Genomic DNA, 230,686 nt, shown 5'->3' with positions numbered 1-230,686 from the left:
ACAGCCTAACACTGCTTCTGAACCTTTACACTTGAGGATTAACGGCTTTTTCATCAGTGAGACACCAATTTTAACACTCCAGCAAAATCTTCAGGGGACCAGTCAAAGCAGCGTCAAAGAAATCATCGCCAGTTTTAGTCATTCCAAAGATTGTAGCAAAATTTTCTTTATTCCCGCTAGAGCCAGTGACCCTCAAGTGATTTCAAAGCGAATCTTGCATCTCAGAGAACAGCGCCGGTTAGAGACCGCTCTCAGCGCCCCACAGCAAATTTTGGCCCAAAGCTATCAAGCAATTAATACTTAATGCGCTGAACTTATTTTTCGTTTTTTCACAAAACTTCTCAAGTCTCTACTGTCACACTCCATGTACTCAATTATTCCCGTAACTGAAGATTTTACTTTCCAACAGAATCCTTTAACAACCGAGTGATGAGCTATTTTTCAAATAAAAATAAAAAACCTGTCCATCCCTTCAGAGAAAACTCATGAAAGAGATGAACAGGTCTATTTTTTTAATAAAGTCATGATGTAATAATTAAATTACATCATTCCTCCCATGCCCATTGACGGATCCATTGCTGGAGCCGCAGGAGCAGCGGGTTCTGGTTTATCAGCAACAACTGCTTCAGTAGTTAACAATAATGCAGCAACAGATGCAGCATTTTGTAAGGCTGAACGAGTTACTTTAGTTGGGTCAACAATCCCTGCGTCTAGCATGTTTACCCATTCGCCAGTCGCAGCGTTGAAACCAACGCCTAATTCAGCGCTTTTTAGTTTGTCGATAATCACTGAGCCTTCATAACCAGCATTTTCAGCGATTTGACGAACTGGTTCTTCTAATGCCCGCAAGACAATTTTAACACCAGTTGCTTCGTCGCCTTCAGCAGCTACAGCCGCTACTTTATCAATCACGTTGACTAAAGCAGTTCCCCCACCGGAAACCATACCTTCTTCAACTGCTGCCCGCGTAGCATTCAAAGCATCTTCAATGCGTAATTTCAATTCTTTTAATTCAGTTTCAGTTGGCGCACCCACTTTGATAACTGCCACACCGCCGGCTAATTTTGCCAAGCGTTCTTGTAATTTTTCCCGATCGAAATCAGAAGTTGTATCGGCAATTTGATTTTTAATTAATTGCACACGAGCATCAATCGCTGCTTTTTCGCCGCCGCCTTCAACAACAGTAGTGTTGTCTTTATCAACAACCACTTTGCTGGCAACACCAAGATTTTCGATAGTAGCATCTTTTAATTCTAAACCTAAATCTTCAGTGATCACAGTACCGCCAGTTAATACAGCAATGTCTTCTAACATTGCTTTGCGGCGATCACCAAAGCCTGGAGCTTTGACAGCGACAACATTAAAGGTTCCGCGGATTTTATTCAATACCAAAGTAGGTAAAGCTTCGCCATCCACATCATCAGCAATGATTAATAATGGTTTAGATTGTTGTAAAATTTGTTCTAACAATGGCAAGATATCTTGGATGTTAGAGATTTTTTTATCCGTGATTAAAATGTAAGGATTGTCTAAAACAGCTTCCATTTTATCATTGTCAGTTACCATGTATTGTGATAAGTAGCCGCGGTCAAATTGCATACCTTCTACGACATCTAATTCAGTTTCAATCCCTTTAGATTCTTCAATGGTGATAACACCGTCGTTGCCAACTTTTTCCATAGCGTCAGCAATGTATTGGCCGACTTGTTCTGAGCCAGAAGAAACAGAACCAACTTGAGCAATCGCTTCTTTTGAATCAACGATAGAAGAAATGCTGTGTAATTCTTCAACAGCAGCTTTAGTTGCTAATTCAATCCCACGGCGAATACCTAGAGGGTTCGCACCAGCTGTGACATTTTTCAAGCCTTCGTGAACGATAGCTTGCGTTAACAAAGTTGCTGTTGTGGTACCGTCACCAGCGATATCGTTGGTTTTTGAAGCAACTTCGGAAACTAATTTAGCTCCCATATTTTCAAAATGGTCTTCTAATTCGATTTCTTTAGCAATGGTCACACCATCATTGGTAATTAAAGGAGAACCGTAAGATTTTTCTAAGACAACGTTCCGTCCTTTTGGTCCTAATGTTACTTTTACTGTATCTGCTAATTTATCTACTCCGCGGAGCATTGCAGCACGAGCATCTTCAGCAAATTTAATTTCTTTAGCCATGATTAATTTCACCTCATAAATTTTTTAGTTCAATCTGTTTTTTTATTCAACAATTGCGATGATGTCTTTACCAGACACAATCAAATATTCCGTACCTTCAAATTTCACTTCTGTGCCAGCATACTTTTCGAACATCACAGTATCGCCAACTTTTACAGAGGTAGGAACTTTTTCGCCATTGTCTAATAAGCGGCCTTCACCAACAGCAATGACTGATCCAGTTTGAGGTTTTTCCTTCGCTGCAGAAGCGAGAACAATTCCTCCAACAGTTTTTTCTTCTTCACTTGCGACTTGAATAATGACGCGATCGCCTAAAGGTTTTAACACGATAAATCCCTCCATCAAAAATTAGTTTTTAGCACTCTTAACTATCGAGTGCTAACTCACAATTCATATGATACTCATTTCTTTAAAACTTTGCAAGTTTTTCGTTCGTTTTTTTAAGAAAATTTTTAAGCGCCAACTTTTTGCGGGGACTATGCTATAATTCTTCTTATTAAAAAAGTTTGCAGGAATCAAACGAAAAGGAGTTTCACTATGTCAATTCGCAAGTATGGCCTTTTAACCATTATATTGTGGTTTTTTGCTTTTACGTCATCCATCACTTTTTACTGGTTAGGAATTTTCCAATCAGGGAATCAGCCAATTAACGCTTTAACGGCTGTTTACTTGGGGATGGCTTTCGTTTTAATTGCCCTCTACCTCTATCAAAGAAAAAAAGGTGCGCCTCTAGACTTTGAAAAAAAACCGATGCATTGGGTGCTGCTAGTCGCTATTGGTTTTTTAAGTATCTGGGGAGCGCTAATTTTGCAGGTTATTGTAAATTTTATTGAGTCATCCATCTCCGGAGAGCTGACCGTTTCAGAAAATACGCAAAATTTAGTGACCTTAATAAAAAGTGCCCCCATCTTCTTATTAGCTACAGCAGTTGGCGGACCGATTATGGAGGAATTTGTTTTTCGCCGGGCGATTCCCGGTATTATTGCCAGCTTCCCCTTTCGCTTCACTAATTTTTGGGTGGGAGCGGTCATTAGTTCGATTATCTTTGCCTTTGCCCACGGCGATGGCCATTTAGCTGTTTATTTTGTTTTAGGGATGTTCTTTTGCTTCCTTTATAAAAAAACCGGCAGCATTTGGACGCCGATTATTGCCCATGCGGGAATGAATGCCCTCGTTTTATTTGCCCAAATTCTGCTGCAAAATCTTACTTAAAAGGAGTCTGCCATGTCTAGTCAACGAGCTTTATTAGTCATTGATTTACAAAACGGTGTCTGTTACGGCCAAAATGAATTATTTGGCCTTGAGGGGCTTTTAACAAAAGTCAATCAGCGAATTGCTGATTACAGAAGGCAACAGCTGCCGATCATTTTTATCCAGCATGAAGACGAAGAACTGATGAAGGGCAGCCAATCTTGGCAGCTAGTTCCTCAATTGAAAAATCTGCCGGAAGATTATTATGTCGGTAAAACCCACGCCAATAGTTTTTATCAAACGAATTTACAGGAGCTATTGCAAGAATTGGCAATCAAGAACTTAGAGATTGTAGGCGCTCAAACCCAGTACTGTGTCGACAGCACCATTAAGTTTGCCCACGGTTTAGGCTATACTCTTTTTCTGCAGCGAAACGGCACCTCTACCCTTGACAATCCCTTTATGACTGCGGCAACAACCATTGCCTTTTACGAGGATTTATGGGACCAACGCTTTGCAACATTTCTATAAAAATAAAAAAAACGCTGAATGACACAGCTCAACTGTTAGCATAACTAAGCTAACAGGTTGGCTGGCTAATCATTCAGCGTTTGTTAAATTGCAAAGAGACTTGTCGCTTCATCCGGATCGGTATCGTAAATCCGGAAATCATAATTGACTCCTAGACCTTTTTCGGTCAAGGTATTTTCCATTGTCAGATGAGCGAGTTCTTTCATATTGTTTTCTTTACTCAAGTGACCCAAATAAATGCGCTTTGTGCGGTCCCCTAAAATATCTGTCATCACTAAGGCGCCATCTTCATTCGACAAATGGCCTTTGTCCCCTAAAATCCGCTGTTTCAAACTCCAAGGGTAGCCCCCCATCCGCAGCATTTCTAAATCGTGATTGCTTTCAACTAAATAAGCATCCGCATCCTTGACTACACCTCGCAGATGGTCGCTGGCATAGCCGGTATCCGTCAAAATCACAAAAGATTTACCATCTTTGTAAAAACGATAAAACTGTGGCGCTATCGCATCATGGGAGACACCAAAGCTCTCGATATCCATGTCGCCAAGGGTCAGAACTTTGCCCATCTCAAAAATATTTTTTTGCTCTAATGGCACATTGCCAATCATGCCGTCCATCGCCTGCCAAGTTTTTTCATTGGCATAGATGTCCAGCTTATATTTGCGAGCTAAAACACCGACGCCATGAATGTGATCACGATGCTCATGGGTCACAAAAATGCCGGCTAAATCTTCGGGATTCCTACCAACAGAGGCTAAGAGACTGGTAATTTTTTTGCCGCTTAAACCGGCATCTACTAAGAATTTTTTTTCGGCTGATTCAATATATAAGGAGTTGCCGGTACTGCCACTGGCTAAGACACTCACTTGAAAAGCTGCTGCTTGCTTCATGTTCAAAAAAACTTCCTTCCGCTTTGGTTCAGGACTCATTATACACGGCTTTCCCTTAACTTTCTACCACTGTTAAGCTGGAATTTGTAATGACTGAGTTGCTGATGGCATTGACACTCTCATATTGAATGCCAGTTTCACCGCTGCGACTGACCGCTACAAACCAGACCGGCACATAAACACTTTTTTCCCGCAATTGAATAATGCGGGAGTATGCTAATTTAGTCCATAAAATTTCGGAATCTTGCGGCAGTCGACTATTAGTGTATAAAGTCGCCACAGCCTCCCGCTCAGAAATCAATTCCATCCGCTCCCGCAAGGTTTCGATATTGCTGATATGAGTCACACGATAACTATCAATGCGATACGTTTCATTGTCACTGCTCTCCGTCAAAGTTAATTCCAGTTGAGCTGTCGGATCGCTGCTATCAAAAAAGGAAATACCTTCATAGCTTTGACTGGCAATCGCCGTATTCGTTTCATCACTAAAGGTTGAGAGGTCTTCTTGGTAAGTATAATCTGTTCCAAAGGGGACGAGATTTCTTTGGGCAATAAAAGCAACAATTCCGTCTGCCAATTCATCGGTGTTGACAATTTGTGGATTGGTCAACTGGTTGGTCAAGACATTGTCCGTCATGCTGGTGCGGGTAAATAAATCCGTATTGCCACTTTCTTCCCGCAATTGTCTTAAGGCTTCAGGCCAACTAGTTTGTTCTCCACTGAGATAATAACCTTCCATTTTCTCCCGAGAAAAATCTCCTGAGTAGGTGATGTTATTCGTACTCAGTAAAGTCTCGATTGATTCTGTTTGCGGTGTGTTGGTGGCAGTTGCTAAGGCATTGGTATTATTGCGATACAAAGCGAACAAAAATAAATTCAAGCCGATAAAAGCAATCACAAAAACAATCTCAATTCGTTTGAAATTCACTTAGTTCACCTCCGCATCTGCTAATGTATCCAGCAATTCCCGCATCGAATACCACTTTTTATCATAGCGAATATACCATTCCGGTTTTAAATCCACCACCCGATCAACGTCACGAATTGCTTCCCAAGTATAGCCGATAATCACCGAAGTAGCTAACGTCAAATCGCCACCTGCCGCTTGTATTTCATTGCGAACAGTTTCCGTGCTGGGTAAAATTTCCGTTTCATCTGTCGGAATTGGCACTTGAATCGTGCGGGTACTTGTATTGATGGAGACCGATAAATTATCCTCTAAAGGATTATCCTCCACCTCAACAGCCACCAAGCCCTGCCAATTTTGACCAAAAACCGGATAGCCTTCCACAAAAACCCGATAGTTTAGCTGTTCATCCTCCCGATCAAAATAACGCAAATTGCCGACATTTGAGCCTAGCTTAGAAATGTAAGCAAAACTTTGATTAAATTCATCCGTTAATCCATCGGTAACCGGCAGTTCGCCATGAAATTCTGCTAGCTGTTGGTCACTGTCAATTTCTAAACGCTCCTGACCACTGATAAAGGTCGTGGCACTCTCGTTGGTCACATCACTAGGGTCTTGGAAAAAAGCATTTCTAAATAACGTGGAAGACTGAGTGGATAAAATATAACTATAGTTGCTCAACTCAATCGTTTCACTACTGTTGTATTGCCCCGTCGTCGAAGTTTCATCCAAACTAACAGCTGTCCAATTCAAACTATTGCCGTCTAAAATCTGTTGATAGCTGCTCGCTGTACCTGAGAAAGCCATTTGCATATAGGCATTCTCCCCATAGCTGACAAATTTCGCAACTTGATTGTCAAAATCTAGCTGGACTTTAGAAAAATAAAATCCTTCGCTCTCTTCGCTGTTATCTGCCTCGATTTTAAAAGTTGCTAGATAATCGCTTAATAAATAGCTCCCTTGATAGCTGAATTCCAAGCCGTTTTGAATCATTTGGCTGCTAACAAAATTTTCATCATCACTAGTTTCTAACGTCAGCTCGCCAAAAATATTCGTCGAGAGTAAATCATGAATTTGGCCAATGGCAGTCTCACTTTGACTGCCGCTAGCTACGCCATCCACCAACTGAATCATTTTCAAAGGTAGAAAGACGTCATCAGCATTTCGGCTATTTTGATTTTCTGTGTTGACGGCAGTATTCCGAGTCTCGCTGCTGGTATTGGCTGGGCTGAGCCAAATATTATAGGACAAGAAAATACTGAGGGCAATCAGCAGGACTAACGCCAAACGAATTAATTTATCTGAAAGTTTCATTCCCACCAATCCTCCTCATAAGGCTCATAAGGTAACGCAATGTAAAAGGTTGAGCCCCGATTTTCTTGGCTTTCTGCCCAGATGGAGCCGCCATGGGCTTTGACAACTTCTCTGGATATGGCTAATCCCAGACCGGTTCCCCCCTGAGCCCTCGCCCTTGCTTTATCCACCCGATAAAAACGATCAAAAACTCGTCCCAAATCCTTGCGGGGAATTCCCAAGCCCTGATCAGACACACTGAAAATAATATTGTTGTGGGTCTCGATTAAACGCACGGTAATCGTGCCGCCATCTGGCGAATACTTAATCGCATTGTTCATAATATTGTCGATGACTTGAATCATCTTATCGGTATCAATTTCCACCCATAAATTTCTTTGGGTGAATTCCCGGCGAATCACGTATTCCTTTTCTTGACTGCTGACCATCATATCAAAGCGGTCCAAGACAAAATTGACCAACTCAGTGAAATTAACAAATTCCCGTTGCAGTGTCGTGTTGGTCCCCACGTCCATACGGGACAAATCCAGCAAATCGTTAATCATCCGAATCATCCGATCCGTCTCTTCTAAAGTGACCTTTAAAAATTGCGGGGCCACTTCTTCATCCTGCCAAGCACCTTCACTCAACGCTTCAATATAACTGCGCATACTAGTTAACGGTGTCCGCAATTCATGAGACACATTTGAAACAAATTCCCGCCGCTCTTGTTCTGTCCGCTCCTGTTCGGTAACGTCATGAATGACCGCTACCAAGCCGCTGATAAATCCAGATTCTCTACGGAGCATCGAAAAATTGACTTTTAAAATCAATTGGTTTTCCCGCCGGTCAGATTCTGAGCGGTCTAATAATAAGTCTTTGGTTTCTTCCAATAAACGCCGCAGACTGTAATCCTCTTGAATATTTAGTAAGGTTAAAATGGATTCACCGACAGCTTCTTCACTGGTTATACCTAATAATGACAAGGCCGTTTCATTAATCGTGATAACTGTGCCTCGACGATCAGTGGCGATAACCCCGTCAGTCATGTGGGTCAAGACACTATCCAAACGATTGCGCTCGGCCTCCATCGAATCTTGGGTCTCTTCAATTCTCTCTGACAGCTGATTAAAGCTTTCCCCTAACTGACTCAACTCATCTTTTCCATAAACTTGTACTCGACCAGAATAATCCCCATTGGCAACCCGCATTGCATGCAGCCGCATCTCTTCAATCGGCTGGGTAATCGAGCGGGAGACCCACAAGGCCACAATAATTGAAATCACCGCCGCAATTAAAGACGCACTAAAAAAAATAAAAGCTGTTTTGCTGATTTCAGCATACTGGCTTTCAACATTGCTTCGGATATAGACCGCCCCAAGATTGCCGGCGTTAGACTGAATCGGGTAAACATTAATATAGACCCGTTCATTATTTTCATCCACCTGCTGTTCATTGAGAACATCAAAATCATTTAAGACGGCATAATCATTTTTCTGCCCGACTAGACTAGTTCCACTAGTTTCATTAGTGGCTAGAATCGTACTCTCGGCATTGATGACCCGTACTTCAATGATATCGGTCATATTCATATTATTAATGACCTGCTGGACTTCGCTGCTTAAATCATCAAAATTTTCGCCGCTCTCACTGTTGTTTAAAACAGTGCCAACGTTGGATGCTAAAGCCGAAGTCCGCTGGTTCATGTCATTATAAAAAGATGTGATGGTGGTGTTTTCCAAATTACTGATAAAATAGGCTCCGATAATTTCAATTGAAATCACTAAAATCAAAATAAACGTCAGGGCAATCTTAAAGTTAACCGACTGAAAAAAACGCACTCTTTTTTGCATCGCCTACTCCTGTTCTGGACTCCGTAAATAATAGCCAACGCCACGGCGCGTCACTAAGTACGTCGGATGACTTGGATTGTCTTCAATTTTTTCTCTTAAACGACGGACGGTTACGTCAACTGTCCGCACGTCGCCAAAATAATCATAACCCCAGACAGTTTGTAATAAATGCTCCCGAGTCATCACTTGACCGATGTGTTTAGCCAAATAATGCAGCAATTCAAATTCCCGGTGGGTCAGCTCAATCGTGTCGCCGCGTTTGGTCACCATGTAGGCATCCGGTAAAATTGTCAAATCACCAATTGCCAATTCACCTTGACCATTGTCGACTTCTTTAGCAACTGCACCTCTCCGTAGATTCGCCTTCACTCGCGCAATTAATTCCCGATTAGAAAATGGTTTTGTGACATAATCATCCGCTCCTAATTCCAAACCTAAAACTTTATCAATTTCGGAATCTTTAGCAGTCACCATAATGATTGGCATATCATAGGTTTTGCGAATTTCCCGCGCCACTTCTAAGCCATCCATTTTCGGCAGCATCAAGTCCAACAAAACTAAATCCGGTTCTACTTCTTTGACTTTTTCCAATGCTTCTTCGCCATCATAAGCGGTGCTGACTTCAAAGCCTTCTTTAGTTAAATTAAATTTCACTATATCTGAAATTGGTTTTTCATCATCTACGACTAAAATCTTTTTCATAGTTGGGTCACCTCATATTTATTCTCAAATTCTGTCACGCTAGTTTTAATTATACCTTATTTTAGACTTTCTTTCATTAGTTCAAGAAATCTGTCGCCTGAGATAAATGAAATATTAAGAAGTCAGGCAAAAAATTTTTATACTAGCTGCTAGCACTCTTCAAATTTTATTTTCTCTATTATCAAGCAAATAAAAAAGTTGAGAAAAAAGTGGCAGCTTCTCTCTCAACTTTATTTTTAGGTTAACGCATCCTCAGCCAATAACAAACAGCCGATAATACCACTTTCATTCGGTAAGCCCCAGCGAACAATATAGTCTTCCACTGCTGGCGTTTCCACGTAGCCTGCCATCTGAGCGACAAAGGCTTGGCGAATTCTCATTAGCATATGCTCTTGATTCATTACGCCACCACCAAGGACAATTTTTTCCGGCGCAAGTGATAAAACGTAGGTCATCAATGCTTGACCGATATAATAAGCTTGCAACTCCCAAATTAGGTGGTCCTCCGGTAAGTCTTGCCCTTTAATACCTGTTCTTGCCTCCAAAGCTGGACCTGCTGCCAGCCCCTCCAAGCAGTCCTTATGATAGGGACAGGTTCCTTCATAATCATCATCGGGATGGCGCTTCACATGAATGTGCCCCAGCTCTGGATGCGTGATGCCAGAGAAAATTTTCTCATTTATCACGACGCCGCCACCAATCCCAGTGCCGACAGTTAGATATAAGCAACTCTTTTTTCCTTGAGCGGCTCCCTGCTTCAATTCGCCAAAGGCTGCGGCATTGACATCTGTCGTCCAGACAATCGGAATCGAATAACGGGCTTTGATGCTGCCTAAAAAATCAAAATCTCTCCAACCGGGCTTGGGGGTCGCTAAAACATAGCCGTAATTCTCCTGTTCGGGATTAATGCCAATTGGACCAAAGGAACCTATCCCCATGGCTGCAAGCTGATACTGTTGAAAAAAAGCAAATACTTGCGCCAAGGTTTCCTCAGGCGTGGTTGTCGGAATACTCACTTTATCAATAATTTTCTGTTCTTTATCGCTGACAGCACAGATAAATTTGGTCCCGCCAGCTTCAATACCGCCAAAATACATCTGACTTACTCCTTTATCTCAATTGTTTTAATTTCATAGGGGCGCAAGTTTTCAGTGAAATCGCCCCACGGCTCCTCCAATAAATTCAATAGTTGAACAGGTTGGTGGCCATTTTTTTCAATTTTTACAGCAGCCTCTTGAGCACTTAAATTATAGCCCCGCAAAATTAAAGCCTGATCACTTTTCCGTCGTTTCAACGCCGTCACTTCAAATAAGTGGCCATCAATTTCCAAAAATTGCTCTGCAGTCGCTAAGTTTCCTCCATGAATTTCTGTTTGTGCCGTTACAAATGGCACTTGGACATTATGGGCCTGTTGATAGGTAGCGTAGCGGCTGGCCGGTTTTCCATGTAACTCAATCCCATAGCTGAAAGTCTGCTCGCCCAGACATTGAGCTTCCGGTGTTGGGAAATAACCCCAATCGCCTAATTCACCGACACAACGCAATAAAGTCACCGCAATTGTATCCTCGACAATCTCATATTCTGTCAGACCAAAGTTAGAAACTGTTACACCAAAGTTTTCATCATGGAGATTAACAAAGGCATGCTGATGTTGTGGATTAGTCGGATTCTCCCAATTTTTTGAAACTTGATTTGGACGAGCAACAGTTTCGTAAATACTGTCTGCCTCATGGGTTTGCGTCTGAATCGTCGTTGGAAAAAGCACCCGCAGCCGATGATCTTTGGCTTGATTATTGACTTTAGTTTCAAAATTGATTCTCTTGCTGCCAGCTTCAAGGGTTATTTCAGTAGTTAAAGTAAACGGCATTAACTCCTGCGAACGCTGAGCCTTTCGATAACGAAAATCAACGACCATTTGCTGTTCTAAAGTCAACAAATCTTCGGCGGATTTTGGAATTGCCAGCTCATGGGTCAAGCGAATTTTACCGCGCAAAGGCGTGTCTTCAACTACTTCAATATGATGTTCAAAGGACGTCGATAAAATGGCCTGATCATTTTTTGGTTGTTTAAAAATATACTCATTGGCAATATCACCAACATCTTCAAAAACCAGCAGATTTTCCAGTTTCCGATTCAACTGTTTATCCTTTAAGCTCACAGAACCATCTGCTTCAACAGTCAATTTTACTTGATCATTTTCTAAAACTCGGCCGCTTTCTTTAACGATAGCCGGGCTGGCCAGTTGGTTTTGCCCTTCCACTAAGGCAAAGGTTTCCCAGGAAAAAGCGTTCAATTCTGCTATTTCAATGGTCACAGTCACATATTTTTCCATGTAGGGAATTCTGAAACGATCTTTTGGTAGATCGTAATCAAACCGAATCTGCGCTTCACTGATAACGGCCGGCACAACTTTTCCTTCAGCATTGATTACCTGATAGCTTTTGTTCTTTTCTTCGGCTAGGGTTTGATAACCCTCAGACGGATATTGTTCCTTAAAGGTGATACGTTTTATTTCGATGTCGACTTGTGCTGCGCCGTGCTTTTTAGAGCCGGCGGTATTGAACACAATAAATGGAAAACTGTCTACAGGAAATTTGCTCGTATCAATGGCTCCAGCTAATTGATCAGTGGCTTCTGTCGCTAAATATTTGCCAACTTCATTGGCTTTTTCAAAGCGGGGCAGCATTTCCCGATGAACTTCATCGACTGAACAGCCGCAAATGCTATCATGGGGATGATTTTGCATCAAAGTTTTCCAAGCGTAGTCCAGTTGGTCATGGGGATATTCACCCGTCACGCTATAGGCCATCGCCGCTAAGGGCTCCGTGATATTTTCTAATTGACGGCTGACTAAAGTATTCCACTGCTTTAAATAAATTCTTGCAGAAGCTGTATTGGCCAGAGTAAACCAGCCGTCGGTTTCTTGACTAGTTAATTCACCGCTAACTTGGCCAAGGTCTGCCGGTAAATCTTGTTGGGTAGCCGTTAGATAATCCGTAAAGTTTGAGTGAATAAACTCATAATCTGGATACAATTGATTCGCCAGAGCAATCGCTTTTGAAATGTCCTTTTGAACCGGTTGATGATCAACACCATTCATCATCAACAGATGATTGGTTGAAGCATAGCGTTCAGCCTCTTTAAGTTTTTGGTCCCAGAAAAGTTTAGCGGCTGTCGCTTCGGCAGGAATTTCATTGCCGTTACTGTACCAGTTGGCAAATAACAAACCAAAAATTTTACTACCATCAGGACCTTCCCAATTCATTTCAGAATATTGGGAAGTATAATTATCTGCTAGCACTTCATTGTCAAAGCCAATTGGTTTCACTCCCCGACCGAAAGCCGCTGCTTGTAAATTGGCCTGTTGCATCATTTGCGGAGTTTGACCCATATTACCAAAAGTATCTGGGAAATAGCCCAGCATCACCGGCGTCCCCCACTTTTTGCTTTCCTCCATACCAATCAGCATATTCCGCACATTGGATTCAGCACTGATTAAAAAGTCATCCTGCAAAATATAAAAGGGGCCAATTTGTAATTTGCCGCTGTCAATTGCCCGCTGTACCTCTGCTCGTCTTTCAGGGCGAACTTCTAAATAATCATCTAAAATAATTGTTTGCCCGTCTAAATGAAAGCTGCTGAAATTTGGGTCCGTTTCAAATAAATCCAATAAGTCATCCATCAATTGGACTAAGCGCATATGATGCTGCTCGTAGGCCATATACCATTCACGATCCCAGTGGCTGTGGGAAATAATATAAACTTTTTTCTTCATATCATAGCTCCTGCTGTCTTTAATTTTTTCTTATTTTTCAACGCGAATATCAAAATAATCCATCACCAATTCACAAAACATCATATTGGCCCAAGAGAACCATTCACGGGTGTATTGATTAGGATCATTCACATCAAAGCCTTCATGCATCAAATGAGTTCCGCCATCGGTTGCTACCAACTGATTTAAAATGCGGATTTTTTCATTTTTATCCTTGGTAGTCATCCCCTCCATAGCTAAGGCAATCGGCCAGACATAATTTTCCGGTGTGTGGGAGGAACCGATTCCGCTGGCAAATTTGCCGCTATAAAAATAGGGGTTTTCTGGACTCAATAAAGTTTTTCTGGTAGCCAGATAAGTCTCGTCATCGACTTGACCATAGCCTAAGTAAGGGGCTGAAATTAAATTCGGCACATTGCTATCGTCCATCACCGTAGCGTTCCCTTGTCCATCAACTTCATAGGCAAAAATCGTTTCACCCGCTTGATTTTTCGTGTGGCCAAATTTTTCTATGCCGGCTTGAATAGCTTCTTTCAATTTTCTTGCTCTAATCATTAACGCTTCATCAGGGATTAGCTGACTAAAAATTTCTTCTAAATAACCCAAGATAACAACGGCAAACATATTGGAAGGCACTAAATAACCGTATTGACAGGCATCGTCACTTGGTCTAAAGCCAGACCAAGTCATCCCAGTGGGTACTACTTTAGCACCTCGGCCGTCATTGATTAAAGTATCCTCTTGGCGTGTGGTATCCCGTTCAAACACATAAGGTGATTGATTGTGATCTTGCTCCGTTTCAAATACGGTTAGGATTTTTTTTACTCCTTCAAGGAAATCTTCATTGAATTGGTCGGTTCTGCCAGTATTTTTATAAACAAGATAAGCTAGCTGCACAGGATAACAAAGGGAATCAATTTCATATTTCCGTTCCCAAATCCAATCGTTCATCTCAGTGTGGTCGCTTTGGTGTCCAGCGTGATTGGCCGTTTCATTAAAGGCGTTAGCATAAGGATCGATATTGATATAGAAAAATTGTTTCTTCACTAGACCGGCAATCATCGCGGCTAATTCTTCATCTTCCTTGGCGACTACTAAATAGGGACGAACTTGAGCGGTTGAATCCCGTAGCCACATCGCTGGGATATCACCGGTTAATAAAAAAGTAGTGCCGTCTGTTTGACGCTTAACAGTCGTTAACAGGGTGTTGGCAAAGGCTGCATTAAAATTTTCTGCCCAATCGGCATGCTCTGTCCCACATTTTTCAGTAATTGTTTGCATAAAATTCTCAACTGATTTTGGTATATCTTTGTAAGCCATTTTATTAAATCCTCCATAATTTGATATATCATTAATTCGTTTTTGATTATACGATAGAAAAATCACTTTGTCTACGCTTTCAAAAAAGTTTTTTTGGGTATTTACAGGAAAAATAAATGTGATAAGATAGAAAATATGATATATCAAATAGGAGGAGCTATGGAACCTTTATATCAAACCATTTTAAATGATCTAAAAGAAAAGATTCTCAGTGGAACCTTACAGCCGGGTAGCCAAGTGCCTACCGAAAAAGAATTATCCGATAGCTATCAGGTTAGCCGCATTACTTCTAAGCGGGCGTTGACCGAACTGGAGCAGCTGGGGTTGATTGAACGGACCCGCGGCAAAGGTAGTTTCGTTAAAAAAACCACACAAAAAAAAATAACCACCAAACGAATTTTATTTTTGCTGCCTTTTTCCAATGACCTTTCTTTAGGTAATTTTTCAGAAGGCCTACTACCGATTGTTCAGGCAGAAAAATTCGAAGTGATGATGACCAATTTTGATTTTCTAACGAGCCATCATGCCCACGAAATTACCCAAGAATTCGACGGCTTGATTTATTATGCTGATGATGAAAATCAGCATTTAGATTTATTATTTGAACTGTCACTAAAACAATTTCCAACAATTATCTTGGATAAGCAGCTGCATGATTTAAATCTGCCGGCAATTTATTCTGATAACTCAGCCGGTGGGCAAGTTGCCTGCGATTACTTGATTGCATTAGGACATCGAAAAATTGCTTATATCTTTGGCAATGACCGGCTACCCCAGTCAACCCGCCAGCGCTATCTCGGCTACATTCGCAGCACGAATGAACATCAGCTGAGCTTCCATACTACTTTAGAAGATCAGCGGGCAACTTTAAACAATCTTTTGGAATATGTCACAACCAATCAGATTACCGCCCTAGTTTGCGAAAATGATTTGGTGGCCATTGAAGCGATGCGGATTTTAAAACAAGGGGGGCTTCAATTACCGGAGGAGCTGTCGGTGATTGGCTTTGATAATATTCAAGCCGCGGCCTTGGTTGATCCTAGTCTCAGCACCATCTCGCAAAATTTTAAGGAAATCGGGGCGCTGGCCGGTCAAGCCCTCATTACTTGGATTACAACTGGTCAAGTACCAGTCAGTCAAAAAGTCCCCATTCATTTAATTACACGTCAATCGACAAAGGAGCTTATACATGATTGAAACAATTGATACCCGCCACGGAACAGCTAATCAGCACAGCTTTTCAAACGGAAATTGCCTGCCTTATACTGGCGTCCCCTTTGGCATGAATTATTTTGCAGCGCAAACGACGGATCAAAAAGGCAGTTGGTGGTTCCATCCCAATGACCGCATCTTTCAAGGCTACCGCTTGACCCATCAGCCAAGTCCTTGGATGGGAGATTTTAGTCATTTTCTTATGACACCTTATAGTGGAGAGTTAAGCGAGCTCTCATTGTTTCACGCACAAAGTTCCTATCGTCCAGAAGAGGCGACCTTTGCTCCCTATCAACTTATTATTCAGCAGCTGCGTTACAATATTACCTCAACGCTAGTGCCGAGCATGTATGGCGCTGCCCTTGAAATTAATTATTCAGAAGAGCAAAATAATCTGCTCCTGACTTTTCCAGGCTTGAAAGACCTAAAACAAATTAATGATCATGAGTTGCGGGCTAGCCTGGTCAATTTTAGCGGCTGTGAAGACCCAGATTTTACTTTTTATTTGACCTTCCATTTTTCTGAACCGATTGTGGCGCTGACTAAAAAAAATCAAGAAGAGCAAACTTTGGTTAGTTTGGCTTTTGGCACTATTCAAAAACAATCTATCCATTTAGCGACTTCCTTTATCAGTCAAGAGCAGGCTCAGCTCAATCTTGAAAGGGAAAAAGAACTTACCTTAGCTGATTTCCGTCAAAGGAGCCAAGAAGAATGGCAGTCTTATTTTAAGCGAATTGAAGTCGAGCATACTGATCCAACTCATACAAAAACCTTTTATCACAATTTATACCGGACTTTCTTGTTTCCTCAGACTTTTTATGAGCTAGATGCAGACAACAAAAAAATCCACTATGATACAGTGGGCCGACAAGTCAGAGCCGGCAGTTTATACACCAATAATGGCTTTTGGGATACCTACAAAACGGTTTATCCCCTGTTTTCTTTAATTGCTCAAGAAAAATTCGCTGATATGCTGGTGGGTTTTTTAAATAGTTATCAAGAAACCGGCTTTTTACCAAAATGGTTATCTCCGGATGAACGAGGACTAATGCCTGGTACTTTGATTGATGCCGTGATTGCCGATGCGGCTGTTAAAAAGATTCGCCCAGATTTAATGCCTCATTTTTTAGAAGCGATGAAAAAAGGTGCGACGGTGCAAAGCGACAACACTAATTATGGCCGCCAAGGGACGCTGGATTACTTAAAATACGGATACGTGCCAAGCACTTATCATGAATCGGTTAACCATACTTTAGATTATGCCTACAGTGATTTTTGTATCAGTCAAGTGGCTCAAACTCTGCAGGAGACGGAGACCGCTCAAAAATATGCGGAGCAAGCCTTAAACTACCGCAATATTTTTGATCCGAAGGTCGGCTTGATGCGGGCCAAAGACCAAGCAGGAAACTTCAGAGCTGATTTTTCACCGATTCGGTGGGGCAAAGATTATGCCGAAGGCAGTGCATGGCAAAGCAGCTTTGCTGTCTACCAAGACTTTGCCGGTTTAGCCCAGCAAATGGGCGGTCCCTCTGCCTTTACTGAAAAATTAATTACTCTATGCAATCAAGCGCCAAAATTTGATGTTGCCGGCTACGGTTTTGAAATTCACGAGATGAGTGAAATGGCCGCCATTGAATTTGGTCAGCTGGCGATTTCAAATCAGCCGAGCTTCCACTATCCTTATCTGTTTAGCTATGTGGGCCGTCCTGAAATGGCCCAGCCCTTAATCAAAAATTTACTAACAGAATGTTTTAGTGCGGGGATTGACGGCTATCCCGGTGACGAGGATAATGGCAGCACCTCAGCTTGGTACATCTTTAACTCGCTGGGCTTTTATCCAGTCACTCCTGGCACCGGTGAATATGTGATTGGCATGCCGCTAGTAAAAAAAGCGGTCGTACATTTATCTAATGGCAAAAAATTGACAATTAGTGCAACTCCCAATCAGCCGCAGCAACAATTTATCCACCAGACACTGCGAAATAATCAACCTTATCAAAAATTATTTTTCAGTCATGAGGACTTAATGGCCGGTGGTGACATTCAATACCAACTGGGAATTGTGCCAAATCCGCTGAATTATCAAGCGGCAGATTATCCCTTCTCCTTGACTCAAAATTAATATTTTTTGTAAAAAAATAGCCGAGCACTTTAGCGACAGTTCCTGATTACAGCGGGCCTTTAGATGGCCCTCTTGCGGAATTTGATAAAGTCTTCGGCTTTTTGATTTTTATAATGCTGCGCCTATTTTAGATTCTTGTGACAAAATACCATGGGCTTGGCCCTCAATAGCTGGCTATAGCATAGAAACTGACTGTAACACAGAACTTGTTTTCAAGAAAAATTTCTTGTCCCTAATATCCTACCGTTTCAAAAACTAAACAGCTGCCCTTCGCTTCAATCTATTGTTCTTATCAGATTTCTCCCCAGAGTTTCACAACCATTTTCCCTCTTGTTTGACTTCAGAATAATCCGTTAGATATTGTTCTCTAAATTCCTTTGGCGTAATACCATTGAGTTTTTTAAACATCTTGGAAAAATAATTGGTATTGTTGTAGCCAATTGCCTCCGCAATTTCATTGATATTTTGATTGCTGTAGAGTAATAGCTGTTGGGCCCGCTTAATTCGAACTTGGTTTAAATACTGGGCGAAGCTGCTATGAAGCTCTTTTTTAAAGAGCTGACCTAAATAAACTGCATTTAAGTGTAATTCATCTGCGACATTTTTCAAGTTGAGCTCTTGTTGGTAGTTTTTTCGAACGATTTCAATTACCTGCTGACTTACCTCAGACAGCTGCTTTTCCACCGGTTGTTCACTAACCAGCTGCAAAAGTTCTTCTAAGACCTTTTTCAGTTGATATAGAGTCGTACTGCTGCGAATCTTTTGAATCGTCGCCTCATAGACCGCTTTAGTAATCACCGGATATTGACGAGAAATATCCGCAAATAATAAAAAGGCAATGTAGCGGGCATTTTCTGGCCGCAGATGCTGACTTTGCACCTCTGCAAAAATTTTATCCAGCTCCTGTTGAATCGTCTTGGCATCGCCAATCATTAAGGACTTATTAAAACCGAAAAAGGAAAATTCTGGTTCGGTCATTTCCTCCAGCATGTCTAAATGCTGGTTTGGCAAAAGCTCAGGATAGAATTGGTTCAGCTCTTCAATCTGCAGAACCTTTTCATAACTTTCATACACATTTTCCCAGTCTTGAACGGTCTCCCCTGGATAGATAATGATGTTTTCGTTGAACCGGCGTTTTAAATCCGCTAAAAAGAGCTTAAAGCCAGTGGTTGCCCCTTGAAAAATAATTGTCAGCTGTTGGTCTTGCTGAGGCCCGCTAGTAATCAAAAGCTTTTGCCCCTTAAGCTTTAATTCCTTCATCAAAAGCAGCAGCTCTTTTGCTGTTCCCGTTATCTTCACAACAGTAAAAGGACCGGTAGTTTTCAGCATTAAGTTATCCATTAGTTCAAAGAATTCATGCTCGCTGAGTTCATCATTTAACCAGCGGCTGATGGAACTTTCTGTATACAATTTTTCCTGTTCTTTACGATATTGTTTATCGTCTAGTTCCTGACGAATTTTTTTGACAATTTCCGTCAGTTCTTCTTTGTCAACCGGCTTGACTAAATAGTCCTTCACCCCTAAGCGAATGCCCTCTTTGACGTATTCAAATTCTTGATAGCCTGAGAGAAACACCGCTGAAAAATCATAGCCTAAAGCGTAGGCTTCACTAATCATTTGAATGCCGCTTAATTCTGGCATCGTAATATCGCTGATTATTAAATCCACCGGTTGCTCTTTGAGATATTCTAACGCTTCACGACCGGTACGGGCAGTCTTAACAATCTCAAACCCCAAATCCTGCCAAGGAATAATCTGTTTAAGCCCTTCTAAAATCATGTATTCATCGTCAACTAGCATGGCTTTATACAAGCTGTTTCCCTCCTTTGATACGAATGGTGATGGTTGTTCCCTGTCCCAATTCGGAATTGATGGTCATAGTAAAAGCCTCACCGAAAAAGTGCTGCAGCCGTTCATAGAAATTTCTGAGGCCAATCGAAGTGGTGAGCGGTGCCTCTGTTGCCGCTAATTTTTCTTGTAGCTGGCTCAAAGCTGGCTGACTCATACCTTTACCGTTATCGATCACCTTGATGACAATATCCTCTTTTTCAAAAAAGGCCTTTAAGCTGATGGCATTATCATTGCGGGTGTAGTCAATGCCATGAACAAAATAATTTTCCACTAAAGGTTGCAAACTAAATTTAGGAATAATTAATTCCTCTAGTTCCGGCGCAATCGTAAAGCGGTAGGCTACACGATCAGGATAGCGCATCTGATAAAGATAAACGTATTTTTCGCAAAAAGATGTTTCCTTCTTCAAAGAGGTGGTTTTCTCCTGAGTGGTATTGTTTCGCAATAATGCAGAAAAGGCGTAGACAACATCCGCCAGTTCATCTTGTTGCTTACTTAAGGCATACATTCTGACATATTCCAAGGTATTGTATAAAAAGTGCGGGTTGATTTGCGATTGCAACGCCCGCATGTGGGCATCCCGTTGTTTAATTTCCAGTTCATAATTGTCTTTGATGTATTGATCTAAGCTTGCAATCATAAAATTAATCGCTTCGGAGAGATCAAATAGCTCATCTTGAACTTGTGCGACATCAATGCGCTCAGCTAGATTTCCTTCGGCAACACTGTGGGTGATGCCGACAATCGTTTCAATTTGCTGGAAGTAGCGATTAAAAGTTCGTTTCAATGTATAGAGTAAAATCCCTGCTAACGCCGTCCCCAAGAGAATAATTAGATTAAAAATTTGCAGATTTTTTGTCCACAAAACCTTTTTACTGGCAGTTAAGACATAGGAATTATTTTTACTGGTTTCTTTTTCCAGTACGTAATATTTTTTCTTAAAAGTTGCTGGAATCACATCTTCTTGAATGCCCGTCAGCAACGCTTGGTACTCATTTGCAGAAACCTGATGCTGTGAAGAAAACATCACTTGATCAGCGGCATCAAAGATATAAGCGTCAATTCCTTCTGTCACCATGGTCTCAGCAAAAGTTCCTAAAACAGCCGCCTCTGAAAAGACTCCGTAAATCTGCCCGACAATTTGTGAGGTGTATTGATCAATAATCGGTCGATTGACAATAAAACCACCGGAAGGGGCGATTTCCCCCTGTGCTTTGACGCCGTTGTGATTTATCCGGTCAGCCTTCAGATAATTTTGCGAATCCTCCAGAGTGACATACAGCTCGTCTAAATCCGGAAAGGCTGTAAACAAGCCGCTGACCGTTGAAGAGATGCTGGTATCTTTTTGGTACTCCTCCCAAAATTTTTCAGTGTAGGTAAAATACTCTGAAGGAGACAGCGTTAAATACTTACGGACATTGTCAATTGCCGTGTTGGAACTAGCCAATTCCATATATAAAAAGCTCATAGTATTGTCCTTATCCATCACGTAGCTGTTAATCCGGTTTTCTAAAATGACCATCTCCGCCTGCAGTTTTTTGTAATTGGAATCCGTCGTAAAAACGCACAAAGCAGCCACCATTAGCAGGATGATTCCCACTAACAGAAGGCTGTAAATTTGCATCAAACGATTCATTAAATATTTTTTTTTGCCAAATCGAGGCCACCATTTACCCATGAGCCGCCAACTTTCTTTCTACTAATGTTCGACTTTCTTTGGTGGCATAGCCGCTCCAAATAATCAATAAAGCAAAGGTAGCAAAAAGTACCAATCCTTTGAAAAGCCAAGTGATAAACAGGATACTGACAACACCAAAAAGAATTTTTAGAAAAGTCCCAAAGTTTAAAAAAACACTAACGAAAGCTAATTTTACCACATTTAAAAGGGAAATGTCATAGCTGGTTTGATAAAGCGTGACATAGATAAATAACACACTGACTAAAAGAATGGTAAAAAACAAGGCAAAATCAATCACCAGCCACACCAGTCCTTGAATTTGTACTGACAGGTACAAATTGTAGCTTAACAGACTAATGATTCCAAAAAATAAGAGAAAGTGCTGATTGCCTCGTTTAAAATTCATTTTCCAGCCGGCTAAAAATTTTTTAAAAGTAATCTCTTGATAGTTGAGGCCGTGTTCTGCTAATAAGTCGTTCATCGTTTGAAAGGCTGGTCCGACACCTAGCAAAATCCCGCCCATCAGAGAAAATAGGATAAAATACAAATTCAATTTAATAATCATCCACAATACATAAAAAAGACGTTGAATACCGCTGCTTTCCATTTTGTTCCCTCCATTGTTCTTCGAAATATCCAGAGACTGTGACACAAGCCTTTCAACAGATGCAATCCCGAACAATCTTGTATTTGCTTTTGTGATTCAATAAGTCCACGCCGCAAATTCATATTATCAAGCAGCTCTAACTCGATAATCTTCATCAAGTTCAATTCTGTTTTAACTAATGTCATAGTCTCTAGCTATTTACAAATAGCTAATAGTGTTTTTTCGCCGATTGACCGGCTACTGCGGGAATTTGCCAATGAATTTCCCGCAGCAGCCGATAAGTCAGCTTGCTTCATAAAGATAGTTAAAACCTACAGTATTACTTAATTTATTGACTAGTCTTGGTTAGCAACAAACTCATCTAATTGCGCTTGCATTTTTTCCTGAACATCGCTCCAGCCAGCTTCTTCTAAAGCATCAATTAATTTCGGTAGATTTTCCTCTGGATCAATTGAGCCGGTATTTAAATTCGCCCGGTAGCGATTCATTACGTTCATGATATTCGTTAATTCTGTTTTAAAATCATCTGTTTTTACATTGAAACCAAGAATTGGTGAGGATTCAGCATTTTCAATACTTTGGTCCCGCTCAGCAATCATTTCATCCGTCACTGTATCTGCAGTGTATAAAATCATGTTGTTCCCGGTATTCCAAGCTGCCATGTGGGTTTTTGGCTGATACCCATCTAAAACTTCAACTTTATCATCGCCAACTTTTTCCCAGGCTTCTCCTTCAATGCCCCATACCAAACCGTTTAATAATTCTGGGTCAGTGTTTAAAAGATTTAAAAATTCAACTGACTTTTCTTTATTTTTTGAAGTGTTTGACACGACAAAGTTCGCCATCTGCGCTTGACTAGTTGTTTGCAATTGAGTAGTCAACGGACGAGAAACTAATGGCTGACTTGCTGCTTGTGTCAAAATTGTATCACCGTAATCCAATGGTCCTTGGGTTTCTTCCCGCATAAACCAAGTATTGCCTTCTAATGGATAAGCTTGCGTACTAGTTGCGGCATCCGTTGGAATCAATCCTTCTTGATACCATTCATGTAAAACTTTTAAAGTTTCTTGGAAATCAGCATCGGCATATTGATTGATAATTTGTGGATCGCCTGCTGCATCTAATTTCACAGCAAAAGGATAATCTTTACCTAATGGATAATCATAAGCACCTGAAGCTTTAAAATCTTGACCAATCGCAAAGGCTGCAATATTCGGCTCTTTTTCTTGGAATTGTTTCAAGACTTCCGTTGCAGATTCATAAGAACCGTCAACTCCGCTGATATCTAAATCATACTTGTCGACATATTGCTGGTTAAAGGTTAATACTTGTTGGCCCCAAGTATTGCCATAAACTGGAATCGCATACAATTTGCCATCGACTTCATTGCCGACTTTATACATTTCCGGCAGCTGATCCATGTACTCTTTGGCATAGGTTTCTGCTAAATCCGTTAAATCCGCAAAGGCGCCTTTTTGGGCATTTGCAACATATTGAAAGGCGAAGGCAATATCATAACTTTCTCCTGAGTTGATGATGGTCGGCATTTTTTGCTCCCAATCTCCCCAGCTGATATATTGCAAATCAATCGTCACACCGATTTTTTCTTCAATCTGCTTATTGGCAATCTCCATTAATTCGTCATAATTATCAGGTTTGTCTCCGACTTGATACATTAAAAGTGAGGTTGAACTGCTTTCTCCTTCTGCAGTACCTTCAGTGTCGCTGTTACCACACGCAGCCAAGCCTAATGTCAATGAAGCTGCCGCTGTAATCCCCAATGCTTTCTTCCACGTTTTCATTATTTTGTCCACTTCCTTCTATTTTTATAAAACTATTCTTTGACACCACCAAGCGTTAAGCCACCCACAAAATATCTTTGGAAAAATGGATAGGTTAAAGCAATCGGTAATGTTGATACCACCACAATCGCCATCCGAGCTGACTCACTCGGTAAAGCAGCTAGGCCGCCTTGAATCTGCGCCCCCATCCCAGCGTTACGAGCTAGGAAGTCTAAATTATTTTGAATTTTCATCAAGAGATACTGTAGCGGAACCAGTGTATCTTTTTGAATATAAAGTAACGCATTGAACCAATCATTCCAATATCCTAAAGCTGCAAACAAACTAATTGTTGCAATCCCCGGAACCGCCAGCGGCAACACAATACTCCGGAAAATCCGCATTTCTGTCGCCCCATCAATGCGGGCTGACTCGATAATACTATCTGGCACCGTTTTGATAAAGAAGGATCGCATAACAAGTATATTAAAAGGTCCTAAGGCTAAAGGTAGAATCAAGGCCCAAACTGTATCTTTTAAAGATAATAAGTTGTTGACCACTAGATAGGTTGCCACCATCCCCGGTGTAAATAACATCGTAATCAGAGCAAAGACGGTGAAAAATTTACGAAAGGGAAAATTCGAGCGGGAAATCGCATAGGCATATAAAGAAGTCATGCTTGTGTTGACTACCGTCCCTAAAACTGTCACAAAGACTGTTACGCCTAACGCTCTAAAAATTTTGCTGCTCATTTCTCCGGCAAAAATATACTTATAAGCCTCAATCGAAAATTCTTTCGGCCAAAAACGATAGCCCATTTCTGCCAGTGAGGCTTCCTGCGTTAGTGAAATCATTACCACGAAGAAAAAGGGCATAACACAGGAGATTGCAAACAAAGCAATTACAATATTAAAAATCACATTCGCTGTTGGATTAAAGGAACGGATTTCAACTTTATTAATTTTTTTCTTTTTCATTGAAGCCCCTCCTTTAAAATAGTGCTGAATCCGGTTCAATCCGGCGGACAATAAAGTTTGCAACCAATAAAAGTGCTGCCCCGACAACTGATTGATACAAACTAGCCGCCGCTGTCATACCTAAGTCTCCAGTAGCAGTCAATCCATTATAAATGTAAGTATCTAGCACTGACGTTACTTGATACAAGGCCCCTGAGTTACGCGGCACATTATAGAACATCCCAAAATCGGCACGGAAAATCCCGCCAATATTCATAATCAATAGGACCATCATCATCGGAACAATTTGCGGAATGGTTACATTTTTAATCTGTTGCCACTTGCTGGCACCGTCCACCATCGCCGCCTCATAGTAAGTCGGGTCAATCCCCATCACCGAAGCGTAGTAGATAATACTGTTGTAACCAAGACTCTTCCAAACGTTTAAAATGACAAAGATTAACGGCCACCAAGTTGGATCGTTGTACCAATTGATTGGATTCTTGCCGCCATTGGTTAGCCATTGATTGATAATCCCTTTGTCTGGACTTAAAAAGGCGTAGACAAAGTAGCCAATAACAACCCATGATAAAAAATAAGGCAGTAAAGACATCGTATGATAGACCTTCACCAATTTTTTATTGCGCAATTCACTCATAACAATTGCAAAGGTAATCGCAAAAAACAGGTTAAAAGCCAAAAAAACAATGTTGTATAATAGCGTATTGCGGGTAATCAGCCACGCATCACTCGAGGCAAATAAGAATTTAAAATTCTCAAAGCCAACCCACGGGCTACTCAGCAAACTATCAATAAAACCGTTTGGTGAAATATGAAAGTCCTTAAATGCAACCACATTGGCAAAAACTGGTATATAAAAGAAGAAAATAAACCAGATAAATCCCGGCAGCGCCATCAAAATCAACGCCTTATAGCGCCAAACATTCTGCCAAAACCCCTTTTTCTTTTTTTTGTTCATCCCTCCAGCTCCTTTCATGAGAAATGATACCGCTTCCCAAAAGAGATAGTAATGAACAAATTTAAGGTATCATGAAACAAATTAAAGAAGTTAACGGGAAATTTTTTTACGAGGCTGTGAGACTAGTTAAAACAGAACTGATTTTTCCGAACATTATCGGTAAGCATCGCCAATTATTGAGAAATTGCGATGAGAACCTATTGGACCACAGTCTGGCATGTACTTTCTGTATTGAGTTACCAATGGATTCCAGAGACAAATACAATTTAAATCGAGATTCCATCTGTTAACAAGACTAAGGCCCCAACCATTTTTGAGGGCAAAAAAATAGAACAGCGCAAATTGTTTTCTAAATGCTTTCGCACCAACAATTTGCCTGTTCCGTGGGTTTGGCACCCAATGCCCCCTGTAGGGCTCGAACCTACGACCCATAGATTAAGAGTCTACTGCTCTACCAACTGAGCTAAGGAGGCGTTATTCAAAAATCGTACTTTAATATCTTAGCACTTCATTTTTTAAAAAGCAACTAAAAATTTTAACAACAAACTAGTTTTTACTAGGTCATCTAAAGCCTGATTTCCCTTTCACAGGTGAGTATGAATCACTCGGGATTTTCATTAAAACTGCTGACACTTTTTTATCAGCAGTTTTAATGATCTCTTTATAATTTTTCAATGCAGTTCAAAAAAATTCAGCTCTTATTAACTCTATATTTCAAAAATCCCTTGCGATATAACCTTCCCCTCAAGCCAAATCCTTCTCCAAAAACAACTGATAAATAGCTCCTAACAAGTTGGCTTGGCTTCTAAAAGCACAGCTTTGAATTTCCATTGGATAAAAGGAATTTTTGAAAAAATCTGAGACATCCCGCAGCAGGTGATATTGGCGATTAATCTCTTCAATCAAAATTTCTTGGGCACTGATGCCGCCGCCAATCACAATTCTTTGCGAGTCTAAGGTTGCCTGTAGATTTAAAATCATCCAGGCGATTTCCCGGCAATAGGTTTCAAATAATTCCGTCAGCTGAGGATTATCTTTTTTAGCAATTGCCTGAAATACAGCGACACCATCACTATCATCGGTTAGTTGTAAAATCCCGCTGGCCCTTTTAATAAAATAGACCGCTGAAGTCGTATAAGCAATCACATTTTCCATTTCAGCAGGTGCAGGTGTCCGTAAAAGAAAACTCAGTTCCCCCGCTTGAAAATGATTACCCTGCACTAATTTGCCGTCGACAATAATTCCACCACCAATGCCTGTGCCTAAAACAATAGCTGCTCCATTGGCCACGCCTTTTAGATTGCCTAGCCATAATTCAGCTAAAGCAGCAGCCTTGCCATCATTACTGACTGCGCATTCTAAACCAAAACGCTCGCTGAAAAATTTCTTAAAGGAAAATTCATGTAAAAAAGGCAGGGCCCCACCGTTATAAATAATCCCCGTTGTCGGATCGACGCGTCCCGGGCAACTGATTCCCACACCTTTGATTACTTCTTGAACAGGTAGAACGACTTCTTGAATGGCTATCAATAAATCCTCTAAATTGTGGGGCGTTTTAAATTTATTTTCTTTTTCAATATTACCTGAATGATCAATGGTCGCGTGTTTGACAAAAGTCCCGCCGATGTCAATTGCTAAATATCCATGTGCCATCTTGTCAGCTCCTTCACTAAAAAGTAAGCTGTGATTTCACCACCCTCTGAGAAAATCACAGCTTACTTTTATTTTAACGATTTTATTGATTGAAATAAAGCTTTGCTTGGGTTATTCCTCGATAATGACAACATCCCAAGGAGCGATGGTGATTGGATTGCCGGCTTCAATTAAGCCGTCAGTCCGCAGTAGTTTGCCACTGACTGGTGCGGTGACTTCAGCCGTTTCTTTTGCATAATTGAAGAAGAAATTGATTTTTTTGCCCTCGTCATTATAACCGCTCTTTTGAATGAGAGGAAATGTCAGCTCTGTTAACTGATAGTCAAAAATTTTGGTGAAAACACTTTGGATCAGCTGCTTCATACCGCTGTCTTCTAATAAGCAACCGAGATAGACTGCCGTACCTTGTCCTTTGTGATTGAGGGTGATAGCCGTTTTCTCAGTGAATTGTGAATTGTCATACTGAGCCAAGACTTGCGCCTGGCCAGCCTCCAGCATTTCCATAAAGCCGATAACTTTGGTGGCTTCTGTAAAATCAAAAAATTCGCTTTGCAGATAAATATCTTGAGGAATCGCAAATTGATTGTAATGCATACCTAAAGTCTCCTGCAAGTTATGAGGCGTGCCATTGCTGGAAATTTTTACATGTTCATTTGCCACAGCTGTCTTAAAGCCGGTTAAAAGCTTACCACCTTTTTCCACAAAATCTGCCAATTTTTCAAAAATTTCGTCAGCACCAGCATATAAAGCTGGAACAACTAAAATCTCATAATCTGTCCAGTTCTCGACATCTGGGGACACAATATCGACTTCGATATTCAATTGATACAGTTGTGTATAAAATGCTTTGACGATATCATTGTAAGTAATGCTAGATTGAAAAGCGGCATTTAAATCCACCGGAAACCAATTTAAAGCAGTCAATGCTTCATTGCTGACAACTAAGGCAACATTGTTTTTCTTTTTCAAGTTGACAAGTTTTGGTGATAGTTTTTGAAACTCACTGCCGATTTTAATCGCTTCTGTATAGGTCGCATTTTCTTTAAAATCATGGCTAAGCAGGCCTCGCCAATAGGACTCGGCTGAATTATGAATCGAATGCCAGTGCCAATACATCACACCATTGGCTCCAGAAGCTACGTGACTATAGGCTTGTAATAGTAATTGGTTTTGGTACGGCGTCCACTGGGGAAAGCCTTGCGCTTCTGTTTCCATCACCAAATAATTATTTTTTTTCAAATTACGAGTGATATCGCCACAAAAGGCAATTTCTTGACCAGTCAGTTGAGCTTGCGTTGGATGATAAATATCGCAACTGGCAATGGTGGTTGCCTTGGCTGCCTTAAAGTGATTGACTTCCGGCTGCACACCATATGAATAGCCCCGCCATTCAAAGTCAAAGTTTTGGGTGACGAATTGGTCCTCCCGTTTATATTCGCTGACAATATCTGCCTGCCATTGAAGAAAACGATCGACTAATAGCCGTTGAAATTTCTCAAACTCTGCTCCTAAACTGCCGTTAATCGTCCCGTTGACATCGGGAAAATTTTCCCACGAATCAATGCGATTGCTCCAATAATCCAAGCCGAATTCCGCATTTAATTTACCCAAATCATTGTCGAACTCGTCTTTTAAATATTCGACAAATTCTTTTTGGACATTTTTACTAGATGACCCGTAGGCCTTGGTTTCATTGTCAATTTGAAAGCCGATAACGTTAGCGTGATGAGCAGTTCGTTCAATTAATTTGCGAATAATTCTTTCAGCGTAGCGTAAATAAGTAGCATTGGTGATATCCATTGACTGCCGTGGTCCGTAGATTGCCCGACCACTATTTTTTCTGGACACCATCACATTTGAGTCTAGTTCAACTAACCAGCTGGGAACAGCATAAGTCGGTGTGCCGATGATAACTTCAATGCCGGCTTTAGCCATTTCGTCAATCACTAAATCAACGGTCGAAAAATCAAATTTTCCAGGGGCTTTTTCATAAGTAGACCAAGTCGATTCTGCGATGCGCACTACATTGATACCGGCTTTTTTCATCATCGCAATATCTTCTTGTAGACGGTCATAGGGTAAGTATTCATAATAATAGGCAACGCCATAAATAATTTTTTCCATTGTTATTTCCTCCAGAGGTTTCTTGTTTTATTTAAGCTCACTGATTACTTCTAATTCTTCTTCAATACTCATTGGCGTTTCACCCGAGTCATCCGATTTCAGATACTTGGCAGCAAAAAGATAAATAATGCTTAAAACAAATGCCATGATACCGCAAATCAGCAGGGTAAAGCTGGCACTAGTATTCCCTAAAAGTCCGCCGATAAAAGCTAAGACATAGGGCGATAAGTAGCAGCCGATATTACAAAAAACCATTGAAATTGACACTGCTAAATTTGCTGAATTCTTTGGCGCTCGCTCCATAACAATCCCAAATGCAAAGGGAATAAAGAGGGACGAGCCCAAGCCTGTTAAAGCTAAAATAACCGTGAACATCACAATATTAGTAGCGAAGGAAATTCCGATAAAGCCTAAGGAAATAATTAAATAGGCGATGAATAGAGTATATTGTTTAGTATATTTCACAATATTGCCATAAAAGAAACTCGCGACAAAACTGACCAAACTAGAAACGGATAAGGCCGTTCCTAAAAATTCTGGATTGGCCATATTTTGCTCTTGAACTAAAGCAGTTGCCTTTAAGCTAGTTGCCATCAAAATAACAAAGGTAAATAATATGGCACAGGATTCAATGACGACAAAGCGATTCAAGCACTGTTTTGGTTTTTCAACTTGGCCATTGACCACCGTCGTCTCAGGCTTAGTATCCGGAATAAAGATAAAAAATAAAACGAAGGAAACAATCGCTAAAAAGTAAATCGCAAAGGCATAATGCCAGTTATAATTCACCAAAATCCCGGCAATAAAGGTTGTAAAGGTCTGTCCCAAACTTTGAACCGCCGCTTGATAACCTAGCATTTTATTACGGGTATCACCGGTGTAAAATTCATTGATTAAACTCACTGCCAGTGAATTGAACATGCCTAGTCCTGCTCCTAAAACTAAACGCGAGATGTAAACCATCGTGTAGTTGTCTGAGAAAAATGGGAAAACGCCTCCAATTCCCGCTAAGACAATCCCCAGTAAAACTGTTTTCTTGGTTCCTAAGAAATTGACAATAAAAGCACTTAATAAAACAAAAATCATGACGCTGATGTTGGAAGCTGTTACCAAAGCTTCCACGGCAGTTGCGCTATGGCTGCTAAAGGTTTCCTGCATGTGGCTCACGGCTGAGGCAATGGAGCCGCCGGAAGTCAGCAATAAAGAAATCGACAGCAGAGCAACTTTAAAGGTAGGTTGTTTCGATTTTTCCAAATTCATCTGATTCTCTCCTTTTGAAAACGTTTTTTGATATCGCTATCATACAAGGTTTCACGCTTTCAAAATATAAAAAAACTAAGCTGAAATGGAAAAAACTAAGCTAAACTACTCCTGGCGGAACTTTTTTTGATAATCCTTAGGCGTCAGGCCCCTAATTTTTTTGAAGGTTTGACTAAAATGACTCTGATCGCTAAAAGCCAGCGTCGAGGCAATCTCCCCCAAACTTTTTTCTGAATAGCGCAGGAGATTTTCGGCATAACGAATTTTTTCCTTTAAAATATATTGCTTAATCGTCTGCTCCTCACCATTTTTAAAGACGTGCACTAAATATTCCGGTGTCACCTTTAAATCCAGTGCTAAATCTTGGACACTGATTTTTTGATGCAATTGCTGGCTAATCAACCGTTTAGTTTTAATAATTAGCGGATTTTGCTGACGTCCCGCCGCCAGACGAACCTGTGCCACCATCTTGGCAAAAGTAATTTCAATCTCCCTTAAAAAGAGAATCAGACTATTTTGATCCTGAAATTCCTCCAGTTGCATAATGCTTTGGTCCACCAATGTAAATGATTCTTCCGGTTGCAGACCGCCACGAATGGCTGCTCTTGAAGCCAAGGCAATCACACAGATACAGAGATTTTTTAAATTACGCAGTTGATCCTTCGCTAGAATCCCCGGTTTACCTGAATATGTTTCTTCAAAACTTTTTTGCAGCAATTCCACATTGCCTTGTTCGATACTATCCATCTCCCGCAGTTCTTGATCGTAGGGATTGTGAAACTCAGCTAACTCAATATGCTGAAACAAGTCTTCTGTTGTTTTCAATAAAATGGGTTTGTGCTGATTAGGCAGACCTTGCACGGTAATGGCTTCTGGTGTTAATTCCCGCTGATTGATTAAAAAATCTAAAAAGATAATTTCATTGGCAAAAAGATGAGGATTGACAGTTCCTTGGGTCTGAACCATCACATACAATTGATCTGGCTCCTTTAAATTGATTGTCCCCCCATAAACCGCATCTTTAAAGACCATAAAAAAGGGAAATTCCTGAAAATCCAAAACCGCCTGCAAATATTCTAAATGGCTGTCGGTGGAGTTTATCGCGGTAACAGTTTTAACCTGCCGCTGAATTAAATAAATTCTCGCAGGTGTGATTTTTAACCATTGCTCCAAGCCAAAGTTCATAAAAATCATCCCTTCTGTAAAATTATTTATCCTGAATGCTAACGTGTCTTTTGCCAACAGGAAAATTTAGCCAGCCGTTATTCTAGCTTGCTACTGTATTGTCCTTGCATTTTCCCTTGTTTAAATTGAGTCTGTCTTAATTCACCTTAGTAAAACAAATATATTTTCAAAATGCAAACCAACTCCCGCTGTTTGAGTTGCACTTACCCTCAGAAGCAAAAAATGAACATTTGATTGATATAACTATGCATTTTTTTGAAAAACTTACAATCTCTTTAAAATAAAACTAAATTGAAATCTTGGTGCATTTCGCTTCTTATTACCTGAAAATTAAAAAAGCAATTTAATCTAAAAAATCTGCGAAATCCTATTAAGATTTTCGCAGATTTTAAATTTCTAGTAGTATCAAAAAGTATTAGGAATTATTTTCGCCTTCTTTCAAGCTATCTGGTTTTAAACTATTTTCATAAAAAGCAATCTTGTCATTCATCCGCTGCAGCGTCGTTTGAATATCCAGCAGCTTCACTTCCAAACTGTTTTTTTCTTCTTGTAATAAATCTCTTCTAGCTAAGACCGTGCTGTCTCCTAGCTGATATAAACGAATGTATTCAATCAGCCCTTCAATTGAAACGCCGGCGTTGCGCATGCATTTGGTGAAGTCCACCCAGCGCAAATCTTCTTCATTATAGTCCCGAATGCCACCCGGTGTACGATTAACCGGCGGAATCAAACCGATTCTTTCATAATAGCGCAGGGTATCGGCTGAAATGTCCTTTAACTCGCTAACTTGTTTTATATTCATAGCAATTACTCCTTCTGTCTAACCTAATCAACAACTTGATAATAGCTAAAGTATAAACTCTAGAGTCCACTCCAAGTCAACTGTTTTTGCTTTCTTTTATTAAATTTTTCCCGCTAGTAAAATTTTTATCAATCAAGCAAGCCCATTTTTAAGCCCGTAGCTGAGATAATAACCAACTACATATTTTTTGCCTCAAGAGCTTTTTTCAAGCTATCACTGAGTGAACTGAGGCAAAAAAATTCTCAAAATTGAAATACTTTAAATTAATAAAATTTTCCCCTTGACTTCGACCCGACTCTAAGCTGTAGCATAAACAAAAATGAAAGAGGAGTTGCGTAACATGACCCATTTTCTAAAAAAATACGTCAATAAAAAAAGAGCTATTCTAACGTTAGGTCTTCTGATTAGTCTAACAGCCTTGCTATTATTCAGTGAAGCCGATTTTGCGGCGCAGCCTGATGAGTTTATTGGCCACAAAAAAGTTGAAATCAATGCCAACCGAAATTTTGTAATACAAGAAGCTATTGTAGAAGACGCTCCCGTAATTGAGGAACAACCATTAAAGACAGCGGTTCGTTTAGATGTCCCCTTGCTGAATCAAATGGCAGAGCCCCGCTTATACAATGGTTGCGAGGTCACCAGTTTGGCTATGATTTTAAATTATCATGGCTTTGCCGTGACCAAAAATCAATTGGCTGAAGAGCTGCCAACCGTGCCGGTTCAAGATGCAAACGGCAATTACGGAAATCCCCATGAGGCCTTTGTCGGGGATATGACGGCCAACAGCGGCCCCGGTTATTTTGTTTACCATGAACCGATTTATCAATTAGCCAGTCAATTTATTGATGATTCTTATGAGGCAATTGATTTGAGAGACAGTAATTTTACAGAAATCCAGCGGCAGTTGTCTATCGGCAACCCCGTCTGGGTGATTACCACCACAACTTTTGCCGAGACGGGTGATAATTTTACTTGGCAGACTGCAACTGGCGAGGTATCAGTTTCGATGTCTGAGCACAGTGTCGTTTTAACCGGCTATAACCAAAATGAAATTTATTTAAACGACTCTTATGGCAATCAAGATTATGCGACTGATTTACAAGACTTCATCGCCTCTTGGGAGCAGATGGGCCGCCAAGCCGTTGTGATTACTGAAGTTTCTGAAGTTTAATAAAAAAGATAGCCCAGCTGTCCCGATTGAAACTTTAATCGAGATGGCGGGCTATCTTTTAGGTTTAAACAGGAAAATTTTCTTGATTAATCGTTGCTAATTAATCATGACACCTTGCAGATATGTCTTTCCTCTTGTAAAACTGTCGCAACTGCAGAAAAAATTATCTTTAGACCAGCTCTTAGTTGCGCTTCCGGAATTGTCAGCGGTGGTAAAATTTTCAAAACAGCATCTTTGCGGCCAGCAAGTTCGATAATCAGGCCTTGAGAGACGCATAATTGCTGAACTTTTTTGGCCAGTTGTGAATCAATTTCAGAAAAGTCAATTCCCCAGAGAAGCCCTAAGCCCCGCATTTGTAATTGCGGGTGTAACGGCATCAGCTGCTGAGATAAAAATTCTGCTACAATCTTACCTTTTGTTTTAGTCAATAGGGAGAGCTCTTGGGCCGCATAAAATTTCAAGGCTGCCGTTGCACCGACAAAGCCCAGCTGATTGCCCCGAAAAGTTCCATTATGTTCCCCCGGATTAAAAACATCCAACTCCGGTTTGAACAACACTAGGGAAAGCGGCAGACCAAAACCACTGATTGATTTAGACATCATTACCATATCAGGCACGATACCAGCTCTTTCAAAGGAAAAGAAACTGCCGGTACGACCAACTCCTGTTTGAATTTCATCAATCAATAATAATATGCCAAACTCATCACAGATACTTCTTAACCCCCGCAGCCACTCGCTGTCAGCTACATGGACGCCCCCTTCTGCTTGCACCGTCTCCAGCACGATGGCCGCTGGCAATTCTATACCAGAATGGTCATCTGCCATTAAGTCTCTTAAATTTTTTAGAGCCGTTTGTGTATCAATCGCTGATTCAACAAAGGGCAGATGAGTGACAAAGTTTAAGGGCACACCTGCACCTTTGCGGCTCGCTTGATCGCTGGTTAAAGCTAAGGCGCCTAAGCTCATTCCATGAAAGCCACCGGAAAAAGCCAAAATATTTTGACGACCAGTTACTTTGCGGGCCAATTTCAACGCTGCCTCGACCGCATTTGTACCAGTTGGGCCACAGGACATAATTTTATAGTCCAAATTTTTCGGCTCAAGAATCTCTTTGTAAAAAGTTGCAAAAAATTCTGTCCGAGCGGTAGTGTCTAAATCTAGGCCATGGATAATTCGGTCCTCACTTAAATAAGCTAAAATTTGTTTTTTGATATAAGGATTGTTATGACCAAAGTTCAAAGCCCCAGCGCCGGCAAAAAAATCAATAAATTCCCGTTGGTCAGTCGTCATTAAGGTCGCATTTTTCGCAAAGTCAAACTGAAAGGGAAAACTCTTAGCATAAGAAACGACGTTTGCTTCTAAAGACTGTATCACCATCAACTTCCTCCTTTTCGTTACTAGTTTAACTTTACGACTTGGAGTCAACTTTAAGTCAAGTCTTTTCTCAAATTTTTCGCTTCATTTTTTTAAAAAATTGAAAAACTTGCTTTGAGTAAGCTTTTTGCTAGGCTTTCTGATTTTTGTTTACTTTACAGATAAATCCAAGACAAAATATTGCGCTACTAAATCCCATTGAAACCCATTTGCTAACAAAACAGCAATTGAGGCCTGATTTTCTTTTTCGGGAGCTACAATAATTTTTTTAGCCCCTAAGCGAGTCAGTTTTTCAATTAAAGCAGCGATGATTTGCCGACCATAGCCCTGCTTTAAAAATTGTTCAGCGCCAATCAGATAATCCAAACTGAACACTGCCCCCGGCTGGCTAACCTCATACCAATCCTCCAGCTGATTCGCAAAATAGCAGTCATAATATTGACAAAAACCGATGGGCTGCTCTGCCAGCATTACAATAAAATGCTGGATCCAGCGATATTCAGTCTGACGGCCGCGAATTTCAGCCAACCAATTTTGCGGATGCTCAAACCAGACGGCCACATGAGGCTGCGTCAACCACTCTGACATCAAAGACAAATCCCCATCAGTAAAATCCCGTAAATAAATTGCTGCCATTTAGTCAACCTCCTAAAAAACACTTCAACTCAGAAATGAATTGAAGTGTCCAAATTTTTATTCTGCGTCCGGCCACACTGCCCGAGCCGTTTCAATTACTAAGGCTAGCTTTTGCCATTGGTCTGCTTCGGTAATCGTATTGCCCTCTTGTGTTGAAGAGAAGCCGCATTGAGGACTGAGACACAGCTGATTTAATGGGACAAATTGAGCCGCCTCTTGAATGCGAGCCTTCAGCATTTCCGGATCTTCTAAAGCAGCTGTCTTGGTGGTAACTAAGCCTAAAACTAAACGCTGGTCTTGCAAATTAGCCATCGGTGCAAAACTGCCGGAGCGTTCGTCATCGAATTCTAAAAAGAAACCATCAAAATTTTTGATTGCCAATAGCCGCTTGGCAATTTTATCGTAAGAACCATTATAGAGCCAGTGGGACTGGAAATTTCCTTTACAAAAATGGAAAGTGATTGCCATATCGGCGGGTTTTTTCGCCAGAACAGCTTCAGTGATATCACCAAACTCTTGAATTAATTGATCGGGGTCATAGCCATTTTGGGTAATCATGCCTCTAAAACGGTCATCAAATAATCCACCCCAGCTAGTATCATCCAATTGCAAATAGCGACAGCCGGCATCATAAAAAGCTTGAATCGCTGCTTGATAGGTCACAGTTAAATCCGCAACAAATTCTGCTAAATCAGCATAGATTGGTGCTTCGTTGTATTGCTTAGACAAAATCATAGAATCCAAGAAAATCATATTTGGTCCGGGAATTGTCTGTTTCGCCAGTACATCACCAGCCTGTTTTTTGGTAAATTTGAAATGTTCTAGAAAAGGATGGGTCGGGTCAAAGGCCAATTTGCCGCTGACAAAAGTGCCCTGAGCTTCTGTCGTGATGCCAAAAGCTGTCGTCTCAAAATCATAGACCGTAATCCCCTGCAGTCCGGCAATAAAATCTAAATGCCACCAGCGCCGCCGAAATTCGCCATCCGTCACAGCCTTCAAGCCAATAGCCTTTTGTTTTTCGATAATTTTGATGATTTCTTGGTCTTCGACTGCCGCCAACTCAGCAGCAGAAATCTGGCCGGCTTTAAAATCGGCCCGAGCCTGTTTTAAAACGGCCGGTCGCAGTAAACTACCGACTTGATCGTACCGAAAAGGAATTTTTTCCATATCCTTGCCTCCTAAAAAATTTCTTAATTATAGCATATATTTTGTGAAAAAATGAACCTATTCCAGATTTTATCCGTGAATTTGTTGATAGTTGAGGGCGGCACCGATTAGATTGGCATCATTTTGATACTGGGCCGTAGCAATTTCCGGTAAAATATATTCTACACCAAGCTCTTTTAAGCGCCCTTCAAGCCGAGTGCTTAATTGCTCTGCCAAGTCTGGGCGGGCAGAAATTCCGCCGCCTAAAATCACTTTCTCAGGATCCATCACAACCTGAATATCATATAAACTATCAGTAATGTTATCGTACATGCTATTGATGATTTCAAGCGCCAGCTCTTCCCCGTTATCATAGCGAGCAAATAACTCAACACCATCAATTGCTTCACCGGTCGCTTTTTCATAACGAGCCGCCATCTTAACAGCAGTTCCATTAATACTCAAAGTTTCACCGTTGGCATTTTTCATCATGCCAAACTCACCACCAAATAAATGGGCCCCTTTGTAGAGCTTGCCGTCAATAAAAATTGCTCCGCCAATTCCCGTTCCAATAACCACAAAAACGCTGTTCAAACTGTCTTTGCCTGCGCCCAATTCCATTTCACAAATACCAGCACAGTTGGCATCATTTTCAATTGCCACCGGCAGATTTAAATCTGCCTCTAATAAATCAAAGAAGCGGCCTTCATGGATAAAAGGTACGGCGCTGATGCCGTCAATTCGACGCTCTTTAACATTGACCGCTCCCGGTGCACTCAAGGCAATGCCGGTGACATCGCCGATTTGTGCGACCACCTTTTGCATTTCGGAAACTAATTCTGGATAGCTTTTCGGCGTGGGGAATTTACCGAGGGTCGTTAACTCCTCTGTCCACTTGCCAAATTTTACAAACGTACCGCCAATATCAAACACTGCTAAACTCATCTGCTCACCTCAAAAAAATTTTCTTTTCCAGTTATTTTACCACGTAATCGCTTGCAAGATATGCGGATATCAAATTTTTCGCAAAAAAATTTTCTCAAGGAAGCTCCTTGAGAAAATCTAGTTTTCTAGCTTTTAATTTTAAAGGTTCTCGGTGCGACACGGTAAATAATCACCAGGCCGATGGCTACATACAACAGGCAAATCACTGAAATTCCAATTACATATAAAAAACCAGTGAAACGAATCTGCGTATTCATGTAGGCAAAATAATAAAAGACCCAAGTAATCACTTTATACAGTGGACTTTTAACCGTCATATCCACCGTGAAGGGCTGGATTAAATAATAAATAAACAGCTCATGGAAGGAAAAGAGAAAGCCCAGCGCCACTAACAGTAGCAATAACGCACCAAAAAACTGCCAGCTTAAATAAAAATTATTCAATACCTGCAACAAGACAAACAAAAGAAAAATTCCTAAAATAATCATGCTGTTGTATTTAAAAGTCTGACGCAGACGGTAAGTGAAGCCCTTTAAAATGGTGCTGCCTTCTCGATAAAAAGGATAATACAGCATCGAAGAATCACAGTTAACAAAGAGCATCTGAACAATCTGTTTACCAAATGAGATAAAGTACATCAAAAAGAATAGCAGCGGTAATAGTTGCAGGGTTCCGCCTTCATCCAAATAATCAGTGATATTGAAAATCCGCAGGCCGATTAAAAGAACCGCAACCACTGCAAAACCGATTAGTAAATAGCGAATTTTTTTATTAAAGACCTGCCGATAACGACTAAAAAGTAAGGCATTCAAGTATTCACTGCCCTTTAGTTTGTCAACCTTATCATCGAAATTAACCTCCAGCTGCTTTTGCATCTTCAGGCCTGTACCGATATACTCTTTATTCTTTTGCAAATCGCTAGTATTGGCTTCATAAAAGCCAACAGATTGAACAATTGTCTTGCCAATAAATTCATTTTGTCGCGGATAACGCCACGCACCGCTAAAGCCAACAACAGTTAACAGCAGCCAGACTGGTACTGAAAGCCAGCTAGTATAGATACTTGTCAACGGTGCAATTAAATCAAAGTAATAAAGTCCTGCAATGACAGCTAAAAAGAGAACTGTCGCAATGACACCAATCAGCCGGCGCGTCCCTTTACTGAAGTTTAGCATATACAACCAACGGCAAAAGACAAATAATAAGAAATTCCCTGCTAGATACGATAGTGGGAAAATCAATGCCAGCGCAATTTTCCCAGCCAATACCCCATAGATCAGTCCAGTCAATAAATAAAAGACAGCACTCTTAAAAATCTCGATAAACTTTTGACCTAAGATAAACTGGTTACGGGAAAGGGCAAATTCTGTGTAGAAATCAATCATTCCTTGTGTAGTAATTACAGAAAATTGATTGTAAAATCCCCAGACGAGCACCACCAATAAAAGCCATAAAAAAGCTGCTTGCTGCAGTAGTGGTTGATTGAGCTGCATGAACAAATCAAAAAAATCACCCCCGTCAAATAACGTGACCATGAAAATTTGAGCCGCTACTAGCAGGACAAACACTAAAATTTTCTTCAGAAAAGAATAGCCAACACTCAGAATCGTCAAGAGAATTCCCAAGGCTCTTTTTAGTTCATAGGCCGCATAGATTTGTTCACTAATAATTTTTTTAAGCCCCGGTACTCGCCTTAAAAAATAAAGAAAGCCATTTAGATTTTTGGTCAGTTTATAGTTAAAAAACTGCCAATCTTCTTTAAAGAAACTAGCCAATACTTTCATCCAGCAGCTCCTCTCTATCCGTCAAAAGCTGCACCACTTCCTCTTCAAAATCTTGATCGTGAATCCGCTCTGCCGGCACGCCCCGCAGTTTTCCATGATGTAATAAAACAACCTCATCACATAAATCCTGTGCCAATTGTAAAATATGAGTAGAAAAAATCACCACGGATTCAGATTTCATTCTGATAATCATTTCCTTCATCTCATGGGCGGCCACTACATCAAAGGAAGTCAAGGGCTCGTCCAACAGCAAAACAGGCGGCTGAATCATTAAAGAGACTAGCATTTGAACTTTATTTTGCATCCCGTGGGAAAAATCCTTTAATAAGCGATGGTGGTCTTCTTTTTCGATGCCGACTGATAGCAGATAATCTTCAGTTCGCTGCACCTCTTTAATTTTGTCACGATTGATGTCCACAAAAAAGCGCACAAACTCATAGGCTGTCATAAAGCCCGGCAGATGGGGCGTCGTATAGACAAAGCCAATCGCCGTATTATCATAGTGCAGATTTTTTTGACCATCGTCTTCTAGATAAATTTCCCCACTATCAATCGAAATATTGCGGGAAATGCAATTAAACAAGGTTGTTTTGCCGGCACCGTTTCGCCCTAAAAGGCCATAGATTTTACCTTTTTCAAACTGAAAACTCGCTTCATCAAAAATAACCTTCTCTTCAAATTTCTTGGTAATCGTCTCAATCACTAATTTCATTTTTTCACCTACTCTTTCTATTAAGGTTAAGTGTACTGGAAGCTTAGGCTTTTGGATAGGAAATTTTAAAAAAATCTTTCAAGCTAAAAAACGGCATATCCCTTGACCTTGTCATAGTGTCAACCTTTATCCTCTTTATAGGAGGTGAATTGCAAATGAAACTAATACCTGCGAAAAAAATTTTGATGAAAACCAAAACCAAGGACTGGTTTGGAACGGATTTTACAATGAATTTATATAAAGGCTGTCATCACGGCTGCATTTACTGCGATTCCCGCAGTCTTTGTTATGGCATCGAAAATTTTGATCAAGTCGTCAGTAAACAAAACGCCATAAAATTATTAGCTGCCGAACTCCAACAAAAAAGACATCAGATAGTCATTGGGGATGGTTCGATGTCTGATTCTTACAACGCCTATGAAAAAAAATATTGTCTGACCCAGCAGGCTCTTGAACTCTGCGACAGACACGGCTGCGGTGTTTCTTTAGCAACCAAAAGCGACTTAATTTTACGAGACCTACCGCTGCTAAAAAAGATTAGCCGCCATTCTCCTGTCAATATCAGCTTTTCTTTGTCCACCGCTGATAATCGCCTAGCTAGGGAAATTGAAAGGCGGGTTAGTTTGCCTAGCGCAAGATTAGCTGCTCTAAAAAAATTAAGCACCAGCGGGCTTTATTGTGGGATTCTCTTGATGCCAATTTTGCCATTTCTGACGGATGACTGGTCGACACTGGAAGCCTTGATCTTAAGCGCCAAAGAAAATGGCGCTAGCTACATCTATCCTTTTTGGGGCGTGACCCTGCGGGATATTCAAAAGGAATATTATTTTAATCAACTCAAAAGAATTGACCCAGCGCTGCTGCAAAAATACCAGCGGCACCAGGCCAATCACTACTATTATCCAATTGAAAACGGCACTACAACGAAACATAAATTCGAAAACCTTTGCCAGGAGCTGAAGCTTGATTACACTATGGAAAAAATTATCAAAGCCTATCAACAGCCCTATCAATCAGAACAATTAGCCTTGTTTTAACTTTCTCTCAGTTGTCAGTCAGATTGATTACTGTTAAAAAATTGAAATTAAACACTTTTTAATGAAAGGTAAATTCTGTCCTAAAAATAGCCGAAAAAAATGATTCAAAAAGGACTAATAACGAAAAAATCACCTAATCTTGATTAAAAGCTAATTGTAAACTTTCACTACTTTGACTATCAACTAAAAAGACAACATCCGAGTTGAGATTGTCGGGAACCATTATAAAATAACCGCCACTCGCTTCGTCTAGTTTACCTAAGTTAAAGGTAAAGCTTTGTTCACTGCCCAGCTCTTCTGCTGATTCATCCGACTCTTCTGCTTCTTCTGAATAGCTTAAATAAATCACTTCATAGGTTAACTGCTCTTCAGCAGTTAGGCCGTACTCCATTAGACTTGTGGCAATCGGCTGCAGATCAATCGCTGTTGAGATAGTTAAATCATTTAGGATTGCGGCTAACTCCTGCAGATTACTAGTGTTGTCTGCCGTCAAACTTTGACTCCCCTCATTATTCGTCTGCCGAATTGACAATAGATTTCCCTGATAAAAGACTGGCAGTGTTGGAGTCGCAACCAATGATAGCTGATCAAAATTTAAATAATTGATTAATAGACTACCGACAGTAAAAATTTCCTGCTCATCAGAAAATTTGGCAAAATAATTATTTTCTCCAGCTGATTGGCCAATCAACAATTTTTTTTGCTGGTTTTCATCATCTGTGTAGTCTATTGTCAATTGGGGTATTGTTAAACCCGCTGTCGCCGTCGTCACTTCTGTTGATGGCTCCTGGCTTTGGTCAAGCGCTTGTAGCAGAGCCCCAGTAATCGCAGTCACCGCCCCCTCAGCTAATTGCATTTCTGGATAATCGACTAGCTGCCAGCGACCGGTCTCAGCTCTTTGCAAACTCAACTCTTCAGCATCATTCACATAGCTTAAACGGGACAATCCTTGATAAGAAATGAGTGAGGTTGTTGTTCCTTGAGACTTTTGTTCAGTAGTGTTCTCATCGCTAAAATAACCTCTGACTAACCAAAAAATCAGACCTGCAAGCAACAAGATAAATACAAAAACTATCGAGTAGCTCACCAATTTTTTTGTCGTTTTTTTCTCCATTCGCTATCTGCCTCCTTAATGTCCCCAGACGGATCCGATGATCGCCGTCTGCTGAATGTAACCAAGTTGCCGGCTGTCTTGGCCTAACAGTCGGTTATCTGCCATCACAAAATAGTGTTTTTCGGGAACTTTTTCACTAGTTAAACTACTGCTGTCAAAATCGGTAGTCAGCAGCAAATTATTGCCATGAGCCACGGCTAATTCTTTGGTGAGAAAGTCCTCAGTCATTCGTTTGCCATCAATTAATAACTGATCATTGCGATAGCGAACTGCCTCCCCCGGCAAAGCAATCACTCTGCCAAATGATTTTCCTGTAGGCAGACTATCATCCACAAAACAAACCACAGCGAACCGCTCAATTTTAGCCATGGGACTCAGCCAAACTAATGTGTCTTTTTCCAGTTGAGGAGCCATTGCATTTGTGCGGACAAACTGCGGTGAAACAATTAATTTCCAAGTCATAATCAGTAGCAGTAGCAAAAAAGATAGTCCACCAGCTACAATCAAGCTGCGTTTTCTTATTCTTCGTTTCGAAAGTTTGTATCCCGGCTGCTTGATACTTGTTCTTGTTGACTGTTTACTATTAGTAGCAGCTTTTGAAGTCCGTTTTTTTGGGTATCTCCTTTTTGTTTTTAACTTATTTTGATTCTTGTTTTGATTCTTTTTCTCCTGCTCTGTTTGATGGGAATGCTGCTGGGCTAACTGACTCTTTTTAACTGGTTCTCTTTTGTTCATGCTTTCCGCTTCCTTCTTTTCTGCCTTTTCCGGTGTACTTCTTTAAAGAGAAGAGCTAAGATAATCAGTGCCAGTAAACTAGCAAAGAAGACAATCACCGGCAGCAAGCTGCCGTCATTAGCTCCTTGACCAGCTGTAACTGTCTGCTGATTGAATTCTAGCGCCGCTTGATCTGTGATGGTAAAGGGTTCCTCCCATTGCCAGAGGGCCTCGCCGATGCTGACTTCAATCGTCGCAACGTACTCCCCACCAATAAACCGCTGATCAGCAAGGCTGATGGGGAAATCTATCTGAGAATTAGGCGCCATTGTCATCTGACTTTTTTCTGTCCGATACAAGACTTCTTCACTATCAGCTTTACGGATAGCCACCTTGGTTGTCATGTCGCCGACAAAAGTCGGCTGAGTATTCGAAAAATTAACAAAGACAGCATTTTTAAATTCACTCACCCCTGCTGTGACATCATTCAGTTTCAAGTCTGGGGCAATTTCAACATCCGTCTCCTGTAAAAGCATCCCGATAACATAAGCGTACTTATTAACAATCATCCCTTCACCAGCAGTGCTATCTTCTTTGATTTCACTCAATTGAATCCCACCGGCAATCACTCCGTCAAAGCTCTCTGTCGGCATTTCGATGGCTAGTGTCAAAAACTCAGAGCTCTGGGCCGCCACCTCTACCACATTTTGGCTGCTGACAAGCTCTGTAAATTCATAGGGCAATGAAGGGTCGCTGGTAATGGTGTTAGGGCCCCAATTGATTTCCCCATTTGGGCTAGTCTTTGTTCCATTCAAACTAACAGCGATTTGAAGCCCTTGATTGGTGGGATTAATCAGGCGAATTTGGACCGTTTGCTTTGCTCCTGGCTCCATTTTTAAATCAAAATAAGACTTGTCGCTGATTTGATTTTCCGGCAACAGCGTTTCATATTGAAAACTAAGGGCAGACGTCTCCTCTGCAGCAACCGCTTTTTGAGGATTATATGTAAAAAAAATAGAACCGAAAATCAGGATAAAAAGAATGTGACGCATGATTTTCATCAGAAACCTCCAAAAAATATGAGAAGGTACGGCTTAAGTTTCTATTAGCAAGTTGTGGTGCTCACCTTTCAACCTCTATTAGCTGGTCTCTATAAAAAGATCAGACAAGAGAGATTACAAGGGGCCTTCACCGAAATTGCCTAAGAACACTTATGCCGCACCTTCAATTTTTTCCGTTGAACATTTTCTAGCTAAACAATTTAACGTTTACTTACAAGTTAAGTCTTTAGGGAGTATAAACATCTGAAAGCTGCCAGAAAATTTCACCGGTGTATTTGCCAATTCGACGGACAACATTGTTGGGAACATACAATTCAAAACCGGTGGTCCCTGCGCTCCAAGTTGCTGAAACATTGTAGGGGGTCCGGTCTGGGTTGGTCTGGGTGATCAGCGTCTCAGGTGAAGCACTTAAGGTGGTCAGACTAGCACCATTCCTAAATTTAATTACACCTGATAAGACATCAAAGGATTCCAACGGATTGCCGTTTTCAATCGTTAATGGCTTAGTAATCTGCGCTTGTAGTTTCCACTCACTTTGCACCGCCCGGTTATCTGTGACAATTACATCTTGATCGTAGATAGGATTATCTACTTCTGTGGCTTTTTCACTAATTTGTTGGCTGCCGAAATTGATAGTATTCGGCGCAGAATCTAGACTTAAGATGCCGTAAACTTCATCGGTCGTCTCCACCAGATTAGAATCAATGGCAAATTCATCCCCCCGGGCATTTTCACCGGAAAAATGGGCTTGGTTGCGAATTTTTTCGCCAACCCTTTGACTATTGACAACCCCAGTAAAGGTGATTGTTACCACATTTTCATCCGTGGCGGTCTTCGGCAGGATATCCCCAAGTGGAACAGTTAAGGTCCGGGAATCTTGATCATAACTAAATTGATCGGTTGTCAGAGAAGTGCCTGCGACTGTCACCGTTGCTGTATCAGGATCAAATGTCAATCCCTCATCAATCACGTCTGTCATGACAACGTTCCCCCATAAAATTCCACTACCAGCTGTTTCAGTATTGGCAACAACCAATTGATAAGTTAAGGTATCCCCAACTGAAACACTGGTGCCTCCAGAAGATGTATAGGTTTTGACAGCAGTTGCATGTTGCACTAAAGCTTCCTGGACAATATATCTTGTTGCAACAGGGAAGGTCGCATCGTGATACGTTAACTCTGTATAAGGATTAATATTCCCAATACCAGTATTGCTGGCTAAGTCAATGTCACTAACCTGAGCATCATCCCCGGCAGTATCTTCAAAATAAAGAGACAATTCGTCACCGACAGCTAATTGTTCGGTCAAGCTTAATTCCCAACTACCATCAGCAGCCACCACAGCCGTAGCGGTCTGCATCGTCGGTTGGCTTTCTCCGGATTTTTTGACAGCATAATAGACGTTAGCCCCTGGTTCGGCAGCCGTTCCAGAAATTTTAGTAGTCGCATTGGTGACTTGATCACCCGTGATGGTCGCTGGTTGTGGTGGTGTCACATCCGTAACCGTCATCGCCGGCAACGCATCAATTTCTGTTTGCGGTGTATTATGCCGCTGATCTTCAGCCGCATCCGCCTCTCCCCGCCAAGCAGAAACGACTTTCACCGTCGTGCCGGCTGGTAGATAGTCTGTCAGTTCAAATTTCACATAACCTGATTGATCTAGGTCGTTGTAAATTGAAATTGGTCCCTGCAGTGAAGATTGAGTCAATTGATATGGGGCCTTATTTGGTTCAGTAATTTCCACAACGACATTGGTTTCTTCATCCCACCAAGGACGAACTACCCGATGTCCCTGCAGGTCAAAACCTTCCATCACCGTCCCTAAGACATAAAGGGATAAATCGGCATCAGTTCCTTGACGAATTTGATCGATAGTTGGGTTTGAGTTGTTGGCGGAAATTCGTGAATACTGGTTGACGCCATTGCCAATACCAAATCTGTTAGAAAAATCATCATCTGGAGAATCAGCAGCGGCTAAAGTCATATTGGCTCCCCTTAATGTATAAGAAATCAAAGTACGACTATAGGTTGGTGTACCATCTAGATTGCTCAATTTATTCCAAAAGGAGACATCCGAAGCTGTTGATTCAAATTTAGAACTTCTACCAGCAATAAAGTTTGTGTTGGCTGAAGTAATTAGATTCCCGCCTCTAGGGGCATTATTACGGAAGTCATAATACATAGGGGCACTCATCTCAAAATTTAAATGTCCGGCACCATTTCTAAAAATCGCCCCGCCATTTGTATTACCAATAGCTTCAAAGAAAGTCCCCGCGCCGGCAATTACATCGATGTCGCTGGCGGCGTCAATCGCCGCCCCAGCATTAGCGTAAAGCCGCACAACGCTTTCGTCGCCGACTAAACTAAAGGTATTGACCTTTTGTTCGCTATTCCCATTAATAAATTGGATCGCCTGACTTTCCGCAAAGGCACCATCTGAACCATTGGTCACCCCGCCGTCATAACCATTGCCATTTGAACGAGTTTCATCATTATTGGTCACATAAAACTTACCGCCGTCAGACACATTAATACTGTTTCCGCCACCGTTCATCCGCACAGCTGCAGCTCTTGAGGTCCCGTTGTTTTTTGTTAAGCGCATAATCGAGTTGCCGCTAACATTAAAGGAGGAATCCCCAGAATAACGGAAACGAACAATCGCCCCTCTGGAGTTAGAATCCCCATAGTTAGTAAAATCAACAATCGAATGATTTTCGACATTAAATTGGGCTCCCTGCGCTTGAATCATAACGCTGGGCGTGCCATTCGTATTTGCTGAGTTGGTTCCATTTGAGGTCACACTAACAGTTACATAATCTTTAAAGTTTAAATAAACTGGTGTACTATTTCCCCGACTACCTGTGTTATAGCTAAAGACGCCACCAGAATCACCGGTATTATTGGAACGTCCAGTAATTTTAACAGTCGTATTCCCTTCAGTCGTTCCTAAAGCAGCATCCCCTAAAAAATTCACTTGAGAATAATCCCCGGTATTCCTGAACATATTAAAATCACCGTCGCCGGTCATGGTCACTTGGCTTCGTCCATCAAAGGTCACATTGGCATAATGGATCTCACTGTTGTAGACAGAAGCACCATGGAGGGTATTGACCAGTGAATCATTGGTGATTTGGAATTTTTTGGCATTTGTAAAATTGCCATTGTACAATCCATAAACCGTCGAATTATCAATGACTAAACTATCCCCTTCATAATCCCCCGTTGGATTCGTTGGATTATTGTAATTGGCTAAAGCAAATTCGCCTCCGACATTCAAATTTAATTTTGAATTTTTGACAGAAATATTTTGATAGGCAGTGATAAAGTTATTGTTGACATAATATCTACCAGTATCAGTTGTACTCCAATCATAGCCTTGGGCCGACATCGTCAAGCCGTCAATTTCAACATTGCCAGCGGTATTGATTAAGCCCCCCAGTGAATTAGTCGTCCCCGAGGTTGAGACAATCGAGCTGTCAATAATTTTCACTGGATTAACAGTCGAAGTCGAGCGAATCAGATTAAATGTGTTGGAACCAGCTTGGGTCATGGTGATGTCCGCCGCCTGCATAGTAAAAGAATTACTTGCTTCAAAGAGACTTTCACTACCAACTTTGTTTAAAGTCATGCTACCAGAAACGGTAATATCACCGCCGGTAAACATCCGCCTTGCCCCAGTTGTACCAGAAAAGTTATTGTTGCCGCCATTAAAGCTTAATTTCCCGTTACCGACATCAACAATTGGATTGTTTGGATAGGATGTATCCAAAACTACGGTGTTCGCACCAACAAAACCAATTTCTCCACCAGTCGCAGAAAAAGTTGCCAAACTGTAATTACGGGCACGATATGTTGAAGTGCCCGTCGTTGTTTCCACCAAAACCTTACTTGATGCTGCATTGACAATCGGCTTGGCATTGGTGGCTAATACTGCATTGTTTAACAGATGAATACTCCAATTTCCGCCGTTATCAGATTGAATAAATGCATTGCCGACCGTAGCGGCAGCCGTGGTGGCGGTCCCAAAATCCTTGAGATTCTCCAGCTTAAAGTATCCCCGGTCTGTGCCTGAAAGTCCTGAAACGGCACCTAACGTCAAGCCGTTATTGCCGTTTGCCACCGTGATCGCAAAACCATTTCCATCGATATAGAAATCACGACTAATGACCACGCGACTGGACAAAGCGAATGAGCTTGTCAAAATCACATGATTGACCGCTGGATTATCAATGGCAGTTTGCAAATCAGCTTGACTTGCAATTGAAACTGCTCCCCCCCAACTTGGCTCACTGGTTAGTGAAATCCCTGGCAACTCAAGGGCACGACTATTTTCTGGTGCAGCCTCCGTTGTTTGAGTATTGCCTACCACAACCAAAACGACGGTGACCAACAACAGTAATGCGCCAAAAATGCCACCGATTTGCTTTTTATTTTTCATTGTTTTACCAACTCCTTTCCCAACTTTTCATGAGCCTTTTATATGTCCACGCAATTTGCGTTGGAACCTTCTTCAATGTTTCATGACAACCAGAATCCTTCTAAAAAAATCGCCAAGTGTGCATTGGAAACCAGCGAAAGATGACCTTGCCTGTAATTTCAGCCTGACTGATCAGACCGACTGTTCGGCTATCACGGGTAAACCCGCGATTGTCCCCCAAGACTAAAAAAGTGTCTGCCGGAATTTCCTGCAACAAAAATGTTGGCAGTTCTGTTGTGTACTGCAGCCCGGCAGCTGTTGACTCCGCAATTTGCTGGGCAATAAAGGGTTCCAAAACAGCTTGCTGATTCACCAAAAGCTGATCATTTTCATAAGTGATTGTCTCCCCTGGCAAGCCGATAATACGGCTGACAAAGACCTCATCCGTTGTGCTTGACTTGATAACCACGACATCAAAGCGTTGAAACTGAGTCCTTCTTTGTACCAAAAGCTGGTTGCCGGCAGTAAAGTTGGGATTCATGCTGAAATCCTGGACTTGATAGATAAAAAAATTCAGACAACAACCAATTAAAAACAGCAGCGAAACTAGTAAAAAAAGGAGTTTACCTAGATTCTTTTTGAACCATTTAACACGCCGGTGTCTTTTTGAATTTTTTTTACGGAGACCTTTAACAACAGCAGATTTTTTGAAGTTGGACTTTTTCATGTGCGTTACTCTCCAGAAACTTCAGCTTGTTCCAGCTGTTCAACTTGAGCTTTAAGGGCATTTTCATTGATGCTATATGCGGTTAAAATTTGCTGTTGCTGATCAAGAATCAATTGAATATCACTTTGAAAGCCCGCTTGAATACTGGCATCTTGAGGGAGAATCCGTAAATTACTGTTGATATTTTGGCCTAACTGGGCCAGTCGTTTATAATAACGGTTTAACAAAAGCTGCCCGTCTTCACTTAAAGAATTGCTAGCCCGCCGATTTCCGTAACTGCTGAGATTCCGTGAGACCTCGCCTAATTTGGCTTTGACGGTTTCAGGATCATCCTCTAACGCAGGAAACTGCTGCTCTATTTGATACATGTAACGATAAGCGTTGGCAATGTTGGTTGCATCCGCTTCAGAAAGATTCGTCGCTTGGTAATACCGTCCGTAACTGGATAAGCTGATGCTAACGATGGCGATAATTGCTAATAAAATCCCCCAAAAACGGTAACTCTTTTTTTGTTTGTTCAGCTGTTGCAGCTGCCGACGGTATCGTTTCCGCTTTTTTTTATTTTTTGGAGGTTTGGCAGACAGCTGCCGGTACTTGCGATTTCCTGACAGCCATAAAAAAATCAACCATAAGGAAAGAATCAGACTGACTGCCGCTAAAGAAAGCAGTCCAATAAATCCCCAATCAAAAACTGTCATCTGGTCCCCACCTGTCTACTAACTATTGCGTTTTCTTTTATTGGCCAGCTTGGCTTTTCTGATTTGTTTTTGTTTTTGCCGACGATAGCGAATAATCACATACACTAAAACAATCACAATAAACAAACCACCACCGATTGTTGCCACGAAGAGCCAATTAACTCCTTGTTCTTGGACTAAACTGACATCTTGTTCATTGAGTTCCGTTTCTAAGTCTTCAGTAATCGTGAACTCCTGCGTCCAATTCCAGCTGCCTTGATCAGAAGTCAGACTGACATTGGCGAGATAATCCCCCGCACGATAGCGATCGCCACCAAGGCTGATGGGATAATCTAAAAAAGAGTTTGGTGCTATCATCATACCGGTTATTTTTGAATCATATAAAATATCATCCGGGTTGCTGGCGGCGGCAATGGTAACTTCTGCCGTCACATTGCGATGATAAACAGCTGTCGTATTAGACATATTCGCATAAATGGCCCCTCGGTAATTATCCAATTTGGCATAGACGTCATTCAAAACCATCTCAGCGGTAACTGGATTATCCGTTTCACTGAGGACCATTCCGATAACATAAGCAGTTTTTTGAATAACCCCAGTGGCATCCGGATCATCCTCTTCTGCCACTTGAAACCAAATCCCACCAGAAATCATTCCATCAAAGCTTTCGGCAGGCATTTGAATCGCCAACTCTAGCGGGGTTGTTTCATTGGCCACCGCAACAAATTGATTGCTAGTGGTGACCACCTCCTCAAAAGGATGGGCTAATGAAGCATCATTTTCAATACTGGTCGGCCCATACTCAATCACTCCATTTTGATTAGTCTTAGCGCCGTACAAGCCGACATTAAAAGCAATGTCGCTATCTCCAGTATTGGTAAAATCAATATGTACTGTTTCTTGTTGGCCTGGCGTCATTCTTAGATCAAAGTAATTGACGCTAGTATCCCGTTGAAAATCTGGCCGAACAATTTGATAATAAAAGCCACCCTTTGCAGCCGTATCAGAGCTGGCCTGCGTAGGAGCTTCTTCAGATGTGGCAAAAACTGGTTTTGCAAAAGCAAAAAGACAAAGAATAAATACCAGGGAAAATAAGCTAACTTTTCTTTTACCCATGACAACCTCCAAAAGATATTCAGCAAAACTGCTGGTGAGTTTAAGCACATTAACAAAGAATATCCAAACTAACATGGCTATAACACAAGTTTTTTTACAGATGTAAAATTCGAATCAAGTTAATTGTGACTCTGTGGCCCAATTAGTCCCTGCGGCAAAACGGCCTGTACTTTTTGCGGCCTAAGTGGTCCACGGCGCAAATTTGCACTATTTAGCGATTTTGACGAAAGTCTTGTCCGGAAAAATCATTCCTGTAGTTACTTATGTTACAACCACCGATAGTTTGGCTATTCAACTGTTAGCGGCGGCCACCAATGCCTCGCTAATTTGATAAATTTTTAGGCAATTGTTTCAGAAATTGTCCAAGTAACAACAGCTGAGTAAGTACCTTGACGCATATTTTGGTTAGCTGGAACTTCTAACTGAACGCCATCATCAGAGGCAGTTGTCGTTGTTGGTCTAGTTGCACCAAACAAGAGGTGGAAACGTCCCATTGCTGTATCGTCGCTTGTATCAACGGTCAAGAAATCTTGAGAAGGACCAGCTGCATTACCGGTTTGGCTTAAATCAATCGTGCCACTCTTAGCAATTGTGTAGTCAGTCCCTGCAACCCCTGTGTCGTAGCTTTGACCAACTTGTGATTGGAAGCTAACGTCGTTATAAATCAATTTTGCGCCGTTTAAAGTTTCACCAGTTGAACGAGTGAAAGGTGTTGTGATGGCTGCACTAATTTTGTATTGACGAGAAGCATAAACTTCATCACTTCCCCGAAGGTCACGGAACTCAACAAAGTGACGAGTTAAGATATCAGAACCGTCTGCTGTTTTTGTTGTGCCAAATGGTAGCGCATTGTAAGTTGCCAATGCAGCTGTTGTTTGAGCAGTTGAACCATCGGCATTCACAAATTCATAATCTGTTGCCCCAATAATCATCAATTCCCCAAGAGTTGGATTTGGATCTGGCTCATCGATTTCTTCCCCTTCTTCCGGATCAGTTACGTTGCCGGTTTCGCCACCGTCCCCGCCAGTATAAGTAATCGATCCTTCTGATTCATACTGTGTAGCACTGCCTGCGATTGGACCAGCTGATGCTGCACTTGGCAATAAAACACCTGCTGCAATTGCTGCGATTAAAACACTTGCACCTAAAGTTCTTAATTTCATTTTTCTTTCCTCCTAATTTTTTTGAGTTAGACTCGAATTTATTGTGGTAACTCGGACAAGGTCCAAGTGAGCACCGTAGTATAGTTTAGCGCTTTGACATTCGCTGTATGGGGCACCTTTAAACCGACAGCGGGATTTAAATAAACAGCCTGATTGTTGTACAACTCATCGGTTAATTGAGTCGGCTGAAGATTTTGACTGTTTCCAAAAGAAATCGTCCATTTGCCAATTCCCGTGCCAGCTTCGGCATTGGCTACAATATAAGAATTGCCGGGATTGACCTCAATAATATCGGTTTGAATCGTTGGCGGGGCTGAACTAGAAGGGGAACTAGACCATGATTTATCAAAAAACAATGTCGCTCCCAATAATTCAATACTCGCATCCTGGCTGCTGTGAAATTGATTTTCCTGTTTTAAAGAAAGGGTCCAACCACTGCCAGTATTATTACGGTAGTCGGCAATTTGGACAAAATTGCCCCGAGCCGGTGTCTCTGAATAAAAATTTTGCGCAAAGGCCTGATAAGTTGCCTCCTGCTGACTAATTGTCTGGGTTCCAAATCGCAGATCAGGTACATATTCGATTCGCAATAGGTCGCCGACTGTCTCAGACTCCCCTGGATCAACGATTGTCCCGGGATTTTCCGGATCAACGATGCTCCATGGATACTCTCCTTCAAAGGTGATACTGCCATCATTTGACAGACTGCTGGCTAGAGCGGAGTCAGGCTGCAAAAAACTGCCGACAGAGAGAATAATTCCCGAACAAATCAGGCTAATAGCTGCTTTTTTCATGATCGTCCTCCTCACCCTTTCTTCGCCCCCGCCAGATAATAATTAAAACAAATGCGATTAAAACGAGACCACCAATTGGCACTCCCCACTGAATTAGTTCACCTGTCTGGGGTAATTTCCCTCCCGTACTTGGTAAATTGGTGGTGGAATCGGTGGTCGAAGAAGTGATGGTCCCTTCTTGAAAAGTAATTTGACCGCCATTTTTGACTGATCCACCATCGGCCGCCACAGCTAATGGCTTAGCTAGAGAAAAACCACTTATCAAAAGCACAGCCACTACAACCCATTTCAACCTTTTCAAAATCTTTTTCATTCCCCTACTTCACTCCTTTCAAAATGTTGATGATTGTGACCGAGTCCTGACTCCTTCTCTCAGTCACCGATACGATAATGTGCATGCAACAACAAACTGCCGCTAATTAGACAGACTGTGTCGATTCACAAAGTGAGCCCTGCTGACAATAGTAAAATTGGCTTTCTCAGCTTCAATAGATCATCAGCAGCTCTTGGATAGTTGTTTCGTCAATACAAGCGTCAATGCTCTCACAGAGGGAGTTTTTCAAGGCATACCCCTTGTTCCAATTGGTCTCAATCAAATTACCACTAATACCAATTTTCTCTAGTTTTTTCTTGACCCGTCCGACAATTTGCGATAACTGGGTCAAAGTTGAATTAGAGGCCGCCCGTTGCCATAAAGTCTCACTCAACTCCACACGCGAAACATACTCTCCATGATGCTCGTATAAGATTTTGAAAAGTTCTTTTTCCTTTTTTGACATGCCTGATAGCAATGCCGAAAAAAGTTGAATTGAAATCTTTTTGGGATACTCCTCAGCCCCGATGGCAAAGGAGGAAAAATCTAACACATCTTGCGTTTCAGCTACTGTCAAAGCCTCCCGAAGCTCGGTTAAGCTCATCGTTATACTTAAATAGACCAGCGTGGGTTTTTCCGTCACCTCAGCCAAAAGTTCTTGAGAAGCTAAATCCTCTTCAATGCGAAAGACTTTGCTCCTGCGGGCTTGAGGTGCCTCTAACAAGCTGGTAATTTCGGCATTTGCGATATTCTCACTAAAGACGACCGTCTTAAAAAAATTAAAAAATGTAAAATCTTGTTTAGACAAGGCGTCTTCTAAAATTTGTTTTGAACAAAAAACCTCAAAACCCAGACTTTGAAATTTTTCTTGCCATTCAGCATCCATATAAATATTCTTTGTTAAAAAAAGAATCTGCTTCATCTTTTTCACCTTCTCATCCCGTCCTTGATTCCCCTTGGAACAACTTAATTCAAGCTTATTTCAAAATTATTTATAAATTTGTAAAGATTGATGAATATAATAACTAGATTTCCTTGACTAATCGATTACTAAACACTAGAATTGCCGAGTTCCAATCCATATCACCAAGTTTTCAGATAACTAATTATTATATGAAAATGGCTGATTTCGATTATTGAAACAAGGGATTGACCGTCGCTTGACGGGATTTTTGACGGCGTAAAAAAACCCAAAAACTGTCTGCAATAACTAATAAAATAACTGATGATCAAAGCCTGCCAGCTAGATTTTTCCTTTAAGGAAAATCAATTAATCATCGATCTTTTGTTATTGCAGCAAATCAGCTCTTGGGCTATCGCTACATAGAGAATATGTTTTCTAATTTCATTATTTCTTTTTGTCGTTGTTCCATCATGGAATCACTGTAGATATCTAAGGTTAACTTAACCGATTGATGTCCTAAAATCCGACTTAAGCTAACAATATCAATCCCTTGTTCAATAGCTCGAGTCGCAAAAGTGTGCCTTAACATATGAAAGTGGGCATCCTTAAAATCGGTTTCGGAGATTAATTTTTTAAAACGATAACTAATGACCCGGGGTTCTGCTAAGCCGTTATTCGTAAAAACTAAGTAGCGGGAGGAACTTCGTGCCCGTTCCAATAATAACAATTCCTTGAGACTCTTAGTCAAGGGAACAACCCGGTTGGATAAAGATGTTTTCGGCGTATCGCTGATCACCTGAGTCTTCTTTTGATCAGGATAGGTTGATTTGATTCGAACAATCGTTTTATTCACCCGCAAAAGGTTTCTCTCAAAATCAATGTCCTCCCAAGTTAAGCCGCTGATTTCACCGATTCGTAAGCCAGCATAGAGGGAGAGCAAAATTGGCAAGCCGTGTTTGTGATTTCTAGCAAGTTTCTCTAGTGTCAGCTGCTGTGCTAGGCTCAGTGAGTGAACTTTTTTTGGCTTTTCTTTAGGAAAATAGATTTTTCTTTCTAATTTCCGGGTAATAATCCCTTGAAAAACGGCTTCATTCATCGCCTGTTTTACAATACTGAAAATCAGCCGGATACTGCTGATTGACAGTTCTTTTTCCTGCAAAATATGAATAAATTCCTGCATTGTCTGGTCATCAATCTTCGCCAGCTTCATCTGTGCGAAAAAAGGCAAGATGTGGGAATGGGATAATCTTAAGTAATTGGAAAAAGTCGAGCGTTTGACCCGCTGTTGAATCAGAGGGAGAAAACGGCTGAGGTACCAATCTTTAAAGAGAATATCTGATTGTTGACTCAACTCATTGGGAAACCAAATTAATTGCCCTTGGACTGTTTCCATGCGTTTTTTAACATCGGCAAAGCTTTTCCCATAAATATATCCATACTTAATTTTATTGTTCTGGGAACGAGTCTTAATATATCGCCCTTCCCAACGCCCATCCTTTCTTTTATAGATGTTTTTTCCTTTCTTACCTATAAGGCAACTTCCTTCCTGTGACGATTTTTTTGACGGCTCTGAAAAATTTAAGCTGACTCTTTTTAAGAAGATTGAGCAAAAAACGGCATTTCAAAACCATAACGTTTTTTTTGAAATTCCAAACCAACCCCATTGTCTGTCTAACTCACTTTGCTTGTATCTTTAAAACTGCTTAAAATTAAATATCAGGAACTTTATAACATTTTTAAGACCGCTTTTTTTATCAACAATAGGTAGCAAACTTGAACTTTTCGAACTAATAAACTTTTTCCAATGGATTGCTGCCTATTTTTATCATTTTTCAAAAAAATAAACAAAATCAGATTGACATTCAAAAAGAATACGATTAAACTAAAAATGTGTTAGATAATTTAAACAAACCGTTATTATTTTTTTCGTATAATAATTAGTTATAAGCTTTTTTTAGAAACAAATTGATACTTTCGCTATTAAATTTTTATCCCCCCATACCTCCTATTTATTGAACAAATGATAAAATTCACAATCGTTTATACTATTTTATAAGTTTTTATAAAATTACTTATCAAATTTTATGCTTCTCTACCGCCGATGACAATAGCAGTCATATTAAATATGAAATGTTATTTATTTCATATTTTATTTTATTGCTACAAATCCATTGAACATCTTGAAAAAACCGATTAAATGACAACATATTCGTCATTTAATCGGTTTTTACATTAATTTTAATTCTATTAACTGAAATCGGCATACTTTGCTGACTTATTCCACATAATGGTTTCTTAATCCTTAGAAAATAAATAGACACCTGCCTTCTTCAAAAGCAGGTGTCTATCGAGTTGATGTGATGGAGAAGACTTGTAGAAATATGCCTTTTTATCTATTTCTTTGTATCCGCTAAATCAACATATTGTTCCTGCCGAGCTTCCATATCCTCGACGGTTGTATCTAGCATTTCATCTACTTCTTGTTCGTCTTTGATATTGTATAAAGCAGAGAAGCGAGTTTGACCTTCCAAGAAGTCATTCATCTTAGAGAAGTCGGTTTTCTTGAAGTCAATCTTCATTGGATTCTTGCCTTTATCTGCTTGACGAGGGTCAAAGCGATACAACGGCCAGTAGCCGGATTCAACGGCTTTAACTGATTCTTCAATCGATTTGCCCATACCACCTTTAATACCATGATTAATACAAGGAGTATAACCGATGATTAAAGAAGGTCCAGGGTAGCTTTCCGCTTCGGCAATGGCTTTGATTGTTTGAGCTGGATTAGCTTCAATCGCCACAGATGCCACATAGACATCCCGATACGTCATCGCCATCATACCAAGATCTTTCTTCTTAGTTTTCTTACCGCCGGCAGCAAATTTAGCAATCGCAGATGGTGGCGTTGCTTTCGACATTTGACCACCAGTGTTGGCATAGACTTCATTATCCATAACAAAGATATTGACATCAGCACCCGTTGACAACACATGATCAATGCCGCTAAAGCCGATATCGTAAGCCCAACCATCACCACCGATAATCCATTGGCTCGGTTTAGCAAACATATCCTTGTCTGCTAGAATACTCACTAGGTTAGCTTCGGTTTCATCCGCTAAAACAGCGGCTAGTTTAGCTGCTCGTTGTTGCGTGCCTTCGCCATCATCTTTATGCTCTAACCAATCCTTCAGCTGTGCTTTAGTATCATCTGAACCAACATCCGCTTTAACGGCTGCTGAAATCTTATTAGCTAGACGGCTGCGTTTAGCTAGGTTAGCCACATACATACCGTAACCGTACTCAGCATTATCTTCAAATAATGAATTACTCCAAGCAGGTCCTTTGCCTTCTTCATTAACCGTGTAAGGCGTAGCTGGAGAAGAAGCACCCCAGATAGAGGAACAGCCGGTAGTATTGGCAATCATCATCCGATCGCCATACAACTGCGTTAACAATTTAACGTAAGGTGTTTCCCCACAACCTGAGCAGGCACCAGAGAATTCTAATAATGGTTGTTCAAACTGCGAACCTTTAACTGAGAATTTCTTCACAGGATTAGCTTTTTGTTTCAAGGTCATGGCAAACGCCCAATTAACCGCTTCAGCCTTTTGATCATCATAAGGTTCCATTACCAAAGCTTTGCCTTTTGCCGGACAAGCTTCAACACACAAGCCACAGCCTGTACAATCTTCTAAGGAGACTTGAATCCGATATTTAAAACCATCTGGTCCCTTCATATCCCGGGTAATAAAGCCTTCTGGTGCTTGAGCCATTTCCCCGTCATCTGCTAAGAATGGACGAATGGCAGCATGCGGACAAATAAAGGCACATTCATTACACATCGTACAAGTTTCTGGAAGCCATTCTGGTACTTCTAGCGCAATACCGCGTTTTTCATACGCCGCAGTTCCCATTGGCATCGTGCCGCCCAACATACCGTTGCGCATTAAGTCGCCAACCGATAATGAATTGCCTTCTTGGCGATTCACCGGGTCTAAAATATTGCGAACATAAGCTGGTCGGTTTTCATCAACTGTTTCAAAGTCAGGCGCATTATTTTCCAAATCTGCCGCTGTCAGTTCAACTTTGTGCAAAGCGTCAAAGGTTTCATCAACCGCTTGCCAGTTTCTTTCCACAATGACTTTCGATTTTTTACCGTAGGCTGCTTCAATTTCAGCCTTCAATAATGGAACAAAGGTTTCTCGGTCCATGATATCAGTCACTTCAAAGAAGGCTGTTGACATGACGGTATTGATTCTACGTCCCAAGCCGGCTTTTTGAGCGATATCCATTGCGTTGACAATATAAAAATTAATATTGTGATTAACAATGTACTCTTTAATTGCTTTAGGTAATAGACGACGCACACGGTCTTCATCCCAAACAGTGTTTAAGAAGAAGGTACCACCGTCTTTTAAGCCCTTCAGCAAATCATATTTATGCAGATAGGCTGCATTGTGGCAACCAACAAAATCGGCTGCCTCAACATTATAAGTTGAGCGAATTGGGTCTTTCCCAAAGCGTAAATGGGAAACCGTTAGACCGCCTGATTTTTTAGAATCATAGGCAAAATAAGCTTGCGCATATTGATCTGTGTTATTCCCGATAATCTTGATAGCTTGTTTGTTGGCGCCAACTGTACCATCGGAACCTAAGCCCCAGAATTTCGCTTGGAAAGTCGTGTCTGGCGTCAAGTCTAAAATTTCTGTTACTGGTAATGATAAATGCGTCACATCATCGACAATCCCGATGGTGAACCGTGGTTTTAATTCATTAACTGGTAATACTAAATGGTCATAGACTGCAACAATTTGATCTGGTGTCACATCTTTTGAAGCAATACCATAGCGACCACCGATAACGATTGGCCGATTTTCATGACGATATAAAACACTTTGAACATCTAATAATAATGGTTCGCCATCAGATCCTGGCTCTTTAGTCCGGTCCAATACAGCCACTTTTTCAACCGTTTTTGGTAATTTTTCTAACAGATGGTCTGCCGGGAAAGGACGGTACAAATGCACATCAATGTGACCAACTTTACGGCCTTGGGCATTTAAGCAGTCAACTGTTTGTTGAATTGTCGGAGAAGCTGAACCCATGGAAATAATTACTTCCGTTGCCTCAGGATCGCCATAATAATTCATCAAATCATAGTTTGTGCCTCGAAGTTCATTGATTTTGCCCATGTATTTTTGAACAATTGCTGGCATTTCATCATAGAATTTATTAACTGTTTCCCTTTGTTGGAAATGCAAATCAGGGTTTTGTGCAGTACCAGAAACATCAGGATGATTTGGATTCATCCCCCGTTTACGGAATTTTTCCAACGCTTCTTGATTGACTAAGCCCTTCAAATCATCATAATCCAGCGCTTCAATTTTTTGCAATTCATGACTGGTTCTAAACCCGTCAAAGAAGTTCATAAACGGTAGGCTGCCTTCAATACTGGCTAAATGAGCAACCGCTGACAAGTCCATTACTTCTTGGACGCCATTTTCAGCTAACATACAAAAACCAGTTTGGCGAGCTGCCATCACATCACTGTGGTCACCGAAGATACTCAGGGCGTTTGTGGAAACGGCCCGAGCTGCTACGTGGAAAACTGTCGGCAGTAATTCACCGGCGATTTTGAACATATTAGGAATCATCAACAGTAAACCTTGTGAAGCTGTATAAGTGCTGGTTAGAACACCCGTTTTAACTGAGCCGTGTAATGTGCCGGCCGCACCTGCTTCTGATTGCATTTCGATGACTTGAACCGGTTCGTCAAAAATATTTTTGCGCCCCTGCTCAGCCCATTCGTCAACTACTTCTGCCATTGTGGAGCTAGGAGTAATGGGATAGATGGCTGCCACTTCAGTAAAAGCATATGAAATATATGCTGCTGCAGTATTCCCATCCATAGTTTTCATCATTTTCATTTGATCACCCTTCTACTAAATAATTTCCTGTTTCGTATGCGTCAACCTACGAGTTCAGATAGCGTGTGATTATCTGAACAAAAAATCCGAGAGTAACAACCGTAAACGTCCTGATGTTCCCTTACTCTCACATCTCTAACAGGGGCGATGTTAACGTTTACAACAACAATTATAAAAGAGGAAACAATGGCCTGTTCAGATATTAAAAATTCCTGAGCCCCATGTTTCCTCAAATGTGAACCAAACTAAGCTTGTGCATCCACCAACGCTTGAACGAAAGCCTTCAAGACTTTTTCGTCATCGTCGTCAGCATCATTTTCAATTTTTACAACATCATGGCCTTTCGTGGCACCAGTGTTGGCAAAGGCTTTGTCGAAATCAATCGCTGCAAAACAGAAATAATCTGGATATAATTCGCTGTCTCCGCTGCCGACAACTCCGTAAACTTTGCCTGATAAATCTAAATCAGGTAATTCTTCATAGAAGTCCTCAAAGTCAAACGGACGCTCGCCATCACCATCTGTGTAAGTTGCAATGACGCAGATATCCGCATCTTCAAAAGTTTCGTCATCGGCATCGTCAGCTTCTAAGCGTTCAACGTCAATTCCTAACTCTTCAAATGCATCTTCCAAAATTTCTGAGATTCCTTCTGTGTTGCCTGTTGCACTTGCATAAACGATTTTCGCTAGTGTCATGTTATCAATCCTTCCTTGTCTATCAATAATTTAATATAAAGAATTTATTAGCAACCCTTTACATTTTTTAAAACCTAACAAAATAATCCATTCTTTTAAGAATAACCCTTGTGTTTATGATACTCCTTTTTACTATTTTAGAAAAGGGGTTTTACGAATTTTACTCCGACTTCGTTATCTTAAAAACAGCAGAGTCTTGATTAATTATTTTACTTTTTTTAACTTATAACCTAAAAAATGTTACTTTTTTTGAAATTTCTCTTAAAAACGCTTCCAAGTTCTGGTAAAATGCTTTTAAGGGTATTTGTGTAATTATTCACATTATTAAACCTGCATTACCCCTAACAAAATTTGGAAGGATGTGACAGGCGTTTAACGCCAACAATTATGAACAGAAAAGCTCATTGGATTACTCAAACCGCCGTTTTACTAGCAATGCTAGTAGCGGTTCAAGGACTAACTTCGGCCCTTGGCAATCAATTTGTCACCGGAACTTTAGTCAACCTGATTTTAATCGTAGCTGTTTCCCTCGGAGGCTTATCCAGCGGCTTAACGATTGCAATCGTCTCACCATTTTTCGCTAGAATCTTCGGGATTGGACCTGTCTTTTGGCAAATTACTTTATGCGTGGCTCTAGGAAATGCTGTCCTGGTACTGATTTGGCACTTGATTGCCGGTAAGAAAAATCAATTTGGCTTCAGTATTGCGGCGACCATCGTAGCCGCAGCCGCAAAATTTGGCTTCTTGTATCTTTCTGTAGTGCAATTAGTCGTACCAGTTGTCTTAGCCATTCCAGCACCACAATCAGCAGTTGTATCTGCCGCGTTTTCATTCCCGCAATTATTTACAGCTTTAGCGGGCGGTGTGATTGCAACTATCATCATTCCGTTGCTGAAAAAAGCTTTAGGTAATTTACCGCTGGCTTCCCATTAAAACTAAATAGAAAAGGCGTCGCCACAGGCGGCGCCTTTTTCATTGGTCTACTTTTGGTTCGCAGCGTGAACACGATCACGATAAGTGGTATGCAGCATGTGATGCGCCTTCAAGCCGCCTGGTTCGCCGATATATTCTTTGTAAATATGCTGGAGAATCGGATTTTCGTGGGATTTACGCAAACCACGATCTTTGTCTTCAGCGTAAAGACCTGCCGCCCGCTTAGCTTTTAAGTCAACAAAGTTGCGGACAGATGCTGGCTGAACTGGTTGTCCACCACCATTAATACAACCACCGGGACAACCCATGATTTCCACAAAGTGATAGAATTCTTCACCGGATTCAATTTTTTCAATAACTTTTTTGGCATTGCTGATGCCGGAAGCCACCGCAACTTTAATCGTATTGCCGCTCATTTCATAAGTCGCTTCTTTGATGCCACTCATGCCACGAACTTCACCAAAGTCAACGGTCTTGGCTTCGCCGCCAGATAAGATATCGCTGGCTGTCCGCAAGGCTGCTTCCATTACACCACCAGTAGCTCCAAAGATATAACCAGCACCGGTCGCATCGCCTAATGGATTATCAAAGGCTTCGTCTTCTAATTCAGTAAAGCGAATCCCAGCTTTATCAATCATTCTTGCTAATTCCCGGGTTGTTAAAGCCACATCAACATCTTGATAGCCAGCTGCTGCTTCATCTTCTCTGGTTACTTCAAATTTCTTGGCGGTACATGGCATAATTCCCACCACAAAAATATCTTTTGGATGGACATTAATTTTTTCCGAATACCAAGTCTTAACAATTGCACCAAACATTTGCTGCGGAGACTTACAACTGGAAAGATTTGGAATTAATTCTGGATGGTAGGATTCACAATATTTTACCCAGCCTGGAGAACAGGAGGTAAACATCGGGAATGGGCCATCATTTTTAACCCGTTCTAAAAATTCGGTTGCTTCTTCCATAATCGTAAAGTCAGCTGCTACGTTAGTGTCAAAGACGTTATCAAAACCAAGCCGCCGTAATGCTGCGACCATTTTCCCTTCGACATTTGAGCCAATCGGCATCCCGAAGGCTTCACCGAGAGTTACCCGTGTTGAAGGAGCTGTTTGAACAACAACATATTTACTTGGATCAGATAAGGCCTGCCACACTTCTTTTGTTTGGTCCCGTTCAGTAATGGCACCCGTTGGACAGACAACGATACATTGACCGCAGGAAATACATGGTACATCCCCTAGACTTTGTTCGTAGGCACTACCGATATGGGTCTTAAATCCGCGGCTATTAGGGCCGATTACGCCAACCGACTGCCATTTTGAGCAGGCAGCCACACAGCGGCGGCATAGGATACATTTATTATTATTGCGGGTCATATGCACGGCAGTATCATCAAATTCATATTCGCAGTTTTCACCGTTGTAGTAGTCTTCATCATCAACGTTGAATTCTTTACATAGACGCTGCAATTCACAATTGCCGCTGCGGATACAAGAAAGACATTTCCGTTCGTGGGTCGAAAGCACTAATTCTAAATTGACTTTACGCGATTTAAAAACTTTTTTCGAATCGGTGGTGATTTCCATCCCTTCTGCAATGGGATGAACACAGGAAGTGGCTAAATTACGAGCCCCTTTAACCTCTACCACACACATGCGGCAGGCACCGATTTCATTAATTTCCTTTAAGTAACATAAGGTAGGGATTTCAATATTATTGAGCCTTGCTGCCTCCAGAATCGTTGAGCCTTCTGGTGCAGTACAAACTTTTCCATTAATCTTAATCGTTAATTCTTTCATAACTACACCTTCCTAACTCACTGTGATGGCATGGAACCGACAAGTATCCAAACATAGACCACACTTGATACAGACAGCTTGATCGATTTCATGAGGTTTTTTGATTTCTCCAGAGATGGCCGCCACCGGACATTGCTTGGCACAGGCTGTACAGCCGGTACAGGCATCCTCTTCAATTTCATAACGAATCAAGTTCTTACAAACTCCCGCTGGACAGCGGCGTTCTTCGATATGAGCTAAATATTCTTCTCTGAAGTAATGTAAGGTAGAAAGCACTGGATTTGGTGCCGTCTGACCGAGACCACAGAGAGAATTTTCTGAAATGTGATGGCAGAGTTCTTCCATTTTATCCAAATCGGCCAAAGTACCGTTGCCCAAAGTAATTTTTTCTAAAATTTCTAAGAGACGTTTGGTGCCGACCCGACAAGGAATACATTTGCCGCAGCTTTCCTCCACCGTAAATTCTAAGAAGAACTTAGCAATATCCACCATACAATTGCCTTCGTCCATTACGATTAAACCACCAGAACCCATCATGGAACCAATTTCAATTAAATTATCGTAATCAATTGCCACATCATAATGTTCAATTGGGATACAACCACCAGAAGGTCCACCGGTTTGAGCCGCTTTAAACTTCTTGCCGTCAGGAATTCCGCCACCAATATCTTCGACGATTTCTCTTAAGGTCGTCCCCATGGGAATTTCCACCAAGCCGGTATTTTGAATTTTGCCACCGAGGGCAAATACTTTGGTTCCTTTAGATTTTTCAGTCCCCATGCCGGCAAACCAGTCAGGGCCCTTCAAAATGATCTGCGGAATATTGGCATAGGTCTCTACGTTATTTACAATCGTTGGTTTGCCAAAGAGTCCTTTGACTGCTGGAAACGGTGGCCGTGGTCGAGGTTCGCCCCGATGGCCTTCAATACTTTCTAGTAAAGCTGTTTCCTCACCGCAGACAAATGCGCCGGCGCCCAGTTTTAAATCTAAATCAAAATCAAAGCCTGAACCGAAAATATTTTTACCTAACACGCCAACTTCACGGGCTTGCTTAATGGCAATCCGCAACCGATTTACAGCAATCGGATATTCCGCCCGCACATAAATATAGCCTTGATTGGCACCGATGGTATAACCGGCAATCGCCATCGCTTCAATAACCGCGTGAGGGTCACCTTCTAAAACTGACCGGTCCATAAATGCCCCGGGATCGCCCTCATCTGCATTACAGATAACATATTTCTGATCGGAGACACTCTTATTGGCAAAAGACCATTTCATAAAGGTTGGGAAGCCGGCACCGCCGCGTCCTCTTAAGCCAGATTTTTCTAAAACATTTAGCACATCTGCCTGACTGTATTCATTGACCACTCTAGCCAACGCTTGATATCCATCAAAGGCAATGTACTCTTCAATTTTTTCTGGATCAATGCGGCCGCAGTTTCTTAAGGCGACCCGTTTTTGTTTGTGATAAAACGGTGTATCCATCAACTTGTCAATAATTTCTTCCGTTTGATGGTCATGGTACAATAATTTTTCTACCAGCTGGCCCTTCATAATGTGCTCGCTCACGATTTTCTTAGCGTGTTTAGCCTGCACTTGATGATAAAAGACACCTTCAGGATAAATAATCACGATTGGGCCCTGTGCACATAAGCCAAAACAACCAGTTTGCACGATATTCACTTTATCCGTCAAGTCATTTTTAGCTAACTCTTCCTTTAAAGCTGTCACAAACTCGCCGCTTTTTGATGAAATACAACCTGTTCCTGCACAGACTAAGACTTCTTTTTCAAAATGATCCGTCTTTTCTGCTTCAGGCGCATCTTCTAAACGAATGGCCACCTTTTGCCGGTACTGGTCTTTTAATTGACTTAACTCTGTCCAATTCTCCATGTAGCTGCTCCTTCCCCCTATTCACCTTTTTGATAGGTTACTAGCACTTTGTCGGCTTTTTTCTTAGTCAAACGTCCATAAACTTCTTCATTAACCGTCAAAACTGGCGCTAATCCACAAGCTCCGATGCAGCGACAAGACTCCAAACTGAATTTACGGTCAGTAGTTGTTTCTCCCGGCTGAATTTTCAACTCAGTCGCATAGGAATCGATAATGTCTCCTGCCCCTTTGACATAGCAGGCAGTTCCCATACAAACACTGATTGTGTATTTTCCTTTCGGGACAAAGGAAAATTGCGAATAAAATGTCGCCGTGCTGTAAAGTTCCTCCAAAGGAAATTCTAGTTCTTCAGAAATCCGTTCCAAAATTTCAATTGGCAGATACCCATAAATTCTTTGAGCTTCCTGCAAAGCCGGCATTTGTCCCCCGGCTGACCCTTCAGCTCGGTTAAACTTGCTTGAAATTCCGCTTCTTGACTCTCTGTTTCAATAAATGCAAATTGTGTCTCCATCACCCAGCAGCCTCCTAATCGTTTCTTGATTTAATTTATTTTTAAAGCATTAAATGACAAGTTCAATTGTTCACAAATGTAATCGAGATGGTAACGCTTACCTCTTAACTACAAATATTATAGCAAAAATTTCCGTTTTCGGAAGGCTAAAATCAAGTTTTTTACAATAATTATCGAAAAAAATTACTAAATTTGCTTTTTGAACCCGTTTTCAGTGATTTTATTTAAAATGATTATAAATAACTTGATGGGTCAGATAGTTTTTTATGCTTATACTTTATGACAATTCTTTTTATAGGCAAGAGAGCATAGAATAAATTTTGAAACCCTTTAATTTTCAAAAAATATTCACTATAATAGATGCTACTTATCTTAAACTTTTAGTAAAGGGGGGATTTAGGATGGAGGACATTCATACTATCCTCATCAGCTTTATCGATAACGAAACAAATACTACTGACAGTCATATCGCTAAAACTATTTTTAATCAGCTAAATCAGCTGGAAAACACCTCTATTGAGGAATTATCAAGTCTCTGTAATGTGTCGAAATCAGCTATTTCACGATTTTGCAAAAAAATTGGCTTTGAAGGAATGTTTGAGCTGCGCTATCTTATCAATAAATTTATTCATCGTAGACGAGATAAGTTTTCTATTGAAGGATATGATGCCAAGCTCATTTCCCATCAAGATTATATCGACTTGCAGTTAAAAGAATTAGCTTCCTTTAAGCAACATTATCAAGAAGCTCAGGTACACCAGTTAGCCCAATACCTGTGCCAATACCAAAAGATTGTTATGATGGGGAACTTGCAATCGACCACACCAGCAATTTTATTGCAGGCAACCTTGCTTCAACTTGATATTGTCACTCAAGTCATCACCTCGCCGCAAAAGCAAAAAGAATTTTTTGAGACACCTCAAGAAAATTGCTTGATTTTAATTTTCTCCCTCTCTGGAATCCTTTTAACCCGCTACAACTATAAACAATTTCTACAAAAGCCAGCGGGAACAAAGCTGGTCTTATTAACCAACAACGAAACGCCTCTCCATAAAGAGCTCTATGATTTAATCATTCAACTGCGAACTAAAAATGATTATTCAACAGATCATGTTCCTTTTATTCTATTAACCAATTTGATTGCATTAGCTTGCTATCAAAGAAAATAAAGAATACCTGGACTATGACAGTTTTCAAGTACAGGCGCTTGCGACAGCCTTACTTGTCATAGTTCAGATACTCTTTTTGTTAATTATTTTTCATGGAAGGCTTCTAAAAAGTCCTTCATCCAAAAATAAGATTTCTTCGGATAACGGTTTAAACTGCCATTGCCAAAATCATCCATATCTACAAAGATTAGACCATAGCGTTTTGCCATCTCACCAGTCGATAGAGAAACCAAATCAATGATTCCCCACATCGTATAGCCTAAGACTGGCACCCCATCTTCTTCAATTGCTTTAGCTATTTCTTTGAAATGATTATTGAGGTAATCAATTCGGTAATCATCTTCAACATAAAAGTTTTCATCCCAGCGATCGATTTCCCCCATACCGTTTTCAACAATAAAAGCCGGGACTTGATACCGGTCGTACACTTCATTTAGAACATAGCGAATACTCATTGGGTCAACGGTCCAGTTCCACTTAGTTTTCGGTAAATACGGATTTGGATCCATCACCATAATATCATATTGAGATTCTTGATTAACAGTTGTGGAACGATAACAACTAAAAGCAATATAATCTAGTGTATAATCTTTCAAAATCTCAAGATCACCTGGCGCCATTACAATTTTAATGCCTTCTTTTTCAAAATATTTCTTTTGGTAATTCGGATAAGCACCGCTAATCATAACATCACTGAAAAATAATGTCTTGCGCCGTGCTGTTACCTGAGAGAAAACATCCTCTGGTTTACAAGTTAACGGATAGACTGGGGACAACGCATACATCGTCCCTAGCATCGCCTCAGGCAGCATTTCATGGGCCATCTTAGTTGCCAAAGCACTGGCGATAAAAATATGATGACTCGCCTGATAGAACGTTTGCTCATCAACACTTCTGGTTCCTAGCATTGAATAACCCCTTAGAACATTCACCTCATTGAAGGTCAACCAGTATTTCACTTGTTTACCAAATTTTTCAAATAGAACTTGGCATAGGCGCAGATATGCAGCAATTGTTTTTCTGCTAGACCAGCCATCATACTTATTAGCCAACTCTGCTGGAATTTCATCATGGCAAATAGTAATCAAAGGTTCAATCCCATATTTTTGACACTCATCAATCACCTTTTGATAAAATTGTAAGCCCTGCTCATTTGGCACAGTCTCTTCGCCGGTTGGAAAAATCCTACTCCAACAGATTGAAAACCGAAAGACATTCATTCCTAAATCGGCAATAAGTTTAATGTCTTCCTGATAACGATGATAGAAATCCACACCATAATGACTTGGATATTTTTCTGTTTCATCAAAATAACCGACTGCTTCTGGTGGCATGGACTCTTTTTTCCAATCGACTACTCCAGTCTTACCATCCGGTGTTTGATAGGTTATTCTTCGAGGTGTGGAAACATCGCCAGTTGTGACAAAATCATGGGTAATTAGTCCGCGTCCATCTTCAGCGAATCCTCCTTCAAATTGAAAGTCGGCAGTCGCTCCACCAAATAAAAATTCTTTTGGAAACTTCATGATTGTTTTTCCTCCTAAGATTGTTCCAGTGATTTTAGATATTGATTGCTGCTTATTTTTACAAAAGGTAAATAGATGAAAAATGTCACAACTAGACAGATAATTTGAGTTACAACGGCACCAATATCGCCGCCAGTAGCAATAAAGCCATTGACAATTGGTGGCATACTCCAAGGAATACTAACAAAGGCTGGTGAGGCAAAGCCAATCGAAGTCGCCACATAACCGATGATGACAGAAACTGTCGGTGCCAAAATAAACGGAATTGCATAAATTGGATTCAAGACGATTGGAATCCCAAAAATGACTGGCTCATTAATACCAAATAAACCCGGCCCAAGGGATAACTTAGTAATGGCCTTCTCATCAGCTCGTTTGCTGATTAATAAAATTCCCACTAATAATGCTATAGTACAACCTGAGCCTCCCAATGTTGCATACATGTTCCAAAACGGCCGAGTAACTACTTCTGTCGGTTCTAAGCCTTGAGCTACTAGCTCAGTATTAACTGCTAATGCAGATAGAAGCATCGGATCAGTTAGTCCGTTAACGATTGAAGAACCATGAATCCCAAAGAACCAGAGAAAATGAGCAAATAAAGTGGCCCCGACAATTCCCAACGGATGTTGCATCATGGCTTCCAATGGAATTTGTAAAAATGCCGTAATGAGACTTGAAAGTGTCATACCAGTTATCTTTTCAAAAACAAAACCTAAAATACCCATAATGAACAAAACGAAAAGGGTAGGAATCAAAGAAGTAAAAGATTTTGAAACATTAGGCGGAACTTGTTCCGGCAGGCGAATTTTTAGTTTCTCCACATTCATTAATCCAATATAGATTCGTGTGCTAATCAAACCTGCTACTAGCGCAATAAATAGCCCTTTAGAACCGCTTGAGTCAACTGAGATTACATTGCTGATAACTTGACTGACACCATCAATCTCAGTGGTAAGCTGAGTCGGGCTCAAAATTACAAAGCTAGCCAGCGAGACGATACCAGCATAAACAGTATTTTCCGTTTGGAACTCGCTAGCCAGATTTTTGCCGATGTAATAAGCAACCATTAAAGCCATAATGTTCATCGTCCCATAGTTAATAGAGGTAAACAATGGAGCTAGCTCTTGTAAAAATTCTAGCCCAGAGACGCCACCTAACATCGCGGAACCAAAAATGACACTACCGAACAATACTGTTACTGAACCGACAATTGTAAAGGGAATAATCGCAATAAAAGAATTTTTAATAGCTGATAGATAACGATTTTGATTTAGCTTTACCGCAAATTTCCCAAAAAAATCGCCCACATTACTTAATTTATCCATGCACTTCACTCCTCACTTCTTTGTTTGCGCTTTCATTATAAAGTAAAAAATTCTCAACTTTTTGATAATTTCAAAATGAAGAAAAATTTCCAGATTTTAAAAATCACTGGCATTTCGTAATGTTTTGTATATGGAAAGTCTTTCTTCTAAAGTTTTTACAGCACAAATAAAGCCTCTTTACTACGAACGGTAAAGAGGCTTTGTTAAGATACTATTCTCCCGGATACTCACTCTCTGTCAAATTCCAAACGGTATCTGACAGGCTGCTAATCAAGTCTCTAGCAGCATCAATATCATCAGTATTGGTGTAAATCGTTAAGATATAGGGATGGTCGTTAAAGAAAATGCCGATATCATGTTGATAGCTTTCATTGCTGCCGATTTTATGGGCAACTTGGCCGCTAGTGGTGTCAGTTACTAAGCGATCATCATAGATAGTGTTGGTCATATTTTTAATTAATGTTTGGTAGCCGGCATTGGTGGACTGATTTTGATACAGATAAGCCAAAATAGTGGCCGCATCATCTGAGGAAATTAGGTTTTCACTGTTGCCGCTTTTGCCAAGATACGTTTGATACCATTGATTAATCCCGGCTTCGCTGCCGCCTAACGCGTCATACAACATATTTTTTGCAATATTATCTGAATTGGTGATGGCCACCTCAGCAAGCTGGGCAATGCTATATTTTTCTTGAATATCATTTTGAATACTGCCAGTGCCGGTTTCAAAGTCGCTTTCTTGGTAAGTCAACGACTGGGCCCACTGTAAATTTCCTGCTACTACTTGGTCACTGATTAACATGACTAGCGGAACCTTGGTGGTGCTAGCGCCGACAAATTCTTGGCTGCCATTAACGGAAATTTTACTGTTGGTACTTAAATCTAAATAGGTAATGCCGATTTCACCATCAATATCGGCTGCAGTATTCGTTAAAATTTCTTTTAGTTGTTGATAAAAAGCCGCTTGTTCACTTGAATACTGGGGTGCAGTGGTACTTTCAGTGGAGGCTTCACTGTCAGTATCGGTGAGCTGCTGACTGGAATCAGTGGCAGCGTTGGTATTGACCGCTTCAGCATTTATTTCATTGAGATACCAGAAAAAAAGCGTGAGCAAACAAATTGCCAGCACACTGATTGCTATCTGATAATTTTTCAATTTAGCTAAAAAATTCTTCACAGTCGTTCCCCTTCATACTCATTTGCCGAAAATGGATTCTGTCTTACCTTAGCAAAATTTGCTGTGAGATTCAATAAAGGAAATGTTACAATCTAGTTTCAAAATGAAAAAAATGCCCTGACCCAAGTTAGAACAGAGACAATTTCCCCAATCAATATTTTGCAAACTCAATTAATTTACTAAATATTATGGCTTTTGCGATTTGAAATCCTCAGACGGCAAAAGCCGCATTTTTTTTGTCCCTTAAATTTACTAGACCTAGAGACAAAAACAATATAATTGGGGGAATCTTCTGTCAAAAAACTTGTGCCACAGACACATTTTTTTCCATTTTTGATTATTTTGTGTTGTTTCTATTTTTCCTCCTGCGGTTTAACTGTACAATCGCAATGGCAATCGCCACAATCGCTAGGAGCTTTAATTTTTTTATAGACGACGTATCCGGCGAAGCCGAAAATCCCGGCTGCGATAATAAAAGTTGCCATTATTTTTCACTCCCTACAATAATGTCTTCCATATTCATGACTGCTTGAGGCGCTTTTCTTTTTTTGCGGAAAATCAGATACAGCATAGCTAAGAATAAGCCGGTTGCCACGACTGTCAGCAGATTGAAACTGCCGCCTTCAAAAATGATGTGGCCATATTGATAAATAATCAAGCTCACAACATAGGCTAAGCCGGTTTGATAGCCAACTGCAATCATCGTCCATTTGAAATCGCCCATTTCTCGGCGAATGGCGCCGATTGCTGCAAAACATGGGGCACAAAGCAGATTAAAGACTAAAAAGGCATAGGCAGCGACTGGTGTATAGGCGGCCTGCAATGCACCCCAAACCTCTTGACCATTTTCAGAGACTTCGCTGATATTTCTAAAGAGAATTCCAAAAGTACCTAATACATTTTCTTTGGCAATTAAACCAGAAATCGTTGCAACGGCGGCCTGCCAGTTACCAAAGCCTAATGGTGCAAAAATCGGTGCAATCACGCGGCCTAAGCTGGCTAAAATACTATCGCCTTCTGCCACTTCCTGCAGTTGGAAATTATAAGTCATCATAAACCAAATCAAAATACTGGAGACAAAGATAATCGTGCCGGCTTTTTTAACAAAGGACCAGCCGCGATTAAAGGTCTGCCGCAACACGTTTTTAAAAATCGGCAGATGATAAGCTGGCAATTCCATGATAAAAGGTGCCGGATCGCCTGCAAATAAACGGGTTTTCTTCAAGGCAATTCCTGATAAGACAATCGCCGACATACCGATAAAATAAGCAGAAGGTGCGACCCAAGAACTAGTTGGGAAAAAAGCTCCGGCAATCAAGGCAATAATTGGTAATTTTGCTGAACAAGGCATAAAGGTTGTCAGCATGACTGTCATCCGCCGATCTTTTTCATTTTCAATCGTTCGGCTGGCCATAACTCCAGGAATTCCGCAGCCAGTTGCCACAAGCATCGGAATAAAAGACTTACCGGATAAGCCAAACTTGCGGAAAATCCGATCCATTACAAAGGCAATCCGCGACATATAACCGCAGTCTTCTAAAATTGATAAACAGAAAAATAAAACCAATAGTTGTGGGACAAAACCTAAGACAGCGCCGACCCCAGCCACAATACCATCTAAAATTAAATTTTGCAGCCACGGCGCTACGTTGATAGACTCTAAACCTGCAGCTAAATAGTTGGGCACCCAATCGCCAAAGAGAACCTCATTGACCCAGTCCGTTCCCATCGCGCCCACCGTTTGAATCGCTAAATAATAAACCAGCCACATCACACCGGCAAAAATCGGCAGGGCTAAAATGCGATTGGTGACAATCCGGTCAATCCGATCACTCAAGGTTGCCTTGATATCGGCTTCTTCGCTGTAGCAAAGTTTTACAACGCCTTCAATAAAACTATAGCGTTCATTAATTAAAATAGATTCACTGTCTTCATCAAAAATCTTTTCAGTGATCGCAATAATTTCTTCAATTTCTTTGGTTTGAAACTGGCTGAGGGATAATTCTTGGCTTACGCGAATATCCCGTTCAAATAATTTAATTGCATACCAACGGGCTTGCCGCTCAGCTACCGTTTGTCCTAAAATGGTAGCAATTTCTCCCAAGGCCGCCTCTAAACGATCACTATAAACTGGATAACCATCTTCATGATAGTCAACTTGACTGGCTTCTTTCAACGCTTTACTAACGCCGCGGTTTTTCAAGGCACTCATAGAGACTACGGGTGTATTTAACGCATACGCCAATTTATCTGCATTGATTTGCTGGCCATTTTTTTCTGCTAGGTCCATCATGTTTAACCCAATTACCACAGGAATTCCAGTTTCTAAAAGCTGGGTGGTTAAATACAAATTACGGGTTAAATTCGTACCATCAACAATATTTAAAATGGCGTCGGCCTGACGGGACAATAGATAATCTCTGGCAATGATTTCTTCTGGTGTATAAGGTGACAAAGAATAAATTCCCGGTAAATCTTGAATTTTAAGCTCTTTGTTTTCCTTCCAAAAACCTTCTTTGCGGTCAACCGTTACCCCCGGCCAATTGCCGACTCTTTGATTGGAACCTGTTACTAAATTAAATAGACTTGTTTTTCCAGAATTAGGATTTCCGACTAAAGCAATCTCTCTCATTGGCCAATCTCTCTTTCGACTAAGACTTGGGCGGCTTCATTTTTCCGTAGGCTCAATTGGTAGCCCCGCAGTGTGATTTCGATTGGGTCGCCTAAAGGTGCTAAATTCCTGACTAAAATCTCCGTGCCTCTAGTTAAGCCCATATCCATCAGCCGGCGTTTGACTGCACCGCTGCCGTAAATTCGCATCACCTTGGCCTTCTCACCGATTGCCAGCATGTCTAATGAATGCAGGCTAGTTTCTTCTGTCGGTGCTTCCTCCACCAGGATGCCAGCTAAAATTTGCTGGCTCATCGCCAGTCGAGCATTCTGAGAGAGGACGATGCCATTATCCTTTGACAATTTTGTGATGACAATTTTACTGCCCGGCACAATTCCTAATTCCTTAAGATGGCGCGTTGTGTTGTCATCCAACTGAATTTCTTTGACGCGACACGTAATATTTTCCTTCATATCTAATAAAGCATTCATGATTGATCACTCCTGTCAAAATCCGATAATGAGAATCGTTCTCAGTAATTACTTCTAGATTATGCTTTTTTCTTCACTTTGTCAATCTAATTTGTGCATTTCGTACAAATTCTAAGCCTTATTTTAGCGGATTTTAATTAAATTAAAGCGCTTACTAGTTTAAAAGTGCACAGCTTTCGATTTTTTTTACTTTTTTAAGCTGCATTTTCATAGCTTGTGGGTAAAATTGTGGATAAAAAATTTTTTCAGGGAATCATTGAACAGAGAAAAAAGTGAAGAAGCCTTGATTGGCGTGAATGTAAGGGGCTTTAAAAAACAGCAAAACCACAAAACTTAGTATCACAACTTATCCACAACACAATATATAGTGTTTTTCCATTGACTTTTTTCCAGAAGAATTTATACTAAGATATGACATTAAATGAGTGGAGGTTTTTCAAAATGGTGAAAATTTATTCTAAAAATAATTGCATGCAATGCAAGATGACTAAGCGTTTTTTAAGCGAAAATCAGATCGACTTTGAAGAAATCAATATCGATTTGCAACCTGAAGCAGTTGACTTCTTAAAGGGTCAAGGTTTCCAAAGTGTGCCGGTAACCTTTAAAGATGCAACAGCTATTATCGGTTTCCGTCCTGATCAATTAAAATCATTGGCTAGCTAAGATGAAGATTGTCTACTATTCAATAACTGGTCAAACTCGGCGTTTTATCAAAAAATTGGATTTGCCCGCTTATGAAATTGAGCCAGCAAATCCTTTTTTTGAGATAAATGAGCCCTTTGTATTAGTTGTTCCTACCTATGACATTGAAATGACAGAGGTAGTGAACGACTTTCTTGATTTTAAAGACAATGCCAGCCAGATGCTGGGCGTTGCCGGCGGGGGTAATCGCAATTTTGCCGATTTATTTGTTTACACCGCCAAAGATATTGCCCGTGATTACCACGTCCCCTTAGTGTTCGCCTTTGAGTTTAGCGGCACGAATGAAGACGTCCAAAATTTTCAGAAGGTTGTGATGGAACTTGAGTCTAAAAGAGCTTAAAGATGTCAGCTATTTTAAATTAAATAATGAGATTAATCGTCCCGTTAACGGACAAATCCCTTTAAATAAAGATAAAGAAGCATTGGCGGCGTTCTTCAAAGAAAATGCCGAACCGAATACACGAACCTTTGCTTCTGCGAATGAAAAAATTCAGTTTTTAATTGACAATGATTACTTGGAGGCTGAATTTATCGCAAAATATTCACCAGCCTTTATTGAAAAATTATATCAATTTTTAGCGGAACAAAATTTCCAATTTAAATCCTTTATGGCAGCCTACAAATTTTATTCCCAATATGCCTTAAAATCTAATGATGGAACGGAATACTTGGAAACCTATGAAGACCGTGTTGCCTTCAATGCCCTCTATTTTGCTGATGGGGATGAAGAATTGGCGTTAACCTTAGCTGATGAAATGATTCATCAGCGTTATCAGCCAGCAACACCGTCCTTTTTAAATGCCGGCCGCAAACGTCGGGGCGAATTGGTTTCTTGTTTCTTAATCCAAGTCACCGATGATATGAATAGTATCGGTCGGTCGATCAATTCAGCCTTGCAATTGTCAAGAATCGGCGGCGGCGTGGGCATCACCTTGTCTAATCTACGAGAAGCCGGCGCTCCAATTAAAGGCTACGAAGGTGCAGCCAGCGGTGTCGTACCGGTAATGAAATTATTTGAAGATAGCTTCAGCTACTCCAATCAATTAGGTCAGCGGCAAGGAGCCGGCGTGGTTTACTTAAACGTCTTCCATCCAGACATCGAAATGTTTTTATCTGCGAAAAAAGAAAATGCCGATGAAAAAATCCGTGTCAAAACGTTATCCCTTGGTGTCTTAGTACCGGATAAATTTTACGAATTGACCCGTAAAAATGCCGATATGTACTTATTCAGTCCTTACAGCGTTGAAAAAGAATACGGCGTGCCATATTCTTACGTTGATATTTCCGCTGAATACGACAACATGGTGAAGAATCCAAACATCCGTAAAACTAAAATTAAGGCCCGGGATTTAGAAAATGAAATTTCTAAATTGCAGCAGGAATCCGGTTATCCTTATATCATTAATATTGATTCAGCTAATAAGCAAAATCCCGTCGCTGGTAAAATCATCATGAGCAATCTTTGTTCTGAAATTTTACAAGTCCAAGAGCCGTCTTTATTAAACGACGCTCAAGAATATGACGTGATGGGAACTGATATTAGCTGTAACCTAGGTTCTACCAATATTGTCAACTTGATGGACAGCCCAGATTTTGGTAAATCTGTGCGGGCGATGACCAGAGCGTTGACGTTTGTTACAGATGCCTCTAATATTGATGCGGTTCCTTCAATTCAAAACGGCAATAAATTAAACCATACAATCGGTTTAGGTGCGATGGGGCTGCATACTTATTTCGCAAAAAATCAAATGGTTTATGGCTCTGAGGATTCCTTAGACTTCACTAATATTTATTTTATGCTATTAAATTACTGGACTCTGATGGAAAGTAATCAGTTGGCGAAGGAACGTGGCGAAGTTTTCCACAACTTCGAAAAATCAAAATATGCGGATGGCAGCTATTTCGATAAATACACAACTGGTGAATTCCAGCCAAAATCTGATAAAGTCAAAGCTTTGTTTGAAGGAGTCTTTATCCCAAGCGCTGAAGACTGGCAGAATTTACAGGCGGCTGTTCAAAAAGACGGATTGTACCACCAAAATCGATTAGCAGTAGCGCCAAATGGTTCTATTTCTTATATTAATGATACGAGCGCCAGCATTCATCCAATCACCCGCATGATTGAAGAACGTCAAGAAAAGAAAATCGGTAAAATTTATTACCCAGCGCCTTATTTAAGTAATGATACCTTACCTTATTACACCTCTGCTTATGATATGGATATGCGCAAGGTGATTGATGTTTACTCTACGGCCCAACAGCATGTCGATCAAGGTATGAGCATGACCTTGTTTATGCGCTCTGACATCCCTCGTGGTTTATACGAGTGGAAAACCAATACCAAACAAACGACCCGTGATTTAAATATTTTGCGTCATTACGCTTTTAATAAGCAAGTCAAGTCAATTTACTATGTGCGGACCTTTACGGATGATGCTGAAGAAATCGGCAGCAACCAATGTGAAAGCTGTGTGATTTAGACTTTTTGACAGAAACAAACTGAAGAGGCTGTGACATTAGTTAGAACAAAGCCCAACTTTACGAAGGACAGCTAGTGAAAACCACTAGCTATTGTTAATTTGTGATTCGGACCTACTGGACCGCGGGAGCAAATATAATAAAGTTTGGGATTTCGGCTGTTAAAAAAACTAATGTCACAGGCTCCTTTCTTAAGCAATTGACTAAAGGAGGTCCCCATTATGGCAGAAACTTATTATAAAGCAATTAACTGGAATGAAATTGAAGACTTAATTGACAAGTCCACCTGGGAAAAATTGACAGAACAATTTTGGCTGGATACCCGTATCCCCTTATCCAATGATTTAGATGACTGGCGCACGTTAAGTCCCTTAGAAAAATTAACTGTCGGCCACGTTTTCGGTGGTTTAACCCTCTTAGACACTGTCCAATCAGAGAGCGGCATGGAACAGCTGAGAAACGATGTCAGAACCCCTCACGAGGAAGCCGTCTTAAACAATATTCAATTTATGGAATCTGTTCACGCCAAAAGTTATTCTTCGATTTTCTCAACCTTAAATACTAAAAAGGAAATCGACGAAATATTTGACTGGACGGATACCAACCCCTATTTGCAGAAAAAAGCCGAGCGGGTCAATGAAATTTATAAAAACGGTACACCCCTTGAGAAAAAAGTTGCCAGTGTCTTTTTAGAAACCTTCCTTTTTTACTCAGGTTTTTACACACCGCTCTATTATTTAGGCAACAATAAGTTAGCCAATGTTGCGGAAATCATCAAATTAATTATTCGCGATGAATCTGTCCACGGCACCTATATCGGCTATAAATTCCAATTGGGCTACAATGAGCTGCCAGAAGGCGAACAAGAAGCCTTAAAGGACTGGATGTACGATTTGTTGTATGAATTATATGAAAATGAAGAACGCTACACAGAAGAATTATATGATGAATTGGGCTGGACTGAGGAAGTCAAAACTTTCTTGCGCTACAATGCCAACAAAGCCTTGATGAATCTTGGAATGGACCCGATGTTCCCTGATACGGCCAACGATGTAAATCCGATTGTTATGAACGGCATATCCACCGGCACTAGTAACCACGACTTTTTCTCACAAGTCGGAAACGGCTATTTGCTGGGTGAAGTTGAAGCCATGCAGGACGATGATTATTTGATTGGGTTGGAATAAAATAAAAACCTTAAAGCGAAATTTCCGCTTTAAGGTTTTTTTGTAGTATAAATTTCATGTATGTCCTGACTCTAAATCAACCCAAAATGCTTAAAAGCCTTCGCCAAACCATCTTCATTAACCCCGTCAGTAATGTAATCAGCCATCGCTTTGATTTCATCGCCGCCATTGCCCATGGCGACACCAACTGCACAGTATTCTAACATTGGGATATCAACTTTGGCATCACCAAAAGCCAGAGTATCTTCTTGTTTAGCGCCGATATGATCTAACAAAACATCAATGGCGTGGGCTTTAGTAATATCTTTGACACCTAAATCACCGAACAAAGCAATTTCCCCTTTGCCACCCCAAGTGCCGGGTTTTAAATTAGGAAAGGCCTCAATCGAATCTAGATGATCTTGATAGCTATCTAGAATAAAACTAATTTTATTAACATCGTCGCGGTACAAGTCCCCATCAAAAATCATGTCTGGAAACGCGTCATGCACGGTCATTTCTTTATCTGCTGGACCGCCTTTGCGCTTGCTGTATTCTTGAATCACCGGTTGACCCCGCTTGGCAAAATTTTTGCTGGCAAACAGGCCATTGTTACTTTCTAAATAAAATTCCAAGTTGCGGGCCTCCAGCCAATCAACGACAGCCCGATTATCCTCGGCTGAAATCAATTGGTGCATAACCACTTCACCGCCATCTTCGACATAACTGCCGTTGCCGCCGATAATCCCATCTAAGCCGATGGTTAAAATATCATCATAAATCTCAGCTTTACTGCGGCCGGTGGAAATATACACCTTGTGGCCATTTTTTTGGGCCTGCTTAATGGCTGCCACCGCTGATTCCGGTAAATTATTTTCATAGTCCACCAAAGTGCCATCAACATCTAGAAAAATTACTTTGCTCATTCGTTTCTCCTTATCAGAAAATTATAGTCCGTTATTTTCGATGACTTGACGATACCAGTCGAATGAGTCCTTTTTGTAGCGTTTCATTGTTCCGTTACCCTCGTTGTCACAATCTACATAAATCATACCATAGCGTTTTTTCATTTCGCCAGTAGTAAATGAAACTAAATCGATAATTCCCCAAGGAGTATAACCTAAAAGCTCAACGCCATCGTAATCAACAGCTTTTTGCAGCTCTTGAATATGTTTGGTTAAATAAGCCACCCGTTCAGGATCATGAACTTGACCGTCTTCTAGCTGGTCAATTGCACCAAAGCCATTTTCTACGATAAATAATGGCAATTGGTAGCGGTCATATAAGCGATTCAAGGTGAAGCGCAACCCTTCTGGATCAATCGCCCAACCCCAGTCAGTTGATTGAATGTAAGGATTGTCAACACCATTTGCCAAGCCACCGTTCACAACATTATTATCGACAGAATTTTCCGCATCAGCTTTAACCACCGTGGACATGTAATAACTAAAACCAACGTAATCGACTGTGCCTGCCTTCAAGACTGCTAAATCTTCTAAACGAATGTCTAAATTGTAGCCTTCTCTTTCAAATTCTTTTAAAGCGTAATTTGGATATTTCCCTCTGACATGAACATCGGCAAAGAAAAAGCGTTGGCGATTGGCTTCTTCGGCGGCCATAATATCAGCCGGGTTACATGAATATGGATAAATTGGCACATGGGAAATCATACAACCAATTTGAAAATCTGGATTGATTTCTTTACCAATCATCACTGCTTTGGCACTAGCCACTAATTCATTATGAGCCACTTGGTACATAACTTCTTTGGCATTTTCGCCTTCTTCAACCAATACACCAGAATTAGTCCAAAGGAAAATCGGATTGTTAACATCCATTTGATTATTAATTTCGTTAAAGGTCATCCAATATTTTACTTTATCTTGATAGCGTTCAAAGACAACTTTAGCAAATTTTGCGAAGAAGTCGATGACTTGGCGGTTACGGAAGCCGCCATATTCTCTAGCTAAGTGTAAAGGCATTTCAAAATGGGATAAGGTAATCACTGGTTCAATGCCATTTTTTATTAACTCATCAAAAACATCATCATAAAATTGTAAGCCAGCTTCATTGGGTTCTGCTTCATCTCCCTTTGGAAAAATCCGCGTCCAAGCAATTGAGGTCCGCAGGCATTTCAGACCCATTTCTGCAAACAAAGCGATGTCAGTTTTGTATTGATGATAAAAATCAATCGCCACTTGGTTAGGATAAAATTTATCTTCTTCAATTGTGGCCGTAATTTCTCGGGCCACCCCGTGGGCACCTGCTGTCATCACGTCAATCACGCTAGGGCCTTTACCGGCTGCATCCCAGCCACCTTCAAATTGATGGGCAGCTAAAGCGCCGCCCCATAGAAAATCTTTTTGTACCATTTGTATAGCCTCCACTGAAAGTTTTTTTAATTAAATTCTAAAATTGGTTCATTCGCTGCAACGCTGGCTTTTTCAGTTACCAGCACATCGTCTAACTCAGCACTGTTAGGAATCACTACAATTGTTGTAGTGGGATAACCAGCTGCTTCAATCACATCGCTATCAAAGCTCAACAATAGATCGCCGGCTTGAATTTCTTGATCCTGTTTAACAAAATATTCAAAGCCTTTCCCTTTTAAATTAACAGTATCTAAGCCCACATGAATTAAAAGTTCCACGCCATCATTTGAGGTTAAGCCGACCGCATGTTTAGAATCAAAGACAGCCGTCACCTTACCAGAAAACGGTGCATAGACTTGATTGTCACTTGGTTCAATCGCAACTCCGCTCCCCATCGCACCAGAAGAAAATACGGGATCAGGTACAGCACTCAATGGTAAAATTTCACCAGCTAAAGGAGCCAAGACTGGCGTTTTCAAGCCGTCAACAGCAATCAAATGTTCGCTGTCTGCTAATTCTTGATTTAGTTCTTGGTCTTCAGCTAAACTTTCACCAGAACCAAAGAGTTGGACTAAAACAACTGGTCCGATTAACGCAATCGCAGCACCAATTAAAATACCGATGAATGAGCTTGGATTGTCAGCATTGATCCCATTTACGACTGTCAATGGTCCAGGTAAGCCAGCGTAAGCATAATAGTAAGGATTGAAGAAACTAGCAACAATCGCCCCGATTGCCCCAGAGATACAGCCGTATATAAACGGCCGCTTCAAGCGCAGTGTCACCCCGTAAATTGCCGGCTCAGTAATCCCAAAAATCCCAGTAATAAAGGCTGACAGTGACACACCCTTCATTTCTTTATTCCGTGATTTCAAGAAGACCGCCAAAGCCGCACCTACTTGAGCGATAACAGCAATCGTTTGAAAGGCTTGGAAGGAATCTCGGCCGTACATATCAAAATTAGCCAAGACCATCGGCGTCACGCCCCAGTGAACTCCGAAAATAACAAAAACTGACCAGACACCGCCGATAATTGCCGCAGCAACAGCCGGCACTGTTTCTGCCAAGAAGTTATAACCATTGGCAATCGCTGTTGCAGCACCTGCTGAAACTGGGCCGATGATTAAAATCGTTAGCGGCACCATAATAACTAAACAAACTAATGGGACAAATAAAGAACGCACCACACTTGGAATTCTTTTTTCAATAAAATGTTCCAAATAAGACAAGAGCCAAACCAATAATAATGGCGGTAAAACGGATGATGTATAAACCGTTTCAGACAACGGAATATTAAAGAAGGTAATCACTTCACCAGCTGAAATTGAACCGGCCATTTCCGCCCAGGTTGGTGATACCAAGGCCGCACAGCAAGCAATCGCAATATACATGTTGGATTTGAAATGCCGAGAAGCGGTAATGGCAATAAAAATCGGTAAGAAGGTAAAAGGCGCCCACGAAATAAAACTAAAGACTTGATACGTGCCAGTCGCCGCAAATTCTGGAAAAGCCAACGTCACTAAAATTAAAATCCCCTGCAAAATCCCAGCCGCTGCCAAGACATAAATAAATGGGGCAAAAACCGCTGACATCGTGGCAATCAGCCGATTTAAAATCGAACCCTTCGGCGCATCGTCATCGCTGGATAGGCTTTCCATATTTCCCAGTCCGACAAAAGCATCGTAGACTTCGCCCACATGGGTGCCGATAACAATCTGCATCTGGCCGCCGGATTCAACAGCAGTGATAACACCAGTTAATTCACTCAGCTGCTCTTTCATTTCGGAACTGCTTTCTTTTAATACCAAACGCAAACGGGTCGCACAGCGGGAAACACTGCTGACATTTTCTGCGCCCACAATCGTTAAGATGTCTTTGGCAAGTTTGTTGTAATCTCTAACCTTCTCACTCAATCGAAAAACTCCCTTATCTATAAATTATACCTTTACAATTTATATTGTATGGGTACAATATAAATGTAACCATACACTTTGTCAAGGACCTTTTTTTCTGGTAAAATAAATTTACTGAATATCTGGAGCGAAAATTATGTTGAAATATCAAGAAGTGGCTTCACAAATTGAAGCCAAAATTATTGAAGAGGATTTAGAACAGGGAACCAAATTACCTAGCGTTGGTGAATTGGTCACGGAGTATCAGGTCAGCAAAAACACCATTTTACAGACTTTAAAAGTCTTGGAATCACGAGGCTTTATTTATCAAGTCCAAGGCAGCGGCATTTTTGTGCGCCGCAAAAAACGAATTGGCTACTTAACTCTTTTGGAAAATCAGGGCTTTTCCGGTGACTTAGATTATGCTGAGATGCAGGCCAAAGTTCTAAGTGTGAAAGTCATCAAGGCACCAGAAGAGGTGGCCAATAATCTTCACTGCACCACAGCTGATGAGGTCTACCAAATCAAGCGGGTTCAATATATTAATGGCCAAATTTTATGCGTGGAGGAATCCTATTATAAAAAAAGTGTCGTGACCTTTATGAGTAAATCGATTGCCGAGGGCTCGATTTTTCAATATTTAGTGGATGGCTTGAACATTCACATTGGTTTTTCCGACCGTTATTTGAGTGTCCATAAAACAAAAGGCGAAATTTCCCAGCATTTAGAACTGCCGGAAAACTCGCCGATGTTATTAATTGAAGAAATCTATTATGCTAATAATGGCGACCCCTTTGACTTCGCTAAAAATTATTACCACTACGAGCATTCGCAATTTTTCCTGCAGAGCAATGGACGGATGTAAAAAAGTGTCAGCAGCCAAACTTGTAAAGCGCCTAATTATCGGGGCGCTTTACAAGCTAGGCTCTGACACTTTTTTTTACATATTTGCAGTTGCCACCACATCGACGCCAGTTCCCAGTAAATCCTTAACCACGACATCACCAATATGAACCGGTGATTTTAAATGAACTTGATTGATGACCTTCATGGCATCAATCACTTCAGTCTTCGGAATACCATCTGCGGTTTTTACTGGTACACGGTTGCGTTGACCGCCCTCGACAACCACAGTTGATGTCACCACCCGCACAGGATTTGTCGCCTCCGCCTTGCCATATTTAATGCCCTTGGCACAGCTATAGCCGGTCACCGCATAATCATTTTGTTCATCGACGGAAAGATGACATCCTTTTGGGCACATGATACAAATAAACTGTTTCATACTTGGACCTCCTCTACACAAATCTCAACTTCGCCGTTGTGAATTTTATCCATGACTTTGCGGCTCAATTTAACCTTTTCCATCTCTCCGGGCACGATATAGGTGCGTTTGAATTTCGCCAAGACTTCTCCATCAGATTGAATCGTAATCAGGCTATCATCGTAGACTTTATTAACTCTAAAGGACAACTCTACCCGCTTATCAACTTGATCTGCCCGAACTTTTTGCGGCACGACATAGGTCACATGCTCACCATTTTTAATGGTGAGAAATTCGCCTTCAGCGCTGTCTCCCTGATTCAAGACATAATCGGCAGCGGCATCCCCTGCTTTGATACTTTCTTCCGTCACAAAATCGACTAAATCATGGACGTGTACCACATTTCCGCAGGCAAAAATTCCGGGAATCGATGTTTCCATATTTTCATAGACGATAGCGCCATTGGTTCGGCGATCTAAAACCACACCGGCCCCTTTGCTTAATTCATTTTCTGGAATTAAACCGACAGACAATAAGACGGTGTCACATTCAAAGACTTGTTCGGTGCCAGCGATTGGCCGGCGATTTTCATCGACTTCCGCCACTACAACGGATTCCACACGGTTTTTCCCACGAATATCAGTAATCGTGTGGGATAAAAAGAGCGGAATATCATAGTCATCCAGACATTGAACAATATTTCGAGTTAGGCCGCCGGAATAAGGCATCACTTCAACACAGGCCAACACCTCTGCCCCTTCTAAAGTCATCCGGCGAGCCATAATCAAACCGATGTCACCGGAACCGAGAATAATTACTTTTTTCCCGACTAAGTAGCCCTCCATATTTACATAACGTTGAGCGGCACCGGCGGTATAAATGCCGGCTGGTCGACTTCCTGGAATGCCGATGGCGCCTCTAGTTCGTTCTCGACAGCCCATCGCTAGCACAATCGCCTGCGCTTCTAAAATTTGATAGCCGCCACTTTGATTGACGATGTGGACTTGTTTTTCCGGCGTGACTTCTAAAACCATTGTATCCGTCAAAACTTCCACCTCAGTTGCCGCAATCATCTCGATAAACCGATTGGCATACTCAGGGCCGGTTAATTCTTCTTTAAACTGGTGAAGACCAAAGCCGTTATGAATACATTGATTCAAAATGCCGCCCAATTCTTTATCCCGTTCAATAATTACAATATCTTTCAATCCTTTTTGATAGGCTGCATAAGCTGCTGCTAACCCAGCGGGCCCGCCACCAACCACGATTAAATCATGCATGCTCAGTCACCTCCACTTCTTTTGTGGCCGCTTCTAAAATAAAGCTGCCCCTTCGATCTTGATAAATATCTAATGGGGAGACACCTAATTCATCCGCTAGAATTTCTACTACACGAGGGCCGCAGAATCCGCCTTGACAGCGCCCCATGCCAGTATTACAGCGGCGTTTAATTCCATCAACAGAAACCGGGGGAATCGGCGAATGAGCCGCTGCCCTAATCTCTCCTTCGGTAATCGTTTCACAGCGACAAATCACCCGACCATAATCTGGTTGTTCTTTGATCAATTGATTTTTTTCAGCCAAGGACAGATTCTGGAAAATCACATGTTCACGTTCATCGATAAATTCTGCCTTTTCAACAAAGTGTTCTCCGACAGCTTCTTCCAGCAAGTTTATGCCATATTTGGCAATGGCTGGAGCCGAAGTTAAGCCGGGGGATTTAATACCGGCCAAATCAATAAAACCTGGCGCCGCTTCTTGAATGATAAAATCACTAGCTGTGCTGTTCGCCCTGACTCCCGAAAAATTGCGAATCGATTGCCGCAGATTTAAATCCGGTACGGAGCGTTTTGCCAGCTCCGCTACTTGTTCCATGCCGGCAGCTGTATTGGCTGTATCTAGGCCAGTATCTAATTCTTCTGTTGGAACCGCTTCTGAGTTAGGCCCGACAATTAAATTGCCATGAACTGTTGGAGAAACCAACACACCTTTGCCGACCTTTGATGGACATTGGAAGACGACTGTATTGACAACATTGCCTTCTGATTTATCCAATAAAAAATATTCCCCGCGATTTGGAGTAATTTTAAAACTAGGTTCGGCCACTAAATTATGAATCAAATCAGAATGGACACCCGCAGCATTAAAGACAAACCGCGTTTCAAAGCTATCTGTTTCCGTTGTAATCCGGTAGCCGCCAGCTATCGCTTCAATATTTTGGACTCGCTGGTTTAAGGACAGCTCGACGCCATTAACGACTGCCGTTTCTCCTAATGCAATACACAATTCCCAAGGATTAATTACGGCTGCTGTCGGCGCCCACAAAGCCGCTAATGCTGACTGTGACAAATTCGGCTCCATTTCCCGCAATTCTGCTTGGTCAATAATTCGTAAATCCTTGACGCCGTTTTGCTGACCCCGCTCCAATAATTCCTGTAAAGTTGGCAGTTCATCTTCTGCAAAGGCAACAACTAAAGAACCGATTTGATGATAGTGAACTGATAATTTTTGACACAACTCTTTACAAAGCTCAGCACCTTCAACATTTAACTTAGCCATCAGCGTTCCCGGCTCTGGGTCATAGCCGGCGTGCATAATTGCACTGTTGGCCTTTGTTTGACCTAAACTAATATCATCTTCAGCTTCTAGGACTAAAGTTTTCAACTGGTACTTACTTAATTCATAGGCGGTTGAAGCGCCGACAATTCCGCAGCCAATGATTATTACATCGTACATTTTTCCTTCCCCCTGTCTTAAAAATATCCGAAAAAAAGAGTACAGCTAACAAACACCAAGTTTTTTGGTGAATGCTGCTATACTCTCATCTCTCTAGCAGATATTTACTTATTGTTATTATATCATTTCACAGAAAAAGCTACAATAGCGTTTTCATGCTTTTAAGTCCCCCTTTTCTTTGTGAAGCTTTCTAGCTATTCCACACCCGCTGACTCGTTGTTGAAATCGCTAAGGCACCAGCCCCCAAAGTGGCAAAGACATCTTCTTTGTCTTTGATTAACCCGCCAACGATTAAAGGCCGTTTCGCTTTTTGCTGAACGCCTTTAATAATTTTTGGAGAAACATTCGGCAGGACTTCTACCAAATCAGCCTCGGTTAAAGAAATTTGCCGTTCAACATTTGCCAAGGCGGTGGAATCTAAAAGAAAGAAGCGCTGGACGGTCAAAAGCTGATGCTTTTTGGCAGAGCGAATCATCGCCGGCTTTGTGGAAATAATGCCGTCAAATCCGCTGTGGCGGCTGATGTATTCAATCGCCATATCATCGGTGGATAAACCTTTGACTAAATCCGCGTGTAAAAAGCCTAATTTGCCGCTTTCTTTAATTGCTTTTGACAGCGTCGCCAGCTCCATCAAATTAGAATGAAGTACAAAAACGACTGCTACATCAGTCGCCAAAGCAGCAGTTAATTCGCTGCTGTTATTAATAGCAGCGATAATCGGCGAATTTTCTAAGGCTTGATATAATTTACGATTCATCAGACATCTCCTCACCTTCACTGACGAGGCGGCGATTGCGCAGCTGCCAAATTTTCCGGATATTTAAGACTAAGGTTTTGATTACAGCGTAAACTGGAATACAAATCAGCATCCCGACAACTCCGGCCACACTGCCGGCGGCGATTAAGACTAAAATAATCGTTAATGGGTGGATATTTAAATTTTTGCCGAATAACAAAGGCTTAATCACATTGCCGTCCAATTGCTGGATGACCAAAATGGAAAGGCCGATATACAGCGCTTGCCATGGAGAAATAAACAATCCGACAATCACCGCCGGCACCGCTCCAATAAACGGTCCCAAATAAGGGATAATATTCGTCACGCCGCAGACTACTGCTAACAAAAGTGCATAAGGCTGATTTAGTAGGGTCATTGCCACAAAGGACATGACGCCAATAATTACTGCATCAATCATCGTCGAGCTAATATAAGCCGATAAGGTGTCATTCATTTCTCTGACTGTTTCCTGTAATTCACTACGAATCGAGGCCGGAAAAAACTTGCCTAAAGCGCCGGAAAATTTATCACCATCTTTAAACATAAAGAGAAGAATAAACGGCACGGTAAAGAGAATGACAAAAAATTGCATCAGAAAACTAAAAATAGTCGTCAGGCTATTGGTGACATTAACCAAAACCACATTTAGCAAATTGCTAAGGGTTAGATTAGCCGATTGCAATTCGTTGGTTAAATCCAGTCCCTGTAAATCCGGATGGCGGGCGATGCTTTCTAACCAACGCCCCGTTTCCTGCAAATAAGTTGGCAGGCTTTGCGACAGCTGGACTGCTTGATGGGCCAGTTGAGGAATAATATTCATCACCCCTAAGACCAGCAATAAAATCAAAACTGCCAAGCAGATAATCGCGCCAAAGATTCGTGGCAGGCCCTTAGCCGCCATTTTCGAAACTAGCGGGTCCAACATATAATAGAGGAAACCCGAGACTAACAGCGGTAAAAAGATTGCCGACAGCATCGTTAAAAATGGTCGGAAGACATTCGGCATTTGCAGTACGAAAAAAATGCCGACAATAATTAAAACGATTTCAATCGTCCAATAAAGTAATTTAGATTGTTTCCAATTTTTTCCCAAAAAAATTCCCCCTTCCTCTTCCCATTTTACCAAAGATTATTTTGAAAAGGGTTAATTTAAGAAAATATGGTAAAATTTAAACTGCGAGGTGTGTGTGATGGTCATTTTCTTATATCAATTGCTGATTGGCCTACTGCTGTCCGGCAGTATCGCTTTTTTAGCCTATTTATTAAACCTTTTAAGCTTGTCAGGGATGGTTGCCAGCATCCTGTTAGGCAGTCTTGTGATTGCAATGGGGCCTTGGTATGCAATTATTCTGATTGGCCTGCTCTTTGGGACTTCTGCCATAATTCAATTTCTAAAACAATTCTTTCGTAAAAATGAACAGTCACAAATTATTGAAAAAGGCAGTCGGCGGGACCAACAGCAGGTTTTAGCCAATACGCTACCAGCTTTTTTTGCGTTGCTGTTTTATGCGGTCACCAAAGATATTATTTTTCTCATCGCCTTTGTCAGCAGTTTAGCCGGGGCTACTGCCGATACGTGGGCCTCAGAAGTTGGCATGCTTTCAGCAAAGCCGCCCCGCTCGATTTTAACTTTAAAACCATTATTAAAGGGACAATCCGGTGCCATCAGTTTGCTAGGAACAGCTGCCTCTATCATAGGCTCACTTATAGTTGCTGCAAGTTCCTTTCTTTTTTTAAGCATGAGCCACCGTTTTCAGCTGCCACCGTGGGAATTTTTACTCATTCCTTTTCTGGTTGGCATCAGCGGTTCCATTATCGACAGTTTTCTGGGTGCAGCGATTCAGGCCCTGTATCGTTGCGTCGTTTGTGGGCAACTGACTGAAAAAGAAGTCCATCATCAACAAGCCACAAAATTAATCAAAGGTTATCAGTGGGCCAATAACGATATGATTAATTTTCTGACTGGTCTACTAACCGTCTTCCTCAGTCTATTTTTGACAATACTCTAAAAACTGGAGCTGTATACAGGACTGTCTCACTTGTTGAAAATCAACTCTTCAAGACAGCCTGCACACAGCTCCAGACTTTTTTATTTATCTAAATACATTTTTTTCAAATCTGCTAAATCTGTTTGGCTTAATTTTAAAGCATCTTTGGCGTAGCCGGCCACACCGCCATAATTTGTATCTAGTAGCTGGTAAACCCGCTCTAAATACTCTTGCTTCACTTCTAAGGCAACCTTCATCCCTGCCAACTGATTATCCGTCAACCCTTTTTTCCGCATCTCTTCAAAAAGCAATTCATTCGGTGCTTTTCTCAACTCATTGGTTTTTAAATAATCTTGATAGATAGTCTCCCGCGGAACGTCTAATAAATCCAAAGTCAATGCCGCAGCAACACCAGTTCGATCTTTACCGGCATAACAGTGGAACAAAACCGCACCATCTTCTGTTCGCAAAAGCTCTTCGAAATAGCGTTGGTAACCAGCCTGCGCCCCAGCATTCATCGCCAAATTATCATAAATCCCCAACATATGCTGGTCCACTCCGGCGACATCGCCAACCTTTGTTAAATCATTAAGACTGCCGGAATTATGAACCTCCTTCATAATATCAATCCACACGTAATCAACGGCTGGAAAAATATCATCAGGGTGACCGGCGATTTCATCTTGCCCCCGCAGGTCAACAATCGTCGCTAATTGATGATTAGCTAATAAATTTTTGGCCTCGGCATCAATTTGATACAATTCGCCAGAGCGTAACAAGCGATTGTGGCTCACCAACTGCCCCTCTTTATTTTTTAACCCACCTAGTTCACGAAAATTCGCTAAATCCACAAAAATTCCTCCTTTTTCTTTTAAATTGTCACTAACCGTAATTCAGTAATATTTTTATAAATAGACAAATCCTCAATCACATCTGTATAAGTCATTCCACTAGGCAAATCTATCGTATAGATGTTGGTATACAGACGGTAATCTTCATTAAATGTTACCGTAAAATTGACATCTTCAATCTCAATCTTGTGCTTGTCAAAATATTCGGTAATAAACTCCTTGGTCTCTTCCCGATGAATGTAGCGGACTTCCAGTTTCTTACGGGTTGGCACTTTGATAATCCGTTTAATTAATGTCAGCGCAATGATAATTGCTACAAAAGAACTGATGGCAATTGCATAATAGCCCATGCCAACCGCAATTCCGACACCAGCGACAGCCCATAATGAGGCTGCTGTGGTTAGGCCCAAGACATTTTGTTTGGTCACAATAATCGTCCCAGCGCCTAAAAAACCGATGCCGCTGACAACCTGGGCAATCAAGCGGGCCTGATCAGAGCGGATGACCCCCGATAATTCAGGATTAGCCAAGGCATCATTCAATGCTTGGGCAGCAATTTCCACTTGGATTAATGCGATAATCGTTGCCCCCATACAGACCATGATATGCGTGCGCATGCCGGCTGGTCGATTAGCATATTGTCGCTCATAGCCGACTGAGCCGCCAATCACCATCGCTAAAAGCAAACGAAAAATTATTTCAACAATTGTTAAATCTGCTGTTGCTGTCATTAAGTAACCGCCTCCTTCTTAACTATAGCATTTTCCCTGCAAAAGAAAAACTGAAAGTCATAAAAAGACTGCAAGAAAAGCTGATTTGGCTTCTCTCGCAGTCAGGAATTTATTCAGCTTTTTTTAAAGATTAGAGAGTTGCCGCTGCCGCTTCATCAACAATCACAACTACATTAGGATGATTTTGTAAAACGCTCGCTGGCAATGTTTCTGTCACTTCACCGTCTATCATACCTTTAATCGCAACTTGCTTATTTTCGCCATAGGCCATCAAAATAATTTTTTTAGCCTTCATAATCGAACCAATTCCCATTGACAAGGCTTGGGTTGGCACATCTTCCACTTTATCAAAGAAGCGTTTATTGGCATTAATTGTTGATTCCGTTAAATCAACTAGGTGGGTTTGACTATCAAAAGCTGTTCCCGGTTCGTTAAAGCCAATATGACCATTTTGACCAATCCCTAAAATTTGTAAATCAATCGGATGTTCTGCAATGATTTGATCGTAACGGGTGCATTCAGCTTGCAGATTTTCAGCTTTACCGTTTGGCACAAAACTTTCTTTAAAGGTTTTTTCGTTAAATAAATGTTGATTCATAAATTGACGATAGCTTTGCGAATCTTCACCGCTTAAACCAACATATTCATCCAAGTTAATTGAGACCATTTTTGAATAATCCCTCGAGCTGTGAATCATTTCTTGGTACAAAGTTTCCGGTGTGCTACCAGTGGCTAAACCTAACACGCCAGCACCTTCATTGATAGCTGCTTCAATTAATTCAAAAGCTTTTTTTCCGCCTGCTTGAGCATCTTTTACGCGAATAATTTCCATTTTTATCCACCTCTTGTTTGGTATAGTCCAATTATAACTAGAAGCCGACAAATAAGCAAGGTAAAAGATGCAGCTTTTGTGATTTTTGAAATAATACTTCTACAGTTTGATTCGACAAAGTCCAATAAAAAAAGCAGCTGAAACTCGAAAGTCTCAACTGCTTAAAAAATTCCAGTCAACAATTAGTTATTGTCAGCTTTAATTTTTTCTTCGATTTTATTGCGGTAATAATCCACTTCATCGTCGCTCGCATAGACATAATGACCATCCGTGATTTCCCGCAAGGAACGAACTTTTCCATCATGCTCAACATCATCTTTATACTTAATCCGTGTACGAGTACGTTCGTAATCGGGATCTGGTAAAGGAATCGCTGAAAGCAGGCTTTCTGTGTAAGGGTGAACGCCGTGATTGTAAATTTCATCACTGGTGCCCACTTCTAATAATTTACCGCCGTGCATTACACCGATTCGATCACTGATATGTTTTACCATTGATAAATCATGGGCGATAAATAGATAAGTTAAATTATGTTCCACTTGTAAATCCTGTAATAAGTTAACCACCTGTGCTTGGATAGACACATCCAAAGCTGAGATTGGTTCATCACAGACGATAAACCGCGGTTCAACTGCTAAAGCTCTAGCAATCCCAATCCGTTGGCGCTGACCGCCGGAAAACTCATGGGGATACCGCGTACCATGGTTTGGATCCAAACCAACTGTTTTTAATAATTCATTTACTCGATCTGCCCGAGCCTCTTTAGAAGCCGCTAAATTGTTGATATCAATTCCTTCAGCGATGATATCATTGACCTTCATCCGTGGATTTAATGACGCATACGGATCTTGGAAAATCATCTGTACATCACGACGGAATTTAGTTAGATCAGCCCGTGATTTTAACGAAGCAACATCACGACCATCAAAAAGAATATCGCCGGCAGTCCGCTGGTTTAAGCGGATGATTGTCCGACCAGTTGTTGACTTACCACTACCAGATTCTCCAACAAGTCCAAAGGTTTCCCCTTCGTAAATGTGGAAGCTGATATCATCTACCGCTTTGACTTCGTCAGGACGGCCAACGTTGAAATATTGTTTTAAACCTTTTACATCTAATAAGATTTTATCTGACATTCTGCCACCCCTTTACGCTTGTTTAACCGCTTGTTTTTCTTGGAAAATTTTCCAGCGACGTTGAATCTCAACCGGCGGCTCAACTTTAGGCGCTTGTGGTGCCAATAACCAAGTCGCAGCTTTATGCGTGCTAGATACTTCAAAGAACGGTGGAGCTTCTTCGGTATCAATCTCTAAAGCAAACTCATTACGAGGATAGAAGGCATCTCCAGTTGGTGGATCTAATAAATCTGGCGGTGAACCAGGAATTGCGTATAAACGATCTTCGCCGCCATCCATTGAAGGCATCGAACCTAACAGCCCCCATGTATAAGGATGTTGCGGATTGTAGAAAATTTCTTCAGAGGTGCCGACTTCAACGATTCGACCACCGTACATTACGGCAACTCGATCGGCGACATTGGCAACCACCCCAAGGTCATGGGTGATGAAGATGATTGATGTATTGATTTTCGTTTGAATATCCTTCATCAATTCTAAAATTTGCGCTTGAATCGTCACGTCCAAGGCAGTCGTTGGTTCATCAGCGATTAAGACTTCAGGATAACAAATCAAGGCAATCGCAATGACAATCCGTTGACGCTGCCCGCCAGAAAATTGGTGGGGGTAATTTTTCAAACGCTTTTCAGCATTGGGAATACCAACGAGTTTTAATAATTCTAAAGCGGCTTCTAAGCCTTCTTTTTTAGACACTTTATTGTGTTTAATCAAAGACTCAGCAACCTGTTTGCCAATCGGCATAGTCGGATCCAATGAGGTCATCGGATCTTGGAAAATCATGGCAATTTCTTTACCACGAATTGCTTGCATTTCTTTTTCAGTCTTCTTTGCGATATCTTCGCCTTTAAAAAGGATTTGACCATTGTCGATATTGGCATTGTCTGATAAAAGGCGCATCACGCTACGAGTTGTAACGGATTTCCCACTTCCTGACTCACCAACAATTGCTAAGGTTTCTCCTTCGAACAAGTCAAAGCTAACACCACGAATTGCGTGCACTTTTCCGGCAAAGGTATCGAAAGATATTTTTAAGTCTTTAACTTCGAGTACTTTTTTCAAAATTATCCCTCTTTCATCTTCGGATCGAATGCATCACGTAAACCATCGGCCAACATATTAAAGGCAATCATAATAACTGACAATACAAAGGCTGGTGCCCACATTAAGTTAGGCAAGTAACGGAAAGTCTTGTATCCTTCATTCAGCAAAGTACCTAATGAAGCAGTTGGTGCCGAAACCCCTAAACCGATGAAACTCAGGAAGGCTTCGAAGAAAATTGCTGATGGAATACTAAACATCATTTGAATAATAATAACACTGGAGATATTCGGTAAAATATGCTTGAAGGCAATTTTAAATTTCGATTCTCCTAAAGTGATAGCAGCTAAAACAAATTCTTGATCTTTCAGCTTCAAGGTTTGGGCCCGCACAATCCGAGCCATGGAAATCCAGTTAGTGATTGCCATCGCCGCAACGATTGAGATAATACCTGGATCAAACACAACTAGCATCAAAATCATTACAACTAGGTTAGGAATACCAGAAAGGATTTCAATAATCCGTTGCATAAAGGTATCTACACGGCCGCCAGCTAAACCAGAAATAATTCCGTAGGTTACTCCAAAGAAAATATCCAAAAAAGCTGCAAAGAAGGCGATAATCAAGGATACCCGTGTACCCATGAACAAACGAGACAATAAGTCACGCCCTAAACTATCAGTTCCTAATAGGTAATACGTGCCTTCAGGAACATTTGCTTGAGCATACCGGTCAACCCATTGCCCACTAACCTGTGAATAACCATTAAAGCCATTGATATCAATACCAGGAATTTTAATTGGTAAGTTTGTGTAGGCAATATTTTGTTGAGTTGGATCAAATGGTGACCAGAAAATAGTAATGATCGACACCACGATTACGATTGCCAGTAAAATCATTGAAATCACAGCAGCCCGATTTTTTCTTAAACGGCGCCATGCATCTTGAATAAAGTTTAACGATGGAGCAGCAATTCTTTCCCGTTCGGCAACAGAGTTTCGCTTAATAAAATCAAACTTGGAAGCAGGAATTTCTTTGATTTTTTCAGGGATATTATTTAATTTAAAAGAATCCATTAACTCTTGCTCCCTTCTGATACGCGAATTCGTGGATCAACAATTCCGTATAAGATATCAACGATTAAGATAACTGTAACTAACATCACCGAATACAAAATCGTCACGGCCATAATCGTTGGGTAGTCATTTGTCAAAATTGATTTGGTAAACTGATCCCCGATACCAGGCACAGCAAAGATGTTTTCAATAACCAAAGACCCGGTCATTAAACCAACAGCTAATGGTCCTAATAAGGTAAGCAAAGGAATCAAACTATTTCTTAAACCATGGCGGAAGGCAACTTGCCAACGGCTTAACCCTTTAGCCCGTGCCAGTTCCACATAATCACTATGGAGCACTTCAACCATTTCCGTTCTGATGAAACGAGCTGAATCGGCTAATGGCGACATCGCTAAAGCAACGGATGGTAAGATGGTATAAACAAAGCCATCCCATTTTGCGATTGGCAGAATTTGCCATTTAATAGAGAATAAGTATTGCAGAATAACCGCAAAGACAAAGTTAGGAATCGAACGTCCTAAAATCGCGACTAAAGTTGCTAAACTATCAATCCAGGTATTTTGACGCATCGCAGAGATGGTTCCTAAAATAATACCAACAAATGTTCCCAAAATAATTGCTTGAGCACCTAATTGTAAAGAAGGTCCGATTCTAGCAGATAATAAGTTGGCAACTGGTTGGTTTTGGAATTGGAAGGAAATCCCAAAATTCCCGGTTACAAGATTTTTTAAATAAAGCCAATATTGGACGATAACTGGCTGGTCCAAACCATTTTGCGCATTTAACTGAGCAATTACTTCTGGACTCAAACGTTCTTGGTTCGTATAAGGTGTTCCTGGCAACAATTTCATTAAGAAGAATGTGATTGTAGCAATCAACCACAAAGTAATTACCATAAACAGTATACGTTTCAAGAGATATTTTACAAAACTGTTCAAAAATTCCGCCTCCTAAAGTATTTTGACTTCCAAACAAAAATTAGGTAAAGTAAACAACGACTAATCCATTAGAAATGAAGTGAATCTATGAAAAAATTTCGTCTACCACTAATCGTCTCCGCCATCTGCCTTGTACTAAGCATCATAATTGCATTCACCAATGATCAGCTCTCCTGGGGAACTGTTTCAGATTATTTATTTATGTTTATGCTGTTCTTTTTGATAGTCGGCGGCTTTTTAGGGGTCTTTGCTTCTGGCTTCTTTGATTTTTTCCAACATTCTATGCGAAAAGCTCTTGCTCGAAAAGAAAAAAGAGACCTACCTTTTAAAAAATTGTCTGAAGTTGGAGCAGAGAATTATCTATTCTGGATTTTAACAACCGGAATTCTCCTTCTATGCTCTTTATTTTTTTTGCTAGTTTCTTTTATATAACTTTTCTAATCATATGTAAAGAGGTTTAACATGATAAATTAAAAAAAACGACTCAAAAACTTCACAGTTTCCCATTTTCGCATCGCTTTTCTTTCCATTCTTTCATCATAACAGCGTGGCGTATCTGATATTTACTGATACGCCACGCTTATTTTTCACACGATGAATACTATTTAATTTTAAGTCTTTAAATTATAGATTACTCAGCAGCCATGTAAGCCCATTTGAAGTCTGTATCAACACCAGATGCGTGTTGAACAACACCTTGCATTGTTGAGCGTTGCATTGTCGCTAATGAACGTTGGTAGAAAGGAATAACACCTAATTGGTCAGACATAATGTTTTCTGCGTCTAACATATTTTGCCAACGAGCTTCTGGATCATTTGCATTGGTTGTTGCTGCCGCTTCAATTAAAGCATCATATTCTGTGTTGCTCCATTGTCCACGGTTATAAGAGTTACCAGTCACAAATAAATCTAAGAAGCTTGATGGATCGGCATAGTCAGCACCCCATAGAGAAACTACCATGTCAAACTCACCATTTGTTGAACGGTCTAAACGAACTGAGAATGGCACGTTCGTAACTGTTACAGTCACGCCATCTAAAGCATCTTCAATCGCACCTTGTAAGTATTCCAGTGAACGCTTAGCAGCATCACCGTCATCACTCAAGATATCAAAGTTTAAACTATCAATGCCTAACTCTTCTTTAGCAGCTTCCCAATACTGAGCAGCTTGTTCTGGATCATACTCAAAGCCATCAACATCGGTATCTTCAGTAAAGTCATTACCGTCAGGCCCAACAGCTAATGCAGATGGTACGATACCAGGAGCAGAAACTGAACCGTTAGCTAAAATGTTTGTTACAAAAGAATCACGATCAATTGCATACGAAATTGCTTTACGTAGGTTTTCGTTGTGCCATACAGAATCAGTCTCTCTTTGATTCATTTCAAGGTAAGCAGTTGTACCTTGTGCAACTGTTACAAATTCAGGGTCAGAAGACATTTGCTGTGCTAATTCACCAGATAAAGTAACGTAATCTGCTTGACCATCTTGGAACAAGTTCAAAGCAGTCGCAACTTCAGTTACCACACTAACGTTGACTTTGTCTAAAGTCACGCTGTCAGCATCCCAATAAGTGTCATTCTTAGTGTATGACCACTCAGTATCAGTACCAGGACCATCGAAATCAGTTAAAGTAAATGGACCATTGTATACAGCGTTGTCACTTGTTAAGGCATAGTCAGCACCATATTGCTCAACAGTAGCTTGGTGTTGAGGGAAGAATGATGGGAATGCCAATAAGAAATCAAAGTAAGGTGTTGCCACATCTAAGGTGATTGTCAAATCGTAATCGCCATCCGCAACAATTCCTAAAGTAGAAACATCTGCATTGCCTTCCATGATATCGTTAGCGCCAGAAACTGGAGCATATAGATAAGCATATTGAGAAGCAGTTGCTGGATCAACAGTTCTTTGCCAGCCGTAAACATAGTCAGCAGCCGTTACAGGGTCACCGTTTGACCAAACTGCATCTTCATTCAAGTGAATCGTGTAAGTCAAACCATCATCGCTGACAGTCGCCATTTCAGCAGCACCAGCAGGTTCAACTACCTGTTCATCATTGACACGGTAAATACCTTCATACACTGCGTTTAAGGCTCTGAAACTTACTGCATTTGTTGCAACTGATAAGTCAGCCGTTGGAATTGCCGAACCTTCCACATAATTTAGCTCTTGAGTTGCAGCTAACTCGCTAGAACCAGAACTTGATGTACCGGAGTCATTTGTTGAAGTATCATTACTCCCACCTGAACATGCACTAAGCACTAAGGCACATGTTGCAGTTAAACCAAAAAGAACACTCTTCTTCATTTGATAACCTCGCATTATTTTGTATTTTCAGAAAAATTAGTACCGTCTGAAGTTAATTAAGATTTTAAATAATTTCGATTAAAATTGCAATAGAATAAACCAAAAAAAATCGATAAAATAATGCCAATTTTTCATAAATTCAATACATTTCCAAAATTTCGTGAATATTTCAAGGCTTTATCTAGAGGTTTTCATAAAAAATTTTTTTAAATAACATAAGAAAAATTCAGATTATTTTATTTCATAGCGCTTTTATGAACGTTTTCTAATTATACAATAACCATTTCATCATTTTGAAGGCGGTAATTACCTTCAAAATTTTCCCTACTTAAGAAATAAATTACATCATCGCAAAATTTTTCGGATTAAAAAAGTGAAAAAAAGCTCTGTAGAAGAAAGTTTTACAATCCTTCTACAGAGCTCCTCTTTCAATTTTTGTCTAGCTTATTCAATATAAGCCCATTTGTAATCATAAGAAGCGCCAGCTCCGTGGACGACGACATTTTTTACCTCTGTGGAACGCAGGTGACCTTCAGCTTTTTGGAAGACTGGGATGACACCCATCTCGCCGGAGATAATCGCTTCAGCATCCACTAGATTCTGCCACCGGGCTTCAGGATCATTGGCGTTGGTTGTTGCTGCTTCTGTTACTAAAGTATCATACTCAGAATTTGACCAACGACCACGGTTGTATGTATTGTCTGTGACAAACAAGTCAGTGAAGCTACTTGGATCAGAATAATCGGCACCCCAGCCGCCTAGAACCACTTCGAAATCACCGGTATTCGCCCGATCAATCCGTACAGAAAATGGTACGGTTGCAATGCTTACAGACATGCCATCAAAGGCGTCCTGCCAAGCTCCCTGCAAGTATTGCGCTACAGCTTTCGTTGAATCTGTATCATCTGCTAATAATTCAAAACTTAAAGAATCAATTCCTAATTCTGACTTGGCTGCTTCCCAATAGCTTTGAGCTTGCTCTAAATCGTATTCCAAATCAGCTTTTGAATCTACCACAAAATCTTCACCAGTATCTGGATTATACGACATCTCTGAAGGAATCAAACTGGTGGAAGCAACTGAGCCATTACCTAATACTTGCTGAACCATCATTTCTCGATCGATGGCATAGGATAATGCCATCCGCAGATTTTGATTGTGCCAAGGAGAATCGGCTTCCCGCTGATTCATTTCGATATACGTTGTCCGGGAAGATTTATCAACTACATAAGCTTCTTCGCCAGCATTCTGCTGAGCTAATTCACCCGTCAAGGTCACATCGTTTAACTGTCCATCATTAAATAAATTTAAACCAGTTGAAGATTCTTTGATAACGGAGACGTTAATTGTATCCAACGCTACATTGTCAGCATCCCAGTAAGTATCATTCTTTTGGTAAGTCCACTCAGTATCCGTACCCGGACCATCAAAATCAGCTAACACGAAAGGCCCATTATAGACTGCGTTATCACTGGTTTGGGCATATTCGGTGCCATATTCTTCGACTGTTGCTTCATGTTGCGGGAAGAATGATGGAAACGCTAATAGATAATCAAAGTACGGCGTTGCCACCTCCAAAGTAATTTCTAACTCGTAATCACTTAAAGCTTTAATTCCTAAAGTTGAAACATCTGCGCCATCTTCAGTAATAGCAGTCGCATTTGCCACTGAGGAATAGAGATAAGCATATTGAGACGCTGTTGCTGGATCAACGGTTCTTTGCCAACCATACACGTAATCATCCGCTGTTAAAGGATCACCATTTGACCAAGTCGCATCTTCTCGTAACTGCAACGTGTAAACTAAGCCATCGTCACTCACTTCGGCCATTTCTGCTGCTCCCGCCGGTGAAGGTGCTTGATCGGCATCTAGACGATACAAGCCTTCATAGACATTGTTCAAGGCTGCAAAACTAATTGTATCTGTCGCTAATGACAAATCGGCACTCGGCATTTCTTGAACTACCGCAAGATTAAAAACCTGCTCTGCATTTCCCGAAGCAGAGCTGCTGCCTGAAGTGCTACTACCGTCAGTGGAGTTCGAATCGCCTCCACAGGCTGTTAAGACTAACCCACATAATAAAAATCCTGCAAACAAGCTTTTTTTCATACTTTATCCCCCTAATCTTGTAATTGTTCATATATTAATAGAAAATTCTGAAATTAGCAATAGTTTTTTTAGAATTTATTCACATTTTATTCATCAATAACCTTTCATTTTCTCATCCTATTGTTATTTAACAGAAAAATTAACTAAATTTGGGAGAAACCCCTTTAGCTTGTATAATAACTTTGAAAGGAGCATATTAATGAAACAGTTTACTTACGAAGAAATCCGAAATTTCCGTCTGCGCTCGCACCATTTAGATAAATTTTATCCCGCTAAAAAGCTAACAGAACTTGTCGGTGCCTGCGGGTTTCAAAATTCGCCCCCTGATGCTTGGCAAGAGGCCCTCCATAATCGGACAACTACCTTTTCTAAAACAAAGATGAAAAAAACTCTAGAGGAAGAAAAAATTCTAGTCCAAGCTTGGAGTTTCCGTGGAACCCCGGTTGTCTTTCCAACCACAGAAAGCCGCATCTTTTTACCAACCTTAATTCCTTTAGCTGATGAGCCTTGGATTTATACAAAAGGCATCCAGCTGGCTTTGGATTTTTTAAAAATGGACTTTGACCAAGTCTGGCAGCTATTACAAAAAGTTATGCACCAATTAGATACAACGATTATCGAAAGTAAAATGAGTTTAGACCAAACAATTGCTGAATGGGTAGCAGACTATCTTCCTAAAGAGAAAAAAAGCTTATGGAATGCTCCTTCAATGTACGGCAATCCCCAAAAGCAAACGGTTGGTGGGGCCGCAGTTTCTTTTTTACTTCGGCCCTGTGCTTTTCAAGGACAAGTCGTATTTGCCAAACGGGACGGACGAACTCCTAGCTTTACTTCTTACAAAAATTGGTTAGGAGAGGAACTTGCGTTGAAAGCTCCACCAGTACGTCAACTGCTCAAAAAATTCCTTCATTGCTATGGTCCCACCGATGAGTTAGCCTTTGCCAATTGGTTAGGCTGTTCACCACAGCAAGCCAAACGAATGTGGCAAACAATTGTAACAGAAATTGTGCCTGTTACAGTTGCTGATAAAAAGCAATTTATCTTGGAAAAAGATTTATCTGCCCTAGCAACTCCTGTCAGTAATCACCGGACTTTTCATCTTTTAATAGGACACGATCCTTATCTTGGTCTCCAAGATCGCCATGTTATTTTAGCCGATAGCTCACATCAGCGGGTAATTTGGCAAACTGTTGCAAATCCTGGAGCAATTTTGTTTGAAGGGGCGATTATCGGCTATTGGAAAACCCGCAGCAAAGGAACCAAGCTCGAAGCGGAGCTGACTATTTGGCAGGAAGGCTTGGTTTCAAAACAGATGATCGAAGCAGAATTAGAAAGATATGCAAAATTCAAACAGCAGACATTGAGCAAAATATCATTTAATTAGAAGTAACAGCACCGTGTTAGTAAGAATTAAAATCACCTGTTAAATAAGTAGAAAAACAAAGAGCAAATACTCACTATATATAATAGTAGAAACTAGATTTTTTTATTGCTTAAAACCAGATTTTTAGGTTTAAAACAAGGTTATTTGATTAAATATTTTGATAATATCTTCGGCAATTTTATTGATAAAATTTTGCTTTTGTCACAACAAAAAAAGACTAGAAACCCTGACTTAACAAGGTTTCTAGTCTTTAAATAATTTTGAAAAATTATTTTACAGTTACAGTTGCGCCAACTTCTTCTAAAGAAGCTTTTAATGCTTCTGCTTCTTCTTTGTTGATGCCTTCTTTAACTGCTGCAGGAGCGCCGTCAACTACTTCTTTCGCTTCTTTCAAGCCAAGACCAGTTGCTTCACGAACTGCTTTGATAACTTTAACTTTTTGATCGCCAACTGCTGTCAATTCAACAGTGAATTCAGTTTGTTCTTCAGCTGCAGCGGCACCGCCTGCTGCACCAGCAACTGCTACAGGAGCTGCTGCAGATACGCCAAATTCTTCTTCAATAGCTTTTACTAAATCGTTTAATTCAATGATAGTTGCTTCTTTTAATTCAGCAACGATGTTTTCAATGTTCAATGCCATTTTTAATTTCCTCCATATATTGGTTTTGTATTTTAAATAGTAACTAAGCGACTAAATCAACTAACATTAAGCTGCGTCGTCTTCTTTTTCGGCCACTGCTTTGACAGCGTAAGCCACATTGCGAACTGGTGCTTGAAGCACAGATAGCAACATAGAAAGGAGACCTTCGCGGTTTGGTAATGCAGCCAAGGCAGTGATTTCTTCGATGGAAGAAACTTTTCCTTCAACTACGCCACCTTTTACCTCCAATGCTTTTGCATCTTTAGCAAAATCAACCATGATTTTTGCAGGTGCAACCACATCTTCGTTACTGAAGGCAACAGCAGTTGGTCCAGTAAAGACTTCATCTAAACCAGTTAAACCAGCTTTTTCAGCAGCACGAGATAAGATTGAATTTTTGATAACTTTCATTTCAACGTCGTTGTCACGTAATTGTTTACGCAAGTTTGTTACTTCTTCAACTGTTAATCCACGATAGTCAACAAAAACGACAGAGGCAGCTGCTTCAAATTTCGCAGTTACTTCTTCAACTTCTTGGGCTTTTTTTGCAATAATTGCTTCACTCATTGTATTTCACCTCCTGAATTTTGATGGAAAGAGTTTTTCTTTGAAACCAAAAAAATAACCCTATGCCACCGTAGACATAGAGGGACTATTGAATTTCTCAACATTGTCCTCGGTAGGAAATTAAGACTTGCGTCACCTACTGTCTTCGGTACGATTAATATTAATTAACCTTGCTTACCTTACCATAGATAAGGCAAGCAAGTCAATCTTTAATTTAAATTAAAATGAAAATTGATCAACGTGAACACCAGGACCAAAAGTAGTGGTTACTGTGATGTTTTTGATGTATTGACCTTTTGCTGCGGCTGGTTTAGCACGCATTAAAACGTCATTGATTGTGTTGAAGTTTTCGATTAATTTGTCAGTGTCAAATGATACTTTACCGATTGGTACATGAATGTTTCCAACACGGTCAACACGGTAAGTTACTTTACCAGCTTTAACTTCGTTAACAGCTTTTGTAACGTCCATTGTTACAGTACCAGTTTTAGGGTTTGGCATTAAGCCTTTTGGTCCTAAGACCCGACCTAATTTACCAACTTCTGCCATCATGTCAGGAGTTGCTACAACTACGTCAAAGTCGAACCAGCCGCCTTGGATTTTTTGAACCATATCAGCTTCGCCGACATAATCTGCACCAGCAGCTTCTGCTTCTTTAGCTTTGTCACCTTTAGCGAAAACTAAAACTTTTTGTGTTTTACCAGTTCCGTTAGGTAAAACGACAGCACCACGAATTTGTTGGTCTGCTTGTTTAGGGTCAACGTTTAAGCGGTAAGCCACTTCAACAGTTGCATCGAATTTTGCGATGTTGGTTTCTTTTGCTAAAGCAACTGCTTCTGCAACAGGATATGCTTTGTTTTTGTCAACTAATTTTAATGCTTCTTGCATTTTTTTGCTTTTTTTAGCCATTTTGTTTCCTCCTTAGTGGTTATAACGGGTTGAACCTCCCACGTGTTCTATATTTTTCAATACAGAGCCAACTGAGAAGCCGTTGCTTCAGGGTGTAAAAATTATTCTACAGTAATCCCCATGCTTCTTGCAGTTCCTTCAACCATGCGCATTGCTGACTCAACGTTAGCGGCGTTTAGGTCTTCCATTTTTAATTCAGCGATTTCTTGAACTTGAGCTTTGGAAACAGACGCAACTTTCGTTTTGTTTGGTTCGCCAGAGCCTTTGTCAACCTTCGCTGCTTTTTTCAATAGAACAGCTGCTGGTGGTGTCTTAGTTACGAAAGTAAATGAACGATCTTCATAAACTGAGATAACCACTGGAATGATTAAACCTGCTTGGTCAGCTGTGCGGGCATTAAATTCTTTCGTGAAGCCCATGATGTTGATACCGGCTTGACCTAGTGCAGGACCTACTGGGGGAGCTGGTGTTGCTTTACCTGCAGGAATTTGCAATTTAACGATTTTTTCTACTTTTTTTGCCACGAGACATACCTCCTTGAGTCCGTGATGTGGTTAATTGGAGATCCAAATTTCTCCTCCCACTGCTCAGTTACCCCTGAGCATAAAACCGCGTGTCGGAAAACACACACTAAAACAGTATAACAGGTTTGCTGACAGTTGCAAGTCTTTTTCTTTATTTTCCGCTGATTTAACGAATAAAATAGCGTCAAAGGAAAGCTGACTAAACAAGCTTTCCTTCGACGCACTTTTTTTATATTTTAGTGACAGTAATTTTTTCAAACAGTTCAGAAAAATTAGCTGGATTTATCCAACCAGTTTGATGTTCTTGAGCATTTAACATGCCACAAACCATGCCAGTTTTTAATAACTCTTCATCTGATAAACTTTTTTCAACACTATAGGCTAAACCAGCTAGAGTCGCATCACCAGAACCAACTGGGTTGACGACAGCAATTTTAGGAATTTCTACTCGATAAAATAGTCCATTGTGTTTCGCAAGCGCCCCTTGACTGCCCATCGAAATAACCAGCCACTCAATGCCGGTAAAAATGTCTTCCTGTAAAACATCCTTCAATTGCTCAAGATTATCTAGTGATAATTCGACACCAACTAACTCTTGAATCTCAGATAAGTTAGGCTTGATTAGAAACGGTTTGCGCTGACCGGCTAAGCTTGCAGCTAAAGTTTTACCCGAACTGTCCAATAATACAGGAACTTTAACTAGATTGATTAATTTTTGATAAAAATCTTGGGGCACACCCGGTGGCAGACTACCAGAAATCGTCAAGGCCGCAACATCTTTTGTTAAGCCGACAAATTTTTCTAGAAAGCCAGCTAGTTCCAACTCAGAAATTTCTGGACCAGTTTCTAATAATTCCGTTTGTTTGCCCTCGTCATGCAAGATAGCAATCGAGTGGCGGCTTTCACCAGCAATTTCATAAAAATCATGGGCAATATCAGTTGCCCCCAGCTGTTCGGTAATAAAACGGCCGATATTGCCACCAATTAAGCCAGTCGCAACAACCGAAGCGCCTAATTGTTTTAAAACCCGCGTAACATTCAAGCCTTTGCCCCCAGCTGTTTTTGAGACATTCGTTACCCGATTCACATCATCAATAATTAAATGGGGCACCGGATAGGCCATATCCAATGAGGGGTTCATAGTCACTGTAATAATCATGGTTTACTCCTTAAGCTTTTTCAACTTTGCTGAACCAAGGAGTCGCTGTTTTATCTACTACCGCATTTAATTCTTCAATATTAGAACGGCCTTCCGTTTGCAGCCATTTACGAGCTGCCGCTTCCCCTTCTTTAATGAAAGGTTCAACACCATTTTTCCAAGTTGCCCGGCCGCAAAGTACACCGTTAAAGGTCGAACCAGCTTCTTTAGCAAATAAGAGCGTTTCTTGGAATAATTTTGCCGATACCCCAGCACTCAAGAAAATAAATGGTAAATCAGTTGCTTGACTTTGTTCTTTGAAGTAAGCAGCCGCCTCAGCTTTCGTATAAACTACGTCATCGCCATAGCCTTCAACAAAATTCATGTTGACCGGCACTTCAACTTTTAAAACGTCCACTTTATATTGAGGTTTTGTAAATTCCTTCATCATTTCAATTACTTTGTGGGGTTTAACTTTAGCATATTCTTTTGAAGTTGCATCGGCAATATTAGCATCGTAAGCGACCACTTCTAGATAAAATGGAATATCTTGACCAGCGCATTCGCTGCCTAAGCGCTCCACGAAAACATGTTTCTCATGATTGATTTTTGCATCTTCATCCACATCATAATATAGAAGGAACTTCATCGCATCAGCCTTTTTTTCCTGCAAACGTAACACAGACCATTCCTTCAAAATGTCTGGCAAACGTCCAGGTGTCGTTGCATCGTAACCAGTCTTTTCATAAGCTAACAACAAGCCGGCATCTTTATCCCGGGCATCCGCTGCAGGCAACCCATATTCTGGGTCTAATAAAATTGAAGAGGCATATTGGGTCAATTCCTCTGACACCAATTTTTTAAAATCAGTAATATGTTGGCTAGTTGGTTCTTCCCCCAACGCCGTAATCATTTTTTTCAAAGCCCCCCGCTGATCAATTGCCAAGGCTTCAATAAACCCATCCTTTGTTGATAATTGTTCCATGTATTGCCATTTTCCAGCTGACATTTTTAACATAATTTATATCCCCTTTAAAAAATTTTTTTATGAAAAATTATTGATACGGATGGATTGTTACACCTTTAACTACACGGTTAACTGTTCCGCTTGGTGATGGTGTGTCTGGTGTATTGCCGACTTTAACGGAGGCCAACAGGGAAACTGTCTGAGCTACCATTTGAAATGGCAGTGCAAGATACCCTTCAGGCAGTAAGTCAGTCTGACTTTCAAAGATAAAGGAATCATCCGTGAAGCTTCCTTGAGCACTTTGAGAAATGGCGACCGTTGCCCGCGCAATTTCATCGCCGGCGACTTCATGTAAAATATCTTGATCGTATTGCCGAGTATATTCATCATTACTTTGATAAACAAAAACCAATGTCTCTTCATTAACAAAAGATTTCGGTCCATGACGGAAGCCCATGGAAGAGTCAAAGACTGTCGCAATTTTACCGGCTGTCAATTCCAAAATCTTCAATTGAGATTCCCGAGTCAGACCAGCTAGCGAGCCAGAACCCAAATAGACAATCCGATCAAAATCTTTATCAATTAATCCTTGGATTTGTGCTTCTCTGGCAATGACTTCTTTACCTAACGTAATCATGTCGGCAACGAATTTTTCTTTAGCCGTCAAAGGAGTTTGATCGAAGACCAATAATGCTGTCAGTGCCATACAGCTGAAGCTGCCGGTCATCGCAAAGCCATCATCGTTAGAGCGTTCCGGTTGCAATAATAACAAATTCCGTTCATCGCCAGCTGCATTTTTCGCTAAGGAACCATCCTTGGCACACGTAATCGTAATATGGAAAAGATTTTTTACAACTTGATTGGCAATTTCGACAGTTGCCACACTCTCAGGTGAATTTCCACTGCGGGCAAAGGATACCAGCACTGTCACATCATCAGCTGCCAGATAATCAGCCGGCGTTGCCACAATGCTAGTGGTTGCAATGCTTTCAAAAACAAATTGCGAGCTACCCTTATCGGACAAATAAGGAACAATTGTATCGCCAACATATTGTGATGTACCAGCTCCCGTGAAGATGACCCGAATTTTTTGATCTGTCTCCGCCAAAACTTTGTCTAAAAAGTTTTTAATTTTTGCCTCTTGTTCTTTGAATAAATCCAAGGCTTCCATCCATAATTCCGGCTGTTGACGAATTTCCCTCGTCGTAATTTCGGCGCCTAATTTTTCTAATTCTGCTGCTGATTGTTGAAACATTTGCTCTCCTCCTATATCATCTTTACAACTTATGTTCTATAAAGCTCCTATGTCAGACCTTTTTCTAAAGGTCTGACTAGCAGTTAAAATAACAATATTAAAAATTCGACTGGTGCTGATAGTTTTGAACCACAGCTTGTGGCTCAATTTTCCTAGTAAGCCACTCTAGCTAGACCACTTGCCTAACACTACCGAGTATGAATTATTTTATAGCGGAATTGGTCCGCTCTAGCGACACTCAAAGTAAATTCAATGACTTCATTTTTCTCGTTATAAGTGCGCCGGATTAAATTTAGTACTGGCGCAGACTCTTGAATAGCCAACTGCTCTGCATCAGAAAAAATTGCTACACTAGCATAAAATTCCTCTTCTGCCAGCTTGATTACCTGATGATACTCTTCGGAAAAAATTTCATACAAAGGTTTTTGTTGCAACAATTCCTCTGTTAAATCCCCAAAGTATTTTTGTGGTAAATAACTCCGCTCCACCATCATCGGCTCACCGTCTGCTAAGCGCAGCCGCTTGATTTTAATCAACGACTCCCCTTCAGCCAGATCCAAGTTATCGGCAAAATATTTTTTTGCCTCGACAATTTCAAAACTTAAAATTGTCGTTTCTGGCATCTTTCCTAAACTTTTCATCTGATCAGTAAAACTATAGGCCCCTGCCAGATTCATGGTCTGCTTGCTTAAATCCGCAACAAAGGTTCCTTTGCCATGCCGACGATAAATGTAACCGAGTTTTTCTAACTCCTGCAAAGCCTGTCGCACCGTCGTCCGACTTAAATCATATTGCTCAGACATCTCTCTTTCAGAAGGCAAAAGCGTATCCGCCTCAAGACCGTCTTCAATTTTTTTTATAATCACAGAAACTAACTGATCATATAATGGTTGCTTTTTTGAATTATCCACGATAACGACGCTCCTTCTCACGAAATTATTTCTTAACCGAACTGGTAGTAACCACTTCTAAAGTATAAGAGGAAAAGTGGGTTTTGTCAAACAAAAAAAGCGTCAACAGGAACTTCCAGGTTCCTATCGACGCGATATTTTATATTTTAACAACTGAGAAAATTAAACAGGCCTATCACTCTTACCAGTACAAAGGATATTATTTTAAATTCCAACACCCACTTTTAACAAAAAGCTCCCCAGAAAAATTGAGGCGTCCATCTCGTCAAAAACTTTTATCTAATTGAACTTACTCATTATTCAATATTTGTTTCGAAAGGATTTTTAATTGAGGCGTAATTGATATTCCCAGCAGGATCTTGTAATAATTTTTCTCCATATTTAGCTTTAATTCTGGCTGAATCTTTTTGTACATTCCAATCCATTTCCAGAGTTTTCTCTTCATCTTGAGCTTGTGATTGTCCGTGATACAATACCGCATCATGGGCCCAGACATTGTTTTTGCCCAATTCAAAAATGCGAATACATAAATCAATATCATTGAAGGCTACTTCTAACTCTTCATCAAAACCATTAACAGTCTCAAAATCTTGACGACTAACCATCATACAAGCAGCAGTTACAGCTGTGTAATTATAATCAGTGTATAATTTGCCAAAATAACCAAAATCATCCTTTGGCAGCCCGACAAAGCTGTGGCCAGCAATTCCGCCCATACCTAAAATTACACCGCCATGTTGAATGGTATCATCAAAATAGACGAGCTTAGCCCCGACACAGCCGATTCGTTCAAATTGGGCAAATCCCAACATTCTTTCAATCCAATCGGGAGCAATAATACTGGTGTCATTGTTCAAAAATAATAAGTATTTACCAGCAGAAACGGCGACGGCTTTATTATTTAAGCGTGAATAATTAAAAGGAATATTCAGGTAAACCCGTGTAAAACGGTCCCCTAATTTTTCTTGATACTCGTTAAACAGCGGCAGCATCGCAGGATCATCACTGCCATTATCAGCGACAATTATTTCATAATTAGAATAGGTAGAAGTTTCGATAATCGAATCGATACATAATTTCAAATCTTCATACCCATTGCGGGTCGGAATAATAATGCTGACTAAAGCTTCTTCAAGAATGTCATAGCGGATATCATACAAGCCAGTGATTGGGCCTGAAGTCACCTCGCCTTTGATACTTCGCCGTTCCAATGTTTCTTGAATTACGCGAATGCCCGTTTCATTCACATATTCCTTTTGATCAGTATCAAAAGCTGTTGAGCCAACAATTGCCCGCCAATGATACAAGACTTTGGGAATATGATAAATACTTTTAGAATTAATCTGCTCCACAAAGCGCAGTAGGAAATCATGGTCCTGCGCCCCCTCAAAGCCCTTGCGGAAACCGCCGATTTTTCTAGCAATTTCGGTTTTATAGACGCCTAAATGAGAAATGTAATTTTGATTTAAAATTAAATCCGGTGACCAATCAGGCTTGAAATGCGGCGAAAAGCGCTGTCCTTCCTCGTCAATTTTATCCTCATCAGTATAAACTAAGTTGATCTCGTCATCGGGATGCTGATTGATAAACTCCAGCACCTCAAATAGAGCATTTGGCGTCAACTCGTCATCATTGTCCAAAAGAGCAATATATTCCCCCGTGGCAATTTCCAAAGCAGAATTGGTAGCTTCTGAGATATGACCGTTTTCTTTGCGGAAAACAACTTTAATTTTGGGATTGCCTTCTGCTAATAACTCCTCTAAATAAGAAATAGTTTCCAAGTTAGTCGAAGCATCGTCAGCGATGCATAGCTCCCATTTTGGATACCACTGATTTTTTACTGACTGAACGGCTTTTTCCAACCATTTTCTCTCAACATTGTAGACAGGCATCAAAATTGAAATCGTTGGAACCAAACCAAAGCCAGTGTGCCGCTCATACGTTAGCCGATTTTGCATGTCCTCAGTATTAGCAATCCACTCTTGGTAGGCATTTTCAGACAGAAAAGTATCTGAAAGATTTATATTTTGAGAATTTGAGATTGCTTCTTTAGGCTCTTCTTTAATTTCATCTGTTGGTCTATTAGAAAAAATATTTTTTATGCATTGCGCAGAAAAACTTAGCTTCTGCTTAAAACGCCATTTTTTTGAATTTATGTTTTCAGGAGAACCTGCCGCCAATCCTTGACTTTTTATCCACGAGAAGGGATCTTTTTGGATATCAAGCAGTTGTTTTTCTTTATTAAATAATTCTCTCTCTCTACTAAAGTTATTCAAATATAAATCAAAATTTCTAGAATTTAGTTTTGCGTTCTCATTTAATAAATAGTCATATTCGTGGTTAAGTTGAAAAAACCAACTACTAAACCAGCTACTCTGACTTTTTTCCTGATAATCAGGATATTTAGCGATAATATATGAATAGATTTCAAACCATTTTAACCGTTGCGTGCGGTTCTCAGCACGATTACCTACAGAATTCGGCAGCACTCGATAATTTTGGTACAAACCTTCTACTTTAATTGCCTGAGCGCCATCATGGATTAAACTTAAAAAGAAATCATAATCCTGCATAAATAGACGGTTCAAATATAAATCGAAACGATGTGACCCCAGTGCTTCTTTTCGAATCAAAGAACACGTATCAATAAAATTAACATTAAGCAATCGAGTTAAATCAAACTCGGGCACCTCGTTAATAACAGTCTGCGTATCTGCATTTTTTAAAGAGGTATAAGCAATATCCTTTTGGCTCACTTCCAATAAAGCGAGGGAAACCTCAATATGATTATCATCAAGGTAGTTGTCGCTGTCCACCATTAAAATAAACTCACCAGTAGCCCAGTCAAGTCCTTCATTTCTGGATACACAGCTCCCTTGGTTTTCTTGGAAAAGATATTCCGTTACTTCAAATGGTGAATCTAAAATCGTTTGGCGAATAACCTCATCAGAATTATCACTCGACCCATCATTCACAATAAACAACTCGATATTTTGATGGGTTTGTGAAAAGATACTACGTAAGCATTGTTCGATATATTTTTCATGATTATAGCAAGTAACAATCACAGATACTTTTTTCAAAAAAAACTACACCCTTCCGTTTCCCCTTATCTACAAACAATGAATCAATAATTCTACCACTGATTTGCTAAACCATAAAGGTCTCAAAAGATATTTTACAGAAGGAAATTTTAGAAAGCAAGGTTCCTTATTGAAAAGCTAATTTTTTTAGAGTTTGGCCATTCCAAAAAAAGATTCTCCAAACCTAGTCTGGAAAATCTTTCTTGAAACTCACCCCAGCAACTCAACATTCTTAATATCTTCAACCGTCTTAGTGCCGGCAAGTTGCATAGTGATGGCTAACTCTTTATTAAAATGGTCAAAGACTGATTTTACCCCTTCAGAGCCGCCGAGGTTTAGGCCGTAAATGACGGGACGGCCGATGGCAACAATGTCGGCGCCACTGGCAATTGCTTTGAAGATATGTTCGCCGCGGCGAACTCCGCTGTCGAAAATAATCGGTACTCGTTTGGCCACTGATTCAGCAATTGCTGGCAGGACATCAAAGGATGCGGGACCGCCATCTAATTGGCGACCGCCGTGATTTGAGACCCAGATGGCGTCAGCGCCAAAATCAATGGCGACCACAGCGTCAATCGGTGACTGAATCCCTTTGACAATGACTGGAAGTCCAGTTAATTCTTTGACTTTTTGAATATCTGACGGCGCAATAGCTTGCTTAGCAGCGGCATAGATTTCAGCGATGCCTTTACCGGCTCCGTCGCCACGGCCATCTTTGTTGGCATAGGCTGCCAAATTTTGCATGGGTAGCGGGAACTGAAATTGATTGACAATATCGTCTTCCCGATAGCCGCCTTGGGTAGAATCGGCGGTCAAAATAATTGCTTTAGCGCCACTAGTGACGGCTTTATCTAAAATATATTTGTTAAATCCTTCGTCCTTGCTTAAATACAATTGGAAAAATTGCGGCGCTGCTGGTGCGGCCGCTGCCGCGTCCTCGACTAAGGTGCTGGCGTAGGTGCTGATTGAAAAAATCGAACCGGCGCTGGCTACACCGGCAGCAGTCGCCAGCTCCCCTTTTTCATGGGCCAATCCTTGTGCTGCGGATGGTGCTTGAATAATTGGTGTTGCCAAATTAATTCCTAAAAGGCTCGTGTTCAACACTGGCTTTTCTAATCCTTGTAAGACTCGAGGAACAATTTTTTTCTTGCTGAAGGCTAGCGTATTTTCCCGCAGAGTCCATTCGTCTTCGGAACCGCCACGAATGTATCCAAAGGCCCCAGCCTCCATCCGTTCCTTCACTTTATTTTCTAAAGAAGCAATATTTACAATATCAATGGGATGTTCTTCACTACTCGTATGGTACGTCATACAAATCCTTCTTTCCATTTACGTTAGGAAAAATATACTACTGACATTTAAAATCAGCAAAGGATTCATCTTCGGTAATATTTAATTGCGAATAACCATCAAAAGTTTTAGTTTTCTGCGAATTTCCAGCATCAATCCCATAAAAATGCTTCGACTGCTTGGTCGACAGCCGGCTCTTCATGCAGCTGACTATGTTGAATTCCCATAAAAATTTGATAGCTTACAGAATTGCCATTGGTTTGTAGCAGTTGAAAAGGAGCTAAGGCGCTAGTCAAAGGCACCGTTTCATCACTTAAATCGGTTTCTGACAGTTGCCCTGCTAAAAGTAAGACGGGCATATTGGTGGCAACATTGGTAATCCCGGTGGCATAATCTAAATAACGCTGACTTTTTTCTGTCGGACCATTGGTTAACAGATCATCAATAGTTTGGCTGCTAGAGGTATCCCAAAAATCATTGAAGGGCGCACCGATACCGACAAATTTTGTGACTTTAGGCAAGGTTGTGTCATAGCCATAGGCAGTCAGATAGCGAAAAGCGCTGACGCCCCCCATTGAGTGTCCAACAATGTTAACGGCCTGCACATTATAATTCGTCTGTAAATACTCCAAGACATCTTTGACCCATTCTGCTTGGTTCCACTCATTATTTTTATTATCAGCAAATAACACTTGAACGATTGGATTGTTCTCAGTATTTGTGTAGGTTCCTTCTGAAGTGATGCTGCCGTCAGTTGCGACTGTCAGCACCAATTCTTTTGTAGCATAACCGTCCGCTTCAATTCGGGAAATCATACTTTTAAAGGAATTGATTGTGCCGCTATAGCCGTGAAAGAAAATGGTTGGCTCATTGGTTTTTATAATTGTCTCACTTGTCGAAACAGTTGTTTCCTCAGTGGACGTGCCACTTGTGCTAGAAGCAGTGGTCTGCGGGCTGCTGGAACAAGCCGCCAGAAAGAAAAGCAAAATACCCAATATAAACGCCATCGTTTTTTTCATTTTCAAAGCCTCCTAGTCATTTGACTACAAAAAAAGAGACTGTTGAAATAAGTGCCGCCAGATTAATTTGATGAATTTTTAGAAGCTTGCCCGTTAGCTTTATGTCAAAGCTGCCAAACTAACGCCTACGCTTTCTACTATTCAATAATTTATCTGTTCACGGAACCTATCTGACAGTCTCGTTTGCTTTTTTAAATTTTATCTACTTGATCGAAGTCTAATTCGGCGCTGGTTTCCCGACCGAACATATCGATATTAACCTTCAATTTTTGTTTTTCTTCATCGATTTCAGTCACGACCCCTTCAAGACCAGAAAAGGCGCCTTCGATAATTTTGACAACTTCATCAAGGGAAACCTTCAAATCGCTTTGGCGCGTGCTCATGCCGATTGAACGCAGGATGTGATTGATTTCTTCTTGTAGTAAAGGCGCTGGCTTGCTGCCGGCTCCATGCGACCCAACGAAACCGGTCACCCCTGGAGTATTGCGGACAACGTACCATGAATCATCCGTCATCGTCATTTCAACTAACACATAGCCAGGAAAAGTTTTATGCACGATTTCTTTTTCCTTGCCGTTTTTGACTTCTGTTTGGGTTTCTTCAGGAACGACTACTCTAAAAATATAATCTCCCATCCCCATACTTTGGGCCCGTGATTCGATATTCGCTTTTACTTTATTTTCATAACCGGAATAAGTGTGTAAAACGTACCAATTTTTTTCAAAAGTTTCCATGTTTTAAAATTCCTTTCATTTCCTTAAGTGACCTGCTCGAAAGCTGAAAAAGCTTTTTCCATAATAAAAAAACCTCAGTTTCCCGAGATTTTTCTCAACCCTAGTATAACATCGACTTTTCCCTTTGGCTAGCTTTAATTGCCAACAATCCAAGTAATACCATAGCGCAAAGCGGTATCCACAATAAAGAAGAATAGCGCAAAAGCCAAAGATGTTTGGATAACGATAATCGTATCCCGACGCAATTGTTTGCCACTTGGCCAGGTTACTTTTTTCATGACGTCTCTAACACTTTTTAGAAATTTCATTAGTCTGCTCCTTTTTTCTATTTTGTCTCTTTATGTAATGTATATTGATTACAGTGTTTACAAAATTTATTGATTTCTAGACGTTCGCCCTTTTTGCCTTCGCTGACACTCTTATGGTAATTTCGTGAGCCGCAAACGGTACAAGCTAAAGCCGCTTTTTTATTTGCCATATCGATAAACCTCCTGACGATTTCACAAATGTACTAACATACATTATCACGAGATGATTTTTCTGTCAAACCGGCGCTGTTCTATGTAGTTTTCCACTAACCCTCTATGGTTTCTTTTGAAATTATGTTATTATACAGGGGAAGGAATAGATTGTTAGGAGGAGTATTTTATGTTATTGAAATCAATTGTTCGCAAGAAAAAAGATTTGACGACAGTCACTGAATCCAGCACTTTGGAGGAAGCATTAAACATTTTGGAAGAGTCTGGTTTCCGCTGTGTGCCGATTCTCGATGAAACCAATAAAATTTTTCGGGGTAATATCTATAAGATGCACATCTATCGCCATAAAGCTAACGGAGGTGACATGAGTTTACCGGTGACTCACCTATTGAAAAATGCTACTAAATTTATTGATATTGATACTTCGTTTTTCAAAGTATTCTTTACTATTAAAGAATTACCTTATATTGCTGTTTTAGATGATAACAATTATTTTTACGGGATTTTAACCCATGCGGCTTTATTAAATGTCTTGGCCCAGTCTTGGAATATCGAAACCGGTAGTTATGTTTTGACAATTGCTTCAACCGGTAAACAAGGCGATTTAGCTTACATGTCAAAAATTATTTCTAAATATGTCAGCATTGCGGCTTGCATCACTTTAGATGTCGGCAAGGATGCCTTTATCCGCCGCACGCTAATTACTTTACCGGAAAATACTTCTAGAGAAACCTGTGAAGAAATTATTGCGAATTTAGAGCATAAAAACTTTAAAGTGGTCGAAGTTGAAGACCTGCAACACAATGATGACAACAGCTTATAAAAACAATTCATAAAAAACCGGCAGCCTTAGTTTTCCCACTAAAAGCTGCCGGTTTTATTTATTTTATTCAGTTGTTACAGATGAAGCTTAAACGATTTTTTTGAAGTTCAAAGCTTCATTTAAGACATACATTACTGGTGCTGAAATCGCCATGATGATAAATTCACTCAACGCTAAAGTACCATACATCGCCCAGAAGCTGCCTGCGCTGCCAGTCATTGTCAGCATGTACGCAATGATTGCCATGCTGGCCGTGAAAAATAGCGTGTTCAAAGCTAGACGAACAATTGGACTTTTGACTTTATTATACAAAAGAGCTGTTAAGCCTAATGAAATCAAAGTCTGAGCCCCCCCAAAGAGCGCATCCATCACGCCAAATCCAAAAAACAGATTGTAGACAATCACACCGCCTAAGACGCCCCAAATAAATTTGCGATTGAAGACGACCAGATGATTTAAACTTTCCGAAATCCGAAATTGAATCGGTCCTGATGAAACGGGAGCCACCAAAATAGTTAGGGCGATATAAAGTGCCATGATTAGCCCGTTGACGATTAAGGCGACGAGGGATTTCCTCGTAGTACTGTTAGTTGCTTGCATGTTTTTTTCCTCCTCCTAGTTTTGGTAACGCGGGATGGTCGACGAACCGCGATAAAAATATGATAACAATGGTCAATTATACCAAAAAAAATAATTTTAGCAATTGCCGATTGCTTGATAACGAAAAATTCCTGCTTCTAAGGCGAAAAATTTGTGATACTATTAATGAAACAGAGATTTTTGGGGGACCATAGAGATGAAAACATTGAAAACCTATCTGCCATTGCTGATTGCCGGCATAATGCTCTTGCTTTTAGCAGGCTGCAGCGAAACTGCCACAGAAGTGATTGAAGATAAAACACAGCAAACAGCGGTCTATGAAGGTCTCCTTGATGGTGCCCAAACCAAAATTACCATTCAGCATCAAGATGAAACCATGCGGACCGTCGAAATTTTAGCCAGTTTTAAATTAACGGATTTAGGCTTAGAAGAAGATGCCACGCTATCAGAAGACCAGCAGACAGCATTGGAAGAAGCCTTAGCCAGTACCTTTGAAACTTATAGCGACACAGCAGGCGTCACTTTGACTAATCAATTTACCGATGAGGCCTTTGAGGTCAGTATTGAACTTGATATGAGCCAAGTCGACAGCAGCAGCTTCGCCAATTTGACCGGCACAACTTTGCCAGATAGTCAGGTTGTTAGCGAATTATCTTATGAGGATTTTGCTACTAGCTTAAAAGCTGCGGGTTTCACAGAAGTCGAGTAAATAATTTTTTTAATAATGACCTCCTAAAGCTAGCGAACGATAACTGGTTTGGGAGGTTATTATTTGTTTGAAGTACAATTAGTTGCTTATTTTTTTCAGCAAGCGTAGCATGAATTTATGCTAATTCTCAGAAAAATAAAAGGAGGCTTTTCCATGAAAGTCCTAGTAATTGGCGCTGTCGCCGGTGGTCCTTCATTTGCTACCCGCCTACGTCGTTTAGATGAAAGTATTGAAATTATTATGCTGGAAAGAGGCGCTAATATTTCCTACGCCAGTTGTGCGCTACCTTATTATTTAGGTGGGGTAATCGATGACCGGGATTCTTTAATTGAACGTACACCGGAAAGTTTGAAAATCAAAAATAATTTAGATGTGCGAATTTTTAATGAAGTCACCAAGATTGACCCGCAGGCGAAAGCCGTCAGCGTCACCAATTTAAAAACCAACGAAAGCTATGTGGAAACCTATGATAAATTAGTTATTTCTGCGGGTGCCCGGCCAGTTTTTCCGCAGATTGATGGTTTGGCTGAAGCGAACAATGCTTTCGTGCTGCGAAGTGTTTCCGATGCTGATGCGATAAAAAATTTCATGGAGCAAGAAAATCCCCAAAAAGTGACCATCTTAGGAGCAGGGATTGCCGGCTTGGAATTAGCCGAAAACTTTAAACATCGCGGCATGGCGGTGACTTTGGTAGAACAATTGCCGCAAGTTGCCTACACTTATGATCAGGAAATTGCTGATATTTTATATGAAAAATTAATTGCCGAAGACATTCGCGTTTTCCTTGGGGAAACTGCCACAGAAATTAGCGAAAACGGCCGAAAATTGCGCTTAGCAGACGGTCAAGAGATTGAACAAGAGATGCTGATTTTTGCCACCGGCGTCAAGCCAAATAACGAAGTTGCAGCGGCAGCTGGTATCGCTTTGGCCGCTGACCAGCACATTATTGTTGATGATCAGTTGCGAACGAATATTGCTGATATCTATGCTATTGGCGATGTCATTGAAACAACCAGTGTGATTACTGGTCTGCCGATTCCTAGTCTATTGTCCAGTGCAGCCAATCGCCAAGGGCATTTATTAGCGGATATTTTTGTTGGCAATCCGCTGCGCTATCGTGGCTTTATCGGCTCTGGCGTAGGCAAGGTTTTTGATTTGACTGCTAGCTTTGTCGGTTATACAGAAGCTATGCTAAAAGCAGTCGGTATTACCAATTATAAAACAATTTTTATCACCCCTTTTGACCATGCTTACTTTTATCCAGGGGCCACTCGTTTAAATTTAAAATTAATTTTTGATGCCGACAGCGGTAAAATTCTCGGCGGCCAAGCGGTTGGTGAAAAAGGTGTTGATAAACGGATTGGTGAATTATCTGTAGCCATCACCGGAAATCTCAGCGTCTTTGATTTACCGGACTTAGAGTTGCCTTATTCGCCACCTTATTCCACAACCCGTGATCCACTAAATACAGCTGGTTATGTTGCCATCAATCAATTGAGCAACGTGGCAGCCACAATCAAGCTGGCAGACATTCCTGAAGCAGATTTCCAAACCGCCTTTTTCTTAGATATTCGAGAAGCTGGTAAAGCTGCGACGGGTTCTGTAACAGCAACGGCCAATATTCCTTTAAGCGAATTACGGGAGCGACTGACAGAGGTGCCAACCGATCAAAGGGTTTATTTAACCTTTAGAAAAGGCTTGAATAATTATAATGCTGCTCGTATTTTAGCCGGAGCCGGTATTCAAGCGCTGATCATTGAAGAATAAAAAAGTTGGGCCCACAAGTAATTTTGTGAGCCTAACTTTTTCTTTATTTGCTGAATTTCTGCTATAATTCAAAGGAAACGAAAGATTAGTTAATTTTTATAGGAGTAAATTACTTTATGAACTTTCATTATCACTTATTAATTAACCCAGCTGCTGGCAGCGGTACGGGGGCCAATGCTGCCAAAAAAATAGTTACTTTATTGGAAAAAAATCATTTCTTACATAGCGTTTACCAAACAGAAAACATCGGTGATGAAAAAATAATCGCTGCCGAATTAGCGGAAACTACATTGAAGCCGTGGCACGATGACTTGCAAAATTCTGAGGAAGTATACCCGCTGCTAGTGATTGTCGGTGGCGATGGCACATTGCACGGTGTGTTGAATCAATTTTATCTGTTAGGAAAAAAATTCCCGGTGGCTTATTTACCTGCTGGCTCCGGTAACGATTTGGCTCGGGCTATCGGACTTCCAAAGGAAATTGAAAAAGCCTTTTGGCAAATTGTCAATGCTCCAAGCCCTAAAGAAATGCACGTCATCACCTATGACGAGCAGGTCAAAAATCAGCAAGGCTTAGTCTTTAATAATTTTGGCATCGGCTTAGAAGCCTCGATTGTGGCTACCACGAATGACTCTGCCGCCAAGAAAAATCTGAACAAATACCATATGGGTTCTTTTTCCTATATCTTTTCGATCCTAAAAGTGCTCTTTACTCAAAAAGGCTATCCGATTTTAATTGAATCAAACGGTCAAGAGTATTCCTTTGACAACGCCTTTTTATGCACAACAACCAATCATCCTTACTTTGGTGGCGGCGTACCGATTGCCCCGATGGCCAGTGTTGAACAGGACAGTTTTGAAACGATTGTCGTTGAGCGGATTGCCCTGTTTAAAATTTTTTGGCTAATTATTTTATTGGTTCAAAAGAAACATACGAAGTCAAAATATTTCCACCATTTTAACGGCCGCAAATTGCGTCTGATTTCAACAGTCCCTGAGTTCGCCCAGACAGACGGTGAAGTGTTAGAGCCGCAGCCCTTTGATGTTTCCTTTCAATTAGACAAACAATTATTGTGGTATTAATCAGCCGTCTAAAATTTATTTAGAACTTAAAACTATTTCCTACAATAAAAAAACCGTATCTTCCCAGCTTCTCAGTGCAGCCGGTCTAACACAGACCTGCGACTCAGAGAAGTTAGCAGAAGATACGGATTTTTTTATGTTACTTTAAGCTTCAGGGTCAAATTCAACCGCTGATTTTGCAGTATAGCCTTGGAATAAACCTAATAACTTGCGGGAAATTGGTCCAACAATCAATAATTGCAATGGCAAGGCTGCAATGATATTAAAGCCAATCGCGGTCAGATACATCATCAAAAAGTTTTCGCTGAAGCCTTGTTCATAGACAACTCCGTAAAATGACATACATAAAACCATTCCTATGACCATACAACCTGAAATAGCTAAAATTTTATGCAGCATTTTTTCTTTGTTGATGGGTAATTTAAAAGCTACTGACTTGGCAATTTTACCGACGATAAAGACATCCAAAATAAAGGCAACGATAAAGCCAGGGATTAAGCCACCGAATAAGGCGCCCCATGAGAAACTATGATGAATCGCTAAATTATAAGCGCTCATTCCCGTCACCATTAATAGACACATTGTAGTTGTAAAAAGAATTCCTTCGAGTTTTGTTTTTGGCATTGTTTTGCTCCTTCGTTTTCATAAAATAAAAAAAGCGCCTGAAGAGAATTTTAGCCAATGGCATTCTTTTCAGTCGCAAGAGTTAGCTTATCACAAAAAAAAATTTCGTGTAAGAGATTTGCTTAAATTTTTTTGAAAATATTCAAAAATGTTTTTCAGGAAAAATCCTGAGGCGTTACACCTGCCATCCCGATTAGAGGATCGATTTGCTGGTTTTGAATGGCTGTTAAGGTCAAAATAAAATCCTTTAGCTGTGGTTCTGATTGATTGGCAGCGTTAGCGGACTCATTAACTGTTGCAGATTCATTTGCAACGTCAGCAGATTCCTTGGCTACTGCAGATTCATTGGCTACTGCAGATTCATTGGCAGAGTTGGCAGATTCCTTGGCTACTGCAGATTCGACATCCACTGTTTTTTCTGAATCAGTAGTTTGATAGCTTTCACTGGCTTCAAAAATATTCGGTTGATTGGCAGAATTATCCAGCTCAATCCCGCTAAATAGTTGAGGCTGCTTTTCCTCAGCAGTCGTCTCAGTCTGTTTTTTTTCTTTCGTCGGTTGAACAGTCCGTCGCAGCCGCTCCTCATCGGTAAAAGGGTCGGCCATTAAAGATTCTTCGTAGGCTTCTAATTTGCTACGCAGAGTCAGTGACATTTCAGAGGCGTTGAGAATTCTTTCCTTTAAAGTTGTTAAGCGGATCGCCGATTCATTTTGCACACATTGGACAAAGGCTTCGGTCTCCCCTAATAAAATCAGCAGGTCTTTACTACGGGTGACAGCGGTATAAAGCAGATTTCTTTGCAGCATGCGGGAGTATTGTTTGACCATTGGCAAAATGACCATTTTAAATTCACTACCCTGTGCTTTATGAATCGAGCAACAATAAGACAGCGTGATATTAATCCACTCGTTGCGTCGATAGGTCACCTCAGTAGCATCAAACAAAATCGTCAACTGGTCAACTTTATCTTCACTGTCTTTAGCAAAGGTGATGCCGGTGATAACTCCCATATCGCCGTTAAAAACGTTCAGCTCCGGCTCGTTGACTAACTGCAAGACTTTGTCGCCGATACGATAAACGGTGTCGTTCCATTTAACTTCCTTACGGGAGCCATCATTAGGATTAAAAATTTCCTGCATCATTTTATTAATGGCATCGATGCCGGCCACGCCTCGATACATCGGTGCCAAAACTTGAATATCCTGTGGAGTGAAACCCTTCAGTTTGGCCTTTTCGACAATTTGCCGAATCAATGGCTCAATCTGATTGGCATGGGCATTAAAAAATGAGCGGTCCTTCTGATTTTTATTGAAATCAGCCGGCAGCCTTCCTTGGCGAATTTCATGGGCTAAAGGCACAATCGTGGAATCCGAACCTTGGCGATAAATTTCCGTCAATTCTTTTTTGGGAATTTCGGCAATTTCCAATAAGTCATGGAGAACTTGCCCAGGACCAACTGAAGGCAGCTGATCTTTATCCCCCACAAAAATCACCTGCATATTGGTGGGAATCGCTTTAAGTAATGTGTTGGCCAGCCAAGTATCCACCATCGACATCTCATCGACAATCAACAGGCCGCCTTCTAATTCCTTAGCGGAAAGGCTCTGGGATTTTTCCCGTCCGTTCAAGCCTAACAAACGGTGAATTGTGCTGGCGGGCAAGCCAGTCGTCTCATTCATTCGTTTTGCTGCTCGACCAGTCGGAGCCGCCAATAAAATTGGAAAAATTTCATTGCTGTATTTTTTTGGATCCAATTCAATGCCGTTTAATTCTGCAAATAATTGGACAATCCCGTTGATGACTGTTGTTTTCCCGGTTCCTGGTCCGCCGGTTAAAATAAACATCGGCGCTTTGATGGCATCTCTGATTGCTTTTTCCTGCGATTCACCATAGACAATGCCAGAAGTTTTTTCAATCAGGCGCAACGCTTTATCAATTTCTTTTTTGGGATAGCTAATTTCTTTTTTACGACCTAACAACCGGTCAACAGCCCCGCCAATTCCCCATTCGGAAAAATACAAGCTGTTTTCATAGAGCTTGGTTTCCTCCTGCTGGATTTTGCCTTCCTCCACCAGTCCAATGATGACATCGGCTACTAAATTCGGCTTGATTTCAAAGGGGCGGCTGCTCTCTAAAACGTAAATCGTTTGGTTCAGCAACATTTCAGCCTCTGCATAGGTGTTACCTGTTTGCAAAGCCTGTTGAAAATTTTGATGCAGGACAGCCGCTCTAATACGTTGCGGCGAATCTGCGACAATCCCCAACTGCTCGGCAATATTATCGGCTTTTTTAAAGCCGATTCCCTCGATATCCTCCACCAGCTGATACGGATTTTCTTGAATAATCTCCAGCGCTTCATTTTGATACGTTTGATAAATCGAAAAGGCCAGCTGATTACCAAAGCCATAGCGGGTCAACCCGACAATCACTTGGTCCATGCCGTGATTTAAGCGCACCGTTTCTAAAATGGTCCGCTGCTTAGTTTCATTTAAATTGGGAATTTGCTGCAGCAGACTTGGATCTGTCAGCATCCGTTCAATCGCATCTTCGCCTAAAACTTCGACAATTTTTTCTGCAGTCCGCTTGCCGATGCCGGGAAATTTATCAGAAGATAAATAGCTGACGACACCATGGGCCGAAGTTGGCCGCTCTTGTTCGTAGCTTTCGGCTTGAAATTGTTTGCCATAGCGGGGATGATCGACAAAGTCACCAAAAAAACGGTAGCTTTCCCCCTCCTGCAGCTGACCAAAGCTGCCGGTCACTACAATTTCAGCTTCTTTGAATTCACTGTTGGTATCGCTGACTTTAATCAACAACACCTTATAAAAGTTGCCGGGATTTTGAAAAAAAATCGCCGCTACTTCACCGGTGATATAAATGCGTTCTGCTTCAAACATACTCTCATCCTTTAATTTATCGGCTACTCCGTTAAAAAGCTGACATCATTCCATAATTTTAGCTGATACGGCAGCTCGCGCTTTGGTTCGACTGCTTCTAAAATCGTTAAGCTACTATTTAACAAACCGCCTTGACTGCGGACTTCTGCCAAAGATTTTCCCGCCAACCACTGAATGGAGGAGGTTAAAGACGCCCCGTGCCCCACAAAAAGCAATGGCTGATTGGTAGTATTATCCGCCACAGCTTGCGTCACAACGTTGACAATGCGGGCAATCGCTTGATCAATCGGCTCCCCTTCAAAGGGAGTTGGGTCATATAAATCCATCCGATAGCGCATATTGTCTAAGTTTTCGGCAAAATGTTTCCGACGACTTTCGATTGAGCGCCCCTCCAAAGTTCCCAAACCTAATTCCCGCAAATCCGGCGTAGAAATAATTTCCACCGGCTGAGCTAACTGGCTAACAATTCCTTTGGCAGTATCTTGGGCCCGCTTAGAGGTGCTGGCGTAAACTTTTGCAAAGGGAATCTCTTTGACATGTTGGCCAAATTGCTTAATTTCATCATGGCTAGTAGGCAATAGAGGGGAGTCCCCCATCATTCCTTGAAAACGGCCAGCTAAATTCCATTCAGTTTTCCCGTGGCGTGTAAAATATAAATCCATTTTGACGTCCTTTATCGTTTATTTTTTAATCTAATTTATCGTGCTCATAATGATGCTCAAGTTCCAAATTAGGAAAATTTTGCTGCCGCAATGCTTCATAGACGATTAAGGCAGCGGTGTTCGATAGATTTAATGACCGTACATGCTCGTCATTCATTGGAATTCGCAAACATTTTTCTTCATTCTCCCGCATAAAATCTTCTGGCAGACCGGTTGTTTCTTTTCCGAATAAAAAGAAATGGTCCTGCCCGTCGTTGTAGTCAACATCACTGTAAACTTTGTGAGCAAATTTAGTGATTAAATGAAGCTGGCCCTCGCCAAGATATTCTAAAAATGCCTCTAAAGATGCATGGTAAGTAATATCGACATCGTGCCAATAATCTAAACCCGCTCGTTTCAGTTGCTTGTCATCTGTCGAAAAGCCTAGAGGTTCAATTAAATGCAGCGGTGAATTAGTCGCCGCACACGTCCGAGCAATATTGCCGGTATTGGCAGGAATTTGTGGTTCAAACAAGACTATCTGATTTGTCATGGAAAAGTTCCTTCATTCTATAATTTATCGTCAATCGCAATACTAACAGTATAGCGGATTTCGTGATTTTTGCATAAAAAAAACGTACCGCCTCGGTGTCTAGCACTGCGAGTCGTTACGTTAGTGAAGCTCTTTTCACTAACTTTTATCAGAACAGGAACCTGATAAAAACCAATGAAAAATGACTTGAATGTAATATAACATCATTCGTAAAATTTTTCAAGTCTTTTCTTAAAATTATTTCAAATTTCAGGCCATTTTCTTTACAGCCTTAATCACATCGACATCAATTGTGATTTTTCTTAAGGGATTTTCTGAAAGAAACTGTTTTCTTTCGGGGCTGACCTGCCACTCTAAAGGCGACATTGACAGTAAATCCAAGCGATTTTCTTCGGGAATATCAAAGCTATAAGTCACACGTTTTTGCTGTATAATCGCCATTTTTTCAGAAAGCTTTTGAATAACTGCCTGATTTGAATAAGATTGCTTGTCTTCTTGATCTGGATAAAAAGCAGCTCGCAATTCTTTTAAATAACAAGACTGCGGAACTATTTTTAACAAAAAGCCGTCTTTTTGCAACACCCGCTGAAACTCTTGATAATGGGAAGGGGTAAAAATATTCAATAAACAAGTAAAACTTTGATCAGCAAAGGGTAAATTGGTCAAATCGGCAACACAGTAAAAATTTTCTCCCGGCTGATTGCTGGCCAAATAGATGCCTTCTTTAGAAATATCAAAGCCTACGCCAGTTGGAAAGTCCACTTTATCCTTCAGCTGGGACAAAAAACTGCCCTCGCCACAGCCGACATCTAAGACCCTCATCTCAGAACTTAACCAGCTGGCTGCGACATCCAACACCGGCTGATACATACCCGCTTGAATCATGCGACCTCTTGGTTGAAACATTTCCTTCGAGTATTCAGTAACATGTCCCTGCTTTAAAAAAAACAGCGTGCCTTTTTTTGATAAATCAAAGCGATGACCGCTCTCACAAATTAAGCTATATTCTTTAGACTGCATCCCTTGATGGCACAGAGGACAGCGAAATAAATTAGCATTTTTTTCTAAAAATAGTTGGGCTTGATCAATTTTTTTAAGCATCTTTTCACTCACTTTTTTAACTAATGACTCCATCTTAAAGCTTGCCCTCAACAACTGCAAGTAAATATGCTAAAATAGCGGAGAAATCTTGATTTCAGCTTAACTATTAAGGAGGCAAACAAGTGATTAAAGAATTTTGTGCCGAAAATTTTACAAATATTCCTAAAGCCATTGCCAATGGTGCCAAACGGATTGAATTATGCGACAACTTGGCCGTTGGCGGAACCACCCCTAGCACAGGCGTCATTGAAGAAGCCTTGAGCTATGGCAATGAGCATCAAGTACCTATCATGACCATGATTCGGCCTCGAGGTGGCAATTTTTTCTACAATGATACCGAATTAAAAATTATGCACACAGATTTAATCGAAGCCAAAAAATTAGGCACGGATGGCGTAGTCTTCGGCTGTTTGACTGAAGAGCATTGGTTGGATGAAGAAGCTTTAGAAATGCTTTTAGAAAATGCTGAAGGGTTACAGGTGACCTTTCACATGGCCTTTGATCAAATTCCAGCCGACAAACAATTTCAGGCGATTGATTGGTTAGCAGAGCATGGCGTTCAACGAATTTTAACCCACGGTGGAGCAGCCGGCACAAAAATTGAAGACAATTTTTCCCGTCTAAAAGAATTAATTGATTACGCTAAAGATAAATTAATTATCCTGCCCGGCGCTGGCATCACTGATGAAAACGTTGAGTCCGTGATGACGACTCTAAATGTTCACGAAGCCCACGGCACAAAAATTGTCGGTAATTTTGGCTAAAGTAAACGACAGCATTAAAACGGCCCTCAAAAGTTAGATTTTTAGTCTAACTTTTGAGGGCCCCTTTACATCTTTGTTTGATGCTGTCTTTTTTTGCTGTTAATGACCAATAAAATAGCTCATAAAGAAACTGGCAATGTTGAAATAAATCAAAACACTTGTTAAGTCACTCAAGGTCGTAATAAAAGGACCACTGGCAACCGCCGGGTCAAAGCCTAGCTTGTCCATTAAAACTGGAATCAAACTGCCGGCCAAATTGGCGACTGTAATGGCCCCCAGCATCGCCATGCCAATCACAAAACCTAAAATAAAATCTTGTCGCCAAATACCGACAATAATCATGATAGTAACACCAGTGATGGCCCCGGTAATCGCACCGGTCGCGACTTCACTTAAAATCATGCTGGCAAAGCCTTTTTTTTCATCTGAAACTGCCAGCCGTCTCACGGCAACCGCCAGTGATTGCGTGCCGGCGTTCCCCGCAGTCCCAGTAATCAAAGAGATAAAGACGGCCAAAATACTCGCTTCACTGACCAAACTTTCATAATGCGATATTAACGTCGCTGTTGACATGCCTAAAAAAAGTAAGGTGATTAACCATGGCAAACGGCGTGAGGCCGCCTTCATTGGATTCTCACTGATTTCTTCAACGTTAACCCCCGCCAAACCAGAATAATCGCTGGCGGCTTCATCATCGATAACGTCGATAATATCATCGACGGTAACGATCCCTAACAGATGGTCATCATAATCAGTCACCGGCAGCGCAAGGAAATCATAATCCCGGAAAGTTTGGGCAACATCCTCTTGGTCATCGCCAACATGAACAGAGATTACCCGCTCATTTAAAATTTCTGAAATCATCGTGTCGTCATCGTTGATGATTAAATCCCGCAAGGAAATAACCCCGACCAATTGTTCATCAGCATTGACAACATAAACATAGTAAATTGTTTCCGCAACAAAGGCTTCATTTTTTAAAACATACATGGCAGAGCGCACCGTTTGATTGGCGACAATCGACACATATTCAGTCGTCATAATTGAGCCGGCGGTATCATCCTCGTAATGCAAAAGTTCTTTGATTTCGCTGGCGGATTCAGCATCCATCAAGCTGAGATACTTTGCAACTTGCCGTTTATTTAAGGTGTTCAATAAATCCACGGCATTATCCGTAAACATTTCGGCTAGCATATCAGCAGCATAATTAGGCCGCATTTCGGCTAAGTAATCCTTCATGTTTTCATTATCTTCTTCAATAACGTCAAACATATCCGCCAATTCTTTTGGCGATAGATAACCGTAAACTTGCTGCCGTTGGGTTTCATCGAGGTCTTGGTAGAACTGCCCCTGCTCGTAAATATGCAGGTCTAAAAAGCGTTCTCGAAAATCTTGAATCTTATCCTGGGCTAAATCCTCCAGTAATAGGTCAAACTGCTCCTGCAATTCTTGATTTTCATCCATTTCCCTCACCACAACTTTCTAGAAAATATTTTTCTGTTGTTCTAAAACTTTTTGCATGTCCTCCGCTAAAGGCAGCTCAAATGCTAAAGCTGCTCCTGTAAAAGGATGTTGAAAACGCAAGTCGTAACAGTGCAATGCTTGCCGGTCAATCCCTAAATCCAAGCGACCGTCATACATCTCATCTCCCAATAGCGGGCAATTAATCGCCGCGAAATGGACCCGAATCTGATGAGTCCGGCCGGTGTGCAATTGAATATCAACTAAAGCTACTTCCTGACCCAAATAATCCAACCAGTATTCCGTGACTGCCTTCTGGCCTTCTGCAGCAACTTTGCGTTTTAATAAAGAAGTTAAATCTCTGGCGATGGGTAAATTGATTTCAGCATGCTTTTGCAGCGTATTAATTTCACCAGCCACCAGAGCTTGATATTTTTTTATAAATTGCTTTTCCCTCAGCTGGACGTCTAATTTCGCATGGGCAAAACCATGCTTAGCAAAAAGCATCAGTCCGCTGGTGTCCCGATCTAGACGGGTCACAACATGAACTACTTGATCGAGATAGCCTTGTTTTTTATAATAATTTTTCACCCGATTAGCCATCGTCCCATTTGGATGGTACTGGGCGGGGATTGATGAGACCCCCCAAGGTTTATTCACCACTAATAAATGCTCATCTTCAAAAATTATATCGATTGGTGTCTCATCTAAAAGAACTGTTTCATGTTCTTTTTCATCCGGAATCACAACTGTAACCTTATCATTTGCCTTTAGAGAAAACAAGACATTTTGCTCCTGCTGATTGACAAAAATCTGCCCGCCTTGAAATTTAATTTTTGCCAGCAGCCCTTTAGAAATTCCCTGCTCTTTTAAAAAGCTCCGCAAAAGCTGCGGGGCTTCTTTTTGATATATCCAATTAAATTCCACGGCTACCCCTCACTGATAAAGGAATCCCGCACCCGTCGCCAAAAATGTGTATGGCGATAAGAAGCAAAGTGAATCCGTTCCTTGGCAATTCGATAATAAATGGAAGCAATATTGTCTTGACGGATATCCAATTGATCGACAGTTACAAAATAATCACTGCGATCCTTCAAATTAATTTCCAGCCATTCATTTTCTGCAATAATAATCGGTGAGCCCAGCGTTCTGAAAATCCGATTATTTAGTGAAGCAATTTCTGCCAATTGAAAGGCATTGATACTAGGATGAATCACTGCACCACCGATACTTTTATTGTAAGCCGTTGAGCCGGTCGGTGTTGAAATCGACAGTCCATCCCCCCGAAACCGCTCGAATAATTCATCTTTAATATAGACATCCGCCACCATCGTGCGATTGCCCCGCTTAATCGTCGACTCATTCAAAGCCAGAAAATGATTTTGCGTCTTGCCATCTGAATATTTGATAACAATATCTAATAAGGGATAACTGACACTCTGGCCACGGTTATTTTTTAAACTTTCGACTAGTTCAGTCAGCTCGTAATCCCGCCAGTCGGTATAAAAACCCAGATGCCCCGTATGCACACCTAAAAAGCTGACCTTGGATAATAAGTGATTGTAACGGTGAAAGGCCGAAAGTAATGTGCCATCACCGCCAACAGAAATTACCAGTTCAGGATTGCGTTCATCTAAAATTATATTTGCTTGACCTAAGAGATCCCGCAGCTGCTTGGCAACTGCCAATGATTTTTCTTCGTGATTATTTACAATCGCAACTTTCATGATTGATCCTCGCTATTTTTCTGGAAATAATTGTCCCGCTCAGAGCCTCGCCCATGGGAGAAAAGCTTTTGAGCTTCTTGGATTTCTTCGCGAATTTTTGACATTTCTTCATCTAAAAGATAGGCCGCTTCAGCTGCCCGCTGTAAACGTTCGCTCATCTCCTGAGGAAATTCCCCTTTATATTTATAATTTAAAGAATGCTCAATCGTCGCCCAGAAATTCATTGCCAGCGTTCTGATTTGAATTTCTGCTAAGATAATTTTTTCGCCGCCTACAAGTTCCACCGGGTATTCAATCACCAAATGATACGAACGATAGCCGCTCGCTTTATTATTAGAAATATAATCCCGTTCTTGAATCACCTTAATATCGCGACGATTCTTTAAAATCTGCACGACTTGGTGGATGTCCTCCACAAATTGACACATGATTCGCAGGCCAGCAATGTCTGACATCTCTTCTTCTAAACGGTCTAAAGGAATGTGCCGCAGCTGCGCCTTCGCCAAAATACTTTCCACCGGTTTTACACGGCCAGTCACAAATTCAATCGGCACATGTTCACTTTGTTCCCGGTATTGTTTGCGGATTCCCCGCATTTTTATCTTCAATTCTGACACCGCTTGTTCATAAGGCGCCAAAAATAAATTCCAGTCTCGTTCCATTTATTTTTCCTCAACTTTGCATTTTACATACATCTTATTTTACCATAAAGGCCTAGCAGAATTAAGGAAAGCACTTCATTTTAAAATAGTTGTCGATTTTGATTTTATCTACTATGATGGAGAAAAAAGTGAGGCGAAATTCATGAGTGAAAGTGTCGAAATAGAATACAAAAGTTTACTAACAGCTACAGATTATCAAAAACTAATTGATTTTTACCAGCTAACTGCCGCTGATTTCTTCAGCCAAACCAATGCTTATTATGATACAGCGACGGGCCGGCTGCAAAAAGCCGGCTGGGGTTTGCGGATTCGCCTCTACAGTGATTATGGTGAAGCTACTTTAAAAACGCCTTTAACGGATGGACTTTTAGAAACGACTGACAAACTTTCTTTAGCGGAAGCGAGTACCTATGTCGAAGCTGGAAAATTTTTATCAGTAGGTCACACGGTGAAAAAAATGCAGGAACTTGCGGTCACTCCCGCTGAGCTAGAGCAAATTGCCCAATTAACCACCAAGCGAGCTGAATTTAAAATTCCTGAGGGCTTATTAGCAATTGACCATAGCTTTTACAGCGGTCAAGAGGATTTTGAAGTGGAATTAGAGGTGACCGATGTCCAAATCGGTCAGCAGGCGTTTAGGACCTTTTTGCAGAAATTTGACATCCCTTATAAAAAAGCCGACAACAAAATTAAACGGGCTTTTTTAGCCGCAAATCTTGAAAAAAATAAAAGAAAAGACTGAAATCAAAAAATGATTTCAGTCTTAAAAATTTGCTTCAATTTTCTTATTTCTTAATACCAGCCGTTTGCTAACCAAAAGGCTTGGGCAGCTGTCCATGAACCATAACGGCTTGCTACATAAGCATCAGCAACTGCTTCTTGATTGGCAGCTGAATAGTCACCGTTCAAGTATGAAGAAGTTAATTGGTAACGGCCGATGTATTGTCCGTTAGTTGCTGTATAAGAACCACCAGATTCTTTTTGGGCAATCCATTCTTTCGCTTCAGCTTCACTACCGCTCACACTAGAAGTGTAAGTTGAGCTGCTTGAAGTATCAGCAGTCGTTGTTGTATCTGTTGTTGTTTCAGTTGCAGCAGAAGTTGTTGTTTCAGCAACGGTGTAAGTTCCGTTGGCAATTTCTTCTTCTGTTGGAATTGATAATTCTTGACCGACGATAATTAAGTTAGCGTCAGTTAAGCCACTTGCTTCAGCAATAACATTAACGTAAGCATCACTGCCAAAAAATTCAGATGAAATATGTGAAAGAGTATCTCCTGATTGAACTGTATAAGCTTCGGCAGCACTAGCATTGGTAGCACCTGCGAAAAATCCGATTCCGGCAATGGCAGCTGTTCCTAATAGTAAAGTTTTAATTGATTTCATGTAACTCTCCTTAAATAAATAAAGTGTTGTTCGCATCAGCGACGAACACTACTTTAACACCAGAAAATATTACATAGGTTTAAATAATATAACACTTCGTTACGGGAAACGGGGTTTTCGTAATACCTTGTAAAAAAGGCGGAGAGCCCTTGGTACATCAAACTTTTCACTGTTTTATAACAAGGGCAAAATTGGTCAATATTCTTAAATTTATTTTGTAAAGAATTTTTTGACCGTCTTATGTTACAAAGTTTGACAAATGTTACAAAATTGCAAACGTTTTTCATTACTTTCTTAACGATTTGATTGATTGGATTCAGCAACTACCAAGGATTTCAACACAAAAAAGCTCTTCTGAGAACTTTTTAGGTTCTCAAAAGAGCTTTTTAAAATTTTTCCTACTATATAAGTTAAGAAAAGATTAACTGCGAATCAGATGATCAAAGGCACCTAAGGCCGCTGTTGCACCTGAGCCCATTGAAATAATGATTTGTTTGTAGGCACTGTCGGTACAATCGCCTGCAGCAAAAACACCGGCCATACTAGTTTGGCCTCGTTTGTCGACGACAATTTCGCCCATACGACTCAACTCTAGCGTATCTTTTAGCCAATCAGTGTTTGGAACTAAACCGATTTGCACAAAAACGCCCGCTAATTCAATATGATGCTCGTCTTCTGTTTCACGATTCATATAAGTTAAGCCGTTTACTTTGGTGTCACCGGTGATTTCCTTAGTGGCGACATTTTTCAAAATGGTCACATTCGGTAAACTAGCCAAACGTTCCTGCAGCACTTGGTCAGCTTTTAATTCTGGTAAAAATTCCAAGAGGGTCACATGTTTGACAAGGCCTGCCAAATCAATTGCCGCTTCCACACCGGAATTTCCGCCGCCGATTACTGCCACGTCTTTACCTGCAAAGAGCGGACCATCACAATGGGGACAATAAGCGACCCCTTTAGTTTTGAATTCCGCTTCACCAGGAACGCCAGTATTACGCCAGCGGGCACCCGTTGCTAAAATTGCTGCTTTTGTTTGCAACACTGCGCCATTTTCCAGCGTAACTTCGACAAATTCTTTTTTCTCAATTTTAGCTGCCCGTTGAGCCTTCATCACGTCAACTTCATATTGATTAACATGTTCTTCAACAGAAGCCATAAATTTCGGTCCCTCTGTATAAGGGGTGCCGATAATATTTTCGATGCCTAAGGTTTCCATCACTTGGCCGCCAAAAGTTTCCGCTAACAAACCAGTGCGAATTCCTTTGCGGGCAGCATAGATTGCTGCACTCGCTCCAGCTGGTCCGCCGCCGACAACTAAAACGTCGAAGGGTTCTTTTGCTGTGAACTCAGATGGATCACTGGTCACTACTTTTGCTAAAATATCATCTAGCGTCATGCGGCCGCTTTCGAAAAATTCACCTTCCAAATAAACCGTTGGCACTGCTAAGATTTCTTTTTCTTCCACTTCAGCTTTAAACATGCCGCCTTCAATCATCGTGTGGCTGATTGTTGGGTTTAAAACACTCATGATATTTAGTGCTTGTACCACATCCGGACAATTGTGACAGGTCAAACTGACATATGTTTCAAATGCTAACGGCTGTTTGATAGTTTTAATCAAGGCAACCTGCTCATCAGAAATTTTTGGTGCCCGACCACTCACCTGTAGCAAAGCCATAATTAATGAAGTAAACTCGTGCCCCATTGGCAATCCGGCAAAAACAACACCGGAATCTTCGCCGGGACGAGTTACTTTAAAACTAGGCGTCCGCTTTAAAGAAACTTCTTTAAAGGCAATCTTATCTGACATCTCAGCAATTTCTGTGACAAAGTCGCGGACTTTGCCGGAAGCTTCGCTGTCATCTAAACTTGTTTCTAAAACAATTGGATTTTCCAACATGGTTAAATATTGGGCTAATTGTCCTTTTACTTCAGCATCAAATGCCATAAAGACGTTCCTCCTTAAATTTTACCTACTAAATCAAAGCTAGGAGTTAAGGTGTCTTCGCCTTCTTGCCATTTGGCAGGGCATACTTCACCTGGATGGTTGCGGACATATTGGCCGGCTTTGATTTTATTGATTAAAGTGCTGGCATCACGGCCGATACCGTCTGCATTAATTTCAATTGCTTGAACTACGCCATCAGGGTCGATGATAAAGGTACCGCGGTTAGCCGCTCCTTCTTCTTCATCCAACACATCAAAGATGCGGGAAATTTTATGGGATGGATCACCAATCATAATGTATTCAATTTTGCCGATTGCATCTGAATGATCATGCCAAGCTTTATGGGTAAAGTGAGTGTCTGTTGATACAGAATAAACTTCCACTCCTAAATCTTTCAATGTTGCGTATTGTCCCTGTAAATCCTCTAACTCAGTTGGACAAACAAATGTAAAATCTGCTGGATAAAAACAAACGATGTTCCATTTCCCTTTAAAATCTTCAGAGCTTACATCGATAAATTCTCCCTCGTGGTAAGCCTTCGCTTCAAACGCTTCGATTTCTTTTCCAATTAATGACATTGATAATTCCTCCTCACAAATTTTAAGGGTAGATTCCCTATTTATAATTATTATAATAAAACAGCTATTAAGTCAATCTTTTTCCCACTTTTTAAAAAACTTTTTTGACAATCTAGAAATATTTTCACAAAGATTATCTTTTAAATAGCAAGGAATAGGCCCAGTCTAAGTCAATTTAAACAAAACTTGAAAGCTATTTCAGAAGTTTGTTGACTTTGTTGAGAATGATTGTCTTTAAAATGAGAATCAAAAAAACTGCAACGAAGGAAATTTCCCAAAGTTACAGATTTTTAAAAAGTGTCACTCGTTTAAATGAAAATGCGGATGCCATTGTAAATATTAATCAAGATGACTAAAATAATTACCCCTTGAAAAACGGTTGTCACCTTTTGCGGCGATAAAACTTGGCTGAATTTCGCCCCGATTAAACCACCGCAGACGGCAGCGGGAATCACAAAAAGCAGCATTCGTAAATCATAGCGGGCAAAACCGCTGGAAAGCGCAATGGTCGCCAGCTTGGTCAGCTGAGAGAAAAAAATCGTGCAGACGGAGTAAACGGTCGCCTCTTTAATTGGCAGGCTAAAAAGTAGCATCAACAGTGAGACATTAATCGGCCCACCGCCAATTCCTAACAGGCTGGCGAGGAAACCTAATGTCAGTCCACAAAGGCAATACCAAAAAATGCTGTTTAATTGAAATTGTTTCCAGTCATATTTGCTGTATAAAAAGGCAAAGACCAGCGTAAAAATCGTAATCACGATTTGAATCAGCTGTACGTAGTCTTCATTGGGAAAGATTTTTAAGAGGCCTTCAAAGCCAACATTGCCGAGAAAACCGCCGATGACTGCCCCCAACGACACCCAGAGAACAATCGGGCCATTCAGTTTGCGGCCGTTGGCAAATTGCCGCCAAGTGGAGACAATCGACATTGTAAAAACTGCCACCGCTGAATAAAAGGAGACTGCCGCTACGGAATCATAGCCGATAAAATCCAAGACCGGCTTGATGATGACGCCGCCCCCCATACCCGAAATCGCTCCAACGGTATTGGCTAAAATAATTACCATAAAATAAAGTACACCGATTCCAATCACCTTGTTCACTCCTTGTTATAAAAGAAAAATAAATTATCCTACTTCAAAATTAGCACACCTGCTTTTTAAATAAAAGCACAAAAAAGTTCGCTGCTGACTATTACTTGAATAAATCAGTTAAAAATCGGCAACTGATTTCCCTCTCTTTAATCAGACTTTTCTAAAACAAAAAAACTTTGAAAAGCAGCCGCTAGATGCAGCGGTGCTTTTCAAAGTTTAACGATTATATTTTTATTCCGTTACATAAGCTAAACGATAAGAAACCGTTCGTCCAAATTGGAAGGTTTGCACCCCTTGCAGACGTTCTGATTGCAGATAAGCCAGCGCCCCTTGATAAATCGGCAGAACCGCGGTATCTTCTTCAATCAATTGTTTTTCTAAAGCCAATAATTCATCCCAACGAGCTTCTGGATCGTTGGCTAAAGTAGTGCGGGCATCCTGCAGGCCGGCATCATAGGATTCACTAGCGTAACCCGAAGTATTCAGTCCGCCGGTTGAATCATAAAATTCTAAGAAGTTAATCGGGTCAGCATAATCCGGCGTCCAAGTTCCAAAGACTAAATCAAAGTCACCATCGGTTTGGCGTTGTAAACGATTGGATAACGGCATAGAAGCCACACTGACAGTCAAGCCTTCTAAATTATCCTGCCATTGGCCCTGCAGGAATTCAACTGTTCTTCTGGCAACCGTTGAATCTGCGGAAAGTATTTCTAAGGTAATTTCATCTTGACCTAATTCTTCTTTAGCGGCAGCCCAAGCTTCTTGCGCGGCATCTAAATCATATGGTAACAGGTCGCCATTTTCTTCACGGAAATCTTCACCATTATCTGGATCATAGGCAAAGTTAGCTGGAACAAAACCATTTAATGCAGTGGAGCCGTCACCTAAAACATTTTCTACATAACCTTCTTTATCAATCGATTGTAACAAGGCCTGACGAACTAAAACATTGCCGGTCACTTCCCGATTTTGGTTGGCAGAAACATACCCGACTAACGAACGAGTATCGTAATGAGATAATGCGTTATCTTGTTCTTCTTGCGCATAGGTATCCGTTAATAAAGTAAAGTCCAGCGCACCCGTATCAAATAAATTCACGCCAGTTGCCGTTTCCGTAATTACCTGCACATCAATTTGATCTAATTGAACGTTGTCAGCATCCCAGTAATTTTCATTTTTGGTTAAAGTCCAAGACTCGCTGTTGCCGTTCCAACCAGAGATGGTGAAGGGGCCGTTGCCAAGAAAATTGTCCGAACTAGTGCCATAAGCTGTGCCTAAATCACCAGCAAAACTTTCATTTCTCGGCATAAATGGCGTACCAACTAAAATTTGATCCAAATAAGAAATTGGACTTGCCAACGTTAATTCCAAAGTTTCATCATCTAAAGCCGTTACACCTAAAGTATCTGGATCAGCATCACCGTTTCTAACTTCGTAACCATTTTGGAAAATATCCATTTGATTAATACTAGATGAGGCATTTTCTGGATTCGCTACATATTTAAAAGCATATTCAAAATCATTAGCGGTTACCAGATCACCATTGCTCCACTCAGCATCACGGATTTTAAAGGTGTAGGTCAAGCCATCTTCACTGATTTCAGGATCTTCAGCGGCCATTGCCAATTCTGGCTGACCATCGGCATCTAAACGATACAAGCCTTCTGCGAGCTGACCAATCATATCAGAACTATAAGTATCTGTGTATTGCCCACTATCTAAAGTCGTCAATTCCCCAGCTGTAGAAACAGAGATTGTTTGATTGACTGCCGCTGTGTCTCCTGAAGTTGAAGTATTGCCACTATCTGTTGTATCTCCGCCACCGCTGCAGGCTGCTAATAAAAGTGCAGCAGTCGCTAAAAGCCCCATAAATTTCTTTTTCATGTAAATCCCCTTTCGTTTAAAAACCAAACTAAACAATGTAAGCAAAAATTTTTTGCTTACAGACTTTCAACCAAATATCTAAAGGCTGATAATTCCTGCGGCAACGCATCATAAGCAAAATCTGGATGCCATTGCACCCCTAATAAATGCTGCTGACGATCTTCAATGCCTTCAATCACGTCATCTGGACTCCAAGCAGTCTCTTTAAAATTAGTGGCCAAATGATCCACCGCTTGATGATGAAAAGAATTCACCATCGTCTGATCCCCGTAAATATGATTCAAAATGCTGCCTTTTTCAGTAAAAATTTCGTGGGTAGCAACCTGTCGCGGAATCGGGTCCTGCATGTGAGAAATTTTCATTTGACTAATGTCCTGATGCAAAGTCCCGCCTAAAGCAACGTTTAGTAACTGCATGCCACGACAAACTGCAAAAATTGGTTTTTTCTGTAGCAAAGCCGCTTCAATCAAAGCCAATTCAAATTCATCGCGGGCTAAAAAAGTCGAATCCGCAGTAGTCATTGCTTCTCCATAAAATTTCGGCGACACATTTTGACCGCCAGCTAAAACTAGCTTATCAATCTGGCTAACATACTCTTTTGCAGCTGCCTTTTCGCTGATTGGTAAAACCATTGCCAAGCCGCCAACTTCTTGAATTGCTTTTGTATAGCCAAGGGGCGTATACAAAATTGGCATCTCATAGAGCACAGTTCCCGGATTTTGACTTTCATTTGCCGCTACACCAATAATCGGTTTCGCCATTGTAACACCTTCTTGCTTAAAATAGAAAAGCTGAGCTTAGTATATTTTCATAGTAAACTCATCTTTCTTTAATTGATTTTTCTATTTTAATATAAATTTCACAAAAAGTATATTAATTTTGACCGCTACGTGATAGTTAAAAACTATCACCCACTATTTTGTCGCCAAAGGCATGACCAAACGATATAAAGGTAACAACTCCATGTAAGTTTTCAACATAAATTTGCGGGCCTTGGTGGGAGTCTTGAATAATTTGTCGCCACGATAAATCACTCGACCAATTTGAAACTCACCTTTTTTGACATCTCTAAAGCGAACCAAAGCCTGCTGTAAATCGGCCTCATCCAACGGCACAACAGCCGCCTGTGTGTGGTCTAAAGATAAAGAAAAATCAGCCAATCCAGTAAAAACTTCTGGATGAGCTAGCATCGCTTCCGCCATCGCTTTTTCATTCTGGGGATTATCAATAAACGACAGCCACATAAACACATATTCCGGAAAAATTCCCAATTGAAAATGCGGCTCCATTTTATAGCCGCGTTTTTTGCGACTGAGAGCTGACCAAGTATTTTCTGGTGGATAAACACTGCGGCGGCGATGTTGAGCAATATGAACAAAGAGCTCCTCATTCAATTCTTTTTCTATGTTATTTTTAAAGTAATCATCCAGCTCCTGAAAGATGGGTTGAATCTCACTTCTGATGGCTGTCATCCGATTTTCAAGGCCTTCAATCTCAAACACTTTAAAACTTTTATCTGTAAACATTAACATGATTGCATCTACTCCTTTTTCTTAACTACCAGTAATAAATTTTTTTGTAAAATCGACAAACTGTTTGATTTTAGTTTCGGCAAGACGCTCCTTTAAGACCGTCAAATATACACTGTGATACCTATCCTCATCCGGCAAAATAAATTTATGCAAATCAAATTGCCGCAATAAAGAAGTATCCGCCACCAAGGCAATCACTGGATTTTCCATCACATAGCCGCCAATCGAAGTTTCGTCATCCATTTCTGCTACTATCTGTGGATGAGGATTGTAGCTGTGCAATACTTGATGGGCGTTTTGGCCAATCGGGACAGTTTGGCGATAGGTAACTAGTGGTTGTTGAAATAATTCTTCTATAGAATACTGACTCAAGGGAAAATCTTGGTTAGCAATTAAAGCAAAATACTGACGCTCGACTTCAAAAAATTCCAGACGTTCATCAGCGATTTTTGAACAAAAACCTACATCGTAATCACCAGTTTCCAGTTTAGCAATAATTTCATTGGTAAAGCCATGAAAAATATGATAATTCTCCGTTGCAAAATTTTCTTTTTGACTAGCCCGCAACATTTTAGGCATAAAGCTGCTGGCCAACGTGGGGATGATGCCGATATTTAATTGTTGAGCTGCTAATTGCTCTGCTTCTTGCAAATTGACAGCCGCCTGATCGACAGCAGCGATGGCTTGTTCTGTTACCTTATGAAATTTTTCTCCGGCTTTAGTTAATTGAATGTGGCGGCCAACTTTTTCAAATAAGGAAAAACCTAAATCCATTTCTAAATGTTTAATCGCATAGGTTAAGGAAGGCTGGCTGATTCGTAAAATTTTTGCCGTCTCTGTGACGTTGCCGTTTGCCGCCAAGGCGTTAAAATATTTTAAATGATTGTAATTCATCTGCCGCCTCCTAAAATAATTTGAACTTTTTTTCAGTATACCACATCAATAGATACTCTCTATGAATTTACTAAAAATTAGTATTGGTTATGCCGTCAGAAAAAAGTTATGCTAATTGTGAAATAAAACACAAGGAGTGAAACAATATGGATATCACCCAGCAACAGCAATTATCAGTTCGAAAAATCGTTTTTGTCGCCGCATTTTTTGTCATCTTTGTTTGTTCGGCTTCAGCGGCCTTTTCCGTTTTTTCGATTCCGCTTCAAGAAGCAACGGGAGGTGATGCTGCTCAGGTCGCCTTCGCCTTAACTATTTATCAATTTTTCATGGCTCTCTTCGGCATTATTTCAGGACGGATTGTCGATAAGTCCGGTCCCAAAAAGTTAATGTATGTCGGTGGTTTAGTTTTTGGTTTAGGTTGGTTTGCGACAGCCTTTGCTACTAGCATTCCGATGCTTTACATCACCTGCGGCTTTGTCGCCGGCGCCGGTAATGGATTGTTGTATAATCCCGCATTAAACACAGCTTTGCGCTGGTATCCGGAAAAACGCGGCACCATGTCTGGTGTTTTACTCTGCGCCGCATCCGTCGGTCCGCTAGTTACCGCTAGAGCCGGTGCCATTTTATGTGACGCCTTTGGAATTCAAGGCTTAATGTATTTAGGCGTTGCTTATCTGATTGTCATCTGGGCGGTTGGTTGGAAAATGTCTCTGCCGGAAAAAGGCTGGCAGCCAGCAAATTTCACTCAGCAAACGGCTCAAGGCAATCCATCAGGAAAAAGTTTTTCACCAAAGGAAATGGTTTCGACTTTACAATTTTGGTTGCTAATGCTCCTTTTTTCCGTTGCCTGTACTGCTGGCATCATGATGATTGGTTCGTTATCGGCCATCGGACAAACCCAATTAGGCATGAGCGCTATCGCGGCTTCCAATTTAGTGGCTGTAAATTTAATTTCAAATCTTTGTGGTCGTTTGATTATCGGCAAGCTCTGTGATAAATGGGGCGAGCTGCCAACACTAGCCCTTATCTTTGTGCTAACTTTTGTCGCCTTAATCGGTTTAAGCTTTGCTTATTCATTGCCCGTCTTTATTTTCTTTTTAATTATTTTGGGCTGGTCCTTTGGCGGAGTGTTAGTGGTTTTCCCACCGCTGACAGCTAAAACCTTTGGCATGGAGTTTTCTGGTGTCAATTATGGCATTATGTTTTTCGGTTACTCAGTCGGTGCTTTGTTTGGTCCGCAAATTGCGGCCCGCTTTGTGGATGCCAGTGCCGGAACGGCTGCTTATCATACAGTCTTTTATGTAGCTGCAGCAGTTGCAGTCTTTGGTTTAATTTTAGTTGCATTGGTTCGTCAAATTTTAAAGAAACGAGGATAAGTAAATGGAATATATTACAGTCAAAGGAATTGAACAACCGATTTCAAGAATGATTATGGGGACCGCTTGGTTTGGCATTGGCGCAGATGTGCGGGAAGAAATTTTTAAGATGCTCGACTTATATGTGGAAGTCGGCGGCAATGTGATTGATACCGGCCGTTTTTACGGCGCTGGCCGGGCGGAATTAATTTTAAAAGAATGGCTGGATTCCCGAGACAATCGAGAGCAATTAATTATTATGGATAAAGCCTGCCATCCGATTATCACTGAAGACGGGACTCATCACCCTGAATATTGGCGGGTAAAACCTGATTTAATTACCGATGATTTACACAGCAGCCTGTTAAGAACCGGTTGTGATCATTTTGATTTGTATTTAATGCATCGTGATGACCCCGATGTTCCGGTGGAATTGATTATGGATTGTTTAGAAGCGCATCGCAAAGAAGGCTTGATTACGGCCTATGGTGTTTCGAACTGGGAATTATCGCGAGTTGAGGATGCCGTAAATTATTGCCATAAAAAAGGCTATCAAGGCCTGTCCGTCAATAATCCATCTTATTCTTTAGCAACGGTTAAGAAAACCCGTTGGCCAGGTTGCGTTTACGCAGATGATGCCTATGCTCAATGGCACAATGGTAAAGATGTGACGTTGTTTAGCTGGGCTGCACAAGCCCATGGATTTTTTGCTGATATTTATGATGAAAATGCACAGCAAGATATTAAAGACGCCTTTTTCAGTGATGAAAACTTTGAAAAATTGCGCCGCTGTCAAATTTTAGCTAAAAAATATCAAGTGGACAGCATCAATATTGCTTTAGCCTATGTCCTCTGCCAGCCTTTTAAACCGGCAGCGATTATCGGCAGTCGCAGCCGCAAAGAATTTGACTCTTGCATTCAAACCCTTGATTTAAAACTCACTGACAAGGAGCTGGCTTACCTCTCTTTAAAAGCAGATTCCGCTGAAGAAGCCGCTTCTTAATAAAAAAATCCAACGACAACCTCGGCTGCCGTTGGATTTTTTTATTTGTCACAAGTTTATGGTTAATTCTTTCACCTTTGTTCACACTTTCGTCATATAAGAGCGGATTCATTATGATTTCTTTAATTTCCGTCAAAGCCTGTACTGCTGCAAGCAAACTAATATCTTTATTTGTATTTTGGGCTTAAATTACAAACGAAGTCAAAAGGAGTGAAGAAAAATGAAAAAAATTTCCCGTGAAGATGTTTCCCATATCTTAGTCAAAGATAAGTATTATGAAAAAGGTCATCTGGGCACAAAAATCTTTCAAAGTCTGGTTGCACTGATTGGTTGGTTTGGCGTTATCTTGCCTTTTATCTGGATTTTTGTGCCAATTTTATTCCCTGACTTAGAAATCAGCCGTTATTTCCACAGTTATTCTGAAGAAATTCGGGCATTGATGTTTTTAGTTATTTTCTTAGCCATTTCATTTGTCATTATTTTAATTACCTATGTCAGTTTGACTCTTTGGAATAATCACCGTTTCGGCGGTCAGTTGCGCAAGGAAACCACCTTTGACGATCAACGTTTAGCTAAGCGCCGGCAAGTCTTAAACGACAGCTACAACGAACGCTTCGGCAGTCAAGACTATCGCCACACAGTCAAATACTATGCTGTTAAAGAAGAACAAAATCTTGACACGCACTTTGTCGCTGATCTCTACAAAGAAAATGGGGTGAAATTATGAACCTGATGTTTCATACCGGCAATCAAATAATCGATATCTTTTTAACCTTACTCTTTTTAATTTTATTAACCTACCCAATTCTAGGCGGTTTCTCATGGTTTATCGGTGTTTTTTGTTATCGGTTTATCTTCCGCTATCGGCAAAAAAAATGGGACGATATTCCGATTGAAATTGAACCCTTTGTGACCATTATGGTTCCGGCCCATAACGAAGAAGTCGTTATTGAAAATACAATCGACTATTTGATGACCAAATTAAATTACGAAAACTACGAAGTCCTCGTCACTGACGATGGCTCCACAGATGATACCCCTAATATTTTAGCCCGCTTAATGGAAAAATATGATAAACTGCGGGTCATTCGCATTGAAAAAAATAAAGGCAAGGCTCATGCCTTTGATATCGGTGTTGGTTTTGCTAAAGGCGAATTAATTTTAAGCAACGATGCCGACACCGTTCCTGAACCAGATGCTTTGAATCGCTACATCAATTATTTTATTCGCCAAGATAGTACCAATATTGCAGCTGTTACAGCCAATATGGATGTGCAAAATCGCAGTCGCCTAATTACCAAATCGCAAACGGTGGAATTTTCCAGCATCGTCGGCATTATCAAGCGGACGCAAAAAGGTGTCTTCGGTGGCCTCTATGCCTATAGCGGCGCCAACACAATGTATCGTAAAGACGCTTTAGTCGATGTCGGTCTCTTTCGGCAAGACCGCGCAACAGAAGATATCAGTATTGCTTGGGACCACCAAATGGACGGCTGGTTATCTTTGTTCGCTCCGCAAATTATGTTCTTTATGGAAGTCCCTGAAACGATGCGGATGCTCTATCGGCAACGCCGCCGCTGGGCCAAAGGCGGCACGGAAGTGTGGTTGACTAACTTTAAAAAAGTTTTTCTGCATCCCTTTAGAAATATCGGCCGGACCATTATGCACCTCGATCAAACCTTAAGTATTCTCTGGTCATTTTGTTTCTGGATTTTTACCGCTTGGTTTATCGGCCTCTTCTTTTACTTTTTGAGCATGGGCAATTACGAAAGAATTTATCACATGTTTACGATGGCCTTCGTCTTTGTCATTTTTGAAATGATTTCCGGCTTCTTCCAATTAGCTGCAGCTTTGCTGGCTGATGACCGAGGTCGTAAATTAAAATACATGTTCTTTGCACCTTTGTATATGCTGTTTTACTGGATGATGAATGCTTTGACGATTGTCACCACTTTTGTTCCAGCAATTAAAACGATTTTGGGCCATGGCTCTGGCACTTGGAAAAGTCCTGAGCGGAGTAAAAAACACGCCCAAGATAATTCCGAAAATGAATTAATCAAAGAATTACATTAAGAAAACAGCTGCCAAACTTTCATTATGGAGCAAGCTTCACAGTTAGCTTTTAAGTCTCACCGTGAAGTCACTTCATCTGTCAGTTTTGGCAGCTGTTTTTAGTTTGGATAACTGGTTGTTTGCAATTCCCACAGCTCATCAGATAACTCAGCAATCAGCTGATCTGCGTCGCAGACCCCTTCAGAATAAACAGTCACAATATAGGGGGCTTCGCTGTAAAAAATTCCAATATCATGGACATCGCTATCGAGACTGCCAATTTTATGGGCAACGGAACCAGTTGTTTCAGTAGTTTCTAAGCGCTCAGAAAAAGCAGTCGCTAGCATATTTTCAATCAGAGTTTGATAATTGTCATTATCGGCACTTGCTTCATAGAGATAGCTTAAAATTTCCGCCGCCGCATCAGAGGTAATTTGATTTTCATTTTGACTGATGTCTTCGCCTAAATATTTCAAATAATAGGCACTGCGGGTGCTATCATAACCACCTAAGGCAGCATAAAGCATATTGGTGCCAATATTATCCGACTCAACAATCGCCAATTCGGCCAGCTCCGCCAACGTATAACTTACTTGCGGGTCATATTGAATCGTGCCTGTTCCCGATTCGTAATAACTATCATCGTAGTAAATGACATCCTCCCAAGACAAGACGCCGGCATCAATTTGATCACTGAGATACATCACCAGCGGCACTTTTGTGGTGCTGGCGGCGGTATATAATGTTTCCCCATTATAAGAAATTGTTTCGCCGCTAGTTAAATCTGTATAGGTGATTGAAAGCTCGCCAGCACTTTTTTCGCCATAGCTTGAAATTATTTCCTCTACGTCTTCTAAATAATCCGTTAATGCCTGATTGTCTTCTTCACTGCTAATCGCCAGTTGGGTCACGGTGGCTGCCTCTGACGCTGTTGTTGCTGTCGTCTCAGTGGTTTCGACTGTTGCTGCTAATCCCAAAACATCATTGTACCAAGTCTCTAAAACCAATCCCGTTAAGCCACTTAAAATTACCCCACCCAAAATTAGATGTTTTAATTTCACAGGAAGCCTTCTTTCTAAAAATTATTCTATTTCATGACTATAAGGATGATGGCTTAAATAGAGCTTAAGGATTTGCAAAATTAAAATCATCAAAAAAGTCCACTGTCCTTAAAAACTTTTCATGAAGCCAAACTTTTTTAGACACTGCACTTTTTTTGATTTTTTATTTTGAACACTGACTTTTCAAGCAACTCAGCTAAACTCACTGCTATTTTTTTTATTCCGTTTGACTTGATTGTTGAATCAAGTCGATAAAAACTGCGCCATATTTATCTAGTTTATTTTGACCAACACCATTGATGGCCAAAAATTCCAATGAGTTTTGCGGTTGTTTATCCGCCAACTCCCGTAAGGTTTTATCTGAAAAAATCATATACGGTGGCAATTTCTGCTGCTGGGCTAAATCTGAACGCAGCTCCCGCAATCGTTCAAATAAGGCATCATCCGCCACCAACTGCCGCACTTGTGCTTGTCGGCGATAAACTTTCCGCTGACCTTTCAATACTTCAACCCCGCTGTTGGCTAATTTTAACGTTGGAAATTGTCCGTCTGAGGGGATCAGATAACCCTCAGCTGTTAAATAATCAATCAGCTGGGTCAGTTCTTTTTGACCCCAGTCCTTCATCAAGCCATAGGTCGGCAATGTTTCAAAATGCCATTGCAGCACCTTTTGATTTTTTGAACCGGTCAAAACTTGCGCAACTAAACCTTTACCAAATCGTTCTCCCATGCGCTTAATACACGAAAGAATTTTTTGCGTTTCTAAAGTAATCTCCAACTGTTCCCTTTGGTCTAAACAATTACTGCAGCGACCGCAATCGGCTGCTTCCTCGCCAAAATAATGGAGAATATAGCGCTGCAAACAGCCCTGAGTATGGGCGTATTGTTCCATCTCCCGTAGCTTTAAATATTCCTGCTGCTGATAGGCAATTGTTCCTTGGGATTGTTCAATAAAAAATTTCTGGACTTGAATATCTTGTGGTGCGAACAATAAAACGGCTTCACTTGGCAGACCGTCCCGACCTGCACGGCCAGCCTCTTGGTAATAGGATTCCAAATTACCGGGAATTTGATCGTGAATGACAAAGCGCACATTGCTTTTGTTGATGCCCATTCCAAAGGCATTGGTGGCAATCATGACCGTCGTTTGATCAAATAAAAAAGCTTCTTGATTATTTGAGCGTTCCGCTTCTGACAAGCCGCCATGATAACGCCCCACTGAAAAACCGCCATCCTTTAAAATATAAAATAAACGGTCAACTTCTTTGCGGGTGGCGGCATAAATAATTCCCGCCTGCCCTTTATTTAATTTCAAATATTCTTGTAAGTACAAATCCTTTTGTTCTTTAACAACCTCAAAGGCTAAATTTTCTCTGGCAAAACCAGTTTGCACACGATTTTCTCCAGGAATCTTTAGCAGCTGGCAAATATCATCAGCCACTTTCGGTGTGGCCGTTGCCGTTAAGGCCACCACGCTGGCAGAAGCTGGTAACCCTTGCAACAGCTCAGGAATTTTTAAATAGCTGGGGCGAAAATCATGGCCCCACTGGGAAATACAATGGGCTTCGTCAATCGCCACTAAATCAATTGGCAAACTTTCCAGCAGTTGTTGAAAAGATGCGGCCTCCAAACGTTCAGGAGCAACATAAAGCAATTTTAATTCGCCATTGCGGGCTTGTTGCATCCGCTGCTGCCATTGTTCTTGACTGAGGCTGCTATTAATATAAGCCGCCGCAATCCCCATTTCCTGCAAACTGTCCACCTGATCTTTCATCAAAGCAATCAGCGGTGAAATCACTAAAGTCACACCGGGTAATGCTAGTGCTGGCAGTTGATAACAAATCGATTTACCACCACCAGTGGGCATAATCCCCAGCACTGGTTTTTTTTCAAAGATTTTCTCAATAATCGCCTGCTGTCCCGGGCGAAAACTGCGATAACCAAAAGTTTTTTCTAATAAAGGAATTAAGTTTTGCATACTAGCCTCATTTCTAAACACCCCTCATTATACGCAAAAGTTGTCGAAGAAAAAAGGCTCTCGAAAATAAAAAATTAATTCAGCTGAGTTTTACTTCTTTCAATGCGCTATAAAAAGATGCGCAAAAATCAGCCACTTACTTTGTGATAAAAAAATATATATAATTTTAAGCTTTTCAGCAGCTGCTTTGCGGCTATTAAAAACTAACTGAAAGTTTTCTAGTCTACTGCTTTACAAATTCCTACTATTATATAAAACGTCATTGTGAAAATTAGCACTTTTCAATTTTTGCTTCTGTCAGACTTCTTCTAGATAAATAAAATAAAGAAGACTCGCACTCCTTTCATGATAAAGGATGAGCAAGTCTTCTATTAAAGGTCTTAATCTTTTAATTCTAAATAAGCAATTTCTGCTGGAGTCAAGCTAACCTCTAAGGCTTTTAAGCTTGAAAGTAATTCATTTTTATTACGAGGTCCAATCGAAACTGTTACTTCAAAACGAGGGTCTAAAACATAAGCTAACGCAACGTTAACTGGCTCCACGCCTTTTTTCGCAGCTAATTCTTCGACGCGAGCTAATTTTTTAAAGTTTCTTTCTGTGAAGAAGGCGTCTTTAATATCTTGTGGAGCATCGGCGTTCATATCTTTCCATAAAGGAACGAAGAAGCCGGCACTTTGAGCACCCCAACTCATCACAGTGATACCTAAATCAGCGTTGGCCTTAACATAATCGGCATCGGCATAGACAGTTCCAACCCAGCGAGGTTTTTCAACATCAGCTAAAGTAAACGACGGGCTGTTGACACTAATTCCTTGATAGCCTTTAGCATTACAATATTCAGCGGCTTCTTTGACCCGAGCCAATGACCAGTTGCTCATACCATAAGCTTTGATTTTGCCTTCTTGATGATGCTCTTCTAAACGATCCATCAATTCCGCTACAGGGACGGATTCATCGTCTCGATGCAAGACATATAAGTCAAAGAAATCTACGCCCATATTTTTCAAAGAAAATTCTAAATCTTCGGTAATGTATTTCGCAGCAACACGGCTTTGGTCTGGATAATGAACATTGTTTTCATCCACATAATGATGGACCGCTTTATTGACAAGAATCAACTCGTCACGATTGCCTCGTTCCTTCAACCATTTGGTAATAATTGTTTCGGACTTGCCGCCATTATAAAAACGTCCTGTATCGATTACGTTGCCGCCTTGTTTAACATATTCATCCATTAAATCAAAAATCACAGCTTCATCTTCTGGGCCAAACCAGCCAGTTCCTAATGAAACACGGGCGACCTCTTTATCGATTCCTTTGATTTTCGTATACGTCATTGTCATTGTGAAACGCTCCTTAATTTTTGCTTTTCTTTTGAAGATTATTTACTACTGGCATCGGCTGTTTTGCCAAATTTATTGCCAATTTTGGCACCGAAGACTTTGCTGTAACGCATTCCGATTAAGAGTGCTAGGACAAAACAAACGGTTGAAAAAGCTACTGCTAACAACATGACCCGTGTAAAGTCGCCAGCCATTAAAGTTTGGACTAAAACTGGCACCACATAAGAAGCACCTGCCATAAAGACATTGTAAAGACTGGTGTTGCGGCCTTTACCTTCCGGGAAGAACTGGCTCAACATCGCATTACCGATTTGCAAGACACCACCAGCTGCGAAGAAACCAACACCGAAGGAACCGATTGTTAAGGTTAATTGGCTTGGAATCAGATAGACCATCGCTAATAATAAAGTAGCAACTAAACCGTACACAATCATGACGGTGATATCTTTGATACCTTTTGACATGATAACTGAAGTTAAAAGTACTGCAATGAAACTACCTAAACTATAAATTGTCACTAAACTACTAGAAGCCACATCAGACATGCCAACAATATCAACTGCGTATAAAGTTGATGTTTGTTGCCACAAATAGAAAGTACCGAAGATAAAGAAGGCGTAAGCCATTAAGAAAATGCCTTCCAGATAAAATTTCGGTTTGCTGGCAAATTTGGCTTCCTCTGCCTTTTCTTCCTTGGCAACTTCTTTTCCTTTAATATCTGGGAACTTGGCAGTCATCATGAAAATGAAATTCACGGCAACCACGACTAATGGTAAAACTAATGACCAGCCATACCAAAGATTATTCGCTCTCAAGAAGCTGATAAACAACGGTGCTACACCGCCGGCTGCGATAAAACCTTTGACAATTACAGAAGCGACACTTGGCCGGTCCGGATAAATTTCCATCAAAGCAGGATAAGTTGCCCCATCTAAGAAAGAAGTTGCTGCCCCAGCTGTGAAAGCCACCACATAAGCTAAAGTTAAATTATTACATAAAATTAAGCCGCCGAAGAAACAAATGTAGCCAATCATTCCGATTAAAGCAATCGGCTTGCGACCAAATTTATCCGCTAACATACCTGAGAAAAGCAATACGATAATTTTGCCGATTCCGGTAGCGGCAATCACGCCCATCACGCCAGCCGTTGTGGTGTTCCAGTTTTCAGCAAAGTTATTGATGTTCTGTGAAATAATAATTGCTTGGATACCCTGTACAAAATAATTCATGTATAAACCGAGTGACGTTGAAAAATATTTGTTTTTTAACATGTCCTGAACCCCTTTAATTTTCCCAGCGTTTTTTTGTTAATGTGATGTTTTTCACATTAACTCTGCACAAATAGTTTAATACAGGTAGAATGATAAAACTAATGCTTTATTTTGATTGTTTTTATAAATTTTTTTCATATGTGGATTTGCAATAAAAATCAAAACTTGATAAGCTATTTGTAAGGGAAATGAAAGGAGATGAAAAAGTTGGAAATTAATTACATTTTAGAAAATTCTGCCAAAAATCTGTGGCGAACCAAAGGCAAGCTAGGTACGATTTTATTATTAATCATCGTCGGCAGCTTCTGCTACTTCTTTATGCTTTACAGCTCTTTCATCGGTCACTGGCAGGCAGACTCCATGGCAGCTGCCGCAAAATCTTCTTTCGATGTCCAATCCGTCAGTAACACACTGCCAATTCAGCTGGCAAAATTTATGGCGACCTTGCTTTCCTTTTGCTTTTTTGTCTTGATGGCGGTGTATACTAAACGCAGCACCATTCAATATGCCCAAATTCAAAAGGAGGATTTTGAAATTCAAAGTTTTCTTGGCGAGCGGACCTCGATAATTGCCTGCGAATTTGCTCTACAATCCATTTGTTACCTATTAATTTCTCAGCCAATTGGTTTAGCAATCGGCAATTTTTTATATCGCCGCAGCATGGTGGGCTTGATGAGCGCCGCTGAGTTCAGCAGCTTATTAAAAACATTTCCTTTTCCAATCTGGACCTTTCTCGGCTTGTTACTGGCAAGCTGCCTTTATGTATTCTTAGGAAATTTTTTCTACATCTACCGCTTGTTACTGCGGGAATTTAATCGTGAAGACTAATATAAACGCAGGATTGAAAAGCCTGCGCCAAGAGCTTTTCAATCCTGCAATTTTTTAAATAAAAACCGCAGAAATTCGCCCGTTGCTGAAAAAGCTAGGCAAAATTTCTGCGGTTTATTTTTGTCTAATGGCTTTAAAGCTTAACGCCATTCACTGGCATACAAATCTTTTTCTTCTTGATTGCCGAATTTATGGCGAATAAATTTATCCGCTTCGGTAATCACCAAGATTAACGCTCCGGCCACTAAAGTCACGCCCCATTCCGTCAAACTCATCGCTTCCGTGTGGAAGAACTGATTCATAAACGGTACATAGGTGAGTAACAATTGCAGTCCCAGCATAATGGCAATGATAACAAAGGCCATTTTGTTGCTGAAAAAATCTTTTGAAAAGGCAAAGCTGTTGGTCCGGATATTAAAGAGGTAAAAAATCTTACTCATCACCATAATATTAACCATCATCGTGCTAGCTGTTACCTGATTAACCCCTTGGGCGAGAATCCACTCATAGGCAAACAAACTAATCAGCGCCATCAAAATAGAGACATAGGCCATCTGAATCACATCATGGCGATTCATCAAGTTGGCGGAATTTTTACGGGGCTTCCGCTGCATAATTCCCGCTTCTGCCGGTTCAAAAATAAAGGCAAACTGAATCGTAATCGCCGAGACCATATTAATCCACAACAATTGGGTCGCCTGCAACGGCATTTCCCGCTGCATCAAAATAGTGAAGGCAATAATTAGCCCTTCTGCAAAGGAAGTCGGCAATAAAAAGAGAATACTCTTTTTAATATTATCGTAAATTCGGCGGCCTTCACGAATGGCCACCCCAATTGTCGCAAAACTATCATTGGCTAAAATCATATCCGCCGAATCTTTGGCCACGTCTGTCCCAGTAATACCCATTGCCACGCCGATGTCGGCTTTCTTCAAAGCCGGTGCATCATTGACACCATCACCAGTCATGGCGGTGACTTTGCCGCTCTCTTGTAAAGCGGCAACAATTTCTAATTTATTTTTCGGCGTCGTGCGGGCAAAAACTTGGTGACTGACTGCTGTTTCAGCTTTCTCTGTTTCAGAAAGCTGATCCCAATCAGGACCAGTAATGACTTTGATATTTTTGGCTAAGCCTAATTTTTCTCCAATTGTTTTAGCAGTCGTCGGATGGTCACCGGTAATCATTTTAACTTCGACACCGGCTTCCCGCATATCTTTTAAGACGCTGATGACTTCTTCCCTCGGCGGGTCGATAATTCCGGCAACACCGAGAAATTGAATTCCTTCAGCTAATAATTCATGGGTAATCTCTGTAACATCCGTCGGCACTTTCTGATAACCGACTGCCACCACCCGCTTACCTTCTTCTGTTAATCGCTGAACTTTTTGGGCCCAGCTATCAAAGGCAAAGTCCGCTGTACTAGCTTGGGCCATCGGCAATAATTTATCCGGCGAACCTTTAATAAAGATAATATTATCTTCGGTGGTTCCCTGAACTAATTTTGCCATATAGCGGTAATCTGAATCAAAGGGCAGCATATCGATTTCTTCATAGGCTGGGGCCTTTGAAAAAACTTTATGATACAAGGTTAAAAATGAACCATCGGTGGGTTCACCATTAATCTGCCACGTTTTATTTTCCTCAAACAACAAAGTATCATTCGCTTCAAAACCAGCCTCCAAGAATAATTTTAATTTTTCTGTCATTGGCTGTTCTTTACCAAACTCAGAAATTTTCCCGACTGGCTCATAGCCGTTGCCGCTGACCTTATAATGATGGTCATCAATCAAAAGGTCTTTGACCGTCATTTCATTTTTCGTCAAGGTCCCGGTTTTATCGGTTGCAACCACATCGACGGAGCCTAATGTTTCCACCGCCGGCAAAGACTTCACAATCGTGTGCTTGTTTTTAGCCATGTCGCTCACGCCCATCGCTAAAATAACTGAAGTAGTAGCCGGCAGTCCTTCTGGAATCGAACCGACAATCATCGTCACAACAGCTAAAGCTAAAACCGAAAGGGAATAGGTTTCAAAAAATAAACCTAATGCGAACAAAGCAACAGCAGCAGCCAAGACAACATAAGAAACGCCTTTACCTAAATTATCAATTTGGCGCATCAATGGTGACTTGCCTTTTTTAACTTGGCTAACCTCCGTTGAAATTTTCCCGATTTCCGTATCAGCCGCAGTCGCAGCAACAACGCCAAGTCCGCTCCCATTGGTCACAGAAGTGGAGGCAAAGGCCATGTTAAATTGTTCCGCCAAAGGAATATTTCCGCCAACTAAATCCTCTGCTGTCTTTTCTAACGAGTCTGCTTCACCGGTTAAAGAGGCCTCTTGAATTCGCAAATTATCGGCATCGACAATCCGCAAATCCGCCGGCACACTATCGCCGGCTTCTAAGAAAACCACATCGCCGACAACTAAATCTTCAGCAGGGATATCCTGCCGTTGACCATCCCGATAAACGGTCGCTTTCGCCGCTAACATTTCTTTGATTTTATCCAAGGCATCAGAGGCATTGGCTTCTTGATAATAACCAATTAAAGCATTGGCAATAACCACTAAGCCAATAATCACGGCATCCGAATAATGACCCATCAAAATCGTCAGTAAGGCTGCTAAGACTAAAATATAAATAATCATATTGTGAAATTGTCGTACAAAAAGTTTCCACTTTGGCGTCTTTTCGCTGGTCAGCTGATTGGGACCATTCGCTGCTAGCCGTTTTTCGGCTTCTTCAGCACTTAGTCCATTTTCAAAATTTTCTGCTTGATAAGCTTGTTTCAATTGATTGATACTCTGGTGATAATCTTCCTTCATTGTGTTTAAACACTCCTTGATTTCTTAATTTTTAGCTACACAAATAAACGCTCCGCAAAAAAATGCGCACCGCTGCCTGCTACTCGATTAAAAAATAAGGAACTTCAAAAACATACAACGACGTCTCGGCGTCAGGGTCCATTAGACTATCACCTCCAAATAAAAATTAATTTCAGCTTAGCAAAAATAACGGCAGTTGTCAAAGGGCTTACATTTTCTTAGCATTTTTATAATCATTGCAAGTTGAAAAAAATTCTTAACAACTCTTTTCCTAAAAGAAAATCTTCGTTATAATATGGACAATTAGTTGCGGAGACTTTCCGCTGAAAAAGAGGTCAAAACCATGTTAGATGCTACAACTGTCCTAGAAAAAATGGCCATGCAAAAGGTCAATTACGATAAAGTATTACGCAAAGTTATCAACGACTGGCAAAAAAATGAAGAGCGCCCTAAAATTCTGATGCACTCCTGCTGTGCCCCTTGCAGCACCTATACTTTAGAATTTTTATGTGAATATGCTGATGTGACTATCTTCTTTGCTAATTCGAATATCCATCCCGAAAGTGAATACCAGCGGCGGGTTTTAGTTCAAAAAAAATTCATCGATGATTTCAACGCCAACACTAATCATGCTGTACAGCTGATCGTCGATGAGTATAAACCCAATGAATTCGTTAAAATGGTGACCGCCGCCAAATTAGATAAAGAACCAGAAGGCGGCGAACGCTGCACCGCTTGCTTTAATATGCGTTTAGATTTAGCCGCCGAAAAAGCCGCCGAATTAGGCTTTGATTACTTCGGTTCAGCTCTGACAATTTCGCCGAAAAAAAACAGTGCTTTAATCAATCAAATCGGCATGGACATCCAAAAAATTTATAACACAAACTATCTACCCAGCGATTTCAAAAAAAACAGCGGCTACCAACGCTCAATTGAAATGTGCAAAGAATACGATGTCTACCGCCAATGCTATTGCGGCTGTATTTTCGCCGCCAAACAACAAGGCGCCGATATCAAAGCAGTCAACCAAGAAGCCAAAGCTTACGTTGCTGACCATCAGGCAGAATTGGCAGAGCTGTTGCCGGAGAGAAGGGTGAAAAATCAAGAAACGACCATTTCAAAATGAAATGGTCGCTTTTTTCTTATTTTACCGCAATCAACTTCACCCCAAAAGGTTCTAACTCGACATCGCCACTACAAGCTAGACCAGTCAGTAAATCATTACCGTTGAAAGGCAGTGTGGCTGTAACGGTTTCATTGCAATGATTCAAAACAAATTTCAAAACTTGATTGTCTTTAATTCTTGTTTTGACTTCAATGCCCGCTGGTAAAATTAATTCGGGAATATCTAAGTCAGCTAGAATCAAGTCAAACAATTCTGTCATGCCCGCCTCTGATAACATGGTGCCGACATAATAGGCTGCACCTTTGCCAAATTGATTGCAGGTGACTGCAGGCGTATCTTGATAGAATTCACCCTTACCATAATTAGCAAGCGTTTGAGCCCCTTGCGGATGGATAATATCACAAAGCATGCGACAATCCTGTTGCCTTCCATCTTCAAAGACGACTTGATAATGCGTTTCCGGTGGTAGCGCATCAAATTCCTCCACCCAGATTCCTAATAGTTCCTTCAATGGTCCCGGATAGCCGCCTAAATGAACATTATCTGATTGATTGACAATCCCGCTCATCATGGTGGTCACAAAAGTGCCGCCAGCTGCAACATATTTTTCAATCTTTTTAGCGCTTGCTTCTTCAATCATATATAAACAAGGCGCCAGCAATAAATCATATTTTTCGTAATCGCCATCAATCGGTACCAAATCAACATCGATGTTACGACGATACAATTCTTGATAATAATGATGAATTTGTTCGACATATTTTAATTCAATTGTCGGACCGCTAGTATATTCTAGTGCCCAATAGTTTGACCAATCAAAAATAAGTCCTACTTTGGCTGGTGTAGTTGCCGTTAAGAAGCTGTCACCAAGTTGAGCCAGTTCACCGCCTAATTCAGCAACTTCTCTAAAGACTCTTGTATGTTCATTGCCGACGTGGTCAATCACAGCACCATGGAATTTTTCGCAGGCACCTTTTGAGCGACGCAATTGGAAATATTGAATCGTGTCTGCACCGTGGGCGATGGCTTGATAGCTCATATTTTTCATTTGTCCTGGACGTTTTAAAGAATTATAAGGCTGCCAGTTTTGCTGACTTGGCGTTTGCTCCATCAGCATAAAGGGCTGACCATTTTTCAAGCCCCGCATCAAGTCATGGCACATCGCTGTATAGCTTGCTGGCGTATTATAACTCGGGTAACTGTCCCAAGAAACAAGATCCATTTCTTTGGCCCATTTAAAATAATCTAAACCTTTATACGTGCCCATTAAATTTGTAGTGATTGGCGTAGTTGCATCGAATTTGCGAATTTGATTTTTTTCATCGACAAAATTTTGCAGCATTGAGTCTGACATAAAGCGGCGATAATCAATCGAAATTCCGGCAAAGGCTGTTTTTTCAGTACCAATCGCATCGCCTAATTCATTTGGTGCAACAATTTCCTCCCAGCTATAAATTTTATGACTCCAAAAAGTCATGTTCCAAGCGTCATTTAATTTTTCTAACGTTTGATATTTTTTCTTCAACCACACGCGAAAAGCTTTTTCACAATTTTCGCAATAGCATTCTCCGCCGTACTCATTGGAAATATGCCAGCAGGCTACCTCAGACAAAGCACCATAGCGCTCTGCCAATTTCCCTGCCAAAAGTGGACTGTATTTTCTAAAGGTCGGACTATTGGGACAAGCATTGTGGCGATGGCCAAATTTATGCTGGCGCCCTTCAAAATCAACCCGATTTACATCAGGGTAACGACGACTCATCCAAGCCGGCAAGGCCGCCGTCGAAGTCGCCAATACAATCTGATAATTATGTTTTTTAAGCATCTCCATAATGTCGTCCAATTGTGAAAAATCATATTCCTCTTCACTAGGCTGCAACTGGGCCCAAGAAAAAACATTGACAGTCGCCGAATTAATCGAAGCTAAGTCAAACATGCGCATATCTTCTGTCCATACTTCCTTAGGCCATTGCTCCGGATTGTAATCGCCGCCAAACAAAACTTTTTTAAATGTCATAGTAAACCTCCAACTATTTTTTCTCATTTTAACACGCTTACATGGTAGAATAGTAGTAAATAAAAACGAGAAAATATCATAAAACGAAACAATTGGAGGCGATGATTTTGCGCTATAGTTTTAATCAAAAGGATCGCAGCTTACCACTCTTTGTCGACAGCTTTGGCACTAACTGGCAGCAGGAACAGATTCAGCGGCCTAAAGGATACCCTTATGTTCATTGGCTTTTCTCTGAAAAAGGTAGTGGCACTGTTTTGATTGACAATCAAAAAATTAATTTACCAGTTGGTACCAGTATTTTAATCAATCAAACGATTCCCCACGACTACTATCCAAATGACGCTTGGGAAACAGCCTATTTTACTTTTGGCGGCGCTTTGATTTCTGAAATTATGACCTTGCTTGGCTTTGGTAACTATTTAGTAATCTCTGAAAATGCGATTGATGTTGAAAATTTTGTCAATCAATTAACGGCAGAAATTGAAAAAGATACTTTAACGACACCGTTAAAAGTATCCGGAATGATTTATTCTTTTTTAATGCTGATTAAAGAGTCCACCTTAGCTGAATCAAGCCATTATTCAAAATATCATGATTTGATTCAGCCTGTGGTCACTTATATCAAAAAACACTACGCGGAAGAAATCCGCAATGAAGAGCTAGCCCAGTTAATTGGCTATAGTCCTCAATACTTAAATCGGCTTTTTAAAGATGTCTATCAGACTTCCCCAAATCAATATCTACTAGAGTATCGGATGCAAAAGGCCAAAGAATTATTGGCCAATGAGCCGTTACTAACCATTCAAGAAATCAGTGCTGCCACTGGCTTTAGTAATGCCAGTCACTTTATTGCACTTTTTAAAAGAAGCGAACAGGTAACGCCGAAGAATTTCCGGCGGTATTATATACCACGGTAGTTTTGCTTAGGAAATTAAAGCACTCTCTGGATTATTTCCATAATAATCATCTAAATACCCTTCTGGCAATGGTCTGGGAATTTCAAAGGACGAGTTGATGATCACAAATTGTTTTGTCTTAGATGACTGAACAATGCCATTTAAAACTTCTATCGCATGGACTTGCATATTGGAACTAGCTCTATTGGGACGCCCTTTTTTAATTGACCAAGCCATTTCTGCAACACCCAAACCACGACTATTTTCGGAAAAACCAAAATTTGAAGGGATTCCTACTAGCTTCTCAGCTCCTTTTTTTTGTAATAAAATTTCACCGCCAAAACTATTGGGGTCTGCAAGTTGTAAAATCCCCTCTGTTCCATAAAAAATTAGCTGAGGTTGTTCTGGCCAAATTGATTCACTGTTAAAATGAATACTTGCATACACATTGTTTTTAAATTTCAATGTACCAATCATCAAAGTTTCATTTTCTATCTTTAGCTCCTTGCCAAAAGAGGGAAGCAATGGATTCTTAACTTTTCTTTCAGGTCTCAATGTATCCACTATACCAGTGACATAATCCACTGGCCCTAATATACTTAACATAGCAGTCAAATAGTAAATACCAACATCAAACCCTATTCCCCCGCCTTCATGAGAAAAGAAAGAAGTTGGCGTATACCATGGAGATAAATCACGGTTTACCGAAGCGTGACAAGAGACAATTTTTCCAACTACACCTTAATCTAGTAAGTGCTTGCTATTTTGAAGAGCTGAACCTAAAAAAGTATCCGGAGCACTCCCTAAATAAATCTGTTTCATTTCTGCTAACTCTACTAATTCTTGAGCTTCATTCACATGTAAGGTCATAATTTTTTCAGTGTAAACATGTTTATTAGCATTTAACATCTCCTTTATTATGGAATAATGTTTGATAGGTGGCGTCAAATTTACCACTATTTCAATAGATTCATCTTTAATGATTTCTTCTATCGCCAGTACTTTGAGATTAAACTTTTCAGCCTTCGCTTGCGCTAATTCATTTTTTGTATCACAACAAGCTACTACATCTAAAATAGAAAACTTTGATATCATATTTTCTATGTAAATATCGCTAATTGCACCACAACCAACTACTGCTACTTTCATACTATGTTGGTTCATTACTTCACTCCTCCATCAAATTATTTTTAAAAGAATACTAAAAGAGTATGGAGACTTCCTATTGAAAACCTCCATACTCCTATTTTTTACCACAATTGAATTCTATTATTCCCGGCCTTTAAACGTTGAATCGGACCAGCAGTGGCAGCAACTTTTTCATTTAACAAATCCTTCTCTACAATCAATTCTGAACCATCAGGATTTTCAAATTCAGCATCGACAATTCTTACATGAGGCAAAGTCCGCGTTGTTTGAACTTCAATAGAGTGAGTTTCGATTTCTTCAGGTAGGTCAATTTCCAAAAATACCTTTTCTCCATCTTTTGAAACTTCCAAACTAGGGTCAAAATCTGGTAAATCAAGTTTATTTTTTTCGACATTGAAGCTACTTGCTTGTTTTAAGTAGACATTATTATTAATGTATACTGGATCTTTGGCTGTCAAAAACCCTTCTAAATCCGTGGGCGCTTTCGATTGGATTTCATCAATATACTCTTTTAACGAAATATGATGACCATCATAATTACTTGTTCCAGAGAAAATTTTCTCATCTAATCCGATGAAAATATTATTGTAAAACCGATCATCACCGCCATAAACAACAGCATAACCTTTTACCTTTGTACTATGTTTTAGGTGGTAAGGAGTTGCCCGATCTCTTACATCGTGTTGCTCAATTTCCCCAGCGAACAAATTATTCACATATGCTCCACCTTGAGACATGTTTCTTAGAGAATTCCTAGATGCCAGAATATTATTGTCTATTAAATAAGGACCGTGACTTACTTCAACAAATAAATCCAAGCCATTGTCAAAATAAGTATTTTGATGGACCCTAGTACCTTGAGTTTGCCAGTCTAACCAAGTTCCGCCAGCACAGTTATAGATTAAATTATGACGAATTTCTACATCAAGAGCAGCATGTAACTTAATTCCGGAAATTTCCCAACCGTAAAACTCTCTTTTTAATGAGATATCATGGATTCGATTGTCATAAATTTTACTGAAGACGCAACCTAGATGTCCAACAATTCCATTCTGTCCACAATCATGAATATGATTGCGCCGAATTGTGTGGCTGCCAACACTTTCTTTGTTCCAACCTTGCCTTTCAGCTGTAAAAACTGATTCCAGCTGATAAGTATACCCTGGTTTATCTAAACGTTTGCTATAATAGTTATCCCCTGATTCAGCAACCTTACCTAGACTAATCCCGCTACATTTTGCGTCATGAATCTCACAATCTTCAATAATCCATCCTTTACTCCATCGAGGGCCGATTAGACCGGGTTGATTTCCTGTTGGAGGAGCCCAGGAAGTCGCTGCCTGGCATAGTTCAAGTCCCTTGACAGTAATATAATCAATACCATCTCGCTCTGGATAAAAACATGCTGGGCGCACATTGATTTCAACGAGTTCCTCATTAGGATTTACATCTTGGAAGTTTGCATAAATAATTGTTGCATCTTCTAAAACTTCTGCAAACCAAGTAAAATTCATACGTTCTGAATACCGTTCTACGCTTTCAACACCAGTAAAGAATTCATTTAATTTTTCTCTTGTAACCGGCTCTTTAACCTCTTCAAAGCTTTTGGCTTCGTACATAGCTAGACCATTCAAATATACTTCTCCAAGATGAGTTGTACGATCTTTAACAGAAATCAACCAGTCCCCCCAGACTAGTTTTTCAAAAGGATTAAAACCATTAAACAGATCATTATTGACCATACTTTTCCAAATGGGTCCCTCAATGTTGTCCCACTGATCAACTTTTTCTGATCCCTTTATTACGACTTTTTCATTTGGTGCACTTTGGTAGATAATTCTGCGAACATTACTGATTCCTGGATTTTGTGGTTTAACCCATTCACGATATTCCCCAGCATGTATAATAACTGTATCCCCAGCAGCAGCCCTCTCTGCTGCTTTTTGAATTGTTAAAAAAGGCTCTTTTTCGGTACCAGAAAAAACATCCTTGCCATTTTTTGAAACATGAAAAATTGTCATTTTCATTCTCCTTTTTTTAAAATGGTTAAATTTCTTTTTATTAAATCAGAAGATTATTTCAGACTAAGGCTGCAATTGATAAGAATCTTCAGTATATTGCATGATTTCTATTTCATTGCCATCCGGATCCTTAAGCCACATCTGCCAAGTAAAATCCGGTCCCAATTTTGGAGCTTCTTTTATATTTACCTCAGTATCTAAAAGACTTGAATACAAACCAAAAATATCTTCCACACTCAACGCAACATGATGAATTCTGTTTAATTTCCACAAGTCAGGTGATTTTCCTACAGCATCAGGATGATAGAACAATTCAATAAATTGCTTATCCCCAAGTTCCAAATACTCAATCCACGGATTTCCATCGTGGTCTTCAATGCTGAACTTATGCGTTAGACCTAAAGTATCACAATAAAAATTTAGAGACTTTTTCATCTCATGTACATTTATCCCTACGTGTGCTAATCCATTCATCCCTTAGACTCCCTTCAAAATATGGAATAAAAAATAAGCACTACTATTCTTTTATTCCACCGGCAGTTACACCACCAACGATATATTTTGATAAGAACAAATAAATCAATAGTAACGGAATAATACTTAATGATATTCCTAGATACATGCTACCGAATTCTGTACGATAAACATCTGTTTTTAGCAATTGAACTAGCATCGGCAAAGTATATTTTTCATTGTCATTGATTAAGATTAACGGCATTAAAAAGTTATTCCATGATGTTACAAAAGAGAAAATCGCCATGGTTGCTAATCCTGGTTTCATCAACGGTAGGATAATTTTATGGAATATTGATATTTCTCCCGCTCCATCTAACCGTGCTGAATCAGCTAAATCAGGATGATAGATAGTTTCTAGATATTGTTTTAAGAAGAAGACTGTTGTCGGCGAAGCTACTGCAGGTAAAATCAATGGAATGTAACTATTTAAAAGACCAAGTTTACTCATAAATTGATAAAATCCAATCATACTTATTTGCTGTGGTATCATTAGTAGGCCTAAAATAATTACAAATGCTACTTTCCGACCTTTAAAACGGTAAGCGATAACACTATACGCCGCCATCGCTGAGAAATATACGGTCAAAATTGTAGAGCAAGCCGAAATCAACAAACTATTTCTAAAACCACCAAAAATATCAAATCCCTTATTCATTAAAACTTCCCAATTATATTGCAAATTACTCCCTGGCAATAGTGATAGTCCCTGTTGAATTTGTTCTGCAGATCTGGTGGAGTTCATAAGTACTACCCAGAAAGGTAGAATACTCAATAAAGTCAAGAGGATTAAGAAAATGTATATTAACATTCTTTTTGCTTTATACGTCTTTTCCATTATTTACCCCTCACTTTGCTATTTTCTCTGAAAAATCTAAACAATAGTGTACTTAACACAATTGACAATAATAATAGAACAACCGATGCTGTAGCAGCTACATTAAAGTTTCTACTCCCCGTGAAAGCTTGTTTATAGATAAACATTGTTATAGTTGTCACGCTATTATCAGGATTTCCGTTTGTTAATAGGAAAGGAATGTCAAACATTTGTAGCCCACCAATTAGTGAAGTTACTAAGGTATATAGTAGAATTGGTTTAAGTAACGGTAAGGTAATCATTCTAAAAATTTGGTTATCTGTTGCTCCATCAACCATTGCAGATTCAAATAAAGAATTATCAATACTCAAAATACCAGAGACTAAAACGATTGTAGTCTGTCCATACCACATCCAAAACTGTATGAAGGAGACAATTAATCTCGTGCCCGAAACGCTTCTAAAAAATTCAAAAGGTTCTTCGAGTACACCCAAATTTGTCAAAATTAGATTCATAGGTCCTGAAGGATAACTAAATAGAGCATAAAAGAGTACCGCAACAGATGCAGCAGTTATTATATTTGGTAAGTAGAAAACTATTTTGAAGAAACCAGTTCCTTTTAGTTTCAATTTCAAATTTGTAAACCATGCAGCTAGTAAAAGGGCTAACCCGATTTGTGGGACAAAGTTTACACCCCACAAAATGAAAGTATTCTTAATTGACTTTATAAAAAGCGCATTATCAAAAATATTTAGGTAGTTTTTAATCCCGACAACATTAGCTTCTGTTGCCCAACCTTGTAAGTCTGTAAAGCTTAGAAAAATTGTATATAGTATTGGATATAGTTGAAAAATTAAGAATGCGATAAAGAAAGGTGCCAAAAATAAATAACCGTATCGATTATAGCGCTCAAACTTTCCTTTTCTCTTCACTTTTTTCTCTCCCTTCTTAAAAAGGGGGGATGAATTCACTCATCCACCCCCAATTTTGGCTTAATCTACCTCAATGTCAGGATAGGCATTGACTACCGCATCTTTAAAGCTTTGAACAGCAGTATCCATATCAACTTCTCCCTTAGAGTATGGAATCAAGCAATTATCATTAAATAATCTTTCAACCGTCTGATCATATTCAGTTAAAATTGTCGCATTAATATTATCTACCATTTCCGAAAACTCATTATAATGATTTTGTCCACCTAGAAATTCCTCACTATATGTGTCCTTAATCTCATTTACAACTGTTTCGCTTGAGACAAAATCTCCTGTGTCTTCTGCCCAAGTTTTCAAGAAATCTTCATTTGTTGTAATATATTCAATTAAGTCTGCTGCCTCATCTTTCATATCAGATGTTTCTGTAGCTCCAACCCAGGTTCCTCCCCAGAACCAAGATGTTGGACCTTGAATCATTCTCCAGTCACCTTCAGTAGTAGAAGAGCCATCAGCAGATGTTGCATTAGGTTTTAGCCAGTAATGCAATCCCCATGTTGGTAAGCTGTAGCCAAAAATGGAATCGCTATTCATTCCTGCAAACCATGATTCTGACTGACCTTCTGTATCTTGAGTTAATTTTTCACTAACAAATTTTTGACTCAAATCCATTAAATCATACAATGAATCATCAATAACGAGTTTACCGTCTTCAACCCATCCGTGTTCACGTTGTCCTAAAAAAGGCTTTGTCAAATCTTGAATACTAGAAACCATATAAACTGAACCATTACTTTTTTCTTTTAATTCAGTAGCTACTTCATAAAATTTATCGTAATCAGATAATGCTTCTTGCATTGCTTCTGGAGAATCAATACCTAATAAGTCATTTGCTAATGAAGCTCGATAATAAAATCCTCCTGGAGCTGCCTGCCAAGCTAAAGCATGTAAAACGCCATCCTGGTCTGTACCAACATCTTTAACATACTGGTAGGTATCTGCGGCAGCCTCATCTGATCCCAATGCACTGAGATCAGCCATCAAACCTGATTCAACGTATTTTTTTACAAATGCTGATTCAAGAGCGATTACATCCGGAGCATCATTAGTTCCTAACACTGGATCAAGTTTAGTTTCAAACTGATCAGATGGAATTTCAACAATTTTAATCTCATAATCAAGGTCTTCGTGCGTTGGTAAATAATAATCGTTAATCATTGTTGATAGCTCGTCTGTAAAGGTCCAAACAACTAATTCGTTCGAACCACTACCACCCCCACTATCAGAAGTATTATTAGATCCTCCACATCCGGCTAATAAAAATAGGCCTGCTGATACTGCACTAAACCCTAATAAATTTTTCTTCCAGTTCTTCATTCGTTTTCTCTCCCTGCTATTTTCTATAATCAAAATAATCAAAATCCGCTGCCAGTCTCGTACCCGAAGTATCAATAGCAAACATTCCAACAAACGCCCCAGTAAAGAATCCTTCTTGTGTTTCCACGACATAATCATCAGACAGATGGATGCTGTCTAGCTTATAATCAATCACTTTCCAATCACTTCCGTCGAAAGAGTAGGCATATTGATAAGAAATATGATCTACAATAGTTTTGAAGTAAACAGATTGAACACCATCTGGTATGAGTATTTCTTTGCCATATAAAGGCATTGTCAGTTTCCCATTATCACTGTCTAACAAATCAATGATCCTACCTTTTTCTTCATTATGAGTGATATGAATACTTGACCAATTTTTAGTATTATAATAGTTAGTCATTCCTGCTAATTGCATGAAATTTACAGGAGTAAAGTCTATTTTTGTTTCAGCCTCAAATTTAAAATCCTGCCATCTTCTAGCAACTAATGATTTATGAAACAAGGAATTAAAAGATTCCCTACCGAATAATCTTAAGAAACCTGGTCTTTCTACTAAACTACCTAGTTCTTCATCAAAAGGGATTCTCAGAGTTTGAAAATCAAGTGGAAGTTTTTCTTTCTCGAATTCAATCCTTGTTGGAACTTCCTCCCATACATGTTCTGGAATATTTGGTTCTTCTACCTCATCTTGCGGAAAGTTTCCGCCAACAATATATGGCCAATCATTTTCCCAATACATCTTTTGAATAGATGTTTCTCGACCTAATGGGCAATAACCACGATTTTCTAATAACGGTGTTCCAGGATGTCTTAATGGTCGGCCCATTAAATGAACGAAATACCATTCATTGGTATGTGTGTGTACAATTGAACCGTGACCAGCTTTTTGCAACTTAATACGAGGATGTGACCAAGAGCTAATTAATGGATTTTGTGGATGAATCTCATATGGTCCATCAATTGATCTTGAACGAGCAATAGTTGACGCATGCTCATATTTTGTTCCGCCTTCAGCTGTTAACAAATAATAATAACCATTTATTTTATATAAATGAGGTGCTTCAGTTAAACGCAAATCAGTTCCTTTAAAAATTATTTTCGCCTCACCAATCAATCTCTGTTCTTCATGGGAATATTCCTGTAAAACAATTCCGTAAAAGCTATGATGCGAAACTCGATAGTCCCATACCATATTTACAAAATATTTACGGCCATCATCATCGTGGAATAAAGAAGGATCAAAACCAGAGCTATTCATATAAATCGGCTCTGACCAATCTCCATCTATCGTGTCACAAGTGATTAAATAGTTATACGCATCTTTCCAATTGTTGCCTTGAACTTCTTTTACATCAGAATAAATTAACCAAAATTTTCCATCAGCATAACTTAAACACGGAGCCCATACACCACCGGAGTCAGGATTCCCAAGCATATCTAGTTGGCTTCTACGATTAACAGGATTACTGATTAATCTCCAATTTTTTAAGTCCTTAGAGTGATAAATCATTACTCCTGGAAACCATTCAAAAGTAGAAGTAGCAATGTAATAGTCTTCACCAACACGACAAATACTTGGATCCGGTTTAAAACCTGTTAAAATTGGATTTGTTATCATAACTTTTCCTTTCTGAAATAAAAATATATTTTAGTTTATTAGTACGTTAAACTAACTTATGAAATAATAATAAATTAGTCTTCAATCTTTGTCAAGCGCTTTCAAAATCTTTGTAAATTCATTTTACTAAATTAGAAAGACAACTAAACCATAGTGCAACAATATCTGATATATCTAAAGATCCAATTTAGTTGTCCCTATACTATTCCCCCGCCAACTCCCGCAGCTCATGACTCAACTCGCTTGTCGCGGGATAAACTTTCCGGTACTCTTGATAAATTTTTTGATACGCTGCGACATTTTCTCGAATTGGAAAATGTGATTGTTTATACGCCACAAATACTTCTGCACAAGCTTTCAAGTCAGTAAACCAATTTAAGCCGATAGCGGCTAGCATAGCTGCTCCTAGGCCTGGACCTTGTTCGGAGACCAGACTGGTTACTTCTGCATCAAAAATGTCTGCTTGCATCTGCAGCCAATCGGCATTTTTAGCGCCGCCGCCAACTGAAATAATTTTTTCAAATTTGCGACCAGCCACTTCCTCCATCAAGACCTGTGAATCCTTCAAAGAAAAAGTAATGCCCTCCAATACGGCTCGGGTAAAATGATTGAAGGTGTGTTGATCATCCATCCCGATAAAACTGCCGCGAATTTTACCATCGACATGGGGTGTCCGTTCACCGCTAATATAAGGCGTGAATAACAATCCCGCAGCCCCTACTGGCACGTCGTGGACGCCCTTCAGCAACTCATCAAAGGATAAACCTGCTGCAAAAACTTCTTTAAACCAGCTGAGGCTATGGCCCGCTGCTAAAGTCACCCCCATTGAATAATAACTATCTTTTTGAGCATGATTAAATAAATGGAGTTTCCCCTGAAAATCTTGGTCAGCAGAATTTTCATAGGACAAAAAGACGCCAGAGGTTCCGATGCTTGCCATGCCAATGCCTTCTGCCAAAATTCCTGAACCAACGGCGGCACACGCATTATCGGCACCACCAGCAAATATTTTAACCTCTTTGCTGAAGCCAAATTGTGCTGCCAATTTCTTTTTCAAGAAGCCAGTCATTCCCGATGATTCAATTAATTGCGGTAATAAATCCTTCGAAATAGCAAATTTTTCTAAAATTTGGGGTGACCACTGTTTTTCTTTAATATCCAAAAGCAAAGTTCCTGCTGCGTCAGAATAATCCATGTGAATTGTATCTGTCAGCCAATAGCCGAGATAATCTTTTGGCAACATTAAATGGCGCACTTGCTGCCAAATCTCTGGTTCATTTTCCTGTATCCATAAAATTTTAGGCAGAGTAAAGCCTTCTAAAGCAATATTTTTCGTAATTGCTAACAGCTCTGTTCCAAATTCTGCCATGATTTTTTGACATTGTTTTGTGGTCCGCACATCATTCCACAAAATGGCATTGCGCAAAACTTGTTTTTCTTCATCTAACAAAACTAAGCTGTGCATTTGTCCTGAAAAACTAATACCTGCCAATTCCTCTGTAAAATCAGCCACTTCATTTTTTAAAATTTCAAAAACAGCACTACAAGCAGCAACCCAATGCTGAGGATCTTGCTCGCTGTAACCAGAAGCCGGTTGAATTAATGGATAATCTTGGGCTGCTGTGGCAACGACTTCACCGGCCTGATTCATCAAAAGGCCTTTTAGCGAGCTTGTGCCTAAATCAATTCCTAATACGTAGGGCATTTTTTCGTACCTCCTAAAAAAGGCTGCGACATAAGCTAAACAGATATAATTAATCTGTAAAAATTCTTATATCACAACCTCTTGCTTCATTTTTAGACTAAATAATCATTCAAACGCGATTTGACAACTTCCAAGTGGCTAGATTCATTCGTAATATCATCGTGGGCCAAGGCATAAGTGGTCAGGCTTTCTAAATCTTCTTCGTCTGCAACAATTTTTGCGCCGATACCGGTCGTATAGCTGGCATAACGTTTTTCTTTCAAATCATCAAAGAAGCGATCTTCCTTCAAAGCGGCCGCTGCTTTCAATCCGCGGGCAAAAGTGTCCATTCCGGCGATATGGGCCAATAATAAATCATCCATTGCAAAAGAAGAACGACGTACTTTTGAATCAAAATTGATACCGCCAGGTGCGATGCCGCCATTTTCTAAAATTTCGTACATAGCCAGGGTTGTATCATAAATATTTGTTGGAAATTCATCTGTATCCCAACCTAATAAAACATCCCCTTGGTTGGCATCGATTGAGCCTAATGCATCGTAATCTCTGGCAACATTTAACTCGTGTTCAAAAGTATGTCCAGCCAAAGTTGCATGGTTAGCTTCTAAGTTCAATTTGAAATCATTTTCCAAACCATGTTTTTGAATGAACGCCATCGCCGTTGCTGCATCAAAATCATACTGATGTTTTGAAGGTTCCATTGGTTTTGGTTCAATTAAAAATTGTGGTTTGTGACCAATTTTTTCTCCGTAAGCAATTGCCATTTTAAATAGCCGGGCAATATTGTCCTGCTCAAATTTCATATTGGTATTTAGCAGTGATTCATACCCCTCACGGCCACCCCAGAAGACATAATTTTCGCCGCCGAGTTTTTTACTGACATCCAATCCTTTTTTCACTTGAGCTGCTGAATAGGCAAAAACTTCTGCATTATTTGAAGATGCTGCACCATTCACAAAACGTGGATGGCTAAACATATTTGCTGTGTTCCATAATAATTTAATGCCAGTTTGATCCATTTTTTCTTTGATTAAATCCGTAATTTCATCGATATTACTGAAAAATTCTTCTAACGAATCGCCTGCAGGTGCAATGTCGACATCGTGGAAGCAAAAATATTCAACATCTAATTTAGTTAAAATTTCAAAGAAGGCTTCAACACGATTGCGGGCAGTATCCATTGGCGTTTCCCCAAACCAAGTCCGTTGATTGACTGGATCACCAAATGGATCAGAACCATCTTGAGTCATAGTATGCCAATAAGCAACGGCAAAACGCAAATGCTCCTTCATAGTCTTCCCCATAATTACTTCTTCAGGATTGTAGTGACGAAACGCAAATAAGTTTTCTGTCGCTTTTCCTTCGTATTTAATTTTTTCAACATTTGGAAAGTAAGCCATTTTTAAATCCTCCTAAATTTTGCTTGAATTAAGTTTGTTTGTATAATAAACTAACCTTGTGATGTAAATATAAAATACTCGAAGAATTTTGTCAAGCGTTTTCAAAAAGAAATATAGTATAATTTAAATGAAAAAATAAAAAGGATTGATGAGATGATTTCCACTAAATATACAATTCGTGAACAAAACGAGGCGACTGTCTTAGCGCAAGTGATAAAAAAAGGCGAAATTTCCCGCGCAGAATTATCCAACATTACCAAGTTGAATAAAGCTTCAGTCTCTTCGATAGTAAAAAAATTAATTGATGACCAGCTAATCTCTGAGGTGGGCATTGGCAGCTCTTCAAACGTCGGCGGTCGGAAACCGACGATGATTACTTTCAACGGCCATTCTGCGCTGGTGATTGCTATTGATTTAGGGGTGGACTACATTGAAGGGATGCTCGCCTATCTTGATGGTACGGTTATTGAAACAATTCGTAAAAAAGATGTCAAGGTACAGGCAGATAATGTAGTGAAGCATTTGTCCTCCCTAGTCGATTATTTTATTGACAATCAACCTGATACTTACCATCGGATTATTGGGATGAGTATCGCTATTCACGGAATTGTTTTTGAAAACAAAATTATTTTTACCCCTTACTACGATTTAGATACGATGGATTTGCATGAACAGATTAGTCAAAAATGTAATTTCCCAATTTTTTTAGAGAATGAAGCGAATTTGGCTGCTTTGGGGGAATATACCTTTTCTTCAAAATCGCAAAAAATTATTTCCATCAGTATGCACAGTGGTGTAGGAGCTGGTATTGTCGAGAATGGTGAAATTCAATTAGGGGAGCATGGTCGTGGTGGTGAAATCGGTCATACAATTTTACGTCCAAATGGTAAAGCTTGCCCCTGCGGTAACAAGGGCTGTCTAGAACAATATGTTTCCCACAAAGTTTTGTATGATTCGATTAATAAACAAGTGAATTTGAAAAAAATTAACTCACAAATCATTCAAGAATTAGTTGAGGCTGATAATTCTGCAACAATCGAGCTATTAAAGAAAAATGCTGAATTACTCAGTATTGGTGTGAATAATGTTGCCATGCTGTATGACCCTGAAGTGGTAATTATCAACAGTTCCGTTTATCGAAAAATACCGGAGCTGATAGACGATTTGAAAACCTCCATCACTAATCGCTACCTCAATAATTTATTTATTCGTAATACCACTCTAAAAGATCAAGCAACACTCTTCGGCGGTTTTGCTTTAGCAACGCAAAACTTTTTGAACATCACGGAATTAAAATTATTAAAAGAATATCACTAAAAATGTCGTTACTTCTTCAATACAATTTTTATTCTTAAACGCAAAAAAACAGCCCCCAACCAATCCTATTTCAGATTAGTTGGAGGCTGGTTATGCTTTATTCTTTGAAAAAATCTCCATAGCCATCAATCGTCTCGCCGTCGTAATAACGAAGCAACTCATCAATGGTCAGCTGTTTTTCTTCGGGCTCGTCTTCTTCTTTAGGAAGATGCTCTTGGTGATAGATTGCATAGGCTTCGGCCAGTTTGCGAAAAACGGCCTGGCGTGACTCCCCTTCTGCTGCGATAAAAGGCAGTTGGCGGATATACGCACTAAACTGTGTCTTGCCGTCAATCGTTTCAATCGGCAGCTCTATCACATCTAAATCAACTTCTTTAAATAGTTCATCGTACATTTTTGTCTTCCTCTTTTACACTAAGCCTTGAGCTAACATTGCTTTAGCAACTTTAGCGAAACCGGCAATATTAGCGCCCGTTAATAAATCATCTTTGTGGGAATATTTTTCAGCAGTTTCTTTACAATTTTTATAAATCGTCGCCATGGTACGATCTAGCTGTTGGTCAACGGCTTCAAAGCTCCAGTTTAAGCGTTGGCTGTTTTGGGCCATCTCTAAAGCGGAGACAGCAACGCCACCAGCATTGGCTGCTTTGCCGGGACAGTAAATGATGCCCGCTGTTTGGATTTTTTTAACGGCTGCTAAAGTGGTCGGCATGTTGGCCCCTTCGCCGATAATTTTAACGCCATTGGCAATTAAAATATCGGCATGGTCTTCATTGATTTCATTTTGTGTTGCACAAGGTAACGCAATATCAACATTGCCACGATAATTCCAAACGCTGCCTTCAAAATATTCAGCTTGTGGTCGTGCTTTTTGATATTCAGTTAAACGTTGGCGTTTCACTTCTTTAATTTCCTTCAGTAATGCTAAATCAATACCCGCTTCATCGACAATATAGCCATTGGAATCTGAGCAAGTAATTACCTTACCGCCATATTCCTGCACTTTTTGAATTGCGTAAATCGAAACATTGCCGCTACCTGAGACTTGAACTGTTTTACCTTTAAAGGAATCTTGGTGTTCTTTTAGTAAATGTCTGACAAAATAAACCAAACCATAGCCAGTTGCTTCTGTTCGCACGAGGCTGCCGCCGTATTCTAACCCTTTACCCGTTAAAACACCCGCTTCTGCTCCCCGCAGGCGGCGATAAGCGCCGTATAAATAACCAATTTCTCGTCCGCCCACGCCGATGTCACCGGCGGGAACATCCAGCGACGGACCGATGTGACGATACAATTCTGTCATGAAACTTTGACAAAAGCGCATGATTTCGCTGTCGGATTTTCCTTTAGGATCAAAATCACTGCCGCCTTTACCGCCGCCAATCGGCAGACCAGTCAGACTATTTTTAAAAATTTGTTCGAAGCCGAGAAATTTTAAAATGCTTAAATCAACGGTTGGATGAAAACGCAGGCCGCCTTTATAAGGGCCAATTACCGAATTAAATTGGACACGAAAGCCTCGGTTAACCTGCCAATTTCCTTGATCATCTTGCCAAGGCACTCGGAATTGAATAATTCTTTCCGGCTCTACCATCAGCTCCACAATATTTTTTTCCAAATATTCAGGATGGTCTTCTAAAAAAGGCACGATACTTGGTAAGAATTCTTCTAAAGCCTGCAAAAATTCCGGCTGGTGGGCATCTTTGGCGACTAATTTTTCTTGTAAAGCTGCAATTGCTTGGGAACATTGTGACATCTGATTTCCTCGTTTCCGCTAATTATTTTAGGCAACAAATGCCCTTCACTAAACTTTACACTATTCCTTTTTTGGAAGCAATTTCAGCAGGCCGAAAATTTAAAAAAAGGTGCTTCTCTAAAGATTGAATTATAAATTTTCTAAAAAAATTTATGCATGCTTTCCTTGTATAAACGAGATTAAACGTATATTTAACTGAATTATTTTACTTTTTATGTATATTTATTTACTTTTTACTTGCATCCCTTTGAAAAGGGTGTTATGATACTTTCATCAAAACAAAAGCATTAAGGGGAGAAACAATCATGAAAGAAAAAGTAATTTTAGCGTACTCCGGTGGTTTAGACACCTCCGTATCAATTAAATGGCTCGTTGATGAAGGCTATGATGTCGTTGCCGTTTGTTTGGACATCGGCGAAGGAAAAGATATTGATTTCATTAAAGAAAAAGCATTAACAGTTGGTGCTAGTGAATCTTATGCAATTGATGCTAAAGAAGAATTTGCCAAGGATTTTGTTTTAATCGCCTTACAAGGCCACACCTATTATGAAGGAATTTACCCATTGGTTTCTGCTTTAAGCCGGCCTTTGATCTCCAAAAAATTAGTTGAAATCGCTCATCAAACTGGCGCAACAACAATTGCCCATGGCTGTACTGGTAAAGGGAATGACCAAGTTCGTTTTGAAGTGGCGATTGCCGCTTTAGATCCCAACTTAAAAGTGATTGCTCCAGTGCGGGAGTGGAAATGGTCACGGGAGGAAGAAATTGCATACGCTGCTGAAAAAGGTGTGCCAATCCCTGCTGATTTAGACAATCCTTATTCAGTTGACCAAAACTTATGGGGCCGGGCTTGTGAATGCGGAATTTTAGAAAATCCATGGGCAACGCCGCCAAAGGGTGCTTATGAAATTACTGCTGAGTTGGAAGACACGCCTGATACTGCTGATATTATTGAAATCACTTTTGAACAAGGGGTGCCAGTAGCCTTAGATGGCAAAGCCTTTGAGTTATATCCTTTGATTCAAGAATTAAATGAAATTGCCGGCAAGCATGGTGTTGGTCGGATTGATCACATTGAAAATCGGTTAGTCGGCATTAAATCTCGGGAAGTTTACGAATGTCCCGGTGCGGTAACGTTAATCGCTGCCCATAAAGCATTGGAGGATTTGACTTTCGTACGGGAAGTAGCCCACTTCAAACCAACAATTGAAAATCAATTGAGCCAAACGATTTATGATGGCCTTTGGTTTAATCCATTAACAGATGCCTTGATTGCCTTCTTAAAATCAACCCAAGTCTATGTCAATGGTGTTGTGCGGGTGAAATTATTTAAAGGGAACTGCATTGTTGAAGGTCGGAAATCTGACAACAGCTTATATGATGAAAACTTGGCTACTTATACTTCTGCTGATACCTTTGACCAAGATGCTGCAATTGGCTTTATCAAGCTGTGGGGTCTACCAACAAAAGTTAATGCTGAGGTGCAAAGTAAACTAAAAGCTGACCAAGCAGTCCCTAATGCTTAATCTGAAATAATTTGGCTGATGCAACTGATGTGAGGCAAACTTTTCCGAGAGAAAATAATTTTGTCCGTTGACATCTTGATTTACTTTTAGTGAGTTTCTTTTCTTACTTAACAGGAAATAAGGAAACCAGTAAATCGCCAATTTTTTCATTTAGCAGTTTACTTAAGTGAGGAGTCCATTTTCTAAAAATTAAAGGCTTCCTGTAACTGCTCTCCCCTAGAAATTTGGAGGCTGTGACATTAGTTCAAACAGAACCGAACGCTGCGAAGATTAGTTAGTAAAAGCAGCAACATATTGAAAATTTACTTCAGTGGACTCAGTTGACCTCAGAAGCAAATCAATATAGTTTGGTGGATTATCTGTTAAAAAGACTAGTGTCATAGCCTCTTTTTTACGAGAAAAATTACTTTCTCCGCTTTTTAAAAGCATTTTTTGATATACTGGAAAAAAAGAAGAGGTGACCAATTTATGGCAAAACTTTGGGGCGGCCGTTTTGAAGGCCAAAGCGAAGCATGGATTGATGAGTTCGGCGCATCAATTCCCTTCGACCAAAAATTAGCAAAACAAGATATTACCGGCTCTTTAGCCCATGTGAAAATGCTGGCTCATACGGGAATTATTACCGAGGCTGAGGCTGCAGAAATTACGAAAGGCTTAAAAGCTGTTGCAAAAAAACTGGCAGATGGCGAATTGACCTTCGCCATTGAAAATGAAGATGTTCATTTAAATATTGAAAAATATTTAACCGAAGAAATCGGGGCTGTCGCTGGCAAACTTCATACTGCCCGCAGTCGCAATGACCAAGTGGCGACGGATATGCATTTATATTTAAAAGATATAGTCAAAGAAGTTGTAGAAAAAATTCATTTTTTCCGCAAGGTCTTAGTCCATCAAGCTGAGGAAAATATCGAAACGATTATGCCCGGCTATACTCACCTGCAGCATGCCCAGCCGATTTCCTTTGGTCATCACATGATGGCTTATTACGGCATGCTGACAAGAGATCAGGAACGCTTTGCTGAAAGCCTGAAACGGATTGATATTTCGCCTTTAGGTGCTGCTGCTTTAGCCGGCACAACCTTTCCAATTGACCGGGAATTTTCTGCTAAAGAACTCGGCTTTGCTAATATTTACACCAACAGTCTTGACGCCGTCAGCGATCGGGATTTTATCTTAGAATTTTTAAGCAATTCCTCGATTATGATGATGCATCTCTCGCGTTTTTGCGAAGAAATTATTTTATGGACCAGCAACGAATTTAAATTCGTTGAATTGACGGATACTTTTTCCACTGGTAGCTCGATTATGCCTCAGAAAAAAAATCCCGACATGGCGGAATTAATTCGCGGTAAAACCGGTCGGGTCTATGGTGACTTATTTGGCCTGTTGACGGTAATGAAGGGTTTACCGCTAGCTTATAATAAGGATTTACAAGAAGACAAAGAAGGCATGTTTGATACCGCTCATACTATTTTGACTAGTTTGGATATTATGGCTGGCATGGTGGATACGTGGAAATTAAACAAAGCCCACATGGCAGAATCCACTGAGAAAGATTTCTCCAATGCAACTGAGCTGGCGGATTATCTTGCAGCTAAAGGCATGCCCTTTAGACAAGCCCATGAAGTGGTCGGTAAATTAGTTTTGGCCTGCACAAAAAAAGGTATCTATTTGCAGGATGTGCCATTGACAGAGTATCAAGAGATTACACCACTAATTGAAGAAGATATTTACGATACGCTTTCCTCCAAGACAGCTATCGCTCGCCGCCATTCCTTAGGCGGCACCGGCTTTGATCAGGTGCAAGCGCAAGTCGCTTTAGCCCATCAACAATTGGCTGACGAAGAATAATTTTTTTAAGTTGTTAGTTGCTGTAAGGAATTCATAAGCTTCTTAAGGAATCCTTAATACAACTTCACAAAAAGGTTACACTTTCTTAGGCTCACCTTAAGTTTTGCATTGTATTATAAATGCATACCAACAAACAACCCTAAAAAACACTTTTTCATTTTTAACTCCTTGCCCGCCAGCCACCCACTGGCGGGTTATTTTTTTGCCGCAAAAAAATACGAACTACTAATAATCCGCATTTTTGATTGCTAATTAATTTAAGCGGCGCCCCAAACTTCTTCAGTGATTTCTTTAATCAGCTGCAGTTTTTTCCACTGATCTTCTTCGGTAAGAATATTGCCTTCTTCGGTTGAGGCAAAGCCGCATTGAGGTGAAAGGCTGATCCGATCGAGGTCCACATATTTGGCGGCCTCGTGAATCCGGTTGATGATGGTTTCTTTATCTTCTAATTTACCATCTTTACTAGTGACTAGGCCTAGAACTACCAATTTATCTTCAGGAAGATGGCGCAATGGTGAAAAGTCACCTGAGCGTTCATCGTCAAATTCTAAAAAGAAGGCTTCGGCATCTTCTTGACCAAATAAAACTTCACCGACTGGTTCATAACCACCAGAAGTAGCCCAGGTCGAATGGTAATTCCCGCGACAAATGTGAGTAGTGATTTTCAAATCCTCTGGCAAATTTTGAACGCCCTCATTGTTTAACTTCAAATATAATTCCTGCAAAGCACTGGTATCGTATTCGCCGTTGGTCATCGTTTTCCAAAAATTTTTATCGACGAGCATGCCCCAAGTACAGTCATCCAACTTAACTTGGCGGGCGCCTAAATCATACAAATGCTGTAATGTTTCTTGGTAAGCTTTAGCGATATCAGCATATAAATCTTCCCGCTTAGGATAGAAGCGGTTAACCCAGTCTTCGTTGTCTTCCCGAACTAATTCGGCAAATAATTGTGCTGGTGCGGGGATGCTTTGGCGAATTTTTTCTGGCGCAACTAATTTGGCTAAGGAAGTGAATTCCGCAAAAACCGGATGCTCGGGATTAAAGGCAATTTTTCCTGATAAGCGGGCAGAATCAGCTCGGGTTTCTTCGCCGTGGAATAAATAGCCTTGATCTCTGACAATATGTTCGACACCGTTAAAGCCCCAAAAGAAATCTAAATGCCAATAGCTGCGGCGAAATTCACCATCACTAAAAACTTCTAAGCCGGCTTGTTTTTGTTTTTCCACGAGATCAGCAATGGCCTGATCTTCAACTTTCGTTAATTCCGCTTGCGTTAAATTGCCCGCTTCAAAAGCACTTCTCGCTTCCTTCAAAGCTTCTGGTCTTAAAAAACTACCGACGATTTCATAACGATTGACTGTTTTACACATAATAAATTTCCTCCGATTTTTTCTAGATTCGTGGACTCCATCAATAAAAAAATCCCTAGAAGAATTATTCTTCTAAGGATGTCGTTGACATGGTACCACCTTAATTTGTAAAAGTTACCTTTTACCTCTGCCAATACTTTAGCTACTAAAATACTGGAATTTTCCTAACGAGGATTGCCCCGTGTGCTCCTTAACCTTGTCTTGGAACACCCGCTCAAAAGCCATTTTCAAATTTGTTGATTCTCACCTCTTTTCAGCTACCGAGGCTCTCTGTTGAAAACTGACAAATTTTACTTTCTTTCTCATTGCGTTTGATTATTCGTTTTTTTAATCTTACTTTAATTATTTTATTTCCGCAATCTAAAATAGGTTATTTGCCTATATGGATTTTTTATCTATGGTTATAGTTTTTGGCTATATGAAATAAAAAACACAAGACTATGATTTTCATCACAGTCCGGCTTTTTCTCATTTTAATACCGACTGCTCACAATCTGAGCGCCAAAAGGCATCAATGCGAGCTTTGCCATTTTCAGAGACTGCATGGCAAATGGAATGCCAATAATTGAAATGGTTAAAAGGAACGCACTTCCTAAATGGCCAATAGCCAAAGGAATCCCCGAAAAAATCAACCAGAGAATATTTAAAATTAGACTGCCTCCGCCGCCACCATAAACAACTTCTTTGCCAAAAGGTGCCAAGGCTAAACCGGCGAATTTGAAGCATTGCAGGCCAACAGGAATGCCGATAATCGTAATACACCACAGACAGCCGGCTATAAACCACGTAATAGCCCCAATCAGTCCGCCAAAGATAAACCAAATTATATTTCCTAAACAACTCACTTAAATCCCCTCCACTTTTTAAGTTTATCAAAAAATAAACAGAAAAAAATCCGTACTAAGACGGATTTTTTAACTAGCGCCAATCCTTCAAGCGGTAACCGACACCAATTTCAGTAAATAGGTATTCAGGTTCCAGCGGATTGCTTTCAATTTTTTTGCGGATATTGGAGAGGTTGACCCGCAGTACTTGCTGGTCGCCAGTGTAAGGGCCCCACACGGCGGTCATCAAAGTTTTATAGGTCACTACTTTTCCAAGATTTTCAAAGAGCACTTTAACAATTCGATATTCATTTTTAGTTAAATGAATTTCTGTCTCCCCCTTAAATAATTGATGGCGGGGGATATCTAATCGTAAAGCGCCATTGGTAATAATTGGCTCAGCCTGTGCTTGAAAATTTTTATGGCGCAAAGCCGTACGAATCCGCGCCAATAGTTCCCTGGTGCCAAAGGGTTTGGTGACGTAATCATCCGCCCCTAAATCCAGCGCATCGACCTTGCCCTGTTCGTTATCTCGAGCAGAAATAATAATCACCGGCACTTGGCTTTGCTTGCGAATTATTTTCAATAATTCGCTGCCGTCAATATCGGGCAGACCTAAATCCAGCAAAATTAAATCCACCTCATGTCCTTGAAAATAATTCAGGCCGCTCATGCCATCAGCGGTCGTTGCCAGTTGATAGCCTTCCTTTTCTAAGACTACCTGCATAAAATCGGTAATCACTAAATCATCTTCAATTAATAAAATATTAGGCTTCATAGGAACTCTCCTCTCCTAAAATTTTGACTTCGAAAATTGTCTCTTTTCCGCCCTGCAACACTTGCAGTTGGCCGTCATGGGCCTTGATAATCGTTTTGACGATACTCAGCCCAATTCCAAGACCATTCTTCGAATCAACGGGAATCTCATCGTCACTGGATAAATTATGCAGAATTTTTTGATATTGCTGCTGAGTCATCTGGCCTTGGCTACTGATTTGAAAAGTCACAAAGGGCTCTTGATAGCTAATCTTCATTTTGACAGGTGTACCCTGATTGCCATGGCGGAAGCCATTTTCAATTAAATTGAATAGCGCCTGCTCCAATAAAATTGGGTCAGCGGCCACAAAGAGCATCTCCGCGGGCAAATCAATCAGTAATTGCTTCTCAGGATAAGCTTTGCGGCTGCGGGCTAAAACGGCCTCTGCGATTTCCTCGACAAGTTCTGGCGTTTTCGTGACCTCCATCGTATCCATATTAATTCTGGTGACCGACAATAAATTTTCCACCATCCGTACTAGCCACTGGGATTCATCTTTGACGTCTTGCAATAATTTCACTTTCGTTGCTTTAGGTAAATTGGGTTGCTCCTCGTCTTCAATCAAGGTTTCTGCTAGACCTGAAATTGAGGTCAGCGGTGTCCGTAAATCATGGGAGACTGCCCGCAAAAGATTGCTGCGGACTTTTTCCCGCTCATTTTCCACCCGCATTTCCTGTTGGGTATTTTTCAGACGGGATTGTTCTAACACGATGGCTAATTGAGTCGTGACCAATCGCAAGTAATTCAATTGATTATTTTCTAAATTATGCTGCTGGTTCCGTAAAATTCCTAAAACGGCTAGGGTTTGTCCCTCGGCGGCCACCGGCAAATAATAACCTTTGGCGCCACCTAAAGTGTCCGTGCCAAAGCCGGCCTCCCGCTGATTTTTACCGGTCCAAAAGGCGACTCCCATTTCTTCTTTAGTTTGCAATGTTTGAGCCGTTTCGGGACTGTGGCTGATAATTTCAGTTTCCGGACTGTATAAAACAATTTCCCGCTTTAAAAGGCGGGCTAAAAAACTCGTCGCCGTATCATAAATCTCTTGATTATCCGTTGCCACAACGTAGCGTTTGTTCAGCTCGTATAAAATTTCCAATTGGTGCTCCCGCTCCATCGCACTGCTGGCCTTCATTTTTAAACGAACCACCAGATTGCTGACCATTAAAGCGACAATCAGCATAATCAAAAGGGTAATCAAATAACTCGCCCGATTAATCACCAGTGAGTAACGGGGCTCAACAAATAAATACGTATAAATCACAACGCTTAAAATGGAGGCTAGGCCGCTCCAAAGATAGCCGTTTGTTAAACGGGCGGTGATTAAAACAAAGACTAAATAAATCATCATCTGATTTTGGTCGCCAAAATGAAACCACTGCAAAATTTCGGTGATAATCGTGGCACTGATGACCATCAACAAAGTAACCATCAAATTACCCCAGCCGCCTGTGGGAATCAGCTCCTGCCACCACTTTGTTTTTTGTTCCTTCTCTTGATAAGGCACTAGATGGATTTCAATGTTTGTCAGCTGTCCCAGCAAAATATCCTCTGGGTCGCTGACAAAAAGTCGTTCATACCATTTTTGGTTGAGCCGCTTGCCCATCACAATATCGGTGGCCTGAATTAACTCCGCATACTTAGCAATCGTCTCATAGCTGCTGTCTTCCTCCAGCGTGACGGTTTCAGCCCCCAGCTTTTCTCCGAGGTCTAATAAAAAACTCGCATCCTTTGTTTCTGGTTCATTTTGCGAATGCACCAAGACAACGGTCCAATCGACACCAAAGCCCTGTACTAAACGAGCCGTCCAGCGAATACATTTTTCGCCCATTTTGGGAAAACGGTCTTCGACAATTGTCAGTAGCTTGGTTTGGACTTTATTGGTGACAGCTGCCTGATTGATATAATCAGAAGCCCGCTGAATTGCTAAGCCCCGCAATTGATCTAATTTATCAAGGGAAAAAAAGTTTTCCAAAGCCTTGCGGGCATTGCCGGCCGCGTAAATTTTCCCTTCGGCTAATCGCTCAATCAATTCCTCCGGTTCAATGTCCACAACTTTAATCGAAGCCTGTTTTAAAACGGTATCCGGCACAGTCTCTTGCACTTCTACGCCAGTGATGTCATCGACTAAATCGTTCAGGCTTTCTAAATGCTGAACGTTCATCGTCGTTAACACATTAATGCCCGCTTGTAATAATTCTTCGACGTCTTGGTATCTTTTTTTATTGCGGGAGCCGGGGGCGTTGGTGTGGGCCAATTCATCCACCAAAATAATTTCTGGCTTGATGGCTAAGGCCTGATCGATATCAAACTCTTTTAAGGTGATACCACGATAAGTGACATCTTTTGCGGCTAATTGAGATAAGCCCTGCAATAATTTATTGGTTTCCGGGCGGTCATGGGGCTCGACATAGCCGACTAAAACATCCCGGCCTAATTGTTGCAGCTCTTGAGCTTCCTGCAACATGGCATAGGTCTTGCCGACACCGGCAGCAAAGCCAAAGAAGACCCGCAAGCGTCCCCGCTGCGAAGTCTCCCGTTGAATTTTTTTTAGTAATTCTGAAGCGCTTGGTCGGTTTTCTGCCACCATAATTCCTCCAATTACTCTTGACTCAATTTATCTAAGGCCAAGTTTAATGCTAAAACATTGACATAAGCTCGATTGCTAAGAAAATCCCGTTGTATTTGTGCTTTTATTATAGCATTGATTGCCTCTTCTGAAAGATTCCGTTGATTGGCAATTCGGGCCACTTGAAATTCTGCAGCGGCGAGACTGATATCCGGATCGACACCGCTGGCTGAAGCGGTGACTAAATCTAACGGCACTTGGGTTTCTGTCGGATTTTCAGCCAATAATTTTTCTTTTCGTTTGGCTACTAGGCTGGCCTGCTCCGCGGAAAACGCCGCTAGATTGCTGACTTCAGTTGGTCTTCCTTGAAAATAATCGGCTGCCTGCATGTCTTGACCGATTAATTTTGAGCCGACAACTTTGCCTTCTTGAACAATCAAGCTGCCGTCCGCTTTTTCTGAGAAAAATGTTTGTCCAACGCCGGTGATGACCAAGGTATATAAACCGCCAAACACGACAATCGCTAAAACTAAAAATCGCAGACTGGCTAAGACTGTTTGTTTCATTTTTAAACCTCCTAAGTTTCTCTGTTATAAAATAATCAGCGCCAACAGCATATCAATCAACTTGATGGCGACAAAGGGTGCCAACATGCCCCCTAAACCATAGAGCAATAAATTGTCCCGTAAAATTTGGCTGGCGGGTTTTTCCTTATAGCGCACGCCTTTTAAAGCTAAGGGAATTAAAGCGACAATAATCAGCGCATTATAAATCAAGGCGGCTAAAATCGCCGTTAAAGGACTAGCTAAATGCATCACGTTTAAAGCATTCAACTGCGGATAAATACTGTAAAACAAGACGGGAATCACCGCAAAATATTTGGCAATATCATTGGCGATACTAAAGGTTGTCAAAGCACCACGGGTCATCAGCAATTGTTTCCCGATTCGTACTACTTGCAATAATTTAGTTGGACTAGAATCTAAGTCAATCATGTTGCCGGCTTCTTTGGCGGCTTGGGTGCCGGTATTCATCGCCAGAGCGACATCGGCTTGGGCTAAAGCCGGTGCATCATTGGTACCATCGCCAGTCATCGCCACTAAGTGTCCTTCTTCTTGATAATTTCTAATCAGAGTCATTTTATTTTCCGGCGTCGCTTCGGCTAAAAAGTCATCGACTCCCGCTTCTGCGGCAATCGCCGCCGCTGTCAAAGGATTATCGCCAGTAATCATAATGGTTTTAATGCCCATTTTCCGCATATCTGAAAATTTTTCTTTGACGCCGTTTTTAACGATATCTTTTAAGTAAATCACACCTAAAACTTGTAAATCTTTGACAACAACCAGTGGCGTACCGCCAGCACGGGCAACTTTATCGACAAGTTCATCGCAATCAGCTGGATAGGTTTTGCCTGCTGACTCGACGTATTTTTTCATCGTATCAGCGGCACCTTTTCTGACCTGCGTGCCTTGATAATTAATACCACTCATGCGGGTTTTCGCACTAAAATCAATAAATTCAACTTCTTTGTCGGTAAATTCTCGTTCACGGATGTCAAATTTTTCTTTGGCTAAAACGACAATACTACGACCTTCCGCCGTTTCATCGGATAAAGAAGAAAGCTGCGCTGCATCGGCTAATTCCCGTTCGCTGACGCCAGCAACTGGTAAAAACTCACTGGCTCGCCGATTGCCCAAAGTAATTGTGCCGGTTTTATCTAATAATAAAATATCGACATCGCCAGCCGCTTCAATCGCACGACCGCTCATGGCAATCACATTTTCTTTGGTCAGCCGACTCATTCCAGCAATCCCGATACTAGAAACCAAAGCACCGATAGTTGTCGGGGCTAAACAAATTAACAATGCAATCACAATGACGGTTGATAAAGCTTCGCCATTGCCGGCTAATTGGCTGGAAAAATCCGTGAAGGGCACCAGCGTGACGGCAACCGCTAAGAAAATAATCGTCAGCGTTACTAAAAAGATTTGCAGCCCAATTTCATTCGGCGTTTTTTTCCGTTGCGTGCCCTCCACCATTGAAATCATTTTATCTAAAAAGGAGTGACCATTTTCAGCGGTCACTTTTATTACCAGAAAATCTGAGACTAAACTAGTCCCGCCCGTCACTGCGCTGCGGTCACCACCGGATTCCCGAATGACCGGTGCCGATTCTCCGGTCACGGCACTTTCGTCCACCGAAGCGGCCCCTTCAATGACTTCACCATCAGCGGGAATTTGTTGGCCGGCTTTGACATAAATCAAATCGCCTTTTTTTAAATCAGAAGAAATCACTTCGCTAAATTTTTCCTGCTGCCAATCATTTGGCTGTTGGATTTTGAAAGCTGGCACGGCTTTTTTGGCCTCTTTTAAACTAGAGGCCTGCGCTTTTCCGCGCCCTTCGGCAATCGCTTCAGCAAAATTGGCAAACAGGAGGGTCAGCCATAGGAAAAAGGCGACCGTCACCATAAACCAGAGGGGCACACTTTGCTTGGTAAAACATAAAATACTGGTGACAATTGCGCCGATATAGACGATAAACATCACCGGATTTTTTATTTGCAAGCGGGGATCTAATTTTTTGACAGCATCCAGTAGCGCCGCTTGGTATAATTTGTTCATTTGATTTTCCCCTTTTATTTCATAAGTAGTTACAATGTTTTTCTTTACTCAACTAGTTTGTAAAAAATTCAGCAATCGGTCCTAAGGCCATTGCCGGTAAAAAGCTCAAAGCGCCGATGACGACAATCACAATCATTAGCATAACGACAAAGGTTACGTTTGTGGTCGATAAGGTCCCTTCGCTGACGGCTGCAATTTTTTTCTGACTCAAGCTTTGTCCTAGAAAAAGAATCGCCGCCATTGGAATAAAACGGGACAATAGCATCATAATGCTGCCTAGAAGATTTAAAAAAGTCGTGTCCGCTGTCATGCCGCTAAAGGCACTCCCGTTGTTATTTGCCAAGGAAGTTGCATTGTATAGCACTTCAGTAAAGGCATGGGGCCCTGAATTTTTCAACCAAGAAAAAATATCTGGATGTAAGACTAAGAGCATGCCGCCAAAGAGTGTCAGCAACAGTGGTGTTAAAATTACCAGACTGGCCATCTTCATATCAAAAACTTCAATTTTCTTGCCTAAGTATTCTGGCGTGCGGCCCACTAATAGCCCCGCCACGAAAACTGCCAATAAAATAAAGGCGAGCATTCCGTATAGGCCGCTGCCGGCACCGCCGAAAATAATTTCTCCTAGCTGCATCAAAAACATTGGAATCAAGCCGCCAAATGGAGTAAAACTATCCATCATGGCATTGACTGAGCCGTTGGCAGCTGCGGTTGTGCTGACCGCCCAAATGCTGGACCAGCCGACACCAAAGCGCATTTCTTTACCTTCTAAATTTGCTTGGCCTAAAACATCTGCAAATTGTGGACCATAAGTTTCACTGATTAAAACGCCAACCACCGCCAGCAAGATAAAGCTTAAGGAAACGATGAAAATGGTTCGCCCCTGCTGCCATTCTTTAACCCAAAAGCCAAAGGCAAAAATCAGCGCCATTGGAATTAAGAGAATGCTGATATTTTCAATAAAATTTGTCAGCAGATTCGGATTTTCAAAGGGATAGGCCGAATTGGCACCATAAAAACCACCGCCATTTGTGCCTAATTGTTTGATGGCTACTTGACTGGCGACTGTTCCTAATGCCAACCATAAACTTTCACCATTTAGGCCTTCATAATTAAAACCACTACTGAAGGTCTGGACAACCCCTTGGGACATTAACAAAATCGCCACAATTGTCGCCAGTGGCAGCAATAGATAAACTAAACTGCGCACAATATCCTGCCAAAAATTGCCGATAAATTTTTGCTGCCGCTGAATTAAGCCCCGGATTAAAACGGATAAGACGGCAATCCCAATAGCAGCAGATAAAAAGTTTTGCACGGTTAAACCAAAAATTTGCGAGAAATTTGAAAGCATTTCTTCACCAGCATAAGCCTGCCAGTTTGTATTAGTAATAAAGCTGACGGCAATGTTAATAGCTAGCGGAAAGCTTAGATTTTCTGCGCCATTGCCATTGAGGGGCAGCCAGCCTTGCGTCATTAAAATTAGCAATAAAACCAGTAGTGAAAATAATGAGACCGTCAATATTGAAACCAAATATTGTTTAGCTTTCATCGTTTGACGACTAGCCGGCCCGATAATTCGATAAAATAATCTCTCAACCGGTTGTAAAAACCGCATATATTTAGGAATGTTCCCTTGTAAAATTTCTTTTATATACCAACCTAATGGTATGGCCAATCCAATTAATACGAGGAAGAACACACTTCCCTGCAATAAATTGCCGATCATTGTTGATCCCCCTTAAATAAATACCAAAATAAGTAAACCATGATTAACAGACTTAAAAGCCCCAAAACCAGATTCATAAACGTCACGTCTCCTTTACATGTTTAGCTTACCTAAAGGGGTATAAAGATAGTGTTAAAGTTTAGACATTTCTTTATGCTATCTTTATATGGGGATTTTTGAGTGAAGGTTATTTTGAATTTTTATTTGTCGGGGAGATAGAAATACACAAAACTATGGGGCTCAGGACTGGTAAAGTTTCAAAAAAACACTATATAAAAATTAGGAAACTGAACCTCTCTGATTTGTTTAAGTGGATTTAAACAAAAGGTCTCTTACACAAAAAATATTCAAGAAGGTATTTTTTTATTGTATAATTTAAGTATCTTTATAGCTGTTAAACTATTAAAATCTATGGGAGGTCTGATTATGGCTTTTGCACAAAATTCGCTTATTGTCAGCAGTTTATTTCTAGTCATTTATATCATCTGCATAGTTTTCCTCAATAAGATAAATAAAGTAACTAAGCTTACTAGCTACCTTTTTTCTTTCGCCTTTATGGGATTTATCATCTATTACAATCTGAACTTTTTTCATAATTTAAATGAAGCCAATTATTTTTTCGTAGATACAATCACAAATATCTTTTCTTTCGTCTTTTATGTGCCTTTTGTGTTGGGTAGTTTTTTCAGGTTGAAAAAATTATTAAGCAAACAGGAGCTAAAAATACTGACGATTATTGCTTATATCTTTTTGATGGGACTTTTTTTGTATCTGTGGAGAATTCTCTTTTTTGGCATGTTTGTTGGATTTGTTTAATCCTAAAGCTTCAATTTAAAGTTTGAAACCAATTAGTCTCCGATAAAAATTGCTTTGCTGCTACATTACAGCATCTTGAATGCACAAAAAAAGAGGCTGATTTTTTCAGCCTCGCTTTCTTATTATTCCAATTCCAAAACCACTTCACCTTTTTTGACAGGTCCTTCGTTGATGGTAAAGGTCTCGCCCATTTTACGAGGGAAGAGAACCATCACTGTCGCTGGCTTGTCATTGCTCTTTAAGGTTGCTAGGTCCATTGAGATTAATTTGGTGTCTTGATCCACCTTGTCGCCTGCGTTGACATAACTGGTAAAGCCGGCGCCATCTAATTCCACCGTGTCGATTCCCAGATGGACTAAAACTTCGGTGCCATCCTCCATCACTAAACCAACCGCATGTTTTGTTGGAAAGATGGAAGCAATCTTGCCGACAACCGGTGAATAAACTTCACCATTGGCCGGTTCCACCGCATAGCCGGCCCCCATCATTCCTTGGGCAAAGACGGGGTCAGCGACTTTTTCTAATAAAATTAATTCGCCGTCGACCGGCACAAAAACTTCTTTTTTCTTTTTCTTCTTAAAACCAAACATATTTTTCCTCCTAGAAATTCGTGATTAAGGTCAAAGCGACAACTAAAATGGACAATAAACCAATTAGGCCCATCAGCAAATAGCTTTCAAATTGTGTTTTCGTTGTGGCAACACCTGCTGCAATCGGTTGGTGTTTCACTGATTTGAAATACGCGAAGATCAGAGCAGCGCCAATTAAATTAGCCGTTGCCACCTGCTGAACCAAAGCAAAAATCACAAAACGCTTTAACAGCTGCTGATTATTTTGATCCTTGGATAAAGTATACATTAGAAAAGCCAGTAGTAACATCAGACACGTCAAAAGAAAAGTCAGCGTCAAGGAAGGTACTTCGGCAATCAGTGTCGTAAAACTGCTTTGACTATTAAAGGCAAACAGCAGCACAAAACTATAAAACAACACCGGCAGCAGCAGCCAATAACCAATTACAAAATTTTTAATCCTATTCGGTGTCAGCCAGTTCATCGCTTTCGTTAAGATCATAGAGAAATTCACCAAACTTTCTAAAAAGATAATCCATGCCGCAGCTGAGACTCACCAAGCTGGTGACATAGGATTTTTTGCCGACTGCAATCGGCGTTATGTAATAAAACAGAGCATAATCAGCATTTTTACTAAAGAAATTATCACCAAAAGCTGTGAAGGCCATCGTGGTGATACCCCGCATCTTCAGAGAAATCAAATTTTCTTTGACTTCCTCCGTTTCACCGCTTAATGAAACAAAAATCACCATATCGGTTTTTTTAATCATTGGCATCGCCATATCAAATTCCGTGCTGTTGGGCAGACAAATCACCCGCTTTTCAACCGCCATCATCATCTTGGAAAATTCATCGACAATTTTCCGCTGAGAATAGCCAGTACCATAGCAGTAAATCGTTTCTGAACGATGCATCTCCTGTAAGATGCGACTGAAATCAACATTGCCTAAATAAGCAATCGTCCGTTGAATATCCTGCTGCTGGGCGTCAAAAATATCCACCTTAGCAGCGGTAGTATCCTCCTGTTGATTTTGCTTAATAAAATACTTAAACTCAGAAAATCCGGTAAAGCCAATCTTTTTCGTCAAACGTAAAATTGTTGATTTTGACGTATGGACTGCCTCGCCTAACTCAATGATGCTCATCTTAGTGACTAGCGCCTGATTGTCAAGGATATATGCCAAAATTTCTTGGTCCAACTCACCTAAATCCTTTTGATGCTGTCGCGCAATCGTTTCCAAATTCATAATCGGCCTCTTTTCTTCATCCTCTTTTATTTATTATAGAAGAAATAAGAAAAAATATGAATGGAAACTTTTTTATGTTGCCGAAAAATCAAGAAGTTTTCTCAGCCATCAGAACAAATTGAAATTGCTAAAAGTCAGACTGGAGTTTTTAAGGCTAAATTTAGGGGATTTAGCCGCCTAAAAATCCCCAGCCTCTTTTAGCGTAATTCAATTTAATTTGTTTAAAGATTAGCTCTTTATTTTAGTGTTGGCCAAAATTCTTGATTGGCTTCTAATAAGTCATCTAAAATTTCTCTGGCAATCCGCGCATTTGGTACAATTCTGGAAAGAGTCAAGGCTTGCCATAGTTTTTGGTAAGAGCCTTCTTCCCAAGCCTGCACCACTAATTTTTCTACAGAAACTTGTTGTTCCATCAATCCTTTTTGGAATTGTGGAATTTTCCCTTGAGTTAATGGCTCAGGACCATTAGCGCCGACGATACACGGCACCTCCACCATAGCCGTTTCATCAAAGTTGACGATTGCTCCTTCATTTGGCACAATCAATAGCATTCTTTCGTGGGTGTTATACGCAATTGCTCTGGCTAAATCGACAATGTAACTGGCATGTTCATCAACTTCTAACGTCATGCCAGCTGCCGTGCCAGCTTCAGCAATGCGATTACATTCACCGAAAACATGTTTTTCTCTGCCCGCCATCACTTCATTGGCACGAGTGTATTCTGGATTAGCGTGAGCTACTTCGTCTTGTGGGTATAGATAATATTTCAAATAAGTATTTGGCAACGTCTCAGGATCAACTGCATAGACATCTTTAGCTTTGGCAAACGTATGCATCCAGCTAGCGTCGGTATGTTGCGATTCTTCAATTTCATCCTGTAACGAATAGCCGTACTTGTTAACATGTTCTTTAATTTTTGGCATTAAGTCATTGCCTTCAAGGTCACGGATATCTGTCCACCAGCCAAAATGATTCAAGCCGTAATAACGGACAACCATTTCTTTACGGGAATTCAGACCAACGGATTTCGCCATCCGTTCTTCAATCCCTACTGGCATGTCACAGATATTGATAATTTTTGAATGTGGTCGTAATTTACGGGTCGCCTCAGCCACAATTGCTGCCGGGTTGGAATAATTTAACATCCAAGCATCCGGTGAATATTTTTCCATGTAATCGACTAATTCTAAAACGCCGCCGATTGAACGCATCCCGTAGGCAATTCCGCCAGGTCCACAGGTTTCTTGGCCGACAACGCCGTATTTCAATGGAATTTTTTCATCTTGTTCCCGCATCGCATACAAACCAACGCGAATATGAGCCATCACAAAATCGACATCTTCAAAGGCAGTCTGAGGATCAGTCGTGGCAACAAAGTTAATTTCTGGTGCCCGTTCTCGAATAATAATTTCGCAGGCATCGGCAATTTGCTGTTGCCGTTCCTCTAAGTTGTCATAGAATTTAATTTGGCGAATTGGAAAACGCTCCAGATTATCTAAAAGCATCAAGACAATCCCCGGTGTAAATGTACTGCCGCCGCCAGCGATAACGATTGAAAATTTCTTCATTTTGTTCTTCTTCCTCTCATTTTTCCTGTTTAGTCGTTAACTTGTAATAATTGTTCAAATTGTTCTCTGACTTGTGGAACATCTAAGCCCACAATAACTTGGAAGGCATTGCCTTTGCGGACAACCCCGTGGGCTCCGCCTGAACGAAATTCCTCGTCGGCTCCCACTAGATTTTCATCTTTAACGGTAATCCTTAAACGAGTCGCACAGTTGTTGACCTTATCAATATTATCGGAACCGCCGAAAGCTTCTAGATAAATAGCTGCTTGTTCAGTATATTGGTTGCCACCAGCGATTGCACTAGCACCAACTGGTTCGCCAGCTTGTTTAGCTTTGTAATCTTTTTTAGTATGCAGTTTAATTTCTGCTGCATCTGGTTCCCGTCCTGGTGTCGCAAAGTTAAATTTCAAAATTAAGAAGCGGAAAACAACGAAGTAAATTAAGGTAAATCCTAAACCGATGGCAATTTGCGTGAAAATCATGCCGCTGTGGTTGGCAAAGAGCGGTAACCAGTTTTTGGCAATCATATCGATTAAGCCGCTACCCATATCGCCGACAACTCCAAAGGCAAACATCGTTGCAGACATTGAAGCGGCTAAGAAAGCGTGGACCGCAAACAATGCAGGTGAAACAAATAAGAAGGTAAACTCTAGTGGTTCGGTAATCCCTGCTAAGACAGCTGTCAACGTTGCAGGAATTAAAACGGCCAAGACTTTTTTCTTGTTTTCAGGTTTTGCGGTAAAGTAAAAGGCTGCCGCAATCCCCGGTGAAGCGAAGATTTTTGAGTTTCCGTGTAAAGCAAAGCCGCCTTCTGGGAACAATTGTTTTAGCGGTGTAGTCGTTTGCGAGAACTCATTTAAATGGGACATCCAATAATTAACAATTCCGCCTTCAACAACTGCTGGTCCAAAAACAAACGGCGTGTAAATGAAATGATGCAGCCCGGTCGGAATCAATATTCGTTCCAAGAAGGTGTAGAGCCAAACGCCAAAGACGCCGGCACTCGCTAGAAATCCTTGCATCGAACCGATACCCATTTGAACTTTCGGCCAAATCAGACAGAATAGAAAAGCGACAGGTAACATCACGAAAAATCCTAAAATTACAACAAAGGATGATCCTTGGAAAACTCCCAAGAAATCTGGTAATTTTGTATCGAAGTAACGATTGTGGAGAAAAACAACAATCGCTGAAATTAAAATTGCGCCGACAATACTAGTGTCTAAGGTTTTGATACCGGCGATTAATTTCAAGCCGCTTTCGCCGCCAACCTCTTGATTGTAGTTGACTCCGAAAAAATCACCGAAAAATTCTAACATGCTGCCGATAAAATATTGAGCCGTCAGATAAACGACAAAAGCCTCTAGCGCAGCGCGGGCATTCGCCTTTTTAGCTAGACCAATCGGCAAGCCGATGACAAATAATAATTCCATTTGATTAAATACGGTCCAAGCACCATTTTCAATAATGGTCCAAATACTGTACCAAGTGGTGCCTTCATTGGCGATGCTGCCGATAATTAACGGATTTTTAAAAATAATTGCTACCGCCAACATAATCCCGGAAAAAGAAAATAGTAAAACCGGCGTAAACATGGCCCCACCAAACCGTTGGATCTTTTCCATCATAAGTGAACTTCCTCCTCTTCTCTGTGCAAAAACTATTCTTATTTTTGCTGGTACATTAGTTATACCAATCCTGGTATCCGCTTACAAGACTTCTGGTTAATCCTGGGAACCAGCACCATTGAATGAACCAAAGTGTCAGGCGCTGGGAAATTTCCCGCAGCTAATTTTAGACAAAAAAATAGCGAGAAGCAGTTCCGTCTCCCTACCCATTTCAGCAGACGACTGCTTCTCGACATTCTTTTTTTATAAATTTAAACTGGTTGCTTTTTCCTCCGCCAATTCAAAAATCTTTTCAATTAGGAGCATCACTCGGCGAACCTCAGCATTTTTGACAATTGGTTCCGCTTGGCCAGCGACGACTGCAGCAAAATTTTCATAAAAAGTTGGGTATTCTGCTTTAGCCTCAGGGAAACTTAAAACTTCCACCGCATCCTCTGAAGGCGGCGCCATCGTTTTAGTTAGACCAACGCCAGCTTGAATCGGCGCAGGTGCAGCGGCGTAGGCATTCTCAGCACTGGCAATAATTTCTCCAGATAAATCCCAGTCATCAATTTTGGCGGTACCTTTAATGCCCTTCACGTACCAACGGGGCAGTTTAGTATAATTCGTGGTTCCCACTTCAATTAAACTCCGCAGACCATCTTCAAAAGTCAGATAAACGATAAAACCATCATCGACTTCATCCCCTAAAATAAAACTCAAATCAACGGCGATGTCTTTAATCGGACTGTCGACTAGAAAAAGCATTTGGTCAAACAAATGCACGCCCCAGTCTAAGATCATACCGCCACCATGCTGTTTCAAATGGCGCCAGTCGCCGGGAATTCCGTTCGCACCCTGCACCCGAGATTCGATTTGAAATAAATCGCCAATTTGTTTTTGACGATACAAGTCCCGAATAATTAAAAAATCTGGATCCCAACGGCGATTTTGATGGACCATAAACGTATTACCGGTTTCTTCAGCTACTGCTAAAATTTCATCCAGCTCGGCCACATTCATCGCCACCGGTTTTTCACAAATAACCTGCTTGCCTGCTTTCAAACTGGCAATTGCCAATTCCTTATGGCTGTCATTTGGCGTGGCAATCAAGACCGCCTCAACCTTTTGATCTGCTAACAGTGTCTCTAAATTAGTAAACACCTGCAGGCCATTTTTTTCCGCTTCCTTTTGACGGGTTGGATCAATATCATAAATACCGACAACTTGGACGCCGGGATTTTGTTCAGGAATCAAAGTTTTCACATGATAGCTTCCCATGCCTCCGTAGCCGATTACTGCTAAGTTCATAAGCTGCCTCCTAAAAAAATAATTTTGCAACTAACATCGAGGCTGTCTTTTTGAGAATAAAACTTCAAGCGCAGCCCCGAACGATTTTTTTACTTAATACTTATGCCCACCACATATCAGCCGGCATATCTTTAATCATTACACTTCTTAAGTTGGTGATTGCCCGATTTAAACCTTCATCAATCGACATAATTGGATCTTCATGTTCGATACTCAAGACATAATCGTAGCCGTAAATCCGCAACGCTGAAATAATATCTGACCAAACCTTCAAATCATGACCACAACCAACTGAACGGAAAGTCCAAGCCCGCGTTTTAACATTGCTGTAAGGCTGCATATCTGTTAAACCATGCATATTGATATTGTCTTGATCTAAATAGGTATCCTTTGCATGGAAATGATGAATAGCATTGTCAGCACCTAAAATTTTAACCGCCGCAACTGGATCAATTCCTTGCCACCACAAATGACTTGGATCCAAATTACAACCGATGGCCTTGCCAGCTGCATCCCGCAGGCGCAACATTGTATAAGGTGTGTGGGCTAAAAATCCACCGTGTAATTCAATCCCGATTTTCACGCCGGCACTTTCAGCAATGCCGTTGATATTTTTCCAATAAGGAATCAGTTTTTGGTCCCATTGATATTCATAGCTGTCTGTATATTCAGTTGGCCACGGTAAAACGGGCCAGTTCACTTGTGTGTCAGTGGCATTTCCGCCGGCAACTCCAGAGAAGCCGTTGACAACTTCAACGTTCATCAGGCTAGCTAATTTAATGGTTTTTTGTAATAATTCATCAGCTTCTTTAGCAACCGCTGCATTTGGTGAAATTGGATTATGATGGGCACTCAAAGCAGAAATGCTCAAGCCTTTGTCCGCTAATTTTGCCAAATAATCTTTTCTTTCATCACTAGATGCCAATAATTTATCAATATCTAAATGGGCATTGCCGGGAGAACCACCAGTCCCGATTTCGACTGCTTCCAAACCTTTTTTAGAAACCACATCAATCATTTCATCAAAGCTCAAGTTGTTAAATAATGGGGTAAATACGCCTAATTTCATCTAAAATTTCCTCCTAGTTTAATTAAAAAAAATTTTACTTCTAAAAAATTACAAATATGTCTTTAAATTTTGATAGCCTTTAGCAACAGCTACCAGTGGATCAATTCCCTGAAAAGCTTCCTGTTCAACAATCAGCCATGGCAGCTGCTGTTCTTTAGCAAACGCAACATACTCGGCAATTGGTAAATGGCCTTGACCGATAATCGTACTCTCTTGGGGATTGTCCTGCATGTCTTTGATGTGCAGTAAGCCAAGCCTCTTTTTATGGTTATTTAACCACTGAATGACATCTTTTTCGGCATAGGCTAGCCAATACAAATCCACTTCTAATTTCAATTCAGGCACAGCCGCCAGCATTGCCTCTAGCACGTCAAATTCAGGAATTTCGGAAAACTCATGGGCATGATTGTGGTAGTACAGCTGAAAACCAGCCGGCTGAATTTTTGGCACCAATACTTTTATTTGTTGGAAAAACTGTTGCCATTCCTCTTGCGTTTCAAAGGTCGCATAAGGAATTACAATATTCTGATTGCCTAATGTTTTTTCAAAGGCCAAGCTTGCCTCAAGATTTTCAAAAAGCTGCTGATAGGGAATGTGGGAAGCAGCGGCTGTCAAATTCAACTCGTCTAAAGCCTGCTTGATTTCCGCTGCCGCAACATCAAAATAGCCGGCAAATTCAACACCTTGATAGCCCATCTCACTGACTTTATTTAAAGTTCCCAGAAAATCATTTTTGATACTATCTTGAACGCTCCATAGCTGCAACGCACTTTTCATAGCTCGTTGCCCCTAGTTTTTCAAAAAGACGGGCTCGCCTTTTGCGGAAGATTGATAAATAGCCTCCAGAATTTCTGTTACTACTAGCGCTTCTTCTGGTTTCACAACAGGTTCGGTATCATTTAAAATGGCTGCCACCCAAGATTCTGCTTCTTTTAAGGCAGGATCATCTCCAGCACCATCGTAAAAATCAACGCCGCCTGTTTCCAATTCAATTTTCTTTTCAAATAAAAGACCGTGATCTTCACCATTAATACTCAGGCCATCATTCATATCAGCGCCGCCTTTAGTCCCGGCTAAAGTTGTTTTAGCTTCTTTGACATCTAGGCTGTTTAAAGCCCAGCTGGATTCTAAGAAGATTGTCGCGCCATTTTCCATCGTGATAAACCCAAATGCTGAATCTTCTACCGTGAATTTTTCTGGGTCCCAAGGTCCCCAAGCATTGGCGGCATTTTTAGTTTGTGATAATTGATGGTAGGCTTTACCGACCACAAATTTTGGTTTGTAATTGTTCATCATCCACAAAGTTAAATCTAAAGCGTGGGTGCCGATATCAATTAATGGTCCGCCCCCTTGTGCTTCTTCATCTAGGAAAACGCCCCAAGTTGGGACTGCCCGCCGGCGAATCGCATGGGCTTTGCCGAAATAAATATCGCCTAATTCACCATCTGAACATACTTCGTGTAAGTATTGAGAATCTGTCCGGAAACGATTTTGATAGCCAATCGTTAATTTTTTGCCGGTTCGTTTGGCAGCCGCAATCATTTCTTTGGCTTCGGCACTGGTTTTGGCCATCGGTTTTTCACACATTACATGATTGTCAGCTTCTAGTGCTGCAATCGTTAATGGCGCATGACTGCTGTTTGGTGTGCAGACATGGACAACATCTAATTTCGCTTCTGCTAACATTTTTTTGTAATCGGTGTAGACTTCAGCCGTTTCAGTTCCAAAATCAGCCTTCGCTTTAACTGCCCGCTCTTCAATAATGTCGCAAAAAGCTACCATTTCTACTTCTGCAACCTGTGCCAATGAGGGCATGTGTTTGCCATTGGCGATTCCACCGCAACCGATAATTCCAATTCTTAAAGTCATTTCATTTCCTCCTGCTGATAATACATTCATTTTTATTTTTTTGGTTTGCCGACAGTCTCACGAATCACTAATTCTCCTGGCAGAGAAACCAATTGCTTCCTTTTTTCTTGGGGCTTTTGCATTTCCTTAATAAGCATTTCCATCGCTTGTTCGCCTTTATTGATTTGATTTAAACGAATCGTCGTCAACGGCGGGTCGCTATATGCTGCAAAACGAATATCATCAAAACCGATAATCGACAAATCCTCCGGCACCTTTTTGCCATGCACCCGTAAAAAGTGGATGAACTGCAACGCTAGATCATCGCCGTCAACAACGACACCGGTAAAATTGTCAATTTGCGCCAATAGCTTGGACATTTGTTCCTCGTAAAAAAAGTTTTCTTTTCTTAAAGGCAGCTGCTCTTGTTCCATCGTTGCTTTAAACCCGTGATAGCGTTCTTTGATAACCCCTGGCTGCTCTTCGTCAAAGTGATGACTCAAAAAAGCAATCTGGCGATGGCCTTGGCTGATTAAATAGCGGGTGGCTTTTTTACCCATTTCAAAATCATCTGTATTGATTACAAAGCAATCAGGATAATCTTTTAAGCTTTGATACACCTTTGGCTCCAAATGGGTATCGACAAAAATCGTCGGCTCCTTTAATTTCCCCCGCACTTTTTCAAACATTTCCTGAGAAAAACTAACGGCGATAAAGCCTTCAAACAGCCAATTATTTTTAATCGTCAAAATCTCATCAACATTGGTGACATTATGAATCAAGGTAAAGTAGCCTAGCTCTTTGACCTTCCGCTCGACCCCTTCTAACACCTCTGAGGCAAAGGGGGTGGAAAAATCAACCGGACCCGCCGCCTCGTGACTAAAATACAACAGACCAATTAGTCTTGAAGAGGAGTTGACTAACGAGCGGGCGTTCATATTGGGAACATAATCATATTTTTTAATAATCGCTTGAATGATTTCTCTCTTTTCAGCAGAAACCCGATGAGCCTTATTATTCACCACATTGGAAACTGTTGTGACACTGACTCCGGCTTCTTGAGCGATTTGTTTGATTGTGACCTTCATCCATCTTCTCCTCTAAAAATTTTTCTTAATCAGCTAGCCTCCTAAGATTTTTATTTTAGTTTAACGTTAAACTCATTCCTACAAAAAGAAGTTTAACGTTAAACTAAAAAATTGTCAACGATTTCAAAAAAATAATTTCAAATTTTTTTTGAAGTTGAAAAGAAAGCAATCCATAGCTGTGATAAATCAGTTTTATCAAAAAAACGAATTGGAATTTCTGCTGGCATTCCTTTATGATGAAAGAAGCTTAAACATGTGAAAAAATAAACTTTCCGAAACACTTTTAATTTAATGTTACTTTGAAAAAATTTATAGGATTTGTGAGGTCAGCTACAATGACAGAAAGATTATCCGGACACACCCTACTAATCAGTTTAATTGCGACACCTATTCGCCACAGCCTTTCACCAAAAATGCACAATGAAGCCTTCGCCAAGCTTGGCTTAGATTATGCTTACTTAGCCTTTGAAGTCGGCAATCAAGAATTAGCCGATGCAGTGAAAGGGATTCGGGCGCTAGGCATTCGTGGCTCAAATGTTTCCATGCCTAATAAACAAGCCATCCTTCCCTTGTTAGATGAATTATCTCCAGCGGCGCAATTAGTCGGCGCAGTCAACACTGTGGTTAATCAAGACGGCAAAGGCCATTTAGTCGGCCATATCACCGATGGCACTGGCGCAATGCGTGCTCTCAAAGAAGAAGGCGTCAGCGTCAAAGATCAAATCATCACGATGACTGGCGGTGGCGGAGCTGGTACGGCGATTGCAATTCAAGCCGCCTTAGATGGTGTTAAAGAGCTGCGGATTTTTAATATCAAAGATCCATCCTACGCTAATGCTCAGGAAACGGTCGATAAAATTAATCAGCATACAGATTGTTTGGCCACCTTAACGGACCTCGCTGACCAGGAAGCCTTCAAAAAATCAATTGCCGAAAGCAGTATCTATATTGATGGAACCGGCGTCGGCATGAAGCCTTTAGAAAATCTTAGCTTGATTAACGACCCGGAAATGATTCGCCCAGATTTAGTGGTCTTTGATGTCGTCTACTCCCCAAGAGAAACAAAATTACTAAAATTTGCCAAAGAGCATGGTGCTAAAAAAGCGATTAATGGCTTGGGCATGATGCTCTATCAAGGAGCGGAGGCCTTCAAATTATTCACCGGCGAAGAAATGCCGGTGGACTATATCAAAGCTATTCTGTTTGACGAAGAATAGCAAAAATAATTATCGGAACTGATTTGCCTCTCTTGAAAAGAATCTTTACAATGGTACTAGCTACTCTTCAAAGTTGAGGCGCTCCTGCCGCAAGTGAAATGAAGGAAAAGGATTGATTGATGTGAAAACCGTTAAAGTAGGAAAGATTGAAATTGGCTCAGGCCTGCCGAAAATTATTGTCCCGCTGGTGGGGCAAACCCGCGATAAAATTATCGAAGAAGCCCAACTCGTTGCCCAATTAGATTGTGATTTAGTAGAATGGCGGCTAGATTTTTATCAAGACGTTTGCAATTTTCCTCAGACTCTTGCCCTAGTCAAGGAAATCAAAAACATTATCGCTAAACCACTACTGGCAACGTTTCGCACCCAAGCAGAGGGTGGTGAGATGGCTCTGCCAACGGAGGATTATTTCGCTCTTTATCGTGCATTGATTCATGATGCGCAGATTGATTTGTTGGATGTGGAATTGTTTTTACCAGCGGAACCCGTGGCAGAAATTGTCGCAGCCGCCCAAGCAAACGGTATTAAAATCGTGATGTGCAATCATGATTTTCACGCCACACCGGCCAAGGATGAAATTATTAGCCGCTTGCGGAAAATGCAGGATAAACACGCCGATATTTGTAAAATCGCCGTCATGCCGCAAAATGCCGCTGACGTGTTGGTCTTACTCAGCGCCACCGAGGAAATGAAACGAAAATTTTCTGATCGACCGCTAATTACGATGTCGATGGGCGCTTTAGGCATGGTCAGCCGAGTCTCCGGTCAAGTCTTTGGTTCAGATGCGACATTCGGCGCTGCCAAAACCGCCTCAGCCCCCGGACAAGTGCCAGTTGCTGAATTAAGAAGTATTTTAAAAACTTTACGAGTGGAATAACATTAATTTATAGGGAGATTTACTCCTTAGAGGTGCTATTTCTCCCGTGTTTTAGGAAGTCTTTTGCGCAAACTATAAATTGACACACTTACTACCTACTTGCAATGCATATTTTTGAATGCTTAGTTCTAACTAAACTAATATTCATTTAAATGTTTGATTCTAAGCAAATTGATACTCGTTTAAATGTTTAATACTAATTAAACACCTATCCCAGCTTGTTTTTTGCAAAAAAAATAACCAGACGGCTGACCTTCTGAGCACTCTTCAGCGACTTTATTCGCTGTGTGAAGTTGCTCTTTAGGCCAGTTGTCTGGCTTTATTTTTATAGTTCAGCTAATCTGTTTGGCTAAAACCTTTTGACTATCGATAAACCAATAGTCCTCTGGATTCCCCTTTAATGCGGTGAAGGGAACGGGGGTTTTTCCCTGTGCCCGAACTTTTTCCAGTAAGTAATTCCGCAAAATCCAGACATCTTCGATTGCTTTTGGCTTTAACATCAAGAGACTTTGTAAAGTTGTGACAGAAATTTGCAAATCTGCTGCAATTTCACTTTCGCTTAAGCCAGTGAGTTTGATATTTTCAACAAATTCTTTTTTAGTCCGGCGACGTTCTAATGGATTTAGTGACATAAGATAACCTTCTTTTCTAAACAAACCTAAGTTTACTCTACTCCCCACCAGCTTTTTTAGCAAATTAATTTGCCGGATTTAGAGGATTTATTAGATTTTTTGTCTAGAAGCTTATTTAGAAAAACTAAAAATACAATCCTTGATCATTTCTAACTGTTTCCTCAAACTGATGTCCTCTGACAATTTTTCTTTAGAGAAGCAACACTTTAATTCTGATGAGCGCTGAAGGGTAGTTTGCACTTTAATGTAAGCAATAGGTACAAGGCACTGCTGAATTGAATTGCCCCGACAAAGAAAAAAATTACATGCAGCGGTGTAACGCTCCAGAGCATCAGACATTGGATGATAATCCATAGCATTAAAATGCCCCCCATTAAGACCGCTAAAAAGACTGCGCTGGCCTGCTTTTTTAAAAACAGCAGGCCGTTCACCAAATTGCCGCCGCTTAAAACTAGCAAAAGAAACAAGCCCGGAATTAAAAAAGTTTGAAAGGGCGAATTTTTAAGGGCCTCTGCCGTCAGTCCCATACTCTCTGCCGCTCCGGGAATCAAAGCGGCCAGACTACCAAAAAAAGCGCCAATTGCCATGAAAAAATTGATACCTACATTAACACGTCTAAAAAGTTTTATCTGCTTGATGGTACTCTCCCCGATTCTACTAGTCGTTTCCTTTGATTATAAAGAAAGCCTCAGCTGATGGAAAGGTTTTCCAAGGAAAGCAAGCTGTTAGTTGACGCAAATTTTAACTAATAATCTGAGGAGCATGGGTTTCACATTTTTGCGGTGACCGCTATTTTTTTCGCAGACAGTAAGCTTCTACTTCTTAGCTAAGAAAAAGCCCTCGCCAAAAAAGCGAGGGCTAAACAAGCTATCCATATCTTTTGCTGTAGAAAAGTTCTAAGCGTTTTTGGAAGAACTCAATAATTAAACACAGCATCCAATAAATTAAAGCGACTAAAATATACATCGACATATAATCAAAGGTGCGGCCGCCGACAATCTTAGCCTTTTGAAAAATATCCGGTATCGTAATCATCGCCGCCAGTGAAGTCCCTTTAATAATATCGATAGCAACATTACTCAAAGCCGGCACGGAAATCCGCACTGCCTGAGGCAAAATAATCAGACGCATCACCTTGCTAAAAGGCATGCCCAGCGCATAGGCAGCATCCCATTGACCAGAATCAATTCCGACAATCGACCCTCGATATATTTCACCGATAAAGGCGCTGCTGGTTAAAGTGAAACAAATAATCGCTGCCGTTAAAGCATTTAGCCGGTACGGCAGGCCGAAATACAAAATAAACAACAGCACTAAAGCCGGCACGCCCCGCAAAAAAGAGATATACACTCTGACGATGGCATTGATGACTTTATTTTTCACCAGACCTAAGACTGTCAACAAAATTCCCAAAATATTCCCCAGCAGAAATGAAGCAGCTGCTAAGCCGATTGTATAGGACAAACCGCTTAAAATAAAAGGCAACGACTCCCACATCAAAGCAAAATCAAGCTTGGGAATATACATTAGTCCACCGACACCGTTTCCGTGATTTCCACGTCAGGCTTAACTGATACATCGGCATTAAAGTATTTTTCAGAAATTTCTTTTAAAGTCCCGTCTTCTTTCATCTCGGTCAAAGCGGAATTAATTTGCTCCTGCAAAGCTCGGTCTTCTTTATCCATTAAAAAGCCAGATTCGCTTTCGTTAAAATAGACATCTTCTAAAATTTTGACAGGAATATCCGGCAGTGCTGCCACTGACATTTTTTGCAAGTAGTAATCATTTAAAATAACGTCGGTCCGGCCATTGGCTACATCGGTGAGGTATTGGTCATTAGTCGCATTATCGTAGGTGACTAATTCTGCACCATAAGCTTCGGCAATTCGCATATAGCTGGTATTTGGTTCCCCAGCGGCTTTTTTCCCTTGCAAATCTTCCAAAGAAGCAATCCCAGAATCATCACTTTGTCTGACAATCATGCTGTCAAAAGAGTATTTATAAGGCTCAGATAAACTGAAATATTTTTTTCGATCCTCAGTGCTCAAGCCAAAATCATTAGCAGCGAAATTACTTTCGCCATTTTGCACAGAGGTCACTTGTCCATCGACGTTGTATTCTTTAAATTCAATATCCAAATCCAAACGATTGGCAACTTCTTGGGCAATCTCAACATCATAACCAACTAATTCGTTATCATCATTGTAATAAGAAGAAGGGTAAAGTGTTCCTGATGTTGCCACTACAATTTTCCCAGCAGATTCCACGTCGCTCCAACTAGTATCGGCTTGGGTACTCGAAGTTGTTGATGAAGAATCATTGCCGCAGGACACCAAAAATAAAGTTGCTGCCGCAATTGTCAAACCTGTTAGCCATTTTTTCAAAATCATATCCCCCTGATGGTTTTTTAACTTCTTTTATAACACATTCTCAGTCTGTTACATAACAAATTAATCGTCAAATAGAAGTCTCATACATAATAGCAGAGACCCTGATTCCCGACAAGAAATTAGCGTTTTCTAAAATGCAAAATAAGCACAGTTTTATAACCTGTGCTATTTTATAAATCGTCTTCAAAATTTTAATTTTATTGGCAAGTATTTGCGGATGAACCCAGCTTAAAACGATTATTCTCTATTCAAGTGGCTTAGCCTTCTCAGCAGGAACTAACAACATTCAAAAATTGCCGCCAAAAAATAAAAAGGTAAATAGAAAATAAAACAGTAGGCCTCCGCCGAAGATTAGCAAAAAATAGACAGTCTTCTTAGTTGTCTTCGTAACAGTAGTTTCCTTTTTGATTTTTCCAGCCAGAAAAATCAATCCCACAACATATAAGGCAAGCAGAAAAATTCGCCAAAGCATTTCAAATCCCCACCTTCAATAAAATTTGCTAATTAAAGTATAGCATGTTTTAACCTAATAACTTGCTTGATAGCGAAGGGCATCAACCTGCTGCTTTGAACTTTTCAGCCTTATCACCTTGTTATCTTGTGAAAAAAATCCTATAGTTAAAGAAACGAACAAAAGGAGCAGCGGATGAAACTTGCGATTATTTATTACACCCACGGAGGACATACCAAAAAAATGGCAGAATGCATCGCTCAAGGAATGAGCGCTTCGCCTGTTGAGGTGCGTTTATTTTCTTTAGATGAAGAGCTGGATGTCGCTTATTTAAATGACTGCGCTGGAATTATCTTTGGCACGCCGACCTATCTCGCAACGGCCCATTGGCGAGTATTAGAATGGCTGACCACCAATCATTCAGTAAAACTCGGCGGAAAATTAGGCGGCTGTTTTGCCACCGCCCATTACGCTCAAGGTGGTAGTGATTCTGCTATTATGGCGTTGACGGGCATATTATTGACGAAGGGCATGCTCGTTTATTCCGGCGGCTCAGCCCTAGGCAAGCCCTTTATCCATCACGGCCCTGTCGCCTTGGATGCAGTCGGCAATCACTTTGAAGAAGCTCAGGAGATGTTTACGATTTTTGGCGAGCGCTTTGTCCAAAAAGCGCTGGAACTTTTTTAAAGGGCAGAAATTTATTTTAGTTTGAGCTCTCTACAATTGCACAGCAAAAAACCATCAGCTTTCTGTTAAATAAGAGCTGACGGTTTTTTGTGTTGTATTCGATTTAAAAGCTTAACTTAAATGCTACAAAATCGGTGACAGCAAGCGGGAAAAACTTTGCTTGAAGCGCAGCCACAGCGATTGCTTTTTAATAATTTCATCGGTTAGCAGAATACAGTTCTTCATATCTTCTGTAAAAACTTTCCCAAGTTGAGATGCGAAATCCGGATCATAGATAAAAACATTGTCTTCAAAATTTAGTGAATAGCTGCGGGTATCTTGATTGGTGGAGCCGATGGTACAAATTTCATCATCCACCACCATCGTTTTGGCATGCATAAAGCCGCCCCGCTTATCCAAACCATCATATTGATAGATTTTAATTCCCAACCGATGCATGTAGTTTGCATGGTATTGAGTGGCCCGATAAATAAAAGGGTGATCCGGTTTATTAGGAATCATCACCTTTACATCAATACCAGAATGGGCCGCCACTAAAAGCGCCGTCACCATACTATCATCAGGAATAAAATAAGGAGTTTGAATCCAGACCGATTTTTTTGCCGCTAAAATCATGCGGATAAAGCCTCCCTTGATAATATCAAAGCTGGAATCGGGACCATCAGCGACCACTTGGACAGCTGAGGTACCGGGGCAATCCTGGTCGATTTCTGGAAAATAAATTCCGCTGTATGGCAGCTTGCGACTTTTATCTGAAATTGAAGCATTCCAGTCCATGATAAAAATTTCCTGTAAAGAGCGCACGCCAGAACCCTTCATTCGCAGATGAGTGTCCCGCCAGTAACCGAATTTTTCAGTCATCTCTAGATACTGGTCACCGACATTAAAGCCGCCGGTCCAACCGATTTCTCCATCAATAATCACAACTTTTCTGTGCAAGTGATAATTCAAACGGGTTTTTAACACTAAATTCTTAGAAGTGATAAAAGCCGCCACTTCTCCACCCGCCGCTTTAAAAGAATCAAACCACTTGGGCTTTGAATTAGCGCCCCACGGATCGTAAATAACGCGGACTTCAAGACCTTCTTTGGCTTTTTCAGTTAAAGCCTTCAACAATTTATTGCCGATGCGGTCATCAAAAAAAGCATAGTATTCAACATGAACGGTATCCTTGGCTTGACGGATATCCTCCAGCAGCGCCGCAAACTTTTCTTGTCCATCTGTAAAAAGTTTTAATTCATTCCGCTTTGCTAAAGGCGCCCCATCCATATTGCTGAAATAATGAATCAGCGATTGCAGATTTAAGTTATCCGCTTCGATATTTTCATTATTCACCAGATGATTGTCTTGAGAAATACTGCGGCGAATATCCTTAAGCTCATTTTTTTCAACATCAGTTTTCCCAAATAATTCTTTGCGGTTAGTCAAACCGCGGCCGACAAAGGCATATAAAATAAAGCCCAACACCGGAATTAACACTAAGGTTAGCAGCCAGGCCAAGACACTGGCGATACTGCGGGGCTTTCGAAAAACGGTAATAATCGCCGACACCGTATTGATGAAGATTAATACCAAAAGCACAATTTCAAATATTCTCATTTCGTTCCTCCTAGATACTCCCTAATCATACCAAATAACCCGATTACTTTGAAGAAATTCCGTCAGCTCAGCTAAAAAGCTGTCTATTAAAATCTTCTAATTAAAACTATCTAAACTATAAAATTTATTTTTTTGGCTTGCGGTGTCTTTCCTGCTGCTGTTGTTTGTGCTGCTGCCGCTGAAAGCCCCGCTCTTGATTTTGCTGCATCATGGTCACCCGTTTGCGAAATTTTTCCTGTTCGCTGGTCAGCTTTTGCAACTCATGTTCTAAATGATTTCTTTCAGAGGCGTTGCTATTTGCCAAACGCTCTTTTGTCTGTTGAATCTGGCCGGCTAATTGGGCCTCCCACTGCTGATTAAATTGACTCCACCACTGAGCGTCCGGTCGCTCGCCATTTTGCTGATACTCCTGCAACGAATTACGCAGCAGGTGGGAATATTTTTTCATCGGATTGCCCCAGACTTGGCCTCGCTCCTGCAAATAATATTCCTTTTGCTCGCCATCCATCTGCTTGACCAAACTGTCTTCTTCTCGATCGACAATATTTTGCAAAAAGGAAACAATCGGCAGAATCAAATAAATCACTAGACCAATCTGCACGAAAAAGTGCCCAATAATCAATAAGGTTAAACGCAGACCGACATCGATTCGGTTACGCCCCTTTAAGACTTCAATTTGATAGGCCTCCACTTTTTTCTCGGCGATAGCTTGCTTTGTCAGACTCATAATCAAAAATTGCGTCAACAACAAAACAATCAGTGTCAACACGCCATAAATCAGCATCACCTGAGAATTCGTGTCTTCAATTAAAAGTCCCGTCGACATCGGCACCAATGATAAGAAAAAAAGTGAAAGAAGATAAATAACTAAGTCGCGATTGGTGACTCGTTCAACTTTATTAAAGCTTTGGGCCGTCTCAAACCAAAGATTAGCCACAAAACAAAAACTGATAAAATAAATTCCTACTCCGCGAAACAATTCAGGAAAATTAATCACGCCGCTATGGAGGTCCACCGGCAATTCCAAAACCATAATCGTTAAAATAATTGCAATAACTGCATCACTAAATAAAACTACCCGTTCTTTCATTCGCTAAGCTCCTTTGTTAGTCTCACCATTTTACTCTATAGAAGGCTTTTTGGGCAAAAATAAAAAGCCGCTGTGCTAAAAAAGCACGGCGACTTCTCTATTTTTAGGAAATTAAGCAAATACTTGGCCCCATTCAGACCGTTTCGCTAAAAATTCTTCTGCAAGGGCTTGGGCGCCCGTCAATGTATGACTAGCTGCCCAGCCGCATTGAATTTCATTGCTGGCAGGTACTTCGGTGGCAGTTAAGACATCTTTCATCGTCAGCTCTAAAACATCCATGATTTCTGCTAGATCCTCATGATTTAAGACAGTCAAATAAAATCCAGTTTGACAGCCCATCGGCGACCAATCCACGATATAATCTGCGTGATTGCGAATTAATTCCGCCGTTAAATGTTCCAAAGAATGCAGCGCCGCCATCTCCATATGCTCTTGGTTAGGCTGTTTCAAACGCACATCATATTTGACAATGACATCACCATTGCCGCCCGTCTTGCGGTCAGCCACCCGCACATAAGGGGCCTTGACCTTCGTATGATCTAAATTAAAACTTTCCACGTTCATTTTCATGATTGATTCCTCCGTAAAAGGTGCAACACAAGCTGACTTTTCTGTCAGCCTTGCAAAGATTTTAAAAACTGTCCATATTTTACCATGTTTGAAGGCTGTTGTGTTATTGGGATTTTCCGGTGGCTAAATGCTGCTTGCAGCCCCCAAAAAAAGCTTGGCAAATCCTTCTCAAACTTCGAAGAATCCACCAAGCTCTTATTTACTTTTTTACATTTTTTATTGCGCCTGCAAATGCAAAATACTCGATTGGAAATCCCCGTTAAAGTTCAGGCCCATATACAGTCCTAAATTCATCAGCTGATCTCCCTTTGCTTCTAAATCAAGGCCATCGCCAGCTACATGATAGGTATACTCGGCGTCCAAGCCGCCTAATTGCAGCACTTCAAAAGGCGCAACTGCTTCGGCTAATGTTTGATAGTAAAAGACGAGGGCTTCTTTGCGGTCTGGGGCAATAAACATCCACGCCGTTTGATTTTTTTCAAAGGGACTGCGTAAACGGATAAATTCTCCGTATTGAATCAATTGCCGATGCTTTTTATAAAAAGCTACCTGCTCTTTAAATTCGGCTTTTTCCTCTGGCGATAATGTCGTCAAATCTAATTCATAACCAAAGACTCCAGACATCGCCACCGCTCCCCGAGTTTGTAAACTCGTAATCCGACCGGTTTGATGATTCGGCACCGCTGCGACATGGGCCCCCATACTGGAGATTGGATAGACCAAGCTGGTGCCGTATTGAATTTTCAAGCGGGAAATTGCATCGGTATTGTCGCTAGTCCAAACCTGCGGCATATAATAAAGCATCCCCGGATCAAAACGGCCGCCGCCACCTGAGCAGCTTTCAAATAAAATATCAGGATAGGCCTGGGTCAGTTTTTCTAACAAATCATAAAGCCCTAACATATAACGATGGGCAACTGTTCCTTGTTCCTCTGCTGTCAATAAACTCGAGTAAACCTCTGTCATATTCCGATTCATATCCCATTTAATATAATCGATGGGCACCTCATCTAAAATATTTTTCATCTGCTGGAAAATATTTTCCCGCACGTCGGCTCTGGAAAAATCTAAGACAAACTGGCCCCGTCCCGGTGACATTGGCCGACCGGGTACATGAAAGGCCCAATCGGGATGGGATTTAAACAGTTCGCTATCTTCAGAAATCATTTCCGGTTCAAACCACAGCCCAAATTGCATTCCGTTTTGTTTAATTGCTTCAGCTAATGCCTTTAAGCCATGCTTTAATTTACGGCGGTCCTCCACCCAATCCCCTAATGAGGAATTATCGCTGTCCCGATGGCCAAACCAGCCATCATCTAAGACAAATAATTCAACGCCTAAATCCTTGGCTTCATCGGCAATTGCCATAATTTTTTGATCGTCAAAATCAAAGAAGGTCGCTTCCCAGTTATTAGCCAGAATCGGCCGCTCTTGATTGCGGAATTTGCCCCGCACTAGACGATTGCGATATAGCTCATGATAAGCCTGAGACATTTGATTCAAGCCTTGACTCGAATAAGCCATCACCACTTCTGGAGTCACAAAGCTTTCACCGGCAGCTAGTGGCCAGTCAAAGCCAAAGGAATTAATGCCCATTACAACCCGCGTTTGATCGTAAGCGTCCTTTTGAATAATCGCTTCATGATTACCGCTATAAACCAACGAAAAACCATAAACATCGCCAACTGTTTCAGTTGCATGAGGACTTAACAAAGCCACAAAAGGATTTTCAAAATGGGAACTGGAACCCCGTTTACTATCAATTTTTTTGATGCCGTGGTGGACTACTTCCCGTTCAATTGTGCGCTCTCTAGACCAACTGCCGCAAAGATGTAGCAACTCCAAATCTCTTTTCGGAAAATCGAGACTGCTACTGGCCAATTTTTGAATGTGGACCGTCTGTTCTCCGACATTGCGTAATTCGCTCCACCGGGAAACAAGCGGCTGATCGGCAAAAATTGTATAATACAAATCCAAATACAAGCCACCGACTTCATCCTTTAACGTCACCTTTAAAGTGTCCGCTTCAGCATCGGCTTCGACATAAGTCGCCGGTAAATCTTTTAACTTAGGCTTACCGGAGATAATTTCATATGAATCATAACGAAAATCACTAATCGTCGAGCCATCTGGATGGCGAATCATCTGAGCTGGCTCACGAAAATCACCATTGCCGTTACCGGGAAATTCCTGCAGGACAGTATCTAAAGAAAAAACCCGTTCAGTTGAATTTGGCAAATTAGCCGCAAACGACCGATCCACTCGCGGAAAGCGAAAGCCCTCTTGATATTCCGCAATTTTTTTGCCGAAATACAGATGACTCAAGATACCCCCCTCTTCAATATAAAAAAGGTAGCTGATGGTCTGGTTGGAAAGATGGAAGACCCCATTTTCCACGCGAATACTTTTCATAAATTCTCCTCCTAGATGGTACCAATATGTAATTTTTTTGAAAAAAAAGGCGAAGATACTCAGCCGATCCCCGCAATTTTTTCTATCCGTGAATTCCTCAGCTGAAATTACCCGTAACGCTTGAAATGTGAGACAGCTTCTGCTGAGGATCAACTTCGTTTTTAAACTATTGTCATCAGTAAATCCTGATTGCTATTAATTGCAACTTTTTAAAGTTCAATTACCCCAACAAGCTCCCCTTCATTGTAACGAATCTTGCGATTGATGAAAAGACTGCCGAGGCGATTTTATCAAGAAACTCATCAGCTATTTAAGCTAACAGCGGAAGTTTACTGCTACTGCTTTATTTGACAGAGCCGTTGGTCATACCGGAAATAATATTCTTTTGGAAGACCAGATACACAATTAAAATAACGACAATCCCCACCACGTAAGAGGCAAAAGATGGCCCAAAATCGTTCAAGTATTGACTGGAGTAATTGTATTGGAATAATGGCAAGGACCAGTTGGAGGCATCCTTGTTTAAAATAATCAAAGGGAGCAAAAAGTCATTCCAAATCCACAGCGCATTGACAATTAGAACCGTCGCATGCATAGGTTTCATCAAGGGAAAGATGATTTGGAAATACATCCGCAGCTTGCCGGCACCATCAATTTCCGCCGCTTCATCAATATCCACCGGTACGGTATTTTTAATGTAGCCCACATATAAAAACAACGTTTGCGGTACCGAGTAGGCGAGATACAAAATAATTAAGCCGGTGATGCTAGATAAATTCAACTTGGTCATCAAGCTGGCAATCGGAATCATGATAATTTGAAATGGCACGAAAATCCCCAAAATCAATAAGGTATACAAAATCGCAAAAGCTTTGCGCTTTGAAATATTTCGGGCAATTGAGTAAGCTGCCATTGGTACAAAGAGCAAAATCAAGAGAATCGACACGACGGTAATCGTCACAGAATTAAAGAAATATTGACTGATGCCGTCATCTAATAAACGGGTAAAGTTATCCCAAGTCAAAGGACTCGGCAATCCCAGAAAATCGGTTTGAATTTGCTTTGTTTCTTTTACGGAGCTGGTAATTGTCAAAATCAAAGGAATTAAGATTAGAACTGCTCCAACGAATAAGAATAAATAATTAAAAATTGCACTTTTCTTCTTTGTTTTCATTCCTGACTCACTCCTTTAAATTTCAAAACGCCGTGATATTCTGATTTGCACCAGTGAAATCACCATGACAATCAAGAATAAGACTAACGCTAAGGCATTGGCATAACCAAATTTATTACTCTTAAAGGCGTAGTTGTAAACTAATAGCCCGATTGATGTGGTCTTATTGCTCGGGCCGCCGCCGGTTAAGGAATAAATCAAGTCAAAAGCAGTCAGGCCATTTTTCAAGGCCATGATAAAGACCATGCTGATTGATGGTAGTAAAAATGGCAGTTCAATATGGGTAAAGGATTGCCATTTATTGGCTCCGTCAATTTTACCAGCCTCAAGAATTTGCGTCGGAATACTTTGCAAACCAGCTAAAAAGATTACGACTGGAATCGCAATTCCTTGCCACAATGCGACAAACAGAACGGCGGCAATCGCCGTTTTTTCATTGGCTAAGAGATTGACCTTTAAAAACTCAATATCAAAGGATTGACCAATTTGCGTTAGGCCATAGCTGAAAATTTGTCGGAAAATCAAACCTAGAGTCACCGTACTTAAAACAGCCGGGAAAAAGTAAAGGGTTCTGAAAAAACCGATGCCTTTAAATTTATTATTTAAAACCCGGGCGATAAAAATACCGATTACAATCTCACCGACAATCAGCCCTACCGTGAAAATCACGGTAAAGCTGATTGCGCTGGTGAATTTTGCATCTGATAAAATTGCTTTAAAATTATCAAAACCAATAAAATTGAAATCAGGAGTTAAGCCAGTCCAATCGGTGAAGCTATAGAAGAATCCTTGAAACATTGGAAAATAAAAGAAAATTAATTGTAATATCAAAGGGACGATGATAAATAAGTATCCCCAGCTATATGATTTTTTCTTTTTCATGGTTTAACCTCTTTCAATCTTTAATTATTTCATCGTATCTACAAATGTGTTCAAGCTAGAAACAAATTGGTCTGCATCCCCATTTAAAATGTAGTCAACTGTCAATAGACCAAAGTCAGTTTCTGATGACCAGTCTTTTGCCAACCACACGATTTGATTGTCAGTACCAACCAACTCAGTTACACCTTCTGTTTCAGGGAATTTACCTTCTGTATCGACGCCATCCACTAAAACTGGGCCGCCGTCAACGTCGTAGTATTTTTGCATTTCTTCTGCACTAGACACAAATTCAACAAATTTTTCTGATGCTTCTTTATGTTCAGAGGTTTCGCTGACAGCCAAAGCCAAGTCAGCCGCACCTGCTGTTAATTCTTGACCAGCTTCATCGCCAGGGAAAGCAAACATACGGATTTCAAAATCTGGTTCCAAGGCTTGGATTGCTGGTAAAGCCCAAGTACCGTTGATTAACATTAAGCCGTCGCCACTAGCAAATGAAGCAATTGAATCATTGTAAGCTGCCCCAGCTGCATTCGCTTGGTAGTTGTCCCGCACGATATCTAATTTAGATAAAACTTCTTGAATCACTGGATCGCTGACTTCAATTGAATCTTTTGGCGAATCCAACAAGAAAGCATTAGCTTCGTCATAGCCGCCAGTTGTCGTAGCAAAAGCTAGTTGGTCAAAACCAATCATAAAGCCGGCTGCATCACTGGATAAAGCTGCTGTAAATGGTGTTTCACCAGCATCTTTAATCGCTTGAACATCTTCTTCAAATTCAGCAAAGGTCGTTGGTGCTTCAATGCCTAATTCTTCAAAGGCAGTGGCATTGTAGAAAATGCCATAAGCATTATTGGATAACGGTACAGCATAATCTTTACCATCAATTGCATAGGTTTCAGCCACGCCGTCTTTAACATTATCTAATAAGTCTGTATCAGTTAAATCAGCGAAGGTTCCACTTTCAGCCCAAGTTTGGAAATCTTGTTGGTGAGGATAGACATGGACAACATCTGGTACGTCACCGCTGGCCATTCTAGTTTTTAAGACTGTTGCCCCATCAGGTACATTCGTTAATTTAACAGTAATATCAGGATTTTCGGCTTCGAAATCTGCCACAATTTCCTTCATCGTGTCGAGCATTTCTTGCTTTTGAAAGAAAAATTCAATTTCTTCTTTATCACCTGAAGAACCGCTATCAGCGCTGGATGAATTGGAAGAACTGCCGCAGGCGCTTAAGCCGCCGACCAATCCCAAAGCTGCAACCGACAGTAACACATTTTTTGTAAATCGTTTCATTCTTTCGTCCCCCTAATATAGTAAACATTTAATTTTTGTTAAGCGTTTCCACTTAACTTGTTTACAACATATTGTTTACTAAACTAATTGTCAATAGTTTTTTCATAGAATCTTCAAATTTTGTTAAAAATAATTACATAAGTTTTTTTACTAATCAAAAAAGCCTTTGAACTTATGCGTTCAAAGGCTTCTATTCAATATTCATTAAGATTTGTCATTCACTTTCTCGAACAATAATTTCTGCCGGTATTACTAAACCAATTGGGTAACCACGGACCTCTTGAATCTTTTCTGAAGCTAAACGAATGGCAGCTTTGCCCATCTCGCTGGTTTTTAAGTCCGCCGTTGACAATGGCGGCGTCATAAATTCTGATACTTCAACATTATCAAAGGAAACAACCGCAATGTCATCAGGAATCGTTATATCATTTTTAGCCAATGCTCGATAAACACCGACGGCTAAAGGGTCACTTGCAACTAAAATCGCTGTGGGTAATTTATCTTGATGGTCTTCGATCAATTGTTCCGCCAAACGCATTCCATCTAAAGGCCCCCAGCCAGCTAAGTATGTTTGGATATTCTCACTCAAGCCGCGGGTCACCATCCAATCGCGATAAGTCTGGGCCCGAATATCATCATCTGATATCTTAAATTTATGATTTTCCTGCATGCTATTTCGCAGACCGCCGATAAAAGCAATATTGCGATGGCCTTTATCATAAAGCCGATCCAAGTGGTTTTCAGTCGCTTTGGCAATGTCGACATAGACCATGTCGTATTTTTCCTCCGCCAAAGGATCGTCCACCACAATAATATTGGGATTATGCTGATACAGCTTTGCCAACAATTCTTTGGCTAAATGCCCCATCACAATTACCGCACCAAAGGCATCAATTTCCGGTAGCGGTTTGTCCTCGTTGAGTCGGAAAATCCGGTTGGCGGCAATTTTCATTTGTCGCGCCTCCTGTGTCAAGCCTAAACGAATCGCCCGAAAATAAGGGTCATCAATTTCTTCTTCCTCAGACACCGGCGTGATAATACAAATGGATGCGTTACGTTTAATTTTCTTTTTTACTTGGTAATCTAATTCCTTAACTGCCGCCAAAACACGCTGGCGGGTTTCTTCAGTCACCGACAAAGTCTGATCTTCATTCAGCAAACGTGAAACCGTGGCAGGAGAAACTTGTGCCCGTTTCGCAACATCTCTAATCCCAACCATCTCTTCACCTTCCTTTTTTAGTAAACAATTTTCTTTTTACTAGTATACAACTTTGAAACAAAATAAACAAGCGAAATTCCTTTCGTGACTACATCCAGATAAAAAAATTGTATCCGTTAACAAAACGATTGTTTTATTTTGAAACTATCTTTATACTTAAACTTGGTAATACAAAACCAATAACTTTTTTTTGAAAGGGGAAATGTATCATGAGTAAATTTACTGCAATAAAAATTGGAGGTTTCCCTTTTTAGTGTAAACCTCCGCAAAATTTAGGAGGCTTTATGGAGGAAAAAAACATTGGTATTGTGATTTTTCAAGGACAGGATATCGCAAAGATTTTATTGTCGACTGACCCGGTTAAAGGAAAAGTATCCGGCAGCCTGCGACAGAAGCTAGTCGCCCCCGCTGATTTTCCGATTGTCGGCGATTATGTCAGAGGTCGTCTCTATGACCAAGAGGCATTTTTAATTGAAGAAATTTTACCGCGGAAAAGTTTTTTAGCCCGCAAAGTTGCTGGCAACCGCTTAGATGAACAAGGAATTGCCGCTAATATTGAAACTGTTTTTATCACCACCAGCGGCAATCAGGATTTGAATTTTTCCCGTTTAGATCGCTATCTGACTATTGTGTGGGATAGTGGTGCTATTCCCGTCTTAGTCATTACCAAAACTGACTTATTGGACGCTGCAGAAATCACTCAGATTGAAGCCGACTTGCACCAGCGTTTTGTCGGTGTCCCAGTGATTTTAACTACTAGTCAAGAGGACAACCGCAAAAAATTTGCACCTTATTTAAAAGCGCACTCGATTGCCGCTTTTATTGGCTCTTCTGGTGTTGGCAAATCAACCTTATTAAACCAATTGCTAGGGGAACAAAAACAAGTTACCCAAAGCACTCGCCTCGACGATGATCGAGGGCGGCATACGACAACTAGCCGACAGCTTTTTCTTTTGGCAAATGGCGCAATGCTTATCGATACCCCGGGTATGCGGGAAATCAGTTTAGCCGCACAGCAAAGTGAAGGCTTTGAGCAACAGTTTCATGAAATCGATGCACTTGCCCAGCAATGTCGCTTTAAAAATTGTCAGCATTTGACGGAACCAAATTGTGCTGTCAAAAAGGCCATCACCACCGGCCAGTTACCAGCTGAGGTACTAAAAAATTATCAGAAATTGCAAAAAGAGCTCGCCTATTTACAGCAAAAAGAACAACGGCAGCAACGCCGCCTGCAAAAGCATAAATAAGCAATAAAAAATCCGCAGGACCGGCTGAGAACAGCTGATTCTGCGGATTTTAGATTAATTAATGCGATTGAATAGTTTAGTTAGTCGCCCCTCAGCTTCCTCCGGATAAAAAGCCGCTGGTAAAAAGAGATTCAACAGATAAGGATAATAGTTTAGCTGTAAAAGTTCTTTAGCAAAAACCATAGCCGCAATTTCCTCAAGACTTCCTACACTTGTCTGGTGCTGATAAAAGCCCAGACTCCATAGTGATAGCCGATAAGATTTAACAAAGAGCTCCTCTGGCTCGGCAAAGAAATGAAACAGCTCATGGGCGATTGCTACCTGCTGCCAGTTTTCAAAAAGCAGCTCTGGTAGGCCAGCCTTTTTAAAATAGGCATCTTTTGTTTGAAAGCTCTGATTTATCGTAACCTGGTTTGGTAGCTCGAAGGCCCCCAGTGAGATAAATTTTTCAGAAATTGGCAGTTCAGCAAAGCTAACCTTCACCTGCTGAGATTTTAAAATCTCAGCCAAGCTGAAGTCGGGGAATTTTTGCTGCACACTCACCGCTAAATTTTTGCCATCTACTGTTGCTTTGGCAATCAGCTCAGGAATCTCAGCGGAGGGAATCTTTTTAAAGGAGGCACTTTCCTGCAGCTGCAATAGCTGCAGTTTTTCCTCTGGCAAGCCTTTGAAGGCTCGCCATAACTCGCCGATCATAGATTGTTCCGGGCGCCCACAACGATGACCTCTTCCCGACCACCATGCTGCATCAATTCAGTATCCATCACCATGTGCAATTGAGAAAGCTCCAGCATCCCGGTATAATCCACGACCTTCGCTCCAATACAAAGATAAATATCTGGTGCCAGCTTGATATCACTCTTATAGACTGCCAAATCTTCCCAATATTTATCCACGACATTGCGAATACCGCCGACGGTTGTTTTCGTTGCTTCGCCATCAGCCCGTTGAATCTTAATAAAGCCTTTTTTATCAATAATCCGTAATTCCTGCTGCTCATCCTTCGTGCCTTTCATCGTACCAAAGCAGAAGAAATATTCATTTTCAGCCACTAGATAAACTTTTTCTTCACTGACCTGCATTGATTTAGCTACCAATGTCTTCGCCTCAGCTTCATCAACACTAGCTGATAAATCAGTTGTTTTAACTTCTGTCGAACCCGTAGCAATTGCCCGCACTTTATTAGTCTGTGAGTCGATTTCCATTTGGACTTCGATGGTTTCAGGAGAAGCACCGGATTTCGTTGCTGATTGAATCGCTTCGTTACGAATATCCTCTAAGTCCTGTGGCGCTGGATTAGGAATTACCCGTTCTACCACGTCACGAACCATCGCTAAAGCCACGCCAATCGAAGAAATAACCTCGGCGTGTTGGGCAATGTCATAACCTAGGCCCATTTTCTTGGCTGTATATGGCAATAAGGATGTTGCTCCGCCACCACCGCCAACTAGAGAAATTTGATCCCGTTCCACTTTATGTTTGTCTGCTAAGAAATTAATCACTTTGATTACCACATCTGAAGCCCGTTCCATAATTTCTGTGGCAGTCTCTTCCACTGATTTGCCGATATCCTTAGCTAAGGCCTCCATCGCTTTGTAACTGGCTTCATAATTCCCGAAAGAATAATCCCCTTCCTTCACCAATTTCAAGACATTGGCAGCACAGGTTACCGTGATGGCAAATCGCTGTCCACTTTCTGATTCAATTGCGACATAATCAGAAGGGTCATTTTCTAAAGGTTGAATATGGACAACCTTAGGATTGATAATCTCCTCTGGCTTTGAAAAAGCGGCATACGGCAGTTTAGCAATATGGGCTGACCGTGGTCCAACCGCCACAACGCTCGTCTTGTCGGCCCGCACCATGCTGCCGCCGGCCACGCCAGAAACGTGAACATCCAGGGAACTAATTAATGTTTTATGTCCGCCAACTACTGAGTAATCAATCATCGGCCGACCATTTTTAATTACCCCGATATCGGTTGAGGTACCACCAACTTCAAAGAAAATCGCATTGGAGGCTTTAAGATACATCAAAGCGCCAACTGTTGAGGCTGCCGGGCCGGAGAGCATCGTCAATACCGGCCGCTTGCGCATTTCATTAATGTCCATAACACCGCCATCCCCCCGCATAATCATCAGCGGAACTTTGATACCGGCTTTGCGGACACTGTCTTCGGTACTATCGGCCGTTTCAAACATTTTTGGCAGAATTGAAGCATTGATTACCGCAGTTCGAGTCCGTTTGGATAAACCATACATCTTACTAATATCTGAAGCCTGTGAAACTTCAACATTCATCTCCTTACCGATAGCGGCGATTTCTTCTTCTTGCCGCTTGTTGTCCACCCCAAAGGCTTTGGAAGCCACAATAACTTCGGCTCCTTCGCCTAACAATTCCTCCATTGTCCGTTTGGCGACGTCTTTAGAGAATTTTTTTAAAGGAATATATTTATTATGGGTTTCAATCCGGCGCTTACCGGTTTCATCTAAAATAATATCTTTAATCACTGATTGGCGTTTAGCTAAAAAGCTATTGCCCATGCCAATAACACCCGTTACCGCCACATCCCCTTCTAAAAGGGCGTTGGTTGCTTGTGTGGTACTATGGGCGATGAACATCACCTCATCTGGAGAGATGTTATTTTGCGTCAAACATTTTTCAAAAGCCTGCACTACACCAGCGGAAACTCCCAACTCATCATCATGGGTCGTTTTAACTGAACCAATTCCAACTATTTCAAAGGTATCCCCATCAATTGCGACAGCTTTCGTATGGGTGCCACCTACGTCGATTCCGACACGAATTGCTCTTTTCATTGAAAATCTCCTCTCTATGCGAACATGAAGTAACAAACCATCACGTTAATTGCCCCGGCTAACCAGCCCCACGGTACCCCTGTCATCATAAACTCTTTGGCGCCGACTTTGGAATAATTCAAGGCCCATAAGTTCCATGATTGGGTCGGACACGTCGATAAGTTCATGGCAATTGTTGGAATGTACATCAGTGGGAATAATAAGCTGACAGGGAAAATACCCATTGCCTGCAAAATACCAACTGTTGCACTACCAGCACCGAAGATTGTCAACGGACCCCGGAAAAGCCCCAACGGAATTAAAATGGCAAAGGCAATACAGAGAATCAACGCGCTACTTGGAATAAAGTCCCCTAAAACCGCTTGGAAAAACGGCGCCGCAATCCCAGAAGCCTTATTAAACATTGGTAAAATAAATAGAAAACCTAGTAGTGAAGCCACATCGACAACCCCATCATAGAAGGTTCTAGTAATTAATCGAGTACCTTCTTTGTAATTCGGCAGTTTTCCACAAACTGCCAATGCGTATAATGACGCTACGATAAAGGCCGGAATTGGTTGCCAGCCAAAAACAATCGCTAGTAATACTGGAATCACTGGCGTAATCAAGGCATAAATCGGAATATCTTTTTCATCTTCGATATCTTCAACTGACGAAGCCATGTTGAAGGTTTTCTTTTTCCGCAAACCGAAAATCAACATTAAAATAACCATCAAAGTTTGCACGCCTAAAGCGGTGAAACCAAATTTTAAATAATTCCAATCATAAGCATAATCAGTAAAAATCCCCTGCATCTGCTTGAACAATACAATGTTGACATACATCCCGCTACCGACACTCATCAGATAGGAGGTTACCGCTAACGGTTTCGGCACACCCAATGACATTAAGATTGGCAAAACGATAATTCCGATGGCCACAACTGCACCGGCGCCAAAAGTTGAAGTAAAAATCAAGGTGGTGACAATACATAAAAGAATCGTTGTAAATAAAGGATTTTCCCCACTCAGCTCGACAGTTTTCTTAATCAAACTGGAAGCGATTTCAGTTTCAATCAAAATACGGCCGAACCAGCTACCGAAAATTACGATAACGGCTGTTGCCCCCCAGCTTTCTGGGCCGCCCTGCCACACCTCAATCATCGCCTGATCCCAAGTTAATTGACCACCGATAATACTAAAGAAGACCCATACAATTGCCATTACGAAGAAACCTACCATGAGGTTCCCGCCCTTTGCAGCGAAACGAATCAAGAGAAAGTAGCTAATCAACAAAATAATTCCAATAATAAAATCCATATTCTCGCTCCTCCATAATTTTAAATTCCTGCTGAAATTTGGTTTACTCTATTGTTACGGAAAAAGAGCCAAGTCTTTTCTAGTAATGCTTTCAAGCGATTGGCTTTTCCGTAAAAATCCATCGATTACTCCATATTTGAATGCTGCTGCTTGGCCACTTCGTTGCTGACATTTTTCAGCTTACTTAGCTGCAGACAGATATAATCCAAGGTGATATGCAAGGTTTGATCAAACAAACTGCTCAATAATTGAATCGAAGGTAGACCGCTCTTCGTTTTAGTCGCGCCTGGAATCACAAGCGTTACATCCCCTAGCTCCCCAAGTGGCGAATCGCCTTTACTAGTCACTGCTAAAATCTTGACGCCTTGAGCCTTGGCCTTAGTAGTCAGACTGACAATTGCACTCGTCGTTCCCGAACCAGAAATTGCTACAAGTAAGTCACCGGCTTGCACAGAAGGGGTCGTTGTTTCGCCGATTACATAAACCTGCAGACCGATATGCATCAGCCGCATCGCAAATCCCTTCCCCTGCAGTCCGCTGCGACCTTCCCCTAAAACAAAAATCCGCTGGTCTTGATTTAATAAATCAATGGCCGCCTGCACTTCTTCTGGATTGAGCTTAGCAATCACCTGATCAATCTCTTTGAGGATAATCTCCATATCCTTCATTTTAGAACCTCCTTAAATTTCACCAGTTCCTTTTGTGGTTCTGGACTTTTAACAATGCTGCTGCCGACAATCGCAATTTCTAAGCCGCTATCTTTTAATTCAGCAACCTTTTCTAAAGTTAAACTGCCAGCTAGTGCCGTCCGCTTAATTTGTGGAAAGCGGGTCTTAAAATTTTGGACTTCTTCAACAACTGAAACGGGCTTTTGACTGTCTTTAGCAAAATGCAGACTGTAAATCGCCTTTTCAAAATGCGCAATCCGGGCAATTTTTTCTGCTGAGCATTCCAGTAAGTCAATCATCATTTCTTTGCCTAATTCTTCTGCAACTTGGTAACAAATTTCTAAAGTTTCAAGGGCACTCGCCCCCATCACTGTCAAAATATCAGCACCTGCGGCAAAGTATTGGCGGAATTCATATTCCCCTTCATCAATCGTCTTAATGTCGGCTAATATTTTGGCTGAGCCGGCAATTTTTTTGGTTTCTGTCACTGATAGCAGGCCATAATCTTTGCCTAAGGAAGTCCCCAACTCGATGATGTCGGCTGTTTGCAGCTGATTTACCAGCAGACAAGCCTCACTTAAAGTTACGCGATCGATTGCTACTTGTATCTTCATGGCCTTCCTCCTTTTATTCTGGATGATTTTGAATAAAATCTGCTAGTTGCTCTCTCGTTGGTAGATTTTCATTATCACTGATATGGCTGACCTGAATCGCTCCAATTGCGTTCGCCCGAACCAATAGTTCCTTCATCGGTAGCCCTTCCAAAAGGCCGCTGACAACCCCCACTGCAAAGCCATCACCTGCACCAACAGTATCAACAGCTTCGACTCTAAAGCCAGCTTGCGTGAGACTGTGATCGCCAGCTAAATCCCGCCATTTGGCATAAGCACCCTTTGAACCGAGTTTAATGATGACTGCCTTAGCTCCTAAGTCCAAATAAAAATCGGCAATTTCATTCGGCTCTGTTCGCCCGGTTAAGATAAAGCCTTCACCGATTCCCGGCAAAACATAGTCTGCATACTCAGCAATATGATTGATTCGTTCAGTCATTAACTCTCGACTGCCCCACAAGGTCGGCCGCAGATTTGGATCAAAGGTAATAATTGTATTTTGGGCTTTTGCTTTTTGAATGAGTCCTTCCATCAACTCATAAGTCCCATCATTTAAGGCCATCAAAATGCCCGTCACATGAAAAATATCAATATCCGAAAAATCGATTTCCGCTGCCCGCTCAATTCCCATGTGATAAGCGGCCGAACCTTTACGGAAATAAATAACCTCTGGATCATTTTTAGAATCCTTATTTTTCAATTGAAAACCAGTCGGATATTCAGGGTTAATTTCAATCAAGGAAGTGTCAATGTCTTCTGCCGCTAAAAATTCAACGATGTGTTCGCCAAAAGGATCTTGGCCTAATTCCGTCACGTAGGTCACCTCATGTTCCAAGCGAACCAAGCCTACTGAAACGTTGACCTCGGCTCCTGCAACATAGCGGTCAAAAGATTTTACATGTTTTAATTTCTCCGGTGTTTGCGCAATGAACATCGCCATCGGCTCGCCGATTGTCAGCACTTTACCCATTTTCAATAACCTCCTGTACTTTTTGATATTCTTGTTCCAGCTCCGTTAAACTCATGGGATACTCGATGCCAGTTGGCCACTCAGGTTCTAAAAATTTGCGCCAATTTAGTTCCCCTTGGTCTAATAAAACCGGCTGACCTTGAAAAATATTTTTTAAATGGAAAATCGTGATTTTTTCTTTTACTTGTTGGAAGGCGGCTTCTGGATTCTCTCCCATCACCACCCAATTACCTAAATCAAAGGTGTAGCCTAGCGGAAGCTGTTGCTCTTCAACCATTGTTAACGCTTTTAAAACAGCGGATAACTTCCCGTTTTCTTCAGTCTGGTCATTTTCAATGGTAACCGTCAGCTCTTTTGGCAAAAGCTGTTCCAATTGCCCTCGAGAAACTTTTTGCAGCCCCGCTAAACTACCGATATTTACTTTGATTGAAACTGCAGCTAGCCTTTCAGCTTCCGCTAGCCATTCTGGCAAGTCAGGATTTAGCCCATCTGTGACAAATAGCGGCTCAGGAATCGAATAACGCAGCTGCCAATTTTTTAGTTTACCGGTTTCCAAAATTTCTAAAAATTCTTGCTGTTTTTCTGCGGGAATTTTTGAAAAATACTCCCGCCGCACTTCAATTCCAGAAAGCGACAACGGCAACTCTGCCAAAGCCTTAACAAAAGCTGTCTGGTCTTGATAAGGAGTTCCTTCTTTGACAATTGTGTTCACAAAAATATTTCCCATGTTTTCTCTCCTTCGTTATTTACAATGAGCCCCGCAAATGAATTTCAGCAGCAATTTCAATCGTTTCTGTTGGTTGAGGAATCTCAATCTCCTGCATTAAAACTTCAACCGCCCGCTCACCAATCCGCTCAGGGAGTTGGTGAATCGTAGTGATTCCCGGTTGAATTAATTCTCCCCAAAACCAGTCATCATAGCCGGCCAAACCGCAATCTGTCGGAAATTTTAACTGACAATTATTCAAGCCGACGACTGCTTCATACATTGCATTCCCGTTGGCTGCAAAGAAACAGGTCTTTTCAGTGAACTCATGCCCACTACAAAACTCGACAATATCTTGTCCCTTACCAGTATGATGCAGTTCCAACAATTCCACTTGACAATTAGTATCTAAAGTCCCTAGCCGAATGCCTTGATAGCGTTCGGCCCGCGGACTAATATCGCCGATAGCTTCACTGACGTGGATAATTTTTTGATAGCCATTTGCAACGATAATTTCCGTCATCTTTTTGGAAACCTGAATATTATTGGTTTGCACTGTCGTCCAGCGATCGATATTTAAGGAACGATCGACTAGGACCGTCGGAATTTCTTGATCTATAATTTGTTGAAAAGCAGTCAGCTCGGTTGCAACTGGCTGCAAGAGAATGCCGTCAATATTTTGATCAATTAATTTTTGAATGGCCCGCTGCTCCTCTGCTTCAGAATTATTTGTGTTCATGATTAGCAGTTGATAGCCGGTGTCCATTAAAGCGTCCTGCACGGCTTTAATAATGTAGGCTGTATATTGATTGGCAATATCGGCTACGAGTAAACCGATTAACCAACTTTTATTTGATTTTAATCCCTGCGCTTGTTTGCTGGGACGATAGTCTAATTCATCGATAATTAATTGGATTTTTCTTTTTGTATCAAGAGACATGTTGCCAAATTTGCCATTTAAATATCTAGAGATGGTCGTTTTAGAAACGCCAGCACGGTTAGCAACCTCTTGAATTGTGACATGTTTTTTCATAATCTTTCACCTTCTGGTTTACCGGTTAACCATATTGCAAACGGTTTCTAAAACAAATTCAAGGTTTTTTGACAAAAAGATTTTTTTCACGAGTTTCAACGAGATACGTAAAAAATTTACAACTGCTACACTTTCAAAAAAATAAAAATGCGCAGCCAGCAAGAAAGCGGCCACGCATTTTATTTAGAATAATTGATTCATGATTTAACTTTTGGCAAATTGATTTTTTAACCACCGGTCCGCCATCTGCGGCCAGTTTTCAACATCTTCTAGTATTTGATACGGTTCGCTGGCGCGTCTAGTTTCGACAGTCCCTAAGCTTAGACCATGCAGTCCCCGATTATAAAGATGAAATTCAAAGGGAATACTCGTATCATATAAAGCATCCGCCAACAATAAACTATTTTTTGCTGGCACGGCATCATCGGCCACGGTATGCCAAACAAAAGTTGCTGGAAAATCTTGATTGACTAATTTTTCAATGGAGACAGCCGCATTTTCTTTTGGATAATCAGCTCCCAGCAACGCTTGGAAGCTGCTTTGGTGGGCATATTTACCGCTAGAAATCACTGGGTAGCTTAATACTAAAGCATTCGGATAGATTTCTGCAGCCGGTGCAATGTCTGCCAGTAACGGCTTATTCCAATTAACTCCTAAAGAAGCGGCCAAATGTCCACCGGCAGAAAAGCCCAACACGGTAATTTTTGCGGCATCAACAAAAAAGTCGCCGGCATTCTTACGAATAAAAGCTACCGAGATTGCCAGTTGCTTTAGAGCCACTGGATAGCGAACTGCTGGTGCGACACTGTATTTTAAGACAGCTGCTTGATAGCCTAAGCTGAGAAAATGCAACGCCACTGGTTCGCCTTCCCGTTCTGATAAAAATTCATAGCCGCCACCTGGACAAATTAATATCATCGGCCGCTGGCGCAGCGGGTCGATTTCAGCTGAGTTGTCCTGCAAATATAAAATCAGTTCCGCCTCGTGACCAGCTGCCTGGATTTTTTCCGTTAACACTCTCATTTAAGCACCTCGTTTAATGACTGTTTTTTCTTCAACTAAATAATTTTCTCCATTAATCATAACAGATTGTGCTGCTCCTGCCACTAACGTCAAATTGATTGTTGTTTCAGTGATTTCTGCTAAAAATTGGCTACCTTGATAGTGGAAGCTGAAGGTCATTTTATCCCAATTTTTTGGCAAATGCGGTCGCAGACTTATGCCCCTTTCGGTTAAGCGTAAGCCACCAAAACCAAAGACGAGTCCTAAATAAGTCCCCCCCATATTGGCTGCATGAATACCATCCTTGGTATTCTTATGAGAGTTGGTGATATCAATTTTTGAAGATTCGTCGAAATAATTATAGGCTTTCTCGCTATCGCCAAACTGATTCGCCACAATACTGAAAATGCAAGAAGACAAAGAAGAATCATGAGTCGTTAAGGGCTCGTAATAATCATAGCCCCGTTTAACGGCCGTTTCTTCAAATTGATTTTCGTATAAGAAATAGGCCAAGACTAAATCCGCCTGTTTTGTTACTTGATGCCGGTATAAATACAACGGATGATAGTGGAGCAATAGTGGAAACTTCTCAGCCGGCAAGTTTTTAAACTCCATCACAGGTTTTGCTAAAAAGCTGTCGTCTTGCTCGTGAATTTGTAATTCTTTTGAAAAAGGCAAGTACATAGCCGCTGCTGCCTGCTGCCATTCGGCGATTTCAGCAGAGGTTAAGCCGATTTTCTCAACGACTTCAGCAAGACCTGCCTCGGTTAATACTTGATAAAATTTCCCAGCCCATTCCAAATGGTATTTAGCTGAGATGTTGGTATAAAAATTATTGTTAACAACGCAAGTGTATTCATCGGGGCCAGTCACCGCATTGATGACGAAATGTTCCTTGGTAAAATGGCCGACCTCTAACCAAACACGGGCCGTTTCAAAAATAACTTCCGCTCCGTAATCGGCAATTAATTGCAGATCCCCGGTCGCCAAATAATATTGGATGATGGCATAAGCAATGTCGCTGTTAATATGATATTGGGCCGTGCCTGAAGGGAAGTAACCAGAAGACTCCGCCCCGGCAATCGTGCGCCATGGATAAAGGGCGCCGGTCTGATGACCAAGAATGCGGGCATTTTCCCGGGCTTTATCTAAAATACTATAGCGATAGTGAATCAATTTTTGAGTAATTTGTGGATTGGTTAAGGTAAAAAAGGGCATCATGTAAATTTCAGTGTCCCAGAAATAATGACCTTCATAGCCTTCGCCGCTTAAACCTTTGGCGGCAATATTGGAAATGCCGTCCTTACCAGCCGACTGCAACAAGCTATATAAACTATAATCCAAAGATTCGTTTAACAATTGGTCACCGCTCACTTCAGCCACCGCATTTTGCCAAAATTCCGCCAGATAAGCGGCTTGTTTTTGATATAAATCGCTGAGCCCTACCGCTTTAACTTCCGCAATTAATTCTTCACTCGCATTAGCTAAATCATAACGACGGGAATCTAGAAAGAGACTGAATTTTGTGAAGTTCAGCGGTTGCTTAGGAGCAATTTCCCCTTGATAGATAAACGTATTTTCAACCTCTGTTGCCACAAGTTCAGTTAACGGTAACTTACTCTCGTGAAAAACAATTGTTTCAGCCGCTAAATCTGAGACTTGAGTCTTAGCGGTGATTTTAGAAATCCCCTGCGCTTCATCCACCTGATTGCCGACAACCCGCAGATAATGCTCGGATTCTGCGGCAACTCGGGGATCATTAGGATCAGCGAAATTGGTGACCTCGCCATTATGTTTAGAAGTAATTTTAATTTCACCGCTAAATTCATTTGAAGTGATTGTCAATTCAATGGTAAACAAAGGCAACACAACGAAAGACGCCATCCGTTTGAAGGCAATTTGAAAGCTTTGGCCCGCTTGGTTGTGCCAAGTAAATTGACGAAGGGCTGTCCCTTTTTCCATATCTAATTCCCGATAAATATCTGTAGCGTTTTCAAAAAGTGAGACAGCTTCTCCGCCGATTTCAATCGTGAAGGATTGCGTATCAGCAACGTTTAGCATCACTTCTTTTTTATTGACAAAGCCATATAGCTGTTCAGCCTGCTTCATCTCAGCAACATCATAAAAGCCGTTGATATACTGTCCTCGACTGGAGGAAAAGCCTTGAGGATAGCCTTCTTCAAAATTTCCTCTCACACCAAGATAGCCATTAGCTGTATGGAACAGTGTTTCCTGCAGTAATAAATTGTCGTTGGTTAATTCAAACCCTTGCTTAATCAGTTTTTTCATCCGTGACTCCTCTTTCAATTTATGATGGTGGCAAGCCAGTGATCGTTATTTCCGCCACTGGCAAAACTCAACTTATTGCTTAAGCCGTTACTTCATCTAAAAAGGCTTTTACTTTTTGCCAGTAAGCCTCGCCGGCAATAATTCCTGACATGGCGTGTTGTGCTCCAGCCACCGGTAATTTTTCTTTAAAGGTGGGGGTCGCCTGATAATTTTCCGCCAACATGCTGAAAGGTACAAAAGTATCGGCAGTTCCGTGGATAAACAGTGCTGGTAGTTTGGTTTTCGCCAACTGCTTTGTGCTACTGGCTTCACCTAGCCACCAACCTTGACGCACTTTATTGACAACTGAGACGAGGGGAATCAAAGGGAAAGCCGGTACATGGAACAAATTTTTCAATTGATAGCTCAACTCTTCTTTCACAGAAGCATAGCCGCAGTCTTCAATTACTGCTTTAACATTGCTCGGTAAATTTTCACCGGCGGTCATCATCACGGTTGCCCCGCCCATGGAAACTCCATATAAAATAATTTCCGCTTCAGGCTCTTTTTGTAAAATAAAGTCAATCCACAGCTGAATATCTTTGCGATCCGGCCAGCCAAACCCGATGTAGCGGCCCTCACTAGAGCCATGGGCCCGCAAATCCGGCAGCAGCACATTGAAGCCTAAGTCTTTAAAATAAGGCGCCTTATCAAACATTTCTTCGTGGCGGCTGTCAAAGCCGTGGACTAAAATGCCCCAGCGTTTGCTTGGCTGAGCTAAAGAATAGCTGAAGCCCTTCAATTTTAGACCGTCTTGGCTGGTGATGCTGACCATTTCTTCAGTAGCTTCGGCCAACCACTCCGCTTTTTTATCCAAGACTGGTTGCAATAGAGCATCCTCCGGGGTATCAATCCGATTGTGGTCGGACTCCATCGTTTCTGCCCGATTGGTTGTTTTCAAAAAAGCGATTGTAAATAGTTTATGGGCCGCAAAAAGCAGCACAGCTGCCAATAGCAGGACAATAATTAAAATAATTTTAAGCATGAATATCACCTTCAGGATTAGTGGAGGTTGCTACTTCCGCCTTGGCATCCCGTTCTTTGATTTCCTCAGTAATTTGCGCAAATTGACTTTCGGTCATGATGCCTTTTTTCTTATAAATAGTATAGGCAATCGTGATACCAATTAAAGGCACCACCGTTAAGAAAATTAACAGCAAACGGCCTTTGATTTCCGGTGTGGCATTTAGAATTTGTTGAATCATACTTTCTCTGGCGGTGGCGGAAATCGTACCGGCTGCCGCTTGATTTTCCAAATCAGAAATTTGGTTAGTGGTGGAAAGCACGCCAATCACCAGATAAACTAACATGGTTCCGAACTGACCTAAGCCCATGCCTAATTGCGTTACAAAGGGTCGCACTGAAAAAATAATGCCTTCATTGCGGGTGCCGAATTTCCAGTCATTCCATTCAACCCCATTGGCAATACTAATCATAATAATTAGATAAAAGACGCCATTACCAACTGCTGGCAAAATATTAACCAATGCCAGAATAATTAATTTGGTCATTTCCAGACTGTTTGGTAAAATCCAACCAGCTGCCAATAAGAGGAAATAACCGGTTAACGACATCGTTGTGGCAATTTTAATTAAAGTATCGCGATTGAATTTTTTAGAAATGGCGGGAAACATAATAAAGACTAGGGCGCCGGCAACTTGTCCGACGATATTAAAAATCGTCACCAATAAGCCGTTGTAACCAAAACTAAAGTATAGATAAGTGGAAACCAGCGTTGTACTTAAAGTGGTAACCAACATATAAACAAATAAAATTACGCCGCTCCACAAGGCTTGTTTATTGCGATAGATAATATGAACAATTTCCTTTACGCTGATTTTCGTGGTTTCTTTTTTCACCGCAGGTCTTGGCGGTTCTTCAACGCCAAATAATGTAATAGCCTGCGTCAAGAGCATAATTAAAGAAAAGCCAATCCCGATAGCTGCATAACCGGTTACGGCACTGCCGCCGATTACCAAACTGCCGACGGTAAATGTCGGCACAATCAAAGCCGTTAAGAAGGCCCCGATGCCCGCCATCAAATTGGTTAAAGACATCAAGCGATTGCGACCGTCTTGATCTTTTGTCAAAGCGGGAATCATGCCCCAATAGGCAATGTCGTTAATCGAAAAGAAAATACTAAAAAGAAAATACATGATGCCAAAGAAAATAACGTAGGGCCAGCCCTGCAAATTAGATGAAAAAGACAGACTGACGATAATTGCTGTTCCGATGACCCCGGCTAAAATAAAAGGTTTGAATTTTCCCCACTTACTATGGGAAGCATCAATCACATTCCCCAAAATCGGGTCAATGACCGCATCGAAAAAGCGGGCCGCCACCATAATAACGGTAATCACAGAAAATTGGGCCGCCGTTAAAGTTTTAGTAAACAACACATAATTTAAGAGATAGTTGACAAATAATCCGGCGGCCGCCATATCTCGACCGACAGTACCGATTGAAAATGACCAAAGATTGCGTTTAGATAACTGTGTACTCTCCATGGTTGATTCCCCCTTATAAAAAAAACACCTGTCAGGTATTAATTTATTTCAATTTACTGTTTACTAAACAGCTTGTCAATCAATAATTCTTCAAACAAAAAAAGCGCTGTCTCTTGCCTGACGAAAACTTATTCAATCAAGTGGATAATCAGGTCAGCCAAGCCTTATCAAAAGGCATTGGCGCCTGAAAAAATCCTGTTCATTTGATTTGAAAAAAAATTCGTGAAGCAAACCCAACAGAGCTTCATGATATTAATTTTTTAATTGATAGCGTTGTACGTAAGAAAAAATAAATAGGCCAGTCAGCACCAACGCCAACAATGCAAATCTCAGGCCGCTGTGATTGTCCAGCCAAAAATACGCGGCTAAACTGACCACCGTCAAGTAGCTAAAACTCGTGATACTCATCAAGTGGCTACTTTTTTTGACCTGTAAAATAGCTGCTGCAGAATAACTCCCGTAAAAATTGCCAAGAATACCAAGATTTGCAAGTCCCAGCACTAAACTGATACACAGAGCGAAAATCATCAAAAAGATACTATTATAAGCCTGCTCTGCAAAGCCAGCAATTGTTGAAAATATTGAAAAAATGAAGAGGCTGGCTGCTAAAAATGCCAAATTCAAGCCGCCAAGCTTCAGCCAAACCTGCTGTGGCTGCTGGCGCCATTGGAACCAAGCTGTCAGTCCGCTAAAGCTGACCCACAGCGCTAAAAAAATCCCTATCCCGTTCATTTTCAACGCCTCCCAAAAAAGCTGCAAATTGTTTTTTTATTATACCGCAAATCTGCAACAAGAGATAGCTTTGCTGATTAGCTTTGGTTTTATAAGCAGATTATTAGAGTCTGCTGCTTAAAAAGAGTAGGATATAGCTGTACTTAATAGAATGTATAAACTCACAGGGGGTTTTACAATGGAAATCAAAATGAGTCCAGAAGTTGAAAAAAAATTAGCACCCTATCAACAGGATGCTAAACTATTATTAGATTTAGACGATGGTGTCGGCAGTTTCTCAAAATTCGGTGTTTGCTCTTTAGATACCAGTTTTCGGGTTTTAGTAGTCGCAAAAGATAGTGATTTGAAGGACTATCCAACGGCTTTAACCTCCCCCATCGGCGACCTTTATATTAAGGAATACACCAGCAATTACTTTGCTGAGGAACCGGTGTTAGAATTAAATCCCCGCTTTCAAAATCTAGTTTTGAAAACCGCCAGCGGAACCGTTGATGGAAATGTGGAAATTATCGACATGCGGGCTCTACAAAGTCTGCAAAAATAAATGAATCTTTGCCAACTCGCTTTTGTCAGAAGTTCGGCAGCTTTAATTAAGCTGCCGCAGACTGTAGACAAATAGACTTTTAGAAGTAAAATTCTTCTAAAAGCCTATTTTTTGTTTTACTCATTCAAATTTGGGCAAAAAAATAAAGGCCTTCTGCCTTTAACTTAGCCAGGTGGCTAATTTC

The 230,686-nt window shown here is 40.8% G+C and carries 197 protein-coding genes, 1 tRNA gene, 1 pseudogene and 2 other annotated features (1 of these 201 cut by a window edge); of the genes and pseudogenes, 39 read left to right on the top strand and 160 right to left on the bottom strand.

Going from position 1 to position 230,686, the window contains the following annotated elements:
* Positions 1-304: the 3' portion of a hypothetical protein gene (locus tag ACYSNU_RS06365; RefSeq protein WP_461736354.1), read on the top strand. The gene continues 347 nt to the left of window position 1, outside the view; 304 of the gene's 651 nt are visible here — the last part of the coding sequence; its start codon lies beyond the left edge, outside the window; the stop codon is at positions 302-304.
* Between the two features lie 236 nt (positions 305-540).
* Here ACYSNU_RS06365 and groL read toward each other — a convergent pair whose 3' ends face one another.
* Positions 541-2,169 (bottom strand): chaperonin GroEL, encoded by a 1,629-nt coding sequence (gene groL, locus ACYSNU_RS06360; protein ID WP_265458345.1) that lies wholly within the window; start codon positions 2,167-2,169, stop codon positions 541-543.
* A gap of 42 nt (positions 2,170-2,211) precedes the next feature.
* Positions 2,212-2,496 carry a co-chaperone GroES gene (groES, locus tag ACYSNU_RS06355; protein ID WP_265458343.1) on the bottom strand — a complete coding sequence of 95 codons (285 nt, stop codon included), beginning with the start codon at positions 2,494-2,496 and terminating at the stop codon, positions 2,212-2,214.
* A gap of 210 nt (positions 2,497-2,706) precedes the next feature.
* Between groES and ACYSNU_RS06350 the strand changes: the two genes are divergently transcribed.
* Positions 2,707-3,381 (top strand): lysostaphin resistance A-like protein, encoded by a 675-nt coding sequence (locus tag ACYSNU_RS06350; protein WP_461736353.1) that lies wholly within the window; start codon positions 2,707-2,709, stop codon positions 3,379-3,381.
* Between the two features lie 12 nt (positions 3,382-3,393).
* A complete protein-coding gene (locus ACYSNU_RS06345) occupies positions 3,394-3,891 on the top strand; it encodes a cysteine hydrolase family protein (protein WP_461736352.1) in 498 nt (165 codons plus the stop codon).
* Between the two features lie 83 nt (positions 3,892-3,974).
* Here the strand turns inward: ACYSNU_RS06345 and ACYSNU_RS06340 are convergent, their stop codons facing one another.
* From ACYSNU_RS06340 to ACYSNU_RS06305, 8 genes are all read right to left on the bottom strand, one after another.
* Positions 3,975-4,781 carry an MBL fold metallo-hydrolase gene (locus tag ACYSNU_RS06340; RefSeq protein ID WP_461736351.1) on the bottom strand — a complete coding sequence of 269 codons (807 nt, stop codon included), beginning with the start codon at positions 4,779-4,781 and terminating at the stop codon, positions 3,975-3,977.
* A gap of 55 nt (positions 4,782-4,836) precedes the next feature.
* Complete coding sequence (locus ACYSNU_RS06335) at positions 4,837-5,709, bottom strand: two-component system regulatory protein YycI (protein WP_461736350.1); 873 nt, start codon at positions 5,707-5,709, stop codon at positions 4,837-4,839.
* Positions 5,710-7,002 (bottom strand): YycH family regulatory protein, encoded by a 1,293-nt coding sequence (locus ACYSNU_RS06330; RefSeq protein WP_461736349.1) that lies wholly within the window; start codon positions 7,000-7,002, stop codon positions 5,710-5,712. It lies immediately after the preceding gene.
* Positions 6,999-8,834 carry a cell wall metabolism sensor histidine kinase WalK gene (walK, locus tag ACYSNU_RS06325; protein ID WP_461736348.1) on the bottom strand — a complete coding sequence of 612 codons (1,836 nt, stop codon included), beginning with the start codon at positions 8,832-8,834 and terminating at the stop codon, positions 6,999-7,001. The genes ACYSNU_RS06330 and walK overlap by 4 nt, the downstream gene beginning before the upstream one ends.
* Positions 8,835-8,837: 3 nt before the next feature.
* Positions 8,838-9,536, bottom strand: a complete 699-nt coding sequence (gene yycF, locus ACYSNU_RS06320) for a response regulator YycF (protein WP_461736347.1) — start codon at positions 9,534-9,536, stop codon at positions 8,838-8,840.
* Positions 9,537-9,772: 236 nt separating this feature from the next.
* Entirely contained in the window at positions 9,773-10,633 is an 861-nt protein-coding gene (locus tag ACYSNU_RS06315; protein WP_461736346.1) for an ROK family protein, read from the bottom strand.
* A 5-nt stretch (positions 10,634-10,638) separates the two neighbouring features.
* Entirely contained in the window at positions 10,639-13,311 is a 2,673-nt protein-coding gene (locus ACYSNU_RS06310) for an alpha-mannosidase (RefSeq protein ID WP_461736345.1), read from the bottom strand.
* A 30-nt stretch (positions 13,312-13,341) separates the two neighbouring features.
* Positions 13,342-14,631 (bottom strand): glycoside hydrolase family 125 protein, encoded by a 1,290-nt coding sequence (locus ACYSNU_RS06305; protein ID WP_461736344.1) that lies wholly within the window; start codon positions 14,629-14,631, stop codon positions 13,342-13,344.
* Between the two features lie 159 nt (positions 14,632-14,790).
* On the opposite strand from ACYSNU_RS06305, the gene ACYSNU_RS06300 reads away from it, so the two are divergent.
* Together ACYSNU_RS06300 and ACYSNU_RS06295 are read left to right on the top strand one after the other, a co-directional pair.
* Positions 14,791-15,828: a GntR family transcriptional regulator gene (locus tag ACYSNU_RS06300; protein WP_461736343.1), complete on the top strand. Its 1,038-nt coding sequence runs from the start codon at positions 14,791-14,793 to the stop codon at positions 15,826-15,828.
* On the top strand, positions 15,821-17,965 hold the full coding sequence (locus tag ACYSNU_RS06295; protein ID WP_461736342.1) for a GH92 family glycosyl hydrolase: 2,145 nt from the start codon (positions 15,821-15,823) through the stop codon (positions 17,963-17,965). The genes ACYSNU_RS06300 and ACYSNU_RS06295 overlap by 8 nt, the downstream gene beginning before the upstream one ends.
* A gap of 312 nt (positions 17,966-18,277) precedes the next feature.
* Here ACYSNU_RS06295 and ACYSNU_RS06290 read toward each other — a convergent pair whose 3' ends face one another.
* From ACYSNU_RS06290 to ACYSNU_RS06235, 12 genes are all read right to left on the bottom strand, one after another.
* Positions 18,278-19,777, bottom strand: a complete 1,500-nt coding sequence (locus ACYSNU_RS06290) for a response regulator (protein ID WP_461736341.1) — start codon at positions 19,775-19,777, stop codon at positions 18,278-18,280.
* Positions 19,770-21,494 (bottom strand): sensor histidine kinase, encoded by a 1,725-nt coding sequence (locus tag ACYSNU_RS06285; protein WP_461736340.1) that lies wholly within the window; start codon positions 21,492-21,494, stop codon positions 19,770-19,772. Before ACYSNU_RS06285 ends, ACYSNU_RS06290 begins: the two co-directional genes overlap by 8 nt.
* Positions 21,487-22,101: a YesL family protein gene (locus ACYSNU_RS06280; protein ID WP_461736339.1), complete on the bottom strand. Its 615-nt coding sequence runs from the start codon at positions 22,099-22,101 to the stop codon at positions 21,487-21,489. Before ACYSNU_RS06280 ends, ACYSNU_RS06285 begins: the two co-directional genes overlap by 8 nt.
* A 335-nt stretch (positions 22,102-22,436) precedes the next feature.
* On the bottom strand, positions 22,437-23,903 hold the full coding sequence (locus ACYSNU_RS06275; RefSeq protein ID WP_461736338.1) for an ABC transporter substrate-binding protein: 1,467 nt from the start codon (positions 23,901-23,903) through the stop codon (positions 22,437-22,439).
* Positions 23,904-23,935: 32 nt separating this feature from the next.
* Positions 23,936-24,859 (bottom strand): carbohydrate ABC transporter permease, encoded by a 924-nt coding sequence (locus ACYSNU_RS06270; protein ID WP_461736337.1) that lies wholly within the window; start codon positions 24,857-24,859, stop codon positions 23,936-23,938.
* Between the two features lie 13 nt (positions 24,860-24,872).
* On the bottom strand, positions 24,873-25,835 hold the full coding sequence (locus tag ACYSNU_RS06265; RefSeq protein ID WP_265458311.1) for an ABC transporter permease: 963 nt from the start codon (positions 25,833-25,835) through the stop codon (positions 24,873-24,875).
* Positions 25,836-26,217: 382 nt separating this feature from the next.
* Positions 26,218-26,290, bottom strand: a tRNA-Lys gene (locus ACYSNU_RS06260).
* Between the two features lie 271 nt (positions 26,291-26,561).
* Positions 26,562-27,470 (bottom strand): ROK family protein, encoded by a 909-nt coding sequence (locus ACYSNU_RS06255; protein ID WP_461736336.1) that lies wholly within the window; start codon positions 27,468-27,470, stop codon positions 26,562-26,564.
* Between the two features lie 111 nt (positions 27,471-27,581).
* Positions 27,582-29,594: a beta-galactosidase gene (locus tag ACYSNU_RS06250; RefSeq protein WP_461736335.1), complete on the bottom strand. Its 2,013-nt coding sequence runs from the start codon at positions 29,592-29,594 to the stop codon at positions 27,582-27,584.
* A 27-nt stretch (positions 29,595-29,621) separates the two neighbouring features.
* Positions 29,622-30,854 carry an MFS transporter gene (locus ACYSNU_RS06245; protein ID WP_461736334.1) on the bottom strand — a complete coding sequence of 411 codons (1,233 nt, stop codon included), beginning with the start codon at positions 30,852-30,854 and terminating at the stop codon, positions 29,622-29,624.
* A 105-nt stretch (positions 30,855-30,959) separates the two neighbouring features.
* Complete coding sequence (locus ACYSNU_RS06240; protein ID WP_461736333.1) at positions 30,960-32,039, bottom strand: helix-turn-helix domain-containing protein; 1,080 nt, start codon at positions 32,037-32,039, stop codon at positions 30,960-30,962.
* Between the two features lie 415 nt (positions 32,040-32,454).
* Positions 32,455-32,841, bottom strand: a complete 387-nt coding sequence (locus tag ACYSNU_RS06235) for a MerR family transcriptional regulator (protein ID WP_461736332.1) — start codon at positions 32,839-32,841, stop codon at positions 32,455-32,457.
* Between the two features lie 340 nt (positions 32,842-33,181).
* Here ACYSNU_RS06235 and ACYSNU_RS06230 point away from each other — a divergent pair, with 340 nt between their 5' ends.
* Positions 33,182-34,012 (top strand): C39 family peptidase, encoded by an 831-nt coding sequence (locus ACYSNU_RS06230; protein WP_461736331.1) that lies wholly within the window; start codon positions 33,182-33,184, stop codon positions 34,010-34,012.
* A 104-nt stretch (positions 34,013-34,116) separates the two neighbouring features.
* On the opposite strand, the gene ACYSNU_RS06225 is transcribed toward ACYSNU_RS06230, so the two are convergent.
* The 6 genes from ACYSNU_RS06225 to ACYSNU_RS06200 form a co-directional block, all read right to left on the bottom strand.
* Complete coding sequence (locus tag ACYSNU_RS06225; protein ID WP_461736330.1) at positions 34,117-35,391, bottom strand: diaminobutyrate--2-oxoglutarate transaminase; 1,275 nt, start codon at positions 35,389-35,391, stop codon at positions 34,117-34,119.
* Between the two features lie 147 nt (positions 35,392-35,538).
* Entirely contained in the window at positions 35,539-36,024 is a 486-nt protein-coding gene (locus ACYSNU_RS06220; protein ID WP_461736329.1) for a GNAT family N-acetyltransferase, read from the bottom strand.
* Between the two features lie 57 nt (positions 36,025-36,081).
* Positions 36,082-37,191 carry a 5-methyltetrahydropteroyltriglutamate--homocysteine S-methyltransferase gene (locus ACYSNU_RS06215; protein WP_461736328.1) on the bottom strand — a complete coding sequence of 370 codons (1,110 nt, stop codon included), beginning with the start codon at positions 37,189-37,191 and terminating at the stop codon, positions 36,082-36,084.
* A gap of 69 nt (positions 37,192-37,260) precedes the next feature.
* Entirely contained in the window at positions 37,261-38,115 is an 855-nt protein-coding gene (locus ACYSNU_RS06210) for an ROK family protein (protein ID WP_461736327.1), read from the bottom strand.
* 125 nt (positions 38,116-38,240) lie between these two features.
* Complete coding sequence (locus ACYSNU_RS06205; RefSeq protein ID WP_461736326.1) at positions 38,241-39,899, bottom strand: hypothetical protein; 1,659 nt, start codon at positions 39,897-39,899, stop codon at positions 38,241-38,243.
* Positions 39,883-40,611, bottom strand: a complete 729-nt coding sequence (locus ACYSNU_RS06200; protein WP_461736325.1) for an ABC transporter ATP-binding protein — start codon at positions 40,609-40,611, stop codon at positions 39,883-39,885. Before ACYSNU_RS06200 ends, ACYSNU_RS06205 begins: the two co-directional genes overlap by 17 nt.
* Before the next feature lie 155 nt (positions 40,612-40,766).
* Between ACYSNU_RS06200 and ACYSNU_RS06195 the strand changes: the two genes are divergently transcribed.
* Positions 40,767-41,648, top strand: coding sequence for an SPL family radical SAM protein (locus tag ACYSNU_RS06195; RefSeq protein WP_461736324.1), 882 nt, complete (start codon positions 40,767-40,769; stop codon positions 41,646-41,648).
* A gap of 133 nt (positions 41,649-41,781) precedes the next feature.
* On the opposite strand, the gene ACYSNU_RS06190 is transcribed toward ACYSNU_RS06195, so the two are convergent.
* The 7 genes from ACYSNU_RS06190 to ACYSNU_RS06160 form a co-directional block, all read right to left on the bottom strand.
* The gene (locus ACYSNU_RS06190) at positions 41,782-42,762 is read right to left on the bottom strand and encodes a DUF4340 domain-containing protein (protein ID WP_461736323.1); all 981 of its coding nucleotides are present in this window, start codon (positions 42,760-42,762) and stop codon (positions 41,782-41,784) included.
* A 15-nt stretch (positions 42,763-42,777) separates the two neighbouring features.
* Complete coding sequence (lepB, locus tag ACYSNU_RS06185) at positions 42,778-43,497, bottom strand: signal peptidase I (protein WP_461736322.1); 720 nt, start codon at positions 43,495-43,497, stop codon at positions 42,778-42,780.
* Positions 43,494-44,537, bottom strand: coding sequence for a DUF916 and DUF3324 domain-containing protein (locus ACYSNU_RS06180; RefSeq protein WP_461736321.1), 1,044 nt, complete (start codon positions 44,535-44,537; stop codon positions 43,494-43,496). Before ACYSNU_RS06180 ends, lepB (ACYSNU_RS06185) begins: the two co-directional genes overlap by 4 nt.
* A gap of 226 nt (positions 44,538-44,763) precedes the next feature.
* Positions 44,764-48,975, bottom strand: a complete 4,212-nt coding sequence (locus ACYSNU_RS06175) for a WxL domain-containing protein (protein WP_461736320.1) — start codon at positions 48,973-48,975, stop codon at positions 44,764-44,766.
* A 100-nt stretch (positions 48,976-49,075) separates the two neighbouring features.
* Positions 49,076-49,681, bottom strand: a complete 606-nt coding sequence (gene lepB / locus ACYSNU_RS06170) for a signal peptidase I (RefSeq protein ID WP_461736319.1) — start codon at positions 49,679-49,681, stop codon at positions 49,076-49,078.
* A gap of 5 nt (positions 49,682-49,686) precedes the next feature.
* Positions 49,687-50,379, bottom strand: coding sequence for a hypothetical protein (locus tag ACYSNU_RS06165; protein ID WP_461736318.1), 693 nt, complete (start codon positions 50,377-50,379; stop codon positions 49,687-49,689).
* Positions 50,380-50,397: 18 nt separating this feature from the next.
* Positions 50,398-51,495: a DUF916 and DUF3324 domain-containing protein gene (locus tag ACYSNU_RS06160; RefSeq protein ID WP_461736317.1), complete on the bottom strand. Its 1,098-nt coding sequence runs from the start codon at positions 51,493-51,495 to the stop codon at positions 50,398-50,400.
* Positions 51,496-51,679: 184 nt separating this feature from the next.
* On the opposite strand from ACYSNU_RS06160, the gene ACYSNU_RS06155 reads away from it, so the two are divergent.
* Positions 51,680-51,826, top strand: coding sequence for a hypothetical protein (locus tag ACYSNU_RS06155; RefSeq protein WP_461736316.1), 147 nt, complete (start codon positions 51,680-51,682; stop codon positions 51,824-51,826).
* A gap of 7 nt (positions 51,827-51,833) precedes the next feature.
* Here the strand turns inward: ACYSNU_RS06155 and ACYSNU_RS06150 are convergent, their stop codons facing one another.
* From ACYSNU_RS06150 to ACYSNU_RS06120, 7 genes are all read right to left on the bottom strand, one after another.
* Entirely contained in the window at positions 51,834-52,658 is an 825-nt protein-coding gene (locus ACYSNU_RS06150; protein ID WP_461736315.1) for a WxL domain-containing protein, read from the bottom strand.
* Positions 52,659-52,696: 38 nt separating this feature from the next.
* The gene (locus ACYSNU_RS06145) at positions 52,697-53,452 is read right to left on the bottom strand and encodes a WxL domain-containing protein (protein WP_461736314.1); all 756 of its coding nucleotides are present in this window, start codon (positions 53,450-53,452) and stop codon (positions 52,697-52,699) included.
* On the bottom strand, positions 53,433-53,765 hold the full coding sequence (locus tag ACYSNU_RS06140) for an LPXTG cell wall anchor domain-containing protein (RefSeq protein WP_461736313.1): 333 nt from the start codon (positions 53,763-53,765) through the stop codon (positions 53,433-53,435). Before ACYSNU_RS06140 ends, ACYSNU_RS06145 begins: the two co-directional genes overlap by 20 nt.
* A 172-nt stretch (positions 53,766-53,937) precedes the next feature.
* Positions 53,938-54,687, bottom strand: coding sequence for a winged helix-turn-helix domain-containing protein (locus tag ACYSNU_RS06135; protein ID WP_461736312.1), 750 nt, complete (start codon positions 54,685-54,687; stop codon positions 53,938-53,940).
* Between the two features lie 397 nt (positions 54,688-55,084).
* Entirely contained in the window at positions 55,085-56,062 is a 978-nt protein-coding gene (locus ACYSNU_RS06130; protein WP_461736311.1) for a tyrosine-type recombinase/integrase, read from the bottom strand.
* Positions 56,063-57,062: 1,000 nt separating this feature from the next.
* The gene (nifJ, locus tag ACYSNU_RS06125) at positions 57,063-60,593 is read right to left on the bottom strand and encodes a pyruvate:ferredoxin (flavodoxin) oxidoreductase (protein ID WP_461736310.1); all 3,531 of its coding nucleotides are present in this window, start codon (positions 60,591-60,593) and stop codon (positions 57,063-57,065) included.
* A 245-nt stretch (positions 60,594-60,838) separates the two neighbouring features.
* Entirely contained in the window at positions 60,839-61,288 is a 450-nt protein-coding gene (locus ACYSNU_RS06120; protein ID WP_461736309.1) for a flavodoxin, read from the bottom strand.
* A 387-nt stretch (positions 61,289-61,675) separates the two neighbouring features.
* On the opposite strand from ACYSNU_RS06120, the gene ACYSNU_RS06115 reads away from it, so the two are divergent.
* Positions 61,676-62,221: an ECF transporter S component gene (locus ACYSNU_RS06115; protein WP_461736307.1), complete on the top strand. Its 546-nt coding sequence runs from the start codon at positions 61,676-61,678 to the stop codon at positions 62,219-62,221.
* Between the two features lie 47 nt (positions 62,222-62,268).
* Here ACYSNU_RS06115 and ACYSNU_RS06110 read toward each other — a convergent pair whose 3' ends face one another.
* The 3 genes from ACYSNU_RS06110 to ACYSNU_RS06100 are packed head-to-tail and all read right to left on the bottom strand — an operon-like array spanning position 62,269 to position 66,338.
* Positions 62,269-64,023, bottom strand: a complete 1,755-nt coding sequence (locus ACYSNU_RS06110) for an NADH-dependent [FeFe] hydrogenase, group A6 (protein WP_461736305.1) — start codon at positions 64,021-64,023, stop codon at positions 62,269-62,271.
* Between the two features lie 12 nt (positions 64,024-64,035).
* A complete protein-coding gene (locus tag ACYSNU_RS06105; RefSeq protein ID WP_461736304.1) occupies positions 64,036-65,919 on the bottom strand; it encodes an NADH-ubiquinone oxidoreductase-F iron-sulfur binding region domain-containing protein in 1,884 nt (627 codons plus the stop codon).
* Between the two features lie 17 nt (positions 65,920-65,936).
* A complete protein-coding gene (locus ACYSNU_RS06100) occupies positions 65,937-66,338 on the bottom strand; it encodes a complex I 24 kDa subunit family protein (protein WP_461736303.1) in 402 nt (133 codons plus the stop codon).
* A 493-nt stretch (positions 66,339-66,831) separates the two neighbouring features.
* On the opposite strand from ACYSNU_RS06100, the gene ACYSNU_RS06095 reads away from it, so the two are divergent.
* On the top strand, positions 66,832-67,599 hold the full coding sequence (locus tag ACYSNU_RS06095) for a MurR/RpiR family transcriptional regulator (protein WP_461736302.1): 768 nt from the start codon (positions 66,832-66,834) through the stop codon (positions 67,597-67,599).
* An 83-nt stretch (positions 67,600-67,682) separates the two neighbouring features.
* On the opposite strand, the gene ACYSNU_RS06090 is transcribed toward ACYSNU_RS06095, so the two are convergent.
* The 6 genes from ACYSNU_RS06090 to ACYSNU_RS06065 all read right to left on the bottom strand — a co-directional run bounded on the left by ACYSNU_RS06090 (position 67,683) and on the right by ACYSNU_RS06065 (position 74,729).
* The gene (locus ACYSNU_RS06090) at positions 67,683-69,125 is read right to left on the bottom strand and encodes a glycoside hydrolase family 1 protein (protein ID WP_461736301.1); all 1,443 of its coding nucleotides are present in this window, start codon (positions 69,123-69,125) and stop codon (positions 67,683-67,685) included.
* Positions 69,126-69,139: 14 nt separating this feature from the next.
* Positions 69,140-70,450, bottom strand: a complete 1,311-nt coding sequence (locus ACYSNU_RS06085) for a PTS sugar transporter subunit IIC (RefSeq protein ID WP_461736300.1) — start codon at positions 70,448-70,450, stop codon at positions 69,140-69,142.
* 211 nt (positions 70,451-70,661) lie between these two features.
* Positions 70,662-71,627, bottom strand: coding sequence for a serine hydrolase (locus ACYSNU_RS06080; protein WP_461736299.1), 966 nt, complete (start codon positions 71,625-71,627; stop codon positions 70,662-70,664).
* Between the two features lie 353 nt (positions 71,628-71,980).
* Positions 71,981-72,112: a FeoB-associated Cys-rich membrane protein gene (locus tag ACYSNU_RS06075; RefSeq protein WP_461736298.1), complete on the bottom strand. Its 132-nt coding sequence runs from the start codon at positions 72,110-72,112 to the stop codon at positions 71,981-71,983.
* A complete protein-coding gene (feoB, locus tag ACYSNU_RS06070; RefSeq protein ID WP_461736297.1) occupies positions 72,112-74,259 on the bottom strand; it encodes a ferrous iron transport protein B in 2,148 nt (715 codons plus the stop codon). The genes ACYSNU_RS06075 and feoB overlap by 1 nt, the downstream gene beginning before the upstream one ends.
* Positions 74,256-74,729: a ferrous iron transport protein A gene (locus ACYSNU_RS06065; RefSeq protein ID WP_461736296.1), complete on the bottom strand. Its 474-nt coding sequence runs from the start codon at positions 74,727-74,729 to the stop codon at positions 74,256-74,258. The genes feoB and ACYSNU_RS06065 overlap by 4 nt, the downstream gene beginning before the upstream one ends.
* A 441-nt stretch (positions 74,730-75,170) precedes the next feature.
* On the opposite strand from ACYSNU_RS06065, the gene nrdH reads away from it, so the two are divergent.
* The 4 genes from nrdH to nrdF all read left to right on the top strand — a co-directional run bounded on the left by nrdH (position 75,171) and on the right by nrdF (position 79,096).
* Positions 75,171-75,392, top strand: coding sequence for a glutaredoxin-like protein NrdH (nrdH, locus tag ACYSNU_RS06060; protein WP_461736295.1), 222 nt, complete (start codon positions 75,171-75,173; stop codon positions 75,390-75,392).
* 1 nt (position 75,393) lies between these two features.
* Entirely contained in the window at positions 75,394-75,771 is a 378-nt protein-coding gene (nrdI, locus tag ACYSNU_RS06055; RefSeq protein WP_461736294.1) for a class Ib ribonucleoside-diphosphate reductase assembly flavoprotein NrdI, read from the top strand.
* Positions 75,752-77,911 (top strand): class 1b ribonucleoside-diphosphate reductase subunit alpha, encoded by a 2,160-nt coding sequence (gene nrdE / locus ACYSNU_RS06050; protein ID WP_461736293.1) that lies wholly within the window; start codon positions 75,752-75,754, stop codon positions 77,909-77,911. The genes nrdI and nrdE overlap by 20 nt, the downstream gene beginning before the upstream one ends.
* A 219-nt stretch (positions 77,912-78,130) precedes the next feature.
* Positions 78,131-79,096, top strand: coding sequence for a class 1b ribonucleoside-diphosphate reductase subunit beta (nrdF, locus tag ACYSNU_RS06045; protein ID WP_265458254.1), 966 nt, complete (start codon positions 78,131-78,133; stop codon positions 79,094-79,096).
* Between the two features lie 71 nt (positions 79,097-79,167).
* Here the strand turns inward: nrdF and ACYSNU_RS06040 are convergent, their stop codons facing one another.
* The 3 genes from ACYSNU_RS06040 to ACYSNU_RS06030 are packed head-to-tail and all read right to left on the bottom strand — an operon-like array spanning position 79,168 to position 83,360.
* Positions 79,168-80,001, bottom strand: a complete 834-nt coding sequence (locus ACYSNU_RS06040; RefSeq protein WP_461736292.1) for a Cof-type HAD-IIB family hydrolase — start codon at positions 79,999-80,001, stop codon at positions 79,168-79,170.
* Between the two features lie 21 nt (positions 80,002-80,022).
* A complete protein-coding gene (locus tag ACYSNU_RS06035) occupies positions 80,023-81,447 on the bottom strand; it encodes a 6-phospho-beta-glucosidase (RefSeq protein WP_461736291.1) in 1,425 nt (474 codons plus the stop codon).
* Positions 81,448-81,473: 26 nt separating this feature from the next.
* Positions 81,474-83,360 (bottom strand): beta-glucoside-specific PTS transporter subunit IIABC, encoded by a 1,887-nt coding sequence (locus ACYSNU_RS06030; RefSeq protein WP_461736290.1) that lies wholly within the window; start codon positions 83,358-83,360, stop codon positions 81,474-81,476.
* A 136-nt stretch (positions 83,361-83,496) separates the two neighbouring features.
* Here ACYSNU_RS06030 and ACYSNU_RS06025 point away from each other — a divergent pair, with 136 nt between their 5' ends.
* Positions 83,497-84,204, top strand: coding sequence for a GntR family transcriptional regulator (locus ACYSNU_RS06025; protein ID WP_461736289.1), 708 nt, complete (start codon positions 83,497-83,499; stop codon positions 84,202-84,204).
* Positions 84,205-84,279: 75 nt separating this feature from the next.
* On the opposite strand, the gene ACYSNU_RS06020 is transcribed toward ACYSNU_RS06025, so the two are convergent.
* The 5 genes from ACYSNU_RS06020 to ACYSNU_RS06000 form a co-directional block, all read right to left on the bottom strand.
* Complete coding sequence (locus ACYSNU_RS06020; RefSeq protein WP_461736288.1) at positions 84,280-84,603, bottom strand: DUF1667 domain-containing protein; 324 nt, start codon at positions 84,601-84,603, stop codon at positions 84,280-84,282.
* Positions 84,604-84,620: 17 nt separating this feature from the next.
* A complete protein-coding gene (locus ACYSNU_RS06015; protein WP_461736287.1) occupies positions 84,621-85,883 on the bottom strand; it encodes an NAD(P)/FAD-dependent oxidoreductase in 1,263 nt (420 codons plus the stop codon).
* Entirely contained in the window at positions 85,876-87,339 is a 1,464-nt protein-coding gene (locus tag ACYSNU_RS06010; protein WP_461736286.1) for an FAD-dependent oxidoreductase, read from the bottom strand. The genes ACYSNU_RS06015 and ACYSNU_RS06010 overlap by 8 nt, the downstream gene beginning before the upstream one ends.
* A gap of 190 nt (positions 87,340-87,529) precedes the next feature.
* Entirely contained in the window at positions 87,530-88,096 is a 567-nt protein-coding gene (locus ACYSNU_RS06005) for a glycerol-3-phosphate responsive antiterminator (protein ID WP_461736285.1), read from the bottom strand.
* On the bottom strand, positions 88,086-89,210 hold the full coding sequence (locus tag ACYSNU_RS06000; RefSeq protein WP_461736284.1) for an AI-2E family transporter: 1,125 nt from the start codon (positions 89,208-89,210) through the stop codon (positions 88,086-88,088). The genes ACYSNU_RS06005 and ACYSNU_RS06000 overlap by 11 nt, the downstream gene beginning before the upstream one ends.
* Before the next feature lie 97 nt (positions 89,211-89,307).
* Between ACYSNU_RS06000 and ACYSNU_RS05995 the strand changes: the two genes are divergently transcribed.
* Positions 89,308-90,126, top strand: coding sequence for a DUF92 domain-containing protein (locus ACYSNU_RS05995; protein ID WP_461736283.1), 819 nt, complete (start codon positions 89,308-89,310; stop codon positions 90,124-90,126).
* An 80-nt stretch (positions 90,127-90,206) separates the two neighbouring features.
* Here the strand turns inward: ACYSNU_RS05995 and ACYSNU_RS05990 are convergent, their stop codons facing one another.
* The 7 genes from ACYSNU_RS05990 to opp3b form a co-directional block, all read right to left on the bottom strand.
* The gene (locus ACYSNU_RS05990; protein WP_461736282.1) at positions 90,207-90,956 is read right to left on the bottom strand and encodes a tyrosine-protein phosphatase; all 750 of its coding nucleotides are present in this window, start codon (positions 90,954-90,956) and stop codon (positions 90,207-90,209) included.
* A gap of 20 nt (positions 90,957-90,976) precedes the next feature.
* Positions 90,977-91,687, bottom strand: a complete 711-nt coding sequence (locus ACYSNU_RS05985) for an MgtC/SapB family protein (protein WP_461736281.1) — start codon at positions 91,685-91,687, stop codon at positions 90,977-90,979.
* A gap of 130 nt (positions 91,688-91,817) precedes the next feature.
* Complete coding sequence (gene nagB, locus ACYSNU_RS05980; RefSeq protein WP_461736280.1) at positions 91,818-92,519, bottom strand: glucosamine-6-phosphate deaminase; 702 nt, start codon at positions 92,517-92,519, stop codon at positions 91,818-91,820.
* 182 nt (positions 92,520-92,701) lie between these two features.
* Entirely contained in the window at positions 92,702-93,655 is a 954-nt protein-coding gene (locus ACYSNU_RS05975) for an ABC transporter ATP-binding protein (RefSeq protein ID WP_461736279.1), read from the bottom strand.
* 12 nt (positions 93,656-93,667) lie between these two features.
* A complete protein-coding gene (locus tag ACYSNU_RS05970) occupies positions 93,668-94,720 on the bottom strand; it encodes an ABC transporter ATP-binding protein (protein ID WP_461736548.1) in 1,053 nt (350 codons plus the stop codon).
* Complete coding sequence (locus ACYSNU_RS05965) at positions 94,717-95,769, bottom strand: ABC transporter permease (protein WP_461736278.1); 1,053 nt, start codon at positions 95,767-95,769, stop codon at positions 94,717-94,719. Before ACYSNU_RS05965 ends, ACYSNU_RS05970 begins: the two co-directional genes overlap by 4 nt.
* Complete coding sequence (gene opp3b, locus ACYSNU_RS05960) at positions 95,769-96,710, bottom strand: oligopeptide ABC transporter permease (protein WP_461736277.1); 942 nt, start codon at positions 96,708-96,710, stop codon at positions 95,769-95,771. The genes ACYSNU_RS05965 and opp3b overlap by 1 nt, the downstream gene beginning before the upstream one ends.
* Positions 96,711-96,797: 87 nt before the next feature.
* Between opp3b and ACYSNU_RS05955 the strand changes: the two genes are divergently transcribed.
* Positions 96,798-97,142, top strand: coding sequence for a DUF3899 domain-containing protein (locus ACYSNU_RS05955; protein ID WP_461736276.1), 345 nt, complete (start codon positions 96,798-96,800; stop codon positions 97,140-97,142).
* 199 nt (positions 97,143-97,341) lie between these two features.
* Here the strand turns inward: ACYSNU_RS05955 and ACYSNU_RS05950 are convergent, their stop codons facing one another.
* Together ACYSNU_RS05950 and ACYSNU_RS05945 are read right to left on the bottom strand one after the other, a co-directional pair.
* On the bottom strand, positions 97,342-99,021 hold the full coding sequence (locus ACYSNU_RS05950; protein ID WP_461736275.1) for a peptide ABC transporter substrate-binding protein: 1,680 nt from the start codon (positions 99,019-99,021) through the stop codon (positions 97,342-97,344).
* 444 nt (positions 99,022-99,465) lie between these two features.
* Positions 99,466-101,130: a peptide ABC transporter substrate-binding protein gene (locus ACYSNU_RS05945; protein WP_461736274.1), complete on the bottom strand. Its 1,665-nt coding sequence runs from the start codon at positions 101,128-101,130 to the stop codon at positions 99,466-99,468.
* A gap of 199 nt (positions 101,131-101,329) precedes the next feature.
* Between ACYSNU_RS05945 and ACYSNU_RS05940 the strand changes: the two genes are divergently transcribed.
* A complete protein-coding gene (locus ACYSNU_RS05940) occupies positions 101,330-102,514 on the top strand; it encodes a winged helix DNA-binding domain-containing protein (protein ID WP_461736273.1) in 1,185 nt (394 codons plus the stop codon).
* A gap of 268 nt (positions 102,515-102,782) precedes the next feature.
* On the opposite strand, the gene rplL is transcribed toward ACYSNU_RS05940, so the two are convergent.
* The 14 genes from rplL to rpmG form a co-directional block, all read right to left on the bottom strand.
* Positions 102,783-103,154 (bottom strand): 50S ribosomal protein L7/L12, encoded by a 372-nt coding sequence (gene rplL / locus ACYSNU_RS05935; RefSeq protein WP_265458217.1) that lies wholly within the window; start codon positions 103,152-103,154, stop codon positions 102,783-102,785.
* Between the two features lie 66 nt (positions 103,155-103,220).
* Positions 103,221-103,721, bottom strand: a complete 501-nt coding sequence (gene rplJ / locus ACYSNU_RS05930) for a 50S ribosomal protein L10 (protein ID WP_461736272.1) — start codon at positions 103,719-103,721, stop codon at positions 103,221-103,223.
* A 42-nt stretch (positions 103,722-103,763) separates the two neighbouring features.
* Positions 103,764-103,888, bottom strand: a sequence feature (ribosomal protein L10 leader region).
* Between the two features lie 52 nt (positions 103,889-103,940).
* Complete coding sequence (gene rplA, locus ACYSNU_RS05925; protein WP_265458213.1) at positions 103,941-104,630, bottom strand: 50S ribosomal protein L1; 690 nt, start codon at positions 104,628-104,630, stop codon at positions 103,941-103,943.
* A 101-nt stretch (positions 104,631-104,731) separates the two neighbouring features.
* Positions 104,732-105,154: a 50S ribosomal protein L11 gene (gene rplK, locus ACYSNU_RS05920; RefSeq protein WP_265458211.1), complete on the bottom strand. Its 423-nt coding sequence runs from the start codon at positions 105,152-105,154 to the stop codon at positions 104,732-104,734.
* 229 nt (positions 105,155-105,383) lie between these two features.
* Entirely contained in the window at positions 105,384-106,313 is a 930-nt protein-coding gene (locus tag ACYSNU_RS05915; RefSeq protein WP_461736271.1) for a hexose kinase, read from the bottom strand.
* A gap of 10 nt (positions 106,314-106,323) precedes the next feature.
* On the bottom strand, positions 106,324-107,310 hold the full coding sequence (gene lacD, locus ACYSNU_RS05910) for a tagatose-bisphosphate aldolase (RefSeq protein WP_461736270.1): 987 nt from the start codon (positions 107,308-107,310) through the stop codon (positions 106,324-106,326).
* A 37-nt stretch (positions 107,311-107,347) separates the two neighbouring features.
* Positions 107,348-108,514, bottom strand: a complete 1,167-nt coding sequence (locus ACYSNU_RS05905) for an SIS domain-containing protein (RefSeq protein ID WP_461736269.1) — start codon at positions 108,512-108,514, stop codon at positions 107,348-107,350.
* A gap of 188 nt (positions 108,515-108,702) precedes the next feature.
* The gene (locus ACYSNU_RS05900) at positions 108,703-109,425 is read right to left on the bottom strand and encodes a GntR family transcriptional regulator (protein ID WP_461736268.1); all 723 of its coding nucleotides are present in this window, start codon (positions 109,423-109,425) and stop codon (positions 108,703-108,705) included.
* Positions 109,426-109,721: 296 nt separating this feature from the next.
* Positions 109,722-112,508 carry a glycosyltransferase gene (locus ACYSNU_RS05895; protein ID WP_461736267.1) on the bottom strand — a complete coding sequence of 929 codons (2,787 nt, stop codon included), beginning with the start codon at positions 112,506-112,508 and terminating at the stop codon, positions 109,722-109,724.
* Positions 112,509-112,718: 210 nt separating this feature from the next.
* The gene (locus tag ACYSNU_RS05890) at positions 112,719-113,819 is read right to left on the bottom strand and encodes a lactate oxidase (protein WP_461736266.1); all 1,101 of its coding nucleotides are present in this window, start codon (positions 113,817-113,819) and stop codon (positions 112,719-112,721) included.
* A 131-nt stretch (positions 113,820-113,950) separates the two neighbouring features.
* Positions 113,951-114,817: an alpha/beta fold hydrolase gene (locus ACYSNU_RS05885; protein ID WP_461736265.1), complete on the bottom strand. Its 867-nt coding sequence runs from the start codon at positions 114,815-114,817 to the stop codon at positions 113,951-113,953.
* Between the two features lie 191 nt (positions 114,818-115,008).
* Entirely contained in the window at positions 115,009-115,551 is a 543-nt protein-coding gene (gene nusG, locus ACYSNU_RS05880) for a transcription termination/antitermination protein NusG (protein ID WP_461736264.1), read from the bottom strand.
* 134 nt (positions 115,552-115,685) lie between these two features.
* A complete protein-coding gene (secE, locus tag ACYSNU_RS05875; protein ID WP_461736263.1) occupies positions 115,686-115,859 on the bottom strand; it encodes a preprotein translocase subunit SecE in 174 nt (57 codons plus the stop codon).
* Positions 115,860-115,876: 17 nt separating this feature from the next.
* Complete coding sequence (gene rpmG, locus ACYSNU_RS05870) at positions 115,877-116,029, bottom strand: 50S ribosomal protein L33 (RefSeq protein ID WP_265458195.1); 153 nt, start codon at positions 116,027-116,029, stop codon at positions 115,877-115,879.
* 170 nt (positions 116,030-116,199) lie between these two features.
* On the opposite strand from rpmG, the gene cbpA reads away from it, so the two are divergent.
* Positions 116,200-116,853 carry a cyclic di-AMP binding protein CbpA gene (gene cbpA, locus ACYSNU_RS05865; RefSeq protein WP_265458193.1) on the top strand — a complete coding sequence of 218 codons (654 nt, stop codon included), beginning with the start codon at positions 116,200-116,202 and terminating at the stop codon, positions 116,851-116,853.
* A gap of 87 nt (positions 116,854-116,940) precedes the next feature.
* Here cbpA and ACYSNU_RS05860 read toward each other — a convergent pair whose 3' ends face one another.
* The gene (locus ACYSNU_RS05860; protein ID WP_461736262.1) at positions 116,941-117,453 is read right to left on the bottom strand and encodes a QueT transporter family protein; all 513 of its coding nucleotides are present in this window, start codon (positions 117,451-117,453) and stop codon (positions 116,941-116,943) included.
* A 196-nt stretch (positions 117,454-117,649) separates the two neighbouring features.
* On the opposite strand from ACYSNU_RS05860, the gene ACYSNU_RS05855 reads away from it, so the two are divergent.
* The 3 genes from ACYSNU_RS05855 to ACYSNU_RS05845 all read left to right on the top strand — a co-directional run bounded on the left by ACYSNU_RS05855 (position 117,650) and on the right by ACYSNU_RS05845 (position 121,011).
* Entirely contained in the window at positions 117,650-118,162 is a 513-nt protein-coding gene (locus ACYSNU_RS05855; protein ID WP_461736261.1) for a DUF1307 domain-containing protein, read from the top strand.
* Positions 118,163-118,315: 153 nt separating this feature from the next.
* A complete protein-coding gene (locus ACYSNU_RS05850; RefSeq protein ID WP_461736260.1) occupies positions 118,316-119,929 on the top strand; it encodes an FAD-dependent oxidoreductase in 1,614 nt (537 codons plus the stop codon).
* A gap of 116 nt (positions 119,930-120,045) precedes the next feature.
* Positions 120,046-121,011, top strand: coding sequence for a diacylglycerol/lipid kinase family protein (locus ACYSNU_RS05845; RefSeq protein WP_461736259.1), 966 nt, complete (start codon positions 120,046-120,048; stop codon positions 121,009-121,011).
* A gap of 144 nt (positions 121,012-121,155) precedes the next feature.
* Here the strand turns inward: ACYSNU_RS05845 and ACYSNU_RS05840 are convergent, their stop codons facing one another.
* The 5 genes from ACYSNU_RS05840 to ACYSNU_RS05820 all read right to left on the bottom strand — a co-directional run bounded on the left by ACYSNU_RS05840 (position 121,156) and on the right by ACYSNU_RS05820 (position 126,827).
* Complete coding sequence (locus ACYSNU_RS05840) at positions 121,156-121,635, bottom strand: DUF2798 domain-containing protein (protein WP_461736258.1); 480 nt, start codon at positions 121,633-121,635, stop codon at positions 121,156-121,158.
* Positions 121,636-121,790: 155 nt separating this feature from the next.
* A complete protein-coding gene (gene recD2, locus ACYSNU_RS05835; protein ID WP_461736257.1) occupies positions 121,791-124,532 on the bottom strand; it encodes an SF1B family DNA helicase RecD2 in 2,742 nt (913 codons plus the stop codon).
* A 23-nt stretch (positions 124,533-124,555) separates the two neighbouring features.
* Positions 124,556-125,194: a histidine phosphatase family protein gene (locus tag ACYSNU_RS05830; protein ID WP_461736256.1), complete on the bottom strand. Its 639-nt coding sequence runs from the start codon at positions 125,192-125,194 to the stop codon at positions 124,556-124,558.
* 25 nt (positions 125,195-125,219) lie between these two features.
* Positions 125,220-125,726: a tRNA (uridine(34)/cytosine(34)/5-carboxymethylaminomethyluridine(34)-2'-O)-methyltransferase TrmL gene (gene trmL, locus ACYSNU_RS05825; protein ID WP_461736255.1), complete on the bottom strand. Its 507-nt coding sequence runs from the start codon at positions 125,724-125,726 to the stop codon at positions 125,220-125,222.
* 249 nt (positions 125,727-125,975) lie between these two features.
* Entirely contained in the window at positions 125,976-126,827 is an 852-nt protein-coding gene (locus ACYSNU_RS05820; RefSeq protein WP_461736254.1) for a methyltransferase domain-containing protein, read from the bottom strand.
* Positions 126,828-126,949: 122 nt separating this feature from the next.
* On the opposite strand from ACYSNU_RS05820, the gene ACYSNU_RS05815 reads away from it, so the two are divergent.
* Positions 126,950-127,591: a copper homeostasis protein CutC gene (locus ACYSNU_RS05815; RefSeq protein ID WP_461736253.1), complete on the top strand. Its 642-nt coding sequence runs from the start codon at positions 126,950-126,952 to the stop codon at positions 127,589-127,591.
* A gap of 99 nt (positions 127,592-127,690) precedes the next feature.
* On the opposite strand, the gene mgtE is transcribed toward ACYSNU_RS05815, so the two are convergent.
* Genes mgtE through ACYSNU_RS05795 form a run of 4 tightly spaced genes read right to left on the bottom strand, consistent with a single transcriptional unit; the run spans position 127,691 to position 131,441 of the window.
* Positions 127,691-129,055: a magnesium transporter gene (gene mgtE / locus ACYSNU_RS05810; RefSeq protein WP_461736252.1), complete on the bottom strand. Its 1,365-nt coding sequence runs from the start codon at positions 129,053-129,055 to the stop codon at positions 127,691-127,693.
* Between the two features lie 18 nt (positions 129,056-129,073).
* Complete coding sequence (locus ACYSNU_RS05805; RefSeq protein ID WP_461736251.1) at positions 129,074-129,979, bottom strand: RluA family pseudouridine synthase; 906 nt, start codon at positions 129,977-129,979, stop codon at positions 129,074-129,076.
* A 2-nt stretch (positions 129,980-129,981) separates the two neighbouring features.
* Positions 129,982-130,779, bottom strand: a complete 798-nt coding sequence (locus ACYSNU_RS05800) for an NAD kinase (protein WP_265458168.1) — start codon at positions 130,777-130,779, stop codon at positions 129,982-129,984.
* Complete coding sequence (locus ACYSNU_RS05795; RefSeq protein WP_461736250.1) at positions 130,776-131,441, bottom strand: GTP pyrophosphokinase; 666 nt, start codon at positions 131,439-131,441, stop codon at positions 130,776-130,778. The genes ACYSNU_RS05800 and ACYSNU_RS05795 overlap by 4 nt, the downstream gene beginning before the upstream one ends.
* 142 nt (positions 131,442-131,583) lie before the next feature.
* Here ACYSNU_RS05795 and ACYSNU_RS05790 point away from each other — a divergent pair, with 142 nt between their 5' ends.
* Positions 131,584-132,183 (top strand): CYTH domain-containing protein, encoded by a 600-nt coding sequence (locus ACYSNU_RS05790; RefSeq protein WP_461736249.1) that lies wholly within the window; start codon positions 131,584-131,586, stop codon positions 132,181-132,183.
* Between the two features lie 50 nt (positions 132,184-132,233).
* Here ACYSNU_RS05790 and apf read toward each other — a convergent pair whose 3' ends face one another.
* From apf to ACYSNU_RS05750, 8 genes are all read right to left on the bottom strand, one after another.
* Entirely contained in the window at positions 132,234-132,824 is a 591-nt protein-coding gene (apf, locus tag ACYSNU_RS05785; RefSeq protein WP_461736248.1) for an aggregation-promoting factor, read from the bottom strand.
* A 421-nt stretch (positions 132,825-133,245) separates the two neighbouring features.
* On the bottom strand, positions 133,246-134,772 hold the full coding sequence (gene ahpF, locus ACYSNU_RS05780; protein WP_461736247.1) for an alkyl hydroperoxide reductase subunit F: 1,527 nt from the start codon (positions 134,770-134,772) through the stop codon (positions 133,246-133,248).
* 14 nt (positions 134,773-134,786) lie between these two features.
* Positions 134,787-135,350, bottom strand: a complete 564-nt coding sequence (gene ahpC, locus ACYSNU_RS05775) for an alkyl hydroperoxide reductase subunit C (RefSeq protein WP_461736246.1) — start codon at positions 135,348-135,350, stop codon at positions 134,787-134,789.
* A 308-nt stretch (positions 135,351-135,658) separates the two neighbouring features.
* The gene (locus tag ACYSNU_RS05770) at positions 135,659-136,417 is read right to left on the bottom strand and encodes a sulfite exporter TauE/SafE family protein (RefSeq protein ID WP_461736547.1); all 759 of its coding nucleotides are present in this window, start codon (positions 136,415-136,417) and stop codon (positions 135,659-135,661) included.
* A gap of 258 nt (positions 136,418-136,675) precedes the next feature.
* Entirely contained in the window at positions 136,676-138,328 is a 1,653-nt protein-coding gene (locus ACYSNU_RS05765) for a peptide ABC transporter substrate-binding protein (RefSeq protein WP_461736245.1), read from the bottom strand.
* Positions 138,329-138,384: 56 nt separating this feature from the next.
* Positions 138,385-139,089: a gamma-glutamyl-gamma-aminobutyrate hydrolase family protein gene (locus ACYSNU_RS05760; protein ID WP_461736244.1), complete on the bottom strand. Its 705-nt coding sequence runs from the start codon at positions 139,087-139,089 to the stop codon at positions 138,385-138,387.
* A gap of 153 nt (positions 139,090-139,242) precedes the next feature.
* Positions 139,243-139,860, bottom strand: coding sequence for a DUF1054 domain-containing protein (locus ACYSNU_RS05755; RefSeq protein ID WP_461736243.1), 618 nt, complete (start codon positions 139,858-139,860; stop codon positions 139,243-139,245).
* A gap of 21 nt (positions 139,861-139,881) precedes the next feature.
* Positions 139,882-140,754, bottom strand: coding sequence for a LysR family transcriptional regulator (locus tag ACYSNU_RS05750; RefSeq protein WP_461736242.1), 873 nt, complete (start codon positions 140,752-140,754; stop codon positions 139,882-139,884).
* Between the two features lie 146 nt (positions 140,755-140,900).
* On the opposite strand from ACYSNU_RS05750, the gene ACYSNU_RS05745 reads away from it, so the two are divergent.
* The 4 genes from ACYSNU_RS05745 (at position 140,901) to ACYSNU_RS05730 (ending at position 145,185) form a co-directional block, all read left to right on the top strand.
* Complete coding sequence (locus tag ACYSNU_RS05745) at positions 140,901-142,130, top strand: L-lactate MFS transporter (RefSeq protein ID WP_461736241.1); 1,230 nt, start codon at positions 140,901-140,903, stop codon at positions 142,128-142,130.
* A gap of 4 nt (positions 142,131-142,134) precedes the next feature.
* Positions 142,135-143,112, top strand: a complete 978-nt coding sequence (locus ACYSNU_RS05740; RefSeq protein WP_461736240.1) for an aldo/keto reductase — start codon at positions 142,135-142,137, stop codon at positions 143,110-143,112.
* Between the two features lie 220 nt (positions 143,113-143,332).
* Positions 143,333-143,839, top strand: coding sequence for a cell division protein (locus tag ACYSNU_RS05735; RefSeq protein WP_461736239.1), 507 nt, complete (start codon positions 143,333-143,335; stop codon positions 143,837-143,839).
* A complete protein-coding gene (locus ACYSNU_RS05730) occupies positions 143,836-145,185 on the top strand; it encodes a glycosyltransferase family 2 protein (protein WP_461736238.1) in 1,350 nt (449 codons plus the stop codon). The genes ACYSNU_RS05735 and ACYSNU_RS05730 overlap by 4 nt, the downstream gene beginning before the upstream one ends.
* A gap of 98 nt (positions 145,186-145,283) precedes the next feature.
* Here the strand turns inward: ACYSNU_RS05730 and ACYSNU_RS05725 are convergent, their stop codons facing one another.
* From ACYSNU_RS05725 to ACYSNU_RS05710, 4 genes are all read right to left on the bottom strand, one after another.
* Complete coding sequence (locus tag ACYSNU_RS05725; RefSeq protein WP_461736237.1) at positions 145,284-146,225, bottom strand: serine hydrolase; 942 nt, start codon at positions 146,223-146,225, stop codon at positions 145,284-145,286.
* Between the two features lie 217 nt (positions 146,226-146,442).
* Complete coding sequence (gene recQ, locus ACYSNU_RS05720) at positions 146,443-148,203, bottom strand: DNA helicase RecQ (protein ID WP_461736236.1); 1,761 nt, start codon at positions 148,201-148,203, stop codon at positions 146,443-146,445.
* Between the two features lie 380 nt (positions 148,204-148,583).
* Positions 148,584-149,546: an aldo/keto reductase gene (locus ACYSNU_RS05715; RefSeq protein WP_461736235.1), complete on the bottom strand. Its 963-nt coding sequence runs from the start codon at positions 149,544-149,546 to the stop codon at positions 148,584-148,586.
* Between the two features lie 38 nt (positions 149,547-149,584).
* On the bottom strand, positions 149,585-150,817 hold the full coding sequence (locus ACYSNU_RS05710; RefSeq protein ID WP_461736234.1) for an MFS transporter: 1,233 nt from the start codon (positions 150,815-150,817) through the stop codon (positions 149,585-149,587).
* Between the two features lie 207 nt (positions 150,818-151,024).
* Between ACYSNU_RS05710 and ACYSNU_RS05705 the strand changes: the two genes are divergently transcribed.
* On the top strand, positions 151,025-151,645 hold the full coding sequence (locus ACYSNU_RS05705; protein ID WP_461736233.1) for a hypothetical protein: 621 nt from the start codon (positions 151,025-151,027) through the stop codon (positions 151,643-151,645).
* Between the two features lie 140 nt (positions 151,646-151,785).
* Here ACYSNU_RS05705 and ACYSNU_RS05700 read toward each other — a convergent pair whose 3' ends face one another.
* Positions 151,786-154,467 carry an HAD-IC family P-type ATPase gene (locus ACYSNU_RS05700; protein ID WP_461736232.1) on the bottom strand — a complete coding sequence of 894 codons (2,682 nt, stop codon included), beginning with the start codon at positions 154,465-154,467 and terminating at the stop codon, positions 151,786-151,788.
* Positions 154,468-154,810: 343 nt separating this feature from the next.
* Here ACYSNU_RS05700 and ACYSNU_RS05695 point away from each other — a divergent pair, with 343 nt between their 5' ends.
* The gene (locus tag ACYSNU_RS05695) at positions 154,811-155,593 is read left to right on the top strand and encodes an epoxyqueuosine reductase QueH (RefSeq protein WP_461736231.1); all 783 of its coding nucleotides are present in this window, start codon (positions 154,811-154,813) and stop codon (positions 155,591-155,593) included.
* A 16-nt stretch (positions 155,594-155,609) separates the two neighbouring features.
* On the opposite strand, the gene ACYSNU_RS05690 is transcribed toward ACYSNU_RS05695, so the two are convergent.
* On the bottom strand, positions 155,610-157,610 hold the full coding sequence (locus tag ACYSNU_RS05690; protein WP_461736230.1) for a beta-galactosidase: 2,001 nt from the start codon (positions 157,608-157,610) through the stop codon (positions 155,610-155,612).
* A gap of 107 nt (positions 157,611-157,717) precedes the next feature.
* On the opposite strand from ACYSNU_RS05690, the gene ACYSNU_RS05685 reads away from it, so the two are divergent.
* Positions 157,718-158,527 (top strand): AraC family transcriptional regulator, encoded by an 810-nt coding sequence (locus ACYSNU_RS05685; protein ID WP_461736229.1) that lies wholly within the window; start codon positions 157,718-157,720, stop codon positions 158,525-158,527.
* Between the two features lie 6 nt (positions 158,528-158,533).
* Here ACYSNU_RS05685 and ACYSNU_RS05680 read toward each other — a convergent pair.
* The 10 genes and pseudogenes from ACYSNU_RS05680 to xylA all read right to left on the bottom strand — a co-directional run.
* Positions 158,534-159,235, bottom strand: a pseudogene (locus ACYSNU_RS05680) (Gfo/Idh/MocA family protein); the annotation flags it as partial.
* 12 nt (positions 159,236-159,247) lie between these two features.
* Positions 159,248-159,670: a Gfo/Idh/MocA family protein gene (locus ACYSNU_RS05675; protein ID WP_461736228.1), complete on the bottom strand. Its 423-nt coding sequence runs from the start codon at positions 159,668-159,670 to the stop codon at positions 159,248-159,250.
* Positions 159,671-159,756: 86 nt separating this feature from the next.
* Positions 159,757-161,676 carry a right-handed parallel beta-helix repeat-containing protein gene (locus tag ACYSNU_RS05670; RefSeq protein ID WP_461736227.1) on the bottom strand — a complete coding sequence of 640 codons (1,920 nt, stop codon included), beginning with the start codon at positions 161,674-161,676 and terminating at the stop codon, positions 159,757-159,759.
* Between the two features lie 63 nt (positions 161,677-161,739).
* Positions 161,740-162,150, bottom strand: coding sequence for a VOC family protein (locus ACYSNU_RS05665; RefSeq protein ID WP_461736226.1), 411 nt, complete (start codon positions 162,148-162,150; stop codon positions 161,740-161,742).
* A 43-nt stretch (positions 162,151-162,193) separates the two neighbouring features.
* Entirely contained in the window at positions 162,194-163,027 is an 834-nt protein-coding gene (locus ACYSNU_RS05660; protein WP_461736225.1) for a carbohydrate ABC transporter permease, read from the bottom strand.
* On the bottom strand, positions 163,027-163,977 hold the full coding sequence (locus tag ACYSNU_RS05655; protein WP_461736224.1) for a carbohydrate ABC transporter permease: 951 nt from the start codon (positions 163,975-163,977) through the stop codon (positions 163,027-163,029). Before ACYSNU_RS05655 ends, ACYSNU_RS05660 begins: the two co-directional genes overlap by 1 nt.
* Positions 163,978-163,998: 21 nt before the next feature.
* Positions 163,999-165,312: an ABC transporter substrate-binding protein gene (locus ACYSNU_RS05650; protein WP_461736223.1), complete on the bottom strand. Its 1,314-nt coding sequence runs from the start codon at positions 165,310-165,312 to the stop codon at positions 163,999-164,001.
* A gap of 16 nt (positions 165,313-165,328) precedes the next feature.
* The gene (locus tag ACYSNU_RS05645) at positions 165,329-166,933 is read right to left on the bottom strand and encodes a glycoside hydrolase family 43 protein (RefSeq protein ID WP_461736222.1); all 1,605 of its coding nucleotides are present in this window, start codon (positions 166,931-166,933) and stop codon (positions 165,329-165,331) included.
* Between the two features lie 202 nt (positions 166,934-167,135).
* A complete protein-coding gene (xylB, locus tag ACYSNU_RS05640) occupies positions 167,136-168,638 on the bottom strand; it encodes a xylulokinase (RefSeq protein WP_461736221.1) in 1,503 nt (500 codons plus the stop codon).
* Between the two features lie 92 nt (positions 168,639-168,730).
* Positions 168,731-170,038 carry a xylose isomerase gene (gene xylA, locus ACYSNU_RS05635; RefSeq protein WP_461736220.1) on the bottom strand — a complete coding sequence of 436 codons (1,308 nt, stop codon included), beginning with the start codon at positions 170,036-170,038 and terminating at the stop codon, positions 168,731-168,733.
* Positions 170,039-170,191: 153 nt separating this feature from the next.
* Here xylA and ACYSNU_RS05630 point away from each other — a divergent pair, with 153 nt between their 5' ends.
* Positions 170,192-171,355, top strand: coding sequence for an ROK family protein (locus ACYSNU_RS05630; RefSeq protein WP_461736219.1), 1,164 nt, complete (start codon positions 170,192-170,194; stop codon positions 171,353-171,355).
* 97 nt (positions 171,356-171,452) lie between these two features.
* Here the strand turns inward: ACYSNU_RS05630 and ACYSNU_RS05625 are convergent, their stop codons facing one another.
* Both ACYSNU_RS05625 and gdhA read right to left on the bottom strand, forming a co-directional pair.
* Positions 171,453-171,749 (bottom strand): hypothetical protein, encoded by a 297-nt coding sequence (locus ACYSNU_RS05625; RefSeq protein ID WP_461736218.1) that lies wholly within the window; start codon positions 171,747-171,749, stop codon positions 171,453-171,455.
* 15 nt (positions 171,750-171,764) lie between these two features.
* A complete protein-coding gene (gene gdhA / locus ACYSNU_RS05620) occupies positions 171,765-173,111 on the bottom strand; it encodes an NADP-specific glutamate dehydrogenase (protein WP_461736217.1) in 1,347 nt (448 codons plus the stop codon).
* A 305-nt stretch (positions 173,112-173,416) separates the two neighbouring features.
* Here gdhA and ACYSNU_RS05615 point away from each other — a divergent pair, with 305 nt between their 5' ends.
* Positions 173,417-174,637: an argininosuccinate synthase gene (locus tag ACYSNU_RS05615; RefSeq protein ID WP_322597295.1), complete on the top strand. Its 1,221-nt coding sequence runs from the start codon at positions 173,417-173,419 to the stop codon at positions 174,635-174,637.
* 468 nt (positions 174,638-175,105) lie between these two features.
* Entirely contained in the window at positions 175,106-176,488 is a 1,383-nt protein-coding gene (gene argH, locus ACYSNU_RS05610) for an argininosuccinate lyase (protein WP_461736216.1), read from the top strand.
* A gap of 257 nt (positions 176,489-176,745) precedes the next feature.
* Here the strand turns inward: argH and ACYSNU_RS05605 are convergent, their stop codons facing one another.
* The 17 genes from ACYSNU_RS05605 to ACYSNU_RS05525 all read right to left on the bottom strand — a co-directional run bounded on the left by ACYSNU_RS05605 (position 176,746) and on the right by ACYSNU_RS05525 (position 197,541).
* On the bottom strand, positions 176,746-177,861 hold the full coding sequence (locus ACYSNU_RS05605) for a 5-methyltetrahydropteroyltriglutamate--homocysteine S-methyltransferase (protein WP_461736215.1): 1,116 nt from the start codon (positions 177,859-177,861) through the stop codon (positions 176,746-176,748).
* Positions 177,862-177,932: 71 nt separating this feature from the next.
* Positions 177,933-178,176: a binding site (T-box leader), on the bottom strand.
* 158 nt (positions 178,177-178,334) lie between these two features.
* Positions 178,335-178,706, bottom strand: coding sequence for a YccF domain-containing protein (locus tag ACYSNU_RS05600; protein WP_461736214.1), 372 nt, complete (start codon positions 178,704-178,706; stop codon positions 178,335-178,337).
* Between the two features lie 73 nt (positions 178,707-178,779).
* Entirely contained in the window at positions 178,780-179,463 is a 684-nt protein-coding gene (locus ACYSNU_RS05595; RefSeq protein ID WP_461736213.1) for a response regulator transcription factor, read from the bottom strand.
* Positions 179,453-182,086, bottom strand: a complete 2,634-nt coding sequence (locus ACYSNU_RS05590; protein WP_461736212.1) for a DUF4118 domain-containing protein — start codon at positions 182,084-182,086, stop codon at positions 179,453-179,455. The genes ACYSNU_RS05595 and ACYSNU_RS05590 overlap by 11 nt, the downstream gene beginning before the upstream one ends.
* Positions 182,087-182,100: 14 nt before the next feature.
* A complete protein-coding gene (locus tag ACYSNU_RS05585; protein ID WP_461736211.1) occupies positions 182,101-182,634 on the bottom strand; it encodes a potassium-transporting ATPase subunit C in 534 nt (177 codons plus the stop codon).
* A gap of 24 nt (positions 182,635-182,658) precedes the next feature.
* On the bottom strand, positions 182,659-184,689 hold the full coding sequence (gene kdpB / locus ACYSNU_RS05580) for a potassium-transporting ATPase subunit KdpB (protein ID WP_461736210.1): 2,031 nt from the start codon (positions 184,687-184,689) through the stop codon (positions 182,659-182,661).
* 52 nt (positions 184,690-184,741) lie between these two features.
* Positions 184,742-186,418, bottom strand: a complete 1,677-nt coding sequence (gene kdpA, locus ACYSNU_RS05575) for a potassium-transporting ATPase subunit KdpA (protein WP_461736209.1) — start codon at positions 186,416-186,418, stop codon at positions 184,742-184,744.
* A gap of 938 nt (positions 186,419-187,356) precedes the next feature.
* The gene (locus ACYSNU_RS05570; protein WP_461736208.1) at positions 187,357-187,824 is read right to left on the bottom strand and encodes a PTS sugar transporter subunit IIA; all 468 of its coding nucleotides are present in this window, start codon (positions 187,822-187,824) and stop codon (positions 187,357-187,359) included.
* Between the two features lie 10 nt (positions 187,825-187,834).
* Positions 187,835-188,305 (bottom strand): hypothetical protein, encoded by a 471-nt coding sequence (locus ACYSNU_RS05565; protein ID WP_461736207.1) that lies wholly within the window; start codon positions 188,303-188,305, stop codon positions 187,835-187,837.
* Positions 188,265-189,050, bottom strand: coding sequence for a MurR/RpiR family transcriptional regulator (locus ACYSNU_RS05560; protein WP_461736206.1), 786 nt, complete (start codon positions 189,048-189,050; stop codon positions 188,265-188,267). The genes ACYSNU_RS05565 and ACYSNU_RS05560 overlap by 41 nt, the downstream gene beginning before the upstream one ends.
* A gap of 236 nt (positions 189,051-189,286) precedes the next feature.
* Positions 189,287-190,618: a 6-phospho-alpha-glucosidase gene (locus tag ACYSNU_RS05555; protein WP_461736205.1), complete on the bottom strand. Its 1,332-nt coding sequence runs from the start codon at positions 190,616-190,618 to the stop codon at positions 189,287-189,289.
* Between the two features lie 29 nt (positions 190,619-190,647).
* On the bottom strand, positions 190,648-192,246 hold the full coding sequence (locus ACYSNU_RS05550) for an alpha-glucoside-specific PTS transporter subunit IIBC (RefSeq protein WP_461736204.1): 1,599 nt from the start codon (positions 192,244-192,246) through the stop codon (positions 190,648-190,650).
* A gap of 243 nt (positions 192,247-192,489) precedes the next feature.
* Positions 192,490-193,536, bottom strand: coding sequence for a Gfo/Idh/MocA family protein (locus ACYSNU_RS05545; protein WP_461736203.1), 1,047 nt, complete (start codon positions 193,534-193,536; stop codon positions 192,490-192,492).
* 100 nt (positions 193,537-193,636) lie between these two features.
* Complete coding sequence (locus tag ACYSNU_RS05540; RefSeq protein ID WP_461736202.1) at positions 193,637-194,605, bottom strand: sugar phosphate isomerase/epimerase family protein; 969 nt, start codon at positions 194,603-194,605, stop codon at positions 193,637-193,639.
* 48 nt (positions 194,606-194,653) lie between these two features.
* Complete coding sequence (locus ACYSNU_RS05535) at positions 194,654-195,382, bottom strand: sugar phosphate isomerase/epimerase family protein (protein WP_461736201.1); 729 nt, start codon at positions 195,380-195,382, stop codon at positions 194,654-194,656.
* A 12-nt stretch (positions 195,383-195,394) separates the two neighbouring features.
* Positions 195,395-196,474, bottom strand: coding sequence for a Gfo/Idh/MocA family protein (locus tag ACYSNU_RS05530; RefSeq protein ID WP_461736200.1), 1,080 nt, complete (start codon positions 196,472-196,474; stop codon positions 195,395-195,397).
* Between the two features lie 32 nt (positions 196,475-196,506).
* On the bottom strand, positions 196,507-197,541 hold the full coding sequence (locus ACYSNU_RS05525; RefSeq protein WP_461736199.1) for a LacI family DNA-binding transcriptional regulator: 1,035 nt from the start codon (positions 197,539-197,541) through the stop codon (positions 196,507-196,509).
* A gap of 335 nt (positions 197,542-197,876) precedes the next feature.
* Here ACYSNU_RS05525 and ACYSNU_RS05520 point away from each other — a divergent pair, with 335 nt between their 5' ends.
* Both ACYSNU_RS05520 and aroD read left to right on the top strand, forming a co-directional pair.
* Positions 197,877-198,758, top strand: coding sequence for a shikimate dehydrogenase (locus ACYSNU_RS05520; RefSeq protein WP_461736198.1), 882 nt, complete (start codon positions 197,877-197,879; stop codon positions 198,756-198,758).
* 121 nt (positions 198,759-198,879) lie between these two features.
* On the top strand, positions 198,880-199,635 hold the full coding sequence (gene aroD, locus ACYSNU_RS05515) for a type I 3-dehydroquinate dehydratase (protein ID WP_461736546.1): 756 nt from the start codon (positions 198,880-198,882) through the stop codon (positions 199,633-199,635).
* A 332-nt stretch (positions 199,636-199,967) separates the two neighbouring features.
* Here aroD and ACYSNU_RS05510 read toward each other — a convergent pair whose 3' ends face one another.
* From ACYSNU_RS05510 to ACYSNU_RS05495, 4 genes are all read right to left on the bottom strand, one after another.
* Complete coding sequence (locus ACYSNU_RS05510; RefSeq protein WP_461736197.1) at positions 199,968-200,267, bottom strand: DUF2316 family protein; 300 nt, start codon at positions 200,265-200,267, stop codon at positions 199,968-199,970.
* Between the two features lie 206 nt (positions 200,268-200,473).
* Entirely contained in the window at positions 200,474-200,854 is a 381-nt protein-coding gene (locus ACYSNU_RS05505; RefSeq protein ID WP_461736196.1) for a hypothetical protein, read from the bottom strand.
* A 280-nt stretch (positions 200,855-201,134) separates the two neighbouring features.
* Positions 201,135-201,794, bottom strand: coding sequence for an amino acid ABC transporter permease (locus ACYSNU_RS05500; protein WP_461736195.1), 660 nt, complete (start codon positions 201,792-201,794; stop codon positions 201,135-201,137).
* Complete coding sequence (locus ACYSNU_RS05495; RefSeq protein WP_461736194.1) at positions 201,794-202,651, bottom strand: transporter substrate-binding domain-containing protein; 858 nt, start codon at positions 202,649-202,651, stop codon at positions 201,794-201,796. The genes ACYSNU_RS05500 and ACYSNU_RS05495 overlap by 1 nt, the downstream gene beginning before the upstream one ends.
* A gap of 652 nt (positions 202,652-203,303) precedes the next feature.
* Here ACYSNU_RS05495 and ACYSNU_RS05490 point away from each other — a divergent pair.
* Positions 203,304-203,795 (top strand): flavodoxin family protein, encoded by a 492-nt coding sequence (locus tag ACYSNU_RS05490; RefSeq protein WP_461736193.1) that lies wholly within the window; start codon positions 203,304-203,306, stop codon positions 203,793-203,795.
* Between the two features lie 123 nt (positions 203,796-203,918).
* Here ACYSNU_RS05490 and cls read toward each other — a convergent pair whose 3' ends face one another.
* The 8 genes from cls to ACYSNU_RS05450 form a co-directional block, all read right to left on the bottom strand.
* A complete protein-coding gene (gene cls / locus ACYSNU_RS05485) occupies positions 203,919-205,394 on the bottom strand; it encodes a cardiolipin synthase (protein ID WP_461736192.1) in 1,476 nt (491 codons plus the stop codon).
* Positions 205,395-205,518: 124 nt separating this feature from the next.
* Positions 205,519-206,484 carry a TMEM175 family protein gene (locus tag ACYSNU_RS05480; protein ID WP_461736191.1) on the bottom strand — a complete coding sequence of 322 codons (966 nt, stop codon included), beginning with the start codon at positions 206,482-206,484 and terminating at the stop codon, positions 205,519-205,521.
* A 111-nt stretch (positions 206,485-206,595) separates the two neighbouring features.
* Complete coding sequence (locus ACYSNU_RS05475; RefSeq protein ID WP_461736190.1) at positions 206,596-207,054, bottom strand: S-ribosylhomocysteine lyase; 459 nt, start codon at positions 207,052-207,054, stop codon at positions 206,596-206,598.
* 216 nt (positions 207,055-207,270) lie between these two features.
* A complete protein-coding gene (locus ACYSNU_RS05470) occupies positions 207,271-209,466 on the bottom strand; it encodes an alpha-galactosidase (RefSeq protein ID WP_461736189.1) in 2,196 nt (731 codons plus the stop codon).
* 343 nt (positions 209,467-209,809) lie between these two features.
* Entirely contained in the window at positions 209,810-210,640 is an 831-nt protein-coding gene (locus tag ACYSNU_RS05465) for a carbohydrate ABC transporter permease (RefSeq protein ID WP_461736188.1), read from the bottom strand.
* A 15-nt stretch (positions 210,641-210,655) separates the two neighbouring features.
* Positions 210,656-211,522: a carbohydrate ABC transporter permease gene (locus ACYSNU_RS05460; RefSeq protein WP_461736187.1), complete on the bottom strand. Its 867-nt coding sequence runs from the start codon at positions 211,520-211,522 to the stop codon at positions 210,656-210,658.
* A gap of 24 nt (positions 211,523-211,546) precedes the next feature.
* A complete protein-coding gene (locus ACYSNU_RS05455) occupies positions 211,547-212,818 on the bottom strand; it encodes an extracellular solute-binding protein (protein ID WP_461736186.1) in 1,272 nt (423 codons plus the stop codon).
* A 214-nt stretch (positions 212,819-213,032) separates the two neighbouring features.
* Positions 213,033-214,037, bottom strand: coding sequence for a LacI family DNA-binding transcriptional regulator (locus ACYSNU_RS05450; protein ID WP_461736185.1), 1,005 nt, complete (start codon positions 214,035-214,037; stop codon positions 213,033-213,035).
* A gap of 284 nt (positions 214,038-214,321) precedes the next feature.
* Between ACYSNU_RS05450 and rsgA the strand changes: the two genes are divergently transcribed.
* On the top strand, positions 214,322-215,284 hold the full coding sequence (gene rsgA, locus ACYSNU_RS05445) for a ribosome small subunit-dependent GTPase A (RefSeq protein WP_461736184.1): 963 nt from the start codon (positions 214,322-214,324) through the stop codon (positions 215,282-215,284).
* A 54-nt stretch (positions 215,285-215,338) separates the two neighbouring features.
* On the opposite strand, the gene ACYSNU_RS05440 is transcribed toward rsgA, so the two are convergent.
* The 13 genes from ACYSNU_RS05440 to ACYSNU_RS05380 form a co-directional block, all read right to left on the bottom strand.
* Positions 215,339-215,980, bottom strand: coding sequence for a hypothetical protein (locus tag ACYSNU_RS05440; protein WP_461736183.1), 642 nt, complete (start codon positions 215,978-215,980; stop codon positions 215,339-215,341).
* Complete coding sequence (locus ACYSNU_RS05435) at positions 215,977-218,103, bottom strand: hydantoinase/oxoprolinase family protein (RefSeq protein WP_461736182.1); 2,127 nt, start codon at positions 218,101-218,103, stop codon at positions 215,977-215,979. The genes ACYSNU_RS05440 and ACYSNU_RS05435 overlap by 4 nt, the downstream gene beginning before the upstream one ends.
* 14 nt (positions 218,104-218,117) lie before the next feature.
* Entirely contained in the window at positions 218,118-219,401 is a 1,284-nt protein-coding gene (locus ACYSNU_RS05430; RefSeq protein ID WP_461736181.1) for a gluconate:proton symporter, read from the bottom strand.
* A 125-nt stretch (positions 219,402-219,526) separates the two neighbouring features.
* Positions 219,527-220,069, bottom strand: coding sequence for a 6-phospho-3-hexuloisomerase (gene hxlB, locus ACYSNU_RS05425; protein ID WP_461736180.1), 543 nt, complete (start codon positions 220,067-220,069; stop codon positions 219,527-219,529).
* A complete protein-coding gene (locus ACYSNU_RS05420) occupies positions 220,066-220,683 on the bottom strand; it encodes an orotidine 5'-phosphate decarboxylase / HUMPS family protein (protein ID WP_461736179.1) in 618 nt (205 codons plus the stop codon). Before ACYSNU_RS05420 ends, hxlB begins: the two co-directional genes overlap by 4 nt.
* A gap of 13 nt (positions 220,684-220,696) precedes the next feature.
* A complete protein-coding gene (locus ACYSNU_RS05415; RefSeq protein WP_461736178.1) occupies positions 220,697-221,650 on the bottom strand; it encodes a sugar kinase in 954 nt (317 codons plus the stop codon).
* A complete protein-coding gene (locus ACYSNU_RS05410; RefSeq protein WP_461736177.1) occupies positions 221,643-222,377 on the bottom strand; it encodes a sugar phosphate isomerase/epimerase family protein in 735 nt (244 codons plus the stop codon). The genes ACYSNU_RS05415 and ACYSNU_RS05410 overlap by 8 nt, the downstream gene beginning before the upstream one ends.
* A 19-nt stretch (positions 222,378-222,396) precedes the next feature.
* Positions 222,397-223,389 carry a LacI family DNA-binding transcriptional regulator gene (locus ACYSNU_RS05405; protein WP_461736176.1) on the bottom strand — a complete coding sequence of 331 codons (993 nt, stop codon included), beginning with the start codon at positions 223,387-223,389 and terminating at the stop codon, positions 222,397-222,399.
* A 204-nt stretch (positions 223,390-223,593) separates the two neighbouring features.
* Positions 223,594-224,412 carry an alpha/beta hydrolase gene (locus tag ACYSNU_RS05400; protein ID WP_461736175.1) on the bottom strand — a complete coding sequence of 273 codons (819 nt, stop codon included), beginning with the start codon at positions 224,410-224,412 and terminating at the stop codon, positions 223,594-223,596.
* Positions 224,413-226,680, bottom strand: a complete 2,268-nt coding sequence (locus ACYSNU_RS05395; protein ID WP_461736174.1) for a glycoside hydrolase family 65 protein — start codon at positions 226,678-226,680, stop codon at positions 224,413-224,415. It abuts the gene before it with no gap.
* 79 nt (positions 226,681-226,759) lie between these two features.
* The gene (locus ACYSNU_RS05390) at positions 226,760-227,704 is read right to left on the bottom strand and encodes an alpha/beta hydrolase (RefSeq protein WP_461736173.1); all 945 of its coding nucleotides are present in this window, start codon (positions 227,702-227,704) and stop codon (positions 226,760-226,762) included.
* Positions 227,697-229,226: an MFS transporter gene (locus tag ACYSNU_RS05385; protein WP_461736172.1), complete on the bottom strand. Its 1,530-nt coding sequence runs from the start codon at positions 229,224-229,226 to the stop codon at positions 227,697-227,699. The genes ACYSNU_RS05390 and ACYSNU_RS05385 overlap by 8 nt, the downstream gene beginning before the upstream one ends.
* Positions 229,227-229,478: 252 nt before the next feature.
* On the bottom strand, positions 229,479-229,958 hold the full coding sequence (locus ACYSNU_RS05380; protein WP_461736171.1) for a hypothetical protein: 480 nt from the start codon (positions 229,956-229,958) through the stop codon (positions 229,479-229,481).
* Between the two features lie 178 nt (positions 229,959-230,136).
* Between ACYSNU_RS05380 and ACYSNU_RS05375 the strand changes: the two genes are divergently transcribed.
* Positions 230,137-230,502, top strand: a complete 366-nt coding sequence (locus ACYSNU_RS05375) for an iron-sulfur cluster biosynthesis family protein (protein ID WP_461736170.1) — start codon at positions 230,137-230,139, stop codon at positions 230,500-230,502.
* Positions 230,503-230,686: the final 184 nt, after the last annotated feature.

This window comes from Enterococcus sp. LJL120, from assembly GCF_054871765.1.
This window is presented reverse-complemented; position numbering and strand designations above follow the sequence as displayed.

Coding starts and splice junctions, on each gene's coding strand:
- ACYSNU_RS05565 (WP_461736207.1), bottom strand. CDS start 188,305: ATGATCTTAACGAAAGCGATGAACTGGCTGACACCGAATAGGATTAAA.
- ACYSNU_RS05535 (WP_461736201.1), bottom strand. CDS start 195,382: ATGAAAAGTGCGTTGCAGCTATGGAGCGTTCAAGATAGTATCAAAAAT.
- ACYSNU_RS05770 (WP_461736547.1), bottom strand. CDS start 136,417: ATGGTAATTATTTTAGCCAATACCGTTGGAGCGATTTCGGGTATGGGG.
- ACYSNU_RS06300 (WP_461736343.1), top strand. CDS start 14,791: ATGGAACCTTTATATCAAACCATTTTAAATGATCTAAAAGAAAAGATT.
- ACYSNU_RS06240 (WP_461736333.1), bottom strand. CDS start 32,039: ATGAACTTTGGCTTGGAGCAATGGTTAAAAATCACACCTGCGAGAATT.
- ACYSNU_RS06270 (WP_461736337.1), bottom strand. CDS start 24,859: ATGAAAAAGAAAAAAATTAATAAAGTTGAAATCCGTTCCTTTAATCCA.
- lepB (WP_461736322.1), bottom strand. CDS start 43,497: ATGAACAAAAGAGAACCAGTTAAAAAGAGTCAGTTAGCCCAGCAGCAT.
- recD2 (WP_461736257.1), bottom strand. CDS start 124,532: ATGTTTGAAGCAGAACGCATTTATATCACCGGTGAAGTAGCGGCGATT.
- ACYSNU_RS05430 (WP_461736181.1), bottom strand. CDS start 219,401: ATGGATTTTATTATTGGAATTATTTTGTTGATTAGCTACTTTCTCTTG.
- ACYSNU_RS05715 (WP_461736235.1), bottom strand. CDS start 149,546: ATGACAATGACGTATACGAAAATCAAAGGAATCGATAAAGAGGTCGCC.
- ACYSNU_RS05695 (WP_461736231.1), top strand. CDS start 154,811: ATGTTAGATGCTACAACTGTCCTAGAAAAAATGGCCATGCAAAAGGTC.
- ACYSNU_RS05750 (WP_461736242.1), bottom strand. CDS start 140,754: ATGAATTACAATCATTTAAAATATTTTAACGCCTTGGCGGCAAACGGC.
- ACYSNU_RS06150 (WP_461736315.1), bottom strand. CDS start 52,658: ATGAAATTAAGAACTTTAGGTGCAAGTGTTTTAATCGCAGCAATTGCA.
- ACYSNU_RS06235 (WP_461736332.1), bottom strand. CDS start 32,841: ATGAATATAAAACAAGTTAGCGAGTTAAAGGACATTTCAGCCGATACC.
- argH (WP_461736216.1), top strand. CDS start 175,106: ATGGCAAAACTTTGGGGCGGCCGTTTTGAAGGCCAAAGCGAAGCATGG.
- walK (WP_461736348.1), bottom strand. CDS start 8,834: ATGCAAAAAAGAGTGCGTTTTTTTCAGTCGGTTAACTTTAAGATTGCC.
- ACYSNU_RS05615 (WP_322597295.1), top strand. CDS start 173,417: ATGAAAGAAAAAGTAATTTTAGCGTACTCCGGTGGTTTAGACACCTCC.
- ACYSNU_RS05585 (WP_461736211.1), bottom strand. CDS start 182,634: ATGAAACAAACAGTCTTAGCCAGTCTGCGATTTTTAGTTTTAGCGATT.
- ACYSNU_RS05400 (WP_461736175.1), bottom strand. CDS start 224,412: ATGAGAGTGTTAACGGAAAAAATCCAGGCAGCTGGTCACGAGGCGGAA.
- ACYSNU_RS05505 (WP_461736196.1), bottom strand. CDS start 200,854: ATGGCAATTGGCGCTTTTTTTGGTAGTCTGGCCGCTTTGATTCCCGGA.
- ACYSNU_RS05800 (WP_265458168.1), bottom strand. CDS start 130,779: ATGAAAGTTGCGATTGTAAATAATCACGAAGAAAAATCATTGGCAGTT.
- ACYSNU_RS06315 (WP_461736346.1), bottom strand. CDS start 10,633: ATGTATTTTGGCGGTATTGAAGCTGGCGGGACCAAATTTATCTGTGCT.
- xylA (WP_461736220.1), bottom strand. CDS start 170,038: ATGGCTTACTTTCCAAATGTTGAAAAAATTAAATACGAAGGAAAAGCG.
- secE (WP_461736263.1), bottom strand. CDS start 115,859: ATGAAATTTCTAAAAAGTGTTAGAGACGTCATGAAAAAAGTAACCTGG.
- ACYSNU_RS05860 (WP_461736262.1), bottom strand. CDS start 117,453: ATGCAAGCAACTAACAGTACTACGAGGAAATCCCTCGTCGCCTTAATC.
- ACYSNU_RS05845 (WP_461736259.1), top strand. CDS start 120,046: ATGAACTTTCATTATCACTTATTAATTAACCCAGCTGCTGGCAGCGGT.
- ACYSNU_RS06145 (WP_461736314.1), bottom strand. CDS start 53,452: ATGAAAAAAGCAGCTATTAGCCTGATTTGTTCGGGAATTATTCTCTCT.
- rpmG (WP_265458195.1), bottom strand. CDS start 116,029: ATGGCAAATAAAAAAGCGGCTTTAGCTTGTACCGTTTGCGGCTCACGA.
- rplL (WP_265458217.1), bottom strand. CDS start 103,154: ATGGCATTGAACATTGAAAACATCGTTGCTGAATTAAAAGAAGCAACT.
- ACYSNU_RS06160 (WP_461736317.1), bottom strand. CDS start 51,495: ATGGGTAAAAGAAAAGTTAGCTTATTTTCCCTGGTATTTATTCTTTGT.
- ACYSNU_RS06310 (WP_461736345.1), bottom strand. CDS start 13,311: ATGAAGAAAAAAGTTTATATTATTTCCCACAGCCACTGGGATCGTGAA.
- ACYSNU_RS06350 (WP_461736353.1), top strand. CDS start 2,707: ATGTCAATTCGCAAGTATGGCCTTTTAACCATTATATTGTGGTTTTTT.
- ahpF (WP_461736247.1), bottom strand. CDS start 134,772: ATGGCATTTGATGCTGAAGTAAAAGGACAATTAGCCCAATATTTAACC.
- nusG (WP_461736264.1), bottom strand. CDS start 115,551: ATGGAAACTTTTGAAAAAAATTGGTACGTTTTACACACTTATTCCGGT.
- ACYSNU_RS06165 (WP_461736318.1), bottom strand. CDS start 50,379: ATGACAGTTTTTGATTGGGGATTTATTGGACTGCTTTCTTTAGCGGCA.
- cls (WP_461736192.1), bottom strand. CDS start 205,394: ATGAGAATATTTGAAATTGTGCTTTTGGTATTAATCTTCATCAATACG.
- ACYSNU_RS05470 (WP_461736189.1), bottom strand. CDS start 209,466: ATGAAAAGTATTCGCGTGGAAAATGGGGTCTTCCATCTTTCCAACCAG.
- cbpA (WP_265458193.1), top strand. CDS start 116,200: ATGTTATTGAAATCAATTGTTCGCAAGAAAAAAGATTTGACGACAGTC.
- ACYSNU_RS06250 (WP_461736335.1), bottom strand. CDS start 29,594: ATGGAAAAAATTATTTATGGCGTTGCCTATTATTATGAATACTTACCC.
- ACYSNU_RS06015 (WP_461736287.1), bottom strand. CDS start 85,883: ATGCATGATTTAATCGTGGTTGGTGGCGGGCCCGCTGGGTTAGCAGCA.
- ACYSNU_RS06245 (WP_461736334.1), bottom strand. CDS start 30,854: ATGAATTTGGAAAAATCGAAACAACCTACCTTTAAAGTTGCTCTGCTG.
- ACYSNU_RS05390 (WP_461736173.1), bottom strand. CDS start 227,704: ATGCTTAAAATTATTTTAATTATTGTCCTGCTATTGGCAGCTGTGCTG.
- ACYSNU_RS05455 (WP_461736186.1), bottom strand. CDS start 212,818: ATGAAACGATTTACAAAAAATGTGTTACTGTCGGTTGCAGCTTTGGGA.
- ACYSNU_RS05745 (WP_461736241.1), top strand. CDS start 140,901: ATGGATATCACCCAGCAACAGCAATTATCAGTTCGAAAAATCGTTTTT.
- nagB (WP_461736280.1), bottom strand. CDS start 92,519: ATGGAAATTATTCGCGTAAAAGATGCTCAAGCAGGCGGAAAAAAAGCT.
- ACYSNU_RS05885 (WP_461736265.1), bottom strand. CDS start 114,817: ATGAAAAAAACGATGGCGTTTATATTGGGTATTTTGCTTTTCTTTCTG.
- ACYSNU_RS05855 (WP_461736261.1), top strand. CDS start 117,650: ATGAAAACATTGAAAACCTATCTGCCATTGCTGATTGCCGGCATAATG.
- ACYSNU_RS06115 (WP_461736307.1), top strand. CDS start 61,676: ATGAACAGAAAAGCTCATTGGATTACTCAAACCGCCGTTTTACTAGCA.
- ACYSNU_RS06340 (WP_461736351.1), bottom strand. CDS start 4,781: ATGAAGCAAGCAGCAGCTTTTCAAGTGAGTGTCTTAGCCAGTGGCAGT.
- ACYSNU_RS05950 (WP_461736275.1), bottom strand. CDS start 99,021: ATGAAGAAGAGTGTTCTTTTTGGTTTAACTGCAACATGTGCCTTAGTG.
- ACYSNU_RS05475 (WP_461736190.1), bottom strand. CDS start 207,054: ATGAAAATGAACGTGGAAAGTTTTAATTTAGATCATACGAAGGTCAAG.
- ACYSNU_RS05915 (WP_461736271.1), bottom strand. CDS start 106,313: ATGATTATTACAGTGACTATGAACCCCTCATTGGATATGGCCTATCCG.
- ACYSNU_RS05790 (WP_461736249.1), top strand. CDS start 131,584: ATGAGTGAAAGTGTCGAAATAGAATACAAAAGTTTACTAACAGCTACA.
- ACYSNU_RS06220 (WP_461736329.1), bottom strand. CDS start 36,024: ATGGCAGCAATTTATTTACGGGATTTTACTGATGGGGATTTGTCTTTG.
- ACYSNU_RS06110 (WP_461736305.1), bottom strand. CDS start 64,023: ATGAAAGAATTAACGATTAAGATTAATGGAAAAGTTTGTACTGCACCA.
- ACYSNU_RS06205 (WP_461736326.1), bottom strand. CDS start 39,899: ATGAAAGTATTGGCTAGTTTCTTTAAAGAAGATTGGCAGTTTTTTAAC.
- ACYSNU_RS05460 (WP_461736187.1), bottom strand. CDS start 211,522: ATGAAAAAGAAAAAATCATATAGCTGGGGATACTTATTTATCATCGTC.
- ACYSNU_RS06020 (WP_461736288.1), bottom strand. CDS start 84,603: ATGTGCCCAAAAGGATGTCATCTTTCCGTCGATGAACAAAATGATTAT.
- lacD (WP_461736270.1), bottom strand. CDS start 107,310: ATGTTAAAAATGTCAGCTGGAAAATGGCAATACATGGAACAATTATCA.
- kdpB (WP_461736210.1), bottom strand. CDS start 184,689: ATGAACAAATTATACCAAGCGGCGCTACTGGATGCTGTCAAAAAATTA.
- groL (WP_265458345.1), bottom strand. CDS start 2,169: ATGGCTAAAGAAATTAAATTTGCTGAAGATGCTCGTGCTGCAATGCTC.
- ACYSNU_RS06095 (WP_461736302.1), top strand. CDS start 66,832: ATGGAGGACATTCATACTATCCTCATCAGCTTTATCGATAACGAAACA.
- ACYSNU_RS06100 (WP_461736303.1), bottom strand. CDS start 66,338: ATGCCGGCTTTGCAGGAAGCTCAAAGAATTTATGGGTATCTGCCAATT.
- mgtE (WP_461736252.1), bottom strand. CDS start 129,055: ATGGATGAAAATCAAGAATTGCAGGAGCAGTTTGACCTATTACTGGAG.
- ACYSNU_RS05660 (WP_461736225.1), bottom strand. CDS start 163,027: ATGGAAAAGACGTATAAAGCAAAAAGAATGTTAATATACATTTTCTTA.
- ACYSNU_RS05730 (WP_461736238.1), top strand. CDS start 143,836: ATGAACCTGATGTTTCATACCGGCAATCAAATAATCGATATCTTTTTA.
- ACYSNU_RS05395 (WP_461736174.1), bottom strand. CDS start 226,680: ATGAAAAAACTGATTAAGCAAGGGTTTGAATTAACCAACGACAATTTA.
- ACYSNU_RS05625 (WP_461736218.1), bottom strand. CDS start 171,749: ATGTACGATGAACTATTTAAAGAAGTTGATTTAGATGTGATAGAGCTG.
- ACYSNU_RS05450 (WP_461736185.1), bottom strand. CDS start 214,037: ATGGTTGGGATTAGAGATGTTGCGAAACGGGCACAAGTTTCTCCTGCC.
- ACYSNU_RS05415 (WP_461736178.1), bottom strand. CDS start 221,650: ATGGGTAAAGTGCTGACAATCGGCGAGCCGATGGCGATGTTCATTGCG.
- ACYSNU_RS05595 (WP_461736213.1), bottom strand. CDS start 179,463: ATGAAGCCTAATATTTTATTAATTGAAGATGATTTAGTGATTACCGAT.
- ACYSNU_RS05735 (WP_461736239.1), top strand. CDS start 143,333: ATGAAAAAAATTTCCCGTGAAGATGTTTCCCATATCTTAGTCAAAGAT.
- ACYSNU_RS05985 (WP_461736281.1), bottom strand. CDS start 91,687: ATGACAGCAACAGCAGATTTAACAATTGTTGAAATAATTTTTCGTTTG.
- ACYSNU_RS06225 (WP_461736330.1), bottom strand. CDS start 35,391: ATGGTGATACAGTCTTTAGAAGCAAACGTCGTTTCTTATGCTAAGAGT.
- recQ (WP_461736236.1), bottom strand. CDS start 148,203: ATGCAAAACTTAATTCCTTTATTAGAAAAAACTTTTGGTTATCGCAGT.
- ACYSNU_RS05525 (WP_461736199.1), bottom strand. CDS start 197,541: ATGAAGGTCACAATCAAACAAATCGCTCAAGAAGCCGGAGTCAGTGTC.
- ACYSNU_RS05890 (WP_461736266.1), bottom strand. CDS start 113,819: ATGACGTACCATACGAGTAGTGAAGAACATCCCATTGATATTGTAAAT.
- ACYSNU_RS06210 (WP_461736327.1), bottom strand. CDS start 38,115: ATGAGTTTAGCAGTGTTTGATATTGGCGGTACGTTTGTAAAATTTGGC.
- ACYSNU_RS05500 (WP_461736195.1), bottom strand. CDS start 201,794: ATGTATATTCCCAAGCTTGATTTTGCTTTGATGTGGGAGTCGTTGCCT.
- ahpC (WP_461736246.1), bottom strand. CDS start 135,350: ATGTCATTAATTGGAAAAGAAATCGAAGCGTTTGAAGCGAAGGCTTAC.
- ACYSNU_RS06345 (WP_461736352.1), top strand. CDS start 3,394: ATGTCTAGTCAACGAGCTTTATTAGTCATTGATTTACAAAACGGTGTC.
- ACYSNU_RS05530 (WP_461736200.1), bottom strand. CDS start 196,474: ATGACTTTAAGAATTGGAATTATCGGTTGCGGTGGAATCGCCAATGGC.
- ACYSNU_RS06255 (WP_461736336.1), bottom strand. CDS start 27,470: ATGGCACATGGATATTTAGCAATTGACATCGGCGGGACTTTTGTCAAA.
- ACYSNU_RS05955 (WP_461736276.1), top strand. CDS start 96,798: ATGAAAAAATTTCGTCTACCACTAATCGTCTCCGCCATCTGCCTTGTA.
- ACYSNU_RS05405 (WP_461736176.1), bottom strand. CDS start 223,389: ATGAAAAAACATGTCACAATTCAAGAGGTTGCTAACCGTGCTGGCGTT.
- xylB (WP_461736221.1), bottom strand. CDS start 168,638: ATGCCCTACGTATTAGGAATTGATTTAGGCACAAGCTCGCTAAAAGGC.
- nrdH (WP_461736295.1), top strand. CDS start 75,171: ATGGTGAAAATTTATTCTAAAAATAATTGCATGCAATGCAAGATGACT.
- ACYSNU_RS05670 (WP_461736227.1), bottom strand. CDS start 161,676: ATGACAATTTTTCATGTTTCAAAAAATGGCAAGGATGTTTTTTCTGGT.
- ACYSNU_RS06180 (WP_461736321.1), bottom strand. CDS start 44,537: ATGAAAATCATGCGTCACATTCTTTTTATCCTGATTTTCGGTTCTATT.
- ACYSNU_RS06295 (WP_461736342.1), top strand. CDS start 15,821: ATGATTGAAACAATTGATACCCGCCACGGAACAGCTAATCAGCACAGC.
- ACYSNU_RS05550 (WP_461736204.1), bottom strand. CDS start 192,246: ATGATGGAAAAGATCCAACGGTTTGGTGGGGCCATGTTTACGCCGGTT.
- ACYSNU_RS05465 (WP_461736188.1), bottom strand. CDS start 210,640: ATGAAAACAAAGAAGAAAAGTGCAATTTTTAATTATTTATTCTTATTC.
- ACYSNU_RS06275 (WP_461736338.1), bottom strand. CDS start 23,903: ATGAAAACGTGGAAGAAAGCATTGGGGATTACAGCGGCAGCTTCATTG.
- ACYSNU_RS05540 (WP_461736202.1), bottom strand. CDS start 194,605: ATGAAATTAGGCGTATTTACCCCATTATTTAACAACTTGAGCTTTGAT.
- ACYSNU_RS05850 (WP_461736260.1), top strand. CDS start 118,316: ATGAAAGTCCTAGTAATTGGCGCTGTCGCCGGTGGTCCTTCATTTGCT.
- ACYSNU_RS05520 (WP_461736198.1), top strand. CDS start 197,877: ATGACAGAAAGATTATCCGGACACACCCTACTAATCAGTTTAATTGCG.
- ACYSNU_RS06175 (WP_461736320.1), bottom strand. CDS start 48,975: ATGAAAAATAAAAAGCAAATCGGTGGCATTTTTGGCGCATTACTGTTG.
- ACYSNU_RS06085 (WP_461736300.1), bottom strand. CDS start 70,450: ATGGATAAATTAAGTAATGTGGGCGATTTTTTTGGGAAATTTGCGGTA.
- ACYSNU_RS05675 (WP_461736228.1), bottom strand. CDS start 159,670: ATGAACCAACATAGTATGAAAGTAGCAGTAGTTGGTTGTGGTGCAATT.
- ACYSNU_RS06025 (WP_461736289.1), top strand. CDS start 83,497: ATGTTGAAATATCAAGAAGTGGCTTCACAAATTGAAGCCAAAATTATT.
- lepB (WP_461736319.1), bottom strand. CDS start 49,681: ATGAAAAAGTCCAACTTCAAAAAATCTGCTGTTGTTAAAGGTCTCCGT.
- ACYSNU_RS05905 (WP_461736269.1), bottom strand. CDS start 108,514: ATGTTTCAACAATCAGCAGCAGAATTAGAAAAATTAGGCGCCGAAATT.
- ACYSNU_RS05740 (WP_461736240.1), top strand. CDS start 142,135: ATGGAATATATTACAGTCAAAGGAATTGAACAACCGATTTCAAGAATG.
- ACYSNU_RS06140 (WP_461736313.1), bottom strand. CDS start 53,765: ATGAAAAAGATTTTGAAAAGGTTGAAATGGGTTGTAGTGGCTGTGCTT.
- ACYSNU_RS06130 (WP_461736311.1), bottom strand. CDS start 56,062: ATGGAAACAGTCCAAGGGCAATTAATTTGGTTTCCCAATGAGTTGAGT.
- ACYSNU_RS05690 (WP_461736230.1), bottom strand. CDS start 157,610: ATGACATTTAAAAAAGTTTTGTTTGGCGGCGATTACAATCCGGAGCAA.
- rplA (WP_265458213.1), bottom strand. CDS start 104,630: ATGGCTAAAAAAAGCAAAAAAATGCAAGAAGCATTAAAATTAGTTGAC.
- nrdF (WP_265458254.1), top strand. CDS start 78,131: ATGGCAGAAACTTATTATAAAGCAATTAACTGGAATGAAATTGAAGAC.
- yycF (WP_461736347.1), bottom strand. CDS start 9,536: ATGAAAAAGATTTTAGTCGTAGATGATGAAAAACCAATTTCAGATATA.
- ACYSNU_RS05940 (WP_461736273.1), top strand. CDS start 101,330: ATGAAACAGTTTACTTACGAAGAAATCCGAAATTTCCGTCTGCGCTCG.
- ACYSNU_RS05380 (WP_461736171.1), bottom strand. CDS start 229,958: ATGAACGGGATAGGGATTTTTTTAGCGCTGTGGGTCAGCTTTAGCGGA.
- ACYSNU_RS05375 (WP_461736170.1), top strand. CDS start 230,137: ATGGAAATCAAAATGAGTCCAGAAGTTGAAAAAAAATTAGCACCCTAT.
- ACYSNU_RS05760 (WP_461736244.1), bottom strand. CDS start 139,089: ATGGCGAAACCGATTATTGGTGTAGCGGCAAATGAAAGTCAAAATCCG.
- nrdI (WP_461736294.1), top strand. CDS start 75,394: ATGAAGATTGTCTACTATTCAATAACTGGTCAAACTCGGCGTTTTATC.
- ACYSNU_RS05975 (WP_461736279.1), bottom strand. CDS start 93,655: ATGTCAGATAAAATCTTATTAGATGTAAAAGGTTTAAAACAATATTTC.
- ACYSNU_RS05665 (WP_461736226.1), bottom strand. CDS start 162,150: ATGAATGGATTAGCACACGTAGGGATAAATGTACATGAGATGAAAAAG.
- ACYSNU_RS05700 (WP_461736232.1), bottom strand. CDS start 154,467: ATGAAGGAAGATTATCACCAGAGTATCAATCAATTGAAACAAGCTTAT.
- ACYSNU_RS05630 (WP_461736219.1), top strand. CDS start 170,192: ATGATTTCCACTAAATATACAATTCGTGAACAAAACGAGGCGACTGTC.
- ACYSNU_RS05440 (WP_461736183.1), bottom strand. CDS start 215,980: ATGATCGGCGAGTTATGGCGAGCCTTCAAAGGCTTGCCAGAGGAAAAA.
- ACYSNU_RS06035 (WP_461736291.1), bottom strand. CDS start 81,447: ATGGTACAAAAAGATTTTCTATGGGGCGGCGCTTTAGCTGCCCATCAA.
- ACYSNU_RS05765 (WP_461736245.1), bottom strand. CDS start 138,328: ATGAAAAAGAAATTTATGGGGCTTTTAGCGACTGCTGCACTTTTATTA.
- ACYSNU_RS05560 (WP_461736206.1), bottom strand. CDS start 189,050: ATGAATTTGGAAACGATTGCGCGACAGCATCAAAAGGATTTAGGTGAG.
- ACYSNU_RS06120 (WP_461736309.1), bottom strand. CDS start 61,288: ATGACACTAGCGAAAATCGTTTATGCAAGTGCAACAGGCAACACAGAA.
- nifJ (WP_461736310.1), bottom strand. CDS start 60,593: ATGAAAATGATGAAAACTATGGATGGGAATACTGCAGCAGCATATATT.
- ACYSNU_RS05820 (WP_461736254.1), bottom strand. CDS start 126,827: ATGCTTAAAAAAATTGATCAAGCCCAACTATTTTTAGAAAAAAATGCT.
- ACYSNU_RS05650 (WP_461736223.1), bottom strand. CDS start 165,312: ATGAAGAACTGGAAGAAAAATTTATTAGGGTTTAGTGCAGTATCAGCA.
- ACYSNU_RS06065 (WP_461736296.1), bottom strand. CDS start 74,729: ATGAATGCTTTATTAGATATGAAGGAAAATATTACGTGTCGCGTCAAA.
- ACYSNU_RS05795 (WP_461736250.1), bottom strand. CDS start 131,441: ATGGAACGAGACTGGAATTTATTTTTGGCGCCTTATGAACAAGCGGTG.
- feoB (WP_461736297.1), bottom strand. CDS start 74,259: ATGAGAGAGATTGCTTTAGTCGGAAATCCTAATTCTGGAAAAACAAGT.
- ACYSNU_RS06005 (WP_461736285.1), bottom strand. CDS start 88,096: ATGAATCGTAAATTATATCAAGCCTTAGAAAATTCGCCGATTATCGCT.
- gdhA (WP_461736217.1), bottom strand. CDS start 173,111: ATGTCACAATGTTCCCAAGCAATTGCAGCTTTACAAGAAAAATTAGTC.
- ACYSNU_RS05510 (WP_461736197.1), bottom strand. CDS start 200,267: ATGTCACTAAATCCATTAGAACGTCGCCGGACTAAAAAAGAATTTGTT.
- trmL (WP_461736255.1), bottom strand. CDS start 125,726: ATGACAAATCAGATAGTCTTGTTTGAACCACAAATTCCTGCCAATACC.
- ACYSNU_RS06135 (WP_461736312.1), bottom strand. CDS start 54,687: ATGAAGCAGATTCTTTTTTTAACAAAGAATATTTATATGGATGCTGAA.
- ACYSNU_RS06040 (WP_461736292.1), bottom strand. CDS start 80,001: ATGAGCAAAGTAATTTTTCTAGATGTTGATGGCACTTTGGTGGACTAT.
- ACYSNU_RS06010 (WP_461736286.1), bottom strand. CDS start 87,339: ATGTACGATGTAATAATCATTGGCTGCGGAATTGTCGGCGCTTCAACC.
- ACYSNU_RS05410 (WP_461736177.1), bottom strand. CDS start 222,377: ATGGGAAATATTTTTGTGAACACAATTGTCAAAGAAGGAACTCCTTAT.
- ACYSNU_RS05605 (WP_461736215.1), bottom strand. CDS start 177,861: ATGTGTAAAACAGTCAATCGTTATGAAATCGTCGGTAGTTTTTTAAGA.
- ACYSNU_RS06215 (WP_461736328.1), bottom strand. CDS start 37,191: ATGGAAAAAATTCCTTTTCGGTACGATCAAGTCGGTAGTTTACTGCGA.
- ACYSNU_RS05645 (WP_461736222.1), bottom strand. CDS start 166,933: ATGATAACAAATCCAATTTTAACAGGTTTTAAACCGGATCCAAGTATT.
- ACYSNU_RS05945 (WP_461736274.1), bottom strand. CDS start 101,130: ATGAAAAAAAGCTTGTTTGCAGGATTTTTATTATGTGGGTTAGTCTTA.
- ACYSNU_RS05385 (WP_461736172.1), bottom strand. CDS start 229,226: ATGGAGAGTACACAGTTATCTAAACGCAATCTTTGGTCATTTTCAATC.
- ACYSNU_RS06330 (WP_461736349.1), bottom strand. CDS start 7,002: ATGAAACTTTCAGATAAATTAATTCGTTTGGCGTTAGTCCTGCTGATT.
- ACYSNU_RS05555 (WP_461736205.1), bottom strand. CDS start 190,618: ATGAAGAAATTTTCAATCGTTATCGCTGGCGGCGGCAGTACATTTACA.
- ACYSNU_RS05830 (WP_461736256.1), bottom strand. CDS start 125,194: ATGGATTTATATTTTACACGCCACGGGAAAACTGAATGGAATTTAGCT.
- ACYSNU_RS05545 (WP_461736203.1), bottom strand. CDS start 193,536: ATGAACTTAGCAGTAATCGGCTACGGAGGCATGGGAAGCTATCATGTG.
- ACYSNU_RS05755 (WP_461736243.1), bottom strand. CDS start 139,860: ATGTTAATGTTTACAGATAAAAGTTTTAAAGTGTTTGAGATTGAAGGC.
- ACYSNU_RS06105 (WP_461736304.1), bottom strand. CDS start 65,919: ATGGAGAATTGGACAGAGTTAAGTCAATTAAAAGACCAGTACCGGCAA.
- rplJ (WP_461736272.1), bottom strand. CDS start 103,721: ATGAGTGAAGCAATTATTGCAAAAAAAGCCCAAGAAGTTGAAGAAGTA.
- ACYSNU_RS06305 (WP_461736344.1), bottom strand. CDS start 14,631: ATGGCTTACAAAGATATACCAAAATCAGTTGAGAATTTTATGCAAACA.
- ACYSNU_RS06265 (WP_265458311.1), bottom strand. CDS start 25,835: ATGAAAGGAGCTGGAGGGATGAACAAAAAAAAGAAAAAGGGGTTTTGG.
- ACYSNU_RS06280 (WP_461736339.1), bottom strand. CDS start 22,101: ATGGAAAGCAGCGGTATTCAACGTCTTTTTTATGTATTGTGGATGATT.
- ACYSNU_RS06230 (WP_461736331.1), top strand. CDS start 33,182: ATGACCCATTTTCTAAAAAAATACGTCAATAAAAAAAGAGCTATTCTA.
- ACYSNU_RS05570 (WP_461736208.1), bottom strand. CDS start 187,824: ATGTTTGGTTTTAAGAAGAAAAAGAAAAAAGAAGTTTTTGTGCCGGTC.
- ACYSNU_RS06285 (WP_461736340.1), bottom strand. CDS start 21,494: ATGGGTAAATGGTGGCCTCGATTTGGCAAAAAAAAATATTTAATGAAT.
- ACYSNU_RS05435 (WP_461736182.1), bottom strand. CDS start 218,103: ATGAAAAGAGCAATTCGTGTCGGAATCGACGTAGGTGGCACCCATACG.
- ACYSNU_RS05480 (WP_461736191.1), bottom strand. CDS start 206,484: ATGAAAGAACGGGTAGTTTTATTTAGTGATGCAGTTATTGCAATTATT.
- ACYSNU_RS05420 (WP_461736179.1), bottom strand. CDS start 220,683: ATGAAGATACAAGTAGCAATCGATCGCGTAACTTTAAGTGAGGCTTGT.
- ACYSNU_RS06190 (WP_461736323.1), bottom strand. CDS start 42,762: ATGGAGAAAAAAACGACAAAAAAATTGGTGAGCTACTCGATAGTTTTT.
- apf (WP_461736248.1), bottom strand. CDS start 132,824: ATGAAATCAATTAAAACTTTACTATTAGGAACAGCTGCCATTGCCGGA.
- ACYSNU_RS05840 (WP_461736258.1), bottom strand. CDS start 121,635: ATGCCAAAAACAAAACTCGAAGGAATTCTTTTTACAACTACAATGTGT.
- ACYSNU_RS06090 (WP_461736301.1), bottom strand. CDS start 69,125: ATGAAGTTTCCAAAAGAATTTTTATTTGGTGGAGCGACTGCCGACTTT.
- ACYSNU_RS06200 (WP_461736325.1), bottom strand. CDS start 40,611: ATGAAATTAGTGATTGAGACGATTACCAAGAAATTTGAAGAGAAGGTT.
- kdpA (WP_461736209.1), bottom strand. CDS start 186,418: ATGATCGGCAATTTATTGCAGGGAAGTGTGTTCTTCCTCGTATTAATT.
- ACYSNU_RS05490 (WP_461736193.1), top strand. CDS start 203,304: ATGAAACTTGCGATTATTTATTACACCCACGGAGGACATACCAAAAAA.
- rsgA (WP_461736184.1), top strand. CDS start 214,322: ATGGAGGAAAAAAACATTGGTATTGTGATTTTTCAAGGACAGGATATC.
- ACYSNU_RS06075 (WP_461736298.1), bottom strand. CDS start 72,112: ATGGCAACTTTTATTATCGCAGCCGGGATTTTCGGCTTCGCCGGATAC.
- hxlB (WP_461736180.1), bottom strand. CDS start 220,069: ATGAAGGATATGGAGATTATCCTCAAAGAGATTGATCAGGTGATTGCT.
- ACYSNU_RS05995 (WP_461736283.1), top strand. CDS start 89,308: ATGGTCATTTTCTTATATCAATTGCTGATTGGCCTACTGCTGTCCGGC.
- ACYSNU_RS05710 (WP_461736234.1), bottom strand. CDS start 150,817: ATGTTAAAAAACAAATATTTTTCAACGTCACTCGGTTTATACATGAAT.
- ACYSNU_RS05965 (WP_461736278.1), bottom strand. CDS start 95,769: ATGGATTCTTTTAAATTAAATAATATCCCTGAAAAAATCAAAGAAATT.
- ACYSNU_RS06195 (WP_461736324.1), top strand. CDS start 40,767: ATGAAACTAATACCTGCGAAAAAAATTTTGATGAAAACCAAAACCAAG.